Origin of the sequence: Streptomyces mutabilis, assembly GCF_046628145.1 — a bacterium.
GTDB lineage: Bacteria > Actinomycetota > Actinomycetes > Streptomycetales > Streptomycetaceae > Streptomyces > Streptomyces mutabilis.
The window spans coordinates 57,672-286,825 of record NZ_CP176874.1 but is presented as its reverse complement, the minus strand read 5'-3'; the positions used below and the strand labels follow the sequence as shown (position 1 = coordinate 286,825).

Annotated in this window: 195 protein-coding genes and 29 pseudogenes (2 of these 224 cut by a window edge); 116 read left to right on the top strand and 108 right to left on the bottom strand. The window is 70.1% G+C overall.

Annotation, left to right across the window (positions count from 1 at the left end; translation table 11 throughout):
- Positions 1-839, top strand: partial view of an SDR family NAD(P)-dependent oxidoreductase gene (locus ACLIN4_RS01310; protein ID WP_411575398.1) — the 3' end only. It extends 29,908 nt beyond the left edge of the window; only the last 839 of its 30,747 coding nucleotides appear in the window; the start codon falls outside the window, past its left edge; its stop codon occupies positions 837-839.
- Here the strand turns inward: ACLIN4_RS01310 and ACLIN4_RS01305 are convergent.
- The 9 genes and pseudogenes from ACLIN4_RS01305 to ACLIN4_RS01265 form a co-directional block, all read right to left on the bottom strand.
- A pseudogene (locus tag ACLIN4_RS01305) lies at positions 722-1,357 on the bottom strand (ABC transporter permease); the annotation flags it as partial. The gene ACLIN4_RS01310 and the pseudogene ACLIN4_RS01305 sit on opposite strands and share 118 nt — an antisense overlap.
- A 220-nt stretch (positions 1,358-1,577) precedes the next feature.
- The gene (locus ACLIN4_RS01300) at positions 1,578-2,582 is read right to left on the bottom strand and encodes an ATP-binding cassette domain-containing protein (protein ID WP_411575397.1); all 1,005 of its coding nucleotides are present in this window, start codon (positions 2,580-2,582) and stop codon (positions 1,578-1,580) included.
- A 313-nt stretch (positions 2,583-2,895) separates the two neighbouring features.
- The gene (locus ACLIN4_RS01295; RefSeq protein ID WP_411575396.1) at positions 2,896-8,253 is read right to left on the bottom strand and encodes a beta-ketoacyl synthase N-terminal-like domain-containing protein; all 5,358 of its coding nucleotides are present in this window, start codon (positions 8,251-8,253) and stop codon (positions 2,896-2,898) included.
- A gap of 148 nt (positions 8,254-8,401) precedes the next feature.
- A complete protein-coding gene (gene pabB / locus ACLIN4_RS01290) occupies positions 8,402-10,612 on the bottom strand; it encodes an aminodeoxychorismate synthase component I (RefSeq protein WP_411575395.1) in 2,211 nt (736 codons plus the stop codon).
- A gap of 204 nt (positions 10,613-10,816) precedes the next feature.
- Positions 10,817-11,587: a thioesterase II family protein gene (locus ACLIN4_RS01285; protein WP_289913694.1), complete on the bottom strand. Its 771-nt coding sequence runs from the start codon at positions 11,585-11,587 to the stop codon at positions 10,817-10,819.
- A gap of 62 nt (positions 11,588-11,649) precedes the next feature.
- A complete protein-coding gene (locus tag ACLIN4_RS01280) occupies positions 11,650-11,844 on the bottom strand; it encodes a ferredoxin (RefSeq protein WP_019328939.1) in 195 nt (64 codons plus the stop codon).
- A gap of 44 nt (positions 11,845-11,888) precedes the next feature.
- On the bottom strand, positions 11,889-13,070 hold the full coding sequence (locus tag ACLIN4_RS01275) for a cytochrome P450 (RefSeq protein WP_289913689.1): 1,182 nt from the start codon (positions 13,068-13,070) through the stop codon (positions 11,889-11,891).
- Between the two features lie 74 nt (positions 13,071-13,144).
- Positions 13,145-14,203 (bottom strand): DegT/DnrJ/EryC1/StrS family aminotransferase, encoded by a 1,059-nt coding sequence (locus tag ACLIN4_RS01270; RefSeq protein WP_382021912.1) that lies wholly within the window; start codon positions 14,201-14,203, stop codon positions 13,145-13,147.
- 62 nt (positions 14,204-14,265) lie between these two features.
- Positions 14,266-15,642 (bottom strand): glycosyltransferase, encoded by a 1,377-nt coding sequence (locus ACLIN4_RS01265; RefSeq protein WP_100047054.1) that lies wholly within the window; start codon positions 15,640-15,642, stop codon positions 14,266-14,268.
- 350 nt (positions 15,643-15,992) lie between these two features.
- Between ACLIN4_RS01265 and ACLIN4_RS01260 the strand changes: the two genes are divergently transcribed.
- The 5 genes from ACLIN4_RS01260 to ACLIN4_RS01240 all read left to right on the top strand — a co-directional run bounded on the left by ACLIN4_RS01260 (position 15,993) and on the right by ACLIN4_RS01240 (position 26,872).
- A complete protein-coding gene (locus tag ACLIN4_RS01260) occupies positions 15,993-18,878 on the top strand; it encodes an ATP-binding protein (protein ID WP_411575394.1) in 2,886 nt (961 codons plus the stop codon).
- 72 nt (positions 18,879-18,950) lie between these two features.
- Entirely contained in the window at positions 18,951-21,926 is a 2,976-nt protein-coding gene (locus ACLIN4_RS01255; RefSeq protein ID WP_289913680.1) for a helix-turn-helix transcriptional regulator, read from the top strand.
- Positions 21,927-21,930: 4 nt separating this feature from the next.
- A complete protein-coding gene (locus tag ACLIN4_RS01250; protein ID WP_107478741.1) occupies positions 21,931-24,759 on the top strand; it encodes an ATP-binding protein in 2,829 nt (942 codons plus the stop codon).
- A 522-nt stretch (positions 24,760-25,281) separates the two neighbouring features.
- Complete coding sequence (locus tag ACLIN4_RS01245; protein ID WP_257101716.1) at positions 25,282-25,950, top strand: PAS domain-containing protein; 669 nt, start codon at positions 25,282-25,284, stop codon at positions 25,948-25,950.
- Between the two features lie 148 nt (positions 25,951-26,098).
- Positions 26,099-26,872: an aminotransferase class IV gene (locus ACLIN4_RS01240; RefSeq protein ID WP_382053332.1), complete on the top strand. Its 774-nt coding sequence runs from the start codon at positions 26,099-26,101 to the stop codon at positions 26,870-26,872.
- 259 nt (positions 26,873-27,131) lie between these two features.
- Here the strand turns inward: ACLIN4_RS01240 and ACLIN4_RS01235 are convergent, their stop codons facing one another.
- Positions 27,132-28,103 (bottom strand): SDR family NAD(P)-dependent oxidoreductase, encoded by a 972-nt coding sequence (locus ACLIN4_RS01235; protein ID WP_411575393.1) that lies wholly within the window; start codon positions 28,101-28,103, stop codon positions 27,132-27,134.
- A 55-nt stretch (positions 28,104-28,158) separates the two neighbouring features.
- On the opposite strand from ACLIN4_RS01235, the gene ACLIN4_RS01230 reads away from it, so the two are divergent.
- Positions 28,159-28,581, top strand: a complete 423-nt coding sequence (locus ACLIN4_RS01230; RefSeq protein ID WP_107478738.1) for a MerR family transcriptional regulator — start codon at positions 28,159-28,161, stop codon at positions 28,579-28,581.
- A gap of 41 nt (positions 28,582-28,622) precedes the next feature.
- Here the strand turns inward: ACLIN4_RS01230 and ACLIN4_RS01225 are convergent, their stop codons facing one another.
- The 4 genes from ACLIN4_RS01225 to ACLIN4_RS01210 all read right to left on the bottom strand — a co-directional run bounded on the left by ACLIN4_RS01225 (position 28,623) and on the right by ACLIN4_RS01210 (position 35,821).
- Entirely contained in the window at positions 28,623-31,100 is a 2,478-nt protein-coding gene (locus ACLIN4_RS01225; RefSeq protein ID WP_382053330.1) for an SCO7613 C-terminal domain-containing membrane protein, read from the bottom strand.
- Positions 31,101-31,577: 477 nt separating this feature from the next.
- Positions 31,578-33,053 (bottom strand): oxygenase MpaB family protein, encoded by a 1,476-nt coding sequence (locus ACLIN4_RS01220; RefSeq protein ID WP_289909314.1) that lies wholly within the window; start codon positions 33,051-33,053, stop codon positions 31,578-31,580.
- On the bottom strand, positions 33,050-33,760 hold the full coding sequence (gene uppS, locus ACLIN4_RS01215; protein ID WP_411576719.1) for a polyprenyl diphosphate synthase: 711 nt from the start codon (positions 33,758-33,760) through the stop codon (positions 33,050-33,052). Before uppS ends, ACLIN4_RS01220 begins: the two co-directional genes overlap by 4 nt.
- 450 nt (positions 33,761-34,210) lie before the next feature.
- Positions 34,211-35,821, bottom strand: coding sequence for an SDR family oxidoreductase (locus tag ACLIN4_RS01210; RefSeq protein WP_289909313.1), 1,611 nt, complete (start codon positions 35,819-35,821; stop codon positions 34,211-34,213).
- Positions 35,822-36,236: 415 nt separating this feature from the next.
- Here ACLIN4_RS01210 and ACLIN4_RS01205 point away from each other — a divergent pair, with 415 nt between their 5' ends.
- The 3 genes from ACLIN4_RS01205 to ACLIN4_RS01195 all read left to right on the top strand — a co-directional run bounded on the left by ACLIN4_RS01205 (position 36,237) and on the right by ACLIN4_RS01195 (position 38,509).
- Positions 36,237-37,373, top strand: a complete 1,137-nt coding sequence (locus tag ACLIN4_RS01205) for a hypothetical protein (protein ID WP_411575392.1) — start codon at positions 36,237-36,239, stop codon at positions 37,371-37,373.
- 88 nt (positions 37,374-37,461) lie between these two features.
- Positions 37,462-37,866 carry a DUF6336 family protein gene (locus ACLIN4_RS01200; protein WP_307653402.1) on the top strand — a complete coding sequence of 135 codons (405 nt, stop codon included), beginning with the start codon at positions 37,462-37,464 and terminating at the stop codon, positions 37,864-37,866.
- Positions 37,867-38,119: 253 nt separating this feature from the next.
- Complete coding sequence (locus tag ACLIN4_RS01195) at positions 38,120-38,509, top strand: hypothetical protein (RefSeq protein WP_307653403.1); 390 nt, start codon at positions 38,120-38,122, stop codon at positions 38,507-38,509.
- Between the two features lie 113 nt (positions 38,510-38,622).
- On the opposite strand, the gene ACLIN4_RS01190 is transcribed toward ACLIN4_RS01195, so the two are convergent.
- Positions 38,623-39,321, bottom strand: coding sequence for a hypothetical protein (locus ACLIN4_RS01190; protein WP_411575391.1), 699 nt, complete (start codon positions 39,319-39,321; stop codon positions 38,623-38,625).
- Between the two features lie 311 nt (positions 39,322-39,632).
- On the opposite strand from ACLIN4_RS01190, the gene ACLIN4_RS01185 reads away from it, so the two are divergent.
- From ACLIN4_RS01185 to ACLIN4_RS01175, 3 genes are all read left to right on the top strand, one after another.
- A complete protein-coding gene (locus ACLIN4_RS01185) occupies positions 39,633-41,072 on the top strand; it encodes a cytochrome P450 (protein ID WP_307653405.1) in 1,440 nt (479 codons plus the stop codon).
- Positions 41,073-41,456: 384 nt separating this feature from the next.
- Positions 41,457-41,978, top strand: a complete 522-nt coding sequence (locus tag ACLIN4_RS01180; RefSeq protein ID WP_100047757.1) for a hypothetical protein — start codon at positions 41,457-41,459, stop codon at positions 41,976-41,978.
- A 133-nt stretch (positions 41,979-42,111) separates the two neighbouring features.
- Entirely contained in the window at positions 42,112-43,053 is a 942-nt protein-coding gene (locus tag ACLIN4_RS01175; protein ID WP_307653406.1) for an acyl-ACP desaturase, read from the top strand.
- A gap of 24 nt (positions 43,054-43,077) precedes the next feature.
- On the opposite strand, the gene ACLIN4_RS01170 is transcribed toward ACLIN4_RS01175, so the two are convergent.
- The 3 genes from ACLIN4_RS01170 to ACLIN4_RS01160 all read right to left on the bottom strand — a co-directional run bounded on the left by ACLIN4_RS01170 (position 43,078) and on the right by ACLIN4_RS01160 (position 52,713).
- Positions 43,078-43,860, bottom strand: a complete 783-nt coding sequence (locus tag ACLIN4_RS01170; protein WP_179342595.1) for a thioesterase II family protein — start codon at positions 43,858-43,860, stop codon at positions 43,078-43,080.
- A gap of 181 nt (positions 43,861-44,041) precedes the next feature.
- Positions 44,042-51,607, bottom strand: coding sequence for an SDR family NAD(P)-dependent oxidoreductase (locus ACLIN4_RS01165; RefSeq protein WP_411575390.1), 7,566 nt, complete (start codon positions 51,605-51,607; stop codon positions 44,042-44,044).
- Positions 51,608-51,669: 62 nt separating this feature from the next.
- Positions 51,670-52,713: an SDR family oxidoreductase gene (locus tag ACLIN4_RS01160; RefSeq protein WP_411575389.1), complete on the bottom strand. Its 1,044-nt coding sequence runs from the start codon at positions 52,711-52,713 to the stop codon at positions 51,670-51,672.
- Positions 52,714-53,192: 479 nt separating this feature from the next.
- Here ACLIN4_RS01160 and ACLIN4_RS01155 point away from each other — a divergent pair, with 479 nt between their 5' ends.
- Complete coding sequence (locus tag ACLIN4_RS01155; protein ID WP_107476467.1) at positions 53,193-55,346, top strand: MMPL family transporter; 2,154 nt, start codon at positions 53,193-53,195, stop codon at positions 55,344-55,346.
- Between the two features lie 152 nt (positions 55,347-55,498).
- Here ACLIN4_RS01155 and ACLIN4_RS01150 read toward each other — a convergent pair whose 3' ends face one another.
- Complete coding sequence (locus ACLIN4_RS01150) at positions 55,499-56,437, bottom strand: helix-turn-helix domain-containing protein (RefSeq protein WP_289909302.1); 939 nt, start codon at positions 56,435-56,437, stop codon at positions 55,499-55,501.
- 129 nt (positions 56,438-56,566) lie between these two features.
- Between ACLIN4_RS01150 and ACLIN4_RS01145 the strand changes: the two genes are divergently transcribed.
- On the top strand, positions 56,567-57,622 hold the full coding sequence (locus ACLIN4_RS01145) for a saccharopine dehydrogenase family protein (RefSeq protein WP_289909301.1): 1,056 nt from the start codon (positions 56,567-56,569) through the stop codon (positions 57,620-57,622).
- 447 nt (positions 57,623-58,069) lie between these two features.
- On the opposite strand, the gene ACLIN4_RS01140 is transcribed toward ACLIN4_RS01145, so the two are convergent.
- Both ACLIN4_RS01140 and ACLIN4_RS01135 read right to left on the bottom strand, forming a co-directional pair.
- The gene (locus ACLIN4_RS01140) at positions 58,070-58,513 is read right to left on the bottom strand and encodes a hypothetical protein (protein ID WP_257101439.1); all 444 of its coding nucleotides are present in this window, start codon (positions 58,511-58,513) and stop codon (positions 58,070-58,072) included.
- Positions 58,514-58,973: 460 nt separating this feature from the next.
- Complete coding sequence (locus ACLIN4_RS01135; RefSeq protein ID WP_289909300.1) at positions 58,974-59,405, bottom strand: hypothetical protein; 432 nt, start codon at positions 59,403-59,405, stop codon at positions 58,974-58,976.
- 309 nt (positions 59,406-59,714) lie between these two features.
- Here ACLIN4_RS01135 and ACLIN4_RS01130 point away from each other — a divergent pair, with 309 nt between their 5' ends.
- The 7 genes from ACLIN4_RS01130 (at position 59,715) to ACLIN4_RS01100 (ending at position 67,534) form a co-directional block, all read left to right on the top strand.
- Positions 59,715-61,220 (top strand): ABC1 kinase family protein, encoded by a 1,506-nt coding sequence (locus tag ACLIN4_RS01130; protein WP_257101440.1) that lies wholly within the window; start codon positions 59,715-59,717, stop codon positions 61,218-61,220.
- 52 nt (positions 61,221-61,272) lie between these two features.
- The gene (locus tag ACLIN4_RS01125) at positions 61,273-62,346 is read left to right on the top strand and encodes a polyprenyl synthetase family protein (RefSeq protein ID WP_411575388.1); all 1,074 of its coding nucleotides are present in this window, start codon (positions 61,273-61,275) and stop codon (positions 62,344-62,346) included.
- A 51-nt stretch (positions 62,347-62,397) separates the two neighbouring features.
- Positions 62,398-63,483: a terpene synthase family protein gene (locus ACLIN4_RS01120; RefSeq protein ID WP_107476470.1), complete on the top strand. Its 1,086-nt coding sequence runs from the start codon at positions 62,398-62,400 to the stop codon at positions 63,481-63,483.
- 789 nt (positions 63,484-64,272) lie between these two features.
- The gene (locus tag ACLIN4_RS01115) at positions 64,273-65,001 is read left to right on the top strand and encodes a nitroreductase family protein (RefSeq protein ID WP_381914275.1); all 729 of its coding nucleotides are present in this window, start codon (positions 64,273-64,275) and stop codon (positions 64,999-65,001) included.
- 68 nt (positions 65,002-65,069) lie between these two features.
- Positions 65,070-65,678: a 6-phospho-3-hexuloisomerase gene (gene hxlB / locus ACLIN4_RS01110; RefSeq protein WP_381914277.1), complete on the top strand. Its 609-nt coding sequence runs from the start codon at positions 65,070-65,072 to the stop codon at positions 65,676-65,678.
- Positions 65,679-65,742: 64 nt separating this feature from the next.
- Complete coding sequence (locus tag ACLIN4_RS01105) at positions 65,743-66,528, top strand: triose-phosphate isomerase (protein WP_388170778.1); 786 nt, start codon at positions 65,743-65,745, stop codon at positions 66,526-66,528.
- 176 nt (positions 66,529-66,704) lie between these two features.
- A protein-coding gene (locus ACLIN4_RS01100) for an IS5 family transposase (RefSeq protein ID WP_382087076.1) occupies positions 66,705-67,534 on the top strand; the annotation gives its coding sequence in 2 pieces (ribosomal slippage) (positions 66,705-67,044 and positions 67,044-67,534; 831 coding nt in all).
- 211 nt (positions 67,535-67,745) lie between these two features.
- On the opposite strand, the pseudogene ACLIN4_RS01095 reads toward ACLIN4_RS01100, so the two are convergent.
- A pseudogene (locus ACLIN4_RS01095) lies at positions 67,746-67,850 on the bottom strand (Tn3 family transposase); the annotation flags it as partial.
- Between the two features lie 34 nt (positions 67,851-67,884).
- Positions 67,885-69,195, bottom strand: a complete 1,311-nt coding sequence (locus ACLIN4_RS01090) for an MFS transporter (protein ID WP_411575387.1) — start codon at positions 69,193-69,195, stop codon at positions 67,885-67,887.
- 64 nt (positions 69,196-69,259) lie between these two features.
- On the opposite strand from ACLIN4_RS01090, the gene ACLIN4_RS01085 reads away from it, so the two are divergent.
- The gene (locus ACLIN4_RS01085) at positions 69,260-69,817 is read left to right on the top strand and encodes a TetR/AcrR family transcriptional regulator (protein ID WP_107476475.1); all 558 of its coding nucleotides are present in this window, start codon (positions 69,260-69,262) and stop codon (positions 69,815-69,817) included.
- A gap of 99 nt (positions 69,818-69,916) precedes the next feature.
- On the opposite strand, the gene ACLIN4_RS01080 is transcribed toward ACLIN4_RS01085, so the two are convergent.
- Entirely contained in the window at positions 69,917-70,813 is an 897-nt protein-coding gene (locus tag ACLIN4_RS01080) for a helix-turn-helix domain-containing protein (RefSeq protein ID WP_289909296.1), read from the bottom strand.
- Positions 70,814-70,910: 97 nt separating this feature from the next.
- Between ACLIN4_RS01080 and ACLIN4_RS01075 the strand changes: the two genes are divergently transcribed.
- From ACLIN4_RS01075 to ACLIN4_RS01060, 4 genes are all read left to right on the top strand, one after another.
- Positions 70,911-71,501 carry a non-oxidative hydroxyarylic acid decarboxylases subunit B gene (locus tag ACLIN4_RS01075; protein WP_289909295.1) on the top strand — a complete coding sequence of 197 codons (591 nt, stop codon included), beginning with the start codon at positions 70,911-70,913 and terminating at the stop codon, positions 71,499-71,501.
- Between the two features lie 70 nt (positions 71,502-71,571).
- Positions 71,572-73,002, top strand: a complete 1,431-nt coding sequence (locus tag ACLIN4_RS01070) for a non-oxidative hydroxyarylic acid decarboxylases subunit C (RefSeq protein WP_289909294.1) — start codon at positions 71,572-71,574, stop codon at positions 73,000-73,002.
- A gap of 56 nt (positions 73,003-73,058) precedes the next feature.
- On the top strand, positions 73,059-73,325 hold the full coding sequence (locus ACLIN4_RS01065; RefSeq protein ID WP_100046821.1) for a non-oxidative hydroxyarylic acid decarboxylases subunit D: 267 nt from the start codon (positions 73,059-73,061) through the stop codon (positions 73,323-73,325).
- Between the two features lie 137 nt (positions 73,326-73,462).
- Complete coding sequence (locus ACLIN4_RS01060; protein WP_257101444.1) at positions 73,463-73,684, top strand: hypothetical protein; 222 nt, start codon at positions 73,463-73,465, stop codon at positions 73,682-73,684.
- Between the two features lie 90 nt (positions 73,685-73,774).
- On the opposite strand, the gene ACLIN4_RS01055 is transcribed toward ACLIN4_RS01060, so the two are convergent.
- From ACLIN4_RS01055 to manD, 4 genes are all read right to left on the bottom strand, one after another.
- Positions 73,775-74,809, bottom strand: a complete 1,035-nt coding sequence (locus tag ACLIN4_RS01055) for an L-idonate 5-dehydrogenase (protein WP_289909293.1) — start codon at positions 74,807-74,809, stop codon at positions 73,775-73,777.
- Between the two features lie 47 nt (positions 74,810-74,856).
- Positions 74,857-76,257: an MFS transporter gene (locus ACLIN4_RS01050; RefSeq protein WP_411575386.1), complete on the bottom strand. Its 1,401-nt coding sequence runs from the start codon at positions 76,255-76,257 to the stop codon at positions 74,857-74,859.
- A gap of 78 nt (positions 76,258-76,335) precedes the next feature.
- Positions 76,336-77,787, bottom strand: a complete 1,452-nt coding sequence (locus ACLIN4_RS01045; RefSeq protein ID WP_289909292.1) for a mannitol dehydrogenase family protein — start codon at positions 77,785-77,787, stop codon at positions 76,336-76,338.
- Positions 77,784-78,992, bottom strand: coding sequence for a D-mannonate dehydratase ManD (gene manD / locus ACLIN4_RS01040; RefSeq protein WP_289909291.1), 1,209 nt, complete (start codon positions 78,990-78,992; stop codon positions 77,784-77,786). The genes ACLIN4_RS01045 and manD overlap by 4 nt, the downstream gene beginning before the upstream one ends.
- Before the next feature lie 90 nt (positions 78,993-79,082).
- On the opposite strand from manD, the gene ACLIN4_RS01035 reads away from it, so the two are divergent.
- From ACLIN4_RS01035 to ACLIN4_RS01025, 3 genes are all read left to right on the top strand, one after another.
- Positions 79,083-79,793, top strand: coding sequence for a GntR family transcriptional regulator (locus ACLIN4_RS01035; RefSeq protein ID WP_269955905.1), 711 nt, complete (start codon positions 79,083-79,085; stop codon positions 79,791-79,793).
- A complete protein-coding gene (locus ACLIN4_RS01030) occupies positions 79,790-79,990 on the top strand; it encodes a hypothetical protein (protein WP_411575385.1) in 201 nt (66 codons plus the stop codon). The genes ACLIN4_RS01035 and ACLIN4_RS01030 overlap by 4 nt, the downstream gene beginning before the upstream one ends.
- A gap of 289 nt (positions 79,991-80,279) precedes the next feature.
- Positions 80,280-80,768, top strand: coding sequence for a GNAT family N-acetyltransferase (locus tag ACLIN4_RS01025; RefSeq protein WP_107476504.1), 489 nt, complete (start codon positions 80,280-80,282; stop codon positions 80,766-80,768).
- A 161-nt stretch (positions 80,769-80,929) separates the two neighbouring features.
- Here ACLIN4_RS01025 and ACLIN4_RS01020 read toward each other — a convergent pair whose 3' ends face one another.
- Positions 80,930-81,946, bottom strand: coding sequence for an Lrp/AsnC family transcriptional regulator (locus tag ACLIN4_RS01020; RefSeq protein ID WP_411575384.1), 1,017 nt, complete (start codon positions 81,944-81,946; stop codon positions 80,930-80,932).
- Between the two features lie 109 nt (positions 81,947-82,055).
- On the opposite strand from ACLIN4_RS01020, the gene ACLIN4_RS01015 reads away from it, so the two are divergent.
- Both ACLIN4_RS01015 and ACLIN4_RS01010 read left to right on the top strand, forming a co-directional pair.
- On the top strand, positions 82,056-83,471 hold the full coding sequence (locus ACLIN4_RS01015) for an MFS transporter (RefSeq protein WP_411575383.1): 1,416 nt from the start codon (positions 82,056-82,058) through the stop codon (positions 83,469-83,471).
- Positions 83,468-84,682, top strand: coding sequence for an amidohydrolase (locus ACLIN4_RS01010; RefSeq protein WP_289909286.1), 1,215 nt, complete (start codon positions 83,468-83,470; stop codon positions 84,680-84,682). Before ACLIN4_RS01015 ends, ACLIN4_RS01010 begins: the two co-directional genes overlap by 4 nt.
- A 71-nt stretch (positions 84,683-84,753) precedes the next feature.
- Here ACLIN4_RS01010 and ACLIN4_RS01005 read toward each other — a convergent pair whose 3' ends face one another.
- Positions 84,754-86,241, bottom strand: coding sequence for a carboxylesterase/lipase family protein (locus ACLIN4_RS01005; protein ID WP_411575382.1), 1,488 nt, complete (start codon positions 86,239-86,241; stop codon positions 84,754-84,756).
- A gap of 194 nt (positions 86,242-86,435) precedes the next feature.
- Positions 86,436-87,383 (bottom strand): MBL fold metallo-hydrolase, encoded by a 948-nt coding sequence (locus ACLIN4_RS01000; protein ID WP_107476487.1) that lies wholly within the window; start codon positions 87,381-87,383, stop codon positions 86,436-86,438.
- Positions 87,384-87,655: 272 nt separating this feature from the next.
- Between ACLIN4_RS01000 and ACLIN4_RS00995 the strand changes: the two genes are divergently transcribed.
- Entirely contained in the window at positions 87,656-90,430 is a 2,775-nt protein-coding gene (locus ACLIN4_RS00995) for a helix-turn-helix transcriptional regulator (RefSeq protein ID WP_411575381.1), read from the top strand.
- Between the two features lie 295 nt (positions 90,431-90,725).
- Here the strand turns inward: ACLIN4_RS00995 and ACLIN4_RS00990 are convergent, their stop codons facing one another.
- The 10 genes from ACLIN4_RS00990 to ACLIN4_RS00945 all read right to left on the bottom strand — a co-directional run bounded on the left by ACLIN4_RS00990 (position 90,726) and on the right by ACLIN4_RS00945 (position 99,909).
- Positions 90,726-91,622, bottom strand: a complete 897-nt coding sequence (locus tag ACLIN4_RS00990; RefSeq protein ID WP_289909283.1) for an SDR family NAD(P)-dependent oxidoreductase — start codon at positions 91,620-91,622, stop codon at positions 90,726-90,728.
- Between the two features lie 151 nt (positions 91,623-91,773).
- Positions 91,774-92,346, bottom strand: coding sequence for a TetR/AcrR family transcriptional regulator (locus tag ACLIN4_RS00985; RefSeq protein WP_107476489.1), 573 nt, complete (start codon positions 92,344-92,346; stop codon positions 91,774-91,776).
- A gap of 564 nt (positions 92,347-92,910) precedes the next feature.
- Complete coding sequence (locus tag ACLIN4_RS00980) at positions 92,911-93,588, bottom strand: response regulator (protein ID WP_100046806.1); 678 nt, start codon at positions 93,586-93,588, stop codon at positions 92,911-92,913.
- Positions 93,585-94,781, bottom strand: coding sequence for a sensor histidine kinase (locus ACLIN4_RS00975; protein ID WP_411575380.1), 1,197 nt, complete (start codon positions 94,779-94,781; stop codon positions 93,585-93,587). Before ACLIN4_RS00975 ends, ACLIN4_RS00980 begins: the two co-directional genes overlap by 4 nt.
- A gap of 97 nt (positions 94,782-94,878) precedes the next feature.
- Positions 94,879-97,113, bottom strand: coding sequence for an MMPL family transporter (locus ACLIN4_RS00970; RefSeq protein WP_411575379.1), 2,235 nt, complete (start codon positions 97,111-97,113; stop codon positions 94,879-94,881).
- Between the two features lie 532 nt (positions 97,114-97,645).
- Complete coding sequence (locus tag ACLIN4_RS00965) at positions 97,646-98,086, bottom strand: DUF6010 family protein (protein WP_107476492.1); 441 nt, start codon at positions 98,084-98,086, stop codon at positions 97,646-97,648.
- Positions 98,083-98,385: a DUF3817 domain-containing protein gene (locus tag ACLIN4_RS00960; RefSeq protein WP_411575378.1), complete on the bottom strand. Its 303-nt coding sequence runs from the start codon at positions 98,383-98,385 to the stop codon at positions 98,083-98,085. Before ACLIN4_RS00960 ends, ACLIN4_RS00965 begins: the two co-directional genes overlap by 4 nt.
- Positions 98,382-98,855, bottom strand: a complete 474-nt coding sequence (locus ACLIN4_RS00955; protein ID WP_382053463.1) for a hypothetical protein — start codon at positions 98,853-98,855, stop codon at positions 98,382-98,384. Before ACLIN4_RS00955 ends, ACLIN4_RS00960 begins: the two co-directional genes overlap by 4 nt.
- Positions 98,852-99,169, bottom strand: coding sequence for a hypothetical protein (locus tag ACLIN4_RS00950; protein WP_107476495.1), 318 nt, complete (start codon positions 99,167-99,169; stop codon positions 98,852-98,854). Before ACLIN4_RS00950 ends, ACLIN4_RS00955 begins: the two co-directional genes overlap by 4 nt.
- Positions 99,170-99,219: 50 nt before the next feature.
- Positions 99,220-99,909, bottom strand: coding sequence for a DJ-1/PfpI family protein (locus ACLIN4_RS00945; protein ID WP_411575377.1), 690 nt, complete (start codon positions 99,907-99,909; stop codon positions 99,220-99,222).
- Positions 99,910-100,103: 194 nt separating this feature from the next.
- Between ACLIN4_RS00945 and ACLIN4_RS00940 the strand changes: the two genes are divergently transcribed.
- Positions 100,104-101,042 carry a GlxA family transcriptional regulator gene (locus ACLIN4_RS00940; protein ID WP_107476497.1) on the top strand — a complete coding sequence of 313 codons (939 nt, stop codon included), beginning with the start codon at positions 100,104-100,106 and terminating at the stop codon, positions 101,040-101,042.
- Positions 101,043-101,216: 174 nt separating this feature from the next.
- Here ACLIN4_RS00940 and ACLIN4_RS00935 read toward each other — a convergent pair whose 3' ends face one another.
- A complete protein-coding gene (locus tag ACLIN4_RS00935) occupies positions 101,217-101,618 on the bottom strand; it encodes a RidA family protein (RefSeq protein WP_100048868.1) in 402 nt (133 codons plus the stop codon).
- A gap of 100 nt (positions 101,619-101,718) precedes the next feature.
- On the opposite strand from ACLIN4_RS00935, the pseudogene ACLIN4_RS00930 reads away from it, so the two are divergent.
- Positions 101,719-101,805, top strand: a pseudogene (locus tag ACLIN4_RS00930) (transcriptional regulator); the annotation flags it as partial.
- 306 nt (positions 101,806-102,111) lie between these two features.
- Here ACLIN4_RS00930 and ACLIN4_RS00925 read toward each other — a convergent pair.
- Positions 102,112-102,822: an HAD family hydrolase gene (locus ACLIN4_RS00925; protein ID WP_289909278.1), complete on the bottom strand. Its 711-nt coding sequence runs from the start codon at positions 102,820-102,822 to the stop codon at positions 102,112-102,114.
- A gap of 407 nt (positions 102,823-103,229) precedes the next feature.
- Here ACLIN4_RS00925 and ACLIN4_RS00920 point away from each other — a divergent pair, with 407 nt between their 5' ends.
- Together ACLIN4_RS00920 and ACLIN4_RS00915 are read left to right on the top strand one after the other, a co-directional pair.
- Positions 103,230-103,841 (top strand): ScbR family autoregulator-binding transcription factor, encoded by a 612-nt coding sequence (locus ACLIN4_RS00920; RefSeq protein WP_411575376.1) that lies wholly within the window; start codon positions 103,230-103,232, stop codon positions 103,839-103,841.
- Positions 103,842-104,351: 510 nt separating this feature from the next.
- A complete protein-coding gene (locus ACLIN4_RS00915) occupies positions 104,352-104,525 on the top strand; it encodes a hypothetical protein (protein WP_179342278.1) in 174 nt (57 codons plus the stop codon).
- A 6-nt stretch (positions 104,526-104,531) separates the two neighbouring features.
- Here ACLIN4_RS00915 and ACLIN4_RS00910 read toward each other — a convergent pair.
- The 6 genes and pseudogenes from ACLIN4_RS00910 to ACLIN4_RS00885 all read right to left on the bottom strand — a co-directional run bounded on the left by ACLIN4_RS00910 (position 104,532) and on the right by ACLIN4_RS00885 (position 108,584).
- Positions 104,532-105,410, bottom strand: a pseudogene (locus tag ACLIN4_RS00910) (IS5 family transposase).
- Positions 105,411-105,449: 39 nt separating this feature from the next.
- Positions 105,450-105,555: pseudogene (locus tag ACLIN4_RS00905) on the bottom strand (IS5/IS1182 family transposase); the annotation flags it as partial.
- Between the two features lie 223 nt (positions 105,556-105,778).
- Positions 105,779-106,327, bottom strand: a complete 549-nt coding sequence (locus ACLIN4_RS00900) for a hypothetical protein (RefSeq protein WP_257101453.1) — start codon at positions 106,325-106,327, stop codon at positions 105,779-105,781.
- 118 nt (positions 106,328-106,445) lie between these two features.
- Positions 106,446-106,604, bottom strand: coding sequence for a hypothetical protein (locus tag ACLIN4_RS00895; RefSeq protein WP_179342279.1), 159 nt, complete (start codon positions 106,602-106,604; stop codon positions 106,446-106,448).
- Positions 106,605-107,169: 565 nt separating this feature from the next.
- On the bottom strand, positions 107,170-108,036 hold the full coding sequence (locus ACLIN4_RS00890) for a hypothetical protein (protein ID WP_107476507.1): 867 nt from the start codon (positions 108,034-108,036) through the stop codon (positions 107,170-107,172).
- 305 nt (positions 108,037-108,341) lie between these two features.
- Entirely contained in the window at positions 108,342-108,584 is a 243-nt protein-coding gene (locus tag ACLIN4_RS00885; protein ID WP_076976080.1) for a DUF6411 family protein, read from the bottom strand.
- Between the two features lie 305 nt (positions 108,585-108,889).
- On the opposite strand from ACLIN4_RS00885, the pseudogene ACLIN4_RS00880 reads away from it, so the two are divergent.
- The 8 genes and pseudogenes from ACLIN4_RS00880 (at position 108,890) to ACLIN4_RS00845 (ending at position 114,825) form a co-directional block, all read left to right on the top strand.
- Positions 108,890-109,706 (top strand): annotated as a pseudogene (locus ACLIN4_RS00880) (IS5 family transposase).
- A gap of 37 nt (positions 109,707-109,743) precedes the next feature.
- A pseudogene (locus tag ACLIN4_RS00875) lies at positions 109,744-110,596 on the top strand (IS5 family transposase).
- Between the two features lie 82 nt (positions 110,597-110,678).
- Positions 110,679-110,975, top strand: coding sequence for a hypothetical protein (locus ACLIN4_RS00870; RefSeq protein WP_411575375.1), 297 nt, complete (start codon positions 110,679-110,681; stop codon positions 110,973-110,975).
- A gap of 547 nt (positions 110,976-111,522) precedes the next feature.
- Entirely contained in the window at positions 111,523-112,170 is a 648-nt protein-coding gene (locus ACLIN4_RS00865) for a GOLPH3/VPS74 family protein (RefSeq protein WP_411575374.1), read from the top strand.
- Between the two features lie 122 nt (positions 112,171-112,292).
- Positions 112,293-112,544, top strand: coding sequence for a TrmB family transcriptional regulator (locus tag ACLIN4_RS00860; protein ID WP_143657496.1), 252 nt, complete (start codon positions 112,293-112,295; stop codon positions 112,542-112,544).
- A 16-nt stretch (positions 112,545-112,560) separates the two neighbouring features.
- Positions 112,561-113,412 (top strand): annotated as a pseudogene (locus ACLIN4_RS00855) (IS5 family transposase).
- Between the two features lie 129 nt (positions 113,413-113,541).
- On the top strand, positions 113,542-114,000 hold the full coding sequence (locus tag ACLIN4_RS00850; protein WP_107476508.1) for an SMI1/KNR4 family protein: 459 nt from the start codon (positions 113,542-113,544) through the stop codon (positions 113,998-114,000).
- Between the two features lie 99 nt (positions 114,001-114,099).
- Positions 114,100-114,825 (top strand): annotated as a pseudogene (locus ACLIN4_RS00845) (IS5 family transposase).
- Positions 114,826-114,843: 18 nt separating this feature from the next.
- On the opposite strand, the pseudogene ACLIN4_RS00840 reads toward ACLIN4_RS00845, so the two are convergent.
- The 8 genes and pseudogenes from ACLIN4_RS00840 to ACLIN4_RS00805 form a co-directional block, all read right to left on the bottom strand.
- Positions 114,844-115,660, bottom strand: a pseudogene (locus ACLIN4_RS00840) (IS5 family transposase).
- 47 nt (positions 115,661-115,707) lie between these two features.
- Positions 115,708-116,525 (bottom strand): IS5 family transposase gene (locus ACLIN4_RS00835; protein WP_411576718.1). Its coding sequence is split into 2 segments (ribosomal slippage): positions 115,708-116,193 and positions 116,196-116,525, totalling 816 coding nucleotides; the frame shifts between segments, so codons are not numbered across the junction.
- A gap of 493 nt (positions 116,526-117,018) precedes the next feature.
- The gene (locus tag ACLIN4_RS00830; RefSeq protein WP_107480206.1) at positions 117,019-117,606 is read right to left on the bottom strand and encodes a hypothetical protein; all 588 of its coding nucleotides are present in this window, start codon (positions 117,604-117,606) and stop codon (positions 117,019-117,021) included.
- A gap of 36 nt (positions 117,607-117,642) precedes the next feature.
- Positions 117,643-118,236 carry a hypothetical protein gene (locus ACLIN4_RS00825; protein WP_411575373.1) on the bottom strand — a complete coding sequence of 198 codons (594 nt, stop codon included), beginning with the start codon at positions 118,234-118,236 and terminating at the stop codon, positions 117,643-117,645.
- Positions 118,221-120,476, bottom strand: a complete 2,256-nt coding sequence (locus ACLIN4_RS00820; protein ID WP_411575372.1) for an ATP-binding protein — start codon at positions 120,474-120,476, stop codon at positions 118,221-118,223. Before ACLIN4_RS00820 ends, ACLIN4_RS00825 begins: the two co-directional genes overlap by 16 nt.
- A gap of 303 nt (positions 120,477-120,779) precedes the next feature.
- A complete protein-coding gene (locus ACLIN4_RS00815) occupies positions 120,780-121,187 on the bottom strand; it encodes a hypothetical protein (RefSeq protein ID WP_107480208.1) in 408 nt (135 codons plus the stop codon).
- Between the two features lie 483 nt (positions 121,188-121,670).
- Positions 121,671-121,820 (bottom strand): annotated as a pseudogene (locus tag ACLIN4_RS00810) (DUF6233 domain-containing protein); the annotation flags it as partial.
- 456 nt (positions 121,821-122,276) lie between these two features.
- Positions 122,277-122,882, bottom strand: coding sequence for a hypothetical protein (locus ACLIN4_RS00805; protein ID WP_107480207.1), 606 nt, complete (start codon positions 122,880-122,882; stop codon positions 122,277-122,279).
- Positions 122,883-123,444: 562 nt separating this feature from the next.
- Between ACLIN4_RS00805 and ACLIN4_RS00800 the strand changes: the two genes are divergently transcribed.
- The 5 genes and pseudogenes from ACLIN4_RS00800 to ACLIN4_RS00780 all read left to right on the top strand — a co-directional run.
- On the top strand, positions 123,445-123,912 hold the full coding sequence (locus ACLIN4_RS00800) for a hypothetical protein (RefSeq protein ID WP_107478082.1): 468 nt from the start codon (positions 123,445-123,447) through the stop codon (positions 123,910-123,912).
- A gap of 129 nt (positions 123,913-124,041) precedes the next feature.
- Positions 124,042-124,728 (top strand): IS5 family transposase, encoded by a 687-nt coding sequence (locus tag ACLIN4_RS00795; protein ID WP_257101633.1) that lies wholly within the window; start codon positions 124,042-124,044, stop codon positions 124,726-124,728.
- A 90-nt stretch (positions 124,729-124,818) separates the two neighbouring features.
- Positions 124,819-125,460, top strand: a complete 642-nt coding sequence (locus ACLIN4_RS00790; RefSeq protein ID WP_107478081.1) for a hypothetical protein — start codon at positions 124,819-124,821, stop codon at positions 125,458-125,460.
- A gap of 260 nt (positions 125,461-125,720) precedes the next feature.
- The gene (locus tag ACLIN4_RS00785; protein ID WP_107478080.1) at positions 125,721-126,446 is read left to right on the top strand and encodes an SDR family NAD(P)-dependent oxidoreductase; all 726 of its coding nucleotides are present in this window, start codon (positions 125,721-125,723) and stop codon (positions 126,444-126,446) included.
- Between the two features lie 80 nt (positions 126,447-126,526).
- Positions 126,527-127,084, top strand: a pseudogene (locus tag ACLIN4_RS00780) (transposase); the annotation flags it as partial.
- A 120-nt stretch (positions 127,085-127,204) separates the two neighbouring features.
- Here the strand turns inward: ACLIN4_RS00780 and ACLIN4_RS00775 are convergent.
- Positions 127,205-127,636, bottom strand: coding sequence for a hypothetical protein (locus ACLIN4_RS00775; RefSeq protein ID WP_411576815.1), 432 nt, complete (start codon positions 127,634-127,636; stop codon positions 127,205-127,207).
- 225 nt (positions 127,637-127,861) lie between these two features.
- Here ACLIN4_RS00775 and ACLIN4_RS00770 point away from each other — a divergent pair, with 225 nt between their 5' ends.
- On the top strand, positions 127,862-128,389 hold the full coding sequence (locus tag ACLIN4_RS00770) for a DUF6584 family protein (protein ID WP_107478079.1): 528 nt from the start codon (positions 127,862-127,864) through the stop codon (positions 128,387-128,389).
- A gap of 466 nt (positions 128,390-128,855) precedes the next feature.
- Here ACLIN4_RS00770 and ACLIN4_RS00765 read toward each other — a convergent pair whose 3' ends face one another.
- Positions 128,856-129,770: an NmrA/HSCARG family protein gene (locus ACLIN4_RS00765; protein ID WP_107478078.1), complete on the bottom strand. Its 915-nt coding sequence runs from the start codon at positions 129,768-129,770 to the stop codon at positions 128,856-128,858.
- Between the two features lie 100 nt (positions 129,771-129,870).
- Here ACLIN4_RS00765 and ACLIN4_RS00760 point away from each other — a divergent pair, with 100 nt between their 5' ends.
- Positions 129,871-130,512 (top strand): TetR/AcrR family transcriptional regulator, encoded by a 642-nt coding sequence (locus ACLIN4_RS00760; RefSeq protein ID WP_289909270.1) that lies wholly within the window; start codon positions 129,871-129,873, stop codon positions 130,510-130,512.
- Here ACLIN4_RS00760 and ACLIN4_RS00755 read toward each other — a convergent pair whose 3' ends face one another.
- The 3 genes and pseudogenes from ACLIN4_RS00755 to ACLIN4_RS00745 all read right to left on the bottom strand — a co-directional run bounded on the left by ACLIN4_RS00755 (position 130,513) and on the right by ACLIN4_RS00745 (position 131,883).
- Positions 130,513-130,944 carry a histidine phosphatase family protein gene (locus ACLIN4_RS00755; RefSeq protein WP_306416643.1) on the bottom strand — a complete coding sequence of 144 codons (432 nt, stop codon included), beginning with the start codon at positions 130,942-130,944 and terminating at the stop codon, positions 130,513-130,515.
- A 17-nt stretch (positions 130,945-130,961) separates the two neighbouring features.
- Positions 130,962-131,164: pseudogene (locus tag ACLIN4_RS00750) on the bottom strand (transcriptional regulator); the annotation flags it as partial.
- 29 nt (positions 131,165-131,193) lie between these two features.
- The gene (locus ACLIN4_RS00745; RefSeq protein WP_411575371.1) at positions 131,194-131,883 is read right to left on the bottom strand and encodes a cysteine hydrolase family protein; all 690 of its coding nucleotides are present in this window, start codon (positions 131,881-131,883) and stop codon (positions 131,194-131,196) included.
- Positions 131,884-131,938: 55 nt separating this feature from the next.
- On the opposite strand from ACLIN4_RS00745, the gene ACLIN4_RS00740 reads away from it, so the two are divergent.
- The 5 genes and pseudogenes from ACLIN4_RS00740 (at position 131,939) to ACLIN4_RS00720 (ending at position 134,298) form a co-directional block, all read left to right on the top strand.
- Positions 131,939-132,451, top strand: coding sequence for a PadR family transcriptional regulator (locus tag ACLIN4_RS00740; protein ID WP_107478076.1), 513 nt, complete (start codon positions 131,939-131,941; stop codon positions 132,449-132,451).
- A gap of 55 nt (positions 132,452-132,506) precedes the next feature.
- Positions 132,507-133,223: pseudogene (locus ACLIN4_RS00735) on the top strand (helix-turn-helix domain-containing protein); the annotation flags it as partial.
- 3 nt (positions 133,224-133,226) lie between these two features.
- A pseudogene (locus tag ACLIN4_RS00730) lies at positions 133,227-133,422 on the top strand (oxidoreductase); the annotation flags it as partial.
- 45 nt (positions 133,423-133,467) lie between these two features.
- Complete coding sequence (locus ACLIN4_RS00725; protein WP_107478074.1) at positions 133,468-134,043, top strand: hypothetical protein; 576 nt, start codon at positions 133,468-133,470, stop codon at positions 134,041-134,043.
- Positions 134,044-134,151: 108 nt separating this feature from the next.
- Positions 134,152-134,298 (top strand): DUF1737 domain-containing protein, encoded by a 147-nt coding sequence (locus ACLIN4_RS00720; protein WP_257101636.1) that lies wholly within the window; start codon positions 134,152-134,154, stop codon positions 134,296-134,298.
- Here ACLIN4_RS00720 and ACLIN4_RS00715 read toward each other — a convergent pair.
- Positions 134,258-134,557 carry a transposase gene (locus ACLIN4_RS00715; protein WP_354671090.1) on the bottom strand — a complete coding sequence of 100 codons (300 nt, stop codon included), beginning with the start codon at positions 134,555-134,557 and terminating at the stop codon, positions 134,258-134,260. The genes ACLIN4_RS00720 and ACLIN4_RS00715 overlap by 41 nt on opposite strands.
- Before the next feature lie 73 nt (positions 134,558-134,630).
- On the opposite strand from ACLIN4_RS00715, the gene ACLIN4_RS00710 reads away from it, so the two are divergent.
- Together ACLIN4_RS00710 and ACLIN4_RS00705 are read left to right on the top strand one after the other, a co-directional pair.
- Entirely contained in the window at positions 134,631-134,813 is a 183-nt protein-coding gene (locus ACLIN4_RS00710) for a hypothetical protein (protein WP_107478073.1), read from the top strand.
- A gap of 47 nt (positions 134,814-134,860) precedes the next feature.
- On the top strand, positions 134,861-135,718 hold the full coding sequence (locus tag ACLIN4_RS00705; protein ID WP_411575370.1) for a maleylpyruvate isomerase family mycothiol-dependent enzyme: 858 nt from the start codon (positions 134,861-134,863) through the stop codon (positions 135,716-135,718).
- Positions 135,719-135,826: 108 nt separating this feature from the next.
- Here the strand turns inward: ACLIN4_RS00705 and ACLIN4_RS00700 are convergent, their stop codons facing one another.
- On the bottom strand, positions 135,827-136,123 hold the full coding sequence (locus ACLIN4_RS00700; protein WP_411575369.1) for a TetR family transcriptional regulator C-terminal domain-containing protein: 297 nt from the start codon (positions 136,121-136,123) through the stop codon (positions 135,827-135,829).
- 7 nt (positions 136,124-136,130) lie between these two features.
- On the opposite strand from ACLIN4_RS00700, the gene ACLIN4_RS00695 reads away from it, so the two are divergent.
- Positions 136,131-136,307, top strand: a complete 177-nt coding sequence (locus ACLIN4_RS00695) for an SDR family oxidoreductase (protein WP_388170931.1) — start codon at positions 136,131-136,133, stop codon at positions 136,305-136,307.
- A 152-nt stretch (positions 136,308-136,459) separates the two neighbouring features.
- On the opposite strand, the gene ACLIN4_RS00690 is transcribed toward ACLIN4_RS00695, so the two are convergent.
- A complete protein-coding gene (locus ACLIN4_RS00690) occupies positions 136,460-137,104 on the bottom strand; it encodes a response regulator (protein ID WP_107480486.1) in 645 nt (214 codons plus the stop codon).
- Positions 137,105-137,115: 11 nt separating this feature from the next.
- Entirely contained in the window at positions 137,116-138,360 is a 1,245-nt protein-coding gene (locus ACLIN4_RS00685) for a sensor histidine kinase (RefSeq protein WP_257101956.1), read from the bottom strand.
- A 185-nt stretch (positions 138,361-138,545) separates the two neighbouring features.
- On the opposite strand from ACLIN4_RS00685, the gene ACLIN4_RS00680 reads away from it, so the two are divergent.
- The gene (locus tag ACLIN4_RS00680) at positions 138,546-139,430 is read left to right on the top strand and encodes an SDR family NAD(P)-dependent oxidoreductase (protein WP_107480484.1); all 885 of its coding nucleotides are present in this window, start codon (positions 138,546-138,548) and stop codon (positions 139,428-139,430) included.
- A 90-nt stretch (positions 139,431-139,520) separates the two neighbouring features.
- Here the strand turns inward: ACLIN4_RS00680 and ACLIN4_RS00675 are convergent, their stop codons facing one another.
- Both ACLIN4_RS00675 and ACLIN4_RS00670 read right to left on the bottom strand, forming a co-directional pair.
- A complete protein-coding gene (locus ACLIN4_RS00675) occupies positions 139,521-139,661 on the bottom strand; it encodes a hypothetical protein (protein WP_289909266.1) in 141 nt (46 codons plus the stop codon).
- 1,027 nt (positions 139,662-140,688) lie between these two features.
- The gene (locus ACLIN4_RS00670) at positions 140,689-141,336 is read right to left on the bottom strand and encodes a dihydrofolate reductase family protein (protein ID WP_107478130.1); all 648 of its coding nucleotides are present in this window, start codon (positions 141,334-141,336) and stop codon (positions 140,689-140,691) included.
- A gap of 384 nt (positions 141,337-141,720) precedes the next feature.
- Between ACLIN4_RS00670 and ACLIN4_RS00665 the strand changes: the two genes are divergently transcribed.
- The 3 genes from ACLIN4_RS00665 (at position 141,721) to ACLIN4_RS00655 (ending at position 143,456) form a co-directional block, all read left to right on the top strand.
- Entirely contained in the window at positions 141,721-142,578 is an 858-nt protein-coding gene (locus tag ACLIN4_RS00665; RefSeq protein ID WP_411575368.1) for a MerR family transcriptional regulator, read from the top strand.
- Between the two features lie 185 nt (positions 142,579-142,763).
- Positions 142,764-143,123 carry a hypothetical protein gene (locus ACLIN4_RS00660; RefSeq protein WP_289909264.1) on the top strand — a complete coding sequence of 120 codons (360 nt, stop codon included), beginning with the start codon at positions 142,764-142,766 and terminating at the stop codon, positions 143,121-143,123.
- 75 nt (positions 143,124-143,198) lie between these two features.
- Positions 143,199-143,456, top strand: coding sequence for an SMI1/KNR4 family protein (locus ACLIN4_RS00655; RefSeq protein ID WP_107478132.1), 258 nt, complete (start codon positions 143,199-143,201; stop codon positions 143,454-143,456).
- Here the strand turns inward: ACLIN4_RS00655 and ACLIN4_RS00650 are convergent.
- Entirely contained in the window at positions 143,451-143,639 is a 189-nt protein-coding gene (locus ACLIN4_RS00650) for a hypothetical protein (RefSeq protein ID WP_179342486.1), read from the bottom strand. The two genes, ACLIN4_RS00655 and ACLIN4_RS00650, sit on opposite strands and share 6 nt — an antisense overlap.
- Here ACLIN4_RS00650 and ACLIN4_RS00645 point away from each other — a divergent pair.
- The 9 genes and pseudogenes from ACLIN4_RS00645 (at position 143,548) to ACLIN4_RS00605 (ending at position 153,651) form a co-directional block, all read left to right on the top strand.
- A pseudogene (locus ACLIN4_RS00645) lies at positions 143,548-144,140 on the top strand (hypothetical protein). The gene ACLIN4_RS00650 and the pseudogene ACLIN4_RS00645 sit on opposite strands and share 92 nt — an antisense overlap.
- A gap of 17 nt (positions 144,141-144,157) precedes the next feature.
- Positions 144,158-145,135, top strand: a complete 978-nt coding sequence (locus tag ACLIN4_RS00640; protein WP_382087098.1) for an ABC transporter substrate-binding protein — start codon at positions 144,158-144,160, stop codon at positions 145,133-145,135.
- Between the two features lie 104 nt (positions 145,136-145,239).
- Positions 145,240-146,382, top strand: coding sequence for a FecCD family ABC transporter permease (locus ACLIN4_RS00635; RefSeq protein ID WP_411576717.1), 1,143 nt, complete (start codon positions 145,240-145,242; stop codon positions 146,380-146,382).
- Positions 146,383-146,435: 53 nt separating this feature from the next.
- On the top strand, positions 146,436-147,386 hold the full coding sequence (locus tag ACLIN4_RS00630; protein ID WP_411576716.1) for a FecCD family ABC transporter permease: 951 nt from the start codon (positions 146,436-146,438) through the stop codon (positions 147,384-147,386).
- Between the two features lie 20 nt (positions 147,387-147,406).
- Positions 147,407-148,228: an ABC transporter ATP-binding protein gene (locus tag ACLIN4_RS00625; RefSeq protein ID WP_411575367.1), complete on the top strand. Its 822-nt coding sequence runs from the start codon at positions 147,407-147,409 to the stop codon at positions 148,226-148,228.
- A 267-nt stretch (positions 148,229-148,495) separates the two neighbouring features.
- A complete protein-coding gene (locus tag ACLIN4_RS00620; protein WP_411575366.1) occupies positions 148,496-150,235 on the top strand; it encodes an ABC transporter ATP-binding protein/permease in 1,740 nt (579 codons plus the stop codon).
- On the top strand, positions 150,232-152,070 hold the full coding sequence (locus tag ACLIN4_RS00615; RefSeq protein WP_411575365.1) for an ABC transporter ATP-binding protein: 1,839 nt from the start codon (positions 150,232-150,234) through the stop codon (positions 152,068-152,070). Before ACLIN4_RS00620 ends, ACLIN4_RS00615 begins: the two co-directional genes overlap by 4 nt.
- A 304-nt stretch (positions 152,071-152,374) precedes the next feature.
- Complete coding sequence (locus ACLIN4_RS00610; RefSeq protein ID WP_179342488.1) at positions 152,375-152,542, top strand: hypothetical protein; 168 nt, start codon at positions 152,375-152,377, stop codon at positions 152,540-152,542.
- Between the two features lie 416 nt (positions 152,543-152,958).
- Entirely contained in the window at positions 152,959-153,651 is a 693-nt protein-coding gene (locus tag ACLIN4_RS00605; RefSeq protein WP_257101645.1) for a hypothetical protein, read from the top strand.
- A gap of 58 nt (positions 153,652-153,709) precedes the next feature.
- Here ACLIN4_RS00605 and ACLIN4_RS00600 read toward each other — a convergent pair whose 3' ends face one another.
- A complete protein-coding gene (locus tag ACLIN4_RS00600; protein ID WP_307653459.1) occupies positions 153,710-154,702 on the bottom strand; it encodes an AraC family transcriptional regulator in 993 nt (330 codons plus the stop codon).
- A gap of 361 nt (positions 154,703-155,063) precedes the next feature.
- On the opposite strand from ACLIN4_RS00600, the gene ACLIN4_RS00595 reads away from it, so the two are divergent.
- Positions 155,064-155,663: an NAD(P)H-dependent oxidoreductase gene (locus ACLIN4_RS00595; RefSeq protein WP_107478136.1), complete on the top strand. Its 600-nt coding sequence runs from the start codon at positions 155,064-155,066 to the stop codon at positions 155,661-155,663.
- A 25-nt stretch (positions 155,664-155,688) separates the two neighbouring features.
- Here ACLIN4_RS00595 and ACLIN4_RS00590 read toward each other — a convergent pair.
- Positions 155,689-156,094 (bottom strand): annotated as a pseudogene (locus ACLIN4_RS00590) (MFS transporter); the annotation flags it as partial.
- A gap of 284 nt (positions 156,095-156,378) precedes the next feature.
- Here ACLIN4_RS00590 and ACLIN4_RS00585 point away from each other — a divergent pair.
- Positions 156,379-156,915 carry a GNAT family N-acetyltransferase gene (locus ACLIN4_RS00585; RefSeq protein ID WP_289909255.1) on the top strand — a complete coding sequence of 179 codons (537 nt, stop codon included), beginning with the start codon at positions 156,379-156,381 and terminating at the stop codon, positions 156,913-156,915.
- On the opposite strand, the gene ACLIN4_RS00580 is transcribed toward ACLIN4_RS00585, so the two are convergent.
- Positions 156,887-157,246 (bottom strand): helix-turn-helix domain-containing protein, encoded by a 360-nt coding sequence (locus tag ACLIN4_RS00580; protein WP_257101647.1) that lies wholly within the window; start codon positions 157,244-157,246, stop codon positions 156,887-156,889. The genes ACLIN4_RS00585 and ACLIN4_RS00580 overlap by 29 nt on opposite strands.
- Positions 157,247-157,699: 453 nt before the next feature.
- Complete coding sequence (locus tag ACLIN4_RS00575; protein WP_107478138.1) at positions 157,700-158,629, bottom strand: LysR family transcriptional regulator; 930 nt, start codon at positions 158,627-158,629, stop codon at positions 157,700-157,702.
- Between the two features lie 113 nt (positions 158,630-158,742).
- Here ACLIN4_RS00575 and ACLIN4_RS00570 point away from each other — a divergent pair, with 113 nt between their 5' ends.
- The 3 genes and pseudogenes from ACLIN4_RS00570 (at position 158,743) to ACLIN4_RS00560 (ending at position 160,501) form a co-directional block, all read left to right on the top strand.
- Positions 158,743-159,270 carry a sugar O-acetyltransferase gene (locus ACLIN4_RS00570; RefSeq protein WP_107478150.1) on the top strand — a complete coding sequence of 176 codons (528 nt, stop codon included), beginning with the start codon at positions 158,743-158,745 and terminating at the stop codon, positions 159,268-159,270.
- Between the two features lie 141 nt (positions 159,271-159,411).
- Positions 159,412-159,789, top strand: coding sequence for a nuclear transport factor 2 family protein (locus tag ACLIN4_RS00565; protein ID WP_107478139.1), 378 nt, complete (start codon positions 159,412-159,414; stop codon positions 159,787-159,789).
- A gap of 9 nt (positions 159,790-159,798) precedes the next feature.
- Positions 159,799-160,501 (top strand): annotated as a pseudogene (locus tag ACLIN4_RS00560) (IS5 family transposase).
- Between the two features lie 194 nt (positions 160,502-160,695).
- On the opposite strand, the gene ACLIN4_RS00555 reads toward ACLIN4_RS00560, so the two are convergent.
- Positions 160,696-161,583 carry a septum formation family protein gene (locus tag ACLIN4_RS00555; protein WP_411575364.1) on the bottom strand — a complete coding sequence of 296 codons (888 nt, stop codon included), beginning with the start codon at positions 161,581-161,583 and terminating at the stop codon, positions 160,696-160,698.
- Positions 161,584-162,113: 530 nt separating this feature from the next.
- On the opposite strand from ACLIN4_RS00555, the gene ACLIN4_RS00550 reads away from it, so the two are divergent.
- Positions 162,114-162,407: a hypothetical protein gene (locus tag ACLIN4_RS00550; RefSeq protein ID WP_289909253.1), complete on the top strand. Its 294-nt coding sequence runs from the start codon at positions 162,114-162,116 to the stop codon at positions 162,405-162,407.
- A 118-nt stretch (positions 162,408-162,525) separates the two neighbouring features.
- On the opposite strand, the gene ACLIN4_RS00545 is transcribed toward ACLIN4_RS00550, so the two are convergent.
- The 3 genes from ACLIN4_RS00545 to ACLIN4_RS00535 form a co-directional block, all read right to left on the bottom strand.
- Positions 162,526-162,684, bottom strand: coding sequence for a hypothetical protein (locus ACLIN4_RS00545; protein WP_411575363.1), 159 nt, complete (start codon positions 162,682-162,684; stop codon positions 162,526-162,528).
- Positions 162,685-162,716: 32 nt separating this feature from the next.
- Positions 162,717-163,145, bottom strand: a complete 429-nt coding sequence (locus ACLIN4_RS00540; protein WP_411575362.1) for a hypothetical protein — start codon at positions 163,143-163,145, stop codon at positions 162,717-162,719.
- Between the two features lie 692 nt (positions 163,146-163,837).
- Positions 163,838-164,470, bottom strand: coding sequence for a TetR/AcrR family transcriptional regulator (locus ACLIN4_RS00535; RefSeq protein WP_411575361.1), 633 nt, complete (start codon positions 164,468-164,470; stop codon positions 163,838-163,840).
- Between the two features lie 62 nt (positions 164,471-164,532).
- On the opposite strand from ACLIN4_RS00535, the gene ACLIN4_RS00530 reads away from it, so the two are divergent.
- Complete coding sequence (locus ACLIN4_RS00530) at positions 164,533-165,723, top strand: serine hydrolase domain-containing protein (RefSeq protein ID WP_411575360.1); 1,191 nt, start codon at positions 164,533-164,535, stop codon at positions 165,721-165,723.
- A gap of 119 nt (positions 165,724-165,842) precedes the next feature.
- Here the strand turns inward: ACLIN4_RS00530 and ACLIN4_RS00525 are convergent.
- Positions 165,843-166,000, bottom strand: a pseudogene (locus tag ACLIN4_RS00525) (site-specific integrase); the annotation flags it as partial.
- Positions 166,001-166,085: 85 nt separating this feature from the next.
- A complete protein-coding gene (locus ACLIN4_RS00520; protein ID WP_411575359.1) occupies positions 166,086-167,204 on the bottom strand; it encodes an epoxide hydrolase family protein in 1,119 nt (372 codons plus the stop codon).
- A 97-nt stretch (positions 167,205-167,301) separates the two neighbouring features.
- On the opposite strand from ACLIN4_RS00520, the gene ACLIN4_RS00515 reads away from it, so the two are divergent.
- The 6 genes and pseudogenes from ACLIN4_RS00515 (at position 167,302) to ACLIN4_RS00490 (ending at position 172,344) form a co-directional block, all read left to right on the top strand.
- Positions 167,302-167,778: a MarR family winged helix-turn-helix transcriptional regulator gene (locus ACLIN4_RS00515; RefSeq protein WP_411575358.1), complete on the top strand. Its 477-nt coding sequence runs from the start codon at positions 167,302-167,304 to the stop codon at positions 167,776-167,778.
- A 586-nt stretch (positions 167,779-168,364) separates the two neighbouring features.
- Positions 168,365-168,931 carry an RICIN domain-containing protein gene (locus tag ACLIN4_RS00510; RefSeq protein WP_411575357.1) on the top strand — a complete coding sequence of 189 codons (567 nt, stop codon included), beginning with the start codon at positions 168,365-168,367 and terminating at the stop codon, positions 168,929-168,931.
- 311 nt (positions 168,932-169,242) lie between these two features.
- A complete protein-coding gene (locus ACLIN4_RS00505) occupies positions 169,243-169,788 on the top strand; it encodes a helix-turn-helix domain-containing protein (protein WP_411575356.1) in 546 nt (181 codons plus the stop codon).
- Positions 169,749-170,072: pseudogene (locus ACLIN4_RS00500) on the top strand (transposase); the annotation flags it as partial. The gene ACLIN4_RS00505 and the pseudogene ACLIN4_RS00500, both read left to right, overlap by 40 nt.
- 72 nt (positions 170,073-170,144) lie before the next feature.
- Positions 170,145-171,329 (top strand): IS701 family transposase, encoded by a 1,185-nt coding sequence (locus ACLIN4_RS00495; RefSeq protein ID WP_411575355.1) that lies wholly within the window; start codon positions 170,145-170,147, stop codon positions 171,327-171,329.
- A gap of 209 nt (positions 171,330-171,538) precedes the next feature.
- Positions 171,539-172,344 (top strand): annotated as a pseudogene (locus ACLIN4_RS00490) (IS5 family transposase).
- A gap of 9 nt (positions 172,345-172,353) precedes the next feature.
- On the opposite strand, the gene ACLIN4_RS00485 reads toward ACLIN4_RS00490, so the two are convergent.
- From ACLIN4_RS00485 to ACLIN4_RS00470, 4 genes and pseudogenes are all read right to left on the bottom strand, one after another.
- Positions 172,354-172,563: a hypothetical protein gene (locus ACLIN4_RS00485; RefSeq protein ID WP_411575354.1), complete on the bottom strand. Its 210-nt coding sequence runs from the start codon at positions 172,561-172,563 to the stop codon at positions 172,354-172,356.
- 488 nt (positions 172,564-173,051) lie between these two features.
- Positions 173,052-173,360: pseudogene (locus tag ACLIN4_RS00480) on the bottom strand (integrase core domain-containing protein); the annotation flags it as partial.
- 34 nt (positions 173,361-173,394) lie between these two features.
- Positions 173,395-173,772: pseudogene (locus ACLIN4_RS00475) on the bottom strand (DUF6328 family protein); the annotation flags it as partial.
- Positions 173,773-173,939: 167 nt separating this feature from the next.
- Positions 173,940-174,278, bottom strand: a complete 339-nt coding sequence (locus tag ACLIN4_RS00470) for a helix-turn-helix transcriptional regulator (RefSeq protein WP_411575353.1) — start codon at positions 174,276-174,278, stop codon at positions 173,940-173,942.
- Between the two features lie 69 nt (positions 174,279-174,347).
- Here ACLIN4_RS00470 and ACLIN4_RS00465 point away from each other — a divergent pair, with 69 nt between their 5' ends.
- The gene (locus ACLIN4_RS00465; RefSeq protein WP_411575352.1) at positions 174,348-174,770 is read left to right on the top strand and encodes an STAS domain-containing protein; all 423 of its coding nucleotides are present in this window, start codon (positions 174,348-174,350) and stop codon (positions 174,768-174,770) included.
- Positions 174,771-174,962: 192 nt separating this feature from the next.
- Positions 174,963-175,205 carry a DUF5133 domain-containing protein gene (locus tag ACLIN4_RS00460; protein WP_411575351.1) on the top strand — a complete coding sequence of 81 codons (243 nt, stop codon included), beginning with the start codon at positions 174,963-174,965 and terminating at the stop codon, positions 175,203-175,205.
- A gap of 377 nt (positions 175,206-175,582) precedes the next feature.
- Here the strand turns inward: ACLIN4_RS00460 and ACLIN4_RS00455 are convergent, their stop codons facing one another.
- Both ACLIN4_RS00455 and ACLIN4_RS00450 read right to left on the bottom strand, forming a co-directional pair.
- A complete protein-coding gene (locus tag ACLIN4_RS00455) occupies positions 175,583-175,879 on the bottom strand; it encodes an STAS domain-containing protein (RefSeq protein ID WP_411575350.1) in 297 nt (98 codons plus the stop codon).
- Positions 175,879-180,036, bottom strand: a complete 4,158-nt coding sequence (locus ACLIN4_RS00450) for a SpoIIE family protein phosphatase (RefSeq protein WP_411575349.1) — start codon at positions 180,034-180,036, stop codon at positions 175,879-175,881. Before ACLIN4_RS00450 ends, ACLIN4_RS00455 begins: the two co-directional genes overlap by 1 nt.
- Before the next feature lie 200 nt (positions 180,037-180,236).
- On the opposite strand from ACLIN4_RS00450, the gene ACLIN4_RS00445 reads away from it, so the two are divergent.
- Positions 180,237-181,553 (top strand): PP2C family protein-serine/threonine phosphatase, encoded by a 1,317-nt coding sequence (locus tag ACLIN4_RS00445; RefSeq protein ID WP_411575348.1) that lies wholly within the window; start codon positions 180,237-180,239, stop codon positions 181,551-181,553.
- Positions 181,550-181,909 (top strand): STAS domain-containing protein, encoded by a 360-nt coding sequence (locus ACLIN4_RS00440; protein WP_411575347.1) that lies wholly within the window; start codon positions 181,550-181,552, stop codon positions 181,907-181,909. The genes ACLIN4_RS00445 and ACLIN4_RS00440 overlap by 4 nt, the downstream gene beginning before the upstream one ends.
- Before the next feature lie 72 nt (positions 181,910-181,981).
- On the opposite strand, the gene ACLIN4_RS00435 is transcribed toward ACLIN4_RS00440, so the two are convergent.
- The 3 genes from ACLIN4_RS00435 to ACLIN4_RS00425 form a co-directional block, all read right to left on the bottom strand.
- A complete protein-coding gene (locus ACLIN4_RS00435; protein ID WP_411575346.1) occupies positions 181,982-182,431 on the bottom strand; it encodes an ATP-binding protein in 450 nt (149 codons plus the stop codon).
- 153 nt (positions 182,432-182,584) lie between these two features.
- A complete protein-coding gene (locus ACLIN4_RS00430; RefSeq protein WP_411575345.1) occupies positions 182,585-183,430 on the bottom strand; it encodes an RNA polymerase sigma factor SigF in 846 nt (281 codons plus the stop codon).
- 160 nt (positions 183,431-183,590) lie between these two features.
- Complete coding sequence (locus tag ACLIN4_RS00425) at positions 183,591-185,321, bottom strand: SpoIIE family protein phosphatase (protein WP_411575344.1); 1,731 nt, start codon at positions 185,319-185,321, stop codon at positions 183,591-183,593.
- A gap of 506 nt (positions 185,322-185,827) precedes the next feature.
- Here ACLIN4_RS00425 and ACLIN4_RS00420 point away from each other — a divergent pair.
- Positions 185,828-186,579 (top strand): annotated as a pseudogene (locus tag ACLIN4_RS00420) (IS5 family transposase).
- Positions 186,580-186,681: 102 nt separating this feature from the next.
- On the opposite strand, the gene ACLIN4_RS00415 reads toward ACLIN4_RS00420, so the two are convergent.
- Positions 186,682-186,804 (bottom strand): hypothetical protein, encoded by a 123-nt coding sequence (locus ACLIN4_RS00415; protein ID WP_411576814.1) that lies wholly within the window; start codon positions 186,802-186,804, stop codon positions 186,682-186,684.
- On the opposite strand from ACLIN4_RS00415, the gene ACLIN4_RS00410 reads away from it, so the two are divergent.
- The 5 genes and pseudogenes from ACLIN4_RS00410 to ACLIN4_RS00390 all read left to right on the top strand — a co-directional run.
- Positions 186,794-187,345 (top strand): FAD-binding protein, encoded by a 552-nt coding sequence (locus ACLIN4_RS00410; protein WP_411576715.1) that lies wholly within the window; start codon positions 186,794-186,796, stop codon positions 187,343-187,345. The two genes, ACLIN4_RS00415 and ACLIN4_RS00410, sit on opposite strands and share 11 nt — an antisense overlap.
- 2 nt (positions 187,346-187,347) lie before the next feature.
- Positions 187,348-187,575, top strand: a complete 228-nt coding sequence (locus tag ACLIN4_RS00405; RefSeq protein ID WP_411575343.1) for a hypothetical protein — start codon at positions 187,348-187,350, stop codon at positions 187,573-187,575.
- 24 nt (positions 187,576-187,599) lie between these two features.
- Complete coding sequence (locus ACLIN4_RS00400) at positions 187,600-187,944, top strand: BBE domain-containing protein (protein ID WP_411576714.1); 345 nt, start codon at positions 187,600-187,602, stop codon at positions 187,942-187,944.
- Between the two features lie 971 nt (positions 187,945-188,915).
- A complete protein-coding gene (locus ACLIN4_RS00395) occupies positions 188,916-189,617 on the top strand; it encodes a hypothetical protein (RefSeq protein ID WP_411575342.1) in 702 nt (233 codons plus the stop codon).
- A 214-nt stretch (positions 189,618-189,831) separates the two neighbouring features.
- Positions 189,832-189,930: pseudogene (locus ACLIN4_RS00390) on the top strand (AraC family transcriptional regulator); the annotation flags it as partial.
- A 7-nt stretch (positions 189,931-189,937) separates the two neighbouring features.
- Here the strand turns inward: ACLIN4_RS00390 and ACLIN4_RS00385 are convergent.
- The 6 genes and pseudogenes from ACLIN4_RS00385 to ACLIN4_RS00360 form a co-directional block, all read right to left on the bottom strand.
- On the bottom strand, positions 189,938-190,654 hold the full coding sequence (locus ACLIN4_RS00385; protein ID WP_411575341.1) for a hypothetical protein: 717 nt from the start codon (positions 190,652-190,654) through the stop codon (positions 189,938-189,940).
- Entirely contained in the window at positions 190,651-194,970 is a 4,320-nt protein-coding gene (locus tag ACLIN4_RS00380) for a protein kinase domain-containing protein (protein WP_411575340.1), read from the bottom strand. The genes ACLIN4_RS00385 and ACLIN4_RS00380 overlap by 4 nt, the downstream gene beginning before the upstream one ends.
- Before the next feature lie 5 nt (positions 194,971-194,975).
- Positions 194,976-195,638: a DUF7019 family protein gene (locus ACLIN4_RS00375; RefSeq protein WP_411575339.1), complete on the bottom strand. Its 663-nt coding sequence runs from the start codon at positions 195,636-195,638 to the stop codon at positions 194,976-194,978.
- A 536-nt stretch (positions 195,639-196,174) separates the two neighbouring features.
- Positions 196,175-196,447 carry a YybH family protein gene (locus tag ACLIN4_RS00370; RefSeq protein ID WP_289909241.1) on the bottom strand — a complete coding sequence of 91 codons (273 nt, stop codon included), beginning with the start codon at positions 196,445-196,447 and terminating at the stop codon, positions 196,175-196,177.
- Positions 196,448-196,666: 219 nt separating this feature from the next.
- Positions 196,667-197,253, bottom strand: a pseudogene (gene wrbA / locus ACLIN4_RS00365) (NAD(P)H:quinone oxidoreductase); the annotation flags it as partial.
- 132 nt (positions 197,254-197,385) lie between these two features.
- Positions 197,386-197,541 (bottom strand): DUF6131 family protein, encoded by a 156-nt coding sequence (locus ACLIN4_RS00360; RefSeq protein ID WP_078855194.1) that lies wholly within the window; start codon positions 197,539-197,541, stop codon positions 197,386-197,388.
- Between the two features lie 767 nt (positions 197,542-198,308).
- Between ACLIN4_RS00360 and ACLIN4_RS00355 the strand changes: the two genes are divergently transcribed.
- Entirely contained in the window at positions 198,309-199,994 is a 1,686-nt protein-coding gene (locus ACLIN4_RS00355) for a ribonuclease J (protein ID WP_411575338.1), read from the top strand.
- Between the two features lie 210 nt (positions 199,995-200,204).
- Here ACLIN4_RS00355 and ACLIN4_RS00350 read toward each other — a convergent pair whose 3' ends face one another.
- Entirely contained in the window at positions 200,205-201,323 is a 1,119-nt protein-coding gene (locus ACLIN4_RS00350; protein WP_289909240.1) for a fatty acid desaturase family protein, read from the bottom strand.
- Positions 201,324-201,330: 7 nt separating this feature from the next.
- Entirely contained in the window at positions 201,331-202,389 is a 1,059-nt protein-coding gene (locus ACLIN4_RS00345; RefSeq protein ID WP_411575337.1) for a ferredoxin reductase, read from the bottom strand.
- Between the two features lie 87 nt (positions 202,390-202,476).
- On the opposite strand from ACLIN4_RS00345, the gene ACLIN4_RS00340 reads away from it, so the two are divergent.
- A complete protein-coding gene (locus ACLIN4_RS00340) occupies positions 202,477-203,616 on the top strand; it encodes a PucR family transcriptional regulator (protein ID WP_411575336.1) in 1,140 nt (379 codons plus the stop codon).
- A 910-nt stretch (positions 203,617-204,526) separates the two neighbouring features.
- On the opposite strand, the gene ACLIN4_RS00335 is transcribed toward ACLIN4_RS00340, so the two are convergent.
- Positions 204,527-205,669, bottom strand: coding sequence for an FAD-dependent monooxygenase (locus tag ACLIN4_RS00335; RefSeq protein ID WP_100048429.1), 1,143 nt, complete (start codon positions 205,667-205,669; stop codon positions 204,527-204,529).
- Positions 205,670-205,841: 172 nt separating this feature from the next.
- On the opposite strand from ACLIN4_RS00335, the gene ACLIN4_RS00330 reads away from it, so the two are divergent.
- Positions 205,842-206,177 carry an ArsR/SmtB family transcription factor gene (locus ACLIN4_RS00330; protein WP_100048428.1) on the top strand — a complete coding sequence of 112 codons (336 nt, stop codon included), beginning with the start codon at positions 205,842-205,844 and terminating at the stop codon, positions 206,175-206,177.
- 623 nt (positions 206,178-206,800) lie between these two features.
- Here ACLIN4_RS00330 and ACLIN4_RS00325 read toward each other — a convergent pair.
- The 5 genes from ACLIN4_RS00325 to ACLIN4_RS00305 form a co-directional block, all read right to left on the bottom strand.
- On the bottom strand, positions 206,801-206,914 hold the full coding sequence (locus tag ACLIN4_RS00325; protein ID WP_411576713.1) for a hypothetical protein: 114 nt from the start codon (positions 206,912-206,914) through the stop codon (positions 206,801-206,803).
- A 110-nt stretch (positions 206,915-207,024) separates the two neighbouring features.
- On the bottom strand, positions 207,025-207,528 hold the full coding sequence (locus ACLIN4_RS00320) for a DoxX family protein (RefSeq protein ID WP_307653489.1): 504 nt from the start codon (positions 207,526-207,528) through the stop codon (positions 207,025-207,027).
- A 128-nt stretch (positions 207,529-207,656) separates the two neighbouring features.
- Positions 207,657-208,313 (bottom strand): lytic polysaccharide monooxygenase, encoded by a 657-nt coding sequence (locus ACLIN4_RS00315; protein ID WP_411575335.1) that lies wholly within the window; start codon positions 208,311-208,313, stop codon positions 207,657-207,659.
- 80 nt (positions 208,314-208,393) lie between these two features.
- Entirely contained in the window at positions 208,394-208,840 is a 447-nt protein-coding gene (locus ACLIN4_RS00310) for a DoxX family protein (protein WP_411575334.1), read from the bottom strand.
- 106 nt (positions 208,841-208,946) lie between these two features.
- Positions 208,947-211,283: a family 49 glycosyl hydrolase gene (locus ACLIN4_RS00305; protein WP_411575333.1), complete on the bottom strand. Its 2,337-nt coding sequence runs from the start codon at positions 211,281-211,283 to the stop codon at positions 208,947-208,949.
- Between the two features lie 858 nt (positions 211,284-212,141).
- Between ACLIN4_RS00305 and ACLIN4_RS00300 the strand changes: the two genes are divergently transcribed.
- The 6 genes from ACLIN4_RS00300 (at position 212,142) to ACLIN4_RS00275 (ending at position 219,020) form a co-directional block, all read left to right on the top strand.
- Positions 212,142-213,326, top strand: coding sequence for an ROK family transcriptional regulator (locus tag ACLIN4_RS00300; RefSeq protein WP_411575332.1), 1,185 nt, complete (start codon positions 212,142-212,144; stop codon positions 213,324-213,326).
- Positions 213,327-213,409: 83 nt separating this feature from the next.
- Complete coding sequence (locus ACLIN4_RS00295) at positions 213,410-215,149, top strand: alpha-glucosidase (protein WP_382053923.1); 1,740 nt, start codon at positions 213,410-213,412, stop codon at positions 215,147-215,149.
- 43 nt (positions 215,150-215,192) lie between these two features.
- Complete coding sequence (locus ACLIN4_RS00290; RefSeq protein ID WP_411575331.1) at positions 215,193-216,509, top strand: ABC transporter substrate-binding protein; 1,317 nt, start codon at positions 215,193-215,195, stop codon at positions 216,507-216,509.
- Between the two features lie 109 nt (positions 216,510-216,618).
- Positions 216,619-217,512, top strand: coding sequence for a carbohydrate ABC transporter permease (locus tag ACLIN4_RS00285; protein ID WP_309053431.1), 894 nt, complete (start codon positions 216,619-216,621; stop codon positions 217,510-217,512).
- A 2-nt stretch (positions 217,513-217,514) separates the two neighbouring features.
- Positions 217,515-218,438, top strand: a complete 924-nt coding sequence (locus ACLIN4_RS00280; RefSeq protein WP_411575330.1) for a carbohydrate ABC transporter permease — start codon at positions 217,515-217,517, stop codon at positions 218,436-218,438.
- Between the two features lie 306 nt (positions 218,439-218,744).
- Positions 218,745-219,020, top strand: a complete 276-nt coding sequence (locus tag ACLIN4_RS00275; RefSeq protein WP_381914376.1) for a hypothetical protein — start codon at positions 218,745-218,747, stop codon at positions 219,018-219,020.
- A gap of 86 nt (positions 219,021-219,106) precedes the next feature.
- Here the strand turns inward: ACLIN4_RS00275 and ACLIN4_RS00270 are convergent, their stop codons facing one another.
- Positions 219,107-219,553, bottom strand: coding sequence for a hypothetical protein (locus tag ACLIN4_RS00270; RefSeq protein ID WP_307653499.1), 447 nt, complete (start codon positions 219,551-219,553; stop codon positions 219,107-219,109).
- Positions 219,554-219,774: 221 nt separating this feature from the next.
- Here ACLIN4_RS00270 and tpg point away from each other — a divergent pair.
- The 3 genes and pseudogenes from tpg to ACLIN4_RS00255 all read left to right on the top strand — a co-directional run.
- Positions 219,775-220,130: pseudogene (gene tpg / locus ACLIN4_RS00265) on the top strand (telomere-protecting terminal protein Tpg); the annotation flags it as partial.
- 245 nt (positions 220,131-220,375) lie between these two features.
- Entirely contained in the window at positions 220,376-221,230 is an 855-nt protein-coding gene (locus ACLIN4_RS00260; RefSeq protein WP_381914377.1) for a metalloregulator ArsR/SmtB family transcription factor, read from the top strand.
- Positions 221,227-221,826: a dihydrofolate reductase family protein gene (locus ACLIN4_RS00255; RefSeq protein WP_307653501.1), complete on the top strand. Its 600-nt coding sequence runs from the start codon at positions 221,227-221,229 to the stop codon at positions 221,824-221,826. Before ACLIN4_RS00260 ends, ACLIN4_RS00255 begins: the two co-directional genes overlap by 4 nt.
- Positions 221,827-222,042: 216 nt before the next feature.
- Here ACLIN4_RS00255 and ACLIN4_RS00250 read toward each other — a convergent pair.
- A pseudogene (locus ACLIN4_RS00250) lies at positions 222,043-222,368 on the bottom strand (MFS transporter); the annotation flags it as partial.
- 189 nt (positions 222,369-222,557) lie between these two features.
- Here ACLIN4_RS00250 and ACLIN4_RS00245 point away from each other — a divergent pair.
- From ACLIN4_RS00245 to ACLIN4_RS00215, 7 genes are all read left to right on the top strand, one after another.
- Positions 222,558-223,151: a TetR/AcrR family transcriptional regulator gene (locus ACLIN4_RS00245; RefSeq protein ID WP_382053928.1), complete on the top strand. Its 594-nt coding sequence runs from the start codon at positions 222,558-222,560 to the stop codon at positions 223,149-223,151.
- Between the two features lie 105 nt (positions 223,152-223,256).
- Positions 223,257-223,994 (top strand): NADPH-dependent F420 reductase, encoded by a 738-nt coding sequence (locus ACLIN4_RS00240; RefSeq protein WP_411575329.1) that lies wholly within the window; start codon positions 223,257-223,259, stop codon positions 223,992-223,994.
- Positions 223,995-224,439: 445 nt separating this feature from the next.
- Complete coding sequence (locus tag ACLIN4_RS00235) at positions 224,440-224,946, top strand: hypothetical protein (RefSeq protein WP_307653504.1); 507 nt, start codon at positions 224,440-224,442, stop codon at positions 224,944-224,946.
- Positions 224,947-225,011: 65 nt separating this feature from the next.
- Positions 225,012-225,668 carry a Fic family protein gene (locus ACLIN4_RS00230; protein ID WP_411575328.1) on the top strand — a complete coding sequence of 219 codons (657 nt, stop codon included), beginning with the start codon at positions 225,012-225,014 and terminating at the stop codon, positions 225,666-225,668.
- Entirely contained in the window at positions 225,665-226,060 is a 396-nt protein-coding gene (locus ACLIN4_RS00225) for a DUF5958 family protein (protein ID WP_411575327.1), read from the top strand. Before ACLIN4_RS00230 ends, ACLIN4_RS00225 begins: the two co-directional genes overlap by 4 nt.
- 116 nt (positions 226,061-226,176) lie before the next feature.
- Entirely contained in the window at positions 226,177-226,674 is a 498-nt protein-coding gene (locus tag ACLIN4_RS00220) for a DUF4265 domain-containing protein (protein WP_355103740.1), read from the top strand.
- A 47-nt stretch (positions 226,675-226,721) separates the two neighbouring features.
- Entirely contained in the window at positions 226,722-227,099 is a 378-nt protein-coding gene (locus tag ACLIN4_RS00215; RefSeq protein WP_411575326.1) for a hypothetical protein, read from the top strand.
- Here the strand turns inward: ACLIN4_RS00215 and ACLIN4_RS00210 are convergent.
- Positions 227,096-227,458: a hypothetical protein gene (locus ACLIN4_RS00210; protein ID WP_411575325.1), complete on the bottom strand. Its 363-nt coding sequence runs from the start codon at positions 227,456-227,458 to the stop codon at positions 227,096-227,098. The two genes, ACLIN4_RS00215 and ACLIN4_RS00210, sit on opposite strands and share 4 nt — an antisense overlap.
- Between ACLIN4_RS00210 and ACLIN4_RS00205 the strand changes: the two are divergent.
- Positions 227,378-228,012, top strand: a pseudogene (locus ACLIN4_RS00205) (restriction endonuclease). The gene ACLIN4_RS00210 and the pseudogene ACLIN4_RS00205 sit on opposite strands and share 81 nt — an antisense overlap.
- A gap of 117 nt (positions 228,013-228,129) precedes the next feature.
- Here ACLIN4_RS00205 and ACLIN4_RS00200 read toward each other — a convergent pair.
- Both ACLIN4_RS00200 and ACLIN4_RS00195 read right to left on the bottom strand, forming a co-directional pair.
- Positions 228,130-228,657, bottom strand: a complete 528-nt coding sequence (locus ACLIN4_RS00200) for an SMI1/KNR4 family protein (RefSeq protein ID WP_411575324.1) — start codon at positions 228,655-228,657, stop codon at positions 228,130-228,132.
- Positions 228,658-228,670: 13 nt separating this feature from the next.
- Positions 228,671-229,154, bottom strand: the end of a protein-coding gene (locus ACLIN4_RS00195; RefSeq protein ID WP_411575323.1) for a LamG-like jellyroll fold domain-containing protein. 10,130 nt of this gene lie beyond the right edge of the window; the window shows 484 of its 10,614 coding nt (coding positions 10,131-10,614); the start codon falls outside the window, past its right edge; it ends in the stop codon at positions 228,671-228,673.

Sequence of the window (229,154 nt, the reverse complement as noted above, 5' to 3'; positions counted from 1 at the left end):
TCCAGGGCCTGCGGGCCGCCTGGAGCAGGGACGGCGAGGTCTTCGCCGAGGCAGCCCTGCCGGAGAGCGCCGACGGCGGTGCGTTCACCCTGCATCCGGCCCTGTTCGACGCCGGACTGCACGCCGGTGCCCTGACCGGCGCGGACGAGGACGGCACGACGACGGAGGGCACGGGCCCCGGCCGGGTCCCGTTCGCCTGGAACGGGGTGTCCGTGCACGCCGTGGGCGCCTCCGCCGTACGCCTGCGGCTGTCCCGCGCCGACGACGGCACCCTCGCGATCGCCGTCGCCGACACCACGGGCACTCCGGTGGCCACGGTCGCCTCCCTGGTGACCCGTCCGGTCGCCGCCGGACAGTTCGGCGGTACGGGCGGCGCGGGCCGCGACTCCCTGTTCGCCCTGGACTGGGTGGCCGTCGCGGACGCCGGTGACGCCGCCGCGCGCACCGACGCGATGTCCGGCCCCCTCACCGTGGTCGGCCCCGACGCGGCTCTGCTCGGGGCCGCCGACATGGAGGCGGTGTCCGGCCTCACCGACCTCGGTGACCGTGCCGGTGACACCACGGACGCCCCGGCCGGCGGTGTGCCGCCGGTGGTCTGCCTTCACCTCGCCCGCACTCCGGGGGGTTCGTGCGGGAGTCAGAGGGGCCGGCGGAAGCCGCGCAGGGCGGCGACCATGCCGACCACGGCGATCACCGCGCTGATCAGCACGGACGGGATCGCGTGGTCCAGGCCCGGCACGTCGAGCGCGAGCGCGCGGCTGGCGTCGATGGCGTACGTCAGCGGGTTGACCGAGGCAACCGCGGCCAGCCAGTCGGGCAGGTCGGCGACGGGGACGTAGGCACTGGAGGCGAACATCAGCGGGAAGATCACGATCAGGGCGAGGTTCTGGAGCGGCTCGGCCCGCCGCAGCCACGCACCCGCCGCGATGAACGCCCAGCCCAGCGAGAAGCTGATGAAGACCGTCAGGCCGGCGGAGAGCGCCAGTTCGGCCACGCCGCCGTTGGGGGAGTAGCCCAGTACGGTGATCGCCAGCACCATGATGATCAGCACCTGCACGGTGGCGCGCACCAGCCCGACCAGGCTGCGCGCGGCCGGCAGGGCGCCCGGATGGACAGGCAGCGACCGCAGTCGGGCGACCATGCCGTTCTTCTGGTCCTCGACGAGACCCACACCGGACTGCATCGCGGACTGGGCGGCGTTGTCCACGAGGATCGCCGGCAGCACGTAGTCGAGGTAGCTGACGCCCTCCGGGAAGTGCGGCGGCATGCCCATCTTGCTGAACACCTGGGTCAGGACGAACAGGATGACCACCGGTTGGATCAGGCCGAAGAGGACGATGCCGGGGTCGGTCACCATGGCCCGCAGCGACCGCCCGGTCAGGATCCGTATCTGGGCGGGGAGCGAGGTCCCCCCGAACACGGGCGCCGTGCCGGCCGCGGTCCGGGGCGCGGCCGGACGGGGGGCCGGGGGCAGCTGAGTGGTCACGGGGTCCTCCACAGGAGACGTCGGGCGGCGGTTCCGCCCGCCGGGTGTCGCGGTGTTTCGGTGAGGGTGTACGGCGCCGGGGGCCGGGGCCTTACGCAGGCGTGCGGGACGCGGACTGATCGGCGAGTGCCAGGTACACGTCGTCCAGGGTGGGCTCGCCGAAGGTCAGCTCGGTGGCCTCGACGCCCACCTGGTCCAGGGCCCGGACGACCTCGGCGATCTCCCGGGTGGCGTCGATCGGGACGACGACGGCGCGGGGGTCCTCCTCGCCGACCACCGGGGCGAACCCCGCGCCGCGCAGTGCCGCGCCCGCCGCGTTCCGGTCCTCGCCGGTCTCGAGGGCCAGGGTGACCGTGCGGCGGCCGACGGTCGCCTTCAGCTCCGCGGCGGTCCCGGCGGCGACGACCCGGCCGGCGGACAGCACCGCTATGGAGTCCGCCAGCCGGTCGGCCTCCTCCAGGTACTGCGTGGTCAGCAGCACCGTGGTGCCCTGCTCGACGAGGCCCTCGACGATCTCCCACAGGTTGAGCCGGCTGGACGGGTCCAGGCCGGTGGTCGGTTCGTCGAGGAAGAGCACCGCGGGCGCGCCGACCAGTGACACGGCCAGGTCGAGGCGGCGTCGCAGCCCGCCGGAGTAACCGCTCGCCCGCCGGTCGGCGACCTCGGTCAGCTGGAACAGCTCCAGGAGTTCGTCGGCGCGCGCCCGGGCCGCCCGCCGCCCTGCGCCCAGAAGCCGGGCGATCAGGACGAGGTTGTCGCGTCCGCCGAGTTGCCCGTCCACGGAGGCGAACTGCCCGGTGAGCCCGATCCGCCGACGGATCTCGACGGGCTCGCGGGCCACGTCGTAGCCGGCGACCGCGGCCCGCCCCGAGGTGAGCGGCAGCGCCGTCGTGAGGATGTTGACCAGGGTGGTCTTCCCGGCGCCGTTGTGGCCGAGCAGCCCCAGGACCGTGCCCCGGGGCGCGCTGACGCTCACCGAGTGCAGGGCTTGGACCGGGCCGAAGGACTTGCTGACGCCGTCGGCCTCGATCATCAGGTCACCGGGCCCACCGGCCGGTCCTGACGGGGCGGCGACGGGCGTGACGGTCCGGTTCATGAAAGGTGCTCCCGCTGGTGGGGCCGCGCCAGGTGAGGGGCGGCCGGTGGAAGGCGGAGGACGCTCCGCGCAGGTCGGCCGGTCGGCCGGTGGCCGGCCGGGCACGCGTCCGGTGCCCGCGCGGCGGACCGCACCGGACCGGGCCACGGGCACGGACGGTCCCCCGTCCGTGCGCCTGCGGTGGTGGACGGCCCGCGCGCCGTGCCCGAACGGGCACGCTCGCAACCGTTTCGGGCAGAGAGCGTGCCGGTGTGCGTGCGCGTGCGTGTGTCCGTACGTACGGCGGGCAGGGCGCGGGTCCGGGTGGAAGCGGTCACCGGGTCCCGCCGGCAGCGACGTCGGTCTGTCCGGTCGTGCCGTCCGCGGTGTCCTCGGGGAGGCCGGCGCCGTCCATGAGGCGGAACAGCTCCTCGTCGGACGCGGAGTCCAGGTCCAGCGGACCGGTGGCGCGGGCCGTCTTCCCGTTCCGGGCGGGGGCCCAGCGGCCGGCCAGGGCCCGCAGCCGGGCTCCCGTACCGGTGTCGAGGGCCGCGCCGGAGACGAGCAGTGCCTCCAGCTCGTCCACGAGGGAGGCCGCGTCCCGAGCGCGCCGAGGACCGGAGGGCCGGAGCCCGTCGCGCACGAGGCGGGCCACGGCGGCGGGGGAGGGGTGGTCGAAGACCAGGGTCGGAGGCAGCCGCACGCCGGTGGCGGCGGACAGGCGGTTGCGCAGTTCCACGGCGGTCACGGAGGTGACGCCGAGGTCGGTGAACACGGTGTCCGCCCCGGCGTCGGAGGGGAGTCCGCCGCCCACCACGGCCGCCAGCTCGTCCCGCACCAGCTCGATGACCAGGGCATCGGCCTCGTCCTCGGACAGGACGGCCAGCCGCTCCGCCAGCTCGGCCCGGGGATCGCCGGCCGTGACGGTCGCCGTCGGCGGCCCCACGGCGACCGCCGTGGAGGGCACCGAGGCCAACCAGTACGCCTCGTGCCGGAAGGCGTAGGTGGGCAGGTCCACCGCGCGCGCTCCCGGCAGGGCCGCCCGCCAGTCCACCGGGAGACCGGCCGCGTGCAGGCGTACGGCGGTAGTGAGAAGGGCACTCGCCTCCTCCTCGCCGTCCGTGCCGCGCAGCGCCGGCACCACCACGGGCGCGGCGGTCGCCTCCCCCTCGCCCAGGCACTCCTGGACCATCGGGGCGAGTGCCGCCTCCGGGCCCAACTCGACGTAGACGGTGGTGCGTTCCTCGGCCAGCCGGCCGACCGCGTCGGCGAACCGCACCGTGTCCCGGACGTGGCGTACCCAGTGCTCAGGGTCGCGGGCCTGCTGAGCGGTGAGCGGCCGGCCGGTGACACAGGAGACGAGGGGCACGGTGGGCGCGTGGAAGGACAGCCCGGCGACCGTCTCGCGGAAGGCGGCGAGCATCGGCTCCATCAGCGGTGAGTGGAAGGCGTGGCTGACCGCGAGGAGCCGCGTCCGGTGCCCGGCGGCGGACAGTTCGGCGGTCAGCTCCGACAGAGGCTCCCGCGCGCCGGACAGGACCACGGAGCGGGGCCCGTTGACTGCGGCGACGGCGACCTCGTGGGTACGGTCCGCGAGCAGGGGCAGGACCTCCGCCTCGGAGCAACCCACCGCGACCATGGTCCCGCCCGGCGGCAGCGCCCGCATCAGCCGGCCGCGCGCCGCCACCAGGACGCAGGCGTCCCGGAGCGAGAGCACGCCCGCCACGTGGGCCGCGGCGATCTCGCCCACCGAGTGCCCCACCAGCCGGTCCGGGACGGTCCCCCAGGACTCGAGGAGCCGGTACAGGGCCACCTCGAAGGCGAACAGCGCGGGCTGGGCGTAGCCGGTTCCGTCGAGCGCCGCCGCCACCCCGCTGCCCGGAGCGGACCACATGACCTCGGTCAACGGCCGTTCCAGCAGCGGATCGAGGAGGGCGCACACCTCGCGCAGGGACGCGTCGAAGACGGGGAAGGCGGCGGCGAGCCCGCGGCCCATTCCCGGGCGCTGGCTGCCCTGCCCGGTGAAGACGAACGCCGTCTCCGCCGTACCGCCCGCCAGGGTGCGGAGGGCACTCCCGGGGGCCTCCCCGCGGGCGAACGTCTCCGCGGCGGCCCGGAGTCCGTCCCGGTCGTCGCCGGTCAGCACGGCCGCGCGCGGGTGCAGCGTACGGGTGGTGAGCAGGGAGTAGGCGATGTCCCGGCCGGACACCTCGGGGTGCGCGGCGGCGTGGGCGGCCAGCCGCCGGGCCTGCCCGCGCAGCGCGTCGCCGTCCTTCGCCGACACCAGCCACGGCACGGCGGCGGCCGGGTGAGCGGAGTCCTCGGGGGACGTGCCGTCGCCAGGCTCCCGCGCGGGGTCAGGGTCCGGGACCGGATCCGGTGCCTCGGCCAGGATCAGGTGGGCGTTGGTCCCGCTGATGCCGAAGGAGGAGATCCCGGCGCGCCGCGGCCTGCCGTCCTCGCGGGGCCAGTCCCGGGCCTCGGACAGCAGGCGTACGGCGCCCCGTTCCCAGTCCACCCGCGTGGTCGGGGTGTCCGCGTGCAGGGTGCGCGGGAGCAGGCCGTGCCGCAGGGCCAGCACCATCTTGATCACGGCGGCGGCGCCCGCGGCGGCCTGGGTGTGCCCGAGGTTCGACTTGACGGAGCCCAGCCACAGCGGCCGTCCCGGCGGCCGGTCCTGCCCGTAGGTGTCCAGCAGGGCCTCCGCCTCGATGGGGTCGCCCAGGGCGGTGCCGGTGCCGTGCGCCTCGACGGCGTCCACCTCGTCGGCGCTCACCCCGGCGTCGGCCAGGGCCTGTCGGAGGACCTGGCGCTGGGCGGGGCCGTTGGGCGCGGTGAGACCGTTGCTCGCACCGTCCTGGTTGACGGCGGAACCCTGGATCACGGCGAGGACGGGGTGGCCGTTGCGGCGGGCGTCGGACAGCCGTTCCAGCAGCAGCAGGCCCGCGCCCTCGGACCAGGCGGCGCCGTCCGCGCCCTCACCGAAGGACTTGCAGCGGCCGTCCGGCGAGAGGCCCCGCAGCCGGGAGAATCCGGTGAAGGCGGCCGGGGTCGCCATCACGGCGACCCCGCCGGCCAGCGCCAGATCCGACTCCCCGGACCGCAGGGAACGGCACGCCAGGTGCAGGGCGACCAAGGAGGACGAGCAGGCCGTGTCCACGGTCAGCGCCGGGCCGTTCAGACCGAGGGCGTAGGCGATACGACCGGACAGCGCGCCGCCCGCGGTGCCCACCGGCAGCAGGCCCTCCAGATCCCCGGCCGTGTCGGCCGCGCCCGCGGCGTAGTCGTGGTACATCGCGCCGGTGAACACGCCGGTGCGGCTGCCGCGCAGCGTCACGGCGTCGATCCGGGCGCGCTCCACGGCCTCCCAGGCGGTCTCCAGCATCAGCCGCTGCTGCGGGTCGGTGGCGAGGGCCTCCCGCGCGGACATCTGGAAGAACCCGGCGTCGAAATGGGCCGCGTCGCGCAGGAAGCCGCCCTCGCGGGCCACGGAGGTACCGGGGGCGTCGGGATCGTCGCCGAAGAGAGTGTCCAGGTCCCAGCCCCGGTCCTCGGGGAAGGCGGACACGGCGTCGGTGCCCTCGCGCAGCAACTCCCACAGCGCCTCGGGGGAGTTCGCGCCGCCGGGCAGGCGGCAGGCCATGGAGACGATCGCGACCGGTTCGCCGTCACCGGCAGCCGTTCCGGTCGGCCCCGTCTCGTGGGCCACCTCGCCGGGCCGGTCCAGTCCGGCGAGTTCACGGGCCAGGGCGGCGGGGGTGGGGAAGTCGAAGGCGAGGCCCGCGGGCAGCGGCAGGCCGGTGGCCTCGGCCAGCACGTTGCGCAGCCGCACCGAGGCGACCGAGTCCAGCCCGTGGGCGCGGAACGTGGTGTCCGGACCGATGTGCGCCGACGTCGTGCCACCGTCCCCGCCCCCGCCGGACGCGGCGGTCACCTCGGCGACCGAGGCGATGACCAGGTCGAGCGCGGTGCGCAGGTCGGGGCGGACCACGTCGTCCGGGAGCGGCGCGGGACGCGCGGCGTCCTCGGCGAGGAGCCGTTCGAGCGCCAGCCGGTTGATCTTCCCGGCGGGAGTGCGGGGCAGTTCGGGCAGCACCACCAGCTCCAGCGGCATCTTGTACTCCGCGAGGCCCAGCCCGCGCAGGAACGCCGTGACCTCGTCCAGCCCGACGGTGCCGCGCGGACGGCCCGGCGCACCGCCCGAGGCACCGGCGGTGCCCGGGACCCCGTCCTCCGCCGGGCGCTCGGTGACCACGAGTACCGGGTACTCGCCCAGCCGCGGGTCCGGCTTGGCGACGACGGCGAGCGGGCCGATGCCGGGCAGGTCGGCGAGGAGCGCCTGGACCTCCACCGCGTTGAACTTCCGGCCGCCCACGTTGATCAGTTCGGCGGACCGGCCGTGGAAGACGACCAGCCCGTCCTCGCCGATCGAGGCCAGGTCGCCGGTGCGCAGCCAGCCGTCCCGCGACACCACCCGCCCGGTCAGCTCCGGCTCGCCGAGGTAGCCGCGGAACATGCTGGGACTGCGGTAGTGCAGTTCGCCGGGCTCACCTGGCGGGCACGGGCGGCCGTCCTCGTCCAGGACACGCATCTCGGCGTCCCGGGTGGGGCGGCCCACGCTGCGCGAGGCCACGTCCGGCGGGTCCCCGGCCAGGCTGCTGGTGCCGTTGCCGGCCTCCGACATGCCCCAGACCACCACCAGAGCCGTGTCCAGGGACTCACGCACCGAGCGCACCAGCGCCGGGGGCAGGGCGGCCCCCGCGGTGAGGACCCGGTCGGGACGGAAACCCGCGCCGTCGGCGGAGCCCTCCGCCCGGGAGACCATGTCGTGCAGTTGGGCGGGCACCGCGACCACCACGGTCGGCTGCTCCCGCCGGGCGAGCTCGAAGAACCGGTCGACGTCCCAGGTGCCGAGGAGCACCTGGCGGCCCGCGCGGAACAGCGCCGAGTACGCCGACTGCAGGCCGAAGCAGTGGGTCAGCGGGCACGCGGTCAGCACCGTACCGGCGTAGGCGTCGGCCGAGTCCTCGGTCGCCGCGCGGGAGTTGGTGAGCAGTCCGTCGTGGGAGTGCACACAGATCTTGGGCCGTGCGGAGGTGGTGCCGGAGGACGGCAGCAGCAGGAACGGTGACTCGGGACGCACCTCGACGGGGTGGGGCCGCTGTCCGGAGTACCGCTCCAGCAATCCGGTCACGGTCCGCGTGCCGGGGGTGGCCGTGTCCCCGGTGACCAGTACGGCGCGCAGTGCGGGCAGCGCCTCGCGCAGCGTCGCCGCCGCCAGCGGCCCGCCGTCCTCCTGTGTGCGCGGCGGCAGGACGAGGGCGGCCGGGCCGACGCGTTCCAGCAGGGCCCGTACGTCGGCGGCGGCGTTGCCCTGGTGCACGGGCATGGTGACGGCCCCGACCTCGGCGGCCGCCAGATGCAGCGTCAGGTACTCCCAGCTGTTGGGCAGGTGCAGGGCCACCACGTCACCGGGGGCGATCCCCGCCTCCTGAAGACCGCGCGCCAGCGCGTCCACCTCGGTCCGCCAGGCGTTCCAGGTCCGGGCGCGCTCGCCGTCGAGCAGGGCCGTCGCGTCGCCGCCGCGGCGCACCGCCGCGGCGAACACCTCCGGCAGGGTCAGCCCGTCCAGGGACCGGCCGGTGGCACCGGGTGGATCGGTCGCGTAGTCGTGTGCGTGGACGGGCACCATCACTCCCGGGATGTCGAGCGTCGCCGTCGTGCGGGGATCGGCTCAAGGCTCTTGCCGAGCGGTCCGGGTTTTCCCTAGAGATGCGGTCGGGCCACGAACGTGGCGGGGACGGGAGCCGGCCCGGCGCGGGGGACGGCTCCCGTCGCGGTCACCGGGTGGCGGCCGACTCCGCCCGCGCCACCCCTGGAGGCTCGGGTGCCTCTGCGGGGACGCCGGCGGTGGGCCGGAGGAGATCCCCACCGGATTCCTCACGGCCGGGGAAGCGCGCACCGAGCAGTCGCAGCATCGGGGTGGCCTTGACCGCCGTCTCCTCGAACTCGGCCGCCGGGTCGGACAGCGCGATGACGGCGCCGCCGACGCCGTAGCGCAGCCGGTTGCCGCTGAGCACCAGCGTGCGTATGACGATGGACAGGTCCACCGCGCCGGTCAGCGAGAAGTAGCCGATCGCACCCGAGTACACGCCGCGCGGTCCGCCCTCGAGACGGTCGATGACCTGCATGGTGCGGATCTTCGGGGCGCCGGTCATCGACCCGCCGGGGAAGGCGGCCCGCACCGCCGCCACCGGGCTGGTGTCCCGACGCAGCCGGGCCCGGACGGTACTGACCAGCTGGTGCACCGTCGCGTAGCTCTCCACCTGGAACACCGGGTCGGCGACGACCGAGCCGACCTCGGCGCACCGCCCCAGGTCGTGCCGGACCAGATCGACGATCATCAGGTTCTCGGCGCGGTCCTTCTCGGAGGCGGCCAGGTCCTCGACCAGCCGGGCGTCCTCCTCTGGGGTGGCGCCGCGCGGCCGTGTGCCCTTGATCGGCTTGGACTCCATGGTGCCGTGCCGGTCGATGCGCAGGAACCGCTCGGGCGAGCTGCTGAGCACCGCCAGCGGACCGAAGTGCAGGTACGCGGCGAAGGGCGCGGCGCTCAGCCGGCGCAGGGCCCGGTAGGCCTGCCAGGGATCGAGGTCGGTGTCGACCTCGGCCATGTTGGTCAGGCAGACCTCGTAGGTCTCGCCGGCGGCGATCTCCTGCTGGCAGACGTCGATCATCTTGAGGTAGGCGTCCCGGTCGTGCCGCAGCTCCACGGGGCCCGCGGCGCACTCGGGCACCGGGGGACACGGCGCCGGCGGCCGGCCCGCGACGCCGTGGAGGGAGGCTGCGGCATCGGCGAGCCAGGCACGGGCGGCGCCCTCGTCGCCGTCCTCGGCGAGCGCGAGCAGGTATCCGGTGTCGGTGCGGTGGTCGAGGACCAGGGCGCGGTCGGCGAAGACGAGGACGGCGTCGGGGTCGGGGGAGCGGTGGGCGGCGTCGCCGCCGCACTCGGCCTTGAGCTCGTAGCCCAGGCAGCCCACCCAGCCCAGGGCGAACTCGAAGGGCAGCTCGGGCACCTCGGTGCGCAGCCCTGCCAGGTCGTTCTCCAGCCAGGACAGGAAGGGCTCCGAGACGGTGTGGCTGGTGCCGTCGGCGGTGACGGTCACGGTGCCGGCCTGCACGTCGGCCCGGGCGATCCGGGCGAGGGGGCCCGAGGCGTCGCCCATCACCGACAACTGGCCCAGGCGACCGCCGGGGCGGCTGCTGTCCAGCCAGAAGGGGTGCTCACCGGTGCGGAACAACGTGTCGAAGGCGACCTCCGCGTCCCAGCGCGCCGGCAGCCGCTCGGCGAGCACCCGCAGCCGCCGGACGGGGCCGGGCGTGTCCGGTGCGGGCCGCGCGGCGTGAGCGGACGTGTCGCCGGTGGCGGGCGCGGGAGCGGTGCCCGCCGGGCCCGCACCGCCGCGCCGTGAGGAGCGGTACCGCTCGGTGAGCCGGCGGAAGTTGTCCAGGAGGCGGTGCCCCTCCTGGGTCCCGATCGACTCCGGGTGGAACTGCACGCCCCACAGCGGCAGCGTGCGGTGGCGCAGCGCCATCAGCACCCCGTCCGACGACCAGGCGGTGGCCTCGATCTCCGGCGGCAGGTCGGTCACCGCCAAGGAGTGGTAGCGCACGACCTCCAGCGGCTGGGGCAGCCCTTCGAAGAGGCCGGTTCCGTCGTGCCGTACGGCGGAGGTCCGGCCGTGGCGCGGCTCGGGCGCGCGGTCCACACGCGCGCCGTGGGCGAGCGCCACGCCCTGGTGGCCCAGGCAGACGCCGAGCACGGGCAGCCGGCCTTCCTCCGCGACCCGGGCGCACAGGCCGAAGTCGGCGGGCCGGTGCGGGGTGCCGGGACCGGGGGAGAGCACCACGTTGTCGAACGCGTCGAGCATCCCGGGCCGCCAGGCCGGATCGTCGTTGCGGATGACCTCCGGCTCCCGCCCGTTGACCCGGGACAGGTAGTGGAAGAGGTTGTAGGTGAAGGAGTCGTAGTTGTCGACGAGAAGTGTGCGCATGGTGTCCTTGTCCGGGGGCGCGGGAGCGGAAAGTGACGTGAAGGGCGACGGACGGGGTCGCCGTCCGGCCGTGTGCGGGCTCTCCGGTGATGCGTCGGCCACGGCTGCGGTGAGCGGACTCGGGCACGGCACCGACGGGCGTACGCCGGTCACGGCTCCAGCACCGGCCCGGGCGGCGGCCCATCCCTCGCCCGGGCGGGGCGCTCAGGAGGCGGTGGCGGGCGGGACCGGGTCGAGGGCGCGTCCGATCTCGGCCTGGACCGCCGCGAGGTGCTGGGTGAGGAAGAAGTGGCCGCCGTCGAACACCCGCAGCCGGAACGGCCCCGTGGTGTGCTCCTGCCAGCGCTCGGCCTCCGCGACCGTGGTCAGCGGGTCGTCCCGGCCGGTGAGGGCGGTCAGGGCGCAGCGCACCCGGCGGTCGGGCGGGCAGGAGTAGGTCTCGATGGCGCGGTAGTCGCCGCGCAGCGCGGGCAGCGCCATGCGCAGGATCTCCTCGTCGCCGAGGACACCGGCGGCGGTGCCGTTCAGCCGCTTCATCTCGGCGACGATCCCGTCGTCGTCGCGCAGGTGGACCTCCTCGGCGCGGGTGGTGGAGGGGGCCCGGCGGCCGGAGGCGAGGACGGTGTGCGGGCCGGCGTCCCGCTGCTCCAGGCGCCAGGCCGTCTCGAAGGCCAGGGCGGCGCCCATGCTGTGCCCGAAGAACACCGTCGGCCTCTCGTCCAGGGCGAGGAGCTGCTCGGTGATCAGGTCGGCGAGGGTGCCGAGATCCGTGACGCAGGGTTCCTTGCGCCGGTCCTGACGGCCGGGGTACTGCAACGAGATGACCTCGGCCTTCGGTGCGAAGCGCGCCGAGACCGGGTGGTAGAAGCTGGCGGAGCCGCCGGCGTGCGGGAAGCAGACCAGCCGGACGGCGTCGGTGCCGGCCGGGTGGTAGCGCCGCAGCCACAGGGCCCGGGTGTCCTCAGCGGTGGTCACGGTGTGTGTCCTTCCGGTTTCTTGCTCTGGTGGTACCGGCTCGGGGGTGCCGTCGGCCGGGTTCAGTCCTCGTGGACGGTGATCGAGCCCGACGGGCACAGGTCGCCCGCCTCGTGGACCGCGTCCGCGTCCTGGGCGGCGGGCTCCTCGTGCAGCAGGACCACGACGCCGTCGTCGTCCTGGTCGAAGACGGAGGGGGCGTTCAGCACGCACTGGCCGGCGCCGACGCACCGTTCGCTGTCGACGGTGACACGCATGATCGTCTGGCTCCTCGGTGGTAGGGCGGGGGTGGTACCGGCGGCTACCAGCGCACCGGCAGTTCGTGCAGTCCGAAGAGGATCCCGTCGTACTTGAAGGCCAGTTCCTCCAGCGGGACGGCCAGCTCCAGGGTGGGGATGCGCTCGAACAGCTTGCGGTAGGCGATGTCCATCTCGACCCGGACCAGGTTCTGGCCCAGGCACTGGTGGACGCCGTAGCCGAAGGCCACGTGCCGCCGCTCGGACCGCTCGGGATCGAAGGCGTGCGGACAGCCGAAGACCTCCGTGTCGTGGTTGGCGGCGGCCAGCAGCGGGACGATGCCCTCGCCCTTGCGGATCGTCTGGCCCGCGATCTCCACGTCGTCCACCGCGACGCGCAGCGCCACCATGTCGGCCACCGAGTGCAGCCGCAGCAGCTCCTCCACGGCCCGCTCGTCGCCGGCCCACTGCGGGTGGGAGAGCAGGGTGACCACACCGAGCCCGATGTTGTTGGCGGTGGTCTCGTGCCCGGCGATCAGCAGGAGCAGCAGGACGCCCGAGAGTTCCTCGTGGCTGAGCTGCCCCGTGGACAGCAGGCGGCTGATCAGGTCGTCGCCGCGCCACTTGTCCTTGATGGCGATCAACCGGTTGATGTAGCGCAGGAGTTGCCGGGTGGCCGTGGCGCGCTGCTCGTCGGTGGAGGAGCGGATGGCGACCAGGGTGCGGGTGCGGGACTCGAAGAAGTCCCGGTCGGCCGGGGGCACACCGAGGAGGGAGGAGATCACCAGGGACGGCACCGGCAGCGCGAAGTCGTTGACCAGGTCCGCGGTGTTGCCGCCGGCCAGCATCGCGTCGATGCGCTCGTCGACGATCCGCTCCACGGCGGGGCGCAGCTCGCGGACGCGGCGCACCGTGAACTCGGGGATGAGGACCTTGCGGAAGCGGTCGTGCTCGGGGGAGTCCAGTCCCACGAACCAGCCGGGGATCTGGTCCTGCTTGGGCACGCCCATCGTCTCGCCGACGTTGGGGAAGCCCTCGTTGTCGGGGTTGGCGCTGATCTTCGGGTGGGTGAGCACCGCGCGCACGTCCTCGTGCCGGGTGACCAACCAGATCGGTACGCCGTTGGGCAGGTGGGACTGCACCAGGCCGCTGTGCCGCCGGTGGCCGGCGTACTGGGACAGCGGCAGCGGCTCCTCGGGCGTGCGCAAGGGGAAGTCGACCACCGTGGGGCCGGTGCTGGTCGTCATGTCCGATCCTCGTCTCTCGTCGTGCGGTCGCGGTGCCGCGCCCGCGTCGGGCGGGCGGCGCGCGGGCCGGCCGGTCAGCCGGAGGTGTAGAACTCCCGGACCGCCCCGGTGATGTACTCCTGGTCGTCGGCGGTGAGCCCGGTGTGGGTGGGCAGGTACAGGCCGTCCTCGCTGAAGCGGTGGGCGTTCAGGGTCGGCCAGACCGGGTCCAGGTAGCCGGGCTGCCGGCTCATCGGCTTGAAGAACAGCCGGGTCTCCACGCCGCGTGCGTCGAGGTGGGCGCGCAGTTCCTCGCGGCGCTCGGCGCGCAGGTCGTACATCCACAGCACGTCGCGCGGCGGCATCAGCGTGATGCCGGGGACGTCCTTGAGGGCGGCGTCGTAGCGGGCCTCTATCTCCCGGCGCGCGGCCAGGATGTCGTCCAGGCGCTCGACCTGGGCCAGCGCCACGGCGCCCTGCATGGCGGTCATGCGGTGGTTGTAGGCCAGCTTCTTGTGCAGGAAGCTGTGGTCGCGGGTGAAGGCCATCGCCCGCAGGTGCGCGAGCTGCCGGGCGAGCCGGGGGTCGTCGGTGAGGCAGACACCGCCCTCGCCGGCCGTGATGATCTTGTTGGCGAAGAGCGAGAAACAGGCGATGTCCCCCACCGGGCGCACCCCGTGCGCCTCGGCGGAGTCCTCCACCACCCGCAGGTTGTACTGGTGGGCGATGTCCATGATCGCGTCCATGTCGCAGCGCCGCCCGTAGACGTGCACCGGCATGATCGCCCGCGTGCGCGGGGTGATCTTCTCCTCGACGCGGGTGACGTCGATGTTCAGGTCGTCCGCGCAGTCGACGAAGACGGGGGTGGCGCCGGTGTAGGTGACGGCCCACGCCGAGGCGATCATCGTGAACTCCGGCACGATCACCTCGTCGCCCGGGCCGATGCCCAGCGCCCGCAGCGCGAGGGTGAGTGCGGCGGTGCCGGAGGAACAGGCGACGCCGTGCGCCACACCGTTCCACGCCGCGAAGGCCTCCTCGAAGCGTCGCACGTACGGTCCTTGGGAGGAGATCCAGCCGCCTGACACGGCGTCGGTGACGTATTCCAGTTCCCGGCCGGTCAGGAAGGGCCGGGAGACGGGGTGGGTGAAGGCCATGGGGTCCTCGTTGCTGTCGCTGGGCTGGGGCTCGACGGGATGCGGCCGGTGCGCCGGGCGGCTCACGCCGCCGCGAGCAGGCCGAGCACGGTGTCCGCGGCGGCCCCGCGGCCGCCGGCCGCCTTCTGCAGCTCGCCCAGCCGCTCGGCCCGCTCGCGGAAGGACGGATCGGAAGTGACCCGGGTCAGCTTGTCCACCACGTCGTCCGGGTCGACGGTGTGCGGCCTGTCCAGGGTCAGACTGATGCCGAAGTCCTGGCCGCGGACCGCCTGGTCGAAGCAGTCCACCCACAGCGGCCGCACCACCTGCGGCTTCCCGAAGTAGACGCCCTCGTGGTAGGCGTTGCCGCCCCCGTGCGAGAAGAACACCGACACCTTCGGGTGGGCCAGCACGTCCAGTTGCGAGGGCACCCAGTTCTCCACCCGCAGGTTCGGCGGCAGGGACGCGGCCGGCGGCAGCAGGTGCTGCTGCTCCTCCGGCAGCTTCCACAGGAACTGGTGCGTGCCCGACATCCGCCGGGCCACCTCCACCAGCGCACCGACCTCCTCGCGGGTGAGACGGGTGATGGTGCCGAAGCCCATGTAGACGACCGAGGTCTGCTCGTCCAGCCACCCCGCCACCGCGCGGTCGTCCGGGGCCTCCGGCAGCGGGGGCAGCACGGCTCCCACCAGACGCACCTTCTCGGGGATGTCGAAGGGGTAGTCCAACTCGGCGATGGACGCGCACAGCACGGCTACGGCCTCGTCCACCCGCGTCATCGCGTTGGGCGGGGCGATGCCCAGCTCCTTGCGGATCGCCGCGTCCTCGCGCAGCACCCGGCCCATCTCCGGGTGCAGGAACATGCCCAGCGTGCGCCACTTGAACAGGGTGTTGGCCAGCTTCTGGCGGCCCGACATCGCCAGCGGCAGACCCGAGTTGGGCACGGGGAAGTTCTTCGGGGTGTACGAGGCGCCGAAGGGGTTGTGCGAGGTGAGCACGTTGCTGGCGACGAACGGCACGTTGAGCACGTACGGGATCCCCCGGGCCAGCGCGAGGTCGACCGCGAAGCCGGCCACGCAGTCCACGACCATGAGCGCCGGCCGCACCTCGTCCACGACGCGCTCCAGCTCGCGGTACTTGCGCGCCTGGAGCGCCGGCTTGTAGGACTGGCGCACCACCGCGCGGTGCGCCTTGAACCGCGAGGACTGCGTGACCTCGCGGTACACGGTGTCGTCCCAGGTCACCGCGGACAGTTCGGACACCGTCCCGCCCAGTGAGGCGAAGGACACCGGGGACGCGGCGGCGAGGGCCTCCACGTCCCCCCGCCGGTGCTCGTCGGTGGCGAACCACAGGCCGGGCACGCCGCGCCGGGCCAGCTCCCCGGCCAGCACCAGCAACGGGTTGAGCAGCCCGCTCTCGGGGAGGCTGACGAAGAGGATCGGCCGATCGGCGGAGTCCATGAGGGCCCTTTCACGAAGTGACTGCCGTGGTGCGCCGCGGCCCGCCGGTCAGGCGTGCGACGGGTACGGAGACGCGATGACGTGCGGCCTGCCGGCCGGGTCGGACACGGAGGATGCCGACCGCACCACCACTTGATCTCACGGCCACGACGGGGGATTTCCTTAGATTTCTCGCTCCAGGGGGCCGCGGAGCCTCTCCGGGGCGTAGATGTGACATATACGTAGGCATGGCGCGGGGGGAGCAGGGCAGTCGTCCGGTCACCGCCGACAGGCGGGGCCGCGGCGCCGTGCGGCGCCGCAGCACGTGGGCCGATCGCGCCATCCGCCTTGTACGACGCGAGGGAGAGCAAGTGACCGACCGGGCCGGCGTCGCACATCCCGTCCTGCCACTGGTCGGGCGGACCGAGCACCTCGAGGCCCTGGCCGGGCACGCCGCGGCCGCCCGGACCGGCCGACCCCGCCTGGTGCTCCTGGACGGTCCGGCAGGGGCCGGCAAGACCGCACTGCTGCGCGCCGCCCTGGCCGCCGACGGCCCCTTCGCGGACATGACCGTCCTATACGGCTCCTGCCGTGCCGTCGAGGCGGCCACCGGCTACAGCGGTGTGCGCGTCCTGTTCGGCCCGCTCGGCCTGGCCGGCCGAAGGGGCCGCACCTCCGCCCTCCTGGACGGCGGCGCCCGGCACGCCCTGCCCGCCCTCACCGCCGTACCCCAGGAAGGCGACGCCGTGCCCGGCGACGCCTTCTCGGTGCTGCAGGGCTTGTACTGGCTGACCGCCAACCTCATGGCCGACGGCCCGCTCGTCCTCGTCCTGGACGACGCCCACTGGTGCGACGAACGGTCCCTGCGCTGGCTGGACTTCCTGCTGCGCCGGGCCGACGGCCTGCCGCTGCTCGTGGTGGCCGCCCACCGCAGCGAGGCCGACCCCGCCGCCCCCGACGCGCTCGCCGACCTGGTCGCCCACCACCTGCCGGCTCAGCTGCGCCTCGGCCCGCTGGACACACCGCGGGTGGCCGAACTGGCCGGCCTGGTCTTCCCCGCCGTACAGCCCCGGCCGGCGTTCGTCGACCGTCTGGCGGCCGTGACCGGCGGCAACCCCCTGCAAGTCGTACGCCTGCTGAGCGATCTGCGTTCGGCCGGACTCGGCCCCGACGACGCGGGGGAGCGGAAGATCGCCGAGATCGGCGGGAGGGCCGTCACCGCCTCCGTGCACCGGGTGCTGGAGCACCGGCCGGACTGGGTGGGCCGGGCGGCCCGCGCCCTGGCCGTGCTCGGCGACGAGGACACTGCCTACCTCGCCGCCCTGGCCGGACTGTCGGTGCTGCACGTCGAGGAGGCGGTGGACATACTGCGGCACGCCGGCCTGGTCCGGGCCGAGAGCCGGGAATTCGTCCACGACCTGGTGGGCGCCGCGTTCCTCGACGCCCTGGGCAAGGCCGGGGCGGCCGAGCTGCGCCTGAGCGCCGCCCGGCTGCTCAGCGACATCGGACGCCCGCCCGAGGAGAGCGCCGCGCACCTGCTTCTGGTGCCAGGGGCCAAGGATCCCTGGGCCCTCGCCGTGCTGCGCGCCGCCGCCACCCAGGCTGAACACCGGGGCGCCCCCGAAGCGGCAGCCCGCTACCTGCAGCGTGTGCGCGAGGCCGAACCGGACGACCCCGCCCTGCTCGCCCGACTGGCCAAGGCGTTGGCGGAGAACGACCCGGAGCGCTCACTGAGCCTGCTGCACGAGGCGGACGCCCTGACCACCGACGCGCGCGCCCGCACCACCACGGCGATCCAGCTCGCCCTGACCTGCCTGAGCGTGCAGCGGTCCGCCCAGGGCGTCCAGATCCTCACCGATGCCCTGGACGCCCTCGACGCCGACCTGGGACCCGAACCGGACCCCGCCGAACGGGAACTGCGCACACTCGCGGAGTCGACCCTGCTCATCGTCGGCTCCGACGAGAAGTCCACCTTCCCCCAGGCCCTGCGGCGCGCCGCCCGGACCACCGAGCCGCCCGGCGACACTCCCGCCCAGCGCCAGCAGCTCGCCATGCTGAGCGTGCTCACCGCGGCGGACGGCGGCCCCGCCGCGGACACCGCGCGCCGGGCCCGCCGTGCGTTGCGCACACCGGATGCCCCGCTGGGAGCCTGGTCGCTGCTGCCCGCCTCGCTCGCCCTGTACCTGGCCGAGGAGGACCGGGCCGCCGACGAGGCGCTGGAGGCGGTGCTGCGGGACAGCCGGGAGAAGGCCGCGGTGTGGACGTACGCCCTGGCGCTCTCCACCCGGGCGCTGTTCCGTGTGGAGAACGGCGCACTCGCGGACGCCGCGGCGGACGCGCAGACGGCGCTGGAGATCCTCGGCCGCGAACGCTGGGGGGACACCGCCACCATGGCGCACGCCGCCCACGCGTCGACCCTCGTCGCACGGGGTGAGGTGGCCCGAGCGGAGGAGGCGCTCGCGGCGATCAAACGGCCGGGACTCGACCGTTTCGTGTGGGAGTACCACTGGTACCTCATGGCACGGGGCCGCCTCCGGCTGGCCCGCGGCGACCTGGACGGGGCGCTGGAGACGTTCTCGGCCTGCGGGGACTCGATGGAGGAGGCCGGACTCACCAACCCCGTGTTCGCCCCCTGGTGGCTGGAGGCCGCCTGCCTGCTGGGCGGACTCGGCCGCACCGGAGAAGCGCGGGAGTTCGCCGAGCGGGGTGCCGGGCGCAGCGAGCGATGGGGGACCCGTCGCGCCCTCGGGTACGCCGCCCTGGCCCGCGGCGCGAGCACGCCGGGTGCGGCCGCGGTGGAACCGCTGCGGGAGGCGGTGACCCTGCTGCGGTCCTCACCGGCCCGCGGTCACGAGGCCCGCGCCTCGCTGATGCTGGGGCGCGCGCTGGTGGAGGCGGGGCACGCCCGGGAGGCGCGGCAGCACCTGCGCGAGGCGGTCGCGGTGGCCAGGCGCTGCGGCTGCGTGGCCCTCGCCCGGCGGGCGCGGGAGGACCTGATGGTGGCCGGCGGGCGGATGCGGGAGATCACCTCGTCCGCGCTGGACATGCTGACGGGCACGGAGCGCACGGTGGCCGGTCTGGTCGCCGCGGGAGCCGGCAACAGGGAGGTCGCGCAGTCCCTCTTCGTCACCGTGCGCACCGTCGAACTCCACCTGACCAGCGTCTACCGCAAGCTGGGCGTGCGTCGGCGTGCCGACCTGCGCGCGGTCCTGCAAGCGGGCGGTGCCGCTTCCCGGTGGACCGGAGACAGCAGATGAACAGACGGGCAAGGGACGAACAATACGTTCGACGGGCGAACCACCGGCCCCACGAAAATATAAGATCACGACATGGCACCCCCTGACCTGCCACTGCTCGAACGTGACCGTGAGAAAGCGGTTCTCTCCGCCGTGATCGGTGAACTCCGCTCCGGCCGCCCCGCCTTGGTCACCGTGACGGGACAGCCCGGCCTGGGGCAGAGCGAGCTGCTGCGGTGGGCCGCCGGGCAGGCGAAGGACGGGGGAGTTCACGTACTCAGCGCCCGTGCCACCCCCGCCGAGCACGAACTGCGCTACGGGGTGGTCGCCCAACTCCTCACCCCCGAGGACCGCGACATGGCCTCCCGCCTCTTCGTGGCCCCGCAGCGCCCCGGAGGCCTCCCCGGTCTCAATCACCTGCTCACCGCCTGCCGCGACCGGCCCACCCTCCTCGTGGTGCATGACGTCCAGTGGCTCGACCCGGCGTCCCTGCGCTGGCTGGAGGCACTGGCCCGCCGCCTGCCCCGGGCTCCCGTCGCCCTGCTCACCAGCACCACCGGGACCGCCATCGACCGGCCCGAGTGGAGCGTGGGAACCCCGCTGACCGGTCTCGCCAGCACCATCGAACTCGCGCTGCCGCCCCTCACGGCGAGTGGCGTGGCCGCCGCCGTGCGCGCCGTCTGCGGCCCCGCCGACGCCGCCTTCACCGAGTCCCTCGCCGAGACCACCCGTGGTGTCCCGGCCGTCGTGCACGAGGTCCTCCACCGCTTCACCCGCGCCGGCCGCGCCCCCCGCGCCGAGCACGTCGAACACCTGCGTGCCCTGACCGCCGAAGTGGTCGGTGACCACGCCGCCCGTGCTCTGAGCGAACTGCGCGACCCGGTCGCCGTCGATGTCCTGCGTGCCCTCGCCGTCTGCGGAGACCTGCTCGACTTCCCGCTGGTCTGCACGCTCGTCGGCCCGCACCCCGTGCCCGAGGCCAGGCTGCGCGCCGCCCTCGGGGCCAGCGGTCTCCTCACCACCCGCGGCGGGTCGCCGTCCGGACACGACGCCGTGGTGCGGGCCCGGATCCTGGAGGAGATGCCCGCCGCTGACCGCGCCGATCTGTACGCGCGCGCCGCCCGGCTCGCCCAGCGGGTCGCCGTGGCCGACCAGGGCATCGCCGAACTGCTCCTGCGGGCCCGCCCCGTGGGAGCGCCCTGGGCGGTGGACACCCTGCGCCGCGGCTTCGCCGCCGCACTGCGCAGCGGCCGACGGGACCGGGCCACCGCCTACCTCACCAGGGCCCTGGACGAGCCGCTCCGGGCCGAGGAGAGAGGCCGCGTCGAACTCCAGCTGGCCTCGGTGCAGATGGTCACCGCCCCCGTGGCCGCGGAGCGTCGCCTGCACGGACTCATCCGCTCCGCCGACACCCGCGCCGGCCTGCGCTCCCAGGCCGTCGATCTGTGCATCCTCGGCGGCGACACCCGCGCCGCCCGCCTCGCCCAGCCCGCCGCTCCCGGCCGCCTCGGCACCGCCGCCGCAGCGCGCGCTCCCGACGACGCCGTGCCCCGGGCGGAGCGGGTGGGGGACGCGGTGAAGCCGTCCGCCTCCCGTGACGGGGCGGTGAGCGGCGCCGCGACCGCTTCCGGCGGAACCGCGCCGGACCCGGCGTCACGGAACGACTCCGGCCATCACCTCGAGAACACCGGCTCAGCCGACAACGATGCCATCGTCAGCGAGCGGCACGAGCTGATCGCCCTCCTGCGGGTCGCCCGGTTCCTGCGTCACGACGAGACCTGCCTGGACGTCCACCCCGCGCCCGCGCTGCCCGAGCACTCGCACAGCCCCGCCGTCGCCGGGGTGCGAGCCTGGGAGCACGCCGTCGCCGGCGTCCACCTCGAAACATCCCGCCGACTGGCCAGGGCGGCCTTCGCGCCCGACCCCGGCGGACGCCCCCCGCTCGTGACGCCCCGCCTGTTCGCGTGCCGCGCGCTCTTACTCACCGACGACGGCGACGAGGCCGAGGCCCACCTCGCCACTCTGCTCAACGAGGCACACCGGCAACGCGCCGCCATAGCCATCGCCCACGTCCTGGCCGTCCGAGCCGACCTGCACATCCGGCACGGCCGCCCCGACGCGGCCGCCCGCGACCTGGCCGCCGCCGAGGCGGAGCTGCCGCTGACCCGCCTCCACCCGCTGTTCGTCCCCTACTGGGCCTCGCTCAACCTGGTCGCGGACCTCCTGAACGGCCGCGCCGACCGGGCCCGCGAGGTCGCCTCCCGTCCTGTCCCGTCCCTCGCCGAGGAGTGCGCCACCACCGCCTACCTGCTCTTCGCCCGAGGCGTGCTGGCCCGTTCCGAAGACGATCCGCACCGGGCGCGCGCACACTTCCGCGCCTGCGGACGCTGGATGCTGCACTACGGCTGCGTCAACCCGGCGGTCCTGCCCTGGCGTTCCCTGGCAGCCGAGGCCGCCCACGCCCTCGGTGACGACGAGGAGGCCCTGCGCCTGGCCCGCGAGGAACTGCGGCTCGCCGCCCGCTGGGGCACCCGCAGTGCCCTCGGCCGCGCGGAACTCAGCCTGGCGGTGGTGTGCGGGGAGAACCGCGCCGAACACTTCCGCGCCGCCGTCGCCACCCTCAGCGAATCGCCCGCTCGCACCGCCTACACCCGCGCCGTGCTCGAACTGGCCTCCGCGGAGAGCGCGGAGGCCGGGCGCAGAACCGCCCTGACCCTCGCCTCCCGCAGGTCTCCCACGGCCGACGGCGCCGCTCCCGGCCCGCACGCCGGCTCCACCCAGGGGCCGCCCGCACCTGCCGGCCGACCACCCGGGTGGGAAGCGCCCGCCCCGCACGGCGCGGCACCGCACCTCCGGCAACGCCCACCGGCCGGCTGGCCCGCTCTGAGCCCCGCCGAACACGAGACCGCCCTCCTCGCCGCCCGCGGTCTGGGCAACCGGGAGATCGCCGCCACCTTGTCGGTGACCACCCGCGCGGTGGAACTGCGCCTCAGCGGCGTCTACCGCAAGCTCCGCATCCGCGGACGCGAGGAACTGCGCGCACTGAGCCACGGACCGGAGGGCGGCTGACCCCATGCTGCTGGAACGCAACACCGAGATCACCCTGGTCGACGCCGCACTGGGCGCCGCCGCCGAAGGACGGTCCTCCCTCGTCGTGGTCACCGGACCCCTCGGCATCGGACGCTCGGCGCTGCTGCAGCGGCTGTCCGCGGTCGGTGACGGGCACGAGGGCGTCCGGGTGCTGCGCGCCAACGCCGCGCCCATGGAACAGGACTTCGCCTTCGGCGTCGTACGGCAGCTCTTCGAGCCCCTGCTGAGCGACTCGCCCCAGGACGTCCGCGACCGCTGGATGGACGCCCACGCCTCCTTCGCCCGGCACGTCCTGGCCGACGACGCCGCTTCGCCCGGCGCCGACCAGGCGATCGCCGCCACCGAAGCCGTCCTGCACGGACTGTTCTCGCTGCTGGCCAACGTCAGCGTCGACAGCAGACTGCTGATCCTCGTCGACGACCTCCAGTGGTCCGACGTGCCCTCGCTGCGCTGGCTCACCTTCCTGGCCAAACGGCTGCACGGGGTGCGGGCCGTCGTGGTCTGCGCCCTGCGCGACGGTGATCCCCGCACCAACCACTCCTTGATCCGCGAGCTGAGGGAGGCCGCCACCCAGACCCTGCGGCCGGCCTCCCTCAGCCTGGAGGCCGCCCGTACGCTGGTCCGCGACCGCTTCGGCGAACCGGGCGACGAGGAGTTCGTCCGGGCCTGCCACGAGGCCTCGGCCGGAAACCCCTTGTTCCTGATGTCGACCCTGGTCGACACCGACCTCGTCGGCCGCCGCCCGCAGGCCGAACACGCCGATGTCACCCGGAGACTGAGCCCGTCCCAGCTGCGGGAACACATCGCCAGCAGCCTGCGCACCCAGCCCGCTCCGGTACGCGATCTCGCCGCCGCCATCGCCACCCTCGGCGAACAGGGCGACGTCGCCACCCTGACCCGCCTCGCCAAACTGGACAGCGCCGGCTACTCCGGAGCCCTGCGCGCCCTGGGCGCCCTGGGCATGCTCACCTCCGCAAACGAACCGCGCTTCACCCACCGCGCCGTCGGCGACGCCGTCGAGTCCACCCTCACCATGGACCAGCGCGAGCGGCTCCACGACGAGGCCGCCGCTCTCCTTTACGCCTCGGGCAGCCCCGCCGAGCAGGTAGCCGCCCAGCTCATGGCCGTCGTCACCCGGCACCAGCCCTGGGCCGTGGACGTCCTGAGCGCCGCCGCCGACACCGCCCTGCGCCGGGGCGCACCCGACACCGCCGCCCGCTATCTGCGGCGCGCCCTGCTGGACAGCCCCGCCGAAGGCATCACGCGCGCCCGCCTCCTGGTCGAACTCGGCACCGCGGAAAGAGACTTCGACCCCCCTGCCTGCGAGCGGCACATCGCCCAGGCCATGACCCTGTTCCCCGATCCGCGGGACCGGGCCGTGGCCGCGCTGCGCATCTCACCGACCCCGCTCGGCCCCACCCCGCTCACCGTCGTCGACCTGCTGCGCCAGGCAGCCGAGGGACTCGGTCCGGCCTCCCGGCTCGCCGGCCTCGACCGCGACCTGGCGTTGCGGCTGGAGGCCCGGCTGCGGCACTGCGGCCACGAGGACCCCTTCGAGCTGACCGCGGCCGCCGAGCGGCTGAGGGAACTCGGACCCGAACCACCCGTGGACAGCGGCGCGGAGCGCGAGTTGACGATCGCCCTGCTCGGCGCCGTCACCCTCGGCTGCCGACTGCCCGCCGCCGAGGTGGTGGGGCTGGCGAAACGCATCCTCGACCGTGAACCCGCCACCTCCGCCCGCGTCCACTCCACCCTCCCCTTGGTGATCATCACGATGATCGCCGCCGACTCGGTGGAGGCCGTCGACTCCTGGCTCGCCGTCGAGCACCGTGCCCACCAGGAGCGCACCACCCCCGCCGACGCGCTCGCCCACATCGAACAGGCCCTCGTTCACCTGGGCCGCGGCAGGCTGGCCCATGCCCGCGAATGGTCCGAGACGGCGCTGGACATGACCGAGGCCGACCACCACTACCTGGGCACGGTGGCGACCATGACCCACGCCATCGTCGCCCTGGAGTCCCGCGACCCGTCCCTCGCCGAGCGCGTGCTGCGCCGGGCCGACCGGACCCGGCTCCAGGGCCTGCCCCTCGCCGGCCTGCTCCGCCTGCTGGAGGCGACCGGAGAGATCGCGGCGGGCGATCTCGTCGGAGCCCTCGACTCACTGCAGTCCTGCGGCCGGCAGATGGAGGCAGCGGGCTGGCACAATCCCGTGCTCTTCCCCTGGCGTCCGTGGACCATCAGCGTTCACCGTCGCATGGGTGACACCCGCGCCGCCCGGGCCCTGGCCGAGGAGGAGTACGCCCGCGCCGAACAGTGGGGCGCGCCCGTCGGCGTCGGCCGGGCGCTACGGCTGCTCGGCCGGCTGGAGGAAGGCGGGCGGGGCACCGCTCGGCTGCGTGAGGCGGTCACGGTCCTGCGCGGCTCAGCCAACCAGTTGGAGCTGGCCCGAGCGCTGCTCTCGCTCGCCGAACGCCTGGGCGGCGGCCCGGAGCCGGAGGCGCTGGCCCGGGAGGCCGCCACCCTGGCGTCCGCCTGCGGCGTCCCCGCGCTGGCCGAGCGCGTCATCCGCGGCACCATGAGGACACCCCTGTACACGGTCTCGCCGGAGAGCGTCCTCACCCCGACCGAGCGCCGGGTGGCGGGGCTCGCGTGCCGCGGCCTGACCAACCAGGAGATCGCCGGCGAGCTGGGCGTCAGCTCCCGCGCCATCGAGAAGCACCTCACCCACGCATACCGGAAACTGGGTATTCCCGGACGCCGTGAACTCGTCGCTCTTGTTTCCCGTGCGGAAAACGCGAGTTTCCACAGGTGACTCGACGGTAAATTCCCCCGGACCCCGTCCCCGCATAGCGCGGGACGGGGTCCGGCCTTTTCCGTTTCCCCCCTCGGTCGAGTGGCAGTCCGACGGAAATCGCTTTCCACCATTCCCTTCTCCCGGGAGGAGGGCCGGTGTCGACGCGCATTCGGCGCGAGCCTGCCGTGACCTGGAGCACTGATGTCGGTTCGAGGTGCGGAGTCGCTGTCTCATTTGGCTTGATTCGGAAGGGTTCCACCGGCCGGGGCAACGGTGCCGTAAGGTTCGGCAGCCGACACCGAACCTTCCCGACCGAACCCCTTCGGTGCGGAACCGTACCCACCGAAGAAGTCACCGCAGTATTAGCAGGTCAGACCGGTCTCACGTTGACCCGTCATCGTCGACGTTCGTAATATCGCAACGTCTTCTTTTCTGTCGCCTCCTTTTTCGCAAGGCCAGGCGCTTACCTGGCCCTCCTCCTAAAGCACCGATAGAAGAAGGGTTTTGAGTTCCTTGGCGCCGACCCCCCACGCCACACTCATGGACCGCGCCCCCATGGTCGGTCCGGCCGGCACACCCGAGCCGGCAGACGTCCGCACCGACGGCTTCGACCGGGCTGACGCCTATATCGCCTGCCTGGATCCCGCGCTCACCATCCAGCAGGTCAACCAGGAGTTCGGCCGCCGCTTCGGCGGACCGACCTCCAGCCTCTGCGGCCGGCACTTCTGCGACCTGATCCATCCCAGCGTCCGGCCACCGCTCATGCAGCAGTTCTCCCGCATGCTGGAGGGCAAGCGGCAGCGCTTCCTCACCGAAGTCATCGCCGTCGACCAGCAGAGCACCGCCTCCGCGCTCCCGCTGCGCGCCATGGCCGTCCAAGGCGGCCACACCCCCGACGTCGCCGCGATCCTCGTGGTGCTGTCCGGCGCGGACGAACGGTCCGAGGGCGCCGAGGAGATGGCACCGCGCAAGAAGCTGCTCAGCGAGATAGACGCCCGCATCCTGGAGGGCATAGCCGCCGGAGTCTCCACCATCCCCCTCGCCTCCCGCCTCTTCCTCAGCCGCCAGGGCGTGGAGTACCACGTCACCGGACTGCTCAGGGCGCTCAAGGTCCCCAACCGGGCGGCCCTCGTCTCCCGCGCCTACTCCATGGGCGTTCTCAAGGTCGGGACCTGGCCGCCCAAGGTCGTCGAGGACTACATCAAGTGAGCCGGACACCACCTGCCGTGCGGGGCGGCGACACCGCCGCCCCGCACCCCGCCCGCTTCCGTCCGTCACCTGCTCACCGCCCCACGAGTCGCCGGCGGGAGAGCGCCGGCCACCCAGCCGGGCACGGCAGGCGTGACAGGGTGACGCCATGATCGAACTCGACGGCCGACCCGCCGGGGAAGACGCCCTGGCGGCCCTGGCCCTGACCAACTACGGCCACTTCACGACCCTGTTGGTGGAGGAGGGGCGAGTACGTGGCCTCGACCTCCACCTGCAGCGCCTGATCCGCGACTGCCGGCTCCTCTTCGACACCGCGCTCGACCCGGACCGCGTGCGCGACCTGGCCCGCCGGGCCGCACCGCGGAGCGGGCGCCGGATCATCCGCATCACCGTGTTCGACCCGGCACTGAACCTGGCCACCATCGACGCGGACGCCCGTCCGCGCATCCTGGTCACGGCACGGCCGGCTCCGGAGGCCGACCCGGGGCCCCTGCGGGTGCGGACCGCGGTCCACCGCCGTGACCTGCCCGAGGTGAAGTCGGTCGCTCTCGGGCCCGCTCTCCGGCTCCGCCGCCGCGCCCGGCGGGAGGGCTACGACGACGTGCTGTTCACGGGAGCCGACGGCGAAGTGCTGGAGGGCGGCACCTGGAACATCGGCCTGGTCCGCGAGGGCCGGGTCGTCTGGCCCGGGGGAGACGTACTCTCCGGCACGACCCGGCAACTCCTGCGTCGCGCCGGGGGAGACCCGACGGAGCTGATCGGCCTTTCCGACCTCGACGACTGCGAGGCGGTCTTCGCCACGAACGCGGCCACGGTCCTGCGTCCCCTCACCCGGATCGACCACAGGACCTACCCCGCTTCGCACCCCGTGATGGCCCGGCTCGCGGACACCTACCGGGCGCTGCCCGCTCAGAAGCTCTGATCGAACGGCGCGGACGCGTCTGCGACCGAGGTCCCCAGTTGCAGGAGGGCCGGACGTCGGTGACGCGTGCTGCGGGCGGCAGGCCGCCCGTTCCGCTGTGCGGGCGGTGGTGGTCGCAGCGGATGTTCCCGTTGCCGGCTCCGTACGGATCGAGGAACCGGCGGGCGTCCGAAGCCGGGTCGGATCGGGCGGGGGCGGCGGCGTTCGACGAGGCGACGTCGGCCTGCGATGGGCAGTGGTGCGTTGCGGTGCGGTGGCGTCATCGGGTGATCGGGGCGGTGCCGGTCGCGGCGATGGACAGGTCCCACAGCCGTGCGGCCGCATCGGGGTCGATGGCGTAGGCGCGGACGCCGCCGTCGTCCATGGAGGCTTCGGGGGCGGAGATGCCGGCGATGTCGCAGTCCTCCAGGTAGAGGCCGCCGCGGTCGGCGAGGAGAGGGGAGGTGGCGGCCCACAGGCCGGTGGCGGCGCCCTGGGAGGGGGTCCTGAAGTCGGTGGCGATCACGTTGCCGTGCTCGTCCACCCACCCGCGGTCGATCTGTTCTTGGAGTGTCATGTCCCGCTGCAGCCCGGTGATGATCTTGCCTGGATGAAGTGAGAAGGCCCGGACGCCGTCGCCGCGCCCGAGTGTGTCGAGGTGTACGGCGAAGAGGGCGTTGGCGGTCTTGGCCTGGCCGTAGGCCAGCCACTTGTCGTAGCCGGTGCGGAAGTGCGGGTCGTGCCAGCGGATGTCGGTCAGGGTGTGGCCGGCGGAGCTGTTGACCACGACCCGCGCGCCGTCGGCGGCGGCCAGGAGCGGGTAGAGCTCGCAGGCGAGGGCGAAGTGCCCGAAGTGGTTGGCGGCGAGCTGGCCCTCCCAGCCGGGTCCCACGCGCCGTTCGGGAGTGGCCATGACTCCGGCGACGGCCATGAGCAGGTCGAGCCTGGCCAGGGAGTCGCGGATATGTGCTGCGGCGGCCCGCACACTGGCGAGGGCGTTCAGGTCCATGGGGACGACCTCGCAGCCCTTCACATGCGCGAGTGCGGCCCGCGCGATATCAGGACGGCGCGCCGGAACGATGACGCGGGCTCCGGCGGCCGCGAGGGCGGAGGTGGTTTCCAGGCCGAGCCCGGAGTAGCCCCCGGTCACCACGGCGCTCGTGCCGGACAGGTCGAGGCCCGCGGTGACGTCCTGGGCAGTGCTGGCGGCGGAGAAGGGCGAGCCGAGCGGCTGCTGATCAATGCTGGTCATGCCATCGAAGCTACGATCTGGAGCGAGGTCTAGATCAAGTCCTAGACTGCGACGCATGGCAACCACCGAGACTCCTGCGACGCCACTGAGCATCGGCGACGTGGCCGAGCAGACCGGACTCAGCGTCCACGCGCTGCGCTTCTACGAGCGCGAGGGACTGCTCGTAGGACCGGTCCGGCGAACCTCCGGAGGCCGGCGACGGTACAGGGCGTTCGACGTCGACTGGCTGCTGATCTGCGTCAAGCTACGGGAATCCGGGATGCCGCTGGCCGACCTCAAGCAGTTCGCCGAGCTGGTGCGGCACGGTCCGGGAAACGAGGCGGAACGCCTGCGGCTTCTCGAAGCCCACCGGCGGCGCGTAGACGCACAGATCCAGGCACTTGAGGAGTGCCGGTCCGTCATCACCTGGAAGGTCGGCGTCTACGCCGACCACCTCGCCCGCGGCAAGGCCGAAGGACTCTGGGACCCCACGACCTGAAACCCCACCGGCAGCGTCGGCGACCTTCTGCCCCGCAACACCTAGTGGAACCGTGCGAACACCTCCCGCACCCGCCGTGCGTCGCGCAGGCGCTGCTCGTAGGTGGCGCCCATGGCCAGCAGCACCGCACCGGCCAGTGCGGGAGGCGCCCACCGGGGCAGCACGCCGACGACCTGGGCGACGTACGGGGCGAGTTCGTGCAGTGCGACCAGGGCGAGCACGGACCCACCGAGGACCAGCGGCGCCTGGAGCCGGCTCCGTGCGCCGACCAGGGTGACGGCCAGCGCGGCCGTACCGAGCAGCAACGGCCGGAACCAGTGCGGGTCCCCCCATGCCGCGAGCAGGCTCGGCACCAGCGCGAGGCCCAGGCCGGCACCGTACGCCGTCCAGGAGGACAGCGCGGGGTCGCGACGGCGGCTCAGGTGGCCGACGACCAGCGCGGGCACCGTCACCGGCAGGGCGTAGGCCTCCGGCGTGGTGACGTCCCAGGCCGCCAGTCGCACCCAAGCGGCGAGCACGAAGAGCACGACGGCCACGTGACCGGCTGCCCGTCGGTCCGGTCGTATCGCGGTCCCGGCCATGACCACCCCGCCCACCGAGAGCACCAGGGCGAGCATCGGCAGATCGGTCGCGGCGAGCGCGAGCGAGAGCAGTCCCGCCGCCGCGCCCGCTCCCTCGACGGGCACGGTGACGGGCGAGCCCGAGGAGCGCGCCGCCAGCAGCGCCGCGACCGCGGACACGACGACGACCAGCAGCGCGGTGTGGTGCGGCGGCCGGCCCGCGGACGCGCCGATCGCACAGGCGAGAGCGGCGGCGTGCACGAGGGAGGCGGGTGCCGCGAACGGGCCGGAGCCCGGACGCGTGCCCGCGCCGGCGAACAGGAGCGTCAGAGCAACGAGCACACCGATCGTCGCCGACTCGGACGCCAGCGAGACCAGAGCGAGATCGACGGAGGTGACGAGGGCGAGGACAACGGCCCCGACGGCCACGTGGGACGTCCCGGCCGCGGCGCGGCGGGCCCACTCCGCGCATCCCAGCGCGGCCACGACCACGCCGCCCTGTGCCACCAGGCCGGCGGTGTAGGGCAGCCCGAGTGCGGGAGGCAGTACGAGCAGTGCGGCCCAGCCCAGGACGAGCGCCCCGACCGCGCAGTGCGGCCGCCACTTCTCGCCGCGGCCGGAAGCCACCGCCAGCACGCCCGCGACGACGGCCAGCACGAGCGGCACGGTGCCGGCGTGCGCGGGCCACGGCACGTCCGTGAACACCGCGGCCCTGAAGCCCCTGGGGGCGCCGGACCAGGGCCGCTCCACCTGGAACACCGGGCCGAGGAGCGTACCGGCGACCAGCGGGACCGCCGACAGCACCACGAGTCCCTGGACCGCGAACGAGGCCCCGACCAGCCCCCGGCGTGACGTTTCCCCGAGCGGCGTCCGGACGACCGCCAGCAGGGCGACCCCGCAGGCCAGACACCCGGGGGCCGTCCACTCGCCGGGCAGCGAGGTCCGCAGTACCCCGCCCGCCCCGGCGACCAGGCACAGACCCGCCGTCAGCGCCGCGCCCACGGCGGCCTCCGGCTTCGGAACGGCCCGGGCCGCGGCCAGGGCGATCGCGGCCGCGAGGATCAGGAGCGCCGCCGCGCGTGCGGAGGCTCCCGGGCCGGACGCAGTCCAGCAGAGCCAGCCGGCCGACAGGACTCCGACCGCGCCCGTGCCGAGCGAGCCGACGGCCGCGACGATCCGTACCGGCGTGAGTGTCGTCCGCAGGGCGACGGCGGCCCCCGCCGCCGCGGTCACCAGGAGTACGGCCGTGAGGGCGTACGGACCCGCGCCGACGGCGAGCGCCCACAGGGGCAGGGGGAGATGGGCGGTCGCCACGGCCAGCGGGAGAGGGAGACGGAGCACGAGCCGCGTGCCCCTGCGGCCCGGTCCCTCGGACACCGGAGCATCCGCCGGCACCGTCGCGCCCACTCCCGCGCCGTACGCGGCCCACCCACCGGCCAGGACGGCCGACGCGGCGGCCGTGTAGGTGAGAGCACCCGTGCCGATGAACACCACCTCGTGCAGCGCGTAGGCGTCGAGGAGGGTCAGCGCGACCCCCAGAGCGGCAACCGCCTCGGCCGTCGAGGCCAGCCCACGGCGCAGCAGCGCCACCGGCGCGGTCAGCACCCCGACGGTCACCGCGCCGAGCACCAGCGACCGTCCGCCGATCCCCAGGTGCCCCCAACTGACCAGGTTGAACGCGACCGCGGCGACCGTCAGCAGGATCCCGCCGAGGACCAGCAGGACGTTCTGCACGCCGGGGGCGGTGGCGTCCGGCGGGGGAGTGCCGGCAGCCCCGCGGCTCGGCCACAACGGCGGTACGGATCCGTGACCCCGGCCGCCGTGCGGGCCGGTGGCCGCACGCAACGTGTGGATCAGCCAGGCGCGGCGTTGCAGCAGTACGGCCCGGCGGGCGTCGAGTTGCCACAACTCGGCGTCGAGGAGCCGCAGCTCCTCGGCCGGGGGCAGCGGGTTCGTCATGCCACGGAGTGTCGTCCCCCTCACCTCGCCGGGCATGAGCGCACGTACTCAGTTCCTACTCAGGTACCGTCCGCCGTCAGCCCGGTCCGGGCAGAGCCCGGCCGACGAGAATCTCCGCCGCCCAGGCGTGCCGGCCGCGGTCCGCTTCCGCGGCAGCCCGGCTCCGTCACCCCCGCGGCGACCGGCGGCGACAGGGGAGAGCGTGGACACGAGGAACTGATGACCCGGCCGTGCGTATGTTCGCCGGGTGGCGAACAGAGGCAGGCCGACGGGGTAGTTCATGGCCCAGCCGAGGACCCGGCCTGTACCAGGCCGGCGATCCGGACTGCCCGTGCAGGTGCCGGGGTGACGAGAACACCGGCGGGTACGAGCAGGGGCGGGATGGGACGGGTGTGCTCGACCACGGGCATCCGGAAGGCCTGCGAGCGTCGACGCCGCCCGGCGAGGTCGAGCGGCGCCCGCCTTCGCGGGTACGGCCTAGGCGTCCGTGAACAGGGGATCGTACGGAGTGCTCGTGCGGCGCGCCGACATGAAGGAGACGAAGTCGCCCACGAAGGCGCTCCGGCCGTAGGTCCCGTCGCCGGCGGCGAGGTCGCGGTGAAAAGCGGTACGGAAGAGCGCCCGGTACTCGTCCGCGTCGATGGTGCCGTTGCCGTCCGCGTCGGCCGCGTCGAAAAGCACCTCGGCGACGCGGATCAGCGCGGGCCCGGCGAGGGAGGGGACGGCGGCGGCGTACTCGTCGGCGCTGACCCGGCCGTCACCGTCCGTGTCGAGGGCTTCCTGCAGTTCGTGCCACCAGGAGGCGAAGGCGTCGTAGAGCCGCGTCTCCTCCGGTTCGTCCAGGTCCAGGCGCGTGGACAGTTCCCGGGCCATCGCCGCGAGGTCCGGCCAGTCGAGGTGGCCGTCGCCGGTCTGGTCCAGCACCTGGCGGAAGAACTCCTCCGCCGAGTGCCGGCCCTCGCCCGTGTGCGCGGACGCCCGGCCCGGATCGGTCACACCGCCCAGCGGGGTGATCAGGCGGAGCAGGGCCGACGCGCGTTTCATGCGACCGCGCAGGGCGGCGACGGTCCGGGCGCGAGGGTCGTCGCTACCGGTCGAGAGCGTCAGCAAGTCGATGATGTTCTCCGCGTTGAGCCAGCCCTCGGGCAGGAAGCGGGCCAGTCCGGCGGCGAGGTAGGCACCCCGCATGAGGGTGTCGGCGCCGGGCATCTCCGGCAGGCCGGCCCGGCGTCGGTACGCCTCGGGGAGCGAGGCCACGGTGATCGCGCCGAAGAGCGGTCCGGCGACGGCCCGGCCCGCCGCCCACACGGTCGGCGCTCCGTCGAGCAGTGCCGGGGCGGGCAGATGGTCGAAGAGCCGGTACAGGATGATGCGGGCCGCCTCGGTGTTCTCCAGCTCCTCCTCCACGACGCGGTCGAAGTAGGCCCAGAAGTCGTGGAGTTCCTCGGGGAGTTCCGTGGCGTCACCGTCGAGCGCGGCGAGGAACGCGCGGTACTCGGCGTACATCCGTTCCATCGTGCGCTGCTCGAGGGGCTGGCCGCTCAGCCGGCACATCGTCACGGCGCTCTCGAACAGGGTGGCGATCACCCAGGCGCGAGTGGCGCGGTCCATCGCGTCGTAGGCCCGGCCGCGGAGGTCCGTGCCGCTCATGCGCGCGTGCAGCCGGTTGAGCCGGGCGGCCTCCCGCTCACGTACCACGGGGTCGCCGCTGTACATGCGCCGCATGCTGAGGAAGGTGTTGCGGAGCCGGCGCCAGGGATGGGCCACGAAGGTGGAGTTGTCGAGGAGGGCCGCGCCGATCTGCGGGTGGGCCGCCTCCAGCACCGTCGCGCGGATCATGGCGAGTGCCCAGCGCGGGTCGTCGAAGAAGGCGTGGAACTGCGAACCGGAACCGAACAAGGGCGGTTCCTCGTCGGGGTGCGGAGCGTCGGCGGGGATCGTGTCCGTGGTCATCGTGGGTCTCCGTTCGTCTGGGGAGGCAGACTGCCGAAGCGGCGGTCGCGGCGCCGGTAGGTGTGCAGGCAGTGCAGGAAGTCGGGGGCCCGGAAGTCCGGCCAGAGCACCTCGGGGAAGGTCCACTCGGCGTAGGCGACCTTCCAGAGCATGAAGTTGGAGATGCGCTGCTCGCCTGACGTACGGATGACCAGGTCCACGTCCGGGGTGTCCGGGAACGGCAGATGCTGGGCGAAGAGGCCCTCGGTCACCTCGTCCGCGGGCGTCCCGTTCCGGATGAGCGACCGGGCGGCCTCGACGATGTCCCGGCGCCCGCCGTGGTCGAAGGCCACGGTCAGCGTCATGCCTCGGTTGCCGTCGGTCAATGCCGTCAGGTCCTCGAAGTCCTGCGCCAGTTCGCGGGGGATGCGCGGGTCGGTGACCCCCAGGAAGCGGCAGCGGACGCCGCGGGCGAGCAGGAAGGGCGCGTGCTTGCGCACTACCCGGCGGACCAGTCTCATCAGGTAGTCGACCTCCGCGCCGGGCCGGTTCCAGTTCTCGGTGGAGAAGGCGTACAGGGTGAGCCATTCGACGCCCGCGGACCTGGCCGCCTCGATGACCTCGATGACGGTGGCCTCGGCGGCCCGGTGACCGGCCGAGCGCGGCAGTGCGCGCCGCTGGGCCCACCGCCCGTTCCCGTCCATCACACATGCCACGTGCCGGGGCACCGTGCGCGCGGGGCCGCTGCCGCGTTCGCGCTCGGCCGGCCCGTCCCCCTGCCCTGCGCGGCTCCCCGGCGCGCGGCGTCCGCCGGGCAGACCGCTGCGGGCCACCGCGCCCGACGCCGCCACCACACCTGGAGCGGCATTTCCGGCCGCGCTGTGCTCGTTCACACCCACCCCGCCTCGCCCACGCCCCCAAGCGGCGTGTCCCCTGCCGGAAGTCTGGCAGCGGCAAAGACTCCGACAGGCCCGTACGGGCTGTTCATCACCCTTGGCGTGTATGTCCGAGACTCTCCGTCGGAGTCTCTCCGTCCGTGTCCTCCGGTGACGGCGACCGCCGAGGCATCCGCACCGCCTGGCCGCCACCACTCGCCGTCGGGCCCGTCGGTACCCCGGGGCGAGGAAGTGCGGACCGGGCTGGTCGCCGAAGAGCCAGTGCGCGACGGAGGTCTGTCTTCAGTCGCGGCCGCGGATCGGATCGGCGTCTGCCGGCCCGTCGGTGGATCTCGACCGGCTGCGTGGGCGTCGCGAGCGCGAGGGGCGGGACGTGTTCTTGCTTGCGTTCATGCCCCTGGCCGCTGCCTGGGTGATGTTGCGGGCCATGCCACCGAAGACGACGGCGTGAAACGGGGAGACGGACCACCAGTAGGCGTGACCCAGCAGCCCGCGAGGATGGAACAGGGCGCGCTGGCGGTAACGGGTGCGGCCCTCGGCGTCCGTTTCGACGTACATGTCCAGCCAGGCCAGGCCCGGCAGTCGCATCTCCGCCCGCAGGCGCAGCAGACGGCCCGGTTCGATTTCCTCGACCCGCCAGAAGTCCAACGAGTCACCGACCCGCAGGCGTTCGGCGTCGCGTCGTCCGCGGCGCAGGCCGACCCCTCCGACGAATCGGTCCAGCCAACCGCGCACCGCCCAGGCGAGCGGGAAGGAGTACCAGCCGTTGTCGCCGCCGATGCCCTCGACGACCTTCCACAGCGCCTGGGGTGAGGCGTCGACCGGCACCTGCCGCTCGTCACGGTAGAGGCTGCCACCGGCCCAGCCGGGGTCGGTGGGCAGGGGATCGCTGGGCGCTCCCGGGGCGGCCGCGGACGACCAGCGCGTGGCGACCTGCGCCTCCCGTACCCTGCGCAAGGCCAGGGCCAGGGCTTCCTCGAAGGGCAACGGCCCAGCAGGAGGATCAGGCACGTACCGAATGATGTCGTGCTCGCGACAGACGACCTCGTGACGCAGGGACTCGGTCAGGGGCTGGGCGAGGGAGGCGGGAACAGGGGTCACCAGGCCGACCCAGTGGCTGGACAGCCGCGGGGTCAGCACGGGCACGGGCACGATGAGCCGGTGCCGCAGCCCGGCCACGGTGGCGTAACGGCGCATCATCTCGCGGTACGTCAGGACGTCCGGTCCGCCGATGTCGAAGGCCCGGTCGACGCCGGCCGGCATGGTCGCCGAGCCGACCAGGTAGCGCAGCACGTCACGGACCGCGATGGGCTGCGTGCGGGTACGCACCCAACTGGGGGTGATCATGACCGGCAGCCGCTCCGTCAGATAGCGGAGCATCTCGAACGACGCGGACCCCGATCCGATGACCACCGCCGCTCGTAGCACGGTGGCGGGCACGGGGCACTCGAGGAAGATCCGTCCCACCTCGGCCCGGGAACGCAGATGCGGCGAGAGCGACTGCTCCGGTACTTGGTGAGGAGTGAGTCCGCCGAGGTAGACGATGCGCCGTACCCCGGCCGCGTGCGCCTGCAGGGCGAAGGTCCGGGCCGCTCGGCGGTCGGCGTCCTCGAAACCGGAACCGGCCCCGAGCGCGTGCACCAGGTAGTACGCCACATCGATGCCGCGCAGGGCGGCGGCGACCGACTCGGCGTCGGTGACATCCCCGCGCACCGTCTCGACATCCCCCGCCCAGGGGTGATCCCGCAGTTTCCCCGGGGAACGGGCCAGACAGCGCACACGGTGGCCGGCCTGGAGCAGTTCCGGCACCAGGCGCCCGCCGATGTAGCCGGTCGCCCCGGTGACGAGGCAGTGCAGTTGCTCGGCCTTCGGGAGTCCGTCGCTGCTCACCATGCTCCTTCCGAGTCACCGACGCGGCGGTCGGCCACGTCTCACGTCCGATCATGGCCGCCGGAGCAGCACGGCGCCCGTCGCGGCGATGCTTCCGGCTGCCTCGACGAGGAAATGGCGGCCACCGGGCTCCGCTGCCACGGCGAGCCGGGCCCCACCTGTCTGGCCTGAAGCGGCTGGACGAACCCCTCACTGTCGAGGACCTGACCCGCCGGACACGGACGAGAGCCACCTGGGCGGCCACGACAAGCAGGTGACCGGTACGACCCAGCGCTGCCCATCCGCCGCACAGTGGGCGTTCCACGGCCACCTGCCGGCGGACGTTCCGTCCCCGGAGCCGCCCCGGCGCGGAGCCCGTCCATCACTGATCCGCCTCGGCCGGGGCGGACAGGGCAACCATCGGGCGCCGTCAGAAGTCTTGCCGACGATCACACGTGATCGCACTGACGAGGAGACCATCATCACCGCCATACGCAAGACCCTGACCGCCACCGCAGTCGTCGGCGCCGTCCTCGCGGGTTCGGCCGCCTGCGGCACCGTCGAGCAGATCTCCGCGGGACAGAAACTCGACCAGGCGTTCGGCAAGCTCGGCAAGGAGAAGACGATCTCCTTCGAACTCGACCTCGACACCGACGCCCAGAGCCTGAAGGCCTTGGACGCCCTGTCGAACCCGGAGCCCGGCGAGGAGATCCCCGACGAGGTCGCCGACCTGCTCAGTGACGCGAAGATCAGTGTGACGGCGCAGTCGAAGAAGCCGATCGACGAGTCCGGTGAGAAGGACCTCGTCGGAATGGCCATGAAGGTCCGCGCCCACGGGGGCGACATCGTCGAGTACCGGGTCATCGGTGACTACACGTACATCCGTTCCGACGCGGAGCTCCTCGGCAAGGCCATGGGCGCCCCCGTACCGTCGGCGGAGGACCTGCCCCCGGAGGCGAGCGGACTCAAGAAGGCGCTCGACGGCGAGTGGGTGAAGATCAACACCAAGGAGATGGCGGAGACCACCGCCGAGCCCGGGACGGAGCCCGAGCCGGAGCCGACCCTCGACGCCAGGACACAGAAGCAACTGCTGGACGCGCTCCGCAAGACCGTCGCCCGAGAGGTCGACTTCGAGACCGCCGAGGGCGAGGACGGTGCCGAGCGCATCACCGCCACCGCTCCCTTCCGTACATTGATCGGGGAGCTCCTCGACGAGATGCGTCCGCTCGCGAAGAAGCTGCCGCCGGGCATGGAACTGCCCACGGACGGGGACCTCAAGGAGATCCCCGACGGCGAGGTCACGGCCGACTTCACGCTCAAGAACGGCGAGTTGAGCGAGGTGCACGTCGACCTCGCCGAGCTTGCCGAGAATGCCGAGGTGAAGAAGCTGGGCCTGGTGGTGCGGATGACCGAGGGCCAGACGCTCACGGCCCCGGCCGGCGCGACCGAGCTGGACATCGAGGAGATGCTGGGCGGGGTCGGCGCCGCGATGATGGGAGCGGAGGGCTTCAGCGAGGAGGACTTCGGAGAGGAAGTCGTCCTCCCGGAAGAGGACTTCCCCGCGGACGCCGCGTAGGCGCACGCAGGGACCCGGGGGCATGGTCAACCCCGCACGGCCGGAGGCGGTGCAATCCAGGCGGCGGGGGTGGGCTACGGTGCCGAGTATGCGCACCGAGGACGCGATCATCCAGCCCCTGCTCCGGATCCGGGACGTGGCGGCGCGCGGAGCCCTGTACGGGTTGGCCACGGTGCCCCTGCTCGGGGCGGCCTCCCTGTTCATCGGCGACCATCACGACCGGAGGACGTTCCTGGCCGTCGCCGGAGGGCTCGCCGCCGCTGTGGCCGTGGCCGGGATCCTCATCGGGCTCTTCTTCTGGTGGGCCTGCGGCGGAGACGTCCGACGCTGCCGGGACTGGCGCACCGTCAGCGGCCAGGCCGGGCCTGTGACCGTCGCGGCCCCAGTCCTGCTGCGGATCGGGGTGCTGGCCCTGGTGCTGTTCCCCGGCGCCTTCGGCCTCTATCACTTGGTGGACGGTGCCGGGTACGACAGTTGGTTGTACGGCGACTGAGCCAGCCGTAGCTCGACGACCCGTCCATCACGTCCGTGAAGGCCGAACGGAGCCGGGCCCGGGTGTCGGGCAAGCTCCACCGTCTCGTGCGGATCGAACTCGGCGCAGGCGGCAATCTCGCAAAGACCCCCGAGATGATGTGAGTTCGGCTCCGGACAGATCTGTGTCCACGTCGTTCGTCGAAACGCGGTCTTGGAAACCCTCGTACTCGTCTCCGCAGACACCCCTTGGACCACACCGCCAGGAGGAACCAGTGTCACGCCCGCGACTGCTCACCCCCGCGGAGAAGCTCGCCGACGCGAAGAAGCTGTTGAGCCTCCCCCGTATCGTCGTGATCTGCGGCTCCACCCGCTTCATGACCGAGATGAACGAGGCAGACCTGCGTGAGACCAAAGCGGGGAAGATCGTCGTCAAGCCGGGCTGGGACATGAAGTCGCCGCACGCACTTTGGTCCGATCCTGCCGAGGCCGAGGCGCTGAAGGTCCGACTCGGCGATCTGCACCGGGCGAAGATCCGGCTCGCTGATGAGGTGCTCGTAGTCGGCGACTACATCGGAGACAGCACCCGAGCCGAACTCGCCTACGCCCGGTCGCTGGACAAGCCCGTGCGGTTCACGCACCCCGAAGTCGACCCTGACGCCTGACCGCCCGCTGTCACCTCGGCAACCAGGGCCGGCAGCCGGCCGCCTGACCGTCTCCCGGTGACCTCGGCCAGCCGCCCTCCCCACGCCCTGGAGCATGCATGGGGATTGATCATCTAGTGCTGGGCCTGCTCGCTCTCGGCGATCTCGGTTGCCGTAGCCGTGGCCCGTCGGCCCGCCTGGACCTGCTGGAGTCGCTTGATCGTGGCAGCGAGCACGTCATGCGCGTCCGTAGGATCCGCTCCCGCGTCCTCCACGCTGACCCGGGCGATGACGGAGCCGGACCTGCTGTAGCCGTGGACCGTGCCACTCGATCCACTGTGGGCCAGGAACACTGACTCCTCTCCGACCCGGCCGGCCTCGACAGGCGCCGTTTCGTCCCCATCCGGCCACTGGTCGTACGCTGCCTTCGCGTGCGCCGCGTTGTCGAACTGGCAGACGTCCAGATCAATGCCCCGGGATTCGGTCGATCCCTGGTAGTCGTAGTCGCCACTTCCCGCCCGCTGCCAACCGGCCGGCGCGGGGGCGTCCAGCGGAGCACAGTCGTCGGGTTCGCCCGGCATGCGCTTGTGCAGACTGCCGGGGTAGTAGCCGGGGACGACGTCCTCAGCGTCGGGAATCGCCTGAGTGAGTTCCCCCCGGCTGAGCTGCCTGGCCAACGGCACGTCGGTGTCGTCCTTGAACGGCTGGACCTGGCCGGCTCCGCTCGCTGACGGTGCCCCGGCAGGGGCCGGCGGCTCCTTGTCCGTGGAGCAGGCGGGCAGCGTGAGGCAAGCCAGGAGGCTTACGGTGAGTAGGAGATGACGGCGTGTCATGTGATCAGCATAGTGACGCCAAGTCCTACGGGCCCCGACAGGATCGGAAGGGGACGTCCAGCTGGACGCGCGACACCAGCCGGCCGACAAGTCCTCCCGGCCAGACGTACCGTCACTCGGACTCCAGATCGGCCGGAGTCTGGCGTACGGGGCCGTACGCCAGGTCCTCCGGGACCCAGGCAGCCGACGGCCGACTTCCGGTCGACGGTCACCTCCGGCATGTGAAGATCACGTGTAGACAGCATCCATGGGATTGATCTTGGGCATGCATCGGCCGCACCTCAATGCCCCACCATGAGGAGAGCCGAGCAGTGAACACCCCACTCGCCACACCCACACCGACGGCGCCGGGCAGCCTTCCCCTGATCGGACACGCCCACCGCCTCGCTCGCACCCCCCTGCCCTTCATAGCCTCCCTGCGAGAGCACGGCAGCGTCGTCCGCATACGTATCGGCACCGCGCCCGCCTACGTGGTCACCGACCCCGCCCTCACGCGCAAGGTCCTGGTCACCGACGCCGCAGACTTCACCAAGGGCGGCAAGATCATCGACGCGCTCCGCGTGTTCTTCGGCGACGGGCTCGCCACCGTGGCTGACGGAGACGTCCACCTGCGCAACCGGCGCCTGATGCAGCCGATGTTCAACAAAGCGCACATCGCCACCCGCGGCGACGCCATGATCGACCAGGTTCGGTCCATGGTCGCCGCGTGGACGGACGGCGAACACCGTGACGTCTTCGCCGACATGAACAACCTGACGCTGGCAGCCTTCCTCGTCGCGCTGTTCGGCACAGACCTGCCGCCCCACCTGCAAGAAGAATTCACCGCCCTCATGCCGGCCATCATGAAGGGAACCATCCGCCAGACCATCCTGCCGCCCTGGGCCAACCGCCTGCCGCTGCCGGCGAACCGCGCCCACGCGGCCCGGGTCGCCCGCCTGCGCACCCTCATCGACCAGGCCATCGACCACCACACCAGCCAACTGCCCACCACAACGGCAACGACGACACAGACCGGATGCCCCCACGCCGACCGCCCCAGCGGGCTCTTCGAGACTCTCCTCACCGCACCGGAGCCCCTGAGCCGTCAGCAACTCCAGGACGAAGCCATCACCCTGCTCACCGGAGCCATCGAGACCACCGGTACCACCCTCGCCTGGGCCCTGTACGAGATCAGCCGGCACCCGCAGGTCGAACAACGCCTCCGCGCCGAACTCGCCTCTGTCTGCCAGGACCGGCCACTCCGCTACACCGACGTCGACCAGCTCTACTACGCCCGCAGAGTGCTGCAGGAAGCCGTGCGCAAGTACGGGCCGGCCTGGATGGTGACGCGAACCGCGACCCGGGACACCGAGCTGGGCGGACACTCCATTCCGGCAGGCGCCGACGTCGTATGGAGTCCGTACCTTCACCAGCACGACCCAGAGGTCTTTCCGGACCCAGACCGTTTCGACCCGGACCGCTGGACGCACGCAGACGCCACGGCCACCCGCGGATCCTTCCTCGCATTCGGTGACGGACGACGCAAATGCATCGGTGAGAACTTCGCCTGGGCAGAGCTGCAGATCATCCTGGCCACCATCCTCCAGAACTGCTCGCACCTTCAGCTGACGTCACGACCGCCGCGGCCGCAAGCTGTCGTCACCGTCAAACCCGACCGCCTGACCATGTCCTTCAACCGCCCCACCACGACCAGGCACCCGGTCGACGAGGACCAGGCCCACCGCCCGCCCGCCCGACCGAGCACCCCGTGATCCTTCAACCGTGAACGGATGAGCCGTACCCTCCGGCGTGCAGAAGCAGAGCGTCCGGAGGGGCACCCTGAGGACGAACAGGATCCGAGGGGGAGAGACGGGGTGTCGGCGCGACCGGGCGGGCCCGGCGAGGGACGGCCGGCGTGAACGTTGCCGGGCCACGGGCCGCGGATCGCAGGACCACAGGCGTGCGGAGTCGATCGGTTTCGAGGCGAGGCGTTCAGTGCGCATGGTGCTGAAGACTGCTCGGCCGAGATGTTCACGCCGCACACGCCGGTCCGTGTGACCCTCCGTGACCTGCGAGGGCATCGACCGTTTACCTGTGTGGGCTGCTGTCAGAGCCCGCGGTCCGAACACCCCCACTCGCAAGGAGCAGCTTCTGTCATGACCGTTCGTCGTGCATTCCGGCGCGCCGCCGTCGCCGCAACCCTGATCCCCGCCGCGCTGCTCGTCGGCCACACTCCCGCCCAGGCGGTGGAACTGCCTCCTGCGTGTCTCGCAGCCCTCTCGGAGGCCCAGGACAAGTTCCCCGTCCAGCAGTTCACCGTCCCCGACAAGGTGAAGACCGCCCTCTTCGACGAGCTGGCCGCGCTCGGCGAGACAGACCAGAAGGCGCTCACCGAGACCGCGTGCGCGGCGTGGAACGAGTGGGCCACCGCGAACGGGGCGACCGTGGCCCGGGACCTGGACACCCGCTACCAGAACACCGACGGCCTGGCGTGCACCAAGTTCACCACCGCGGCGATCGGAGCGTTCAAGAAGTACGCGCCGACCATCCCCGCGGAGACCCGCGGCCTGGAGACCGTGGCCAAGAAGGTCTGGGGCAACGCCATGCAGACCCTCTCCGTCGAGGCGACCAACGCCACCTGCCGGCAGTCGTACGGCAGCGTGAAGGCCGGCTGGTAGCACACCCTCCCCGGAGTGGCCTGCGTGCCGCTCCTCCGTCGCGCACCCGTGGCCGGGCCCGCTCAGGCACCCACCGCCTTCGCCGGTCCGGCTGCGGTCCTCCGCTCGGCGGAAACCGCACTGTGAGGTCCCTGTGTCTGACGATCACACTCCCGCGACGGTCGGCTTCCTCGTGGCCCTGGAACCGGTCGTGGCCCGCCTGCTCGACCGCCACCTCGCCGCCGCCAAACCCTGGTTCCCGCACGCCTACGTGCCGTGGAGCGAAGCCACCGACTACGACGGTCCCCTGGACGGCGAGCCGTGGCGGCCCGGCCAGTCCCTGATGTCGGACGCGGTCCAGGACTCCTTCACCGTCAGCCTGCTGACGGAGGACAACCTCCCCAGCTACCACCACGAGATCGCCACCGTCTTCGGCCGGGACGGCGCCTGGGGCACATGGGTACACCGGTGGACGGCGGAGGAGGACCGGCACGCCTACGCCCTGCGCAGCTACCTCCACGCCCGCCGCGCCCTCGACCCGGTCCGTCTGGAGGAGCAGCGCATGGCTCACCTCTCGCGCGGCTTCGAGAGCGGCCGTCCCGGCGTACTGCACAGCCTGGCCTACGTCACCGTGCAGGAGATGGCCACCCGTGAGGCGCACCGCAACACCGGCAAGGCCTGCGGAGACCCCCTCGGTGAGCAGCTGACCGCCCGGATCGCGGCCGACGAGAACCTCCACATGCTCTTCTACCGCGACCTGTACCGGGCGGCGATCGACCTCGACCCGGACGCCGCGCTCACCGCGCTGGCCGACATCATCTGCGAGTTCCGGATGCCGGGAGCCACCCTGCCGGGGTTCCGGGAACGGTCCCTGCGCATCGCGGCCGCCGGCATCTACAACCTCGACATCCACCGTGAGCACGTCCTGCTGCCCCTGCTGCGCACGCTCGGTGTATGGGGGCGCACCGACCTCACGGCCGTCGGTGACCAGGCGCGCGAACGCATCGGGCTGCACCTGGAGCAGGTGCAGCGCAACGCCGCCCGGTTCCGCTCGGTCTTCGCTCGGCTGGACCCGGACGGTGTCGTCGGCGCGTGAGCGCCGACCGCGCCAGGGGGCCGCTCAGGCGAGGCTGTCCGCCTCGAGCACACCCCGCAGATCCCTTGCGAGGCTCCACGCGACCTCCGGCCACCGGTCGTCGATGTAGAAGTGCCGCCCGGGGTAGACGCGGTGGCGGACGCGGCCCCGGCTCAGTTCGGACCACGTACGGGCGGCGTCCTGGGGGACGACGGAGTCGTCGCGTCCGCCGAACACGCTGATCGGGGCGTCCAGCGGGGCCTCCTCCCGGTACCGGTAGCGCAGGTAGACGCTCACCTCTCGCTTGAGGACCGCGTTCGCGCTGGAGGCGTGCAAGGCCTGCCGCGCGGCCAGTTCCCGGAACAAGGGCATCAGGCTGTGGAGCGGACGCGTCCTCAGTGCGGCGACCAGCGAGTGCCACCCGTGCGGTGGCGGGGTGGCGGAGACCCCGAGCAGTACCGGCTGGGCCAGGCCCCGGCGTCTGAGGTGACGGGTCGCCTCGAAGGCGAGCAGTCCTCCGCCGCAGTGGCCGAAGAAGGCGAAGGGGCGGCCGGCCGCCTCCCGGCCGACCTCGTCCGCCAGCCTGCCGGCCAGCTCCAACACGTCGCGCACCGCCGGTTCCCGCAGACGCCGTCCGTGACCGGGCAGCTCGACGGGGTACGGCTCCACCCAGTCGGGCAGCTCGGGCACCAGCGGAAGGAAGAAGGAGGCGGGCCCGCCGAGGAAGGGCAGGCAGTACAGGCGTACCTCGGCGTGCGGTCGGGGTACGGCAGCGGCGGTCCAGGCAGAGGGGGCAGTGGTGGGGCGGCTGCCGTCGTGTGCGCTCACCGGACAGTCCTCGAGTGCGGTGGGGTGGGACCGGCCCCCGGCACGAAGGCCGGTCCGCCGGATGAAGGCCTGCCGACGGTCGACGGTCGGCCTGCGGGGGCGCCCGTTGACGGACGTGGTCCGAAGGGCGACGGCCCGGTGCCCGCGGCCGTCGCCGTGACGGTGCGGGCACCGGGCCCGGTCACAGTCGTGCGGCCGGAGCGGCCGCCACCGGTCGGGGAGCGGTCTGCCCGGGACCCGTCTGCTGGGCCGGCAGTGCCCCGCCGCCGCTCCGCGCGGACTGCTGCCTGAGGACCAGGTCGGCCAGAGCCGTCAGGGTCGGATTGGCGATCGCCTCGATGGCAGGGATCTGGCAGTCGAAGTGGCGCTGCACCAGGACGGCGAGTTCGGCCGCCATCAGGGAGTCCAGCCCCAGGTCGCCCAGCGGCCGTTCCATCGGGACCCGTTCCGGAACCGTCTGAAGGACGGTGGCGGCCAGCTCGGCCAGTGCCCGCAAGGCCAGTTCGCGCGCCTCCCCTGGGGGCAGGGACGCCAACTGCTCGCGCAGGTCGCCGCCGCTGTGCCCGGCCACCTTCTGCGCCGGCGCCAGGACCGGACTCAGCCGCGGGGAGTCCGCGGCCGGGCAGAACGAGCGCAGCGCCTCCCACGTCATCCGGCCCACCGCGACGACCTCCGCCGGTTCCGTCAGGAGCCGGCCCAGACGCGAGTGCGCCTCACGCGGCGTCAGCAGGCCCATGCCCTTGCCTTCCAGCATCCTGGTCAGTTCCAGCCGGGCCACGTAACCGGCCTCGTCGATGCCGCCCCACTGCACGGCCAGCGCGGCCTCCCCGCGGCGGCGACGGGCCCGGGCGAGGGACTCCAAGGCGACGTTGGCACCGACGTAGGCGGCCTGGTGGGGATTGCCGATGAGCGCGGCGGCCGACGAGTACAGGACGAACAGGTCGAGCCGCCTGCCACGGGTCAGCTCGTCGAGGACCAGCGCCCCGCCGACCTTCGGGGCGAGCACCGCCGACAGGCGCGCGTCGTCCAGGTCGGTGAGCGGGGCGTCGTCCAGGTGCATCGCCGCGTGCACGACACCGCGCACCGGATGCCCGTCACGGTCGGCGCAGTCGAAGACGGCGCGCATCGCCTCGATGTCGGACGCGTCGGCGGCGTGCGCCGTGACCCGTACCCCCCGACCGCGCAGTTCCCTCAGCATCTCCGGGGCCCCGGGCGTCCGCTCGCCCCGGCGGCCGACCAGGGCGAGGTGGCGGGCGCCGCACTCGGCGAGCCAGCGCGCGGTGGCCGCGCCGAAGCCCCCGAGTCCGCCGGTCACCAGATAAGTGCCCTCCGGGTCGGGCGAGTGCCGCGCCGGGTAAGGGGCGAGGGGCGGGGTCTCGTCGAAGGCGATGACGAGCTTGCCGACGTGGTGCGAGTGCTGGAGCAGGCGGAAGGCATCCGCGGCCTCGGCGGCGGGCCGTACCCAGTGCGGCACCGGCTGGAACGTGCCGTCGGCGATGCCCTCGGCGAGCGGACCGACGTGCTGTCCCGCCCGGTCCGGGTCCTGCAGCACCATCTCGTTGAGATCGACGGCGCAGAAGGACAGGGCCCGCTGGAACGGGCCCAGCAGCAGGCGCTCGTTGGCGGCGAGGTCCCGCTTGCCGAGTTCCACGAAGTGGCCGCCGGACCTCAGCAGTTCCAGGCTGCGGGTGACGGCCTCCCCGCTGAGCGAGTTCAGGACCACGTCCACACCGCGCCCGCCGGTGGCCTCGAGGACCTGCTCGGCGAAGTCGAGGGTGCGCGAGTCGGCGACGAGGTCGACGCCCAGCAGGCGCAGCAGGTTCCTCTTGTGCTCCGTGCCCGCGGTGGCGAAGACCCGGGCGCCGACCCGCTGTGCGTACTGGACGGCGGCCAGGCCCACGCCACCGGCGGCCGCGTGCACGAGGACGGTCTGCCCCCTGCTCAGCCGGGCGACGTGCCCGAGGCCGTAGTGGGCGGTGAGGAAGGCCAGCGGGACCGTGGCCGCCGCGGTGAGGTCCATCCCGTCGGGGACCCGGAACACGGCTCGCGCGTCGACGGTCAGGTGCGAGCGCAGGGCGCCCCGGAACAGGGCGCAGACCCGGTCGCCGGGGGCGAACCCGGACACCTGGTCGCCGACGGCGGTGACGACCCCGGCGCACTCGTAGCCGACGGGGTGTTCATGGCCGCCGTCGGTTGCGGGCTGCGGCGGGAGCACGGCCTGCGCCTGGAGCACGTCGCGGTAGTTGAGACCGGCCGCGCGGACCTCGAGGGACACCTCGCCGGGGCCGGGCGGCGCGGGTGGCGAGGCCGGGCGCCACACCAGGTCGTACGCGGGGCCCGGCCGTCGCACGTGCAGGGCGTAGCCGCCGGGCTCCGGCGGGGCACACGGCGCGGGCCCGGCCGGGCGGTCGGTCACCCGCGTCACGAACCGGCCGTGCTCCGTGGTGACGATCTCGTCCTCGTCGCCCGGGTCCAGCAGTTCGGCCGCGATCCTCCGCACGGCCTCCGCGCCGCCGTCGTAGTCCGCCGCCAGCCGCCGTACGGCGATCCGGCCGTGCTCGTTGGCGAGGGAGCGCGCCGCGCCCCAGGCCGCGGCGGCGGGGACGGAGGCGGGCTCCGGCGCGGGCGTCGCCCCGGCCGTCGGCGCCACCAGCCACAGCGCGCGGGAGACGTCCGAGGGCAGGCGGGACAGCAGGGACGACGCGTTCCGCAGCGTCGCCGTGTACCGCACGCATCGGTCGGTGACCTGGCGCGCGGTGGGCGCCGCGGCACCCGGAGGCTGCGCGTCCGAGCCGGTGACCAGGACGACGGTGACGGCGGACATGTCGGGGTCGCCGCCGGCCGGCAGGCCCGCCCACTCTCCGGGGCCGGCGTCCGGCCCGGTCCGGAGCACCGTGCCGCCGACCGTCTCCAGGGACTCGGCCAGTCCGGCCGAGATGCCGCAGTCCGGCTCCCCGACGATGATCCAGGCCGACTTCTCACCCGCCCGGGGCAACGGCGGCCGGACCGCGACGGCGTGGGGACGGGGCGCGCGCCGCGCGCTGATGACGGAGGCGACCCGCTCCAGCCCGCCCCCCACGTCGGTGTGTGCGACATCTCCGAAGCCGGTCTGCTTGAGCAGCTCCCGCCAGCGCCCACGGGGCAGCAGCGGGGTGCGGGGGCGTTCAGTGAGGTCGGTGCGGTTCCAGAAACTCCTCAGGAGCCCGAAGACCAGAGCGCAGGCCGCCGTGTCGTGCATCTCCTGCAGCAGCAGGTGGCCGTCGTCCGCGAGAAGGAACGACAGCCTGCCCAGGGCGCCGCGCACGTCCTCCGTGGCGTGCAGGACGTTGGAGGCGATGACGACGTCGAAGGACCCCTCCGCGTAGCCCTGCTCCCGCGGGTCGCGGTTGAGGTCCAGGGTCCGGCACTCGATGAAGTCGTGGGCGGCGAGCCGTCCCCGCGCGCGGGGGAAGAAGGACTCGGAGACGTCCGTGAAGAGATACCGGGTGCGCTCGCGCGGCAGGTGGGGCGCCACCACCCGCGTGGTGGCGCCGGTGCCGGCACCCACCTCCAGCACACGCAGCGTGCGATGGGCGGGCCAGGTCCCGACCAGGGCGCGCACCGCCGACCGCAGGGCGCGGTGGGCGACCTCCGACTGGAGCGAGGAGGTGTACAGCTCCTCGGTCAGGTACCGGCCGGACTCGGAGAACAGCAGCTCCAGCGGGTCACAGCGCCCCGTCAGGACGTCCGGCAGCCGCCGACCGCACATGCCGTACGCGGTCAGCTCCGGGCCGCGCCCCAGCGGGCCCGCGGCCAGCGCGCGCACCGCCTCCTCGGGACGCCCGGGGGACAGGAGCCGGCAGGCGCCCCCGGAGCGGAAGGCGTCCGCGCCCGCCACCAGACCGTACTCCTCGGCCACCTCCAGCAGGACGCCGAGCAGGGGCTCGTACTCGGGCAGCACGCCCGCGCCGCTCAGCCCGGCCCAGCTGGGACACGCCTCGCCCGGCAGGATCTCCTCGACGGCGCAGACCGCGAAGTGCGCCGACACGCGCTTGAGCGCCGCCATGAGTTCCAGCGCCCGGCTGATCTCGGCCTCGGAAAGGGCCGCGTCGACCGGGGCGGCGGTCGTTCTCCCTCCGGCTCGTGGGCAGGGGAGCGGTGCGGAGGACGCGCCGTGCTCGGCACGCGGGGCGGCGCGCAGTTCGGTGACGCACTCGCTCACCGCGGGCCGGACCCCGGTGTCGAATCGGCGCAGCCGGCAGCCGAGGAGTTCCACGCAGACCGCGCCGTCCTCGTCGACGACGGTGACGTCCCAGACGGCCTCGGCAGCGGTGGCGGACCGGGCGCGCACCCGGACGTGCCCGGTGGCGGTCGGCGGACGCCAGAGGCGGACGGTGTCGACGGCCGCGGGCAGGAAGGCCGTCTCGTCGGCGTCGTCCAGCAGCACGGCGCCGGCCTGCAGTGCACCGTCGAGGATCGCCGGGTGCGCGAGATAGTCCGCGACGTCGAGGTGGTCGGCCCGGTAGCGGGCCTCCGACTCGCGGCCGTCGGTGCGGACGTACTCGAGGACGCGGAACGAGGGGCCGTAGTCCACTCCGCCGCGACGGGCCCGGTGGTACACCTCGTCCGCCGCGGCGCTCCGGGGCAGGTCGCCGTGCCGCCCACCGTCGAGACCCCCGGGGGCGCGGCCGAGCAGACGCCGTACCCGCCCGCGGGCGTGCGCCCGCCACGGCTGCCCGGTCCCACCGGCCCGGCTCGCCACGCGCACCACGCCGTCCTCGTCGGACAGGGAGGTGTGCAGCCAGACCTCCATGTCCGGGTCGTCCCAGGGCAGGGTGAGCGGCTGGAAGGTCAACGCCGTCACCTCCAGGGGCCCGTCGAGGACCCGGCTCCCGGCCGCCAGGACCGCCTCGACGTACCCGGCGGCCGGCATCAGCACCGCGCCGGACACCTTGTGGTCGGCGAGCCACGGTAGCCGGGCCGGGTCGAGACGCTGGTGCCAGCCCGGTTCCAGGGCCGCGGCCCGTTCGCCGAGCAGCGGGTGGTCCAGGGCGCCGCTCCCGCAGGTCCGGGTCCAGGACGTGGCCGGCGGCAGCGGGTACCTCTCACGTTGCCAGGCGTACGGCGGCAGATCGGCGACCCGTCCGGGCACGGGGAAGAACGCCGACCAGTCCCCGGCCCCCGCGGCCAGGACGCCCCCGACCGTCTCCTCCAGGGCGTCCGCGCCCGGCCCGTGGCGGCGCAGGGTGGGCAGGACCGCGGCCGGGACCCCTGCCGACTCGGCGGCCCGGCGCAGATAGGCGGTCAGCACCGGGTGCGGGCCGACTTCGACGAGCGCCCCGCAGCCTTCCTCCAGCACGGCGGCGAGCGCGTCGGCGAGCAGCACCGGCCGCCGCAGGTTGCGCCACCAGTACCCGGCGTCCAGACCGACTCCCTCCTCGGCGTGGCGGAGCCGGCCGGTGACGGTGGAGGCGAACGGCAGCCGCAGCGCCCCCGGGCGCAGATCGGCCAGTGCCGCCTTCATGGGCTGCGCGAGCGGGTCCATGTGCCGGCTGTGGAAGGCGTGGTCGAGGTCGAGCGGTCGGAAGAACACGTCCCGGTCCGCGAGGTGCTGTCCGAGCTCCTTCAGGGCCGTCTCGTCACCGCTGACGGTGACGTCACGGACACTGTTGACGGCGGCGATCTCCAGTTTCCCGCCGTACGGCAGGAGCAGCGCGCGGGTCTCCCGCTCGGGCAGCCCCACCGCCGCCATGCGGCCACTGCCGGCGGTGGTGGCCTGCAGCCGGCTGCGCTCGGCCACCACTCGCGCGGCGGCGGGCAGGTCCAGCGCCCCAGCGACACAGGCGGCGGCGATCTCGCCGACGCTGTGCCCGAGGACCACGTCGGGGTGCACCCCCTGTTCGGCCAGGGCGGCCACGAGCCCCCACTGCAGGGCGAACAGCGCGGGCTGGGCGACCTCCGTGCACGCCATGCGCGAGCTCCCGCCCGGCGCGGCCAGTTCCCCGGCCACCGACCAGCCGAGCAGCGGGGAGAGCACGGCGTCCGCTTCCGCCACGGCGGCGCGGAAGGCGGGCACCGTGGCCATCAGGTCGGCGCCCATCCCGTGCCATTGCGACCCGTTCCCGGAGAACGCGAACACCACCCTTCCGCTTCCGGGCTGCCCGGTGACGGGCGGCTGCGGTACGGCCGGGGAGGCGGCCCGGTCCCGCAGCCGGTCGGTGGCCTCTTCCGGGGTGCGGGCCAGTACCACCGCGCGGTGCGGGTGAGGGTGCCGTCGGCGGCAGGCGGTCCAGGCGGTGTCGTAGAACGAGTCGGGTCCGACGGTCTCCAGGTGGTCGGCCGTCCGGTGCAGGGCGGACGTCAGCGCGTCCTCGGTGCGGGCCGAGACCAGCACGGGCAGCGCACCGCCCTGCGGCCGGGCGGCCTCCGCCCGCGCGGGGGCGGGAGCGGGCGCCGCTTCGAGCAGGACGTGTGCGTTCGCGCCGCCGAACCCCGCGGAGCTGACCCCTACCGCACCGCGGCCCTCGCAGGCCGGTACCGGCCTCGCGGTCACGGCCGGCTCGAGCCCGAGCCCGGCGAAGTCGATGTCGGTGGCGAGCGGTTCGGCGTGCAGGCTCGCGGGGATGTGCCCGTGGCGCAGCACCAGGCACGCTTTGAGCAGCCCCGGCATGCCCGAAGCCGCCTCGAGGTGCCCCAGGTTGCTCTTGACCGTGCCGATGGGCAGCGGTCCCCTGGTACGGGCCGCGGCGAGGGCCCTGCCGACCGCCTGGCACTCGGCGCGGTCCCCGGCCCGCGTTCCGGTGCCGTGCGCCTCGAAGTACACCAGTGCGTCCGGGGACACCCCGGCGTCCCGGTAGAGCGTGCGCAGCAGCTCCTCCTGCGCCTCGCTGCTGGGCAGGGCCATCCCCTGGGTGCGCCCGTCGCTGTTGACGCCGGACGCCCGGATCACCGCGTGCACCCGGTCGCCGTCGGCGAGCGCGTCGGCGAGCGGCTTGAGGACGACCAGTGCCCCGCCCTCCGCCCGTACGAACCCGTCGGCGTCGGCGGAGAAGGCCCGGCACCGGCCGGTCGGGGACAGCATCGACGCCTTGGCGAACCCGACGTAGGGGTGGGGGTCGAGCAGCAGGCCGATGCCGGCCGCGAAGGCCGTGCGGCTGCGGCCGGTGCGCAGCGCCTCGCACGCCTGGTGCACCGCCGTCAGGGCCGACGAACAGGCGGTGTCGACGGTGATGCTCGGGCCCCGCAGGTCGAAGACGTGCGACAACCGGTTGGAGACGATGGAGTTGGCCCCGCCGGTCATGGTGTACGGCCCGGTCCTGTCCGGGACGGTGCCCATCAGGGCCAGCGCGGACGACCCGGCGCAGCCGACGAAGACGGCGGTGTCCGTCCCCGCGAGCCGGTCGGCGTCCAGCCCGGCGTCGTCCAGCGCCTCGACCGCCATCTCCAGCAGCAGCCGTTGCTGCGGGTCCATGTGGGCGGCCTCGCGCGGCGAGATGCCGAAGTAGGAGGCGTCGAATCGGTCGTGCTCCTGGAGGAACCCGCCCGCGACGGTGTACGTCCTGCCGGGGCGGCGGGGGTCCCGGTCGAGGAACCGGGAGGCGTCGAAGCGGTCCGCGGGGACCTCGGTGACCAGGTCCCGGCCCTCGCTCAGGGCCGTCCACAGGCCGCCCAGGGAGGTGATGCCCCCGGGAAGGCGGCAGGCGGCGCCGACGAGGGCGATCGGCGTGTCGGGCCCGGACGCGCGGACGGGGTCGGGGGGCGTGGGCAAAACGGTCTCCTTGAGGTCGTTGGGCAGGAGCGGGGGCCGGCCGTTCGCGGTCGCGGGCACGGTCAGCGCAGTGCCGCCGCGACGTAGTCCCGGTCGACGACGGGCCGGTCGGGCCAGGCGAGGCCGAGCCCGGCCAGAGCGCGGTCCTCGTAGGTGCGGGAGAACGACAGCCAGCACGCGTACGCGGGGAGCGCGAGCCGCACGTCGATCGAGCCCGGCGTGGAATGCCAGGTGGTGTCCACGGGGACGCCGAAGTGGTCACCGAGGGCCGCGATCACCTCGGTCACCGGCAGGTGGCGCGGGTTGACGACGTGGCAGACGCGCGGCAGGTCCCCGTACTGCCGTCCGGCGGCCTCCGTCATCGCGTACGCGGCGTGCTCGACCGGCAGGACGTTGGTCCTGGCGCCCTCGGGCACCGGCAGCGTCACCGGCCCGGGATGCCGGCGGAGCACGGTACCCACCCGCTCCGCCAGCACCTGAAGAGGATGGCTGGGACGGTCGGGGTGCGCGGGCCGTCGGGTGGCCAGGCAGCTCGGGCGGAAGACGACTGCCCGGCCACCGTGCTCGGACACCCAGCGGTGCACCAGTCCCTCGCCCTCGAACTTCGACTGCTCGTACGGGGTGTTGAAGCCGAAGGAAGCGTCCAGCTCCTTCTCCTCGACGACTCCGTCGGGCCGGGCCCCCGCCACGGCGACCGTGCTGATGTGGCACAGCAGGGGCGCCCGCTCGCCGGCCGTCACGAGGCGCAGTACGTGCCGTGTCCCGTCGACGTTTGTGCGCCGCGCCCGTGGCAGGTCCGCGGCGAAGGAGATGTCACCGGCGCAGTGCCACAGGACGTCGATCCGGTCCGCGAGCCGCAGGAAGCCCTCGCGCCCCAGCCCGAGAAAGCCGTCCTCCAGCACGATCTCCTGCGTCTCCACGCGCGTACGAGCCGTCCGCAGTTCTTCCGCGCCCGCGCCGCACGCCCGCAGGAACCGTTCCACGCGCACGGTGGCCGGCAGCGGATGCCGGCGCGCGAGCAGCAGCAGCCGCCTCCCACGCGCCAGCGCTTCACGCACCAGGTGCAGGCCCAGGAGGCCGGTGGCACCGGTGATGGCGGTCAGCACACACGCTCCCGCGTTCCGGTACCCGTCCGGCAGGGGACCCGGGCCGGGCGCGAACGGGGTGCCGCCAAGGGCATCGCACGAATCACGCGTCGGACAGTAGCCGAGCGGATGCTCACCGTGACTCCTGTCGCGGGTGTTCACCCTCCGGGGTGATCACTCGCCGCCGGTCCACCGGCTGCGCCCGCCGTCAACGGCACATCCCCGAGGAACCACCGGGCTGACCGGCTCCCGCAGGTACGCGCGGCTCGCCGCCCACGCCCCCGGACCAGCACCCGTGCGTCGGGCCCGACGTCAACGCGCGCGCTGCACCGCGTCACCCCTTCGAGTAGTCCCCGCGGAGCGCCCCGGCGGACCCACGGGCCTGTGCCACCCGGCCGTCCCTGCCGCTGCCGCCGGGCGAAGCGCCCCGGGCGCCCAGAACGTCCCGGTTCGCCTGTGGTAGCCAATGGCCCCCGACAGCGACGCGGAAGGAGGCGCGGGTGCGCCGAATCGGAGCCTTCGTGGTGCGGTACCGGTACGCCGTGATGACCGGGTGGCTGGTCCTGGTCGCCGCGAGTCTCGCCGTGCTCCCCTCCCTGCCCCGGATGCTGCAGCCACCGGACATCACGGTCGACCGTTCCGCCTCGGCCGCCGCGTCCGAACTGATCGCCGAGCGGTTCCCGGACATCGGCGGCCGGCAGGTGATGCTTGCCTTCACGTCCCGCACGCTGCCCGCCGACGACCCGGCGTACCGGCGCATCACCCGGGCCGTCACCGACGCGATGTCGGAACACGCGAGGGTGGGGGCCGCTCTGCCGGTTCCCCGCACCGAGGACCAGCACCCTCGCCACGCCTACGTGATGCTCGGCGTGACCGGTGCGACGGACACCGCCCGCCGTGTGCTGCCGGAACTGGACGCACGGGCCGAGGAGGTCGCCCGCGACCACTCGGACGGCGCGGTGTCCGTCGCGCTGGTCGGCCTGGACCCGGTCCTGTCCGAACTGGCCCGTGCCACCACCGAGGACCTGCGTTCCGCCGAGACGTACGCCGTGCCCGCGGCGGCCCTGCTGCTGGCGGTGGGACTCGGCTCCGTGGGGGCCGCCGCGCTGGTCCTGCTGCTCGCCGGCACCGCGATCGTGCTGAGCCTCGGCGTCCTGACGCTGACCGGGCTGTCCCACGGCGTGGACGCCACCGCGGTGACCGTGGTCGCCACCGTCGGCCTTGGCGTGGGCCTGGACTACGCCCTGCTGATGACGCTGCGTCACCGCCGACGCCGCGCCGCCGGCCTGCCCCCGGAACGGGCCGCCGAGCAGGCCACCGCCACGGCGGGAGCCACGGTCGTCCTGGCGGGCACGGCCGTCGTCACGACCGCCGTCGGCCTGCTCCTGACCGACATCGCCTACATGCGGACCCTGGCACTCGCCGCGGTGCTGGCCGCCTCGACCGCCACCCTCGCCTCGCTCACCCTGATGCCGGCGCTGCTCGCCTCCTGCGACCGGGTCCTGGCATGGGCCCCGATGCCCTGGGCACGGCCGGGACGGCGCCGTCCGAAGGCCGGTCCCACCGCTTGGGAACGCTGGACCGGCCACCTGCTGCGCCACCCGGGCCGCTACGCGACGGCCGCGGTGCTGCTCCTGCTGCTGGCCGCGGCCCCGGTGCTGGGGCTGCGCACGGCGCTGCACTTCGACCGGGCGGTCCTGTCGGACACCACGCTCGGCGCCGGGCTGGCCCGGATGGAGGACGACCGGATCGCGAGCCTGACGCTGGTCGCGCTGCCCCACCCGGAGGACGCCGGATCGGTCGAGACCCAGTCCCTGACCGCCGAACTGCGCAAGGATCCGCGGGTGTTCCTCACCACCGCGATCGACGACGGCCGCGAACTGACACTCGTGCTGATCGGCGAGCGGCAGGCCCCGGACACCGACGCCGCGGCGGCCTTGCAGCGACATCTGCGCGAGGACCTGGTGCCCCGCCTGCTGCCCGCCGGGCAGCCCGTGCTGATCGCGGGTCCGGCCGCGACCGTCCACGACCTGACGGCCGAGGTCGACGACCAGGTTGGGCTGGTGCTGGTGGTGATCTGCTGCGGCACTTTCGTGCTGACCTTCCTGGTCTTCCGCTCCGTCGTCGTGCCGCTCAAGGCGATCGCGATGAACCTGCTCTGCGTCGCCGCCGCCTTCGGCATGCTCGCCCTGGCCGCGCCCGTCCTCGGCCACCCCGCGGTCAACCCGCTGCTCCCGCTGATCACGCTCACCCTGGTGTTCGGTCTGTCCATGGACTACGAGGTCTTCCTCGTCCACCGCATCGCCGAGCACTACCGGGCCCACGGCGACAACGCCGCGGCCGTCCTGCACGGACTGCGCCGCACCGCGCTGCCCATCAGCCTGGCCGCGGGCGTGCTCGTGGTGAGCCTCACCGGCCTCCTCGGCACCCACCGCCAGGACCTGCGTCAGATCGGCTTCGTGGTGATGGTCGCCGTGGTGCTGGACGCCACCGTCGTCCGCATGGTGCTGGCGCCCGCCCTGATGCGTCTCATGGGACGCGCCAACTGGTGGCTGCCCGGCGGGCTCGGACGCGTGCTGTCCGCCCGCGACGCCGAGGCACGTGTTCCCGCACAGGCGAGTGTCGCCCCCACGGCCGACCGGCCCCGGGTGTGACCACCACGGCGTCGGACGCCCGCCCACCGGGCACCCGACACCCGCCGAACCGGGCGGTGACATGCAGTCACCGCACGCACTGACGACCGGGCGTGCCATCCCGTACGCCTGGGCCTGCGCAGTGAAGTGCGATCCCGCCCCAGGACTGTTCTTCAAGGGCGGAAGGTACGGCGGTAGGTGTCGGGCGGGACGCCGACGGTGCGATGGAAGTGGCGGCGCAGGGTGGTGGCGGTGCCCATCCCGGACGTCTCGGCGACGGTGTCGATGGTGTCGTCGGTGGTTTCCAGCAACTCCTGAGCCCGGCGAATGCGTTGGGCGTGGAGCCACTGCAGGGGCGTGGTGCCGGTGAGGTGCTTGAAGTGGCGGGCCAGGTGGCGTGAGCTCAGGCCGGCCCGACGGGCGAGGTCCTCGACGGTGAGGGGCTGGTCGAGGTGTTGCAGGGCCCACGGGAAGAGTTCGGCAAGGGGGTGATGGCGGCCCGGCTCGGGGACGGGGGTGGCGATGAACTGGGCCTGCCCGCCGTCGCGGTGAGGGGGAACGACCAGGCGGCGGGCGATCTTGTTGGCGTTGGCCGAGCCGTGGTCCAGGCGGACCAGGTGCAGGCACAGGTCCATGGCGGCGGCCTTTCCCGCCGAGGTGAGGACGTCGCCGTTGTCGACGTAGAGGACGTCCGGATCGATGGCCGCCGCCGGGTGCCGCCGGGCCAGCTCCCCGGTGTGGGCCCAGTGCGTGGTGGCGCGTCTCCCGTCGAGCAGGCCGGCGGCGCCCAGGACGAAGGCGCCGGTGCACAGCGAAGCCACCCGCGCGCCTGCCGCGTGGGCCGCGCGAACCGCGTCGACCAGTTCCGCCGGGGGATCGAGGTCGGTGTCGGCCCAGCCCGGCACGAGCACGGTGTCCGCCCGCGCGAGGTGGTCGAGTCCGTGGTCGGGCTCCAGACGGAAGTGGCCGACGCGCACCGGGCCGTGTCCGCAGAGCGCGAAGTCGTACCACGGGTCCACGAGATGAGTCAGGTCCGCTCCGAAGACCTCCAGAGCTATGGACAGTTCGTAGTGGAGCATGCCCTCGGTGACAGCCAGCGCGACGCGATGCATGTCCGAAAGTGTATGCGGCATGTCGTTTCCGACGATCACGTCTGGTCCCGTCGGAGGGACAGGATGTGGGTGTCAGACCGCACGCGGACCGACGCCGCAGCGGACAGTCGAGTACACGGGAGCAGTCTCATGACGTCAGACCGGCTGGTGACGGTGTTCGGCGCGTACGGTCACACCGGGCGGTTCGTGGTCGCGGAGCTTGCCGCACGCGGATTCGTTCCGGTTCTGTCCGGACGCAACGCCGAAGCGCTCGGCGAGCTGGCCGACGAGTGCGGGCTCCAGGCCCGGGTGGCGTCGGTCGACGACCCGGCCTCGCTGGATCGAGCACTGGGCAATGCGGTGGCGGTCATCAACTGTGCCGGCCCGTTCGCTTCGACGACCAGCCCGGTGATCGAAGCCGCGCTGCGGGCAGGCATCCCGTACCTGGACGTGGCCGCCGAGATCGAGGCCAACCTCGATACGTTCGCACACTTCCGCGAGCGGGCCCGGGGCGAAGGAGCGGTGGTCGTCCCGGCCATGGCCTTCTTCGGAGGTCTCGGCGACCTGCTGGTCACCGCGGCCATGGGTGACTGGGCCTCGGCCGACGAGGCCCACATCGCCTACGCGCTCAGCAACTGGCACCCCACCGCCGGAACCCGGCTGTCGGGCGCGGTCTCCCGCGAGCGACGCGGCGGCGTACGCCTGCGCTACCGCGGCGGACAGTGGGAGCGCCGCACCGATGCCGCGCCGCTCCTCCAGTGGACCTTCCCCGAACCCGTGGGACGCCGGTCCGTGGTCGCGGAGTTCACCATGGCGGACGTGGTGACCGTCCCGCAGCATCTGGCCATTCCCGACGTGACCACCTACATGGACGCCGAGGCGGCCCGCGACGTCGTCGCCCCTGACACACCTGCACCGACCGCCGCAGACGGAAGCGGACGCTCCGACCAGACCTTCCTCGTCGACGTCGCCGTCCGCTCAGGCGGCGCCGAACGCCGGGCCACAGCCGCCGGCCAGGACATCTACGCCATCACGGCGCCCCTCGTCGTCGAGGCCCTCGATCGCGTGCTCAGCGGGCGCGTCCGAGCCACGGGCGTCGCCTCCGCCGGCGAGATCTTCGACGCCCCTGACTTCCTGCGGGCACTCGCCCCCCGTATTGCCTTCGGCCTGCACGGCCACGAGCAAGGGCCGCCGCACAGGGCATGATGCCCCTCGTCCGTAACGAGCTGCCGCCACCGCTCGGCAGGCTGCCGCAGCGGCAGCCCGGCAGCCGACGGGACCGGACCAGCTCCACCCCCGGCCGACACACCTCAACCGGAGGATCCGGCACGGCCGCGCTGTTGTCGCCGCGGAAAACCTGACGCAGATCACCTCGACTCGCGGAGACGGCTATCTGGTTTCCGCCGATCCAGCGGGCTGGGTCGAGTGCTGAGCATGTCCGACCGGCTTTCCCGGCCGTCGCCGCTACCCGTTCGACACCTCCGTCGCCGCATGAGCCTCTCCCGAACCCCGTGTCGGGAGCTGGGCGCACGTGCGGGGGAGCGTGTTCGATGTTCCCGAGACGCGGCAGCACTCCGCCAGACCGTTCGGGCGAACCGGTGCGGACGGGCCGCCGCCTCCCGGGAAGCGGCGGCCGTGACGCGTCCGGTGCCGTCAGTCGTCATACCGCTTGAGGTAGAGCTGCTTGCCGTACTCCTGGCCCAGCCACAGGCGGCGGTCCTCCCCGAAGTCGGCGAGGTTGGGGTTGTCGAAGGTGTGCGGGTGGTCGGTGTCGCCGTTGACGTTGATGACGACGCGTTCCAGGCACCACGCGGGGTCGGGGCCCACGGGCTCGAACCTCACGTAGACGGGGTAGCGGTCGAGGTCGTCGGTGTCCAGCTGAGGCCTGCGCGGGTCGTTGTAGGCGGGGTTCTCGACGTTGGCGTCCTCACCGAGGACGAAGGTCCAGTTGTCACCGGTCCGGGTGCCGTTGGCGGTCCCGCCGGCGTCGAGCACGAACTCTCGGCCGGCGATGCCCAGGTAGACCCATCCTTGTGTTCCACCATGCGGCACGTCGGCGGTACGGACATGCGCCTCGATTCTTTTGATCCTCGCCACGGGATGCCCTCCTTTCTCTCGCCGGGTTTCCCCGACGAATGACATGCGGGACCTTTCTGGATTGGTTCCCTGATGTGTTGAGGCGAATCCATGCCGATCGCGATGACGCTTTTCCTTGCTGGGATGTCGGGATTTTATCCGTCGCCTCCGAGGCGTGACTGATTTTTTCTCGGTGTGCGTCATGCGTGGGTGGTGATATGTGTATCATCAGCAAATAGCGGGCCGTGATGTGGCTGCCTCGTGCGACTGCTGCCGCCCTGACATACCGTTGCGCCCCTAGTAAGCCGACGGCGTGCGACGGTGCACGAGCCTGCGGGAAATGCGCTTCGCTCGATTGAATGAAATGGGCATGGGTGGCGTTTTCGGTCGATCTCACGGGCCAGGATGAGAGTAGTCGGAAAACCGCCCCCGGCATTCCGAGCGGGCGGACATGAACGAGGGTCTGTGTATTTCTCGGGCCTCACGGATTTTCCTCGCCTCGTTTCCTGAAAGGGTGCACCGCATGTCCCGTCGCCGTTCCCGTACGTCGTTCAGTCACGCGTTGCGCGATATCGTGCGCGCCACGGAAGATCTCGTGGACGACGGACTGGACAGAGCAGGTGAATTCGAATGCGGCCTGCGGAGTTCGGTCAGTCGGGCGCTCGACGACGACCGTCACCGAGGCCGCCGCGACCACGACGACTGCCATGACGACTGCGACGACCACGACGACTGTGACGACCGCGGCGACTGCCATCACGACCGAGACGACCACGACGGCGACCGTGACGGGCGCCGTGGCCGTCGGCACCGGCGCGGTGACAGACCGCGGCGGCTCCGCCCGGACGAGGGGGAGCCCTACGCGTCCGGCCCCCGGCAGGGCCCACGTCGCCGATTGGACGACGATCACCACGACGAGGACCCGGACGAACTTACGGCACTGAAGGACCAACTGGAACTGCTCCGGGAGCGGATGGACCGGCGCTGGGGGGAAGGGGGAGGGGAAGGGGACGCCGCCGGGAGGAGCCGAGGCAGGGTGCCGCGGGCACGCGGGTCGGAGGACGCGGAAGCCTTGAGGGACGAGTTGGCGCGTCTGGCCGACCGTATCGACCGAATCCGCGATGCGCGCTGACGCCCCGCTTGCCCATTCGCGACGGCACGGGTCCGGCCGGGGTGCGGCCATGCCGCGGGACGCGGGCCACCGGGCGCAGGAGTACGGCAGGTGAGCGCAGGCCGGGGGCGAGTGCTGATGCGCGTGCTCGCCCACCTGATCCGGCAGGAAGCGACGCTCGCCACCACGCCCGCCGGCAGGGCGGACGAGGGGGCCGTACGCCGGGCACGCAACGTCCGCCGCGCTCTGGAGAGCCTCGGCCCCTTCTACGTGAAGGTCGGCCAGATGCTTGCCACCCGGCCCGACATCGTGACTCCGCAGATGATCGACGAGTTCGAGAAGCTGCAGGACGAGGCGTCCCCCGCCCCGTTCGGCGACTTCGAGCCGGTGCTCCGCCGGGAGCTGGGGCCGGGATGGGCCGGGCGGTTCAGCGATTTCGACACCGAGCACCCTCTGGGCACCGCGTCCCTGGCCCAGGTGTACCGGGCTGAACTGCCGAACGGGCGGCCGGTCGCGGTGAAGATCCAGCGCCCCGGTGTGCGTGAGACGGTCGAGGCGGACATGAAGCTCATGGGCACGCTGTCCCGCTTCGCCTCCCGGCGGACCTGGCGTTTCAACGAGGTCATCGACGTCGAGGCCATGCTGAAGGTGGTCTTCGACGCGATGCGGCCCGAGCTCGACTTCGTGATGGAAGCCCGGAACATGACCGAGGCGGCCAAAGCGGCGGAGGACTTCGACTACGTGGCGGTGCCCGAGGTGATCGAGGCCACGGGACGGGTTCTGGTTCAGGGCCTCGCCCCTGGGTCGCCGATCCGGGAGGCCGACAAGGACCGGTTCGGCGCCGAGGAGCGCAGGGCGATCGGGCAGGACCTGCTCGCCTTCATGTACCGGGGCTACTTCGTCGACCGCATCTTCCACGCGGATCCCCACCCGGGGAACATCTTCGTGGAACCCGGCCACCCGGCCACCGTGATCGACTGGGGCATGGTCGGACGCATCGACCGGCCCATGAGCACCAGCATCCTGCTGATGCTCCTCAACCTGGCGATGAACGACGGAGCCGGAACGGCCAGGGCCTGGGTCGACATGGGAAGCGCCACCTCGTGGGCGAACACGGCGGCGTTCGCCGGTGACATGGCGTCGCTGGTACCGCAGATCGCCACGGCCTCCCTGGAGGAGCTCAACTTCGGGGTGACCCTCACCGCCGTGTTGCAGCACTCCACCCGCCGCGGCATCCGCACCAGCCCCATGGTGTCCATCCTGGGAAAATCCTTCGCCAACATCGAGGGTTCCATCAGGCACCTGTGCCCGGAGCTCTCCCTCATCGATGTCTTCTCCGAAGAACTGGTCGGCATCGTCACAGACCTGGTCAAGGAATCGCTCTCCCCGCAGCAAGCGGTCCGCACGGCCCTGGAAGTGATCACGGCGGGCGCCGCTGCCCCTCAGCAGCTGAGGGGGATCACCAAGGACCTGTCCAACCGGGATCTGACCATGCGCATGAACCTCAATGGCCACCGCGCGGCCACCCGCTCCTCCGGCCTGCGTAAAGGCGCGGCGGAGGTGTCCCTCGCGCTCGCCACCACGATGCTCTGGAACCACTACGCCAAGGAGCGGTGACCAGCACGCCCCCGCCCCGCCTGCTGGCCGTCCGCAGGGAGGAAGTCCGCTCATGAGTACCGACCTCGCCCCCGCCCTCGACCTCGACGCCCTGCGCGACCGCGTCGACACCGTCCTGGCCGAGAGCCTGCGGCGTCCGCCTGCCTCAGTCCCTTCCGAGCGGGGCCGCGCCGGCGAACTGACCCAGGCCCTGACCGATTTCGTCCTGGCACCCGGCAAACGCATCCGGCCCCTGCTGTGCGTCCTCGGCTGGCACGCCGCCGGCGGTGACGACGGCGAGGAGACCCTGTGGCGCACGGCGGCGAGCCTGGAGGTCTTCCACGCCTTCGCCTTGATCCACGACGACATCATCGACGGCAGCCCCACCCGCCGGGGCCGCCCCAGCGCTCACCGGGCCTTCGCCGCCCGGCACCGGGCCAGGCCGGACGCCGACACCGTCGGCGTCCACGCCGCCATCCTCCTCGGCGACCTGGCTCTGATCTGCTCCAATGCCCTCGTCAACACGGCCGGTCTGAACAACCGGCAGCGCGACGCCGTACTGCCGCTGCTCGACGCGATGCGCGGCGAGGTACTGCTGGGCCAGCACATGGACCTCATGGCCACCGGGCGGCCCACCGACGACGTCGAGAAGACGATGACCATCGCCCGCCTGAAAACCGCCAAATACACCATCGAACGGCCTCTGCACCTGGGCGCCGCTCTCGCCGGCGCCGACCGGCGCCTGCTCTCCCTGTGCTCCGCCTACGCGCTTCCCCTCGGGGAGGCGTTCCAGATGAGGGACGACCTCCTCGGAGTCTTCGGCGACCCCGCCCTGACCGGCAAACCGGTCCTCGAAGACCTCCGCGCGGGCAAGGCCACCGTGCTCATGGCCCTCGCCACCCGCCACGCCACGTCCGAACAGCGCAGGACACTCGACGCACTGGTGGGCCGAGCGGATCTCAGCGAGGACGACGCCGCACGGATCAGGCACATCCTCCAGCACACTGGCGCCCGCGAAACCGTCGAACGCATGATCACCGAACGGTACGAACAGGCGCTGCGAGCCCTGGACGACGGCCCGCTCGCGCCCGAGATCGCCACCGCGCTACGGAAGATCGCGGCCCGCGCCGTCGTCCGGACCACCTGACCGCGTCCGCCGTACGGCACCGCGGTCGTCGACGCGGCGAAAGGAGAACCGGTGACCGATACCGTCGTTGACACCCCGCCCTTCTACTGTCCCATCGAATCCGCCGTCCACCCCGAAGCCGAGCAGGCCGAGCGGCGCGCCTTGGCCTGGTTCGCCGGGAGCGGCCTGTGCCGCGGTGATACCGACCTCGCCCGGTACGCCGGCAGCCGCAGCGCCGACTTCTACGCACGCTTCGCCCCGAACGCCGACCTGGACCGGCTGTGGCTCGCCGCGTTGTGGGTCTACTGGGGTTTCGCCTTCGACGACGCCCGCTGCGACGAAGGTACCTTCGCTGACGACCCCGCTGCCTTCGCCACCATGGCCTTCTCGGTGCAGCACGCCCTGGAAGTACCCGGCCCTCTTCACTGCGCCGACCTCTACACCGCCGCCTTGCACGAGATCGGGGAACTGTTTCGCGCGGCTGCCGGACCCGTCCAGAACCGCCGCTTCCAGCACGCCCACCGCGCCTGGCTCACCGGCGTTCAGTGGCAGATCGGCAACCGGGCCACCGGCCGCATGCCCGACCTCGACGAGTACCTCACCATGCGCCTGCACTCGGCCGGCGGCGAACCCACCTACGCGATGCTGGAGATCGCCAACGGCCTCGAAGTGTCCGACCGCGAGATGGACTCACCCGCGGTCCGCGCCCTGACCGAGATGGCCATCCTGGTCGCATCCCTCGACAACGACCACCACTCCCGCACCAGGGAGGCCACCCGCCACCAGACCGAACAGAACATCGTCAACGTCTTCAGGGTCCACCACCACTACTCGCCCCGCCAGGCCGTCGACGAGGCGATCGGCCTGCGCGATGCCGTGCTGGAACGGTTCCTAGCCTTGCGCGACCAGATCACCCCGCGCGCGAGCACACCCCTGCGTCACTACCTCACGGACCTCGGGCACGGCATCCGCGGCAACATCGAATGGGCACTGCGGGTGCCGCGCTACCTCACCCCGGACGGCATCGCCCCCGCCGCCCCGGCCCGCGTCCCGGCCCAGGCAGCCGTCGGCCACTGGATCGACGCTCCCCGCACCAGCCGCCAAGACCCCCGACGGCTTCCGTCCATCGCATGGTGGTGGAACGACCCGGTCTTCTGAGGCACTTGGAAACCCGGGCTTCCTGCACGACCTGATCGCCTCGAAAGGCGGACAGCTCACCCTTCGACCACCGGGCCAGGTGGTCGGGGACGCGTCGGTCTGTCGGGTCGGCTGGAGTCCGCCGGTGGTGGGGATGCAGGAGTGCGTTCGTTGGTGAGGCTGGCGGGGTAGGGGCCTCTCGGACTCGTGTGCCACTGACCGTGGGACGCCGGCGCGGCCAGGGCCTGGTCGGTCGGCTCTGTCAAGACGGTCTTGTCTTGTACGTGGTTTCGCCTGGGTCGGCGGAGATTGTCGCTGACGCTGCCGGCGCTGTGCGCCGAGCTGGCCGAGCCGCCTGCGGGTCACGGCCTGGTCGGCCGGGACGCAGCTCAGTCGCTCGCCGCCCGTGTTTCCGCCCTTTTCCGCTCGCGGTGTCGGCTGTCCACTCCGGGCGTGTTTCGACAGGCCGGGTATGCGCCCCCCCAGAGTGACTATGGACGGGTGCCTTCGGGCGTCGCAAAGTGTCATCGATGGTCGCCAGTCACCATGTCACCGGTTCACTCACGCACCACGCCCTGTTGAGCATGTGAAAGAAGTTGAGTACGCACTAGTCATGTCCGAAAAGGGCCGGGGGGAGTTTACGGGCTCGGCGAAGCGATCAGACATTTCCCGTGTTGATTTCTCCCCTTTTCCGTGCCGCCAGGAACGACTTGTCCGCAGGGTGAACCAATTCGCCGGTGGGTGAGGGCTGTTCATCCTGAGGCCTTCTCATGTCACTCGCATATCGATCAATGGACGGAGTATTTCCTCATGGGCGTTCGCACGTCGCCGGACTCGGGACGGCCCGAGGAGACCATGCCGTGCGTGCCGTCGGCCCACGACCGTGCCGCGGGCCTGCGGCTGCTCAGCACGACCCGGTCGGTACGCCGCCGGCTGGACACCACCCGGCCCGTCGACCTCGCCGCCGTGCGTACCGCGCTGGCGGTGGCGCTGCAGGCGCCCAACGGTTCGAACGACCAGCCGTGGCACTGGATCGTCATCACCGACCCGGACACCCGGCGCAGCCTCGCCGACGTGTACCTGGTCGCCTCACAGCCGTACCTGGCCTCGATGCGCCGGCGCGTGGAGCGCGGGGAGGTACCGGTCGGCGTGTACGAGGCCTCCACTCACCTGGTGAAGATCCTGCCGGATGTCCCGGTCCTCGTCGTGCCGTGCATGGCCGCCGGGCCGGAAGCCCACCGTGCCGTGTTCGAGGAGCTGGGCTATCCCCAGCCGGTCGATCACCCGGCTCACTCGGTGTACTACGGCTCCATCTGGCCGGCGATCTGGAGCACCCTTCTCGCGCTGCGTGCCCAGGGATTGGCGGGCGCGGTCACCGCCCTGCACCTCACACACGCCGAGGAGGCCGCCCGCATTCTGCGTTTGCCCGAAGGGGTGACTCAGGCCGCGCTGCTGGCGGTCGCACATCCCACCGGAGAAACGTTCCGGCCGGCTTCTCGGCACCCGCTCGACGAGGTGCTCCACCTCGACACCTGGTAGCTGGACGCCCCGATCACGAAGCGCCCGGCCCATCTCCTGCCGCACTGTGGAAAGGCCAACGACTGATCATGGTGGACCCGAACAACCCGCCCGCTGCGCCGGCTCCTCTGGCCGTGGGCGTCGACGGCCCCCTCGCCGCCGCCCGGCGCACCGTCGTGCGCGAGATAGACGCTCTGCTGACGCGGGTCGCCGAGGACCAGGCCGAAGCCCTCGTCCACGCCCTGTTCGACGCCCGGCGCATCGTCGTACTCGGGATGGGCCGCTCCAAACTCGCGGTGGACGCGTTCGCCATGCGCCTGATGCACCTGGGACTGCGCGTCCACGTGGCCACCGACGTCACGTGCCCCGCCGTGGGCTCGGGTGATCTGGTCGTCTCGTGCAGCGGCTCCGGACGCACACCGACCGTCGTCCAGCGGTCCACCGCCGCGAAGGAGGCGGGGGCGCGGGTGGCGGCCGTCGTCGCCGCCGCCGACTCCCCGCTGGCTGACCTCGCGGACCTGGTCGTCCATCTCGCCGAGTACAGCCAGGACCACGAACAGGACGCCTCGACCCAGTTCGTCGGAACCCTGTTCGAGCAGGGCGCACTGGTCTTCTTCGACTGCCTCGTCCTGGCCATCCAGCGCACCCGCGACATCGCTCCCGACGCGATGTTCGGACGCCACAACAACCTGGAATGACCCCTGCCGTCCGCCTCGGTGCTCATGCCGCCCCCCTGCTCAGCACGCCCAGAGGAGACCGCACGTGCCGGAGACCACGTCCTCGACCGTCATCAGCTGCACCAGCACCAAGATGAACCTCGGCCTGGCGGACACGCTCCGCTGGCTGGACACCGTGATCCTGCCGCTCGCCGACAAGCTCGCCGCTCTGTCCTTCTTCGCCTGCCTGCCCCACCCCCTGCTGATTCCGGCCCGCGACCGGATGGACGGCAGCGGTGTGACCGTGGGGGCACAGGACGTCTGGCCCAGGGGTGGCGCCGTGACGGGGGCCGTCAGCCCCGCCCTGCTGGCCGAGATCGGTTGCACCCACGTGATGGTCGGCCACGCCGAACGCCGCCGCGTGTTCCAGGAGGACGACGACCTCGTCGGGCGGAAGGCGAGCGCCACCGCTCAGGCCGGCATGACACCGCTGATCTGCGTCGGCGAGACGCATCCGCAGAGTCCGGTCACCGCCGCCGAGTACGTGGTGGCACAGGCCGATGCCGCCCTGAAGAGCGTCCGGGCCGACCAGCCCGCGCTCGTGCTGTACGAACCGGTCTGGGCCATCGGCGGTGACGAGGCGGCCGACCCCGACCATGCCGGCCACGTACTGCGCGCCCTGCGGGCCGCCACCGCTGACCAGGACGTGCGCTTCCTCTACGGCGGCGCGGTCACCCCCGGCACCTACACCCGGCTGCGTCAGACCGCCGACTGGGACGGCGTCGCCCTGGGCCGCGTCGCCCAGGACCCCGGCGTCCTCGCCGAGACGACCGCCGAACTGCTCGATGACGCCGAGACCCGAGCCCAGCACCGCAACCCCTGGCCCCACTGACTCGAGGTTGACCAGTCTTGCGCTACTGTGCGGCCGATTCGCCAGGTAGCAGGCGAGTGACGACCGGCATGCCTCGGCCCGGTTGCCGGCCTCCCAGCCGAACCTCTCAAGACTCAGCAGGCAGTGCCCTAGGCAGTGTCGTCAAATGATCACTGCTGGTGGATCATGGTGTCGTGATACGTCGTCATGAACTGTCCGATGCCGAGTGGGAGTTCGTCCGGCCGTTGTTGCCCGCGTCGTTGCGGGGACGGAAGCGGCTGGACGACCGCCGGGTCCTGAACGGGATCGTGTGGAAGTTCCGCACCGGCACGGCCTGGCGGGACGTGCCCGAGCGCTACGGGCCGTGGGCCACGCTGCATACGCGTTTCCGCAGGTGGGCGGCGGACGGGACGTTCGAGCGGATGCTGCGGGCCGCGCAGGCGAAGGCAGACGCGGCGGGTGACATCGAGTGGCTGGTCTCGGTCGACTCCACCATCGTCCGGGCCCACCAGCATGCGGCCGGGGCCCGAAAAGGGGGCTCCGCGACCCGGCCCTCGGCCGGTCCAGAGGCGGTCTGACCAGCAAGATTCATCTGGCCTGCGACGGCCGGGGTCGACCACTCGCCTTCGCCGTCACGGGCGGCAACGCCAACGACTGCACCCGGTTCACCACTGTGATGGAAGCGATCCGGGTGCCCCGTCTCGGCCCGGGACGACCCCGCACCCGGCCCGATCACGTCCTGGGCGACAAGGGCTACAGCTCGAAAGCGATCCGCGCTTGGCTCCGCCGCCGCGGCATCCCGCACACGATCCCCGAGCGCACCGACCAGGCACGCAACCGGGCCCGGCGAGGCAGCCGCGGCGGGCGCCCGCCGGCCTTCAACCGTGAGGTCTACAAACACCGCAACGTGGTGGAGCGGTGCTTCAACCGCCTGAAGCAGTGGCGCGGCATCGCCACCCGCTACGACAAGACCGCCCAGTCCTACGAGGCAGCCGTCACCCTCGCCTCACTCCTGATGTGGGCGTGACATTTGACGACAGAACCTAGGAGTCGCCGGCCCCAGTCCGGCCCCATCCGTGGGCCGAGCCGCGCCAGCAGGTCGTCGAACGAGGCGACGAACCCCGGCGGCCCGCACACTTGTTGTGCCACCTCGGCCGGGCGGGCCGGTCTGCTGTCTCGGCGCTCCCCTCGTCACGCCGGTCGAGGCTGTCCAGGGCGGCGGCATCGATCTGGAAACTCGTCTTCACGCCGGGCTTGGTCGCCCGCCACATCCGCTGGTCGTTCAGGTCACGGAAGCGGGGCTTGGCGTCGTAGCCGAGGATCTTGAACAGGCCGAACACCATGGGAGCCGTCGCCCGACGTGCGCCGGTCGCGCGGTCATCCCTCGGTGCGCTGTCCCGGCCGCTCCAGGGCGAGTTCGGTGGGGACGCCGGTATCGGCTTTGCGGCGGTGACGGGATGCGCGGGTACCGGCGGCAGGGGCCGCGAGGACGGCCGTGGCGACGAACGCCAGGACCACGACCATCGCCGGACGCAGCCCGTAGTGATCGCCCAGGAAGCCGAGCATGGGTGGCCCCACCAGGAACGCGATGTAGCCGATCGTGGCCACGAGGCTGACCCGGGCGGTCTCGTCGGGCCCCGAGTCGCCCGCCGCCGACAGGGCCACCGGAAAGCCGAGGGACGCGCCCAGCCCCCAGAACAGGACGGCGGCCGCGGCCACGACGGTGTTGTCGGAGAAGATGACCAGGGACAGGCCGATGGCCCCGGAGACCGCGCTGGCCCGCACGACGGTCGCCCGGCTGTAGCGGTTGAGGAAGAACGTTCCGCCGAAGCGTCCCAGGGTCATCGCGGCGGCGAATCCCACGAAGACGAGCGAGCCGGCGGCGGCGCCGAGACCGTGGCCGTCGACCATGAGCAGCGGCAGCCAGTCATTGGCGGCGCCCTCGGCGAGAGCCATGGCCAGGACGATGGCCCCGATCATCAGGAGCCGCCGGTCCTTCCACACCTGCGGGCCCGCGGGCCGCGTGGAGTCCGAAGCGGGCGCCGCGGCACGGACCCCGGTCCCGACGGGAACGGCACGGATGGCGTATCCGAAGATCGCCGCCGTCACCGCGGCCACCGCCAGGAGGTGCCAGTGGGCGGGGAACGCCGCAGCGGTGGCCGCCATGCCGGCCAGGCCGCCGATGACGGTGCCCAGGCTGAAGCACCCGTGCAGCGTGGGCAGGACCGCCCTGCCGGTGATCCGTTCCACGTCGGCACCGTCCACATTGATCGCCACCTCGCCCGCCCCGACCCCCAGGCCGAACACGCACAGGCCGGCGGTGACCAGCGGCGCGGAGCCGAGGGCGCTGCCCGCGCCCACGACGACCACGCTCGCGATGACGAGCAGTGTGGCGAGAGCCGTCACGGGTCTGGTCCCGAACCGCGACACGAAACGGCCGGAACACAGGATGCCGGCCATCGAGCCGACGGACAGACCGAACAGCACCAGCCCCATCTGCCCCGTGGACACGCCCAGACGGTCACGGACGTCCGGGGTGCGCGTGATCCATGAGGACATGGCGATGCCGTTGAGGAAGAAGAAGAGGTACAGCGCCCGGCGGCGTCGGCGTACGGCACGGTCTGTCAAGGAAGGGCTCCGCCGGTGTTGGAGACAATGAGGGACAGGCAGGCGACGATCCCGCGCCATCCGCCAAGTATGCACAAATGTACACACCGGGTCGGCGAACGAGAAGACAAGGCGGACAACGGCTATGACAGGCAGCACTCGTGGCCCCAATGACCCCCGGCGCCGCGAACGCATCCTCGACGCCGCGCTCGACGTCATCGCGGAGCACGGCGCCATCAAGGTGACCTTCCGCAAGATCGCGGAGGCGGCAGGCGTGCCGCTCGGGTCACTCACCTATTACTTCCACGACATGCAGCACCTGTTGACCGACGCTTTCACCCGGCTCGCGGAGACCGTCTCCACCCGCTACGGCGCCCTTCTGGAGGCCGCGCGGACCCGCCAGGAGGCCGAGGAGGCGGTCGTCGAGATCATCTGCGGCAAGGTCTGGGGGACCGACCGCAACCTCCTGCTCAGCTACGAGCTCTACGCCTTCGCCACCCGCAATCCCGAGGTGCGCGCCGTCATGCGCTCTTGGATGCAGGCCAGCCGGGATTCCCTGGCCAGGCACTTCGATCCGCTCACCGCACGGGCGCTGGACGCGCTGGTCGAGGGATTCTCCATCCACAACTCCTTCGACCTGCGGCCCACCGAGCGCGAGGAGGTCGCCGCCGTCGTCCGTGCCGTCGTCGACAGGCACCGCTGAACAGGATCGACCGGGCGCTGTCCGGCAACGGCGGCGGACACGTGCCGGGCCGACCCGGCCGACGACGTCCCCGGGCAGTCGGAGGAGGCCCTGCGTGGGTCAGGCGCCGCGGGCCGTCCTGCGGAAACCCGTCGGTGTCATGCCCGTCCGCTGCCGGAAGAACTTGGTGAAGTCGCTCGCGTCGGCGAACCCGAGTCGTGCGGCGACGGCGGCGACGGTCAACGGACCGTGAGCCAGCTCCCGTTTGGCCTCCAGCGCCACGCGTTCGTCGATGTAGCGCTTCGCCGACATGCCGGTCACGGCCTCCGTGGCCCGGGTGAGGGTGCGACGGTTGTAGCCCAGCGCTGCCGCGTAGTCCTCCACCCTTCGGGTCGCCGGGAAGTCGCGCTCCACCGCGGCGCGGAAACGGCGGAACGTCTCGTTGGTGGCCGGCCTTCCGTGCTCGGACCCGTACGCCCTGGCCAGACGCACCACCAGAACCGCCAGCAGATGCCGCAGGACCTGCACGTGGGACTCCAGGGGCAGCTCCGCCATGGCCTCGTACTCGTACCGCAAGTGCTCCAGTGCCCGGGACAGGCCCTCCGCGTGGGGGGCGCCGGGGGTGAGGGGTTGAAGCGAGGCCACGTCGGCGACCGAGGAGGCGGCGGTCTCCGTGTCGGGGAAACCGGCCGGGAACGCGACCAGAAGACCTCGGGCACCCGGCAAGTCCGTGCCCCAGCGCTGCACCTGTCCGGGGCGGATCCACAGCCAGGCACCGCCGGACAGGTCGTACCGGGTGAAGTCCACGGAGACGGTCGCACGGCTGCCCGGCCGCACGTGGACGAGTTGGTGGAACGCGGGGCGCAGCGAGGCGTACGGGTCATTGCCGTGCCGGCGGGCACGCTCGGCCAGTCCCGCGAGCTGCACGAGTTCCAGACCCGGCGGTGAACCGGCCGTACGCCGGAGGGTGAGGTCCCGGATGACCGACCGCTGCGCATCCTGTCCGTTTTTCCCCATGGTGAGTCCCAAGTGTACCGCTGTCGCCCTCGACCAGTCTTCTAGCGTGATGACGTCGGCGCAGCTCAGTGCCAGTGCATGAGGAAGGAAGATCCGGATGAGGCTGATCGTGGGCATGACCGGGGCCACCGGTGCCGTGTTCGGTGTCCGGTTCCTCCAGGTGACGGCCCAGTTGCAGGACGTCGAGACGCATCTGGTCCTGAGCCGGTGGGCGCGGACGACGATCGAGCTCGAAACAGGCATGACCGCGGATCAGGTCGGCGACCTGGCCGATGTCGTGCACCGTCCGGAGGACCAGGGCGCCACCATCTCCTCGGGGTCGTTCCGCACCGACGGCATGGTGATCGTGCCGTGCTCGATGAAGACCCTCGCGGGCATCCGCGCCGGATACGCCGACGGTCTGGTCGGGCGCGCCGCCGACGTGGTGGTCAAGGAGCGCCGCCGGCTCGTTCTCGTACCGCGCGAGACACCGCTGAGCGAGATCCATCTGGAGAACATGCTCGCGCTGTCCCGCATGGGCGTGCAGCTGGTGCCGCCCATGCCCGCCTTCTACAACCACCCACGGTCCGTGGACGACATCGTCGACCACGTCGTGGCCCGGCTCCTCGACCAGTTCGACCTGCCCGCGCCCGCCGCCAAGAGGTGGGAGGGCATGCGCGCCGCACGTCAGCCGCGCCCGGCTTCCTGACCCGCGTTCCGGGGACACCGGTGCGCCCCGACGCCCTTCCCCCCTTCCCTTCGGCTTCCACGGAGCACCCATGGCTTACGACGACCTGCGCGAATTCCTCAGCACGCTGGAGAAGGAGGGCCAGCTGCTGCGCATCACCGAACCGGTCCTCCCCGAACCCGACCTGGCCGCGGCTGCCAACGCCGCCGGGCGCATCGGCGACGGCGCCCCCGCCCTGTGGTTCGACGACGTCAAGGGCTTCACCGACGCCCGGGTCGCCCTCAACGTCCACGGCTCCTGGGCCAACCACGCCCTCGCCCTCGGCCTGCCCAAGCACACCCCGGTCAAGGAGCAGGTCGAGGAGTTCGCCCGTCGCTGGGACGCCTTCCCGGTCGCCCCGGAGCGACGTGAGGACGCGCCGTGGCGGGAGAACACGCAGGAAGGCGACGATGTCGACCTCTTCTCCGTGCTCCCCTTGTTCCGCCTCAACGACGGCGACGGCGGCTTCTACCTCGACAAGGCCGCCGTCGTCTCCCGCGACCCCGAGGCCCCCGGCCATTTCGGCAAGCAGAACGTCGGGACCTACCGCCTCCAGGTCATCGACAGGAACCGGCTGGCGATTCAGCCCGTCCCCGTGCACGACATCGCCCTCCACCTGCGCAAGGCCGAAGAGAAGGGCGAGGACCTCCCCGTCGCCATCACCCTCGGCAACGACCCCGTGATGGCCATCGTGGCCGGGATGCCCATGGGGTACGACCAGAGCGAGTACGAGATGGCCGGCGCCCTGCGAGGCGCCCCTGCACCGATCGCCACAGCACCCCTGACCGGTTTCGACGTGCCCTGGGGTTCCGAGGTCGTCATCGAGGGGGTCATCGAGAGCCGCAAGCGGCAGATCGAGGGGCCCTTCGGCGAGTTCACCGGGCACTACTCCGGTGGCCGCCGCATGCCCGTCATCCGCATCGACCGCGTCTCCCACCGCACGAACCCGGTCTTCGAATCGCTCTACCTGGGAATGCCCTGGACGGAGTGCGACTACCTCGTGGGCCCCAACACCTGTGTCCCGCTGCTGAAGCAGCTGCGCGCCGAATTCCCCGAGGTGCAGGCCGTCAACGCCATGTACACGCACGGACTGCTGGCCGTCATCTCCACCCGGAAGCGGTACGGCGGATTCGCCAAGGCCGTGGCCATGCGCGCCATGACCACCCCGCACGGACTCGGTTACGTCAGCACGGTCATCATGGTCGACGAGGACGTGGACCCGTTCGACCTGCCGCAGGTGATGTGGGCGATGTCGTCCAAGGTCAACGCGGCCGGTGACGTGATGATCCTGCCCAACCTGCCCGTGGTGGAACTGGCCCCAGCCGCCCAGCCGGCGGGCCTGACCAGCAAGATGATCATCGATGCCACCACACCCGTCCATCCCGACCAGCGCGGCAACTTCTCCACGCCCACCAAGGACCTGCCCGAGGCGAAGGACTGGGCGGCCAAGCTCCAGCGCCTGCTGTCCGAAACCCGCGGCTGACGCCCTCACACACCGGCCGACCGGCCGCCCACCCCGTTGCGAAGGAAGACACCCCGATGACCGACTGCTGCCCCCGCTGCGCCCACGAGAGCGTCAGGACCCTGCACTCCTCGCCCGTGCCCGGCGTCTGGGACGTCCTGCAGTGCGGACGCTGCCTCTACACCTGGCGAACCAGCGAGCCGGCCCGGCGTACGCGCCGCGACGCCTACCCGGAGGCGTTCCGGCTGAGCTCCGACGACATGGCGAACGCCGCAGAGGTGCCGACCGTCCCGCCCTTGCGCTCCGGCGGCCCCAGCCAGAAGACCGGCCTGACGGACGGCTGACGGCGTACCCGCGATTTCCGGCCTTCGTCGCGGAGGCGAGGAGACGGCGCCGGGGAACGGGAAGACGAAGAGTCATGAGGGACACAGAGCTTCGGTACGACGGACGCGACAGGCAGGAAGCCCGTGCCCGGGGAACCATGGCGATCTGGCGGTGGGCCAGGTGGGCGGCGCTCTTCCTCGCTGCCGGCTGGGCGCTGAACTCGGTCGTCGGGCTGGTGGAGGGCGCGCGGGCACAGGAGTTGTGGTGGCCTCTGCTCAGTACCGCCATCTGGGTGGGGGTGACCGTGAACGGCTTCGTGACCTACCGCCGGATCAGGACCACGACACTGCCGGCCATCACGGGACGGCCATCCACCTGACTGCTCCTCCCCGGCCACGAGGTTCATCCACACCGTACGAGGAACTTCACTCCTTCACGCGACAGGGCGCAGCCTCTTCACCGATCCGTGTCACGAATCGGTGGTGAGACGCAGCATGACCTTGCTGCTCCCGCTTTCCGGGTCGGCGGCGACGGCGAGTGCCTCCTCTGCTCGGTCCAGCGGGAAGCGATGGGTGATCAGGGGGGACACGTCCAGACCGTCCGCCAGTGCGCGCAGCGCGTCGTCGATCTCATCGACGAAACGGTACGAGCCGATCCAAGTGATCTCCCGGGTCACCAGGTCGCCGAGCGCGGCAGCCGCGGGGGTGCCGGGCAGATTGCCCACCTGGACGAGCGTGCCTCCTCGGGCGGTGGCGCGCAGCACCGGTCCGAGCGCGGCCGGGGCACCGGACGCCTCGAAGGCTACGTCCACGTCCTCGGGCAATCCGTCACCGACGGAGATGTCGCACGTTTCGTCGGCGCCCATGGCGCGGGCGACGGCGAGGGAGGACGAAGCCAGATCGGCGGCGACGACCCGGCCCGCCCCGCGGTACCGTGCGGCGGCGACCACCAGGGAGCCGATCGGGCCGCAGCCGTTGACCAGGACTGTACGGCCGCGCAGGTCGGGAACTCGGCCGACGGCGTGCAGCGCGACGGCCAACGGTTCGGCCAGAGCACCCTGTTCGGTGCTGACGCCGTCCGGCAGTGGACGGATCTGGGCCGCGGGGACCGCCCGGTACTCGCTGAACCCGCCGTCGGTGTGCGGGACGAAGGCCGCCGAGCCGAAGTAGCGGACGTGCGGGTAGAGGTTGGTGCGTCCGGCGATCCGTTCGGGAAGGACACCGTCGCCGACCAGCCGGGCCGGGTGCACGGTGACCGGTTGGCCTTCGCGGAGGCCGGTGACATCGCTGCCGAGCGCAGCGACCCGGCCCGCGAATTCGTGGCCGAGCACGAGAGGGTGTGTGAGCGAAGCCGTGCCGGACGCGCCCTTCTTCCAGTAGGAGATGTCGGAGCCGCAGATGCCGCCCCATTCCAGGGCCAGCAGTACCTCGCCCGCCTCCGGCACCGGCCGGGCACGTTCGTCGATGCGCACGTCGCCGGGGCCGTGTACCACGACTGCCTTCATCCGGTCCTCTCCGGCGGTTGAGGGTGAGGGGTTTTCGGTGGTCGTCCTCATACGGCGTCCTCCAGCCGGACAAGGTCGCGTCCGCGAGTCTCGGGTGCGAGGTACGCGCTGACGAAGGTGATGAGCGAGTAGACGATCAGCATCGCCGCGATGGGCCACCAACTGCCGGTGACAGCCGTAAGAGTGGCCGCGAGGACCGGGCCGATCGCGGTGGCGAGGATGCCGCCGAGTTCCTTGGCGAGCGCGAGCGCGAGCTGCGTGAAGCGGGTGCGGGAGCCGAAGAGTTCGGCCATCGTGACGCTTTCGAGTGAGAACAGGCCGAGGACGCCGACGTTGAGCCCGAGGGCCATACCGATCATCACGCCCGGGGTCGAGCCGGAGGTGATGAGGAGCATCACCGGAAAGGCGAGGACGGTGGTCAGGGACGAGAGGGTGAGGTAGACGGCTCGGCGTCCGAAGCGGTCGCCGAGCAGGCCGATCACCGGCACGGTGGCGAATCCCGCCAGCGAGCCGTACACGATCGCGTCCGTCGGGACCGACCGGCCGACCGCCAGGTTGGTGGCGATGTAGCCGACCAGGAACGTCTGGATCAGACCGGAGTTGCCCGCCTGGCCGAAGCGCAGCCCCAGTGCGAGGAAGAACGCCTTGCCCTTGCGCTGGCGGATGCCGGCTGCCAGGACACTGCCCTCGTGGCTGTCGGCCGTGGCGATCGCGGATTCGACCTCGTCGCGGGCAAGTGCCACGCCGTCTACGACGTCGGGGCGTTGCTCGAAGACCGGGCTTTCCTTGAGACTGCGGCGCAGCCACACGGCGAAGATCATCAACGCGAAGCTGAGCAGGAAGGGCAGTCGCCAGCCCCAGGAGAGCAGCTGGTCCTCGCTGAGCACGGCGAGCAGAACGGCCCACAGGGCGGAGGCGGCGAGTGTCCCGGAGTTCGTGCCGAGCGATACCAGCGAGGAGATGAGGCCGCGCCTCCGCACGGGCGCGTACTCGGTCAGCATCACGGTGGCCCCGGCGATCTCGGCTCCTGCGCCGAAGCCCTGCACCAGGCGCAGTACGACGAGAAGCACCGGTGCGAGGATGCCGATCGTGGCATAGGTGGGAAGGACCCCGATGAGGGTGGTGGATGCGCCCATCAGCAGGATCGTGAGGTAGAGGACCTTCTTGCGGCCGATCCGGTCGCCCATCCGCCCGAAGTAGACGGCGCCGGCGAGCCGGGCGACGTACCCGACCCCGTAGGTGGCCATCGCGGCGATCAGTCCGATGGCTGGGCTGACGTCCGGGAAGAAGATCTTGTTGAAGACGATCGCGGCAGCCAGCGAGTAGAGCTGGAAATCCATGAACTCCATGGCGGTGCCGAGCCAGCCCGAGACAGCGGCCCGGGTGAGATCGCGTGTGGTGCGCTGTGCGGATGGCGTCTGCTGAGCGGCTATGACGCTGTCCTTCATCGTGAACTCCGTTGTTCGGGGAATCGAAGTGAGGCTCAGACGCGGGGGACTGAGAGGAGGGCGGCGGTCACCGAGGGGTCAGAACTCGACGACTCCGGTACGCAGGGCGGGGAGCCGGTTCGCCACGGCGGCGGTGAGCCTGTCGTCGTCGGCCAGGTCCGCCGCGCCGAGCACGCGCAGCAGCGCGCGTACGGTGGTGGCGGGGCGGGTCGCGGGCCGCCAGCAGGCGGCGAGCGCCTCGGTGGCGGGATCAGCGGGTGCGTCGGCCGTGTTGGTGCTGTGCGCCCAGGCGGCGAGGGCCAGTTCGAGGACCGGGGTGCTCGTGCCGCGTGCCCGCAGTTCGCGCAGGGCGGGCAGCCAGCGTTCCGTGATCTTCAGCGATCCGTCGGAGGCGATCTGCCGCAGCCGGTGGTGCATGGACGGGTTGCGGAAGCGTACGACGAGGTCGTCGGCGTACGCGGCCGGATCGGGGCCGCCGGCCGGGAGGGTGGGGGCGATCTCCGCGCACAGCGCCCGTACGAGGCGCTCACCCCATCCGGTCGCCATGGTCTCGGCGATGGTGGTGAGTCCCGCGGCCGTACCGAGGTAGGCGAGCGCCGAGTGGGAGCCGTTGAGCAGCCGCAGCTTGGTGAGCTGGTAGGGCGTGACGTCCGGGACGAACAGGGCACCGTCCAGTTCCCAGCGTGGCCGGGGTGCGACGAAGGAGTCCTCCAGCACCCACTGCCGGTACGGCTCACCGGTCACGGGGAGGGCGTCGCGCACCCCGAGTGCGGCGTCGGCCGCCGCCCGCCCGGCCTCGCTCGTCGCGGGAACGATCCGGTCCACGACCGTCGCGGGGAAGGAGACGGACTCCGTCATCCGGTCCAGGATCCGCGCGCGGTCCGGCCAGGCCGAGGCACGGACGAAATCGTGGACCACACGGCCCAGCACCGCCCCGTTGTCCGCCATGTTGTCGCAGGACACGACGCTGACCGGGGGCGCGCCCGCGCGCATCCGCGCGGCCAACGCGGCGGCCAGTCGTCCGACCACCGTCGTGAGCTGTCCGTCGGAGGACGCGGCGAGGTCGGCGGCGACCGGCCCGGCCAGGGTGTCGAGCCCGCCCGTCGACGCGGAGCGGTGGTAGCCCTTCTCGGTGACCGTCAGGGTCACCACCGTCACCTCGGGGTCGGTGAGCAGAGCGTCGACGGCAGCGGCCTCGGGCCCCATGGCGAGTGCGCCGACGACGGCACCGACGACGCGCGTGCGGTGTCCGTCCGGGTGGTGTTCGGTGAGTGAGTACAGGCAGTCCTGGCTCCGCAGCTCGCGTACGGTTCCGGTCGACCGGGGGGCTACCGCGGTGATGCCCCAGGGCTCGCCGGAGCGGGCGGCAGCGTGCTCGGTGAACACGGCCTGGTGCGCCCGGTGGAAGGCGCCGAGACCGAAGTGAACGATGCGGGTGCGCAGTTCGGCGGGATCGACCACGGGTCGCAGCTCGGGTGCGAGCCGGGGGAGTACCGCGCGGTCCAGCCGGGGGAGGGCGTCGGTGCTCACCAGTCGTGCACCGACCCGTCGAGACGACGGGCCACCGGGAGGTAACGCCGTTGGTAGGGGAAGCGTTCCGCGGCCTTCTCGTCGTACTCGACGCCGAGGCCGGGTTCGTCGGAGGGGTGCAGCATGCCGTTGGCGAAGGTCACCCCCGTGCGGAACACCTCGGCGGTCTCGTCGGGGTGGCCCATGTATTCCTGGATGCCGAAGTTCGGCACGGCGATGTCGACGTGGACGGCGGCCGCCATGCTGACGGGGGAGAGGTCGGTCGCCCCGTGTGACCCGGTCCGCACCTGGTAGAGCGCGGCGAGGTCGAAGATCCGTCGCAGATGGGTGATGCCGCCCGCGTGGACGACGGTGGTGCGGACGTAGTCGATGAGCTGTTCCGTGATCAGGTGCTGGACGTCCCAGATCGAGTTCATCACCTCGCCGACCGCGACCGGTGTCGTGGTGTGCCGGCGGATGAGCCGGAACGACTCCTGGTTCTCGGCCGGGGTCGGGTCCTCCATCCAGAACAGCCGGCAGCCCTCGACGCTCTTCCCGAACCGGGCAGCCTCGATCGGGGTCAGCCGGTGGTGCACGTCGTGCAGGAGGTGGAAGCCGAAGCCGAAGCGTTCCCGCACTGCCTCCAGGTAGGTGGGCGCGAACCCCAGGTAGGCCTCGGTGTCCCAGGGCTGTTCGTCGGGCAGTTCGGTCGCGGCCGGCTCGTAGACCTTTCCCTTGCGCACCCCGTACGTGCCGCCGACATCGGGTACGGCGGCCTGGGCCCGTACAGCCTTGTAACCCAGCTCCAGACAGCGCTCGACGTCGTCCAGCAGACAGGGGATGTCGGTGCCGCTGGCGTGCGAATAGACCAGCACGCCGTCACGGGACCGGCCGCCGAGGAGCTGGTGGACGGGCATCCCCGCCGTCTTGCCCTTGATGTCCCACAACGCGGTGTCGACGGCGGCGATCGCGGTCATGGTGACCGGCCCGCGCCGCCAGTAGGCACCCTTGTAGAGGTACTGCCACATGTCCTCGATCCGGGCGGGGTCCCTGCCGATCAGCAGTGGTGCCACGTGGTCGCGCAGGTAGCTCGCGACCGCCAGCTCACGACCGTTGAGGGTGGCGTCACCGAGCCCCGTCACTCCGTCCGAGGTGGTGATACGCAGGGTGACGAAGGTACGGCCGGGCGAGGCCACGAACACTTCGACGCGTTCGATCTTGCTCACAGGTGCTCCTTGGTCGCGAAGTGCTTGTATACAAGCACCTGTCGTCGAGTGAGGCAATACTTGTGCCGTCGTCCTACGTACGATGTGCACATGCCTCAGAAGAACGGGCGGACGAGTCGGCGCGACATCTACCTGAAGTTGCGCCAGATGGTCCTGACCCTCGAACTCGCTCCGGGCGCGGCCCTCTCGGAGAACGAACTCGCCGCGTCACTGGGCGTCAGCCGCACGCCCGTGCGGGAGAGTCTGATCCTGCTGGCCCAGGAGGGCCTCGTACAGGTCTTCCCGAAGATCGGGTCGTTCGTGTCGCGGGTTGATCCGGCGCAGGTCGCCGACGCGCAGTTCCTCCGGGAGGCGGTGGAACTCGCCTCGCTCCACGCCCTTCCCGAACATCTCGACCCGGCGATCGTCGAGGACCTGCGAGTCAACCTGGACCGCCAGAAGCGCGCGGACCTCGGCCTCGAGGAGTTCTTCGAACTGGACGAGGCGTTCCACCAGAACCTGATGCGGCTGAGCGGACACGGCAACGTCTGGACCACCGTCGCCGCAGCCAAGGGCCACCTCGACCGAGCCCGGCGCCTCGGCCTGCACGAGAACGCGTCCCCGGCCGCGTTCGCCGCCCAGCACCACGAGATCTTCGAGGCGATCGTCGGCGGCGACGTCCCGCTCGCCCACACGGCCATGCGTACCCACCTGCGGGCCGTCTTCAGCGACATCGAACGCATCCGCGCACACTCGCCCGAACTCTTCGCCACCGACGCGTCGACGGTGCCCGTACGACGCAACGTCGTGGTGTGGGAGTGACCTCGCCGGCGGACGAGACATCGTCGGACGGTGGACTCGCACACGTTGCTGCCACCGGCCATGTCGGACAGGCGCTGTGCCCGTCGGCCGCCCGTGGCACCGTGGTCACGTTCGTGCTGCACCATTCCGGTGCCGCGTTCGTCGGGCTCGCCCCGGCCGATTCCAGTCAGCAGGTCGGTGGGGTGTCGCCGTTCTGATCGGCCGGGTGAAGCAGTCAGGTGTCCCGGACCATGCGACGGGGCCGTCACATCGCGCGTGACGTGGTTGAGCGGCGCCTCGCTCAGCGGGACGCGGGGGCGGGGCAGGAACCTCGCCGAGCAGCCGCCCGTCCGACGCATCGGCACGGGCGGAAGCGTGATGCGTCCTCCGGTAGTCGCGGAGACGTACGCGAGTGGGCCGGGGCCGTGGACTGCCGGGAGCACGGACGGAAAAGGCGTTGCATCCCCTGTGACGGGAATGGACGCTGGGTGGTCGGAGGCGGTGAGGATGACCAACGTCATGGTGAAGCTGGCAGTACGCGATTTCGTGCATGCGGACCTCGCGTCGTGCGGGTGGTCGGGCTCCGAACTCCACTTGGCCGACGTCGCGACACAGTTGGAACGTGGCCGGCTCGGCGAGGTCGACTATCTTGCGGTCTGCTCTGCAACGGACGTTCCCGTTGCGAAGGGTGGCGTCGACTACCGAGTCAAGGAGGGCGTTGGCACTCTGTGGCAGCTGGCTGTCCATCCGGCATTGCAGTCGTGCGGGATCGGCACCTTCCTCGTCGAGGCCGCAGAGCTTCGGATCAGGAACCGCGGTCTGCGGCACGCCGAACTCGGCGTGGAGGAGAGCAACCCCCGGGCGCGGGCGTTGTACGAACGACTGGGCTATGTCGCGTACGACCGTCAGCCTGACTCGTGGGACGAGCAAGCGCCGGACGGATCGCTGCGCCGCTACGAAACGATGTGCACGTTGATGCGTAAGGAACTCTCGTAGGTTCGGCCACGTTCAGGGGATCGGTTGAGGCACCTGAGGTTCTGCGTCGGCAGCAGCCGTAGGGCCATCACGGTGCCGCGGGCCCATCTTGTGCCGCGCGTCCCGGACGCTGGACGAACCGGCGAAGGCCGGCTGACCTGCGGCTCGCCGGCACGCCTGTGTCACCAGGGCCGGATCGGCCGGATGCCTGTGCGTCGCCCGGCACCGTCCAGCAGGTGTCCCATCCGTTTCACGGTGCGCGTGCCGAGGGCCCGCTCGGTGATGTGGAGGGCAGGCAGGTGGGCGCAGGCCGCCGTTTCGCGTTGCTGGACCGCGCCGATGTCGCGGAGCCAGTACGTGGCGAGCACGTTGGCGGCTCCGGTGACGGCTGCCAGCAGCCGGCACTCGGGGAGTGTCGCGAGTGTGCGGTGCAGGCGATTGACGTCGTTGGCCGGGGCGTGGCCGCGGAAGGTGACGGACACGGGCAGCCCTGAGACCGCCGGAGCCACGTCGCAGCGGAACGCCGTGACGCCGGCGGTGGTGAGGCGGTTCAGCCGTCTGCGCGCGGTGGCGGCGCTCGTCCCGGTGAGGTCGGCCAGTTCGGTGAGTCGCGTCCGCCCGTCCCGCACCAGCGCGTCGAGCAGGGCGCGGTCGAGTGCGCTCAGGTCGGTGAGGGGTGTCCCCGCCCCGTCGACGGTGCGCGGCCGGCCGAGCACGGAGAGCTGGGAGGCGTCGAGTGAGCCGAGACGCCAGCGCGAGCCCTCGGCGTACAGGGAGGTGGCGAACACGCACTCCATGTCGAGGACGTCGGGAAGAGCGGCCAGTTCCTCGTCCACGAAGCGGTGCATGGTCCCGAGGTCGGGTGCCAGCACGTCCAGCATGAGGTCGGCGCGTCCCGGGGCGAGCAGTTCGACCGTCACCGCCTCCGGCAGTTCCGCGACGTGCGCGGCCAGGCGCTCCCGGGCCGCCGGGGCGCAGCGAAGGAAGACGAAGGCGGTGCAGCCGCTGTGGGCGAACGCGGGCCCGGGGACCGCCGACACCCAGGCCAGTCCCTCCTCGGTGAGCCGCTCCCAGCGGCGGGCCAGGGTCACGGCGGTCGCGCCGAGCAGGGGAGCCAGGTCGGTCCAGGAGGCGCGGGGCCGGACCTGAAGGGCGTGCACGAGCGCGAGATCCAGCTCGCTCGCCGTGACCGGATCCAACACCGCACCCCCCGTCTCTGCCGATTCTCTTCGTTTTCCCACCCAGTCGGATCAGCGGTCGCACTCTAGCCACCAGCCGCATTCCAGCCAAGGGAAAGAGGGTGAGGCCATGACGAACGCCATCAGCCGGGGCCGGGGACTGATCGCGGTGATGATCCTGATCGTGGTCTGCAGTGGTGTCGTCCAGGGGTACCTCACACCGCTGCTGCCGGTCGTCGGCGCTCACGTCGGTATCGGCGGTGTGGGCCAGAACAATCTGTATCTGTTGTCGCAGATCGCCTTCACCGTGCTGACGCCGCTGCTGTCCCGCTGGGGCGACATGTGGGGGCACCGGCGGCTGCTGCTCGTCGCCGTGACGATGGTCGCCACCGGATCGCTGCTCATCGCCGCACGGCCCACCCCCGCCACGCTCGCGGTGGGCATGGTGCTGCAGAGTGCCGTGGTCGGCTTCTTCCCGCTGCTCGCCGGCATCCTTCGATCACGCTCCCCCGAACACGGCCGGATCGGCATGTCGGTGCTGGTCGGCGCGCTGCTCCTGTCCATCGGCGCCGGTGGCTTCGTGGCCGGCACGCTCAGCGACGAACACGCCCTCGCCGGGCTGTGGACCGCGGTCCCCTTCGCCGCCCTGGCGGTTGCCGCCGCGATCGCTCTGCCGACCAGTACGGCCCCGCGCGCGGGCCGCTTCAACCTGCCCGCCGCACTGCTGCTGACGTGCGGACTCGGCGTACTGATGTGGGGCCTGACCGAGGGCGGGTCTTGGGGCTGGACGTCCGCCTCGTCCCTGCTTACGGCCGTGGCGGCGGCGGTGCTGCTGACCGCCTGGGTACTGGTCGAACAGCGCTCGCCGCATCCGCTGGTCAACCTGAGGATGCTGCGCGACCCCCGGCTCGCGGCGGTCAGCGGGCACACCTTCTGCATCGCCTTCGGCGCGATCGGGTTCCTCGGAGCCAACGCGGTCTACCTCGGTACCGAGCCGGACGGCGACGGATTCGGGCTCGGCCTCGGCTCCCGAGCCATCTCCCTGATCTCTCTGGCCATGGTCGCCGTCGGCTTCCTCGGCTCCACGCTGACGCCCTGGCTGGCCCGGCTGATCGGTGACCGGGCCGTGCTCGCGGCTGGCGGGTGCGCGGGTGCGGCCGGCTTCCTGAGCCTGGTCCTCTTCCACTCGTCCGTGCCCCAGTACCTCGCGGGCGCCCTCATCGTCGGCCTGGCCACCGGGATGTTCGAAGCAGCCACCCGGACGCTGTCGGTCGAGGTGGTCGACGAGGCCGAGACCGCGTTGTCCGTCGGCGTCAACGAGATGGCGCTCTCCCTCGGCGCCGCGATCGGCGCTGCCGTGATCGGCGCCCTGTGGTCCTCCCACACCACCACCCAGGGAGCCGTCACCGGCACCGGCTACCGGTGGGCGTGGACCGCGTGCGCGGCGGCCGCGCTCGGCGGAGCCGCGGTCGCCCTCTTCTTCCGCTCGCCGTCCACCGCCCCCGGACCCGAAGCCGCCCCCACCCCTGCCGGGAGGACCGCATGACCAGCCCCGCCGCGACCACCAGGGAACGCGCCCGCACCGTCGCCACCGACGCCGTACGCGCCCACGCACGCGACCTCGTCGACCTGAGCCACAGCCTGCACGCCGAACCGGAGACGGCGATGCGCGAACACAAGTCGGCCGCCAAGATCGCCCTCCTCGCCGAGGACGCCGGCTTCGACGTCGCACGCGGGGTCGCCGGCCTGCCGACCGCCTTCGTCGCCACCCACGGCAGCGGGGAACTCGTGGTGGCCCTGTGCGCCGAGTACGACGCGCTGCCCGGCATCGGCCACGCCTGCGGGCACAACGTCAACGGCGCCGCCTCGGTCGGCGCCGCCCTCGGCCTTGCCGCCGTCGCCGAGCGACTCGGTATCACCGTCAAGCTCATCGGCACCCCCGCGGAGGAGGACATCGGCGGCAAGACGCTGCTGCTGGACGCAGGCGTCTTCGACGACGTGGCCGCCGCCTTCATGGTGCACGCCGCACCGGAGGACTCCGTCGGCGCGTCCTCCCTGGCCGTCGGAGCATGGGACGTCTCCTACACGGGCAAGTCGGCGCATGCCGCACTGGCGCCCTGGGAAGGCGTCAACGCCCTGGACGCGATCACTCTGGCCCACACCGCGGTCGGCCTGCTGCGCCAGCAACTGCCCCCGGGCACCCTGGTCCACGACGTCGTCTTCGAGGCCGGCCACGCGGTCAACGTCATCCCCGGGACCGCCCGAGCCCGCTACGAACTGCGCGCCCGCACCACGGAGGACCTGGCCCGCGCCCGCCACCGGGTCCGGGCATGCCTGGAGGCCGCGGCCCTGGCCACCGGCGCGGAGCTGGACCTCACCGAGCACGGTGCCGACTTCGCGGACCTGCGACAGGACGAATTCCTCACCGCCGCGTACACCCGCGCGGCGCGGTCCCTGGGCCGCGACCCCGTGGACCGCCGAGGCGAGGTCATGGCCTCCACCGACATGGGGAACGTCTCCCACGTCCTGCCCGCACTCCATCCCACCATCGGCTACGACACCGAGGGCGCCCGGCATCACACCGCACCCTTCGCCCGGTACGGGAACTCGCCGGGAGCCGATCGCGCCGTGCTCGACGGCGCGATCGCCCTTGCCCACGTCGGCGTCGAGCTTGCGACGGACACGGCACAGCGCAGACGCTGTCTGGACCTGCTCACCGCGCGCCGACCGGCGAGCGACGGCGCCTCCCGTGTGTGATCAGCCGCATCTACGGCGGTAACGTTCCGAAGAAGGAGCTGAGACGATCGGACCGAGTCCGGCCATGAGCGTCAGCCCGCGGACGGACCCGGTTCGGGTCGCTGCCCCTGGACGGTCTCCCACTCCTCTGCGATGCGCATGAGCGGCCCGTCCCCACGCTCGTACGCGGCCCAGCCCGGTTCTCCTGTCTTGGCGAAGGCGATCCATGCCGCGTGTGTACGGGCGGCGAGTCCGGCCGGCGGTGTCCCGATACCGAGCAGGGCATCGGCACCGAGCAGACCGGGCTGGTCGGTCACATCGAAGACGAAGGGCAGCTCTACGGTGTGCGCCGCACCCAGTTCACCGCCCAGAGCGGGAGAACGCCAGGCGAACTCGTAGCGGAAGGTGCGGGAGCCCGGGTGTGCGGCATGAGCGTCGGCGAGGTCGCGGCTGCCGGCGACGAACAGAGCCTCGGCGAGGAGGGCGGAGCGCAGTTCACCGGCCGTGGCTCCCGGACGGCTGCGGCACAAGGATGCGACATACCGTGCGGGGTCGGGGCGGAACAGGGCGGCGGCGGCCTCCACGTCGGCCGTCGTCGACGTGGAGAGCGTGCCGAACGGGGCCAGGTAGAGATTGCCCTCGTCGGCGTTCGTGCCGATCAGCAGGTCCACGTTCGCGCCCTGCCCGCCGGCGACGGCGTCGGCGGGCTGACGGTCGAGCACCACGCTGAACGGGCTGAGCCCCATGAGCGGATCTCCCGCGGTCGCCGTGCGCAAGTCGATCCCCGACAGGCCGGGCACGACCTCGACGAGCCGATCGTCGGTGATCCCCGCGAACGCCTCGGCGTGCGGTGCGACACCCAGCTTCACGGCCGCGCCGGCCGTCACCCGCGCCGCCTGCTCGGGGGTGAACGCCCCCCGTCCGTTGCCGCTCTGGACGACAGCGCGCCTGAGGAGTCCCTCGGACGCGGGATCGGCCAGGACGGCACCGGTGATGGTGGCACCGGCCGACTGCCCGAACAGCGTGACGTTCCCGGGATCCCCGCCGAAGGCGGCGATGTTCTCCCGCACCCAGCGCAAGGCTTGGAGAACGTCGAGCAGGCCCCGGTTGCGGGGAGCTCCGGGCAGGTCGAGAAACCCGGGGACACCGAGTCGGTAGTTCACGGTGACGAGCACGACGCCGTCACGGGCGAACCGGCTGCCGTCGTACAGTGACGACCGGTTGGAACCGGCGACGAAGCCGCCGCCGTGCACGAACACCATGACCGGCGCACCGGGCCGCGTGGTCCGGGGCGTCCAGACGTTGACGGTGAGGTAGTCCGGCCCTCGCACCCATCCGGACCCGAAGTAGGCCGTCATCTCCAGTGCGCCGAGGCGGCGTGGCGCCTGCGGCGCGGTCGGCCCCCATTCCGTGGCGTCCAGGACCCCCTCCCACGGATCGTGCGGTCGCGGGGCCGCGAAACGTGCCGCGCCGACGGGAGGCGCGGCGTAGGGAACACCGAGGAACACGCGGTGGTCCTCGCTCTGGCTGCCGCGGACCGCGCCCTGCGCGGTCCGGACGACGGGATTGCGGTCGGTCAACGGACTTTCCTTGTCGGCCGGGGAGCCGTGAGTCGTGAGTCGGTGAGACCAGTACGGCTGTCCGGGGAGGCTGCCGGGTGCGTTACGGTGCGGTTCCGTACCGCCGGGCTGTCGAAGCCGTCAGGCGTGAAGGGCCGATGCCGGCGGACGACGGGCCGGGATGCCGTACCGAGGGCGGGGTACTGACGGTCGGGTCACGTGGTGGAGAACGGCGCCCAGTTGGTCAGCTCGAAGCCGGAACCCCGGCGGCGCATTTCGAAGGCACCGTGCCCGGGCAGGTGCGCCGGGAGCACGAGGGCGTTGTTGTCCGCGGCGTGCGCGAACATGCGCGCACGGCTGGCACGAGCACCCTCCTCGTCCTCCTCGAAGCAGCTGTTGATGTGAGGCTCGTGCACCTGGATCGCGCCGTGCAGGAGGTCGCCGGCGAAGATCGCGCGGTCGCCCCCGGACTCCAGGTGGATGATCGAGGCGCCGGGGGTGTGGCCGGGTGCCAGTTCGAGGCGGAGGTGGGAGTCGATGCGGTACGACTCGTCCCAGGTCTCCACCAGACCGGCTTCGACGACCGGGTCGATACTGTCCTCGTAGACGTTCTGGTTGCCGCGCCCGAACACCGTGTTGTGGAGGTTCTCGGGCCTCCAGTACTCGAAGTCACGCCGCGGCATGAGATAGGTCGCGTTCGGGAACGTGGGGACCCAGTCGCGCCCTTCGAGCCGGGTGTTCCAGCCGACGTGGTCGTCGTGGAGGTGGGTGTTGACGACGATGTCGACGTCTTCGGGCCGCACGCCGACAGCGCCGAGATTCGCCAGGTAGTCGGTGTTCAGATAGGACCAGATCGGCTGCAGCGGGCGGTATTTGCCGTTACCCGCGCCGGTGTCGATCAGGATGATCCTGCCCTCGCTGCGCAGTACCCAGGTCTGGGTGGCGGCACGGGTGAGACCGGTGTCCGGCTCCCAGTGGTGGGGCGCCAGCAGTTCGGTGTGCCGTTGCCACTCCTCGGGCTTGCTGCCGGGGAAGAAGACATCCGTCGTCATCGGAGTGGTGTCGGAGTACTCCATGACTCGGTGGATCCGCACATCACCGAGCTCGATGGTGGACACGGTCGGCGTCTCGGTCCCGGAGGCCGGGGAGGCAAGGGGGGACATGGTTCTCCTTCGAAGGTTCGGACGTCGTCCAGCCTGCGAGCACGCGGTGCCTCGGGGGTATCGGACACATGACTGCACTTTCCGGGTGCGGTCGGTCATGTGACCGCACCCGGGATGTGCCGAGAACGCCCTGGTAGCGTCGAAGCGCGGAATGTGGTGATCGGAGGCGTTGAGGCCTGGAGGATCCCGACAGGTCTGGAGAACCGGTGGACGACTGCACGGCGACAACCGCCCGAGGCCGCAGCGGCACCGACTCGGTCAGGAGAGCCGAGTTGGACAGGCTGGTCGCAGCGGTGAGCGCGCCGCGTGAGGCGGAGGCCGTGACGGGGCGGGTGGACGCTCTGCTGACCGTGGTGGGAGGCTCCGGAACGGGCAAGACCACCCTGGTGGACGCGGTCGTGGCGCGTTTCGTCGCGGACGGCGGCCGGGTACTCAGGGCGGCCGGCAGCCAGTCCGAGACCCACCTGGCGTTCTCGGGGCTGCACCAGCTGCTGCGTCCGGTCCGCGGGCGGATCGAAGCCCTGCCCTCCAGGCAGCGCGAGGCGTTGCACGTCGCTTTCGGAGTGGCGGAGCGAAGCGAGGCGCCGGACCCGATGCTCATCGGGGCAGCGGTCCTCACCATGCTGTCGGACCTCGCCGCCGAGCGCCCGCTGCTGGTGGTCGTGGACGACGCCCAGTGGGCCGACCACGCCTCACTGGACGCTCTCTCCTTCGCCGCCCGACGTCTGGCCGACGAACCGGTGACGCTGCTGATCGCCACCGGGGACCCCGCGTTGCGCGCGCTCGCCGCCCGGGAACCGACCCTCACCCTGGAGCCCCTCGGCCGTGGCGCGGCTGAGCGGCTGCTGGACCTCCAACCACGAGTGCCCGCCGGACTCACCCGGGCCTCCATCCTCGACCAGGCCGAGGGCAACCCCCTCGCCCTGGTCGAACTGGCCCGGGCCGCCGGCGACCACGACAGCCCGTCCGGCACGGTCCACGGCCCGCTTCCGGTCACCGAACGGCTGGGGCGGGTCTACGCCGACCGCCTGGCGGCGCTGCCCGCCGAGACGCGCCGCGCGGTGGTGCGTCTGGCCACCGTCGACAACGAGGACCCGTCGCACACCGTGCTGTCCTGGCTTCCCGACATCGGTGATCCGGTGTGGGCGCCGGCCGAAGAGGCAGGACTCGTCCGGCGAAGCGGGGGACGACTGCGCTGCGACCACCCGCTCTGCCGCCTCGCGATCTACCACACGGCCCCCGCCGAGGAGCGGCGCGCGGCGCACCTGGAACTGGCCGAACTGTTCGGCGACCAGGATCCCGACCGGCGCGCCTGGCACCTCGCCGCCGCTGCCTCCGGGCTGAGCGCGGCGGTCTCGGCCCAACTCGAAGGCAGCGCGGACCGCGCACGTCACCGCAGCGGCTACGCGGCTGCCGCCCACATGCTGGAACGGGCCGCGGACCTGCACCCCGACCGGGGCGAGAGCACCCGACTGCTGGCCGCGGCGACCAGTGCGGCGGTCCTGACGGGCCGGCTCGACTCCGTCGAACGGCTGGCCGCCCGCACCCGCGCCGGCACCGACGACCCGACGGCCGCGGCCCTCGCCGCCCTCCAGGTCGGCCGGCTCATGACGCTGACCAGCCCGCACAGCGCCGCCTATGGGCAACTGACACGTACCGCCGCCGCCCTGACCGACACCGAACCAGCGGCGGCGTTGGAGGCCCTGGCCGCCGCCGCCGTGGTGCGCTTCTACTCCGGTGACGCGGCCCAGTCGCACGAGATCGAACGCCTGCTGCCCCTGGCCTCGGCGCCCGACGGCCACCGGCTCGGAGAGCGGGAGACACTAGTGGCGGACTGGGCCGGGGTCGTCGCGCGTCCGGACGCCGCCGACGCGCGCTTCGCCCTGCGGCTGCCCGCCCTGGCCGCGGACGCGCGAGAGGAACCGCGGACGCTGATCCTGCTCGCCACCGCTGCCTGGTTGCTGGACGAGACGGAACTGGCCGTGCGTACGTACGACGCGGCCTTCGCCTCGTGGACCTCGCAGGGGCCGTTGCCGGACGGCCTCGGCGGGGTAGCCGCCCTCGCCTATCTGGAACAGGGCCGGTGGGCCCGTGCCCAGACGGCCTGCGCCGAGCTCGCGGCCGTCGCGTCGTCGGCCGGCCTCGATCACGCCTCTGCCTGTGCCGCCGCGACGGAAGCGCTGCTGTGCGCGCTGCGCGGTGACGTGGCCGGGGCCCGCACCCGGGCGCGGTACGCCCTCTCGCTCGTCGACCCGCGGGAGAGCCGTTCCGTCCTCGTCCTCGCCCACCGCGCGCTCGGCACCGCCGCCACCGTGGAAGGCGACCACGAGGCCGCCCACCAGCACTACCGTGTGCTCTTCGACGGCCTCGGCAACCCCACGCACTACCACCTCTCCTACCCGGCGTTGCCCGAACTGGCGGCCGCTGCGGCCCGGGTCGGCCGTCGCGAGGAGGCCACCCGGATCCTGGACGGAGCCGAACGGTCCCTGGCGGACGCTGGCCCGCTTGCGCCACGCAGGGCCGCGCTGGTCCGTCTGAGCCGGGCGGCGCTCGCCCCCGCCGAGGAGGCCGAGCACCACTTCACGGCTGCTCTGGAGAATCCGGCGCTCGCCCGCCGGCCTTTCGAGCGTGCCCAGGCGCTGCTCGCGTACGGGGAGTGGCTGCGCCGCCGCCGCCGTATCTCTGATGCCCGTGCGCCACTGGCCGACGCCGAGGCCGTCTTCCGGCGGCTGGCCGCGCAGCCATGGGCGGCGCGGGCCCAGTCCGAACTCAGGGCTTCCGGTTCCCAGATCGGCACCACGGAACCGGACGCCTTCGCCGGCCTCACTCCGCAGCAGCAGCAGATCGTGCGGCTGGCGGCGCTCGGACTGACCAACCGTGAGGTGGCCGAGAAGCTGTATCTGTCCCCGCGTACCGTCAGCTCGCACCTCTACCGGGCGTTTCCCAAACTGGGGATCACGGCGCGTTCCCAACTGAGGCATGTGGTCGACGCCATGACCACTGACAGGGACGCGGGTCGAGACACCGACGCGGGGGTCCGGGCATGAGGGCCGAGCACCATGGCCGGCGTTCCGGCACGGATCCCGGGGACGCCCTGCCGGTTCCACGCCGTGAGCGGAGGACCGAGGCGCGGCGGGTATGACGCTTGTCTTACGCGCCGAGCCTCGAATCATGGGAAGTGAGGGTCGGGGATGGCTGGACCTGCGGTCTTCCCTGCATCGCACCTTGTGAAGCTGGTGGTGGACGGGTTCGCGCGGGTGAGCTCAACGATCATCTCGGTCTGCGACGATGGGCGGCAGCTCGGAGTCCTGGACGTCTTCCCGAGTGGGCCGCGGGCGGACGTCACTTGTGTTGCGCGCTGTGACCGTCGTCCAGGGGCGCCAGTCGTCGGCTGAGATCGAGGACCTTCTCGATGGTCCGGAGGTCGTCGGCGCCTCGGAAAACGGGGACCGGACGGGCCCCGGGGCCGATGAGCACGCCGGTCTGCCCCTCGATCGAAGCGTCAGTGGCGGCGAAGACGGACGGCGAGGCGGCCACCGACGCGGGGCCGGCGGTGGCGCGTGTGAAGGTTCGCCGCACCAGCGGCCACAGCACGCGCAGTGGCGGGGAGACGATCTTCGGTGAGGTCATGGTGCCGTCGGTCATGCTGGTGGCGGCGCCGCCGGGGTCGGCCGCGAAGACGGTGACACCGGTGCCGCGGAGACGCTCCGCCAGGTGAAGGGTGTAGGCGAGGTTGGCGAGCTTGGCCCGGCCGTACCAGTGGAAACCGTAGTAACCGCCCGGCGGTTCCGCGGCGTCGAAGGTGCGCCTGGCGGCCTTGACGGCGGCGGAGGTGACGTTGACGATCCGGCTCGGTGCGGCCGCCTGGAGCCGGTCGAGCAGCAACTCGGTCAGCAGATACGGCGAGAGATGGTTGACGGCGAAGGACGACTCGATGCCGTCGACGGTCTGCCGGCGTTGGGTGAACATCGCACCGACGTTGTTGACCAGTACCTTCAGCGGACCTTCGACGGCGAGGTGCGCGGCGAGCGCACGCACCTGGTCCAGCGACGCGAGGTCGGCGGCCAGGAATCGCGGTGCGGCTCCGGTCGCGACCGCCGAGATCTCCTCGACGGCGCTCGTGCCGCGATCGGCGTTGCGGCCGACCACCGTCACGGCGAACCCGTGCCGCGCGAGTCCCTTTGCGGTCTCCAGGCCGATGCCCCCGGTACCCGCCGTCACCACTGCCCGCTCGCTCAAGACCCCGCCCCCCACTGGCGCACCAACCGGATAGCTATCCGCTTCGACTGACGCACGCTAACACAATCGGATAGCTATCCGGTTGGCTCAGGGAAGGCGAACAGCCCGAGAAACCCCCATCGACAGGGGCAGGAGACGAGGTGTGCCGCCGTCAGCGCGGTGGGCGCAGGCCCTCCAGCAGAACGCCGAGATACAGGTCCCGGCGTGCGCCGCCCCCGGAGCGCACCGCGTGTTGCACACCGCACAGCAAGCGGCGTACATCCTCGGCATCGACGTCGTCCCTGATCGCGCCACTCCGACGGGCGCGATCCAACAGGCCGGTGACCGCCTGGTCGAGTTCGGCCCTCATCTCCGAGGTCTGCGACCCGGTGTCGCCCGCAGACTCCAGCACGGCCGCGAAGTCGGGGTCGTCGAGCATGCGGTCAAGCCCGAAGCGCAGCAGACGGTGCAGGCCCGCGAGTGGGTCCTCGGCGGCGACCGCCGCCTGTGCCTCCACGATCAGTTCACGGAAGCGTTCTGCCGAGAGCGCCTCAACCAGCGCGTGACGGTTGGGGAAGTGCCGGTAGACCGTCCCGACACCCACCCCGGCGAGCCGGGCGATGGCGTTCAGCTGCAGTGATGTGTCACCGGCTGCCAGTTGCCCGCGGGCGATCCGGAGGATCCGGGCGCGATTGCGCACCGCATCCGCCCGCAGCTCCGTCTCCTGCCCCGCCCTCGGTGTCACGATCCCAGCATAAGCAGCGTTCGGGCGGGGCCGTCCCGCTCCTCATCGTCGTCTCGCTGATGGCCTTCGGCCCGGCCCAGAACATTCCGAACGACCGCGACCGGCACCGTCCCGGCCGACGGGGGACCGCTGGGGGAGCGCCGAGGCATCTGGCGGGCGAGTGCGGACACATCAACTCCGCCGGCGGCCTGGGCGCGCGGCAACACGGCCGCGCACTCCTGGGCTCGCTGACCCCGCGGTGATCAACCACCGCACGGGGCGCACCGCCACCACTTACCGGTCACCAGGCCCCTGTGGGACCAGGGCGGACATGCTCAGTGCGCTTCGAGGGCGGTCTGCAGCGCGCCATCTGCAGGTGTTATGACGACTGCGTGTGCCTGAAGTTCCGCTGGAAGGTGACGGCGTTGGTTGTCGAGTCGACGGGACGTCGTGTGTCGTCATCGAGTCCGAGCCGTGCACTCCCTCGGAGGGACACACGTGACCCGGACCGGTCGCCTTGCCGGGCAGCGCTCGGTATCGACGTGACCGCGTCGCGGGCACGCTCACCGTGGCCCGGCCCCTGTGTCAACCCTCGAGGTTCGGGCGCACCAGGCCGCTCTGGTAGGCGATCATCACCAGTTGTGCCCGGTCGCGAGCGTTGAGCTTGGTCATCGTGCGGGACACGTGGCTGCGTACGGTCAGGGGACTGAGTACCAGCTGGTCGGCGATCTCGTGATTGGACTTGCCGAGGGCGGCCAGCGCCATGACCTCACGCTCGCGCTCGGTGAGCAGGGAGAGGCGCTCCGGTGCCACCGGTGGCTTGTCGTCGGCCGGCATGGCCAGGAAGCGGGTGATCAGCGCGCGGGTGGCCGAGGGGGACAGCAGGGAGTCACCGGCCGCCACGGTGTGGATGCCCGCCAGAAGGACATCCGGTCCGACGTCCTTTCCGAGGAAGCCGCTGGCTCCGGCTCGCAGGGCCTTGGCCACGTTCTCGTCGTCCTCGAAGGTGGTGAGGATCAGCACGCGGGTGTCCGACAGTTCCGGTCGGGCGCAGATGTCCGCGGTGGCGGCGAGCCCGTCGGTGCCCGGCATGCGGATGTCCATGAGGACGACGTCGGGCCGGTGCTCGAGGGCGAGGTCGACCGCCTCCTGTCCGTCGGCGGCCTCGGCCACGACGGACATGTCCGGGTCGGAGTCGATGAGGATGCGGAACGTGGCCCGGAGGAGGGCCTGGTCGTCGGCGAGCAGAACGCGGATGGTCATGTGGTGGTGCCTTCGGCGGAGCCGGGCAGGGGGAGCGCGCAAGAGACCTCGAAGCCGCCTTCCGTACGCGGGCCGGCGTGGAAGGTGCCGCCTGCCGACAACGCGCGTTCACGCATGCCGAGCAGCCCGAAGCCACCGCTGCGGCCGGAGCCGGGAGCGGCAGGTTTCCGATCGGTGGACTCGTTGGTGATGGTGAGTGTCAGGTAGTGGGCGGTATAGGTGAGCCGGAGGTGTGCGTTGCGGGTGGCAGCGTGCTTGGTGACGTTGGTGAGCGCCTCCTGGACGATCCGGTAGGCCGTGAGGTCCAGACCCGGGGGGAGTCGGCGAGGGCGTCCGTGCGTGGTGACGGTGACGTCCAGACCGGCTGCCGCGCAGGACTCCACGAGGTTCGGCAGCTCGTCCAGGCTCGGGGCCGGGGCCAGTTCGTCGGTGTCGGTGTCCTGACGCAGCAGGCCCACGGTGGCCTTGAGCTCGCGCAGGGCCGCCGCGGTCGTCTCCGGAAGCTTCTCGATGATGCCGACGGCCTGTTCGGGCCGCGTACGGGCCAGGTGGGCCGCGGTGCCGGCCTGGGCGTTGGCCAGAGCGAGGTGGTGGGCGACCACGTCGTGCAGTTCGCGTGCGATGCGCATGCGCTCCTGGATCACCCGGCGGCGTGCCTCTTCCTCCCGCTCCAGTACGACGTGCTCCGCGCGGGCGACGGCGTACTCGCGCCGCACCCGCACGTAGCTGCCGAAGGAGGCGGCCATCAGGACCCAGGCCGCTGGATTGACCAGGCCGAGGATCCATTCGTGCGGGGAGTCCGTCACGATGAATCCGGTGAGCGCGATGCCGGCGGCTGCGGCCAGGGCGCTGTACCAACTGGTCCTGCGGTCAGGGCGCAGACTCACGGTGTACTGCGCGACCAGCATGGGACCCATCAGCAGGGGCGTGAGGAGATAGCCCAGGAAGCCCTCGGCCATCGTGCACGCCGTGGTCACCGCCAGGACGAGGAGGGGACGGCTGCGGCGGCGCAGCAGAGTCGCGCAGGCGAGGACGGGCAGCGCGAGGCCGGACCACAGGGGGAGCGGTTCGTCCGCCATCACCGCGTAGGACAGGAATACGCCGCCCACAGTGAAAGCGAGCACCAAGCCCGTCGTCGCGGCCTCGACCGCGCCGGGGCGGCCGACGGGCCGGCTGGGCCAACGTGTACTCATCGTCATACTCCGAGGTGAGACCCGACTGATACAGGGTGACAGACGCGCCGCGGTGCCGCCGGACCGGCACCACGGCGCGTCTGCCCGCACGTCCTGCTCAGCTGCGGGCGCTTTCCTGCAACGGCGCCTCGGCGCTCACCGGCACGGACGGCGGTGTGTGTGAGGTGAGACCGGTGCCCTCGACGTCCACGGAGGGGAGCACCTTGTCGAGCCATCGAGGGAGCCACCAGGCCTTGTCCCCCAGCAGGGCGAGGACGGCGGGCACGATGGCCATGCGGACGACGAAGGCGTCGAAGAGCACGGCGACGGCAAGGCCGAAACCGATGGTCTTGATCATGGACTCGCCGGACCCGATGAAGCCGGAGAAGACCGCGATCATGATCACGGCGGCGGCGACGACGACCCGGGCGCTGTGCCGGAAACCTGTGACGACGGCCTGGCCGGGGCGCTCGCCGTGGACGTAGGCCTCGCGCATGCGGGCGACCAGGAAGACCTCGTAGTCCATGGCGAGACCGAACACGATGCCCACCAGGAAGATGGGCATGAGGCTCATGATCGGGCCGGTCTGCTCGACGCCCAGCAGTTCAGCCCCCCAGCCCCACTGGAACACCGCGACGACCGAGCCGAGCGAGGCGAGCACCGACAGCAGGAAGCCGAGAGCCGCCTTGATCGGCACGAGTACGGAGCGGAAGACCACCAGGAGCAGCAACAGGGACAGCAGCACGATGACGGCCAGGTAGGGGACCAGGGCGTCCTGCAGCGCCTGCGCCACGTCGATGTTCATCGCGGTGCTGCCGGTGACCTCGAAGGCCGCGCCGGTGTCCGCCTCCAGGGCGGGGCGCTCCGCGCGGATGGTCTGCACGATGTCCTTGGTGGCCTCGTCGTTCGGGCCGGTGGCCGGGACCGCCGAGAAGAGCGCGGCGTCGCCGGCCTCGTTGAACCGCGGGGGCGTGACGGACACGACGCCCTCGGTCTCCTTGATCTGCTCGGAGATCGTCTCCGCTGCGGCCTTCGGGTCCGCGGCGCTCTTGACGTCGGCGACGATGGTCAACGGGCCGTTGAAGCCCGCACCGAAGCCGTCGGCCAGCGCGTCGTAGGCGCGTCGCTCCGTCGTCGACGTCGGCTTGGCCTCGGCGCCCGGCATGCCCATCTCCAGTTGGGCGGCGGGCACGGCCAGCACTCCCAGACCGACGACGCCCAGGAGCAGGACGGCCGCGGGGCGGCGCATCACGAAGCGGGCCCACCGGGTGCCGCCGTTGTCCGCGGCTCCGGAGTGCGGCCCGGTGCCCGGGCCACGCTTGCCCGCCTTGCGTGCCTTGCGGGACAGGACGGCGTTCGGCCACATCCCGAGCAGGGCGGGCACCAGGGTCAGGGCGACCAGGACGCCGACGGCGACCGCTCCGGCGGCGCACAGACCCATCTTGGTCAGCATCGGCACACCGACCACGGACAGGCCGGCCAGCGCGATGATCACGGTCAGGCCGGCGAAGACCACGGCGGAACCGGCCGTGCCGACCGCGAGGCCCGCCGCATCCCGCGGGTCGCGGCCGTTCGCGCGCTCCTCGCGGTAACGGGAGACCACGAAGAGGGCGTAGTCGATGCCGACCGCGAGCCCGAGCATAGAGGCCAGCGTGCCCGTGGTCATGGACAGCCCGAGAGCGCTGCCGAGAGCCAGGATCGCGCACATGCTGACACCCACGCCGATGACGGCGGTGAGCAGCGGCAGCCCGGCCGCCGCGAGAGAGCCGAAGGTGATCAGCAGGACGATGGCGGCGAGAGCGATGCCGATGGCCTCGGCCGAACCACCGGCGGCCGGCTGCGAGGCGAGCGCGGTACCGCCCACCTCCACGGTCAGGCCCGAGGCGCGGGCCTCGTCGATGGCCTTCTCCAGGCGGTCCTTGCCTGCGTCGGTCAGGTCGTCGGCCTTGACCTTGTACGTCACCGTGGCGTACGCGGTGGAGGCGTCCTTGCTGACCGCGCCGGCCCGGAAGGGGCTGACGGCACTGTCCACCTGCGGGCCCTGGGCCGCTGTGGACACCAGCTCGTCGACGGCCGCGCGGTGGTCGGCGGCAGTCACCTTCTCCCCGTCGGGGGCGATGAACACGATGCGCGCGTCGGCGCCGTTGGCCTCCGATCCGGGGAACCGTTCTCCGATCAGGTCGAACGCCTTCTGCGCCTCGATGCCGGGCATGAAGGACGTGCCGTCGTCACCGGCGGCGGGTGCCTTGGCCGCGCCGAGGCCGACGCCGCCGAGGACCACCGCCCACAGCAAGGTCACGAGCCAGCGCCGCCGGAAAGCGGTACGGCCCAGTCGGTAGAGGAAGGTAGCCACGAGAAGGGTCTCTCCAAGGTCAGTTCTCAGGTAGGTGGCAAGACTGCCTTCCAGAGCCCGGTCGGGGCATCGTGCGAGTGCAGCTATTGATCCTTCGTGGTCGGGCATGAGACGGGGCTTTGTACTGGTGCGTGACGACGAGGGCGTTCTCCTACCTGAGGATGAGACCGGAGACGCGGCGGCCCCGATCACCGGGGTGCGACGTGGGCGCGTGGGCCGCCTCGGCCGCTCGTAACCGGGTACGGCACGCCCTTGCTCGGCTGCTCCCCGGTCGGGCAACTGAGCGAGTGACTGTGCTGTGAGCGTGCATGGTCTCCGAAACCGCAAGGGTGCCCTCGGGAGACGTCACCCTCACCGGCGACCTCGTGGTCCCCGCCGAGCCGCGGGGCACGGTCCTGTCCGCGCGGGGCAGCGGCATCTCGCGTGTCAGTCCGTGGCTTCGTTGTCAGCGCTGCCGCGCATGATCGGTGTGTCAGTTCTTCTCTTCCCGCTCCCCGTTCTGTCCGTCCGTCAGGTTGTGGGCAGGGCCTGCTCAGGAGGGAGCTGAGGCGTGATCGTGTGCGTGGTCTGCTGTCCGGCTGGGCCCGAACCTGCGGCGGACGGCCGTGATCAGGGACGGTCCTCCGCGCAAGCACCACAGCGCGATGACCGGATCGCAGATGGCGCATGCCAGGGACGAGTCGTGGTGGAACGGCAGGATCGGATTGCCCTTGAGGTGGTGGGCCATGTCCCATGCGGTATGGAGCAGCCAGCCGATGCCGATGAAGGTCCAGGACTCCAGGCCACGGTAGGCGATGTAGGCCACGAGCGCGACGAACGGGAGTTCCCACGGTCCGAATCCGCCCCCACTCAGATAGGCGGCGCCGGCTCCGCCCACCATGATCGCGTTGAATCGGCGTCGGTGCGGTTCTCTGATCAGGGACATCAGCAGGCAGTAGATGATGCCGACGACCACCGGTGACACAAGACTCATGAGGGGATGACTCCTTCCGCTTGGGCACGGGCCGCATCGCCGCGGTCGAGCTGTCGCAGCGCGAGCAGCCCGCCCGCACCCGGAACGAGGGCAAGGACCTTGACAGCGGCCGGGACCTCCTTGAGGCGGTATGCCGCGATCACGAACCACAGGTAGGCGCAGCCGTGAGTGGGGCCCATCAGGGACGAAATGGGTTTCAGGTGGACGGTGAACACGTTGGCCAGCATCACGATCAGGGAGATCAGCTCGGCGTGAGCCGCGATACGCAGATGGCCTGGAGACCGGTGGTGCACAGTCACACTCCCGTGGTGGAGCCGGGGCGGATGATCATCAGTACGGTGACGGTGGCCCACAGCAGGTTGAATACGCCGGTGAGGGCGGCCAGTCGGCCCGGTCGCAGAGGGGCCTGCGCGGATGGCGCGGGGGGACCCGCCGCCTCGGTCAGGGCACGGTCCTGGGCCGGCAGGATGAGCAGGGCCAGGACGCCGGCGGCGGCCGCGGTCAGCAGGATGGAGGTGATCAGCCAGGCGTCGCCGAGGACGCCGAGGCTGCTGGCCGTGGCCAAGCCGAAGAGGGGAACGGCGACGCCGATGCCGGAGTAGACCCGGCAGATGCGGTGCAGTGTCCGCAGGGTCGTCCGGGCGTCGCCGGGATCGGCCTCGCCGTGGACGCGGCGCAGCGTCGCGGGGAACATGCTCGCGGCGACGGTGACGGGGCCCACGGTGATGATGGCGGCCAGAACGTGCAGGGACAGGAGGATCTTGGTCATGCCTGGCGCTCCGGGGCGGTCCGGCGCTCGCCGGTGACCTTCGAGGCCGGAAGGCGGCCGGCCCTGGAGGTGCCTCGGAGGGTGTCGCCGTCGACTGTCACGTCGAAGGCCAGGTTCAGCCGCATGGGCTTGGTGATGGCCTGCTTCCAGGTGAGCCGGTCGCCGTCGAGGGCGATGTCGCCGAGCGGTACTTCCTCGCCGGCTCCTCGGGCGACGCCGGTCAGAACGGCGTCCTGCTCATGGAGTTCGACCACGGCCTTCATCTTGCCGATGGGGGTGGAGATGGACAGGTTCCAGATGCCTTCGACGGACATGCTGATGGTCTTCCTGACTGTGCCGTGCGGATTGCTGATGGGATCCGGGGTCAGAGAGCGGCGGGGGCCATGCCTTGGGCGCGCCAGACGGTGCCGCGCCGCTCGTGGGCGAACAGTTCCTCGACGGCGTGGGCGATGCGCGGGCCCAGTTCGCGCTCCAGCAGGTACAGGCCCAGATCCAGCCCGGAGGTGACACCGGCGCCGGTGATCAGGTCGCCGTCGTCGACGACACGGGCGCGGATCGCGTGGGCGCCGGTGGCGTCCAGCATGTCCAGGCCCAGGTGGTGGGTGGTGGCGTGGCGTCCCTCCAGCAGGCCCGCCATGGCCAGGACCAGCGAGCCGCCGCAGACCGTGGCGACCGTGATGTCCGGGTCGTCCATCGCCTGCTTGAGGAGCGCGGGGAGTTCGGTGGTCAGCGTGCGGCCCAGCAGCACCGGGATGAACTCGTCCTGCCTCCACTCACCGGTGCCCGGTTCTTCGTCCGGGACCTCGCCGGGTTCGCCCACGCGGCCCGAGGCGCCGGGAACCAGAAGCATGTCCGCGCGCTCCAGATCGAGGGCGCCGGCGGCGCGCAACGTCAGTCCTCCGGTGCCGCTGATCACCTCACGCGGGCCTTCCGCGGTGACCAGCTCGACGGTCACCGCGCCGTCCGACGCGGTGCCGCCGGCGTACAGCACCTCGTAAGGGGCGATGACGTCGAGCGGGTCGAAACCGTCGAACAGGACAACCTGGATGTGCATGGGACGTTCCTCCGGGATCGATCTCTGCTACGCACTGAAGTCAACCCGCTGCCGACCCCGCCACCCAGTGGCATCAGTGACAGTTTTCAACGGGAAATTGCCAGAAGCGTTCGAGGGCTTCAGAAGTGGGATGACATGCGGGTTCCCGGACATCCGTCCGGGCCCGACGTGCGATGAGGAGGTAGGTTCTGGCCATGCACACCGTCGCGGTTCTCGCGCTGGACCAGGTGATCCCGTTCGACCTGTCCACGCCGATCGAGGTCTTCTCGCGGACCCGCCTGCCCGACGGGCGGCCCGGCTATCAGGTCCGCGTGTGTGCCGAGCGCGACGAGGTCGACGCCGGAGCCTTCGCCGTGCGTGCCCCCTGGAACCTGGAGGGCCTTCAGGGGGCGGACACGATCATCGTGCCGGGCGTCACCGATCCCACGGCACCGCTCTCTCCCGCCGTACGTGACGCGCTGCGGTCGGCCGCCACCGACGGCACCCGGATCGCCTCCATCTGCACGGGTGCCTTCCCCCTGGCTGCCACTGGGCTCCTCGACGGGCTGCGCGCCACCACCCACTGGCGCGCGGCAGGGCTTCTGACCGCCCTCCATCCCGACGTCGACGTCGACCCGGACGTCCTCTACGTCGACAACGGCCAGTTCCTCACCTCGGCCGGCGCCGCCGCGGGCGTGGACCTGTGCCTGCACATGATCCGCCGGGACTACGGATCGGCGGTCGCCGCCGACGCCGCCCGCCTGTCGGTCATGCCGCTCGAACGCGAGGGCGGGCAGGCGCAGTTCATCGTCCACGACCACGTTCCCGCACCACAGGGCTCCGAACTGGAGCCGCTGCTCGCCTGGCTGCGGGAGAACCTGGCCCGAGACCTGACCCTGGCCGACATCGCCGCGCAGTCCGGGATCAGCACCCGGACCCTGATCCGGCGTTTCCGCGAACAGATGGGCACCACACCGCTCCAGTGGCTCCACCGGGCCCGCATCCGCCAGGCACAGCACCTGCTGGAAACCACTCGACACTCCGTGGAGCGCATCGGCGGTCAGGTCGGCTTCGGCTCGGCCACCACGTTCCGCGACCGCTTCAAACGCACCACCGGCGTCAGCCCGCAGACCTATCGACGTACCTTCAGCTGAACCACCGTTTCGGAACGAGGTTCACAGGGGGCGGCCCGACCGCGGGGTCCTGGCACAGGACACCCACGTCTGGACCGTCCGCCCCGCCCCTCCGCTGTCCGTCCGGTAGGGAAGCGGAGGCGACTTCGGTGACGTTGTCGTGCAGCCGGCGGGAGAGTGTGTGAAGTGGAGACCTCAAGCGGGCAGCTTCATGTCGATGACGAAGCTGATTTCGATGACCTGGCCGGGCAAGGTCAGTTCAGGGACACCCAGAACCGTGCTGGCCGGGCGGTGGTCGCCGAAGTACTCCAGGTTGCCCTCCGCCGTGGCTGCGGCGTTCTGCCGCAGGTTCACCACGTACAGAGTCTGCGAGACGACTTGGTTCCGAGTGGAGCCGTAGTGGTCCAGAACCTTGTCCATGTTGGCGTAGGTCTGCTTGAGCTGGGCGGCGAAGTCGCCCGCGTGGAGGAACTCGCCTGCCTCACCGAACGAGAGCTGTCCGGAGACGTGGATCAGCTCGCCGGACTTGATCGCCTGTGAGTAGCCGAAGTCGCTCTCGGCCGGCACGTTGTAGTTGAAGACGTCCATGGTGGCCACGGTGCGCGCCCTTCCGTTTTCTCTCCTGTAGTTACTCGGTAACGGTAAAAGAGTGAGGTCTGACCTGGAAGAACGCACTTTTCGGTGACTGAGGAACCCGATGGTGACCAAGCAACTGTTCAAGGGTCTGCCCGAGGACTCTGACCTGTGGCGTGCAGACTCCCTCGCACGGGAGATCTTCTCGGACGGGGGGAGAATCTCCTGATCGGAACGCTCGACCTGTGGCTGTGCGACGACGCCTACCGCCCGTACGTCTGGCTCGTGGTCACTGCCGGCTTGTGGACTGAGCCGCAGCTTCTCGACGAAGCCCGCTGCTCGTCTGGGCCACTTCGGCTTCACCACGCACCACCCCTGCTGTTCCTGCCCCGACCGCCCGGCCCGGTGGCCTCTACCACCCCCGACTCAACTCCGGTTCTCCCCGCCGCACCAGCGTGCCGCCGTCCGTGTCCCCGGGGAGTGCGAGCGCTCGGCGTTGCCGGACCTCGGCGGGCTGTCAAGGCCCTTGCGACCCATGCGGGCTGCCAAGCGAGTGGGCCCAGGCCAGCAGTTCGGGAGCGTCCAGCGCTGGTAACCACCTGTCGGCCCTGGTGGCGCCGTCGTCCTGCGGCCGGGGGCCGACGCCCAGTACTCGCAGACCGGCCCGGCGGGCCGCGTCCACACCGGTGAGGGAGTCCTCCACCGCCAGTGCCCGGTGCGGGGGAACGCCGCAGAGCCGAGCCGCCACGGCGTACACGTCGGGGTGCGGCTTGGGGCGCACGCGGTCCCCGGCGTCGGGGACGACGAGGTGCTGGAAGTGCGCGAGCAGCCCGGCCCGTTCCAGGCTGCCTTCGACCACGACCCTCGGACAGTTGCTGGCCACCGCCAGCGGTACCCGGTCGGAGAGCAGCCGTACGAGCCGGACCGCACCCGGCATCGTCACCGGTTCGTCGGTGACGAGTGCCAGGAAGTGGTCGAGAAGTGCGGCTGTCAGGTCCTCGGTCAGTTCGGGTTTGTGCACGGACTGCGCCATGAGCCGGCCGCAATCCTCGTAGTGCAGGCCAAGGGCCTGCTCCGCGAACCCGGGCGGTGGCTGGAGTCCGTGCTCCCGGAAAGCCCGGATGCGAGCCTCCTGCCAGTGGCGTTCGCTGTCCATCAGGGTGCCGTCGCAGTCGAAGATGACGGCTTCGGGCGACCAGTCGAGCTGATCATGATCCGAGGTGGTCACTGGAGCCTCCCATGCCTTCACGTGTACGCATGTGGTTTTTCCTTCCGTATCCACAGAAACGGAAAGATAGCCTCCGTTACGTTATTTCCGTCCAGGCAAATCGGGCAATAACCCTTTTCAGTGACTCGACGTAAGCCGGTAACGGGCGTATGGCCGGGCGGCAGCGACAACTGAGGCGCAGTCGCTGAAACCGACAACGGCGGCTATTCGCACGTCAGTTGCCGCGTCCGCTTGATCACGTGAGGCCGGAGCGCCTTGCGCCCGCTGTCCCTCGCATACCACACGTATGCGTTCGTATTCGAAAGAGCTGTGTATTACTGCCCGAAAGCGCCTGTTTGGGCTCCGGGCGTACGCTGGCGCACTAAATTCGTGGCCGACATGAGAACAGAGCGAGGGCGGACGGAACATTGCAGGAACGGGCGAAGGCAACCCGCAGATCACTGGTGGAAGCGGCTGCCCAACTGTTCGCTGAACAGGGATACGCGGCCACCAGCGTCAACGACATAGGCGCAAGGTCGGGCCGGACCAGCGGCGCGGTCTACTTCCACTACACAGGCAAGGAGGGCATCGCCGTCGCCGTCGTCGAGGACCGGTTCGCAACCTGGTCTCAGCTCGCTGCACGCTACGGAGACGAAACCGTCCCCCCGCTCGAACGGCTCGTCTCCCTCAGCTATGAAATCGCCCATGCCCTCGCCCGGGATCCCGTGACGCGCGCCGGTGCCCGCCTGTGGGCCGAGCGCACCATCATCAAGGCTCCCGTTCCCGACCCCTTCGCGCTGTGGACCGCTGCCGCCACGCGACTGCTCGCGCAGGCCCGGCTGGCAGGGCAAGTCAACGAGCGCGTCCGCCCCGCCCGCACGGCCCGGGCACTGGTGCGCGCGTTCTTCGGCCTGTGCACCCTCACCGATGCCCTTGAGGGTACGACCGTCCTCGACGACCGCCTGACCGACTGGTGGCACCTGACCTTGCCCGCCCTCCGGTCGCAACGGTCCCGAGGGAACGTCCCGGCGGTCCGGTGACGCACTCGACGGCTCCCTCCACCGACTCGCCACTGCCAGCCCATCCCCGCGCACCGGCCGCCCCGGTGCGTGCACCATCCACCGAGCGGATGCGTGGCGAAGACCTGGCTCACGCGAAGTGCGCGAACGTGCGGGCGATCCTCGGCGCGGCGGCTGCGGTGGCGTGGCGTGGCGCACTCGCGGATCGCCATGAGGTAGATGACGCCGCCGACCTCGTCCAGGACGAAGGAGTCGCGGCTGGGGCTGGATTCTGTCGGACAGCGCGGTCACGGGGGTGACGGTCAGCTCCGCGACGGTCGGCAGCAGTCCTGGCAGCTGCTCCACATGGGGCGGGAGTCGCGCTGCCGTGACGTCTCCACGGTTTCCGTCGGTCAGCGACACCGCGAGCGGGATACCCTGGCCGTCGACGGTTAGGCGCTGTCCGGCGGATCTTGGATGGTTGCTCCCTGCGGAGGCTAGGGTCTGACTATGGGATCAATGGGGGATAGTCCCCGGAGCCGTTGGGCGTTCGTGGGCAAAACGCTGGCCACGCGGCCATGGCTGATCGTGAGCTGGGTTCTGCTCGCAGGTGTGGCGGTTGCTGCCTGGAAGATCATGCCGCAACCGTGGAGCGCGGGCGTCTATCCCGTGGTCTTGTTTGTCGCACTGTTGCTGTTTTCCCGGGCGTCAACTCAGAAGGAGTGAGCCCGCTCAGGATCGGAGCCAGAGCCGGATCGCTGCGGCCGTGACTGTGCCGTGGAAGACGTAGGCCCTCTTGTCGTAACGGGTAGCGACCGCGCGGGAGTTCTTGAGCCGGTTGATGGTCCGCTCGACCTCGTTGCGTCGCCGATAGCGGTCGCGGTCGAAGCCGGCGGGCCTGCCCCCGTTGCTGCCCCTGCGGCGGCGGTTGGCCCGCTGGTCCTTCGGTTCCGGGATCGTGTGCCGGATGTCGCGTCTTCGCAGGTAGCGGCGGTTTTGGCGAGAGCTGTATGCCTTGTCGCCGCTGACGTGGTCCGGCCGGGTCCGGGGCCTTCCGCCCAGTGGCCGCGGAACTCGGATCCGGTCCAGGACCTCGATCATCTGCGGTGCGTCGCCCCATTGTCCCGGCGTGACCAGAAGGGACATGGGGCGGCAGCCGCCTTCGCCGGCGAGGTGGATCTTGCAGGTCAGGCCGCCCCGGGACCGTCCGAGTCCCTCGTCGGGGCGGTGGTGCCGGGGCGTCGTCCTTTTTCGGGACCCGCGGCTTGGCCTTGCGGGCGCCGGCCGCGTGCTGATGGGCCCGGCAGGACGTCGAATCGACCCCGACCATCGACCAGTCGACCCGCCCCTCCAGGTCGGCGTCGGCCTGGACCGAATGCAGGATCTGGTCCCAGGTGCCGTCCGCCGACCAGCGGCGATGCCGTTATAGATGGTCTTCCACGAGCCGTAGCGTTCCGGCAGATCACGCCACGGGACACCGGTTCGGACCCGGAACAGGATCCCGTTGACCACGGTGCGGTGATCGTTCCACCGGCCGCCCCGGCCACCCAGAGGTGGCAGATGCGGTTCCAGCAACGACCACTCGCGATTCGTCAGATCCCCCCGACCCATGACCGGACCAACGAGCGACCAGTCAGACGGTCACATGATCCGCCGGACAGAACCTAGGTGGTCCTTGCTGCCCGGCCGTGCGCGGTCGACCGGGCTGGGCCCGCTCTTGGGCCACCCCGCGGGCGGCCCGCACATGCGAGGAGTCGATCACCGCCCGCTCTGACTCCAGCTGGAGCAGGGGGGGCGCGGTACCGGCCCCGCCGCCGGCCACGCGGGCGGGGGGTACCAGGCGTCCGCTGCGCTTTCGCACTGCCGGCGATGGGCAGGGTGGTGCGGTCGCGGATTGTGTCGGGGCGGGCGAGCTGATGGAGGTGGGTGGGCGAGGTTGTTGTCGAAGGCTTCACCGATTCGTCTCGACGTCCCATCGCTCACTGCGTACGGGCTTGTTGGGAACGGTCGAGGGCGTGTTCCTTGAGGAAGGCGCCAGCGTGGGCCGCTGCTTCTTCCGCGGTCGCGTAACACGTCCCCTCGGTGGCCGCGGCGGACGCTCCATCAGCGCCCACGCCTGTCCAGCTCCAGCCACCGGACGGTGCCTGCAGCAGTTCGGCAGTCCCTCCGAAAAGCGCGAGCGTGCTCCTGCCCGCTGTTGCGGGAGCTGTGCGGCTGACGGCGTCGGGCCATTTCTTGCGGGCACCCTGCCGGGTGATGCCCCAGACAGCTCCCATCTGCTCGTAGCTGGCGCCGTAGGAGCCGGCGGTCGCTGCGGCGTGCGCGGTCAACCGCTTGACCTCGGCATCCAGCACCTTCCAGGCGGCCAGGACGGACAGGGTCACTTCGACGGGATCCGCTTCCCACATGCGGTCCGCGGGCAGCCCGCTCCGTCGGGAGCGGATCGCCGAGGCCAGCGGATGCAGCGCGTCGTACAGCGCCTTGCCGAGTTCGTTCTGCTCCTCAGGAGTGATCTCATAAACCGTCATGTGACAACTATAGTTTCCGGATCGACAGTATGAGAACCGAAGTTTACGTTGGTTTCGGCTCGTAGCTCGGCCGCATCGGCGAGAGACGCCCCTTCAGCGCTGAGTCATACGGTGTTGGTCACGAGCGCGGCTTGGTAGAGAGGTCACCGGCGGCGTGCTGGTACGGCCAGATGATGTAGCGGCGGACCGTGCTGCCCTGTTCCTGCTGCTGGGCGGGGTTGACAAGATCAAGGGCGGTGCTTGATTCGGCATCGGGAGGGACGGGATCGCTCCTCACACTCTGTGCTGTTGGAGTGTTTGGGGACGTGCATGGACCGTGCTCTTACGATCTGCGAGGGCTGCATCTACCAACGCCGGGGGCAAAGGTGGGGAAACTGGCCTGCGTCGCGCCAGAGGTCCGGGACCGGCTGGCCGTTCGGTTCGGATCTGAGGTGCTGGCCTGGTGTGACGAGGTGTCGGCTCTCGTCGATGAACTCGCTGCCCGCTGGGAACTGGCGCTTGTCGGGTCGGGCGGGGGAGGCACCTCACCTGCCACCGCTCCGAGTACGCCTGGGCGCGGCGCGCCGTCCTGCCGGGCGAACAGCTCTCGGTCGGGGAGCTGGCAGACGTTCGGAGTGCCAGGACGGACTTCCGGGCCTTGTGATGGCAGCGGTCCCTGAACTGCACCCCTGTAGGCCAGGGAACGCATCATGCATCGATGTTCAAGCCAATCGCATGCACTGCTGGGCTCGTGGTCGCGCTCTGGGCTGCTTGGGTCGGCACCGATCGCCCACGCGTTCAGAGCATCCCTCTCTGTCTGCCCTTCGACCACGAAAAGGCCCGGAGCCGACCGTCCCTGCGCTTCAGCCCTGCTGCTGGCTGCCCTGCAGCGCCTGACCGGTCATGTCGGCCACCTGCCCGGCCGGCGGGGCCTCGGCGTCGACCTCGGTGCCGAAGTCGGAGAACTGCATCACCGTGTTCATCTTGAGCTCCTCCGGGGACGCGCTGTCGTCCGGGTTCGCGGATGCGGGGGCCTTGACGGTCATGTCGATCTGCTGCTGCCGGATCCGGCCCTCGTCGTCGAGCCAGACCTGCATCGGCAGCGTTGGGCCGAGCTGCTTGCTCATGCGGTCGCCGCCGGGCAGTTTGGAGACGTCCACGGAGACCTTGTAGTGCGTGGTGTTGACTCCGTCGATCTTCTCGCTGCCGACGTTCTTGACGTCCTTGTCGGTGATCGCCTTGGCGTAGGCGGCGGTCTGCGCGGGGTCGCCGATCTGCTGGTTGCTCATCCCCTGCTGCGCGGCCACCTTCTTCAGGTCTATCTTGATCCAGGGCTTGCCGCCGGGGGTTTTCTGGCCGGGGGACTTCTGGTAGAGGACCTGGTCGATCCCCCGCTGCTCGATGGTCTTGCCCTGCGCGGTGATGGTCATGACGCTGTCGCCCTCGGCCAGGTCGACGACACCATGGCCGTCGGACGTGATCGTCTTACCCGCCGCTGAGAGCTTCATCTGGATCGTCATCCGTGCCGATTCGGCTTCGGCCGTCTTGTCGTAGGCCGCTCGCACTTCTGTCGTGCTCTGCTCGCGGGCGCCGTCGCTTCCGCTCGTACTCGGCGAGGCGTCGCCTCCCTTCGCCTCGGATTCGCCATCTCCACCGCATCCGGACAGGACGACGCTTCCCATGACCGCGGAAACCACGATCGCACCGGTCTTCGTCCCCTTGACGCGCATGGGCATCCCCATCTCCCCAATGCCTCCTCAATGAGCAACAGTCGGCGTCACATCACGCCTGCACGACGTACCGAATGCCCCGAACAATTCCCAACACACCCAAAAAGGTGCGACGTTGAGGCCAGGTGTCAGGTCTACAGGTGATTCTTCCTGCGTAAAGCGAGAACGATGACAATCACCACGACCGCGCCTATGGCGGCGAGTATGAGTGAAGTGGGCAGGAAGTCACCGCCTTTGTAAGCGGTTGGGCGCATGGCATCGGCCGAGTACATGCTCTCGGGGATCACGGCGGAGTACCGCGCCCGTCAGAACGGCATGTGACCACGGGCCCGCCGGCCGGCCGAACCGCTACGGCCAACAGCCTTGCTACTGCTCCGGAAGGGCTTGCTGAAGGCGCGACCGAGGATGCCAGGAGCCTTCCCTCCGGCTCGGGACCCGAGGCCGAGCGTTCGCTGGGTCCCGCGTTGCGGGTGGTGGGAGAGGCGCGGTACGAGGAACGCGAGAACGGCGAGAACAACGCACACGGCGACGATTCCTACGATCATCATGATGAGACTCCTTAAGCTTGAGACGTGTCTGTCGGTTGCCCTTCATACGGGCCGCCATGCGCCACTGGCTCGGCCTGTCAACACCCGGTACATCGATGCAGGGCGTGACTTCTGCTCGCATATCAGGCTGTCGGCCCCCATGACCCGTAGAACCGAGTTCCGAACCCGGCATCGTCTGCTTCGAGTTGCGGAGGAGACTTGTCGCCCGATGGTGACGCCAGACAGCGACCACCACATGAAGATCACGATCTACAGCTGGAGTATTAAGACCGTGTCCTACGTGGTGAGGCGTCGTTGGTCCGTTCATGGGGCGGGGTACGTGGAGTTGGATTGTTCCGGACGGGTTGTGGGAGATCGCGAAGCCGCTGATCCCGCCGTCGAAGGTGCGGCCGCAGGGCGGCGGGACGCAGGACACGCCTGATGAGACGCTGTTCGCCGCGATCATCTACGTCCTGGTGTCCGGCTGCGCCTGGCGTGCGTTGCCGCCGTGCTTCGGGATATCGAAGTCGACCGCCCATCGGCGGTTCCTCATCTGGTCGAGAGCCGGTGTCTGGGGGCGGCTGCACGAGGCTGTGTTGCACCGACTCGACGACGCCGGCCTCCTCGATGTCACCCGCATCGTCCTCCACACCGCCCACGTGAGGGCGAAAAAGGGGGCGAACACACAGGTCCGAGCCCCGTGGACCGGGGCAAGCCAGGTTCCAAGATGCACCTCCTGTCCGACGCGCACGGACTGCCCCTTCTCGTCGGCGTCTCGGCCGGCAACGCCCACGACAGCGAAGGGCTGAAGCCGATGGTGGAGGGTCACCAAACGAGACACACCCCCCACCGCGGCCGCTACTTCAAACCTCAGCGCCTGCACGCCGACAAAGCATACGACCGGGCTGACCTGCGTAGATGGCTGCGCGGGAAGCGGATCGGCATGCGCATCGCCCGCAAGGGAATCGAGTCCAGCGAGCGATTAGGGCGGCGCCGCTGGGTGATCGAGCACACCATGTCGTGGCTGTCCGGCTACCGCCGCTTGAGCCCTCGCTACGAACGCGATCCCCGAACTACCTGGCCTTTCTCGACCTCGCCGCCGCCCTGTGCTGCTACAAGCGACTCATCCGCCTCACCACGTAGGACACGGTCTAACTGGCTCTAACAAAAGCTGCTGATCATGAGACTGTCGGCCGCTCTGCTCGTATGTCTGGGCATGGGAAACCGTCAGTCGCGGCCGTGGATCGTGTCGGACGAACTGTGGGCGCTGGTCGAGCCGTTGCTGCCGAAGCCGGGTCCGAAGAAGGCCGAGGGCAGACCGCGGGTGCCGGACCGCCAGGCCCTGTGCGGGATCCTGTTCGTCCTGCACACCGGCATCCAGTGGGAGTACCTGCCCCAGGAACTCGGCTTCGGCTCGGGCATGACCTGCTGGCGGCGCCTGGCGGCCTGGAACGAGGCCGGCGTCTGGGACCAGCTCCACCAGCTCCTGCTGAACGAGTTGCGGTCGAAGAACCAGCTGGACTGGGAACGGGCGGTGATCGACTCCTCGCACGTGCGGGCCGCACGCAGGGGCCCAAAAGCGGCCCTGCCCGGTCGACCGCGCACGGCCGGGCAGCAAACACCACCTCATCGTCGACGGCCAGGGCATCCCGCTCGCGGTGTCGCTGACCGGCGGTAATCGCAACGACGTCACCCAACTCGAGCCGCTGCTCGACAAGATTCCCGCCGTCGCGGGCCAAGTCGGCAGACCCCGCCGACGCCCGGATGCACTGCTGGCCGACCGCGGTTACGACCACGACAAGTACCGTCGCCTGCTCTGGCAGCGAGGCGTCCGCCCCGTGATCGCGAAGAGAGGCGAGCCGCACGGCACCGGCCTGGGCATCTTCCGCTACGTCGTCGAGCGGACGATCGCCTGGCTCCACGGCTTCCGCCGCCTACGCATCCGCTGGGAACGACGCGACGACATCCACGAAGCCTTCCTCGGCCTCGCCACCTGCCTGATCACCCACCGCCACGTTCGACGCCTTTGTTAGGACCTCTAAAGAGCTGTCCCGCAAAGATCCGGCGGTGGTCCCAACTTCGATGGTCGCAGCGTCAGGCGGCACGATGACCTCCGTGACTAGCAGTGCGGAGATGCACCCTGACCGGATACCCGGCTACGACGGCGGCCCTTTCACTCACCGCCCCGAGCTCTTGGACGGAAGCCCGTTCTGGCCCGGCCACCTGCACAACTGCGCCCAGAGCGAGGACGCCGAGGAACTGCTTCTTGGCGCGGACGAGGAGGAGGCCGCGGACCTCCAGCGCCAGCTGCTGGAAGGGGACGACTGGCCCGTGTTCACTGTGTCGCTTCCTGGCTGCCACAGCCTGTACGTGGTGTACCGCGCCTTCGAGGAGGAAAGCCGTCTGCATTAGTCCCGGTACGTGCTGCCGTACGAGGAGGTCGTCAGCAGCCGGACCTGGCGATCCGGTCGAGGTCGACGGACCGCTCACCGGACAAGGTTCGCGCTGTCAGATGCGACGACGAGTGCCGGTACGGGGCACGTTCCTCGAACGGTGCTGGGAGGAGGATGAACTCGGCGATCACGGAGAGCAAGCCGACAGCTCTGGCCGGCGCTGTCGGAGCTTGGCGGACGGGAAGCACAGGGCGGACCGGACACGCCCGCGCCCCGACGCTCAGACACGCACACAACGCCTGTGGTGGAGACGGGTTTCTTGGGACCGAAACCCGTCCACCTGGAACTTGACCTGTCTGTTGTTTCACTACCCATCCACCCCGGCAGGCCAAAAAAGCTCACTGTCCGAAAAATACGCAACAAACACCAGCTTATCGGCGAATCCGGCAGGTGCTACTTTCCTCGCCTGATTACCCCGGACCTCGACCCAATCGCTCGAACTTTGCTGGCGCGTAACGGGAACCACAGGTCCCCCTGCACCGTTTCCCTCTTGAGAGGGGGATCCCATGACTGAGGATCTGACGATTGGTGAGCGGATCGTGCTGCTCGCGCTGGACGAAAAGGCCGGCACCCTGCGCGAAGCGCCCCTGCGGGTGTCGTTGGCGGTTTCGGCGGCCGCCCTGCTCGAGTTGAGTTCCTCCGGGGGCCTGACGGAGCGCGACGGCACGCTCGTCGTCACCGGAGCGTCGACATCGGCGGACCCGGCAGCCGCGGCCATGGCGGAGCATGTGCGGGGTCACCCCGAGGAGACTCCCCGGGAGTGGCTGCTGGCCGTACGCGAGCAGGCACTGGAGACGGCGTACCGGGGACTTTCGGAGAAGGGACTGGTGCGGGAACAGGGGCGACGGGTCCTCGGCGCCTTCGGATCGGTGAAGCATCCGGTCACAGGAGTGTCCGAACTCTCAGCGCTACGAGGGCGACTGGCAGCGGTTCTCGCCGAGGGTCAGGATCCCGACGAGCGCACGGCGGCACTGATCACCGTGCTGTATCACGCGGGCCTCCAGGCCGTCATGACCCAGGGCTCCGGCGATGGGGTACCCGAGAGCCGGCTGGCCGAGATCGCCGAGGGGCAGGGTTCGGCCGCGGCACTCGGAGACACGATCCGCACGACGGTCGCCGCCCTCACCGCGGTCATCGCCGCGTCCGCCCTGTAGACGGGCGTCACCCGAGTCGTGGGCGGACCCGTCGACCGAGTCCGCCCACCGACAGGGCTGAACCCGTTCGCTCCTTCGCTGCAGTAATTGACAGTTTCGTGCACTGGTGTTCGAATAGAGTCATGGGGGAAATGACCTTGACTGTATTAGGCATATCCAGTTTCGACGAATCTGTGCATACAGCACTTTTGCAGCGCACAGAATTGGGGGTATCCGGCCTGTGCGTGGTCCTGGACCGTGACGAAGAGGGCATCCGCGCCTCATTGCGAAGACTCGCGGACCAGCGCATGGTCCACCTGGACGAGCACGGGGAGCCGACCGCCTTCAATCCCGACGAGACCGCCGGGCGCCTCTTGCAACGGCTAACACAATGAAGTGGATCGCTCCTGGTTGCCGTGTCCGGGGCAGGAGTTGAGCGTTCAGTCCGGCGTGGGGACGTCGCCGTGGATCGTGTCGGATGAACTGTGGGACCGCCTGGAGCCGCTGCTGCCGCAGCGGGAGCGGCGCTTTCGCTATCCGGGCCGCAAGCCGTTGCCGGCCCGGGAGGTGCTGTGCGGGATCTTGTGCGTGCTGCACACCGGGAACCAGTGGGAGTACCTGCCGCAGGACCTCGGTTTCGGCTCGGGCATGACGTGTTGGCGTCGACTGCGGGACTGAAACGAGGCCGGTGTCTGGCAGCGGCTCCACGAGGTGCTGCTGGCAGAACTCAACGCGGCCTCACGCCTGGGCTGGTCCCGCTGTGTGGTCGACTCCTCCCACGTCAGGGCCCTAAAAGGGGGGCAGCGCACGGGCCCCTCGCCGGTCGACCGAGGCAGGGCCGGCTCGAAACACCATCTGATTACCGACGGGCACGGCACCCCGCTCGCAGTCCTGCTGACGGGCGGCAACCGCAACGACGTCACCCAGCTACTGCCGCTGCTCGACGCGATTCCGCCGGTCCGCGGTCGGGTCGGGCGTCCCCGCCGCAGGCCGGACTCCCACTTCGCCGACCGCGGCTACGACCATGGCGTCTACCGCGACAAGGTCCGCGCCCGCGGCATCGTGCCGGCCATCGCCCGCCGCGGCACCCTGCACGGCACCGGATTGGGCGCCTACCGCTGGGTCGTGGAGAGGAGCTTCGCGTGGCTGCACGGCTTCCGGCGTCTGCGCATCCGCTGGGAACGCAGGGCCGACATCCATGAAGCGTTCCTCAAACTCGCCTGCTGTCTCATCACACATCGACAACTCAGGGCATTGCGCTGATCCTGGGACCGCTGGTCACGCCGTGGATGTCCGTGGCTCATGCCATGATCCGGTTTCATGAGTGACCGATCGCTTTCGCCCGCCTGGCTGGCCTCGTGGACGGACAGAGTCTCGGGGACTCTCACGACCATGACAGGCGAGTTCGAGGATCAGCACGGCTTCCCCTCTGGGACCAACGAGGTCCGGCCGGCTGACGACGATGATCAAGTCGCGGCTCGCAGGCTTGCCCAAGTCGCCCCTGTACCGGCTGACCTGGTCACCTTCTACGACAGCATCGGCGATGTCACCTGGGCGGATGTCGGCAACGGCTATTTCCTTGAGCCAGCCAGTGTCGTCCTGCAACGGCTCCAGAACGACGGCCCCGTCGATGCTGGCACAGACCGAAAGGTCCATGGTCTGGTCATCGGCTCTAACGGCGGTGGCCTGGCCTACGTCGCGGGCCCCGATGGGGCGATCTACCGGACGCGGACCGCGTCGCTGGACGAACCGGAACTCGACAAGGCGGCCGACGACCTACGGCAGTTCCTTGAGCTGCTGGAGCACTCGCTGACACGCTTCATCGCCGACGGTGAAACGGGAACCCTGTAACCACACGCCCCAAGCGCCCATTCTGTTAGGCGCTATTAATGGCTCTAACAGAAGCTGCTGATCACTAGATTGTCGGCCGCTCCGCCCGTATAGCTGGGCATGGGAAACCGTCAGTCGCGGCCGTGGATCGTGTCGGATGAACTGTGGTCGCTTGTCGAGCCGTTGCTGCCGAAGCCGGGCCCGGAGAAGGCCGAGGGCTGGCCCCGAGTGCCGGGCCGGCAGGCCCTGTCCGGGATCCTGTTCGTCCTGCACACCGGCGTCCAGTGGGAGTACCTGCCCTGCTGGAGAAGCTGCGGTCGAAGGACCAGCTGGACTGGGAGCGGGCGGTGATCGACTCCTCGCACGTGCGGGCCGCCCGGCGGGGCCCAAAAGCGGGCCGAGCCCCGTCGACCGCGCACGGCCGGGCAGCAAGCACCACCTCATCGTCGACGGCCGCGGCATCCCGCTCGCGGTATCGCTGACCGGCGGCAACCGCAACGACGTCACCCAACTCGAGCCGCTGCTCGACAAGATCCCTGCCGTCGCCGGCCAGGTCGGCAGACCCCGTCGGCGCCCCGACGCGCTGCTGGCCGACCGCGGTTACGACCACGACAAGTATCGCCGCCTGCTTTGGCAGCGCGGGATCCGCCCCGTGACCGCGAGGCGGGGCGAGCCGCACGGCACCGGCCTGGGCATGTTCCGGTACGTCGTCGAACGAACGATCGCCTGGCTCTGCGGCTTCCGCCGCCTACGCATCCGCTGGGAGAGACGCGACGACACCACCATGCATTTTTCGGACTCGCCGTCTGCCTGATCACCCACTGCCACGTCCAACGCCTTTGTTAGGAACTCTTAGACCGTGTCCTACGTGGTGAGGCGGATGAGTCGCTTGTAGCAGCACAGGGCGGCGGCGAGGTCGAGAAAGGCCAGGTAGTTCGGGGATCGCGTTCGTAGCGAGGGCTCAAGCGGCGGTAGCCGGACAGCCACGACATGGTGTGCTCGATCACCCAGCGGCGCCGCCCTAATCGCTCGCTGGACTCGATTCCCTTGCGGGCGATGCGCATGCCGATCCGCTTCCCGCGCAGCCATCTACGCAGGTCAGCCCGGTCGTATGCTTTGTCGGCGTGCAGGCGCTGAGGTTTGAAGTAGCGGCCGCGGTGGGGGGTGTGTCTCGTTTGGTGACCCTCCACCATCGGCTTCAGCCCTTCGCTGTCGTGGGCGTTGCCGGCCGAGACGCCGACGAGAAGGGGCAGTCCGTGCGCGTCGGACAGGAGGTGCATCTTGGAACCTGGCTTGCCCCGGTCCACGGGGCTCGGACCTGTGTGTTCGCCCCCTTTTTCGCCCTCACGTGGGCGGTGTGGAGGACGATGCGGGTGACATCGAGGAGGCCGGCGTCGTCGAGTCGGTGCAACACAGCCTCGTGCAGCCGCCCCCAGACACCGGCTCTCGACCAGATGAGGAACCGCCGATGGGCGGTCGACTTCGATATCCCGAAGCACGGCGGCAACGCACGCCAGGCGCAGCCGGACACCAGGACGTAGATGATCGCGGCGAACAGCGTCTCATCAGGCGTGTCCTGCGTCCCGCCGCCCTGCGGCCGCACCTTCGACGGCGGGATCAGCGGCTTCGCGATCTCCCACAACCCGTCCGGAACAATCCAACTCCACGTACCCCGCCCCATGAACGGACCAACGACGCCTCACCACGTAGGACACGGTCTAAGAGGTCCTAACAAAGGCGTTGGACGTGGCGGTGGGTGATCAGGCAGGTGGCGAGGCCGAGGAAGGCTTCGTGGATGTCGTCGCGTCGTTCCCAGCGGATGCGCAGGCGGCGGAAGCCGTGGAGCCAGGCGATCGTGCGCTCGACGACGTAGCGGAAGGTGCCCAGGCCGGTGCCGTGCGGCTCGCCCCGTTTCGCGATCACGGGGCGGATGCCTCGCTGCCAGAGCAGGCGGCGGTACTTGTCGTGGTCGTAGCCGCGGTCGGCCAGCAGGGCATCCGGGCGCCGACGGGGTCTGCCGACTTGGCCCGCGACGGCGGGAATCTTGTCGAGCAGCGGCTCGAGTTGGGTGACGTCGTTGCGGTTGCCGCCGGTCAGCGATACCGCGAGCGGGATGCCCTGTCCGTCGACGATGAGGTGGTGTTCGCTGCCCGGCCGTGCGCGGTCGACCGGGCTGGGCCCGCTTTTGGGCCCCTGCGTGCGGCCCGCACGTGCGAGGAGTCGATCACCGCCCGTTCCCAGTCCAGCTGGTTCTTCGACCGCAACTCGTTCAGCAGCAGCTGGTGGAGCTGGTCCCAGACGCCGGCCTCGTTCCAGGCCGCCAGGCGCCGCCAGCAGGTCATGCCCGAGCCGAAGCCGAGTTCCTGGGGCAGGTACTCCCACTGGATGCCGGTGTGCAGGACGAACAGGATCCCGCACAGGGCCTGCCGGTCCGGCACCCGCGGTCTGCCCTCGGCCTTCTTCGGACCCGGCTTCGGCAGCAACGACTCGACAAGCGACCACAGTTCGTCCGACACGATCCACGGCCGCGACTGACGGTTTCCCATGCCCAGACATACGAGCAGAGCGGCCGACAGTCTCATGATCAGCAGCTTTTGTTAGAGCCAGTAAGCGGATACAGTCGCCGCACCGGCCGCTGTAACCCTCGCTGGCTGCTCCGCAGCGGGTGCAAGCACCGTCTCTTCTGAGCCATTTCGTTTGGATTACCGGGCGGACCAGAGGAAGATGCCCGCGATGTGGAGTCCGGCGGCTCGGGTGACATCGGGGTGGGGTGGCCGTAGAAGCAGTAGGCGAATGCCGCCACATCACGTTGTGCCCCGTTCGGGCTTCCGGTCAGGGCGCAGTCGTCAGCTCCGACGGCCCTCAAGGCGGGGCCCGAAGGGCGATTACGGGCCGTTGTGCTCTGGTTCAGCTTCGCCACCTCGGTCCATCCTTCGAACAGCGGCAAATCTGTCACGGTGGGATCAACCGCACTAGGTTGTCGGGAGGGACCAGGCATCGTCGCCCCGCAGCACCGTGAACGGCAGCGCGGTGCTGCCGTTACGCCTTGCCCCCGCCTTCCGACTTCTCGGTGTCCGGCGTCGCGCCGCCGCTGTCGCCGCCCCCTGCGTCCCGGATGCCGAAGTCGCCGGATCTGCCGGCGCCGCCTTCCGTGCCGGCCTCGGATGTGGCGGCGTCGTTCGAATCGTCGGAGCCGTCGTTCTGCGAGAAGTCGTCGTCCTCCCCGAATGTTCCTTCGCTCTTGATGTCCTCTGTCTTGTCGCTGCCGGGGACGGTGTCCCCATTTTGGTCGACAGTGGTGGTGTGTCTGGTCCCGTTTCCGTTCTCGTCGACGGTCGTCGTCGTCACGGTGGTTTCGCCCGTCTGGTAGTCCGTGTGGACCTCGGTCCTGCTGGAACCCCCACCCTGGTCCGAGCTGTTCTCATGGGAGGAACCACGTGACTCCGACACGTCCGCCCCACTGGCGTCGGTGGTCTTCTCCTCCCACGTCCTGTCTTCCGACCCGTCGGCGTGCTCGATCGTGGTCTCGGTTCTCTCCGTCGTGTGCCCCGTCTGCGTGTCGTACGTCGTCTCCGTGTGGCTGGTTGTCGTGTCCCCGCCGGGCTTGTCACCTTTCGATGAGCCCATGCCGCCTTCCTTCCGTGTCGAATTCCGTCGGGACTCCTACTGTTCTTCCTGGTCCTGCTGATCCCAGCCCGCGGCGCCGAAGAGCCGCTCCATAAGGCTGCGCTCGGTGGCGGGGTGCGCCCATTCCTCGGCCGCCAGCATGTGCTGGGCGAAGCAAAGCGCGGTGCGGCAGGCGACGTCTCTCACCCGGGCGGCCACGGCGGGGTCCTCCTGGCCGTCCGAGGGGAACTCGGTGAGCTGATAGGCGGCGTCCTGGCAGACCTCCCACACCGCGGGGCGGACGCCGCTGCCGCTGGCCCGGTCGGCGTCCCTGGCCTTGGCCCAGGCTTTGCCGAACCCGCCGGCTTCCACCAGCTCGGCGACGGGGCCGGCGCAGAGGCACGGCGCGGAACTGTCCCGCCAGATGCGGGCGCAACACAAGGAGGAGCCAGGAGTGCCGCCTTGCACTGCGACCAGCAATCGACGCAGTGACCTGACGTCGTCGGTCGCGTCGCGGCCGTCCGCATGACCCGTCAGTGCCGTGTCGATCGCGGCGGCGACGGCGTCGCTCTGTGCGTACGTCCAGCCCTCGCGGGCGCCGCGTGACTCGGCCAGCCGTCGGGCGCCGTGCCGGATCAGGCAGCCCACCACGGCTGGCCGTCCACCCAGGCCGGTCGTTTGCGTGCTGCCACGGCCAGCAGGTCCGGCCAGCACCGGTGCAGACCGCCAGGCGTCTGCACGGCCGAGAAGACGACCCGGGAGAACGTGCGCATGACCCCCGGATCCTGGACGAGGGAACGGGCCGCACCGGAAGCCGGGGGAGTGGCCAGACACCTGCGGTCGCAGTCCGCCGTCGGCAGTCCGTTGCCCGCAGCCGAGCCCCGGAGCGTCATGTGATCCCGGACGACGCCGTCCGCCGGCCAGGTGCCGGATCCGCCCTTCACCGGCGGCACCTGGAGAAGCAACGGCGCGTCCTCACCGTCCGTGAACACGGCCGCCCTGCCCACCGGCAGCGTGGCGAGGGCGGTTTCCTGTTCGGGCGTCATCGCCATGGTCGCGCCGAGGACTTCGCGGTCGTCGCCGGCGACGATTCTGTGGGCTACCTTGAGGTTGGTGTTCTTCAGAACGTCCGGCGAGATCTTGGTCGGTATCTGGTCGACGACCACGACGCCTTGGCCGTACGCCCGGATCTCGGACAGCAGGTTGGTGAAGGTCTCCACGGCCTTGCCGCGGACATCGGCCTCGCCCTCCTGACCGCGGCGCCCTGCCGTGTTGGCGAGCAGGCGATGGGCTTCCTCGATCACCAGCAGGTGGCGCAGTCCGTCGACATCGCCCTGGACACGACGGTGTTCGGCAAGCCGGATCATCAACAGGCCGATCATGAACGCCTTGTCGTCGTCATCCCCCATGCCTTCGAGCTCGAGCACAGTCGGGCGGTCCAGTATCTGCTCGATCGGCAGGGGCCGCCGGATGTCCAGCATCCGGCCCTTCCCGCCCGTGCGCAAACTGTTGACCCGTGTGCGCAGGGCCGCCCGGATGTTGCCGGTGACCTCGGCCTCGTAACCGAGTTGCGGGACCACTTCCTCGATCTTGTGCACGAGATCCGTGAGTGTCGGAAAGGCGGCCGAGCGGTCGGAGGCGTCGTCGAGGCGCCTGTTGCTGCCGTCGGTCACGTCCCAGCCACGGTCGGTGTAAACGTCGTGCAGACAGATCTCCAGCACCTGCGGCAGCGGCGTCCACATCCCGAAACTCGCGTGGAACACGGAACGCAGCAGATCGAGGTGGACACCGACCTCCGTACCCTCCGGGACCTCGAAGGGATTCATCCGGAAGGGGGCGACCTTCTCCCGCCCAAGGGTGAAGACCTGCAGCTTTCCGGCGAGTTCCTCGTGGTGCATGAGGACCCGGTACTCCGTCTTCGCCGGTTCGACGACCAGGAAAGGGACATCGACGCGGGTGAGCCGGCTCAGCAGCTCGAACACCGTGTTGGTCTTGCCCGAACCGGTGACGCCGGTGACGAACGCATGGCGCGTCAGCTTGTCGCGCGAGACGCCGTACGGCGCCGTCGTCACCCGCTGCCGTTCCACGACCGTGCCCAGGGCGAGCGTGCCGCTGCCCGCCGGTCGCGCCACCACATCGAACTCCGGCACCTGTGTGATGCAGAATCCGGCGGTCTCCGTGTTGGGCAGGTGTATGTACGTAGCCAGTTGGGACGAGGTCAGAAGGGTCTGGTGCTGGAACGGGTGCCGGTAGCGCCCGGGAGCGTGGTGCTCGTCCACCGGGTCGGGCATCGCCCAGGACGAGGCCAGCGCCGTTACGTCGTCCCGGTCCCAGACCTGGACCGGTTCGGGCAGGGAATCCCGGCCCGAGAAGACGCCGCGCCAGAGACTCGCCAACGGCCGATAGCTTCCGGCGTCGCCGAGAAGGTACACGGCGGTACGCCAGGCTCCGGTCGCCTGGCCCTCGGTGAGGGCATCGAGTTGGCGCTCGAGCAGACTGACGTAGGTGTCGGAGAGCGGGCTCGGACTGCCGTCGAGTTCGGTCAAGGTCTGCACGGAGCGCTGCTCGTTGATCAGCTGCAGGCGCAGATTCCGCACCAGCGACGCGCCGATCGGCTGGGCGAGAACGAGTACGGCCCAGTGCGAGCCCACGAACGACCGGATCACGCGGTCCAGCGGAAGAACACCGTCGAAGGCGTCGGGCGGTTTGAAGGTCGGCACGCCGACGGCCAGCCCGCCACGCTCCCACTGATGACCGGGCACCGCGGCCTCCGTGGTGACGTCGACCGTCGAGTACAGCGCCCTCAAGGCCACCTCGACCAACTGCCCGTTCTCCCTCACGGATGCCGGTGAACCGCCCGCGGGCAGCCAGGTGCCCAGATGGATTTCCACCCGCCCCGGGTCCCCGGTGACCAGGAATCCGACCGGCACTTTGTACTGATGGAGGCCGACAAGGAGATCCCGGGTCAGCGGGCCTTGGGTCTGAGACCAGTTGGCGCTCCGGGCACGCTCCAGATGCTCCGCCTTCTCGCCCCGCCGCCCGATTCCGTTCACTCTCAGAAGTGTGCGGAGGTCGCCCGGGGAACGGGTCAGGGGCGTCAGCGGGTCGGTGGGTGACGGCTGGAAACCCGTTCGCTGCAGGTAGTCGACGTCCTCGGGCGTTAGACGGTCGGTCGCCACGGCGTCTCACCCACCTCAGGGAGGCCAGTCGTCCGGCGGACCCGCGGGGCCCGAGGTGAACACACCCAGCCACCCCATGAGGACGACCGCCGCGACGACACAGATGAAGGCGACGACGAGGACGAGCAGCCACTTCGGCGTCCGGGCCACCCGGACGTCAGCCCCTGTCGTCACGTTGTGCAGGTGCTTCGCATGCAGTGTTCCGGCGCGCATACGGCCGTTCACGCGTACCCAGTCACCGTCGTGGATCGACCCCTCGAAGCCGATGCCCCGCATCTCGACCGGTACGAGCATCACACGCTTCCCGGAATCGTCGTAGCGCTCCAGCCGGAACGTCCACACGGACGGGGCCATCTCGTTGCGCTGCTCGATCCTCATCTGTACGCCCCGCACCATGCCCTCGACGGCCTGGCCGTGTCCCATCGCGGGGACCGGGCCGGGGGCGTCAGGACTGGCCGCCTGCCGCGGTGCCCGGGGCGGCTCACGTTGCGGTGGCCCGGCAGGCGGCCGAGGCTTCGGGGCCCACTCGCCTCCGAGGGCGTCGCCGTCCGGCGGTGTCGGCGGCGGGGCGGCAGCAGACCCACGGGCCTCAGGGCCGCTTTCCGGTCCCAACCCCCGCATCGTGTGACCGCACTGGGTGCACACACGGGTACCGACGGCGACCTGGCCTCCGCAGTTCTCACACATCCATGTACTGCTCATACGGACCTCTCGCAGTGTCCGAGCCGCCCATCCGCCCCTTCCAGCACACACCCACCACGCCTGTCCGGCAAACGGACGCACAGCACGGGGCGCGGCGAGCACGACCTCCTGTAGCACCCCGAGCACGGGGACGTTCGACTGGTTGCACGTGCGCCGCCCACCCGCCCTCGAGGACCTCATCGCCGCGCACGACATCGGCCCCCGCTAGTCGAGCACGAGCAGCGCGCTGTCCGGCCGGCAGCCCGGGTACGCCTTCACGCCGCCCGCGAGGGCACGGCGTGCCTGCTCCTGATCGATGCTCTCGCTGCGCTTGCCCGCGTTCCAGCAGTCCCCGGCGTTGACGTAGACGGGCGGCCTGCCCTGCGTTGAGGCCCTGTTTCAGGAGCCGGTCGGGCGGGGCGGGCCTCTCCACGATGCCGCGTCGGTGTTCGGCCTCGCGCTGTTCTTCCTCGGTGATCCACCAGCGGGTGCGTTCCAGGTCGCGCAGCCGTGCCCGCTCCAGGAAGCGGAGCAGCGTGAGCCGCGTAGGACCTGAATCGTTCACGCTGCTGCTCACGCAGCAATCCTGGGGTGGGTGCAAGGAGAGACGTCATGGAGCCCGCCGACCTGCTCGGCCGCTACCACGCCGCGGGCCGCTTGCGCTACACCGGCCGCACCGCGACGACCGCACTCGCGGACGCAGTGACACCGGCAGGCGCGAGCACCGTGGACGGGGCGTACGTTCACCGCCGGGTGCGGCAACCGCGATGTCCTGGACGTCACGCTCGCCCACCCGCAGCTGGTGGCTGAACAGCCCGATGTCCGGGCCGGTCAGTCCCGGCTGGAGAGAGCAGTACGAAGTTCCACCCGGAGCCGGATCGACGTGTCGATGGGCAGGCCCGTGCTGGAGTAGCGGAGGTCCTTCGAGTAGTTCGCGATGAGGTCGAGATCCCGCAATTGGCGCTGAAGCTCAGCCAGAAGTGCCTCATCGGGTTCGGGCAGGTCCTCGTCCTGCTCGGCGAGATTCTCCAGGTGCTGGTCGATCGCGTCCACAGCCCGTTGGCTGGCCCAGACCGCAAAGTCGTTACAACCGAACAGATATGCATGCGCGGCATACAGCGTTGCCGCCGCGGCATGCTCGTCCGCATCATCGGGGCCGTCTTGGCCGTCGTTGTGGCAGTAGTCGCTGAGCATGTATTCGGCGACACCACGTTTCACCGCCGTGAAGGCCGTGGTGTCTCCGAGTACGCCTTCCCACAGGGAGTTCAGCAGGGGCCGCAGGCCCATCGTGAACGGCGCCTGTTCCTCTGCGGGCAGAGCTTCGTGCCAGCTCATGAGCCGTTCTGCGATGCCGACAGCGAACACCTTGCGTTCACCGGGTGACGCGGCTGTCAGGCGCTTCTCCACCGACGCCGAGACTTCCTGCCACGTGTCCACCCGAGCCGCCCCTGGGTTACGAGACCGGCGTCCTCACACCGGTGACGCGATCATCGCACCCACCAGTGACAAGACTAAGGGCCGGTCGGGCCCACGGGCAGGACTGGGCCCTTCCACCGGCCTGGCCTGCGACGGCGGGGATCTTGTCCCGGATCGCCTTCCGGCCGCGGCACCGTCGTGTCGAGCCGGCGGGCGCAGCCGCGCACCGTCTCGTCCTTCTCCCCGGTGTGGTAGTGCCGGGTTTCGTCCCAACTGCCCAACAACGACAGCCAGTTGTCGGGCGCAGGAATGACCGTCGACACGCCTTCGTGCTCCCTTCGCGAGGTCCCGGCTCCGCGGCCCTTGGACCACACGGGCGTGCGTCGCCCCCAAGGACTGCCGCCACACCCGGCCCGCAGAACCACGTGGTCGCCCAGGCGCACCGGACGGGCTGGCGCTTCCCCGGCGGACTCACCGCCGACGGGCCCGTATCCGGGGCTGCCGCCTAAGACGTCATCTCATTTGGTGAGTCTGTGCGATGGTTTATCGGCCAACAGGAAGCCTGGAGCGGGGGCTCAGACCGATGGAGTACGTCAAACTCGATGCGCAGGTCGGCGAGTTGTCAGGGGTCTTGGACCCGTCTCGCTACCTGGAGCGTCTGTCTTCAATCTCGGGTGACCTGCCGTCTGGTGCGCGGTCCTTCGCCACGCACACGGGGCACTACGACTTCCACAGCAGGCGATGTGTGAAGGATCTGACGCTTCGCGGTGTGCGTGGTCTCGGCGGTAAGGAGATAGAGGTCGATTTCCAGCACAACTGCTGGAAGCATGACCGCGACCTGGCCATCCGCTATGTCGGCGTGTCCAGCTTCGTCATCGATCCCGCTGGCGAGGACCGAGGGACCGATCTTGGGGCTGTGGTGCTCGATGAGATCCTGCCGCACCCAGACGGCTGCAGCCACGAAATCGCCTTCCGGGACGGCACCCTCACCGTTGTCAGCCGTGACCTCCAGGCGGCCTGGACTGAGGCCGACTGCTCAAGCGAGTCATAGGCGGACAGAGCGTGGGGATTGTGGAGCGGCTGGTGCCGGATGAGTTGTGGGAACTGTTCCAGCGAGTGGTCCCTGAAGCTCCGTCGCGGGCCTCAAGGTGGCGGCCGGCGGCGGCACGGTGATCGGGAGGTGCTGGCGGCGATCGTGTTCGTGGCCACGTCGGGTTGCACGTGGCAGCAGTTGCCGTCCGCGTCCTTCGGCCCGTCAGGAGGGACCGCTCACCGGCGCTTTGCCGAGTGGACGAAGGCCAGGGTGTGGGCCAAGCTTCATCGCCTGGTCCTCGACGAGCTCGGCGCCCGCGGCGAGCTCGACTGGTCCCGCTGCGCGATCGACTCGGTGAACATGCGGGCCCTGAAAATGGGGTGCCTGACTGGTCCGAATTCTGTAGACCGGGGCAAGTACGGCTCGAAGGTCCACTTGATTACGGAGCGGACTGGTCTGCCCCTGTCTGCCGGAATTTCGGGAGCGAACCTGCACGACAGCCAGGCGCTAACCCCGCTGGAAGGGCATACCACCGATCCGCTCTCGGCGCGGACGCCGTCGGCGCAGACCGGGAAAGCTCCACGCCGACAAGGGGTACGACTACGACCACCTGCCGCATTGGTTACGCGGCCGCGGCATCAGGCACCGCATCGCCCGCAAGGGCATCGAGTCTCGACCCGTCTGGGCCGCCACCGCTGGACCATAGAGCGCACGATGGCCTGGCTCGCCGGATGCCGTCGCCTGCACCGCCGCTACGAGCGCAAAGCCGAGAACTTCCTGGCCTTCACCAGCATCGCCTGCACCCTCATCTGCTACCGCAGACTCACCAAATGAGATGACGTCTAAGGGTGTGCCGTAACTGGACGGCGCCCCATTGCCGATCCCGGATCGGGTCGTGTCAGTGGCAGGTGACAAGATCGAGGGGTGCTGATCAAGGGATACGATGTCGGCCCGTTGGTGCCGGGTGAGTCGCTGCTGGACCGCCCGGGCTTCTGGTCGAACTACCTTCTGGCGATGTGCAGCGGCGGGGGATGCGCCGAGCGCGCGGTTCCGGAGTGGTTCGGTGAGGACGGCGCCGATGTCGATTCCCTGTCCGAGGTCCTCTTCGATCCTGAGCACTGGCCGGTATTCAGGGTGCCGACAGATGACGGCCCTGGAGCGGTGGTGATTTACCGCAATCTGGATGACGACTACGGCACTGACTACCTCATCACCCCTCCAGGCGGAGGTCACGCCGAGCAAATCGCCAGCTGGGACGGAGACTTCTCGGGCGCTGGGCTCACTTGGCCCGAAGTGACCCGGATCGCTGACAATCCGTCGCTCGCGAACGAAGGCGTCCAGGACACAGCCACCCGACTCCTGCTGTTGCTGCCCCTCCTCACCGACCCGGATGTGCAGGAAACAGCATCAGCAAGGCTTATCGCCGCCCTGACCGCAACTGGCACACCGCAAGACACCGCCGCCATCGCCACGGAACACCTCCTGGCCCACCTCGCGAGGAGATCCCACCACGACCCCTCGTGGACGTCTCCGCTGAGCGGCAGGGGCCCCGGTGCCGGGCGTTAGCAAGCCAGGGCGCGGCCAGGGCGGGGGACGGTGCCGACAGGGCCGGTGTCAGGGATGGCTACGGCCTGAGCGTGGAGTGCGTCGCATGCAACACGAGCCGGTAGTGACTGGCTTCTTGGGAATGAAGAGCGCCGTGGCACGGTTGATCAGCAGTAGCTCGATCATGAGGTCGAGTATCGGCTGGTCAGTGAGACGGGCCCGGGTCCGCCACGGCGTTAGTCGGCACCAGGACATGCAGATCTGCTGTTGGAGGACGAGCTGTGTCAACCATTGCGATCGTGGGAGCGGGGCCGCAACTCGGGTTTGCCATCGGTGCGAAGTTCGCCGAGAAGGGTGGTTTCAACGTCGCGCTCGTGGCACGACGTGAAGCGCAACTCGAGGCCATGGCCGACAGGTTGCGAAGCGCAGGCGTGTCGGCTGCAGCCTTCGCGGCCGATGTCACCGACCGCCCGAGCCTTGAGAAGGCGCTGGCGGGCGCAGAGGAGTACTTCGGATCCGTTGACGTCCTGGAGTACTCACCTGCTCCTACGCTCTCGGACCTGGCGGACCGTCCGCTGGTCTCCGCGGCTGACCTCACGGTCGATGCGGTTCTGCCCGCGCTCGAGACCAACTTCTTCGGCGCGATCACCGCTGTTCGCCAGGTACTGCCCGGCATGATCGGCCGCGGCGCAGGCACCATCATCGGCACGAGCGGTGCCGGATCGGGCCCCATGGTCGTCCCGCAGGTGGCCAACGCGAACGCCGCGAACGCCGCCATGCGCAACTGGCTCCTCGCGCTGAACGAGTCACTCACCGACCGAGGAGTGCACGTTGCGCACGTCGCCCTGGGCGCGCAGATCGGGAGTGGCCGGCCGAACTCGGAGCCGGACGTGATCGCCGACCTCTACTGGAAGGCACACGTGGAGCGCGACGTCCCCGAGATCTTCCACTACGACCTGCCCGAAGAGTTCGAGTTCCAGCTCGCCGACAAGTTCAGGTCCGACTGAGAAGCCATCTCATTTGGCGGGTTCGGTACTCTGCGGTTGTGGGGAGTGCGGAGCGCCTTGTGCCGGACGAGTCGTGGTAGTTGTTCCGACGTGTGGTGCCCGTGGCGCCGACGCGACCACAAGGTGGTGGCCAGGATCGGCATGGCGATCGTGAGGCACTGACGGCGATCGTGTTTGTCGCGACGTCGGGCTGTACGTGGCGTCAGCTACCGGCCGCGTCGTTCGGCCCGTCCGGCGCGACGGCCCACCGCCGATTCTCCGAGTGGTCCAAGGCCCGGGTGTGGGCCAAGCTGCGCCGCCTGGTCCTCGATTAGCTCGGCTCCGGTGGTGAGCTGGACTGGTCGCGGTGCGCGATCGACTCAGTGAACATGCGGGCTCTGAAAAGGGGGAGTTGACGGGTCCGAATCCGGTGGACCGGGGCAAGTTCGGATCGAAGGTCCACTTGCTCACTGAACGGACCGGTCTGCCCCTGGCCATCGGTACTTCCGGGCCAACCGGTACGTCGAACGCAGCATGTCCTGGCTGGCCGGCTGCCGACGGCAACACCGCCGCTATGAACGCAAGGCCGAGCACTTTCTTTTTTTCTTGCCTTCACAAGCATCGCCTGCACCCTGATGAGTTATAGAGACTCACCACATGAGGCGGAGCATCGGTTTCAGAGCCGGTGCAAGCCCGCACCCTACAGCGCAGAATCCTTCATGGCCTCGGCCCGACCGTCGGCGCTGAACACCCTGCGCAGGAACTCCGTCATGCCGCAGTCAAAACGCGTCCAGGTGTCGTCGCCGTGGCTGAACACTACTGCCGGGCCAGTCCTCGGGTTCGCCGTGGGTAAGCCAGCAGTACAAATCAGCACTGCTACTTGCTCCCCAGGTCACCAGCTCCTCGGCTGCTGCATCGATGTCGGTGGGTTCGGTGTCCGTCCAGGTAGCTCGGGCGTCCGTCGTGAACCCCATGCCGCCTAGCGGGGCACCCGGTTCGTCACAGGTCTCAGCATTCACAGTCGAAGGAACCAGCACGCTGAGATCCAGATCCGACAGGCCATCACCATAGAGGTCAAGGAACCCCTTGAAGTCCGAAGGGGACACCAACTCCCAGGACTCCTGCACGGCCTCCCAGCCGACCGTCATCCCCGCTCCGGCCGATGGCGGCAATAGGCCGACCAGAGCAGGGAGGCCACCTTGGGCAGTCATGCCCGCGCTCCATCACTCTCGTCTATCGCGCTGACCTGCGCTGACACCCGGTGCGTCAACCGCGAGCGACACCTTATCCCTGCCAAATGAGACGACTTCTAAGGGCTGTCCCGCAACTGGCGATATCCGTCTCAGTGAGGTTCAGCCGATGCCGTCAACAGCGAGCGAGTGCTGAGCGGCGAAACCAGGTCGACGTAGGTCAGTGCGGTGCCCGATCATGCGTCCATGCCCCTGAGAGAGACCCTTGCCCGAGTCGATGCAGACCTGGCCGCCGGCCGGGTTCCCGTCGCGCGTCAGCGCCTGCGCGGTCTCATCTCGTCCTTCCCGCACAACCTGACACTCCGCCGTCGTCTGGCCGAGGTGTACCGGCTCTACGGCGACGCCGCCGAGGCTGGGCGCTGGATGTACCTCGAAGAGGACCGGGACGCCGACGAGACCGCTGCCTTCGAGGCGCGGTACGGGTCTCCCGGGTGGCGGATGAAGGCTCTCGCATGGCCGGGCCCCGAGGCGAAGGCCGCCACCGCTTTCGCGGAGAGGCGGCTGCTCGCGGTGCGGACCGCCTGCGCCGAGGAGTTGGGACACCCCGTCGACTGGGACAATCCCGCCTCCTACCTGGACGACCTGGAAGGGGAGTACGAGGTGCCCTCCGGGCCGTGGACGGTCGGCGGTGTGCTGGCGGGCGCCGGCTGCATGGTGACGACCCTTGCGTTCCTCGCGATCTGGGTAAATGGACTCGTTGCCCTCTTCGACTGACTCAGGTCACCGGGTTTGTGAGGAGCGCTGCTCAAGGTTCGGGGAGACCGTCCAGACTGCCGTGAACGGGACGGTGACGGGTTATGGCCTTTCAACGAGTGCGTGTACTACTCCCAGTGGCTGGAGTAGTACAACTACGCCCATGACAGACAGCCGGTGGACCACCGGGTCATTGGCCTGGTTATGAGTCGGGGGATCTGACGAAATCGTGGGTGATCGCTTCTGGAGCCGCATCTGCCGCCGCAGGGTGTCCGGGGAGGACGTTGGTGTGATCACCGCGTGGTGTTGAACGGGTCGGTGGTCGGTCGTCACCGTTGCCGGAGTGAAGAACGGCAGGCCGGTCAACGGGTGCCCGGCGAATTCGGCAACCCCCGCGGCGGGGATGCGCCGGGGCAGGGCACTCCGATTTCTCGCCCCCAGTCCCGCCCCGACGGGCGCTGCCGAGCGTCACAGCGCCGGATACGCCCTAGCCGGACACGGGTGTCAGCTGTTCATCCGCCCACTCGGCGAAGCTGGTGACCGGGATGCCCAGCTCCCGGGCAAACTCGGGCCGGGCGGGCTGGAGCACCGCGTTGTTCCACTCGTGTCCGGCTCCCCACGTCGGCATGCCCGCGTGGAGGGCCTCTTCCAGGCTCATGGAGGGCGCGGTCACGGGCACGCCCCAGGCGGCGGACAAGGTCTGCGCGATCTGCTCCATCGTGCGGAGGTCACCGGCCAGCTCCAGTTCCACCTGGTGGAACCGGTCAGGGTCTCGAAGGGCGTGCGCCGCAGCCGTACCGATGTCCCGCACGGCCACCAGGGCGAGTTCGGTCTCCGGCTTCAGTACCGTCAGCAGTCCGCCGCGCGGCCCCTTGGGTGCCAGCAGGGGAAGGTTCTCCATGAAGAATGCGGGCTTGATCACCGTCCAGCGGGCAAAGCCCGCACCTCGCACCGCCTCAATGATTGCCTGCTTGGTGTGGAAGTAGTCCGCCATCGCCGCCCAGCGGCCCTCGGCCCAGCCGTCGACCCGGGTGTGCTCACCGACTCCGCTGGTCGAGGACTGCACGAACTGCCGTACTCCCGCGGTCTTCGCCGCGTCCACCAGGTTGGTGGCTTGGGCGAGCTCGCCGGAGAAGTCCACGCTGGTCTCGGTCATGGGCGGCCTCTGCACGGAGAACACCGCGCGGACTCCTTCGACCGCTGGGCCGAGGGAGTCCAGGTCGGAGAGATCCGCCTGCACCAGCTCGGCGCCCAGCGCCTCGATCGCTTGGGCGGACTTCGACCGCGGATCGCGTACGAGTGCACGTACGGGCACCTCGGCGGCCAGGAGAGCGCGGGCCGTGGCGCCGCCTTGCTGGCCGGTGGCTCCGGTGACCAGGACGGTACCGCTGTTGATGGACATGGTGCTGCTCCTCACGGACTGGAGAACGAAAACGGCGGGGCCCGCCGTTTATCCTGCCGCTAAGATATGGCGGGGCCCGCCGTTTAGCAATGAGGAGATCATGACCGGTCAGCGCTCGGACGCCCGACGCAACTACCAGCGCATCCTCGCCGTCGCCGAAGCCGAGGTCGCCGTGCATGGCGCAGAGGCATCCCTAGAGCAGATCGCCCGCACCGCAGGCGTCGGTTCGGCGACCGTGCGCCGTCACTTTCCCACCCGCCGTGCCCTGCTCGAAGCTGTCTTTCAGGAGCGCATCGAGGGCCTGTGCGAGCGCGCCCACCGGCTGAGTACGTCCGAGGACGGCCGCACTGCCCTCTTGGAGTGGCTCCGCGCCCTCGTTCTCTACGCCGTCTCAGCCCGCGGATTCGCCAACACCCTCAGCTACGAGCCCCCCGCCGAACAACCCTCCCCGCACTCCTGCGGCGACAGAATCGCAGCGGCAGGAACTCCCCTGCTCCAGCAGGCCATTCGCGACAAGGCGGTCGCGCCGCACGTCACCTTTCACGACCTGCTGACCCTCGCCGTCGGCATTGCCCTGGCCACCGAGCACCACAAGGACCCCGAGACCCAGGCTGACCGCCTGTTCCGCCTCGCTGTGGAAGGACTCAGCCCCGAGCACGGCATCGCTGCGGTGGTGACAGAAGATCTGCCGAACAGGCGGTGTGACAATCCTCTGAGTCTCTCGGAGACTTTCAACGGGTGATCAACGACCGGTCGGTGAGGGCCGCCTCGTAGACCTGGTGTGCGTGCGGGCCGTCGGGTACCGGTCCCACGCGGGCGAGGATCGAGTCGGCGGGGAGTGGTCGTTCATGTGTGCCTCCTTCCATCCGCGTCGTCCAGCGAGGTCAGGTGGGCGGTGTCGCCCCAGACGGCCAGACGGCCTAGACGCAGCCGGTCGCCGTCGCCGTTCCAGCGCGACACCGAGGCGGTACGGGACCGGTGGCAGTTCCTCGGGCGCGGCGGCGCCGATTCCGGCGAGGACGTGGCGCAGGGCGATGATCACCCCGTCGTGCGCGACGACCAGGACCCGCCGCCCGGGCCCGGCCCGCCCGAGGTCGTGGATGAACTGGCCGACGCGTACGACGACGTCGGTGAAGGCCTCCCCGCCCGGCGGCCGGTAGCACCACTCGCCGATCAGCTCCCTGCGGCCTGCCTCCTGCGGCGCCGTGCCCTGGGGCGCGCTGCAGCCAGTCCGAGCAGATACGTCTGCCGACGTGGTCGAGTTGCAGAACGCGCGCGAGTGACGTGAGGACCTGGGGGATTCTTGTCGCGGCCACGGGCGACTTCCTCACGGTGCAGACGGGGCACCCGCCGGTTACCCCGGGCGGGAGCCCCGCCCGCTGCGGGGTGACCAGCGTACGCCGGGCCCGAAGTCAGTGCCGCATCAGGCAACGTTCGCCCTGTCCCCGTCCTCCGGTGCTGGGGTGGTTGCGATCAGTCGGTTCGTGATCTCCTCGGCGGTCAGCACCAGTGCGAAGCCTTTGCGCAGGACGGCGAGTTCTGGTTCCTGGCGGGACTCGTCGTCGGTGGCCGTGGTGTCGGATCCGAAGACGACCTTGTAGCCGCGTTCGTATGCCTGCCGGGCCGTGGTGCCGCAGCAGTAGTTGGTGAGGATGCCTGTGACGATGACCGTGTCGCGGCCGAGGTTGCGCAGCATTGTGTCGAGCGGTGTGTCGTAGAACGCGCCGTAGGAGGGCTTGCGGATCAGGGCCTCGTCGGGGCGGCGGCCCATCGGGGCCCATACCTCGGCGGGGCCTGGGCGGCGCCAGTCGGTGTCGGCATGCGGGAGGAAGGGCAGGGCGCGCGGCCGGTCCAGTCCGAGATGGGTGTCGTCGAAGATGGTCCAGATCACCGGGATCGAGGCGGCTCGGCAGTCCTCGACCAGTTGCCGCAGCCGGGGAGCCATCCGGGTGGCCGCGGGCACCCAGTAGGGGCTCCACCCGGGTCGGGCGAATTCGTCCTGCATGTCGATGACCAGCAGCGCCGTGCGCTCGGGCCGTACGTCGAACGATGCCCGGCCGTGCTCGTAGGCGTCCCGCGCTCGCGCGGTCACCCATTCCTCGGTATACGCCACCCCTACCTCCTATGTCGATTCGAGGTACCTCGTTTCGACGTGCGAGAGTAGCAGCATGCTGGAACTCGCGATCCTGGGATTCCTGGCCGAGGGGCCACTGCACGGCTATCAACTACGGCGCCGGATAGCGCAGTTGTCCGGCCATGCCCGTCCGGTCAGCGACGGCAGCCTCTATCCGGCGATCAACCGCCTGGTCAAGGCCGGGCTGCTCGACCGCAGAGCCGAGCCAGGCGCCTCGGCCGTCCAGCGACACACCCTGAGCCTGACCTCCGCCGGCCGCGCCGAGCTGCTGCGTCGGCTGCGGGACGCCGACGGCCTGGACATCAGCGACAGCACCCGGTACTTCACGGTCCTGGCCTTTCTCTCCCAGCTTCCCGAACTCGCCGACCAGCACGCGGTACTTCGCCGGCGACTGGATTTCCTGGAACAGCCCGCAAGCTTCTTCCGCGATGGCGACCGTCTCCTGGGCGCCGAGGACACCGACGACCCCTACCGCCGCGGCATGCTCACCATCGCCCGCGCCACCAGCCGCGCGGAACGGTCGTGGCTACGGGAACTGCTGGCCTGACGCCGGCACGGCGGGCCCTCACCCAGATGCTCCCTCTGCCCGCGAGACTGTGCGGGTGGCAGAACCATTACGCGTCCGAGAGATCGATGACCATGAGGGGCGGCGCCTGCTGCGAATCATCCGCAGGGGCACCCGATCGGTGGTGACCTGGCGGCGGGCCCAGATGGTCCTGCTCTCAGCTCAGGGCGTGCTCGCGACGTGGCGCCGAGGTGACGTTCACCAGCGACGACCGGGTGCGGGATGTGATCCATAACTTCAACGCCGAAGGCTTCGACTTTCTTTACCCGAAGTACAAGGGCGGCCGACCGAAGACCTTCACACTGCCCGAACGCCGTGAAATCAAGAAGATCGCGAAATCCAGGCCGACCGAGCACGACCTGCCGTTTTCGACCTGGAGCTTGAGCAAGCTGGCCGACTTCCTGGTCGCCGAGGGGGTGGTCGACGACATCAGCCACGAGGGCCTGCGCATCATGCTCCGCGAGGAGGGCGTCTCCCTTCAACGCCGGAAGACCTGGAAGACCTCCCGAGACCCGACTACGCGGCCGAGAAGGCCCGCGTTGAGCATCTCTACGCGATCGCGGACGGCGAGGTCATACCCGAGGACGGCGAACCCGAAGCCGTCCTCTGCATGGACGAGTCCGGCCCGCTCAACCTTATGCCCCATACGGGTCGGCAGTGGGGCGAACGCGGCGGCAAGCACAAGGATCCCGGTCGTGAACCGCGCCGCAGGCGACGGGTCACCTACAACCGTTACGGCGCGGTCCGACACCTGTTGGTGAATCCGCGCGCGCTGCCGCTCGACGCTTTCGCCACCGAGGTCATGGACCTGCTCGCACAGGAGCCCACCCCTCGGGAAGTCCCGGTGAAGGGGGGGCCTCATGCACCGCTGGGCCGAGCGTGACGGCACCTACGACGACCTTGTCGCCCAGCGCTCCCGGGCTCTGGCCATACTTCCGGGCCGCGACGGATGAGCTCGTGTGCGAGGCGCTGTCGGTGGGTGACTCTACTGTTGCCTCATGGGGAACTATTTCCAGACCGTCGTCGACCTGGACGCCACACATGCGGACGCCCGCACCCTTGCAGACAGCGGACTCGACTGGCTGGTCGGGGAGGGGATAGTCCGGGCCGAGCTCACCGACTGTGTTCTCGGGGCTCCGTCGGGGCATCCGCCCGGTCCCTCCTGGGCCAAGGCGGTCGGACAGGAGGACTGGGAGCCCAGCGACGGACTCAGGATCGAGACCAACCGCACCGTGTTCAACTGCGGTCAGGGCGAACCCCGGTTCGCGGTGTGCCCCCATTGCGCCGGGCGGGCGGACTTCTTCACCGACCGGCTGGAGGAGATCGAAGGTGCGTGGGAACCCTTCGGTGAGGCCATCAACGCCTGGAGCGACACGGGCAGCGCGGCAGTCACCTGCCCGCATTGTCGGTGCACTGGTGACCTGACCGCGTGGACCTGGTCGGATGACTACTTCGCCTTCGGGTATGTCGGTTTCGAGTTCTGGGACTGGCCCGACTTCAGCCCCGGGTTCCTCGAAGGTCTCTCCCGCGCGCTCGGGGGGCATCGCACGGTTCTCATGGCAGGCAAACTCTGAGGGAATCGGAGTTCGTACCTCCCCTCCCCACGTAGTTTTGAGCGGCGGCCGTGCCTGCGATCCTTGATCATGAGCACACCACCAGACGGCTTGCCCGTCTACTGAGTCCTGACCGGTCCGGACGACGTCACGTTCTGCCGGCGAGTGAGCGAGATCTTGAATCTTGGCTACGAACTGCACGGAGGTCCCGCCGTCACCTTCAACGGTGAGAGCGTCATAGTCGCCCAGGCGCTTGTCTGGTCGTCGCGACCGTAGGCCGCTCACCTGGGCGGAGACGGACGGCGGCACAGGCGGTCGTTGTCGCAGCTCTCGTCGGACGGCAGAGCCCGGCCCAAACCCGATCCTCGTCCCGCCGGGTGAGCCGGCGGCAGGCGGTGGGCGACGCCGGGCCGGACACCGGCGGCAGTCGCCGCCAGGTGCAGCCCGAAGCCACCACGTGGATGATCGCGTCCAAGGCTTCGCGGTCACCCGCATGGCGTCGGCCACCGTCCTGTGGACGTGTCACCTGGGGCATGGGGCCTACGCGCTCTCCGTACACGCCGGCCCCGACGCTGCGCCCGGCATGGCGTCGGGGGAAGGGGGACTCGATGAGGACCCTGTCCGCGATCACTCACATCATTGCGTTCGTCTGCGTCTTCTTCGGGGCGATGCCCCTGCTGACCGCGCTCGCCCAGTTCCTTCTCGTCGGCTTCCAGCGATGCCGCGGCTTCTGTCGTCGTTCCGCCCTGGGGCAGCGCCACCGCGGGATCGCGGTCACCGAGCCGCGGTAGCGGGATATTCGCTGGCGAAACGGCCGTCCGGTTGGCAGGCTCGAGCCATGAACGCCCAGCTCGCAGAGGTGCCGGGCCATTCCTGGCTCGGCGCTCCGATCGACGCCCGCTCTCTGTTCGCCCCGGAGCAGGACGCGCTGATGGCAACGCTGCGCCGCCTGGCGCCGGCCGACTGGGACAAGGAGGCGGTCCCGGGATGGACGGTCCGGGATCTTGCCGCGCACCTTCTGGGCGACTTCTATGGGCGTCTCGCTCGGGATAGCGACGGCTACCAGGGAGGCCCTGGTTTCGCGCGGGGCGAGAGGCTGGAGACGTTCATCCACCGCATCAACCAGGAATGGGTCGACGCCTGCCGCCGGGTGAGCGTGACGGCGCTCATCGACACCCTGGACCTGATCGGCGGGCAGGTGGCCTCGTTCTTCGAAGCCGCTGACCTCGACTCGCCGTCGCTGGGGGTGTCCTGGGCCGGGATCGATCCGGCGCCGATGTGGCTGGACAGCGCCCGCGACTTCACCGAGTTCTGGACCCACCGCCAGCAGATCCGCCATGCCGTCGGCCAGGGTACCGATCACGATCCGCGATACCTGTCCGTCGTCCTGGACACCTTCATGCGGGCCCTGCCCCACACGCTGCGCGAGGTGACGGCGTCGGTCGGTGCGCGGGTCCAGGTGCGGGTCGACGGACCGGCCGGCGGCACCTGGACGGTGACGGCCACCGAGGACCGCTGGTCGCTCGACGAGCCGGACGCCGATGGCCCTGCCGCGCGCGTCCGCCTGGACGCGGAAACAGCCTGGCGCCTGTGCACCCGCGGCATCCAGCCGGACGCCGCCGTGGCTCGCGCCCGTATCGACGGAGACCGTGAACTGGCCGAGGCAGCCTGCCAGGTCGTGTCCATCGTCTACTGACGCCGACCGGTTCGCGGCGGTCAGCGGAAACACGGCCGGGGGCCACCCGCGCGTCGCCCGCGCCATCGGCGTGCGGACAGGGCCGGTCCGCGTTGCGGCGAGCTTCGGTCAGGCCCGCAACCCGTCCACCGCGGTGTCGATCGCCGACAGGGCCGCGGTCCGGTCGAGCCCCGCCCTCGAGACGAGCGAGAGACCCTGGACCAGATAGAGGAGCATGTGCGCCTGGGCCTCGGGCGGGGCCTTGTCCGTGACCTCTCCGGTGGCCTGAGCGCGCTCCAGTGCGGCGGTGACGACGATGTCGGTGAACCGGGAGTACGAGCGGGCGACGATCTCCGTGGCTTCGGTGTCCTGGGGGACCAGTTCGACGGTCGTGTTGCCGACCAGGCAGCCCTGCGGCACACCCACGTCGGAGATGAATTCGTCCAGCCGCGCGGGATGCGTCAGGATCTCGCGCAGCGCGGACAGGAGCGGGCTGGTGTCGAGCGTGGAGTTGGCGAAGGCGGCGGTCTATCTCGCCTCGGACGAATCCGCCTACACCGCGGGAACCGTGCTACGCGTCGACGGGGGCATCGGGCAACTCGCCTACTAGGGGCCCCTCTTCCCGTGTAGCTCGCGCCGAGCGGGAACGCTTGACCGGCCACCCTCATTGCCGCGATGCAGATGCGCAGATCGATCCGCCTCCAGCGTGAGAACCGCGCGAGCCTGGAAGGAGGGAGCCCCGGGTCCGTCACGGGCGACGGGCTACTCGCGCAGGTCTCGGGCGATCATGGCCGCTTGGACGCGGTTGGTGACGTTCAACTCGGTGAAGATGCGGCTGACGTACGCCTTCACGGTGGACTCGCGCAGGCCGAGCAGGGCGGCGATGTCGGCGTTGGTCAGCCCTTCGGCGAGTGCGTCGAGAACTTGGCGGTCGCGTGGGGTGAGGTGGGCGGCGGCAGTGCGGGCGGCGCGCGTGCGGGAGGCCTCCGCGCGGTGGAAGCGGCTGATGACGGTGCGGGTGGCGGAGGGGGAGAGCATGCCGCCGCCGTCGGCGACGACACGTACCGCGCGCAGGATGTCGTCCGGAGGCGTGTCCTTGAGCAGGAAGCCCGCGGCTCCCGCTTCGAGTGCTCCGTATACGTACTCGTCCAGGTCGAAGGTGGTCAGTACGGCTACCGACGGCGGGTGCGGCAGGGCACGCAGCGCACTCGTCGCGGCTATGCCGTCCATGACGGGCATCCGGATGTCGACCAGCGCGACGTCCGTACGGCGATGCCGCGCGAGTTCCACGGCCTCGCGCCCGTGTGCGGCCTGGCCGACCAGTTCCAGGCCGTCGTCGGTTGCCACGAGGTCGGCGAGCCCCGATCGTACGAACGGGTCGTCGTCGACGATCAGGACCCGGATCATGTCCACCGCGTTCACCGTGCCGCCGCTCCCGCCGTGGTCTCGTCGGCCGGCTTCTCGGGTGTGCGCAGGCTGAGGGGAAGCACGGCGTGCAGGAGAAAGCGGTCCGTCCCGGCCCGGCATGCCGTGAACGCGCCGTTCAGGGCGGCCACCCGCTCGGCGACGCCCACCAGCCCGTAGCCGCTGCCGGCCGTCCTTCGCGCCCCGGGCCCTGCCGGGGCCGTAGGACAGGTGTTCTCGGCCCGGACCTCCACTTGGGAGCGTTCGACAGCGACCGAGAGGTCCACCGGTTGGCCCGGGGCGTGTTTACGGGCGTTGGTGAGGGCTTCCTGGACGATCCGGTGCATCGCGAACCGTATCGCTGCCGGAAGCGCGGCCAGGTCCTCGGGGCCGGGGAGGTCGCCGCGGACCCGGGTGCCGGCTCTCCGGGCCTGCGCGATCAGTGCGGAGAGATCGTCAGCCGCAGCGGGGGTCAGCGGCGCCGGCCCCTCCTGGTCGCGCAGGGCACCCAGCACCGACCGCAGGTCGTCCAGTGCTTGCGCGCTGGTGTCGCGGAGCAGACGGAGTCGCTCCTGCACAGGCTCGGGCACCTCTGCTGCGCGCCGCTGGAGCACCCCGGAGTGCAGGACGATCAGGCTGAGGCGGTGGGCGAGCACATCGTGCATCTCCCGTGCGATATGGGAGCGTTCGGCCAGCCGTACCCGGTCATCGCGCAGCTGGTTCGCGGCTGCCAGGTCGTCGAGGCGGCGGGCGAGAAGCCGGTTGACGTCTTGTTGGCTGCGGAAGGCCAGGCCGAACGCGAGCGGAACGAGTACGGACGAGCACGGCATGAAGGTGAGCAACGGCATGTTCAGTAACTCCCGCACCGGCGTGAAGAGCAAGGGCACAACTGCCGCACCCGTCAGGGCCAGCGCGAGCGGGGCCGGACGCCGCACCGTCAGGTTGTAGAGGGCGACCAGGGCCGGCCACATCTGGCTCTCCAGCAGGAACCCGGCCGTGGCGACGACCGCGACCGCCACCGGCATCCTGCGGCACAGCAGCAGGGAGGCACACAGCAGGGCCGCCACGACCACGTCGGCTCCCCGGCCCGTGACGATCCCGGCATCCAGGGTCAGTGCGTCGCGTAGCGACAGGTACGCCACGGACGCGAAGCCGGCCGCCAGCAGCAGCCGCATCTGACCGCGGCGCAGCTCCCGGCCGTTCCATCGCCAACCGTTCACGCGCCGCTGCGCGGGCGCGCTCATCACCGTGGTCGCCATGGGCACATCGTAGGCACCTGGGCTCGTGCGCACAGTCGACGAAAGTCGGTCCATCCGAGCCGCACCACGGCCGTTCGTCGGTCCCGACCGACCGACCTTCCCCAGGTGTGCGAGGACCCCGGACGCCGCAGAGTGCAGTCAGCAGTCAGCAGTCGGCATCACAGTCAAGCCCTGGGAGGGCAATCATGAAGCGCAGAACCGTCTTGGGCAGCACGGCCGCAGCGATGACGGGGATCGCGTTCGGTACCGGCGAGGTCAAGTCCGCTCCGAACCGCTCGGGCAGGCCCGGCGCGTACGCGGACAAGACGGTCCTGATCACGGGCGCCACCTCGGGCATCGGCCGGGCCGCGGCCGTCGCCTTCGCCGGGCAAGGCGCGAAGGTCGGCTTCTGCGGACGCCGGGAGCGACTGGGCATGCAGACGGAACGGGAGATCCGCCGGGCAGGCGGAGAAGCGACGTACATCAGAGCCGATGTGCGCCGCCCGGATCAGGTGCGGTCCTTCGTGGACCGGGTGGTCGAGACGTACGGAGGGCTGGACGTCGCCCTCAACAACGCCGGAATCCAAAAGCCCTTCACTGACCTGCACGAGGTAACGGTCGAGGAATGGGACGACGTCGTCAGCACCAACACGCGTGGGGTCTTCCTGGCCCTGAAGTACGAGATCCCCCACATGCGCAGGCTCGGCGGCGGCGTCATCCTGGTGACCGGCTCCACCAACCAGTGGGCCACGCGCACCGGCCTGGGCTCCTACACGGCGTCCAAGAACGGCCTGACGGGACTGGTCCAGGCCGCTGCACTGGAGAACGCCGGACACGGCATCCGTGTAGTCGCCCTGTCACCCGGGATGACCGACACCCCGATGCTCGACGTGCACCGGCCGGCCGGGCTCTCCGACGCGCAGTGGGACCAGATGAAGGCCCAGTTCGCACAGGAGGGGGTCCCCGCGTTCCGTCGGATGGCCGGACCCGAGGAAATGGCGGCGGCAGCGCTCGCCCTCGCTTCGTCCAGCTTCAGCTTCCAGACGGGTTCCTGCGTCCCGGTGGACGGCGGTCAACTCGCCGCACTGTGACACGAGCGCTCGGCCGACGCGGCATGAGGTAATCGGCCGGCTCCGCCCGGCGCCAGCGCACACGGGGCACCGGGCGGAGCACCCGACCCTCTACGCGCGCGCCACGCGCACCTCGACAGCGGTGCGGGTGCCCCAGTCGCCGATCCGCCGGCAGGTCGCCATGGCGTACAGGTACAGGGGGCGAAGCACGATCAGCCGCCACAGTCCGGCAGCGGGGGAGAGGACGAACATGAGGACTTGATGAGTCCGTCCTGTTCTCGGGGAGTGATCTCATGATCCGTCATGCGGCGACCAAAGTCTCCCAATCGGCAGACGGTAACCAAGGTTTATGTTGATCCGGCTCGTAGGGCGATCGCACCGACGAGTGGGCCCTACCGCGCCCAGTCATGCGTCGTTGGTCACGGGGCCACAGGGGCGGCTTGGTGGAGGGGATAGCACACCGGCCGCTCCGCCACTCCACCGTCTGCTTCTGCCGGCACGCCGTTTGGGGACGCGCACGGACCGTGCTCCTACGACGCGCGAAGACCGCATCCACCAACGTCGGGGGCAAGGTCGCGGAACGTGTCCTGCGTCGTGCCAGAGGTCCGGGACGGGCTGGTCGTTCGGTTCGCGACCGTGGGACCGTAGGCTGCTCCGGTCCGGCGAGCCGCCCGCTGAAAGGAAACCGTTCTACCGTGTTCCAGGAGACCCCCGTCTACGACCGCCTCGTCGCCGAACGCGGCGATGTCCCCGTCCAGGTCCGCGGCGAAGCCGACCGCATACATCGAGAACTCGCACACGCCCTGCACCGGACAGCCGTCAACCCTCCGAGTGCACCGAGGAGCGCGTTCGAACCGAGGACGCCGCCACGCGCCCTGTAGATCTGCCGCTGTGCCTGTCACTGCTTTTGCCGAGGGGCAGGTAGGCGCCTGCCTGCCCTGTCCTCCGGACGAGGTCACAGCCGGCCCGACCCCTTTGGTTCGGCGGTGCCTCCGGTGTCGCAGGGATGGGGGAGTGGGAGCCCGTCCGGGCTGAGGCGGCGGGGCGCAGGGAGAGTGCGTCAAGAAGGGCTGGATGGACTCAGCAGGAAGCCAATGGGCTGGGTACCGACGACTCGGTTCCGCCGGGTCCATCCCCACGAGCGGGCAGCCCGCCTGAGCGGCGCGCCGGTCTCCCTCGGCCTCCGCACGCCGAGTCGCTCATCGACCGGAGCATGCGGTTGCCCGGCTGCTGGAGACCGGAGCCCGTGTTCGTCGGTGCCTGGACAGTTCTCAGTGCGTCACTTCCGCCAGAAGAGGTGGTGGACGACCCCGCTGGGGCTGGGCACCACGTCGAGGTGGAAGCGGTCGGTCAGCTCGTCCGGGGACTCCCACAGGCGGGCACCGGTGCCGAGCGTGATCGATGGGTTCACCACCACGTGCAGGGTGTCCACCAGGTCTGCCTCCAGGAAGGTGCGGATGGTCGTGGCGCCGCCGCCGACGCGGACGTCCTTGCCCTGGGCCGCTTCCTTCGCCCGCTCCATGACCTTGGCGGGGTCGTCGTCGGTGAAGTGGAAGGTCGTGTCCGACAAGGTGAAGGACGGGCGGGTGTGGTGGGTCATGACGAAGACCGGGGTGTGGAAGGGAGGCTCGTCGCCCCACCAGCCCTGCCACTCCTCGTTCTCCCAGGGGCCGCGCTGCGGGCCGAACTTGTTGCGGCCCATGATCTCGGCGCCGATGTTGTGGTCGTAGTCGCGGATGAAGTAGTCGTCCAATCCGCGGTTGCCGCCCGGCTCCGTCCGCATGTTCCAGCTGGCCGTGGTGCCGGCCCAGCTCATCAAGCTCATCGGATCGGCGTGGCCGAAGGGGCGCTCCAGACTCTGTCCCTCGCCCGCGCCGAATCCATCGCTCGAGACGGTGAAGTTCTGGACCCGCAGCAACTGCGTCATGGTGCTACCTGCTCCCGTTCGGTGATCTCTGATCATCGCTGTCGGAAGGGTAGACCCCGGGGGCCGGGAAAAGTCATCGCAGCCGTGCTCGCAGCCACTTCAGTGACCTTGTCCATCCGCTCCGGGCTGGGATCCCAAAGCAGCCAGTCAGCCTCCGCCGACTTGAGCATCGCTGCTCCGCAGGGCTGGTGTGACTGTGTTCCGGGGTGCTCGTGCTGGTCGGGCTGGCCGAGCGCGGCTGGCTTCGGGGACTGCCCGACGGCCGGTGCACGCCCCTTGTCGGTGCGGGGAGCGCGGGGCGCGCCTACGGGCGCGGGGTTTGCATGTGCCGTAGCGGCATGTGGTCCAGTAGGCGGCGAGCACGACGTTGAGAGGTTCCCACGCATGCCCCTTCCTTCGATTCCACGCCGGGTCAAGATCGGCGATGCCGCCGCGTTCGCCGGGACCACACCCCGCGCGATCCGCCACTACCACGCCATCGGGCTCCTCCCCGAGCCCGAACGCGGCAGCGACGACCGCCGTCGCTACGGATACGACGACATGATCCGCCTGCTGTGGATCCGCAGGATGGCTGATGCGGGTGTCTCCCTGGACGACATCCGGGCCGGCTTCGAAGGCGGCACCGGCATCGAGCAGTCCCTGGCTCGGCTGGAGGAGTCCCTCGCCTCCAAGGCGGCCGCCATCGAAGCCCAGCGGGTCGCCGTGCACCGTCTCCGCGAGGTGGGCAGCCCCCTGGGCCTGCTCTCACCGCTGGTCAGCGGCCGCCTGCGTGCTCTGCCGCCCGGGTTCCTGCGCCCGGCCGATCTCGACACCCTTCTGGTCACGGAGCGTGTCTTCGGCTCCCTGGGCGCGGCCGTCCAGGCCAACCGGTTCATCGTCCTGGCCACCCACCCCGAGCTGCGGGCCGAGGAAGAACGCCTGGCCGAGGCCGAGGCGGCCCTGGACGACACCATGTCCCCCGACGACCCCCGCATCGAAAACCTGGCCGCCCGGCGGTGTGCCCATGAGACGGCCCTGGGCGCCACCATCGACAGGTCCGGTCTGGACGAGGCCCTCGACGTCCTCCTGGACCAGGAGGACGAGCACGCCGACGCGGAGGAGGGCGAGGCGAGGATGAGCCCGATGGAGGCCATCGGGAAGATGCCGTACGACTTCTCCCCGGCCCGCGTCCGGTACGAGGAACGTGTCGTCGAACTGCTTCACTCAGCCGGCCAGGACGGCGACACCCCCCGGACCCGCTGACTGGAACGGGCACTCGGGGCGAGCCCGGCAAGAGCAACCCGGAATGAGTGCGGCACGACGGCAACCACGGTCCTGGCCGCCCGCTCGTCTACCAGTCCCGTCTGTCACTCCCCACGCGCGCCCTCGACGAGGGTGCCGCCGACGCGGGCATGACGATCACCACGCGAGTGGTGAACACTGGATAGATGCGACCTCACGCCCCCGGCGGACTCCTGTTCGTAGCGCTCGGTCTCATCCTCGTCGCCGCCGGCTACGTCTGGAGGGGGCGTGTCCTGCGTCCCCTCTCGGTGAAACGGGCCCAGGCAGCCGTCGTCCGGGACCGTTCCAGAAACCTGCTGCGTTCTGCGGACATGGCAATCGCCGAAGCGCGCCGCCGGGCCGCACATGACGAACCGGCCATCGTCACGGTCGGAGACGTGACCAGGGTGGCGCGCCAGCACTACGGGTACCTCGTCGTGGAGCGCGAAGAAGCAGCTGCCGCCCTCCGCCGTCGCTACGAGGCCTCCGACTGCTGGGTGGACTGCGTGACCGACGCCTTCAACTGACTGCCGCAATACGGCAGCCCTGTCCGGCCGGCCACGAGTCGCGCTCACATCGGCCGTCGCGACAGCCAGTCGTCCTTGCTGGACACGGCCTATCTGGTCGAGGAGTGGGGTCTTCCGTCACCTCTGGTTCTGCTCTCCGGTGATGGCCACTGCTGGATCGCTCTCGACTATCGGGTGTGCGGGAAGGGCGGGGAGCCGTCCGTGACGTGGTTCGACGTGGACGGCAACACGGAGCTCCCGCTGGCCGCGGACTTCCAGACGTTCATCGAGCGGCTGACTGCGGCCACCTCGCTCGACCTCGATGACTCGGACGGTAACCGGTCGGCGTCATGATCTGGCTCTGGTCGAGCCCGTCGTGTTCGGGGTGTTGGTGCTCATGAGGTGCCTGTAGATCTCGCGGGCGACGAACCTCCTGAGACGCCGCATGGCCGCCGCGTCCGTGACGCGGACCGTGCTGACGGAGACCATCGACGCCGCGAGAAGCGCAGCTGCCGAGGAGGCCAGGAAGAGACTCATGCCCAAGGCCTGTTCCCGGCGATCAACCCATAACGTCGAGGTGGAGTTGGGATCGGCCTGGTACCTGCGCAGTCCGACCTTCCACGGCCTGCTGGGCGAGGTACGCAACGCCGACGGTGCGCTCGTGTCTCCTCGTGAGCGCGGCGGGGCGCGCGCACCGAGTGGTGTGGCCGGCGCCCACCGCTTCGAGGCCGGTGTGAGAAGGCTGCTGAGGGGCCGGGGGGCGCGGGCGGTCCCGGCGATGGTCCGCGACCTGGACGGAATCGCGAGCGTGTTTCTGACCGCTCTGGCCCGGGACCGGCGGACTTCGCCAGGGGTGCGGTCATGGTCGTCCCGAGGGCGGGGGTCGAACGTTCCGGTTCCGTCACCTCGGTGACGTCGGGTGAGGGGAAATCCCCGCCGTGGGGGAGTGGAGAGAGCCGCTGGCAGCGGACCTCGGCCCCCAGGAAGCAATGGGTGAAAACGATTATCATGTATGTTCTACGCGTTCCCGGTACTTGAGAGAAGCGAGGGCATCGATGCTGCGCTCACGGTCGAGATTCGTCCGCAGTTGGATCACCGCAGCGGTGGTGGGTTCCGTCCTGGTCGGCTGCGGCTCGTCCTCCGAAGAACCCGCGAGTGACAAGGCCAAGCCCGCGGCGAAGACCGAGGTCACCGTCGAACCCATCAAGGCGGCGACGGAGTTGACCGACACGAACGGCACCAAGATCTCGCTGAAGAAGGAACCCGAGCGCATCGTCTGCCTGTTCGGACTCTGTGACGACATCCTGACCGAACTCGGCATCGTCCCCACGGCCACCAACAACGCGCTGCTGGCGCACCCGGACTTCCTGGGGGAGGAGAAGGCCAAGGAAGTCGACGTCATCCCCGGCGGCTTCATCGCCCCGGAGGTGGAAGCGATCCTCTCCCACAAGCCCGATCTCGTGATCGGACTGGGCGACACTCACGGCAAGCTCGCCCCGGCGCTCAAGGGCGCGACCACGTTCTGGGCCATGCAGCCCGAGACGTGGGAAGACAGCGTGGGGTATCTGCGCAACGTCGCCGCGCTCACCGGCCGGACCGCCGAGGGGGAGAAGGCCGAGAAGACCTTCCGGACCAAGCTCGCCGCGGCCGAGAAGACCCCGAGCGAGAAGACCGCTCTCGTCATCTACGGCAGTGACGAGAACTTCGGCGTCGCCACCTCGGAGGGCGACGTGGCCGCCAGCCTCTTCCCCAAGATCGCGGACTATCCGTGGAAGTCGCGCGGCGTGGAGGGCAGTTACAGCCTCGAGGAGATCCTCGCCCAGGGTGTCGACGTGCTGTTCGTCGAGACGATGAGCTTCGGCGAGGCGGACGGCAAGCTGTCGGAGAAGCTGGCCGAGAACCCCCTCTGGGGCAAGATCCCGGCAGTGAAGAACGGCGATGTCCACGAGGTGAACTCAGAGGTGTGGGCGAAGGGGCGCGGCACCCGCTCGCTGGGCATCGTCCTCGACGAGGCCACGGCCGCGCTGCGGTGAGGACGTCCCTCTCGGCGCCCGCCGCGGCGGAACCCGTCGCGGCGGGCGGACAACGGCCCTCGGGCGGCGCACGCAGGTGGCAACCGCTCCTGGTCGTCGTACTCCTGGCTTCCTGCTCGGTGTGCGCGCTCAGCCTCGGCACCCCCTACGTCCCCCCGCACCGGCTGCTCGCCTCCGCGCTGGACGGGGACACCACCCTCGCCGGAATCGTCGTCACCGAACTCCGCGTGCCCCGCTTGGTGCTGGCGCTGATCGCCGGGGCCTGTCTGGGCGCGGCCGGCCTGGTGCTCCAGGAGGCCCTGCGCAATCCCCTGGCGGTGCCGGAGATGCTGGGCGTGTCGTCCGGGGCCGCGCTGGGAGTGGCCGCGCCGCTGGTGCTGACCCTGTCGCTGCCCGCCGCCGTTCAGCCCCTGCTGGCCATCGGCGGGGCCGCGCTCGGCGGCGGGCTCACGCTGCTCGCCGCCGGACTGGGTCGCAGTCCGTCCGCCGTGCTGCTGACCGGTGCCGCGGTGGCCGCCGCGTTGCAGGCCGCGCTGCTCGTCCTGATGGTCATGGCCGATCAGCTGGATCTCCAGCTGATCTACCGCTACCTGCTCGGCTCGCTCTCCGCCCGGACCTGGGACGACGTTACGGGCCTGTGGCCGTGGCTGCTCGTCGCCGTGCCCGCCCTGGTGCTCTGCGCCCCGGTACTGTCGGTGATGCGGCTGGGCGACGAGGACGCCGAGGCGTTGGGCGTGCGCGCCCAACGGGCACGGCTGGCCGCGCTGGCCATCGCCGTATTCCTGATCGCCCCGGTGACGGCCGTGTGCGGGCCCGTCGCATGGGTGGGGTTCCTCGCGCCGCACCTGGCCCGGTGGTTCCAGCCTGCCGCGGGAGCCGTGCGTTGGCTTCCCTGGTCCGCCGCTTGGGGTGCCGTCGTCGTGGTGGTCGCCGATGTCCCGGCCAGGCTGGCGCTGGCGCCCGTGGAGACGCCGGCCGGTGCCTGGACGGCCCTGCTGGGTGTGCCGGCCGGCGTCGCGCTGATGCGGTCGGGAGGCCGCGGCCGGAGGGCCCGGCGCCGACCGGCCGCGTCGGCCGGCGCGCGCGAGCCGCTGTACGGATCGAAGAGGACGGCCTCAGGCGCGGCGGACGAAGTCCCCCGCGCCGGGGCATGGCCCGAGGCGCGCGGAGGCGAACCCGGGCGCGGCGGTCCCGGCGGTGCCGTCCCGCCCGTTTCCGGGGCCGCCGGAACGGAGGACACACGGTGACCCGGCGATTCACGGCGCTCGCGGCACTGGCCGTGGTATGCGCCGCTGTGGAAATGGTGGCCGGGCGCGGCATGTCCCCGGGCGTCGCGTGGGACGTGCTGAACGGGGGTGGGGACGCGACGGAACGCCACATCCTCTTCCACTTGCGCCTGCCCAGAATGCTGGTGTCCCTCGGTGCGGGGGCGTGCCTGGCCGTGGCCGGGCTGGTCCTGCAGTCCGCGCTGCGTAATCCCCTCGCCGGCCCCGAGGTGACGGGCGTGACGCCGGGGGCCGTGCTCGGCGCCGTCGCCGCGACGGCCCTGGGACTCGCCGGGTGGGACTCGCCCCTGGCCGTGGTCCTCGCCGCGTGCGCGGGAGGGTGCGGTGGAGCGGCGCTGCTGTGGCTGCTCGCCGGCCGCGGCCGCGGTGACCCCGCGCAGACCGCCGTCCACGGCGTACTCGTGTCGGCGGTGCTGGGCGGGCTCACCGCCATGGTGCTCCTCGTGGAGCCCGGCGGACTCGGCAGCGTCGTCCAGTGGCTGGTGGGCACCACGGAGGGCCGGGTGTGGCAGCACTGGCACCTGCTGTGGCCGTGGGCACTGGCCTGGGGAGCCGTGGCCTGGCTGCTGGCCGGCCCGCTGACCCTGCTGCGCTGCGGGGACGACATCGCCCTCTCCGCCGGCCTCGCCGCCCGGCGGGCCCGGACCCTCGCCCTGCTGTGCGCGGTGGCGTTGACGGCGGGCGCGGTGGCCGCCGTCGGGGCGCTGGGCTTCGTGGGGCTGCTCGTCCCGCACCTGGCCGTGGCCGTCTTCGGCGCGGACCTGCGGGTGAGTCTTCCGGGCGCCGCCCTGCTGGGTGCGGTCGTGGTGTGCGGGGCGGACGCGGTCGCGCAGGTGTCCTCACGGCTGCTGGCGGCGACGTTGGACGCCGGGCGCCTCACTCTGCCGGTCGGGGCGCTCACCGCTTGCCTCGGTGCGGCGCTGCTGCTCGTCGTCGTGCGCCGCACGCCGAGCCGTACCTTCTGAAGTCGAATCGAGGACAGAGCATGACCGAGTCCGTGGGGATCCACGTCGAGGGGGTCCACTTCGGCTACCCCGCACGTCCCGTGCTGCGAGGCGTCGACATGACGGTCCGGCCGGGCGAACTGACCGCTCTCATCGGCCTGAACGGCTGCGGGAAATCGACTCTGCTGCGGCTGGCGGCCGGGCTGCTCATCCCCGACAAGGGGCGCGTGCTGCTCGGTGGGGACGACGTCACCCGGCTCTCGCGGCGGGACACGGCCCGGCGAGTGGCGCTGCTGCACCAGGCCGCACCTGCCGTACCGGGCATGACGGTGCGTCACCTCGTCCGCCAGGGGCGGTACGCCGCACGCGGCCCCCTTGGCATGCTGCGCGACGCCGACGATCCGGTCGTGCGCCGGGCGTTGCGGGACGTCGGCGTGGAACAGTGGGCCGACCGCGACGTCGACGCGCTGTCGGGCGGGGAGCGGCAGCGGGTACGGCTGGCGATGGCCCTCGCCCAGGACACCCGCGTCCTGCTGCTCGACGAGCCGACCACCTATCTGGACCTGCACCACCAGCTCGGCGTGCTGCAGACGGTGGTCCGCCTGCGCGAGGAGCGAGGTCTGACCGTGGTGATGGTGCTGCACGACCTGGCCCACGCCGCCCGGTTCGCGGAACGCATCGTCGCCCTGCGCGACGGCCGCGTGCTCGCCGACGGGCCGCCGAAGGAGGTGGTCACGCCGGGGTTGCTGGCGGACGTGCTGAGGGTGTCCGGCCGGGTCGGCAGGGATCCGGAGGGGGGCTGGCCGGTGTGTTACCCGGATCACCCTCTCCCCGTTCTGGAATATGAAAATCACGTTCGTTAGTGTGTGGCGCGGCGCGCAAGCGAGGTCCCGGCTCCCACGACCGTGGGCCCGCCATAGTTTTCCGGGCGGGCCCACTCCCGTCGTCAGAGAATCGCCGCCGTGTCCCGCACCACCCCCTGAGGACGAGAACGGATCACCGGTGGGCGCGGCGGGCCTGCCCGACGTGCCCTGCGCGGACATGAGCACCTGGACGGACCGGTGCCGGACTGAGGCATGCACGAACAGGCCCTCGGTATCCGCCCGTCGCGCCGACGAGGAGAACCCCACATGATCGTCCACCCCGAGCTGCGCCGCGCGGCCCGTCGGGCACGCCGCCCCCTGCTCACGGCCACCTTGCTGCAGGGCGCCGTCACCCTCACCCACTTGGCACAGGCCGTACTCCTGGCCCTCGCACTCGCCCGCCTGGCCCGCGGCGACACCGGCGGGCTTCCGTGGCTGCTGGGCACGGTGCTCGCCGTCGTCGCCGCCCGCGCCGGACTCGGCATCTGGCAGCGGCGCACCGCCACCCGCGCCGGGGCCGAGGTGAGAGTGGCACTGCGGGACGAACTCCTCACCCAGCTCGGACGGCTGGGACCCGCACACCTGACCACCGCGCGCGCCGGCGCCGTCCGCACCACCCTCGTCGAGGGCGTCGAGGGCGTCGACGCGTACGTCTCCCGCTACCTGCCCCAACTGCTGATCACCCTCACGGTGCCTCCCCTGGTACTCGCCGGCCTGCTAGCGGTGGAACCGGTGGCCCTCCTCGCTCTCGCCCCCGCCCTGCTGCTCGCCCTGTTCGGCCCGCGCGCCTGGGACCGGCTCCTCGCCCACCGCGGAAAGGAACACTGGGACACGTACGAAGCACTGGGCGCCGACTACCTGGAGGCACTGCAGGGCATGCCCGCCCTGCGCGCCGCCGGCGCGGTCGGCCGTACCCGCGCACGCCTGGAGAAGCGCTCGGCGGCGCTGCACCGGGCGACCGTCGCCAAACTGCGCGTGTCCCTGGTCGACACCGGCATCACGGACCTCGCCATCCAGGGCGGCACCGCCGCCGCCGCGCTCCTCGTCTGCTGGTCGGCCGTCACCGGCTCCACCACGGCCACCGGCACCTATCTGGTGCTGCTGCTGGCCTCCGAATGCTTCCGGCCGGTGCGTGACCTGGCCCGCGAGTGGCACGCCGGATACCTGGGAGCGTCGGCCGCCGACGGACTCGCGGCCCTGCGCACCGCCGAGCCGACCGTCCCCGACACCGGCACGGACGCGGCGAGTTGGCAGGCGCCACCCGAACTGAGCTTCCACAACGTCCACTTCACCTACGACGGCGCGCCGGCACCCGCCCTGGACGGCGTCACCTTCACCGCGCAGGCGGGCCGGACTACCGCGATCGTCGGCCCGTCCGGCGCGGGCAAATCCACGCTGCTGGCCCTGCTTCTGCGCCACAATGACCCGCAAGAGGGCCGGATCACCCTCGACGGGCGTCCCACGACCCACTTCGCGCTCGACGCGCTGCGCCGGGGCATCGCCGTCGTCTCGCAGGAGACGTACCTCTTCCACGTCACCATCGCCGACAACCTGCGTCTGGCCCGGCCGGACGCCACCGACGACGACCTGATCCGGGCGGCGCGGGTCGCCGGGATCCACGACGAGATCACCGCTCTCCCGGACGGTTACGCCACCGTCCTCGGCGAACGCGGCGCCACCCTCTCCGGCGGACAGCGCCAGCGTCTCGCCCTCGCCCGCGCCCTGCTCGCCGACGCCCCGGTCCTCGTCCTCGACGAGGCCACCAGCTCGGTCGACGAACGCCGAGAGGCGGACATCGTCCGGGACCTCCTGAACGCCGTGACGGGCCGCACCGTCCTGGTGGTCGCCCACCGGCTCGCGGCCGTCCGGCACGCCGACCGCATCGTCGTCCTCGACGCGGGGCGGGTGGACGCCGTCGGCGAGCACGCCGACCTGATCGGGGCCGGGGGCGTCTACACACGGCTCGTCGAGGCGGGCCACGCCCACCGAGGAGAACACGCCGCATGAGCACCGCAACCCCCACTGACACCGCCGCGACCGACACCGCCGCGACCGACACCGCCGCGACCGACACCGCCCCGACCGACACCGCCCCGACCGACGCCGCCACGACTGACACGGACGTGCCCGCGCGGGGCTCACTGCGCGCCCTGCTCCCGGCCCTCGCCGGCCACCGCGCCATGGCGGTCCGCACCTGCGCCGCCGCCCTCCTCGAACAGGGCTCCCTCGTCGCACTGCTGACCCTGGCCGCGCACACCGTGGGAACGGCCGTCATCGAAGGCCACACTCCCTCCTTTGCCACCACCACCGCGCTCGTCACCCTGGTCGTCGTACGCGTCCTGATGACCTGGCGCGAGATGGACCTCTCCCACGACCTCGCCTACCGAGTACTGGCCGCCCTGCGCGTCCGCGTCTTCGACGGCCTCGCCCGCAGCGCGCCGGCCCGCGTCGCGGGCCGGCGCAGCGGAGACCTCGCCGCCACGGCCATGGCCGACGTGGAGGCCCTGGAGTTCTTCTACGCCCACACCATCGCCCAACTGCTGGCGACGAGCACGGTCTTCACGGGCGGTTCCGTGGTCCTCGCCCGCGTGGAGCCGTGGCTGCTGGCAGCCGTGCTGCCGGTCGCGGCTCTGCTCGCCGCCGCGCCCTTCGCCGACGCACGCGGACGCGCGGTGCGCGGCAGCCGCACCCGGAGCGCGATCGCGGGGCTGTCGGCCGACACGGTGGAGACCGTCGACGGACTGCGCGAGCTGATCGCCTTCGGTGCTCTGACGGAACGCCGCCGCCGGCTCGCCGAACGGGGGCGACAGGTGGGGGAGGCCCAGCGGGCCGAGGCCACCCGGGAGGCCGTCGCCGGCGCGGTCCGGGACCTCCTCATCGTGGCCGCGGTCCTCGGCGTGGTCACCGCGGCCGCGCACTCCGTGACCTCGGGACGCCTGGACGGCGCATGGGCTCCGACGGCGATGGCCCTGGCCCTGTCCGTCCTCGGTCCGGTCGCGGAGTCGGCCCGGTCCCTGAGCCAGGCCGTGGCCCTGCGCGCCGCCGCCGCCCGCGTCCACGCGGCCGTCCAGGCTCCCGCTCTCGCCCCGCCACCCACTGCGCCCCGCGCCCTGCCGCCCGGCCCGCTGGGTGTCCGGCTGCACCGGGTGAGGTTCGACTACGGCGGCGGGCCCGTCCTGGACGGCGTCGAGCTGACCGTCCCCCCGGGGCAGACGCTCGCGCTCGTGGGCACCTCGGGCGCCGGCAAGTCGACGTGCGCCCACCTGCTGGCCAGGTTCTGGGACCCGTCCGAGGGAGCGGTCCAACTGGTGTCCGCCGACGCCGACCCCGTGGACGTGCGGGACGTGAGCGACGTGGAACTGCGGTGCGCGGTCGTACTCGTGGGACAGGAGACACCCCTCTTCCACGGCACGCTCGCCGAGAACCTGCGGCTCGCCGCGCCCGAGGCGGACGACGACCTGCTCGCCGATACTGCCCGCCTGTGCGGCATCGACCGGATCGCCCCGATGGACACCCTCGTCGGCGAGCGCGGTACGACGCTCTCGGGAGGCCAACGAGCCCGCGTCGCCCTCGCCCGAGCACTGCTGGTCCGCCCGAGAGTCCTCATCCTCGACGAGTCCACCGCCCACCTCGACAACACCGGCGACGCCCAACTCGCCGCCGCACTGCGCGAGGAGGGCCGTACCACGCTCGTCATCGCACACCGGCCGGCCACCATCCGCCGGGCCGACCGCATCGCCGTACTCGAGAAGGGCCGTATCACGGAACAGGGAACCTGGGAGGAACTCACGAACCGCCCCGACAGCGCCCTGAACCACATCCTCGCCATCACTCGGTCCTGAGGACGCCGGAAGGCGACCCGACCCTCGACGACGGGACCAGGACACGAACGACAGCGGGCTCCCGTGGGCGAGCATCGCGAGGAACCGGCGCACCGCGCCCGCACCGGAATCACGAGGCCGATCGCTCACCACACGCATGGGCCAGCGCAGTCTTCACAGCGTCGCCGGTTGGGCAGAGGCTGGCCGCAGGCGGCGCAGATGCTGGTCCAGTATCGCCGCCCACCGCACCAACTCGGCCTCCGGTGCGGTGGCATGCAGGTTCGACGCCCAGTGGCCCGTCGGAGCTGTCTGGACGCCCGGCCACGTGTCTCTCGATCTGGGCACGGATGATCAGGTCGTCACCGAAGAGGCGCGCGGCCGGTCCGAGCGGTTCACCGTCGCGTCGGGAGAGGAGATCGCCGCGGCCGCACCGGGAATTCACTATCGGCCCGCCCGGACGGGTCGCATGACATCCGCGCCGTGGGGTGTGTGAGGAACGTCTGACACCAACAAGGGCTGTTGATCGTCTACATCAGTGCCACGTCGTTGAGGCCGGGTGCGCCGCGTGGTGCACCCCGGCCCCGTCCCTGTTGTGAGAACTGTGTCCTCTGCTGAACCTTCCGACTCGCCCGCGCACCGGCCCGATGGGGTGGACTGCGCCCGACTGGGGCGGGCTCGTCATCTTCTGCTGCTTTCAGGCGCTCCACCTGGAAGACCCGTACGAGGGCCGGCGCCGGGACGGCCCGATGAGTGCAGGCCACGCTCCCAGCGGGTGCGCTGGTGCCCTGCCCCGCGTGCACAACGTCACGGAGGCCGCCCAGGCCCCCGTGACACCCCCGCACATTGCCGCGTCGGAGCCGCCTACACCGCAGTCTCCGCATTCGTCCCCGCCCAGGAGCCCTGATCCACGTGCGAACAACGCTTACTGACCGCCTGACGAGTGGCCCTGTCGCCGCGTTCCTCGCCCTGGCAGGAGTCGCCGCAGGCGTCCTGGTCGGCCACGGCGGCCTCGACACGGTGGTCGGCTGCGGAATCCCCAGCGATAGTCATCCCTCCCGGACAGCGGAGGACTGGATCACCAACGCCGATCACGTCGTCGTGGCCACACCCACGGCCGAACAGGACACCAATCGGCGCGACTTCACCGAGGGCCCCGTTCAGTACCGGACCGACCGAGCGGTGACGTTCCGCACGGACAAGATCCTCTGGTCTTCCGCACGTCCCCGGCAGCAGATCGGGCAGGACTTCGGCATGGTGAGCGCCGGCTGGAACGTCTACCGCGACAGCGGCGAGCGCACCAAGCGAACGACCGCTGCGGCTCCTCGTCTTGAACCCGGCCACACCTACCTCCTCGCGCTGCGCTGGGTCGCCGGTCAGTGGACAGCGCTCGGAGAAGGTGCCGCCGTCCCCTTCGACCATCAGACCGTCGGAGAAGGGGAATGGTGCGGACGCACCCTCAGCAAGGAAGACGTCGCTCGCGGCGAACGCTTCTCCCGCAAAGACGACCACAGCCTCGAGAAGGCGGTACACGGCCAGGGCGAACAGGCCGTCACCCGAGAGCTCGAACGGGCCAAGACCGAAGCGCAGGCACGACGGCGCTGATACACGGGGACGACGTTCCCATTGCTGCTGACTTCCTGCCGGTCGAAGCGCCTGCAGTTCATCTGGTCGGGACAGATGCCCGGGTACTTGTCATGGGGGTGCCGGCCGGATGCGGGGATGGGATCGTCGCAGCGCGCCGATACGCGCTGGGGCTGATGCCACGGGTTCGTTTGAACGCCGCGCTGAACGCGAACGCGTCGGAGTAGCCCACGGCACGGGCGATCTGCGCGACAGTCTCCGTCTCGCGCTCGGTCAGCAGGTCCGCCGCGAGCGTCATGCGCCAGTGGGTGAGGTAGGTCAGCGGCGGTTCGCCGACCAATTCGGTGAACCGCTTCGCCAGCGTGGCCCGCGACACCCCGGTCCGACTGGCCAGGGAGGCAACCGTCCACGGTGCTGCCGGGTCCTCGTGCAGCAGGCGCAGCGCGCCACCCACCACCGGGTCACGTCCGGCGGAGTACCAGCCCGGCGGAGTACCGCCGGGCCGGTCGAAATACTCACGCAGCGTGCACACCAGCATCCAGTCCAGCAGCCGGTCGAGGACGACTTGCTGGCCCGGCGTGTCGGCGGCGACCTCGGCGGCGAGATGGTCCCACACGGAGCCGGGCCCGCCGCCGGACTCCACGCGCAGTACGACGGGCAGCGCGTCCAGCAGCCTGCGACTGATCTCGCCGCGCACCGGATAGGCACCGACGACCAGGGTCGTCGTGTCCTCACCGCCGCTGCCGGCGTCGTGCCAGCCGAGCCGGTACCGGGTCCCGCCCTGCTCGGGCGTCGAGCAGAACGCGCCACACTCGACGGGTTCGGCCCGAGTGCCCACCTCGTCGACGAAGAGGAACGGGGCGGGGCCCCGCACGATCACCGTGTCGCCGACGCCCAGACGCTCGGGAGGGCGGCGCTCAGGCACGATCCAGCCGCCTCCGCGGAGGACGGTGCACAAGGTCAGCGGCGCGCCGTCCACGAAGTGCAGTGACCAGGGCGGGGTCAGGGTCGAACTGCCGAACAACGAGCCCTGGGCCCGCACTCCGCGCAGCAGGTCGCCGAAAGCATCCACCCGCAAAGAGTAGACGACTCAGACGATCACCCAGGTGATCTGGCTCATCACCTATGGAACCGTCCGGGATGCGCAGCGTTAACTCGCTGTCGTGAGCAACGACATCACCCTCGTCCTCGGCACGACGCGCAACACCGGACGAAGGGTGGCCGCCCGGATACGACTGCGCGACACGCCCGTACGCACCGCTCCTTGTTCGGTCTGGACATGCACTCGGCCGAGGACGCTGTACGCCGCTCGACGTCGAGTCCCGCGGGCCCAGTCGTGGCGCACTGGGCTCCGGGAGGCATAGCGCCGCACACCGTCCTGCACATCCCACCCACTTGTTCGACGTCCGTTCTTCACGTCACTGGAGCCATCAATGCATGCCTTGCTGGTCACCGCCAACCCCGACTGCCGGTCACTGACGCATCACGTGCTGGGAAGACTGGAGGCAGCGCTGCAGCCCGTTTCGGTCGAGATTGCCGACCTCGCCCAGGAGCGTTTCGACCCCCGGTTCACTCCGGCGGATCGTCGGGCGTATCACGACGGCGGCAACTACCCCGCTGACGTCATGGCTGAGCACCGTCGTCTCGAGCGCGCCACCGATCTCGTGTTGGTCTTCCCCGTCTACTGGTGGTCGATGCCTGCACTGTTGAAGGGGTGGATCGACCGTGTCTTCGTCAACGGCTGGGCCTTCGAACACTCTCCCGCTTCGGGCCTGCGGCCGAAACTGCAGAACCTCACCACACATCTCCTCCCCATCGCCGGTGCCGACTCCGGTGCGTACGAGCGCCACGGATACGAGAGCGCACTGCGCACGCAGATCGAGCACGGCATCATCGACTACTGCGGCAGCCGGCGCGGCCCCACAGCGTTCATCTACGAATCCGACCAGCTCACCGCCGAGACCACGGCGCGACATGTTGACCGTGCGGTGCGGACCATCAGCGAAGCCATCCATGCCCGCCTGACGGAATGAGACACCCCTTGCTGCTCCAGGAGTGCGACACGGTCGTCGCATGTCCGGTCGCCACGGTGACGGCCCGCACACCCTGTGCGCCAACTGCCAGCAGGTTTCCCATGAAGAGGAGCCGGCTGCGGGACAAGCGGTCAGCGAACAGGCCGCCTGCGAGCAGGAACACGATCGTAGGGACGGTGTTCGTGGCAAGCACCACACCCGAGAGACCCTGCTCCACCGCCCTGCTCAATGACCGCGTAGGCCAGGGCAAGAGGGGCCATCGCGGATCCCGTGGCCGAGATGAGGTCGGCAGCCACGAACCGCCGGAAAGCCGCGATCCTCAACAGCGCACGGATCAGCTTCGGTGACTCGTCGGCGATCTGCATGATCCTCTCAGGGCTCGTCGCAGCGAGCACCCTAGTGCCACTTCTGGCTCCCCGCCTCAGCCGCATGTGAGGAAGGGGGCTGGACCTTCCGTCCCTGTCGTCGCTGTGCGGGCGCTGCGGGCACGGCACGGCCGCCATCCTGCACCTTGTAGGCCCAGCCCCAGCCCAGCCCCCGTCCAAGTTCCAGCCGTGCCCCTGAGCACCAGGCCCGGAGACACGGCTACGGAACTTGATCGGGTGATGTCGGGTCGGTTCCTCGGAAGGTGATCGGTTGCTTCCAGCAGCCCTGCGGCGTGAGATATGCGCAGGGCGACGGACTGACCGGCCCAGCCACCGTAGGGTTGGTCGGCATGGCCGGCAGGCATCACGAAAAGCGGGTCCTCCCCGAGCTCACGACCGACGTCGCCGGATTGACGTTGCGGGTGCTCGCTGCTGAGCAAGCCGATGAGTACTACGCGCTCATCGACCGCAATCGGGAACATCTCACCCAGCACGGCGACTACCAGACGCTGGCCGCATCAAACTACGAAACGGCACGTGCCGAGCTGCTCAACGATCCCCAGCCGTCCCTCCGCTGCGGCATCGTCCTCCATGGCGCCCTCGTCGGCCGTGTTGACCTTGTGGCCGTCAATCCGCCCAAGTACGGCCTCGGATACTGGCTCGACCACGACGCCACGGGACATGGGTACGCCACGGCGGCCTGCCGTGTGCTGATCGAGTACGGAGCCACTGAACTGGGCGCCACCGACGTATTCGCGGGCGTCACCCACGGAAACGGCAAGAGCGGCGCCGTGCTGACCCGGCTCGGCTTCGAAGTCGCCGAGGTCTTCGAGACCTACACCCGATACCACCGGGCCCTCATCGCCCCGCCCAGTCAACTTCAGTAGCCTCAGTGGCGCGCAGCTGGTACATGATCTGAGCGACGAAACGTTCGGCGACGCCTCGCGGACCGACCGCTCCGCCCCGATCGAGATTCCCCGACCGAAGAACGCCACCGTCCTGGCCACAGGCGCTCGCCACGGCATGGAGGGTGGGCCGCGCCGTCACCCGGCCGGAGTGGGCGGACGTACGTCTCCGACGCGCCGTAGCGCGAACTGTGCTGAGCTTGGTCAGCTGCCGGTGCTCGGCTTTCCGGTATTCGCTGGGGGAGACGCCGTAGGCGCTCCGGAAGGCCCGGGTGAAGTGGGCTGGGGCCGTGAAACCGCAACGGGCCCCGATCGCCTGGCGCTACGCCGGGCGAACTGACGGTGAGCGCCGCATAGTTGACGCTCCGTGCCAAACAATGGGCTGCACCGGCGACAGCACACACCTGCCCGTCTTGGCACTCCGCAGTGAGCGGAGCAGGCGCCGTGACACGGTTCTGCCGACCCGTCTGCAACGCCGTGAGGAGTGCGGCGCAGGTCGCCTGGGAGGCGAAGGCGGCCGGCAGGCCGGCCCGGGCACAGCCGTAGCTGGCCGGCGCCGGCGATGCCGCTGCCACGCTCAGGGGCGGCGGAGAACAGGCGACGCTTCCCACCGGGAATCCGTCCTTGCTCGGCGGCCCCCGCCTTCAGTCTTTCGACGAACAGCGACGGCCGACTGCGGGCTGAGTGCGACTGCTCAGTTGCCACGAGCGCTTTTTCCTTGCGACGCGTGTCCTCCTGGGCCGTGTCTGTTCTTGCGGTTGTCTGGTCAGCGGTCGACCCAGTCCGGTGCCCACACCTTGTCGGGGGTTCGTGGGCCTGTGGTGCGCAGATACTCGCGTAGTGCGGTCAGCACGGGGTGCTGGTCTTCGTTGCGGAACAGCAGTACGTGAGGGTAGACCGGAGTCGGGTCGTGCAACGGGATGCGCCGCAGGTCGTGGGCCTGGGGCCACAGGTATCGGTCTCCGCTGCCGACGAGGGTGGCCAGAGCGGCCGAGTCGGCCAGCGCGTCCATCAGGGCCTCATCTCCGAAGTTGGGGCCGAGCGCGTCGATGCTCAGGCCGAATGCCTCGGACAGCGCCTGGTAGAACGCCGCCCACTCCGTGCCCGGCGTGATGCCGGGGATCCAGATGCGGTGGCCTGCCAGGTCCGTGGGCCTGACCCAGGGGGCGCCGGCCAGCGGGTGGCCGGGACCGACCAGGAGTTCCAGGGATGAGTCCAGGAGTCGTTCGGCGCTGATACCGGCCGGGACCTGATGGGCCGGCAAGGCACGGAAGGACGCGTCGATGGTCCCTTCGAGCACTGCTTGGGCGGCCTGGTCGGCGTTCTCCGTGCTCAGCGTGACCGCGTCGAGGTCCACCGCGGGGTGGGAGCGGTAGAACCGGTATACGGCCTGAGCAGGAGCGATGCGCCGATTGAGGACATCGACGCGCAAGGGACGGCTTCCGGGGCGCACAGCCTGCTCGGCCTGCGCCATGGCTGCCAGGACCTTCTTGGCGTGGGGCAGGAAGACCTGCCCGTCCAGGCTCAGCCGAGAGCCCCGGGGAGTGCGCACCAGCAGCGTGGCCTCAATGTGCCGCTCCAGAGCCGCGATCCGCTTGGAGACCGCCTGCTGGCTGACCCCCAACTCGTCGGCCGCAGCCTGAAACTGGCCGGCCTCGGCGACGGTCACGAACGTCCGCAGCGCCTCGACATCCACGAGCTCACCCTAGCTCCACAACCTCTGGTTGTGTCCGGTCGGGTCAGGGTTGTTTGATCACCTGTTCTGCGCGGTGGTGTGATCAGCGCATGTCCACCCGCACAGAGCAGGTCATGCATGTCCATACACCGGAGTTCACCCGTCACGCGGAGCGGATCGTGGAGGTGACCGATGCGACGTCTCGACTGAACGTGCTTCCGTTCAGCGACAGCGGAGGCCGGAAGGAACTCCTTTCCGTTGTCTTCGGTGGCCCGCTGCCGGAATCGGTGACGATCTACCCGCCGTTCTTCACCGAGTACGGGCTGAACACAACGTTCGGGGAGAACGTCTTCGTCAACCAGAACTGCACGTTCATGGACAAGGGAGGCATCCGTATCGGGAACGGGGTCATGATCGCCCCGAAGGTCAGCCTCATCACCGGAGGTCATCCACTGCCCCTGGCCGAACGCCGCGAGTACCTTTCCTTCGCCCCGATCGTCATCGAGGACGACGTCTGGATCGGGACAGCTGCCGTGATCACGCAGGGGGTGACCATCGGTGCCGGCGCGGTGGTTGCTGCCGGGGCAGTGGTCACCCGCGACGTCCCCGCCGGCGCCGTCGTCGCGGGAGTGCCTGCCCGGGTGATCAAGAAGACCGACTGAGACCGGCCGGGCTGCCGGCCCCGTTACGCACCGCCTCGACGGGCGGAACCCGATGCATGGTGCTGTGACCGGGATGATTCGCCGTGACCGGAAGGCGGCTCGCGGGACGAGCGCACGCGCAACGGCTGGTATTACTGGGGCATGCAGGAAGAGACGGCACGCTCCGCGATCGACACGTTCATCTCCGCGTTCAACGCCTCGGACGACAGTTATGTGACTGCCCTGCTCGCGCAGGCTCTGACCTCGGATGTGGTCTTCTGGGGGCCGTTGGGCCGCAGCGAAGGAATCGCGGCGGTCGAGCGGTTCGTGCTGGACATCCGGCGCCACCCAGCGGGAACCGGCACGATGGTGCGCTGCTCAGCGGTGGACATGCCTGACGAGTGGGCCCGGTACCAGTGGGTCTTCACCACGCCGGATGGAGGTCCCCGCCTGGCGGGAACGGACGTCGTCCATCTGCGGCGGAGCCTCATCGACCAGGTCATCGTCTTTGCGGGGGAGATCGAACCGTCAGCCTCCTGAGTCGTCCTTCTGTACGTCAACCGCACCGGCATCCCGTGGGAGTACCTGCCGCACGACTTCCCGCCGTACAAGACCGTCTACGACTACTACGCGAAGTGGGAATCCGACGGCACCACCCGGCAGGTCCACGACCTGTTACGCGACAAGACCCGACGGGCTCACGGCCGCAGTGCGGAGCCCACCGCGACCGCAGTGGACGCGCAGAGCGTGAAGACCTCGGCGAACGTCGCCGAGACCAGCCAGGGCATCGACGCCGGCAAGAAGATCAAAGGACGCAAGCGGCACGTGATCACGGACCCGCTCGGTCTGGTGCTGGCTGTCCTGGTCTGCCGCGAATGTGCACGACACCACCGGAGGCAAACGGCTGCTCGACGAGCTGGCTGCGGCACATCCCGGTGTCACCAAGGTCTGGGCCGACGGCGGGTACCAGAACAGCATCTTCAACCACGGTGCCCGGCTGGGCATCGATGTCGAGGTGGTACAGCGGCCACGGGCGAAGGGGTTCGAGCCGCTACCGAAGCGGTGGGTGATCGAGCGGACCTTCGGCTGGCTGATGCAGCACCGCCGTCTGGCGCGGGACTACGAAGCCCTGCCGCAGCGATCTCAGACAATGATCCACTGGGTGATGGCTAACAAAATGTCCCGCGAACTGACCGGAGAATCCGCACCAACGTGGCGAATTGAAACGGACATCCCACCCATATCAAAGTGAACATCGATCAGATGCTCTCTAAGCGCCGGGTGAGGCGGGTGAGAGTGACCCCGTGGGGGAAGGCGGTGCGCTCGGCGACGTCGAAGACTGCGGGGTCGAAGGCACCGTCGACCAGCGGGACCCCGGCCCCCGGCTCCGTCCCGTCGCGGTCAGGCGGGGCGGGCACCAGCTGACCGGTGCCCGCCCCTAAGGAGTCAGCTCGCCCAGACCTCGGCCTCGTCGGCCGGGACGGTGGTGGCCAGGCCCAGCTCCTTGCGGGCAGCCACCGACTTGTTCGGGTCGATGCCGGTGAACGCCGAGTCGTAGGCGACGTAGAACGAGTCGGCGTCGGAGGCGTTCGCGGCCTTCTCCCAGTCGCCGGCCGCCTTCGCCAGCGTCGAACGGAGCTTGCCGACCTCGACACCCTCGATGTCGTTGAGGCCCTCGACGTGGGCCTGGAGAGCGGCCGTGACGGCCTTCGCCTGCGCCTTGTAAGCGGGCAGGTCGGCCTCGACGGTGTCCTTCTCGGACTGGTTCTCCCACAGGGCCTCGTAGACCGCGTTCGACCCCTTGAGGTAAGTGAGCTGTTCGGGCTTGAGGGACTTCGCGGTGTCCAGGGTGCCGCTCAGCGTGCCCTTCTCGGCGGTGTAGGTGCAGCTCACCGAGCGGTCGCCCGTTGCCCAGCTCTCCGCGGTCGGGGTGTAGTAGAAGAGCTCGGCGCCCTTGGGGAGCGCCCAGGTGTCCGGGGCGTACTTCTGCGCCTCGACCAGACAGCGGGTGTCCGCGATCGCGGAGACCCCGTCGTCGCCAGGGTATTGCTTGCCCTCGTCGATCGAGAACTCGCCGACGACCTGGCCTGCGTGCGCCTCGTCGCAGGGCACGATCTCGACGGTGTACGCCGTTCCCTCGGCCTTGCCGGACGGGTTGTAGCAGTCACCGGTGTTCAGCGAGAACACCGAGCGCTGGCGGGCCACCTTCTTCGCGCCGTCCTTGGCGCTGTCGACGGCGTCGGTGACGTCCGAGCACCCCACCGCGCCGATCGCGAGCAGGGCGACAACGGCAGATATGCCGCTAAGGGAACGATAAGGGGCACGGGTGGTCATGACGTGTACATCCTCTTACTGGGTTTTTATGAGGGGTATGCGGATCGTATGCCATCTCTGTGTCCGGTCGTGGCCCGGTGGCTGGCGGTCAGGTCCTCACCTCATCGCGGCCTTTCAGACTCGGGACGGGCCGCGAGGGTTGTACCGGCACGGAGTCGGCGGCGACCCGTTGCGCCGGCCGGGCACCGGTGGGCGAGCCGTACGTCCGCCTGCACCCTCGTGCCGAGCGCGCATCCGGTAGGCGGGATGCAGCAGGGGGCGGTCATGATGTACGCGTGGAACGGTGGGGAGCGTCCGGGTCGGCGTGGTCCGGAGTTCAGGCGCCGTCCGGGCGAGGGGGACGTGGGGCGCGGTCTGCGGACGGCGGCGGTGCCCCGCGTGTCGGACGACGCGGAGGAGAGCAGGGGTCAGGCGAGTCAGTGGGGGGAGCGCTTCGCCGCCCTCCACCGTGACGAGGACGACCGGGTCCGGCAAGCGGCCGAGGCGGAGCTGATGCGGCTGGTCTCCCTGGTTCCCGGGGGAGCGGACCCGTGCCCGCCGTGGAAGTCCACGGCAACACCTACAACAAGTCCCCACGCAGCACGGGAATCATCGACATCGGCCTGCGGATCGACCGGGAGAGCGAGGCCCGGCAGGTGCTCGCCCGGTTGGATCCTTCCCGCTGCGCTGAGGGCCCGCTGGTCGTTCGCGGCGCGGCTGGTGTGGGCAAGTCCCTCCTGGCCCGGGCAGCGGCGCAGGGTGCGGGAGACGCCGAGGCCGCTGGTTCGACGGTGGGCTGCACATCGAGCGAACGACCTGGCGGACGAGGGGGCGTCAGCCTGTGAACCACGGTGACGCCCCCGACGATACCCAGGACCACGCGCACCGCTGGAAGGGCTCCACCATCACCAGACTCTCGCAGGCCGCCGTACCTACCGCACGGCGGGTAAAAGGGCCACTCAGCTACTGCGCGACGACCTCGAGCACCCAGTAGGTCTCAGCCTCCCTGGTCGCCGTGTTGTGGATCGGCTTCGGAAGCAGCGACTTGTCTTCGATCGCAGGACGGCCGATGACGTCCCCCTTCAGCTTGATCTGGAAGCGGCCGGTCTTCACCTGGTCCACGGAGGTGAGTGTCTTGCCGGAGTCGAGATGGATCAGTTCGAACCTCGGTACCGAGGCGACACGTCGTTCAGGACTACGGTCGTGGCGGGCTCGTGGCCCTGCTGGGCGAGGAACGGCACGAACACCTGCCAGTCGCCGAATTCCGGTGCGGGACAGAGGAAACTTTCGACGGGCGCCGCGAACCGCCGCACGGGGGTGCTCGACGGGCCGGATGTTCGAGTGTGCAGTGGCTCCGTCGATGCTCCCCTCGGCCCGGCGAACACGGACTTCACCTCGACCTGCCCGTCGGCCGAGACGGTCGTGGTCTCCTGGGCATCCCACTTGTCGGACGAGTACTCCTGCTCGTTGGAAAACTCCCATCGGGTGTTCCAGCGAGCCAACAGCATGCCCGTACCGTGCGGCTTGAGGTCGATCATCTGCGTGCGCCATGATCTGTCGTCGAACAGGTACACACGCCACATGCCGCGCGGCCATCTTTCGACCAGCGCCAGCGGTTGGTCCCGCGCAGACAACAGAACCGCGTGATCCTCCCGGCAGCATGCTTGCGTGCGGCGAGGGCTCGCGACATCGGGTTCGGATGGGTCATTCCCCGATAGGAACCCCACTTCTCGCCGTACGACACATCAAGACTGTCGAAGATCACAGCCGCACATCCCCCTGTGGCACCAGCCACCCTGAGCAGTGGCACTCGGCGGGTGACCCCCGCCGCAACGCCCGGCCCTTCCCAAGCCTCGTCGTGCCGTCAGTCTGCCACTGGGGTGTGACACAGAGGATCGTGGGCGCCCGCAACCCGGGGGACACCGACGAAATGGGCGCCCCAGGTGACGAAACACGTCGGTTCGACGCGATGAAATCCTGAACGCCCATGACCTACCGCAGCCGCCACCGACTGTCGGCAACGAACGAATGGCGACAGGTGCGGCGGGAATCCAATGAACCCCGGCAGCCCTCTTGAGTCGTCGGTAGCAGATGAGGCTGCAGGCGAGGGGGACGAAGGCATCGTGGAGTTCGGTGCGGCGTAGCCATCGGGCGGCGAGTCGTTCGAAGTGGTGGAGCAGGGCGCAGGTCTGCTCGACGGCATGACGGAGCTTGCCCAGGCCCTCGATGTTGGGGGCACCTCTGCGAGAGGCCGCCACCCGGTGGCTGCTGATCATCAACCGAGCTGGGCGCGTCGGCAGGTTCCTGTGAACACGCGGCCGATTTGGTCGTTCAACGCGGCGAAGATCGCCGGTTTCGGTGTGCCATCGGGGTCGATATGCGTGTGCAGGGCGAGCCCTTCGGCGAACGCGACGATATGCAGGGCCTGGCCAGCCGCGTCGATCCCGTGACCGACCTCGCCGCATACCGTCCCATTTCTGATGGCTTGGGTCACGCGTGAGCGGATACCCATGAGGGTCGCTGTCTGGACGTTGGCAAGGCGGGCGTTGTGCGCGGCCTGGTCGGCGAAGGCGAGACGGACCAGGAACTCGGCGCGGCGGGCGTCGTCCAGCGGCATGAGCTCGGTCAGCGCCTGCCGCAGCATGTCAGCGATGGTGCGGCCCTCGGCCTCGCCCCGGTTCACCAGGCCGTCCACTCGTGCGGTGAAACGCTCGCTGACGCGGGTGAACGTGGCCAGCAGCATCTCCTCCTTCGTCGTGAAGTAGTGCTGCACCAGGCCGACGGACACGCCCGCTTCCGCGGCGGTCCGCGCGACGGTCACGGAGGTGAGACCGTGTCGCGCGATCAGGCGTTGGACGGCGTCGGTGATCTGCCCGTGGCGGGCGTCGTGGTCGGCAACTCTCGGCACGTGAGGACGGTATCGCGTGTTATAACCGTACGTCTATATTGCTAACGGAGGAGAACCCCGCGATGATCCGACGACGCTTAACCCGCTTGTCAGGTCTGGGACTTGCTCTTGCTCTCCTGCTGCCACCCGGTATGGCCACCGCGGGCCAGGTCAGTGACGGACAGACGGCCGACGGCCGCCGTGACCCGGCCCTCCAGGCCCTGGTCGATCAGGTGGTGGCTCACCCCAACCCCAACCCAGGCGCTTTCCTGCTCGCCCGACGCGGCTCGGACTACCGCTTCGGCGCGGCCGGCGTCGCCGACCGTTCCGCCGGCACACCGATGGCACCGGACCTGAAGTTCCGCACCGGGAGCGTCACAAAAACCTTCACCGCAACGGTCGTCCTGCAACTCGTCGCCGAGCGCCGGTTGCGACTCGACGACACCGTGCAGAGCCTGCTGCCCGACCAGGTCCGCACCGGCAACGCGCTGGCCGGTGCGCCCATCACTGTCCGCCAACTGCTCAACCACACGAGCGGGCTGTACGACTACATCGATGGGCTGCTTCCCCACTTCCGCAGCCTCGACCAGTACTGGCCCCGCGACCAACTGATCAGCATCGGTCTGGCCCAGCCCCGGTACTTCCCAGTTCCCGGCACCCGGTTCCGGTACTCCAACACGAACTACCTGCTGCTCGACCTGATCGTCGAGCGGATCACCGACCGCGACCTGCGCACCAACCTCGAACGCCGCATCTTCGCCCCCCTCGGGCTGCGCGACACTTCGTACCCGCTGGCACGGAACGCCATCGACGGAGCCCATGCGCACGGCTACGCAGATATCTCGCTCCTGTTGCCGAACGCGCCGGATGCCACCCGGTTCGACGTCACCGCGTCCAGCCCGTCCGAGGCCGGCGCATCGGGCGCCCTGGTCTCGACCGCGGCTGACATCGCACGCTTCTACCGGGCCCTGCTGCAAGGACGTCTCCTGCCCCCAAACCTGCTTCGCCGGATGCTCACCGACACGGTTCCCGTAACCGGCAGCGCCCCGCCCGCTGTCGCCTACGGCCTGGGCGTCTACGTCTACGCCACCAGATGCGGCCGTGCGTACGGCCACGGCGGCAGCGCACCCGGCTACCTGACCTATGCCCTCAACAGCCGCGACGGGCGCGACCAACTCGTCGCCCACACCAACTGGAACTCCTTTACCGATACCGGGATCGACGAGGTCTTCTGGACAGCCTTCCAGCAGGGTTACTGCGAGAGGCCTGGGTAGATCCCATCGGCGCCAGGTAGTAAGGAGACCGAAGGTTGAGGGGCTGTTGGCCAAGTCGACGAGCTTTCCGGCGTAGGCCGGTCAGTGACGTACTGACCCGCATCATCGTCCGCGGCCTACGCCAGCGGCCGGGCCTCACCGAGCCGTTCGGCGGTCTTGCCCACCCGATCCCGTAGTTCTGAACTGTGTTCGGATTGCCGAGCGAGTCGAGGAACACGTCCGCCACCACACGGACGGTCAACGGCTTCCCAGCCGATGGCTGTACGACTGTGGCCATCACTTCCCCCTTGCCGTAGACAACAGGGTTGCCTCACGCAGAGGCCGCGGAACGGCACTGGGTCACCGCAGTTGAACACTGGTCGCTAGTCGTGCTTGACGTGGGTGAGGAAGAAGTCCCGGACGTCCTGTGCGAGCAGCTCCGGCACTTCCATCGCAGCGAAGTGGCCGCCGTGCTCGAACTCCGACCAATGCCTGATGTCGTACAGCCGCTCGGCCAGTGGTCGCACCGACTGTGTGATGTCGTGCGCGAACACCGCGACGCCGAGCGGCACCGGGCACGGCTGTTGGACGCCCCGCGGGGCATCGTGGTGGAGCCGCGCTGAGGAGGCCGCCGTGCCGGTCAGCCAGTACAGCGAGATATCGGTGAGCATCCGCTCGTCGCTGACCGGTGTCTCGGGGTCGGTCCACTGGGCGAAGCGCTCGGCGATCCAGACCAGCTGGCCGACCGGTGAGTCGGTCAGCGCGTAGCCGATGGTCTGCGGGGTGAGGGCCTGCAGAGCCTGGTACGGCGGACGGTTCGCCATCAGCTGCCGGATCTTGTCCAGCCGGGCTTCATCCATTTCGGACAGTTCGATGTCGGCATCCGGGACCGGCCGGGTCGGCAGGTAGTTGACGTGCACCCCGACGACGTGCTCGGGTGCCACCGCGCCGAGCGCCGTCGAGATGCCCGCGCCGAAGTCGCCGCCCTGCGCGCCGTAGCGCTCGTACCCGAGACGGTGCATCAGCTCGGCCCAGGCCCGCGCGACCCGGGTAGCGTCCCAGCCGCGCTCGTGGGTCGGCCCGGAGAAGCCGTAACCCGGGATGGACGGCATCACCAGGTGGAAGTCGCGCGACAGCGGCTCGATCACGTCGAGGAACTCCAGGAACGAACCGGGCCAGCCGTGGGTGAGGATCAGCGCGAGCGCGTCCGGGTTCGCAGACCGGAGGTGGACGAAGTGGATGTTCTGGCCTTCGATCTCGGTGGTGAAGTGCGGCAGCTCGTTCTCGGTGGTGAAGTGCGGCAGCTCGTTGAGCTTGGCCTCATGCGCACGCCAGTCGTAGCCGGTGCGCCAGTACTCGGCAAGCTCCTTGAGCCGCGCCAGCGGGAAGCCGTAGTCCCACCCGGCGTCGGCGACCTCATTGGGCCAACGGGTGCGGGAGAGGCGGTCGGTCAGGTCGTCGAGGTCGGCCTGGGGAACGTCGATGCGGAACGGCTTGATCATGGTCTCACTCCAGGAAGATGCAGTCGAAGCCTAAACGTTAGTGCCACTAACGAAGCTAGACTGTTAGTGGCACTAACGCAAGAGGTGGAGGATCCCGATGAGCCCGACCCCCGAACCAACCCCGGCCCGGCTGCGCGCCATCCCCAGCCGCCTGCTCACCGGGGCCGCGGTCGTCGCCGACCGGCTCGTCAGCGAGCGCCTGACCGCGGAAGGTGCTCGCAAGTGGCACTTCGCCGTGCTGGTCACGCTGGCCGAAGCCGGCGCCGCCAGCCAGGCCGAACTCAGCCGCCGCACCGGCATCTACCGCAGCGACATGGTCGCCGTCCTCAATGAGCTGGCCGACGCCGAATACATCCGCCGCGAGCCCGACCCCGCCGACCGCCGCCGCAACGTCATCACCCTTACCCCCGCCGGCCGCCGCCGCCTGGAACACCTCGATACGCTTGTCGCCGACGCCCAGCGCGAACTCCTCGCCCCCCTCACTCCCGGCCAGCAGGACGAACTCACCCGCCTGCTCACCGTCCTCACCGAGTACCACCACCCCCCGCACCCCCGCCCGGACGCCGCGCAATAGCCCGTCCCCGCGCGCCCCGAGCCTCACCCCCCACCTCCGAGGGCTCTGCGAGCAGCAGCGTGTGCAGAGGTGAGAGCTGCGCGACCGCGCGGACAAGGGCGCGTTGTCGGACGTTGTGCTTCTCTGCCACCAAACCTGGGATAGAGCGACGACGAACAACGGGATGACGCCGCCGACGGCGAGCACCCGCGGTCATCCTGGCGGTGTGGCCCTTACCGCAGGCCAGCCAGAGGGCGGGCGCCGCGGCGCGGACAAGGCGCCCGGCCCGCCTGCTGTGCGCTCTGCTGCTGGCCGCCGCCGGCTAGATGCGATCCGGGCGATCACGCATGGGTGGGCATCGTCCGCCGCGTGAGCCCATGTAGCGGTGGGCGAGGGCATGATCGGATTCGCCTGCCTGCACAATCTGGCCCACCGGAAACTCACACCCCGCGTGAGACACCTTTAGATAATTTCTCAATACGACTATTGTCCCTTATTTCGGTTAATGGGTGTTGCTGCTCTCGGTGAGGGGATGCCAGAAATGCGCGACAGACGGATACCGGTACTCCACGTTGCGGAAACCGCCACAGCAAAAGGGAGAGTTTCCATGACCGAAGTTGACGCCGCCGAAGAAGAGCCGACAACGACCGCCAGCGAGAACCCGGCGCCGCCCGTTCTCCAGGCGCCGCAGGCATCGTCCGTCAACATCCCCACGGACCGTGACGTGTGGAACGACCACATGGTCACCTCACTGCACCTCAACAGCGCGGGCTTCCACGGTGCGCCGAACGGCCACGCGCTCCTGTTCCACGACCGCAACAACATCGACAACCTCGGTGAGAAGTGGCGGTTCACGCAGCACTGGGACGACGGCACCTACACCATCGCCAACGCCGAGTCCGGCCACGAGTTGGCCGTCGCCTCCTCCGGCCTGCACTACAAGAAGGTCGTCCTCTCCGGGCGGCTCTACCCCACCGGCCGGAGGTGGCGCCTGCGCCCGTCAGGGCTGTTCGGCAGCTTCAGCATTCACCCGGTCGACGATCCCACCCTGGCCATCGCGCCCCTCACCGACTCGAACCGGTACCTGTACCTGCTCCCGTACCAGCCGTACCTGACGCACTTCTTCAGGGGGCGGAGCGGGACTTCTGACCGGGCAGGCCGTCCGCTGAGCTGAGAGGCGCGGCCCGTGCGTGAGGCGCCGCTGGTCCGACGTGGCCAGCGGCGCCTTCGCGTTTCCGCTGTGACACGTTCTGACCACGGCCATCTCGCTGAGCGCCCGATCTCACCTGCGCAGCCACTGAGCCGTAACCACGGATCCTGTCCCATCAGCGCAAGGGCTACCCGGGCATCGGACTGCACACCGACGAGAAGGGGGACGCTGGCACATGAACCCCCTGACAGGGCGAGTCCGGCGGTGACGGCGTCGAGGTCCTGGCGGAGGAAGCCGGTGAAGAGCCCAAGAGGACCACAGGAGCGGCCGGAGCGATGGGAACCACCGCCACCGTGTCCGAGCACGGGCGCGATCGGGTACGGCTGGAGACGTTCACCGGGTTGCGGGGCGACCAGTTCGGCCGGTTACTGAACGCGGCCCGGAAACGTGGTGACGAGGGGCGCGACTGGGGGCATCCGCGGCAGCTGCCGCTGGCCGAGTGGGTGCGGCTGGTGACCGTGTACTACCGAACGAACCTCACTGTGCGGCAACTCGCTCCGCTGTTCGGCGCCTCGCCGGCGACCGTGTGCCGGGTGGTCCAAGGGCTCGGTCCGCTGCTCGCGGTCGAGCTGGCCCGCGGCCCCCAGGGCGCAGTCGAGCGGCTGTGGATCGTGGACGGCACCCGTCGAACACCTACCGCAACGGCAGCCTCGCCATCGGTATCGCGCGTCAGTGGGCGGTGCATTCCCGGTCTCCGGCTGCCCGTTCGGGCACGTCGGGTCGTCAGTGCCTCACGAAGCCCGCACGGCGCGCACAAGCAGATGGACGTGGGGCGAATCCCCTTTCGGACAAGGCGTATTCGTCACGGGCGATCCGCCTGATGCTGCGGCGGCGGGGCATCCGGGCGGTGATCCCTGAACGGGCCGACCAGAAGGCCAACCGCGTGCGGCGCGGACAGGGCGGCGGCAGGCCACCGGCCTTCGACCGTGACCTCTACAAAGCGCGCAACGTCGTCGAACGCTGCTTCAACCGGCTCAAGCAGTTCCGCGTCATCGCCACCCGCTTCGACAAGCTCGCCGCCCGCTACCGGGCAGGACTCCACCTCGCGGCACTCATTCTCTGGCTCCGCGAGCCCCGACAAGATCACTTGTCAGACACGGCCTAGGAAGATTGTCGGCCCTTAGTACTGCAACGGTGCTTGCCGTGACTGGTGGCCAGGTTGGTCGTTGGTGTGGTTATGGGTGGGGCCCTTTCTGATGTCAGGTTGTGGGCGGGTGAACTGGAATCTGTGCATGGGCAGTTCGTGCACCGTTTCAGCAGATCGGAGTCCCGGGAGTCGGCACTGGCTTATATGCGGGGCCTGATCGCTCCGCTGCAGCGGAAGAACGGCTGGACGCTGGCGGAGGAAGCCGGTCACGCTGGCCCGGACCGCATCCACCGGATGCTGAACCGGATCGAGTGGGACGCCGACGAGGTGCTCGACGACGTGCGCCGGTACGTGGTCGACAACCTCGGCGACCCGGACGCTGTCCTCGTCGTGGACGACACGGGCTTCCTGAAGAAAGGGACGCGGTCGGCAGGAGTGCAGCGGCAGTACTCCGGCACCGCGGGGCGGACGGAGAACTGCCAGGTCGGCGTCTTCCTCGCCTATGCCACCGACCGTGGGCGGACGCTGATCGACCGGCGTCTGTATCTGCCCACCTCATGGACCGACGACCGGGAAAGATGCCGCCGGGTCGGCATCGGCGACGAGGTCGCCTTCGAGACCAAGGTGGCCATGGCCAAGGCGATGGTCCGCCGCGCGATCGCAGACAAGATCCCGTTCCGGTGGGTGACCGCGGACGCCGCCTACGGCTTTTCCAAGGGCTGGCGGTCCGAGCTGGAACGGGCGGACGTCTTCCACGTCATGGCCACCACCCGGCACGACACCGTGGTCACCCGCTGGGCGATCGACCATCCCGTCCACGACCTGTTCAACGGCCTCGCCCGGCAGAAATGGAAACGTCGTTCCTGTGGCACCGGAGCTCACGGCCAGCGGATCTACGACTGGGCACGCGTCGAGGTGCGGCCCTGGCACCGGCCCGACCGCCGCCACTGGGTGATCGCCCGCCGCAGCGTTGCCCGCCCGCAGGAGATCTCCTACTACATCGCCTACTGCCCCGCCGGAACCACACTGGATGACCTGATCCGCATCGCGGGCAGCCGGTGGGCCATCGAGGAGTGCTTCCAGAGCGCCAAGCAGGAATGCGGCCTGGACGACTACCAGGTCCGCCGCTATCCCGGATGGCACCGCCACATGACCCTCGCCATGGCCGCCCACGCCTGCCTGACCGTCCTGCGAGCCCGAGAGCTGGATGCCGGGAAAGCAGAAACGGATCCTCCCAGCTCATCCACCTCAGCCTCGCCGAGATACGACGGCTGATCGCCCGCCTCACCAACCGCCGGCCCACACCCATCGAGCACATCCTGCACTGGTCGACCTGGCGCCGCCGACGACAACACCAAGCCCGCACCAGCCACTACAAACGACGCGGACACATCCCCTGACCTGGCCACCAGTCACGGCAAGCACCGTTGCAGTACTAGGCCGTGTATCGAAAGTGGATCTTGAGCTGTGAATGATCACGGTTCATGGGTCGGGGAGATCTCACGGACGAGCAGTGGGCGGTGCTGAAATCGCTGTTGCCGAAGGGCGCCAGGTCGGGTCGGCCACCCGTCTGGCCTCGGCGGCAACTGATCGACGGCAACGGTTCCGGGCCCGGACCGAAGTTCCGTGGCGGGTCATCCCCGACGAATACGGACCATGGAACCGGATGTACGACCTGTTACGCCGATGGCAACGGAACGGTACCTGGCACCGGATCCTCACCCGGCTCCAGCCCCTGGCCGGTGTGAAAGGTGCGATCGTCTTGAACCTGAGCGTCGACTCCTCGGTCTGCCGCGCCCATCAACACGCGGCCGGGACCCGCAAGCAGGGTGAACTGCAGAAAGAACCACCGGGCGGCGTCTTCACCGAGCTCCGTGATCATGGGCTGGGGCGGTCGCGCGGCGGGTGGGCAACGCGGGGACTCACCGCAGTTCGAACCCGTGCTGGAGAAGATCCGCGTGCCCCGCATCGGTCCAGGCAGGCCCCGCGTCCGACCAAATCGAGTCCGCGCCGACAAGGCGTACGCCTCCCGCAGAAACCGCGCCTGCCTGCGCCGCCGCGGGATCCGCTGCACCATCCCGGAAAAGTCTGACCAGGCGCGCAACCGCCAGAAGCTCGGCTCCCGCGGTGGTCGGCCGTACTCCGCCCCGGCCGACTACCGCGAGCGCCACGCGGTCGAGTGCGGGATCAACCGCCTCGAGAGACACCGGCGGTCGCCACGCGATATGACAAGCTCGCGGTCCGCTACGAGGCGCCCGTCCTGATCGCAGCCATCAACGAACGGCTGTGACCAGGGCCTTCAAGACTCATAAGGGCCGCCCCGGAAGTACATACTCCTGTGCGCTTGGGGACGGTCACCGCGCCGGTGCGCGGCATCGGAGCGGTCGGCAGGTGCCATCCGTTCGGTCAGCGCCCGCAGCGTCTCCAGGTCGGCCAGCACCTCCGCGCGATTGTCCGACACCTTCATCCACGCCGGCAGCCGAGCGAACATCGACATCATCGACTGCACGCCGCCACGCTCTCGCAATCGCGCCCCGACGTAGGCGGACAGCTCCTCGACGTGCTCCTCGTTATAGGCCCACAAGATGTGACCGGCGCAACGGGTCTGCAGTCACAGAGGCCGCTGGAAAAGCGGATCCTCACTACCGCCCAGCACCGCGCCGACCAGACCAGCCCCCTGCACCTCAGGTTTCCAGTCGGCGACGGCACCGCACCCTCCACAAGCCAGACGACGCGGCTGGAACAGGAGCTCGCTGACGTATCTGGGACCAGAAAGGCCAGGCCGGGGGATCACGAGAGCACGGCCCTCGCATCGCGGACAGACCACAAGTCCGACCCGCGAACCGAGCCAGCCAGCTCCCTGAGTCATAGTGACGAGCGAGACCAGTGCGCGGCTCGGAATCCATGACGGACACCATCGCAGGTCCGCGATACGAGCAGCTACAGAATTCTCCAACCTGCCCCACAGGTCGCTACCAGCCACTTCCGATACACGGCCTAGTTGTATTGACCTGAAGCGTTGTTCACGCGGCTGATGGGTGGGTGGCCGCCGAGTGCGGTGTGGCAACGGTGGTGGTTGTAGGTGTGCAGGAAGTCTGCCAGGGCGGCAGTGCGTTCGGCGTTGCTGGTGTAGGGCCGTAGGTAGGCCCATTCGTCGAGCAGCGTGCGGTTGAAGCGTTCGACCTTGCCGTTGGTCTGCGGCCGGTAGATGCGCGTGGGCTTGCCGGACGCGCCGAGGTCGGCAAGCGCCTGCCGCCAGGCGAAGCTCTTGCGGTAGGGCCAGGCATTGTCTGTCAGGACGCGTCGCGTTCGATGCGGAGGATGCCACAGGCGGCGAAGGCAGGAGCGTGCACCCGATGGTCACGGCCATCAGGAGCATGCCGCACATCATCAGGCGATGCGCCACCTCCACCATCTCGTCCTTCATCCGCTGCCCCGACAGGGAGCGGTGGATGGAGACCGGGGCGATCAGGCAGGCGGTGGCCGTGGCACCCGAGACCACGGTGAGGACGTAGGCGGCGTGCTCGAACGTTCCCAGGTCGTGGAAGAGAGGTGTGAAGGCGACGCTGAGCAGGAAGCCGAAAAGGATCTGGACGCCCGTCTGAGCGACGCGCGTCTCCTGCATGATCTCGTTCCACCGCCGGTTGACGCGCTCGCGCGGCGTCTCCGGCGCCTCGTCCAGGGCCTCGGGGCAATGTCCTCCGCGCCCTCCCCGCAGCCGCTGGGATTCGCCTCCGACCACGTGATCGGCTCAGTCGTCACGCGCGTCGTTCCCCTCCCGTCATGGAACGTGCATGTGCCCGTTGAAGCCGTGCACATGCAGAAGGCACCTGACCTTCTGGGGGTTCGGAGTAGCTCCCTGCGACTCGGCGACCTGGATCGCCGTCAGCGGGCGGCGCTGGACTCGGCCGGCCGCCCGTGGTCGGTCTCGTCCCGAACGAGCAGGGACAGCAGAGCGGCCACGGTCAGTCCTGCTTCCGCGGGGTGGCGCAGAACTTTGTCCGGCTCGATACGGTAGATGTTGCTGCGCCCGTCGCGGGTGTGGGAGAGGTAGCCGCCCTGTTCCAGGTCCGCGATGATCCGCTGGACAGCGCGCTCGGTGAGTCTGCAGTGGGCGGCGATATCGCGGATCCGTACGTTCGGCTTGTCGGCGATGGCCGCCAGCACACGCGCGTGGTTGGTGACGAACGTCCATCCGGAGTGAGATTCAGGGACTTCAACCATGTACAGCATTCTAGGGACTGTCTTTGCGTGACAGCTAATACATGACATTATTTTCGTGCTAAGGGTGACGTGTTCTGTCCCCGTGGGAGACATAGGAGGGGCCCGAGGGTGTCTTTGGAAGAAGCGGTCGCAGGGTGCTCGCGCCACACCGACCAGAGTCGGCTCCCGGCCCTGGACCGACCCACGCAAGCGCAGTACGAGACGCACGGCGCCTGGGTCGTCAGCGCACGAGGCGCGTACGACATGAACTCGGTCGAGGCGTTGGCCGACGCTCTGAGAGCCGCGGCAGGGAAGAGTCCGAAGCTGGTTCTGGACGCGTCCGGCATCACCTTCGCCGACTCCACCCTGCTGAGTCTGCTGATTCTCACCCACCAGGCAACCGACTTCCGGGTGGCCGCGCCGACGCGGCAAGTGCTGCGGCTCTTGCGACTGACGGGCGTCGATGCCCTCTTGAAGGTACGGGCGACGGTGGAAGAGGCCGCTGCCGACTAGGGGGCATGGCGTGCCGGGCTCCGGTTGAAACGTGAGCCGTGTGGCTTGGAGCTGAGGATTGCGGGCATTCGACGTTCTGCCTGACCCCCGCTGTGGACGGTGGCTGTCAGGCGTGATGGAGACAGTCCCTCCCTCGTGACGTGGACAGCCGCGTCGAGAGGAGGGAGGGGTGACGGGAGAGGGAAGGTGTCCATGATTCTGCCGACGGAGAAGGAACTGCGGGCCGTACTGGCTCGGTTCGCTCAGGCGCGCATCGACCACGACGTGCGTCCCAGCGGACACACGAGCAGGACCCTCGAAGACGCCACGTACACGCTGTGCGTGATGACGGGAGCCCGTACCGCCGAGCAGGCCCTGCGCACGGCGGACAGGCTTCTCGAACAGTTCGCCGAGCGCACCGCCGCCCCCGTGGAAGACGAGGCCCTGGCCGCATGAACCCGCCACACGGCTGGTGACGGGCACCCAGCCACCCGTAGAGGACAGTGAGTCCGCCGACCGTGCCGGAGCGGCGGCGGACTCGAGCACGTGAGGAAGTGAAAGACAGTCATGAGCGATACCTGGCTTCGGCAGCGCGACGAGACGATGAGCGGGCCGGCCGCCGACGTTCCGGCGCCACAGTGGCGGAACCTCTTCCTTGCCCCCGACTGGGGTCCTGATGATCAGGTCGTCACTGAAGAGGCGCGCGGTCGGTCCGGACACTCCATCGGAGTGCGGCGCCCGGGCAGTGGTCGCCGATCGGGCCGACGGACCGCGTGAGCGCCCACCCCGTCACCCGGTGGTGGACCGGAGCCGCCGGGGACCGAAACGTGCGGTCAGGCACCATCCGAACCATGGACGGTGGTGAGGTCGGCCAGGCCCGAGACTTCCAGCACGGGCGCCAGGAGCGGGGTGGCGATGAGCTGGATCCGATCGATGTGTCGGAAGAGGACGCTCAGGCCGGCGCTGTCGAGGTACTCGACCTCGGTCAGGTCGATGACGAGCGGACCGTCCGTTGTCTCGATCGCCCTGGCGAGGGCGTCCGTGTTGCTCATGTCGATCTCGCCGACGGCTGTCAGCTGAGTGACACCATCGGGCCGTCGACTGGGCGTCAGGGTCAGAAGCGTGGTCATCAGGCAATCCTCGTGTGCATGTCGACGGTGGTGCCGGCGGCGCCGGAGGTGATGGTGACCTGGTGCATCAGCGCCCGCATCAGCGCGACGCCTCGGCCACGGTGGCTGTTCTCCCCGGGCTGAGGCGTCCTCCAGCGGCCGGAGTCGGCGACCGTCAGGTGCAGGTCGTCCACCAGGGCCTCGGCACGGAGCCGGACCGTGTCACCAGGAGCGTCCCGGTGACCGTGCTCAATGGCGTTCGCACAGGCCTCTCCGGCCGCGACCAGTACGTTCTGCACCGTGTGCGGGGGGAGTTCGCACTGGGTGAGCCAACTGCGCAACGCTTTGCGCACCGGGGCCAGTTGCGACGATTCCGCTGGGAAGGCCACCTCCAGGGGCGCTGGGTGGCGGTACAGGAGGAGAGCCACGTCGTCGTCGAAGCCGCCGGATGGCGCAAGCTGGGACATGACGTGCGTGGCGAGGTCGTCTACGGCCACGTCGCGCCCTGCCTGGACGGCTTCACCGGCCTGGTCTATGCCCGCCGTCAGCGGACGGCGCCGGCGTTCCACGAGACCGTCGGTGTAGAGCAGGAGCGTGGCACGGGAGGGAACGGTGCACGTGCCCTCCGGCCGCTCCCTCCCAGGGCGCACGGCCAACGGCACGGAACGCCCCTCGTCGAGCAGGACGGTGGTGCCGTCGGGAAGGGTGAGGATGCCCGGCGGGTGCCCCGCGCTGGAATAGGTGAGCTCGCCGGTGTCCGGATCGAGGACGCCGCAGAACACGGTGGTGCACATGGCGCCGGTGATGCCCGCAGCGAAGTGGTCCAGTGCCATCAGGGTCTGGGCGGGGCCGGAGTCCTGCAGCAGCAGTGCCCGGCACGCGCTGCGCAACTGACCCATGACGGTGGCCGCTTCGAGGCCGCGGCCTACACAGTCGCCGACGACGATGCCGATGCGGCCGTCCGGGAGTCGGACGGTGTCGTACCAGTCCCCGCCGACCTCCAAGGGAGGTGTGGCGGGCTCGTAGCGGACGGCGAAGCCGTCGGGGAGGTTTGCCGGACCGAGGATGGAGCGCTGCAGGGCGATCGCCGTCTCGCGCTGCTGGTCGATCTGGTGGGCGCGCGCCAGGCCCTGCGCGAGTTGACCGGCGAGGAGGGAGAGCAGGAGCTGGTCCTCGCCGGTGAAGGGCCGGTGGCCACCGAGATCGATCCACAGCACCATCGTCCCTTCCGGGTGGCTGACGGTGATGCCCGCGCCGGAGGGGTCTTCGGCGGGGGTCAGCAGAGGACCGTCGAGCCAGGCCGACAGCCGCTCCCGGCGCTCGGAGGGCAGGTCCTGCCAATGCAGACCGGCATCGGTCGCCGTGACCGAGACGTCCTGCCCGGCGGTCGCTACGGCGGCCAGCACACACTCGGCGCGCCACAGTTCCTTGAGGACCGTCAGTGAGCCCGCGAGGGCCTCGGGAGAACTGGTCGCCTCAGTGAGCCGCATGCTCAGGGCGGCCTGGGCGCTCTCGCGCTGCACGGCGTAGTGCTCGGCGGTGACGTCGCGGAAGGTGCCGACGGTGACCTTGCGCCCCGTGTCCGGGTCCTGCGCCTGGTTGAAGGTGGCCGTCACCCACAGGCGGTGCCCGTCGCGGTGGGTGACGGGGATGGTGTAGGAGCCCTTGGGATCGTTGAGCAGTTGGGCGAATGCCTCGTCCACCTCGCGATGTGCCTCGGGATCGGTGTCGGCGTCCGGCCACCAGGGATGGACCGGCTGGTAGGGGAGGCCGTCGGGGGTGTAACCGAGGATGTCGGTGAACGCCGCGTTGATCTCGATGACGGCGCCCTCCTCGTCGCAGACGAAGAACGCCTCCTGCAAGGAGTCCACCAGCGCCTTGCGCCAGCGAGCCTGATGGTTGCGCAGCCGTGCCAGCTCGACGTTGGCCCGTACGCGGGCGAGGAGCTCGGCTGCGGCGAACGGCTTGACGAGGTAGTCGTCGGCGCCGGCCTGCAAGCCCTCGATGGACGCCTCCTGCCCGGCCCGGGCCGAGAGCAGTACCACGGGCAGCGAAGCGGTTCGCGGGTCGGTGCGCAGCGCGGCCACGAGGCCGAGGCCGTCCAGGCCGGGCATCATGACGTCACTGATGACCAGGTCGGGGGCGTCGGCGCGGACCGCCCGCAGGGCCGACAGGCCGTCGTCGGCGGTGCGCACCTGATACCCGGCCCCCTTGAGCAGCCTCGTCAGGTACTCACGCATGTCGGCGTTGTCGTCGGCGACCAGGATCTGTGCCGGGACGGAGGGGGCCGCGGCGTAGCCCGACGCGTCGGTGGCGGTCACCGCCGTTCGCGCGTCCGATGCGTCCTCGTCCGGAAGCCAGCGCAGCGCCTCCTGCAGATAGGGGCCGGCGGTCGACGCGCCCCGGCCGCTCCCGGCAGGGGCGAGGGCTTCGGGTGGCAGGTGAGCGGAGCCGAACGGCAGGCTGATGGTGAAACAGGTGCCCTCGCCCTCGGTACTGTCGGCGGTGATGGTTCCACCGTGCAGCTCCACCAGCTCCTTCACCAGGGCCAGACCGATGCCGCTGCCCTCGTTGGAACGGGAGCGGGCGTTCTCGATCCGGTGGAACCGTTCGAACAGCCGGGGCATCTCCGCGGCGGGCACGCCGATGCCGGTGTCGGCGACGGTCACGACGGCGTGCGTCCCCGCGGCGCGTACGGACACGCGGATCGAGCCGTCGAAGGTGAACTTCAACGCGTTGCTCAGCAGGTTGAGGATCACCTTCTCCCACATGCCGCGGTCGATGTGGACCGGCTCGGGAAGCTCGGCGCAGTCGATGCGGAAGTTCAGGCCGGCCTTGTCGATGGCGGAGCGGAACACGCTGGCCAGGTCGGCGGTGAGCAGGGACAGGTCGGCGGGTTCGTAGCGGGCCTGCATACGGCCGGCCTCGATGCGGGAGAAGTCCAGCAAGGAGTTGACCAGTTTGCCCAGGCGCAGGCCGTTGCGGTGGATGACCTCCAGCTCCTCCCGCACGTGGGCGTCTGCCCCGGACAGTCGGGAGCGCAACTCGTCCACCGGTCCCATGATCAGCGTCAGAGGGGTGCGGAACTCGTGGCTGATGTTGGAGAAGAAGGCCGTTTTGGCCCGGTCCAGCTCCGCCAGTTCCTGGGCCCGCCGCTGCTGGGCCTCGTAACTGCGGGCGCTCGCGATACCCGCCGCCAGGTGCCCCGCGACAAGCTCGACGAACCCCCGGTAGCCGTCGTCCAGGGCACGGTAGCGGTTGAGCCCGGCCACCAGGAACCCGTAGGGCGAGCCACCCTGCTGGAGGAGCGGCAGTACCAACGCGTGCGCGGGCGGCCGGGGCCAGTCGCCGGCCGGCAATCCTGCGAAGGGAGCGTCGTCGAGCGGAACCAGCACTGACTCACCGTGCCTCAGGGCCGTCACGGGCCACACGCTGGAGGCGCTGCCCGGGAGGGTCCCGGGAGCGGCAGGGTGCCCCTCGCGGAGCCCCGTCGAGTCCGCGAGGCGCGCGGAGCCGTCGTCCGTCAGGAGGTACGTCAGCGTGAACGGCAGGTCGCGCCTGTTGGCGTTCAACTGCTGGTTGGCGAAAGCGAGCCACTCCTCTTCGGTCCGTACCACACTCGGGTCGGAGCCGAGATCGCGCAGTGTCGCCATGCGGCGCTCGCCAATGACTCGCTGGGTGTCCTCGCTGACGACGCAGAGCATGCCGACCACGGTGCCCCGGTCGTCACGCAGGGGACTGTACGAGAAGGTGTGGTAGCTCTCCTCCGTGTAGCCGGACCGCTCCAGGAAGAGCAACAGGCCCTCGTCCCAGGTCGCCTCTCCCGTACTCATGACGGTGTCGATGCGCGGGCCGATGTCGTCCCAGATCTCCGCCCACACCTCGCGCGCCGGCCGGCCCAGGGCCCACGGATACTTGGCGCCCAGCGTGTCGCGCCGGTATGCGGCGTTGCAGAAGAACGTCAGGTCGGGGCCCCACGCCATCCACATGGAGAACCGGGAGGACAGCAGGATGCTGACCGCAGTCCGCAGGCTCTGCGGCCACTGCTCCGGCGGACCGAGCGGAGTCGCCGACCAGTCCACCCCGGCGAGATCCGAGCCGATCTCCTCATCGGCAGTGAAAACGCTTGCCCCACTCGCAGCCGCGACCTCGCAGCCGGCGTCTTGCGCACGTTCCACCGCACTCCCTTTCGCCACACCGCCGGACGGTCGCGTCGGCGGGCAACTGCGCCGTCACTTCACCGCCATTGCCGCGGACCAGCGGAAAAGCCAGGGGGCATGCCCACAAGTCGCGACGGCTTCGTAGGATAGGCCAGCCGAGGGGGTACATGCTGCCCGGACTGTCCTGACCAGGCCGGGTACGACGCGCAGGGGAGACGATGACGGCGAGCTCCGTGCAGACCGGGCCGACAGCACCGGTCGCCGAGGAGGCGCGGCTGGCCGCCGTCCGCCGCTACCAAGTACTGGACACACCGCCTGACGGCGCCTTCGACCGGATCGCGTCGCTGGCTGCCCGCCTGTTCGACGCGCCCATGGCCACAGTGGCGATTGTCGACACCGACCGGGTCTGGTTCAAAGCCGCCCACGGCCTCGACGGGATGACCGAGACCGACCGGGAGCCAGGGCTGTGCGCCTCCGCCATCCTGCACGGCGAGCCCTACGTGGTGACCGACGCCGACTCGGATGCCCGCGCGTTCGCGAACCCGCTCGTGCGCAGCGACCTCGGCGTCCGCTTCTACGCCGCCGTACCCATCACCACGGCCGACGGTCAGCGCCTGGGCACGGTGGACGTCATGGACACCCGGCCCCGCCGGCCCACCGACGATCAGCTCGAGGCCCTGAAGGACCTGGCCGCGCTGGTCATGGACGAACTCGAACTGCGGCTGTCGGCCATCCGCACGGTCGCGGCCGAGCGTGAACGGCGCGCCGAGGCAGAGCGTCTCGCACGTGCCCTGCAGCGGACGCTCCTGCCGCCCGCCCTGCCCGACGTCCCCGGACTGCAGGTGGCGGCCGCCTATCACACGGCCTCCGCCGACGAGGTGGGCGGGGACTTCTATGACCTCTTCCCCCTGGACGACGGCCGGTGGGCGTTCTTCCTGGGCGACGTGTGCGGCAAGGGCGCCGACGCTGCCGCGCTCACCTCCTTGACGCGTTACACCTTGCGGGCCGCCGCCATCTACGACCCGGATCCCTGCGCGGCGCTGGCCAACCTGGACGCCGTGCTCAAGGGGGAGTACCAGGGCAGTGACCCCCGCTACTGCACCGCGGTGTTCGGCGTCCTGCAGCCCGTGCCCGACGGCTCCTACTCCGTCACGCTGGCCGGCGGCGGGCATCCGTCCGCCCTCGCAGTGCGCGTGGACGGGACCGTGCAGGCGATCTCCACGGCGGGTGGCCAGCTCATCGGCATGCTGCCCAGCCCGCAGTTCGTCCAGACCACCGCACGGCTCTTCCCGGGTGAATGCCTCCTGCTGTACACGGACGGTCTGACCGAAGCACGCACGTCCGACGGCAGAATGCTCGACGAGGACGGCCTGACCCGGCATCTGGCCGCAACGGCCCCACGCACGGCGGACCAGCTGCTGCAGTCGGTCGAGACACTGTTGACGTTTTTGGGCGAGGGCGTCACCGACGACACCGCTCTCCTCGCGCTGTCCGTACCCGCACCCTTCGCACCCCGTATTAAGGAGAACCGGTGAACGACCCAGAGCACCTGCTGACCGTCACACCGCACGCGGCCCCGTCGGGTCCCTTCGTCCTGGAGGTGTCGGGTGAGATGGATCATCACACCTCCCAGTTGCTGAGCGAAGCGGTCAAGGGCGCCCCCTTCGGCGACGAGGGGGTGGTTATCGACCTCTCCGGCCTGACCTACTGCGACTCGACGGGAATCACCGTGCTCATCGGCGCCTACCAGAGGGCGCAGGCGACCGGTTCACCGCTCAGTCTGGCCGGTGTCCGCCCGGACCAGATGCGTGTCTTCTCCGTCGTGGGCCTCGACCAGGTCTTCACGTTCCACCCCGACACCGAGGCGGCCATCGCATCCTTGGGACAGTGACCGCGGGACGCACTTGGCACCGGCTTGTGGCGTGAGTTTCGTGTGCGGGGCCTTACAACAGCGGTCGCAGGATCAGCCGAGGGCGATCCGCGCGGTGATGCGCTTGCCGGACGGCTCGCGCCGTACGTCGACGGCCTGGCTCAACGCCGCCACGATCTTCAGACCGTGCTGGCCGACGCGAGCGGGGTCAGTGGACCTGGGAGCCGGCAGCATGGTGTCACCGTCCCGTACGGTGACGGTCACCGAGTCGTCCGTAAGGCTCAGGGTGAGTTCGATGGGATCGGCCCCGTACTTGACCGCGTTCGTGATCAGCTCGCTCACCACCAGGTGCACGGCCTCCGACACGTTCTCCGGCAGCGGCGACCGCCGCCCCCGCTGTGAGCGGGTGAGGTATTCGGCCGCGAAGAGACGGGCGTCGGCGATGCGCAGCGCCTCCCGCCGGTACCGCACCGAAGCCGTCCGCGGATCCGCACCGTCCGGTGCCCGCCGCATCGACGAACCGTCCAATCCGGTCTCACCCATACCAACCGCCACGTTTACCCCCGAGCCACGCGCGCTCCGACGCCTCCTCGCGCGATGAGAGCATCTTCTGTGTTCCAACGATAGTTTCGCTTCCGCCGGTCACCGTACTCGTCGGCCGGTAAGGAAGCGACGGCCGAGGTTCCGGCCCGGGCCTCAGGCGGTGGTGAGCATGCCCTCGCGCAGGCGGGCCAGCAGGCGGGAGATCAGCCGGGACACGTGCATCTGCGAGACGCCGAGGCGTTCGCCGATGTCCTTCTGGGTCAGCTCCTCGACGAACCGCCAGTGGATGATCTGCCGGTCGCGCTCGTCCAGCTCGGCGATCATCGGCGCGAGCGAATGGAAGTCGTCCACGAGCGCGAGCGTGGCGTCGTCGGCGCCGATGAAGTCCGCCAGGGCCGACTCCCCGTCCTCGCTGCCGCCGATGGCCGCGTCCAGCGAGGCGGAGTTGTAGCCGTTGGCCGCGAGGCGGGCCTCGACGACCTCGTCCTCCGGCAGGCTCATCAGCTCGGACAGTTCCTTCGTGGTGGGGTTGCGGCCGAGCCGGCTGCGCAGCTCCTCGGTGGCGCGGGCCAGCTGGACCCGGGCCTCCTGGAGCCGCCGGGGCACGTGCACCGCCCACGAGGTGTCCCGGAAGAAGCGCTTGATCTCGCCGACGATGTACGGCACGGCGAACGAGGTGAACTCGACCTCGCGGGTCAGCTCGAACCGGTCGATGGCCTTGATCAGACCGATCATGCCGACCTGGACGATGTCCTCCATCTCCTCCGGGCCGCGGCTGCGGAAGCGGCCGGCCGCGAAGCGGACCAGGGACATGTTCATCTCGATCAGCGTGTTGCGCGCGTACTGGTACTCGGGCGTGCCCTCCTCCAGCACCGTCAGTTGCTCGAAGAACAGCTTCGACAACTCCCGCGCGTCCTTGGGCGCCACCTTGGACGGGTCCGCGACCTCCGGCATGCCCGTGGTGGTGTGCGCGATGGTCTGTGCGGTCGTCGTCGCCATGATGTGCCCTCCCTGTTCCGATTGCCCGCTCGCAGTCGGGCGTCTCGGCGAATACCCCCTGCAGGAGAACATATGCACGGAGGCGGGGATTTTTTTGTGAGCCAGGGTCCACCACGATCCCGGCGGACGGTTCCATGGTCGGGACGGAGATCGCCCGTGCTCACTGTGAGCGGTCGGGTGTTCGCAGCGCGAGCATCGCGACATCGTCGTCGTTGTCCTCGGGACGCACCTGCTCGAGCAGCGCGTCGCAGAACGCACCCAGGGGACGGTGGGCCAGAGACGCCGCGTGCCGGCGCAACCGTTCCAGCCCGCGGTCGATGGAGCGGCGCGGGGACTCGACCAGGCCGTCGGTGTAGAGAAGGAGCGTGGTGCGGGGCGGCAGCACGGTGACCGAGTTGGGCCGGGGTCTTCTGACTCCCGTCCCCAGGAGGATGCCGTGGGCGTCTTCGAGGTACTTGGCCTGGCCGTCGTGGCTGACAAGCAGCGGCGGAGGGTGCCCCGCATTGGTCCAGTGCAGTCGCCTCAGCCCGTCGTCCCCGAGGGCGAGCGTGGCGAGGATGATGGTTGCCGTCGGCACTTCGGCGATGTGTTTCACGGCTTCGTCCAGTTGGGTGACGACGACGCCGGGCGCGGCCCGGGGCTGGGACCAGGCGAAGGCACGGAGCATGTTGCGGACCTGGGCCATACCCGCCGCGGCGTCCAGGTCGTGCCCGACGACGTCGCCGATGACCAGGGCGTGCGAGCTGTCGGTCAGAGCGAAGGCGTCGTACCAGTCACCGCCGACGGACGAGGCGTGTGGAGCCGGCACATACCGCACGGCCATGTCGACGCCGGAAACGGCGGGGAGCTGGGGCAACAGGTGCCGTTGCATGGTCTCGGCGACCTTGCGCTGGCGCTGGTACAGGCGCGCGTTGTCGAGCGCCAGGCCCGCACGCCGGGTGATGTCCTCCAGCAGCGGGAGGTCGGCGGCGGTGAAGGCCGCGGGCCGCTGGGAGCGGCCCAGGGTCAGCGCCCCGAGGGTGTCGCGCAGCCCCCGGATGGGCGCGATGACTGCGGAGTGTATGCCTGTCTCGGCGAACAGACGCCGCTGTTCCACAGCGATGCCCGAATCGGGAGGGCCCTGGTAGATGGCGGGGCCGGCGAGAGAGGACGCGGCACCGCGCAGCGCCCGCGACAAGGGCATGGGCGACTCCTCGGGAACGGGCGGCATGGGCCCCTCCAGGTCCTCGTGTCCGATCAGGGTGCCGTCCTTGTACTCCACCACCAGGGCACGCCGCACCTCGTCCCGCTCGGCGATCAGATCGATCACCGCCCAGTCCGCGAGTCGGGGCACCGTCAGGACCGCCAGCCGGTGCAGGGCCTCGTCCGTGTCCAGGGTGGACGTCAGCTGCGTCGTCGTCTCGGCCAGCAGGGTCAGGCGGTCCAGCTCCGTCATGCCCTCCGGGGCCCCGACGGAGTCTTCCTCGGGTGCGCTCAGTTCCCGCCCGTACAGCAGGACCAGAGCGCCCGTGTTCCGGTGTCCGGACGAGTACGGTGCGACGCACCAGGCAAGCCGGACGAGTACGCCGTCCCCGCGGGCGAACCAGTCCGGGTCACCGTGCTCGGTTCGCCGGTCGCGCAGTGCCTTGCCGGACCGGCAGTGCGTACGGGGTGGGACGGCCCCGTAGCTGTCCCGGTGCAGCAGGTCATGGACGTCTTGCCCGACGAAGTCCTCACGGTCGCGGCGCAGCAGGCTCTCGGCCGCTCCGTTGACGGAGACAATGACGCCGTCGACATCGACGGTGAGGGCAGCCGCCTGCACGTCCTCCAGGGATGGGGCGGGCACGAGGTCGGGCCACGCCTGGTGACCGGACGTGGACGCATCCCCGGGACCAGTACTGGTGACGTCCATGGCCCTCCTCGTCGGGTCAGATGCGTTCGACCTCCCGAGAAGGTACCTGATGTGCCGGTCCGGTACAGCGATGACGATCTGCTGCTCGAGGGCTGATGTCTGTGCCCCGCCGCAATCCGGAATGAGATCTCCAGGCAAGCCGATGCAAGATACTGAGGCGGCGCGAGAAGACGGATCCCCTTCTACGACGGACGCGCTGTTCCTCAGAAGTCGGATTCCTTGTCGAGGCCGGGCTCCTCGCTCAGGGACTGAGCTTTCATACCAGCCAGTTTCAGGCGAGGGCCGTGGAGGCGTCGTCCTCGGCGCCCTGGTCATGATCCTCAGGGTGTTCCTCCCAGCGAAGGCAGGCAGGGGCGGCAGCGACGTCATCCTTTGGCACCGGCCATGCCACGGATGACGACGATCGTGGCCACCTCGCCAGCCTTGGTGCGGCCCAGACGATGCCACCCGATTCGGCCCCGAACGTGACCAGATCGGCTTGGGTGACTTGTCGCGTACCCGCTCGCATCCGTCTTGGCCGTCAAGGTGCCAGGGCGCGTGCTGATCTTGCTCCTGACGACTTGTGGGAGCGGGTGGCACCGCTGCTGCCGCCCGCTCCCGAACGGCGCCGCCGCTGTCCCGGCGGGTTGCGCGTTCCGGGGTCACGGCCTGGCGCCGGCTGCGGGACTGGACCGAGGCTGGTGTCTGGCCCCGCCTGCACGCCACCCCCTCCTGAGCGAACTGCGCCATGCCTACCTCTTGGACCTGGACGACTGCGCCGTGGACGGCTCGCACATCCGGGCCCTCGAAGGGGGGACCATGTCGGCCCCTCACCGGTCGACCGCCCCCGCCCCGGCTCCAAGCATCACCTGATCGTCGACCGCAACGGCATTCCGCTCGCAGTCACACTCACCGGCGGTAACCGGCACGACGTCACCCAACTCCTGCCGCTGTTGGATGCGGTTCCGCCGATACGGGGCGTGCGGGGGCGCCCCCGCCGCAGACCCCGGAGGCTGTCTGCCGACCGCGGTTACGACTTCGACGAGTACCGTCGTCTGCTGGTGGAAGCGAGGCGCCGAACCCATGATTGCCCGTCGCGGCACTGACCACGGCTCCGGACTGGGCAAAGTGCGCTGGGTGGTCGAACGGGCCTTCGCCTGGCTGTACCAGTTCAAACGACGCCGCACCCGCTACGAACGACGCGGCGATCTCACCAAGCCTGCTTGAACTGGCCTGCGGCGTCGTCTGTCTGCGACGACTTACGTCCCCATCGACCTGATCCACGGACGGCACGACCTCCAGGTGCGGCTGGGGGCCCCGGAGGCGGCGAGCGCCCGGTACGGCTGGCCTCTGCCGAGATCGAGCAAGTCGGCGATCGGCTTCACGGGCCGCTGCTGACGGCGGACGAGACCGTCCGGATCTGGAACGCCATGGCCGCGGTGAAGCCGTCGCTGGCCGTCCAGCCGACCTCGGCCCGGGATGCGGCGACGGTCGTGCGGTTCACCGCGGACCACGGCCTGCTGCTGAGTATCAAGGGCGGGGACCACAACTTCGCCGGAACGATACTCGCCGACGGCGGGCTGACGCTCGACATGTCGCGCACGCGCGGGGTCACCGTGGACCCGGCCGCCCGTCTCGCGCACGCCGGTCCGGGAGCCTGCTGCGGGACGTCGACGGCCGACCCAGCAGTACGGCCTCGCGACGATGCTCGGGTTCGTGGTGGAGACGAGGGTGGTCGGCCTGACCCTCGGCGGTGGATTCGGTCACCTGACGCGCCGGTTCGGCTGGGCGGCCGACAACCTGGAGGCGGCCGAGATCGTCACGGCGGACGGAAGGGTACGAACCGCGGACCGGGAGAAGAACCCGGACCTGTTCTGGGCGATCCGGGGCGGTGGGCGCAACTTCGGCGTCGTCGCCCGCTTCACATTCCGGCCGCACAGGGTCGGCCCCGCCATCACCGGAGACCTGGCCGCATGGAGCCGGCCAGGCGGACCAGGTCCTTGCGTCCTACCGGGAACTCACCGCGGCCGCTCCTCGGGAGTTGACGGTGGCGGCGGTGGTCCGGCTGACGTCGCCGGCGCCGTTCGTCCCGGACGAGCGGCACCTCCAGCCGGTCGCCGCGCTGCGCGTGTGCCACAGTGGCGCGAACGTCGAGGCCGACCCCGCCCCGCTGCATGCCCTTGGAACGCCGGCCTTCAACCTGATCGGCCCGAAGCCGTACGTGGCTCAGCAGTCGATGATCGACTCGATGGATTCCAAAGGTCTGAACCAGTAGTGGAAGGACGAGGTCCTCCCCGGACTGCCCGGCGGGTACCGCCCGGTTTTCCGCGAGGCCGCGCTGGAAGTCGCCTCACCCCTGAGACGGGCTCGTGGCTGCCGTCAACAAAGGCTGGGAGAGCATCCCTCCGTTCACGACGGGCGGGAACTACGTCATTGTCCAGTTGCCGAGTACGACGCCACCGGGACCGCCGATGCGTATCGGGGCAATTGCGAACGCCTCCGGAAGATCAAGACGCAGTACGACCGGGGACAGTCTCTTCCGCGTCAACCGCAACATCCCACCCGGCGGATACCTGGTCGGCGGAGTGAAACGGGCGCAGGATGGAAGGGGGGCGGCGGAAGAGAGAGGAGTGGTCGTCGATGACTGCAACGACACGCGGTGAGACACCGGTCGGGATCGAAGGCGGTGGTGTTGAGCTGCGCATGAGGGATGTTGGCGGAAACATGACCGCAGCCTTCGCCCACTTCCCCAAGGGCGCCGACATGAGGCCAGTCTGCAAAGGGCTGCCTGACGACCTGTGCCAGTGCCCGCATTGGGGATATCTGCTCAAGGGCAGCCTGATGATGCGGACGCGGCACGGAGATGAGACATACCACGAGGCAGGCCTTCTACTGGCCCCCCGGCCACACACCTGATGCGCTGGAGGACTGCGAGTACGTGGATCTCTCGCCGAACAAAGGAGTTCCACCACGTCGTCGAGCACATCAAGGTCCGGATGAGCTGAACTCGGCCAGTTGCGTCGCGATATGCCGCTGGGGGACGAGCGGTAAGGGTGTGTGTCGGCGTACGGCCGGTGGACGGCGGGTAGGTCACCGTGGGAAGGTGGTCGATCGGGCCGTCCCCATTGCATCGGTGACTGTTCGCGTCCGGGACAGCGGGGCGGTTGTGGCCATGTGCGAATTCCGCGAAGCAGCCGACGGCAGGAACTGCAGCAAAAAGACTTCGACCTCGCCTTTGGCTGGTTTGACCTGTTCACCCGCATCGGCCACTCAGGTACGTCGTCCTTGCACAGCGGACCGGAATGCCTCTGGCACGCGCGTACAACGAAGCGTCCAACGAGGAGGATCACCATGTCCTGGATCACCAGCGGCCTTCGGGCGCTCAGCGGTGAGATGCGTGCACGTTTGCACGGGTACTTCGTCGAGTACGGGCAGCGCGACTGACACTGTGGCTGTGGTGCGGGACGCGCAGCGGGAATGCCGAACCGCGCCATCGTCATCCGGCAATGACACCTTGAGGTCCTCAACCGCTCGGGCGGGCCTCGATCGGATCACCGCCTCCCAACCCCTTGCCAGACGGGCATAACACCTCGTGTTCCTGAATAGACGTGGTCTGTGGCTCACCTGCGGCGGTGGGAGCAGTTGGCGGCGGACACTGACGGGCCGTTCAGGCTGCGCTTCGGGACCCTCTTCATCGCCGACGCCGATGCGGCCAGGGAGGTTTTGGTCGCCTCGGCTGAGAACTACCTGTCGCAGTCCGGGTTCTTCCGGCTCGGGCCGACGCCCGCTTCCCACGTGATTCGGACCGAGGCGTCACGCGAGCTGATCAAAGTCCTGGCCCGACACGATCTCGATTCGGCCTTCGACGTTGACGACGCCATCCATGAGCTGAGTGACAACCGTAGCCGTCTGCGGCATCAGCGGTGGGGAGTCGGACTGAACCGGCGGTACTTCGCTCCCGCCATAGCGGATCAGCGCCATACCGAGATCAATGCGCTTGTCGATGACTACGTGACATCGAGCGTCGTCGCGGACGACGTTGTCGGCCGCATGGTGCGAAGACCCCACCGTTCGGTACCCCTCATCCGGGCGGGACTCGCGGGGCAGTTGAGACGACTGCCGGTGCGCTCGGCGGACGCGGAGGACCTGGTCGATGTGGTTCTGGGTCTGCCTGGGGAACTGTCTCCGGCGGATCGCGCGCAGTTGCTGCAGCGGCTCGTCCTTTCCACGGTCGGCTTCACCGGCGTAGCTCTTGAATGGGTAGTGCTTCTCGGCATTCAGTACGGCTACAACCGGCCAACAGTACGGCCCGAGTAGCGGCAGCCGGACGTCCGCGCTGGGGATACGGCCCTGGGCGTGCAGCACCCCTTTGAGTACGATCGGGCTGGGCGAAGAGCGCGGCGGACAGCCGGGCCAGTTCGGCTCCCAGTTCGCGAGCCGGTCCGGTGGCGTCGCGCTGCCACTGCGAGATGAGCTCGGTGTAGTCGGTGGTGCGGACATTGGCCGACGCGAGGATGCCCCCGTGGGTGACCGCCTCGACCACTGCTCGGCCAACGCCAACAAGATCGCCCGCCGCCTGGTCATCCCTCCGCACCTCGACGGTGGCCAGGCACAGTTCATCGCTACCCCCCGCCGTGTCAGCGCGGCACTTCCACCTCAGTGCCGCCGAGACGGTAGTTCCAGCGCCGGTCGGACCGGCAGCCGCTCTTCCGGGCGCCCTTCAGGTTCTTCACGAAGGCCCTGCGCTGGGCCGGGGTCGCCGAGCGCCAACGCATTTCGAGGACCGGGCGCACCGGAGGGATGAGTTCGCGCATCCGCTGGTCGACTCTGGCGAGACTCGCCTCGTAGTCGTACGGCCGGTAGACCAGGTCGAGGTCGATCGACGGTGCCGTGCCGCCCGCCTCGTGGTGACAGGAGCCCAGCCAGTCGGCGAGGTAGTCCAGTCCGAGCCGCACGTCGGAGGAGCTCTGGTCCTGCCACGCGCCGAGGTAGGGCGCGTTCACCGCCTCCGCCGTCACCTCTTCCGGCATCACGATCAGACCGCGGACGGAGGTGCCCGGCAGGGTGACGGGGATACGCGGCCAGATTCCGCCGGCCTCGATCCGGAAGGAGGGGAAGTAGCCCGCCATGGCCGTCCCCGTCCGCAGTTGGGCCCAGCCCAGCGCGTCGGACGGGGGCCGTTCCGGTGAGTAGGGCCCGCTGGTGCGATGCCCGAGGTCGCCCTCCCGCATCATGAACACGGCCTCGAACACATCACCGCGCAAGGCCATGCTCACCGGGAAGTACGCCCCGACCTGCAACATGAACGCCTTGCCGGTGATCAGGGCGTCGATGCTGGACCGGTCCGCGATCATCGTCGTCTCCTCCATCCCCTCCGTCTCGGCCTGGGCGGTACCGGCCCGGGCAGACGGTCCAGTTCGGCCTGGACGGCGAGGGTGTCCGCGTGGTGCTCGCCCAGACGCAGCCGCCGTTTCGCCAGCACTTCGCGCAGGGCCTGCGCCGCGTCACCGTGCCGTCCGAGTCGAAGATGCACACGGGCCAGCCCCACCCGGGCCTCCAGGGTCTGCAGGTCGTCGGGGCCGCGGCGCCTCACGAGCTGGGGCACCAGCACGGCGTACAGCCGCTCGGCCTCGTCCAGTTCGCCCTTGTCGGTGAGCAGGGAGGCAAGTGCCGTGATCGCCTCCAGGGTGGCCGGGTGGTCCGGTCCCAGGACCTGTTCGCGTTCCGCGGTCACCGCCCGGATCAGGGCCAGGGCTTCCGTCTGCCGGCGCAGATCGATCAGTACCGCGGCCCAGCCGAGCATCGCGCGCTGCGTCTCGACGTGCCCGGCGTCCCACAGGTGGGAGCGCACATCGACCACGAGCTGCCAGGTCCGCTCGGCCGCGACCGGATCGCCCTCGCTGTGCAGGACGGGGGCGGCCTCGGCGAGCGTGACGAGGTCGTCCTGGAGCACGGCGGCGAAGTGGCCGGCCCAGAACGTTTCGGACCGGTTGAGTTCCGCCTCCGGTCTCAGCAGCAGCGTGAGCGCCTCAGCCGTGCCCGGCGTCGTGTCGGGCTCCCGCCTCGCCAGGTCCTCGGCCACGGAGTGCATGTAGAGGCGGTAGCCCGTGTCGTCGCGCGAGGGGACCTTGTCGAGTTCGGCGGCGAGTTCCAGGGTGCGGATGACAGCGTGCCGCTGCCGCTCGCCGATGCGGGCCATCGCCTCGATGAGCGCCGGGCGGCTGTCGTCGCGGGACGGCAGTTCGACGGCGACCTCGGCCCGCAGTTCCTCGATCACGGGCTCGGACTCCGCCCGCAGCATCCCGGTCGCCGCGCCGAAGTCGTACTCCCAGTCCAGAGCCCAGGTCAGCAGGCGGCCGCGTTCGTCGCCGGCCAGGAGCAGGGCGCCGTCGGGGGCCAGCTCGACGTCGGTGACCGCGGTCGAGAAGCCGGTGAAGGCCCGCAGTTCGCGGCCGGTCGTCAGGTCCCACAGGCGTGCCTGGCGGTCCTCGCCACCGGACGCCGCGAGGAGGAAGTCCGGTGTGACGGCGAGGCTGTGCACCGCGGCGGTGTGCCCGGTGAGCACATGGACGCAGCGGGCGGCGGCCACGTCCCACAGCCGCACGGTGCCGTCGGCGGAGCAGGACAGCAGGTGCCGGCCGTCTGCGTCGGGCAGGACGTCGACCACGGCGTCGGTGTGTCCGGTGAGCACCGCCTCGCACTGTCCGTCGGCGGTCCGCCAGACGCGTACGGTCGCGTCGGCGCCGCCGGTGACGACGTAGCGGCCGTCCTCGCTCAGCCGCGCGGCACCGACCCACGCCGTGTGCCCGCCCAGCACCCACCGCAGTTCGCCTGTGCGCAGGTCCCAGATCTTCACGGTGACGTCCTGGCCACGGGAGAGTCCGTACCGGTGGTCGGCGCTGACGGCCACGTCGAGCACGGCTCCGGAGTGGGCCTCCCAGCGTCCGAGGGACCGGCCGCTGGGGATGTCCCAGGCGGAGACGACGCCGTCGGCGGTCCCGGAGAGGGCCACGTGGCCGTCCTCGCTGACCGCGACGTAGTACACGTGGTCGCGGGGGTTGGTGAAGAGCTGGACGATGCGCCGCTCGCGGGGCTGCCAGGCGACGACCCGGCCGTCCTCGCCCCCGGACACCGCGAGCCGGCCGTCGGCGGTCATCGCCAGGGCACTGAGGTGGCCGGTGTGCAGGCTGAGCGTGTGCAGCAGCTGCCCGGTCTCCACGTCGAAGACCCAGGCTTCGGAGTTTCCCGACCGGGCGAGGGCGGTGGGGCTGCGCCCGCTGAGTTCCAGGGCCCAGGACCGGTCGTCCTCGGGGGTGATGCGGCCTGCGGACCAGGCGTCGACGAGTGTGCTGCGGCGGCCGAGGGCACCGAGTCGGCGCCACATGCGTACCGGCTCGGTGTGGCGCCGGTGACCGGGCAGTGCCCGGGCGGCGCGAATCAGTTGGGCAGCCTCCTCCAGGCGTCCCGCTGCGCCGTGCGTGACCGCCTGGTCCAGCAGTTCGGCCGCTCGGGCGGCAGCGGCGCTGACCTCCCCGGCCTGGTGCGGGCGGACGTAGCTCCAGGGGGCCGGTGGTCCGGCAGGCGGCAGATGCCATACCCGCACGGTCTTGCCCTCGGCGGTGAGCGCGAGGCGGCCGGTCGCGCTCAGCGCGACCTTCTTGGCGTCGGGTGTCGCGTCCAGGGAGAGGCGGCAGCGGCCCGTCGTGAGGTCCCACACCCGTGACGGCTCGGCGCGTCCGCCGCTGGTGAAGCCGACCGTGCCGTCCGAGTTGAGGGCTGTACGGCCGTACTCGGTCTTCAGTACCCGTGAGGCGTCACCGGACCGGAGGTCGGCCAGTCGGACGTGGGCGTTCCCGCCGGTGACCGCGACGAGACGGCCGTCGTCGGTGAAGCGCACGCTCAGACAGGTGTGGTCGAACCGGTGGACCAGTGCGCCCGTGCGGACGTCGTACACCGAGCTGGTCGGGCGTGTGTGGTCGACGACGCAGCACAGGGTGCCCCGGGCGCCCAGGTGGTCGGCCTTGCTCTCGAACTGCCGGACCTCCACCGGTTCGCCGGTCTCCAGGTCCCAGGTGACGATCTCTCCGTCGTACCCGCTGGTGACCGCGTGCCGCTGGCCCTCTGTCAGCGCGACCGCGAGTACCCAGCTGGGGTGGCCGGGGAGTTCGAACCCGGTGGCGGCCTCGAGGTCGAGCACCAGTGCGCGCCGGGTGCCCCCGCCGACGACCAGGAGGCGTCCGTCGTCGCGGACCGCGAGTGCCGAGGCACTGTAGTTCTCCAAGTGCAGTTCCTGGCGGCACTCGCCCGTGGCCAGGTCCCAGATCCGCAGCCCGCCGGAACCGTCCGCCGAGACGCCGGTCGTGCCGTCCGGCGTCAGGGCGAGGGCACTGATCCAGTCGTCGTGTTCCCCGGGCAGCTCGGACTGGGCCGGGGCGGGCGCGTCCCGCACCGAGGCGAGGGCGGCGGTGATCTGCGGGTCGTCGGGCATCCGTGCGGACGCGTCCCGCAGCAGTTCGGCCGCGGCAGGCGCGTCGCCCCGCTCGCGGTGCACCAGCGCGAGCAGGTACGTGCCGATCTCGGGGTCGCCGAACCGCACGGATTCCAGCTCGTCCACCAGTTCGGCGTCGGTGATCACACCCGTTCGCCAGCGATGCAGTCCGCGGTTGTAGCGGGTGTGCGGGTGGTGGGGATCCGCCCGCAGGGCGCGGGTCCACAGTTCCTCGGCGCTGTCGTGGCGGCCGAGGTCCAGCATCGACAGCGCGTGGTTGGACAGGCTGTCGGCGAGCAGGGTGGCCGCGGAGGGGGCCCGGCGGGGATAGGGGCCGACCTCGCGCCGGTGCACCGCGACCAGACGCTCGGCGAGCGGGCCGAGCCGGGAAGGGCGTGCGGCGGGATCCTCCGCGAAGCACTCGCGCAGTACGTCCAGCACCTCGTCCGGCACCCGCTGGATCGCGCCCGGCGTCCGGGACCGGGCGTATGCCTCGAAAGCGGCACCTGCGGTGGTCCCGTCCCGCACCGGCGGCCTGCCCAGGAGCATCTCGAACACGGTGACCGCCCACGACCACACGTCCGTGGCCGAGGTGAGTCCGGACGGCGACCGTGCCTGCTCGGGCGAGCAGTAGGCGGGGTCCAGACCGCCCCGGCTGACGAACGGCTCCGCGTCCCCGGCCGCGCGGGCCCGCGCCAGACCGAAGTCGGTGACCTTGACCGTGCCGTCCCGGGTCAGCATCACGTTGGCGGGCTTGACGTCCTGGTGCACGACGTCGTTCTCGTGCGCGTGGTCCAGGCCCCAGGCGGACTGGATCGCGACGTCCAGCAGCGTCGCGAGGGGATCATCGCCGTACAGGGTCCGGTTGCGGACGCCTTCCGCGAGGCTGCCGCCGTCGGCCCACTCGGCGAACACCCTCGGCACGTCCTCCAGGGTGCGCACGTAGACGCAGTTGGCGATGTGCGGATGCAGGCCCAGGCCCGCCCACACCTCCGCCTCACGCTCGAAGTCCCCGATCCCGTCCGGCGAGCGGACGACGGCCGGGCGCGGGGTCTTCACGGCCAGATCGATGTCCCAGCCACGGTGGTGGACCCGGTGCACCAGTCCGAGGCCGCCGGAGCGCACCACATCCAGGACCTCGTACAGATCCAGGATGACGTCACCGCGGCGCCAGGTGGCCACGCGGGTCAGTCCACCACGGCGGCGTACAGAGGTGTTCCGAGCAGCACCGACGTGCCGGTACCGTCCGGGCTTTCGCCGTGCAGCAGCCGCTTCGCCACGAACTCGACGTTCTGCGCCGGCCAGCGCAATCGCGCGACGGCCCGCTCAACACGGCCCAGCGCCGCGCGATCGACGCGGTCGAGGTCGCCGTCCACCGCGTCGGCGACGTACTCGTCCTCCAGATCGGAGGTGATCCCGAGGCCGTCGAGCATGGAGGACATCATCGACCGCCCCACGCCGTGGGCCTCTGCATCCGGTACGTAGTCGAACACGTGCCGGTTCGAGCCGCCCAGGGCGACGACGGTGTCCTCGGTGCGCCCGCCGAAGAACACCAGGGAGGACGCGGGGTCGTCGCGGAACGAGCCCCAGCGCATCCGCAGCGAACCCCAGAAGTACTGGCCCGGTGCGTCCACCGTGCCGAGGTCACCGTGGTCGCGGAGGTACCGGACGACTGCCTCGAGACGCGTGATCCGGTCGTTCGGCGGGCCGTCGGTGGTGCGCTTCGCCGACAGCACGGAGAGGTTCACGCCTATCTCCGTCTGTCGCTTGGCCCCGAACCCGGGGTCGATCTGCGGCAACAGCATGTCGACCTTGCTGTCGGAGATGTACACGTAGTAGCTCAACGACACTGCCGGATCCTCCCGAGCCTCGACCCTCCCAGCCTATCGATCACGGCCGTCGTGAGCCATGGAATGCGCGGTCGAAGGGAGTCGAGCGAAGCGTCGACGGCGCTCCACATCACCCGGGCGGTTGCGGCGCGGCGGGGTCCGGATTCAAGACCGCAACCGCGTCGAGCGCGGCTCGCGTGGCGGTGGGCCACCGAAGTTCGACCAGACCGATCACAAGCAGCGGCACGTGGTCGAGTGCGGGATCAACCGGCTCAAGCACTACCGGGCCGTGGCCACCCGGTACGTCGAACTCGCCGTCCGCTACGGAGCGACGGTGCTGGTCGCAGCCATCGACGCATGGTCGTGAAGGGACCACACCCTCGGTTCACCTCGACACGCTGACCGTCGCCTGGTGGACGACTGGCTCCACGAGCGGCAGCAGAAGTGGCCGGCCTCGCGCTGCCCCGGCTCTGCTGAGCCGCGCTGCGCTGCCCAGCCGTCACCAGACCACGTCCTAACCGGCTTCGCCTGGCCGGGTGCGCGAAGACCGAACGGGGTCAGGCGAGCTGGTCCTTGTCGGCCGGGAGCCAGACCGTCATGGTCGCCGGGTCGATGGGGATCGAGACATGCTCGTGCGTGATCGACCACGCTCCGTACGTCCGCCGGAGGCAGACGCTCTCCCGTACCCATACCGAGGCCTGGAGGCCGCCCTTCCGCTCTCCCGAGTCACGGTGGAGCATGTGCGCGAAGGCGGTGTCCCCGCTGGCCACGAGGGTGAGGTCGTGCGTCTCCAGACTGATGGGGCCGACGTATCCGTCGAACCACCGCACGAAGTTGCGGCGGATCTCGTCGGTGCCGGTGAACCTCAGCGGGGGGCGACGTCGTAGTAGACGGCGTCGGCGGCGTAGAAGGACATGGGTCGGTCGATGTCCTTGGTCTGCTGAGCGTCGGCGCGGCTCGCGAAGAGGGCCCGGAGCTCCGACTCGTGGGTGGTGGTCATCGAGTACTCCTTCGGTGGTGTCGTGCTGGAGGGGAGGAGGGAGGGCGGACTCAGACGGCGCTCCGGCCTTGAGCGCGGCGTGGCCTCGACCACCCGGCGAGCCTGGTGGCGAGCGGCCGCCAGGCTCACCTCGCCGGGCTCCGCGTCGCCGACCACCGCCGAGGTGCCGTAGGGATTGCCCGACGTGAGCTGGACCGGGTCGGTGTAACCGGGCGGCACGATGACGCCGTCCCAGTGGTAGAAGGTGTTGCCGAGCGCCAGAAGGGTCGGTTCCTGCCCTCCGTGGGCGCTGTTGGAAGCAGTGAAGGACGAGTACACCTTGTCCGTGAGCTTGCCCGCGAACCACAGGGGCCCGGTCGTGTCGATGAACTGCCTCAACTGGGCCGCGGGGTTGCCGAATCGGGTCGGGGTACCGAAGAGCACCGCGTCGGCCCACTCCAAATCGCCGTGTCCTGCCTCGGTGACCTCGGCGGTGTCCCGGTGATGCCGGGCCCAGGCCGGATGGGCGTCGATCACCTCGGCCGGGGCGGTCTCGGCCACCTTGCGGAGCCGGACGTGCGCCCCGGCCTTCCGCGCGCCCTCGACGACGGCTCGCGCCAGGGCGTGCACCTCTTGACGAGAAGCGAAGGTCCACAGGGAACGGGACGCAGCCGTGCCGGCGCAGGTAACCGCAGCGTGGATGATCTTCGGGGCAACGCTCACGCAGGGCCCATCGCGACGGGTTGCGCGATGGGCCCCACGTCCATGTGCAGGTATGGAGTCAGCAGGTCAGAAGTAGTGCTTTCGTCCGCCGACGGCTCGACCAGTGGCGCCGAGGAGCCACAGGACGGCGCCGACGACGAGGAGGATGCCGCCGATGGTGGTCAGGATCGGAATGCCGACCAGTATGCCGATGAGAAGCAGAATGACGCCGAGTATGAGCATGTCGGTTGCCACCTTCGTTTTCTTCTTCGGCCGGTCTCTCCGCTCGCCACTGCGAAGGCGCACGGGGGCGTCCAGGAGAGGCGTCCGAGGACCGGCTTGCCCTGATGGGCGTCTACCTGTCGCGGTCACTGTGCGACGACGTCCTCGTGCCCGGCTCTGCGACGTCTATGCAGTCGGAGACCTCTCGGGCGCCGGCAGCGCACGATTCTCGTCCTGGGCGAAGTCGGTCACCAGCCCTTCATCCGCACAGAGGCCGACCTGGGCGGTGTCGCTGTCGGCCGGTACCGTGCGATGCAGGATGGGGGAGGGGTGGGCTGGTGCGTCCAGTGCTGTCGCTGGATGAGGAGGGGCCGGTGCATCCTGCCGCGAAGCCACATCGACGGCCGGAGGGTTATCAGGCGCACCGGCTCGTGACGCCTCGCTCGGAGGCTGCCGAACGGCGTCGGCTGGCTGAATAGGGGTTGCCGAGCGAGCCTGACTTGGGGTCCTCTCTGTCCAAGACGGATTCCACCAGGCCCGGGCCGGAGCCCGCCGGCGCCCCGGGTTACGCATCGGCGGCCTGCCGGGCCCAGTGAGGCACATGCTTGCCGTGTCGAAGTCTGTACCGTTCCGCGCGGCTTGCGCTCACCTTGGCTGGACCCGCCTTCACCCCTCCCTGTCCGGCCGTCGGCGTCATCGGATCGTCCCGGACACCCATTGTGGTGCCCCGACCCTGTCGGGAGGAGTTAATGGATCATCCTGTCCCGCTCTCCGGGTACCGTCAGGGTATGAGTCATCCACACCCCGAACTGAAAGCCGCCCCTCCCCTTCCCGAAGGAGGGCTGCGGGTCATCGCCCTGGGCGGCCTGGGTGAGATCGGCCGCAACATGACCGTCTTCGAGCACGCGGGCAAGCTGCTCGTCGTCGACTGCGGGGTGCTGTTCCCCGAGGAGACCCAACCCGGCGTGGACGTGATCCTGCCGGACTTCACCTCGATCCGGGACCGGCTGGACGACATCGTGGCGGTGGTCCTCACCCACGGTCATGAGGACCACATCGGCGGCGTGCCGTACCTGCTGCGCGAGCGGAGGGACATCCCGGTCGTCGGCTCCAAGCTGACGCTGGCGTTCCTGGAGGCCAAGCTCAAGGAGCATGGCATCCGGCCGCGCTCGGTGCGGGTGCGGGAGGGTGACCGGCGGGGCTTCGGGCCTTTCGACTGCGAGTTCGTGGCGGTCAACCACTCCATCCCGGACAGCCTCGCGGTCGCGATCCGCACCCGGGCCGGGATGGTGCTGCACACCGGCGATTTCAAGATGGACCAGTTCCCTCTCGACGACCGCATCACCGATCTACGTGCCTTCGCCCGCCTCGGCGAGGAGGGCGTGGACCTGTTCCTCACCGACTCCACCAACGCCGAAGTACCCGGCTTCACCACCTCCGAGCGGGAGTTGAACCCGGCGATCGAGCAGGTGATGCGCACCGCGCCGCGCCGGGTCATCGTCTCCAGTTTCGCCAGCCATGTGCACCGGATCCAGCAGGTCTTGGACGCCGCCCACCAGCACGGCCGCAAGGTCGCCTTCGTCGGCCGGTCGATGGTCCGCAACATGGGCATCGCCCGGGACCTGGGCTATCTGAAGGTCCCCTCCGGTCTGGTCGTGAGCACGAAGGAGCTGGAGAAGCTCCCGGATCACAAGATCGCTCTGGTGTGCACCGGCTCCCAGGGCGAACCGATGGCCGCGCTGTCACGGATGGCCAACCGGGACCACATGATCCGCATCGGCAAGGACGACACCGTCCTGCTCGCCAGCTCCCTCATCCCCGGCAACGAGAACGCCATCTACCGGGTGATCAACGGACTCACCCGGTGGGGTGCCCACGTGGTCCACAAGGGCAACGCCAAGGTGCACGTCTCCGGGCACGCCAGCGCCGGCGAACTCGTCTACTGCTACAATATCGTCAAGCCCCGCAATGTCATGCCCGTGCACGGTGAATGGCGCCACCTGCGGGCCAACGGCGACCTCGCCATCCGCACCGGTGTGGATCCCGACCGGGTGGTCATCGCCGAGGACGGCGTCGTCGTCGACCTGGTCGACGGGCGGGCGTCCGTCACCGGCAAGGTTCCCGCAGGCAACGTCTACGTGGACGGCATGGAGGTCGGCGGTGCCACCGAGGCGTCCCTCAAGGACCGTCTCACCCTCGCCGCCGAAGGCGTGGTCACGGTGGTGGCGATCGTCGACGCGGACACCGGCGCCCTCGCCGAGGCCCCCGACTTCCTGGCCCGGGGCTTCGTCCACGACGACGCCACCTTCGAGCCGGTCATCCCCGTCATCGAGAAGACGCTGGCCACCGCTGCCGAGGAAGGCGTCGGGGACGCGGGCCAGCTCGAACAGCTCGTGGCCCGCGCCGTGGCGAACTGGGCGTTCCGCACCCATCGCCGCAAGCCCCTCATCATCCCCGTCATCATCGACGCCTGAGCAACATCCGGGCAGGCGTCCGGGGGCGGACGCCTAGGTGCACGCGGTGAGACCCGGCGACGAGTCGGTCCGGATGTCCAGCCTCATCACCGGCCCACCGGGTCGGCCCGGGCGGCCCGGTGACGATCGCTGCGCCGGGCACCCCGCAGCACCTCCAGCAGATGACCTGCCGCCCGAGCGGCAGCATGACGGCCCCAGGCATCAGAACGATCAGGCGGCGACGAGCACCTGCTCGCGGTCCGGCGTTCCGGCCTCGGGCTTCTTGTTCGGCAGCGAGAGCCGGAAGACCTTGCGCCACGCGGAGAACACCTGCTTGGGCAGTGGCCCTGTGACGTACTCCAGCTCGTACTTCTCGAACAGGGCGCGCACCTTCACCGCGACCTCGGCGTACCGGTTGCTCGGCAGGTCGGGGAACAGGTGGTGCTCGATCTGGTGCGACAGGTTGCCGGTCATGAAGTGCATGGCCCTGCTGCCGCTGATGTTCGCCGAGCCCATCATCTGGCGCAGGTACCACTGGCCGCGCGTCTCGTCCTTGATCGACCGGCGCTCGAAGACCTGTACGCCCTCCGGGAAGTGTCCGCACATGATCACCGAGTGGGACCAGATGTTGCGGACCAGGTTCGCGGTGAACGTGGCGGCGAGCGTGGGGAGGAACGACGGGCCCGACAGCAGCGGGTGGATCACGTAGTCCTTGAGTACCTGCTTGCGGATCTTGCGGCCCACGGCTTTGGCCCGCGCGCGGAACTCCGGGTCCTTGCGGCGGCGCTTGCTCAGGTTCTTGCCGAGCTCCAGGTCGTACGCTGCGATGCCGTACTCGAAGAAGCAGGCGTTGATGAAGTTCCACAGCGGCTGGCCCAGGTGGAACGGGTGCCACTTCTGGTCCTCGTCGACGCGCATGATGCCGTAGCCGAGGTCGTTGTCCTTGCCGATCACGTTGGTGTACGTGTGGTGCAGCTCGTTGTGCGAGTGCTTCCACTGGTCGGCCGGCGAGACGTGGTCCCACTCCCAGGTGGTGGAGTGGATCTTCGGGTCCCGCATCCAGTCCCACTGGCCGTGCAGGATGTTGTGGCCGATCTCCATGTTGTCCATGATCTTCGCCACGGACAGACCGGCGGTGCCGACCAGCCACGCGGGCGGGAACATCGAGAACAGCAGCACGCCCCTGCTGACCAGCTCCAGCTTGCGCTGGGCGGCGATGACCTTACGGATGTAGGCGGCGTCCTTCTCGCCTCGGCCGGCAATCACCTCGTCGCGGATCGCGTCCAGCTCGCGGCCGAGGTCCTCGATCTGCTCCGCAGTGAGGTGGGCGGTGGGGTCGATAGCGGTCAAGATGCTCCTACCGTTCGATGTCGCAGGGGCCCGCGGCGGCGGACACACAGGTCTGGATGAGGACGCCCGGCTCGGCCTCGGTGATCTCGCCGGTGCGTAGGTCGCGGACAGCGCCCGCCTTGAGCGGCGTGACGCAGCCGAAGCAGATGCCCATGCGGCACCCGGAGGGCATGAGCACGCCCGCCTCTTCGCCGACGTCCAGCAACGGCGTGGCGCCGTCCGCGTCGACGGTCTTGCCGGTGGCGCTGAACGTGACCTCGCCGCCGCCATCACCGGCGACGACGATGCTGGGGCGGAACCGCTCGGTGTGCAGACGGTCCTGGAGTCCGTGTGTGCTCCAGTGCTCTTCGGCGGCGTCGAGCAGGCCCGCGGGCCCGCAGGCCCAGGTCTCGCGCTCGGCCCAGTCGGGCACGAGTTCGTCGAGACGGGTGATGTCGAGCATGCCGTGCCTGGCGGTGTGCACCTCGGTGAGCCGCAGCTTCTCGTCCGCGACCAGGTCGTGCAGTTCGTTGCGGAAGATCACGTCTTGTGGCTGTGGCGCGCAGTGGACCATGACGACGTCGTCGAACTCGGTGTCGCGCAGCATGCCCATCACGGGTGTGATGCCGCTGCCGGCCGTCAGGTAGAGCACCTTGGTGGGCTTGGCCTGCGGCAGCACGAAGTCACCGGTCGCCTGGTCGAGCTCGATCAGCGTGCCCGGTTTCGCCCTGCGGACCAGGTGGTTGCTGACCTTGCCGTCCGGGACAGCCTTCACGGTGATCGTGACGCGGCCGTCCTGGCGGTTCGTCGGCGAGGTGATGGAGTAGGCACGCCACAGACGCACCCCGTCGACATCGACACCGATCCGCACGTACTGACCGGCTGTATGGCCGCGCCAGCCCCGCCCCGGCCTGATCACGACGGTCGCGGCGTCACCCGTCTCGGGGTGCACGGCCTCGATGCGCCCACGCAGGTCTGCGCCCGCACGCAGTGGGCTGACCAGGTCGAGGTAGTCCGACGGCAGCAGCGGCGTTGTGACCATCTCCAGCAATTTCCACGCCCTGCTGCGGAGGGCTGCACTCGTCATGGCTCCAGCTTGCTGCGCCTCAGGGTGTAAAGTCCTGACCGCAGGACGTGAATCTGGTGGGTGGAATTGTTCGCAGGGAACAAAGACGTGAGCCATGCAATCCGGAGGGCCAGCGAATTGGCCTTGGATGAGACGACGGTCACCGCACTGAGGGCCGCGCTGAAGACCACAGCCGACGAGGTCGTCCAGGCGATCATCGACGAGGTCCCCTCCTACGCCAACGCCCTGTCGGGCCATATGGGCGCCACCATCCGCCGGGCCGTCCGCACCGCCCTGGGGCACTACCTGGACCTCGCGAGCGGGAATGTCACAGGCGGGGACGCCGGCGATGCAGCCTACGAGCTGGGCCGCGGCGAGGTGCGCGACGGCCGTTCGATGGACGCCCTGCTCAGCGCCTACCGCGTCGGCGCCCGCGTGGCCTGGCGATGCCTGGCCGCGGGCGCCGTGTCCGCAGGTCTGCCCGCCGCCGAGGTGGCCAAGTTCGCCGAGCTGACCTTCGCCTACATCGACGAGCTCTCCGCCGCGAGCGCTGCGGGCCACGCCGACGAACTGGCCGCCCGGGGCAGGGCCCACGAGCGCCACCTGGAACACCTGGCCCGCGATCTCCTCGCCGGCGCGAGCCCGGACGTGCTGCTGGCCTCTGCTCAACGGGCCGGATGGCAGCCTCCGGATTCGCTGACGGCGGTCCTGCTGCCCGCCGCCCAGGCCCGGCCTGCCTACCGCGCGCTCGACCCGAGCACCCTCGTCCTCGACGATCTGCCGGACGCCACCGGTGTGCTGCTCGTCCCCGATGCCGACCGACCACATCTCTTGCGGCAGCTGGCCGGCCACACGGCCGTGGTCGGCCCGACCCGGCCATGGACCCGCGCGTCCGCTTCGTACGGACGAGCCGTACGCGCCCGCTCCCTCTCCTCTGATATCCGCGATACCGAGGACCACCTGCCCGAGCTGGTGCTGACCGCCGATGTGGACGCGTTCGCAGACCTGCGTGCCCGAGCCCTCGCACCGCTCAGGACCTTGCCTGTCACGACCGCACGGCGGCTGGAGGAGACGTTGCGGGCGTGGCTGCTGCACCAGGGCAGGCGGGACGAGGTGGCGGCAGCGTTGTTCGTCCATCCCCAGACCGTCCGGTACCGGATGTCGCAGCTGCGGGAGCTGTTTCCGGATCTCGCATCGCCACAACGGGTCCTTGAACTGACGCTGGCGGTCGGTCTTCGGGCCAGTTGACGCGTACTTCGACCGTCCACGAACTCCTGACGGGTCCCGGCATCGTGCTCGGTGTCTACCTGGACGTCCTACATCGAACTGGCCAGCGCCTCGGCGCGTGGAACCGGTACACGCGGGCCATGGAACGAGACGCCGGTGCCGGTGACGCCGACCGAGTTGCTCGGGCAGGGCGGCGTCACCGTTCACGCCGTGCAGGCCAACGGCCTTCTTACGGCGTGCGATGAGGACGAGCTGGCCCTGCTGTATGTCTCGGGGCACGGCGCACGCTCCGTTGCCGTCCGCCTCCCTGTCGCAGATGCTGACGTAGCCGCTGGTGGTGGCCGTGTCGACGTCATCGCCCTGCCAGAGCGTCTGCGAGGCGGCGTAGGCCGACATGGTGGAGGGTACGGCAAGCGTGACGGCTGCTGCGGTCACACCCGAAGAACTCAGCAGGATGCGGCGCTTCTCCGGGTTCCGGTCGTGCTGTATGTGCTCACAGATTGTCCGGTGCGGGAAAATGGGCAGGGAATCGTCAGGGAGACTCGAAGTCCTTGGGCTTCCACATATTTCCCCTCAGGGTTCGCACCACATCGTGTCGGCGGTCCTGGGCACCGGGCACCTGCAACCTTCCAGTGCCTGCCTCAGGTCTTGCCCGAAGGGTGCCGCAGTGGTCGGTGACGTGGCCAGGTTGGCCATGGCTCCGCCAATGATCCGCCGGACAGTGAGCCTTCTCCAGCCTCAGGTTGAGGCGTGACGAAGGGCGGGGATGGTCTCCACGATGGAGGCGACTCGGTTGGTGCTACAGCGGAGTTTCCACGCGATGCGCCAGCCCTTCAGGGCGGCCATGGCTTGCTCGCATGGCGGCGCCGACCCGGTTGGGGGCTGCAGGGGAGCTGCGCACCGGCCGGTGAGCGGTCGGTGCGGGCTCGGTCTACCGGTTCGCGGCTTCGCGAGAGGCGGTCCGGTTCGTGCGACGGACCGCGCGGCCCACCGCGTTGCGCACCGCGAGGCCCGGCCCGGTGCGGGGCACCATGAGCCTGGAGAGCAGACCGACGCGTCGCTGCCGCGGGCCTACCTCGCGGCGGAGCCGCGACTCGTAGGTGGCGAAGGCGCGGGCGTGGTCACCGGGATGGGCGGCGAGCTCTTCTGCGAGGGCGTACGCGCCCGTCATCGCCATGCTGGAGCCGTCACCCAGCAGGGCTGTCGCCGCCGCCGCGTCCCCGAGCAGTACGACCCGTCCGCGTGACCACGAGGGCACCCGGACGGTGGTCAGGGGGTCGAAGAACGGAGCCGGGTGGTCGAGGAAGGCTGCCACGAGTTCCGGTGCCCGCCACCGCACATCGGCGTAGGCGTCGGCCACGGTCTGCTTGTGAAGGGCGATGTTCTTGCGGTCGTGGGGCGCCGGCTGTGCGGCCCGGAAGGTGAAGATCGCGAGCGGGGTGGTCCGCGAGGGGTGGAGGACCAGCATCCGGTTCGGCACGGTCAGCATCATCATTTCGGTCGGGTCCTCGATGGCCTCGGGTTCCAGCGGGACGGTCGCGCCGTACAGGCCCATGTCGCTCGCGAACTGCCGCTCGGGGCCGAATACCAGGCGCCTTACGGCGGAGTGCACCCCGTCGGCACCGACTACCAAATCGAAGCGCCGTGGCGCGGACCGCCGGAAGGTGACGTCCACCCCGCCTTCATCCTGGTCGAGAGCGGTGACCGTGTCGTCGAACACGAACTCGGTCTCGGTCTGCGCCGACCGGTGGAGCACCTCGGACAGGTCGGCTCGGGTCACTTCGACCGTCGGCGCCTTGTCCGAGGTGAGCGGGAGTTGCAGGATTCGCCTGCCGCTGGGGTCGAGCAGGGTCAGCGACCGATTGCGGGTGGCGAGCTCGCGGAGCTGCGGGAGGATGCCCATACGCTCGGCGACCGGGATCGCGGGCCCCTTCACGACGATCGCGCTACCACCGGAACGCAGCTGCCGGGCGTGTTCGACGACTGTCGGCCGGTATCCGTTCCGGGAGAGCCAGTACGCGAGTGCGGGCCCTGCGATTCCGGCACCGACTATCAGCACCTCGGGCTTCTTCATGACGATGACCTCTCGGAGTGTCGATGACCAGGTCCCCGGCGAGTGCCGGGGAGGGTCTGAGGGAACGGCGGCACGGGGCGGTGCAGCCGACCAAGGTACGATCAATTTCGTACCTAATCAGAGAAGCATGCCCTTCAGGTACGATGCAAGTCATACCTGAAGGAGGTGCGGCGTGGCCGGAAGGAACCTGGTTGGCCCGGAGGCCGATGCGCTCGACCTGGGTGCGGTGTTTCGCGCCCTCGCCGACGAGCACCGTCGTTCGGTGATGACGGAGTTGGCTGCAGACCGTAACGACAGCGAGCGGGGCTGCAACTCGTTCAATCTTCCGATCTCGAAGCAGACCCAGACCCACCACTTCCGAGTCCTGCGCGAGGCAGGTCTCATTGACGAGATCGACTACGGCAACCGCAAGGGCATCCGACTGCGACGCGCGGACATCGACAAGAGATTCCCCGGGCTGCTCACGCTGCTTGGCTCAGAGTCCCCGGGCGGTACTGCTCCTCGCTGAGCACACCGGAGGGAGTCCGAGTCGGCCCTGAGTCGCGGGCTCGACCGGATCCAGCTCGCCGCCGGATTGTCGGGAAGCCGCCCACAGCCCGCCCCGGCGGCGGTCCCGCCGCAGCACACCCAGCAGGACCCTCGACGGCAGATGGGGAGCTTCACGGGAGGAGCTCAGTTTGGGCTGCAGACGATGTTCACGGGATGCGGAACTTGAGTGGGCTCCACCGAGTGGATTCCACTCCGGCGCGGTGGTCGCCACCGTGGTGCGCTCCGCGATGGTGCGCCACCGCGCCCGGTGCGCCGGCCGCAGGCGATCCCTTGTCCGGGTCTGCTGCCGCGATGCTTCCCCCTTGTCAACGCCGGTTTCGGCTCGCGGTCAGGCTGCGGTCAAGGAGGTGTGTGACAGAGGAGCCCGTCCGGCCGTGGTGCGCTCCGACACGGTGCGGTGATACCGGGGGATCGCACCGCGGGCGCCCGGTGGTGTGACTGCGCACATGCACAGCAAGCTGCCCCAGAGCTCCAGATGAAGCCCCTTCGTGAGTCAGCATGGTGCGGTGCCTGTTCATCTTGGTTGTCGGTCGGCAATGAGCTGAGGGCTTCTTGGCCAGGCGAAAGGCGATGGACCCCGGCTTACGTGATAGCCGGGACGAGGGTGCGGTGGAATTCTCGCAGCGTCGCCACGCCGTCGCGGACATAGTGAATGACCAGCGTGGCGAGCACGATCTTGAAAGCGGTATCAGCCAGTCGAGGCGGTCGTCGAGATCAAGAGTGCTTCCTACGGGTGGATCCTGGAGGGTGGTGCGGACCCGCAGGATCGGGCGGGTTGTCCAGCGGCTGGGTAGGGGGCGTGAGCGTCAGCCAGAGAGCTCGTCAGCTGCGACGGCCAGGCAGGCGGCTATCAGAACCAGATTCTTCAGAACGTACTGGCCCTCGAGGGTGGGCACCCCGTGGTGCCACATCTGGCCGGGCAGCAGCGCGAGGGTGACGAAGACACCGGTCATGTGCCCGAAGAACAGCATCAAGGCGGGCCGGACCAGCAGGCCGGTGACCAGAGCGAGTCCGATCAAGGTTTCCGCGGCGCCCAGCAGCGGCATGGACACGGTCGTGGGCAGCTGGCCGCCGGTGAGCTTCGTCATGGCGGCGGCCGCGATCTCCTCGGCCGGGCTTCCGGCAGGGAAGAGCTTGAGCACACCGAACCAGCAGTAGAGGACACCGACGCTGATGCGCAGAACCGCGGTGCTGCGCGCCCGGTAGTACTCGGCCGCGCGCTGTGTGGCTGTCCTTCGGGCCGATGGGGTGCGCACGGCGGGAAGGAGCCGGTCGCGCAGCAGGCGGCGAGGGTGGCTGGTCTGGAGCATGGGTCCTCCGTGAGGCGACCGGTCCGGCCTCGGCAACCGACCGGTGAGAGGGAGGGGGGAGGCCCCGCGAGGTGTGCGCCTCGCGGGGCCGGTATGCCGTGGTGTGGTTCAGCTGTGTCCCGCTGGTGTCACTTGAAGTTGACGTCGCTGCACAGGAAGTACTTCTGGTCCATGTGGGACGCCTTCCAGACGGTCACCACGACGTGCCGTCCGCTGTAGCCGGAGGTGCTGACGTCGGTGACGTAGTGCGCCTGGTAGGGGTAGCGGCCGGTCTTTTTCACCAGTTCGAGGTCGTCCCACCCGATGAGCTCGTACTCGGGGTTGAAGCCCTGCTTGGTGACGTAGACCTCGAGCCAGTCGGCGCCGTGCCGGGCCTCGTCGTAGAGGTCGACCGTGAAGTTGGAGCCGATGTCGGTCATCTTCCACGGGCCGGGGCGGTCGAGCGGCCGGTAGTTCGTCTCGCCCTGGCCGCCGGCGCTGCAGATCTGGCCGTCGGGGATGACCTGCTTGTAGTTGTCGCCGGTGTTGTTGGCGTAGACGGCCTTCCACGCGCCGATGGCGTTGGCGTTCTCGTGGTAGGTGCGGTAGCACATGGGGTCCTGGGCCTCGTTGGGCTCGGTGTAGCCCCAGCGCTGCAGGCAGCCGTAGTTGCGGGTCTCGGGGGTGATGACCGTGCCGTGTGCTGCGGCGGTCTGCGCTTGGGCGAGCATGCTGAGCAGGCTGGTGGCCAGGACGGCGGCGCCCAGTGCGGTGCGGCCGGCCGCGGTTGCGGGTACGCGGTTCATGGTGCTCTTCCTCCGTGTCCTTCGGGAATCACAGGCCGGACCCGTGATTTACGTGCTCATGACAGGCTGTTGTGTGGGGGTCAGATGCTGTGCGTGTTGCTTATCTCCCCTCGCGGGTGCTGCTTGCGGTGGGTGGAGTGGGTGAGCAGCCCGGTCGCGGACCATCGGCCGGGGCCGAGGACGGCGATGAGCAGGAAGGCCCAGCAGAACAGGGCTGCCTGCTCGCCGCCGTTCTCCAGCGGGAACAGTCCGTCGCTCTGGTGGTGGACGAAGTATGCGTAGGCCATGGAGCCGGAGCACACGGTGGCGGCGGCCCGGGTGCCCAGGCCGAGCAGGACGAGGGCGCCGCCGACCAGCTGGATCACCGCCGCCCACCATCCGGGCCACTGGCCGGTGCTGGGGGGCTGCCCGTGCGGTCCGCCGAGTACGTCGAAGAGCGTTGCTGCCCCGTGGCAGGCGAACAGCAGTCCGAGCACGATCCGGAACAGGCCGAGCACCGGTCCCTGGTACCTGGTGGGTGTCTCCACGGTGATGCCCTTTCTGATCGGCGAGCGCTCTTTAGAGAGGAGCGGGGTGCGGGGGGCGGGTGGCCGCCGGCAGCGATGGGTCGCAGGCGGCGGCCACCGGGGTGGGTCAGGAGGTGAGGGTCCACTTCTGGCTGGCCCAGGTGCCGCAGTCCCACAGGTGCAGGCGGGCGCCGTCGGCGGTGCTCTGGCCTTCGATGTCGAGGCAGCGTCCGGACTTGACGTTCTTCAGGGTGCCGTTGGACTGGAAGGCCCACTTCTGGCTGTCCCAGCTGCCGCAGTCCCACAGGTGCGCCTTGGTGCCGTTGGCGGTGGCGCCGCCTTCGACGTCCAGGCACTTGCCGCCGGACTTCAGCTGCTGGCCGTCGAGCGCCCAGCTCATCGAGGGCACGTTGACGCAGGCCCACTGCTGGACGGTGGTGCCGTTGGCGGTGGATCCGCCGGCGCGGTCGATGCACTTGTTCGTCGCACCGTTGACGATCTTGCCGCCGGTGACCGGGTCGGGGTCGGGGTTGTTGCCGCCGGGGCCCCAGGCGTTCCAGTTGTCCCAGGTCTCGGCGTCGAAGCCGATCCGGCCGAGCTGGTCGGCTGCCCAGTTGGTGCCGGACTTCTGGATGACGGTGCCGCCGACGGTGTAGTTCTCCAGCTTCAGGCCGCGGCTGTCGCGCGTTTCGTTGCCGAGGGTCACCTTCTGCCCGGCGCTGTTGGAGTACCGCTTGAGGAGGCTGACCTGGGATGAGGGGTCGAGCTGGTTCCACGCGCCGATCTTGAGGTTCTTGACGTGGATGTTCTCGGTGCTGGACAGGGCGAAGACGCGGATGGCGCAGTTGGTCATGCCTTCGACGGTGATGTTCTCGAAGGTCATGTTCTTCACCCATGCGCCCGGGTCGGCCGTGGTGGTCGAGCCGGTGTTCTCCCAGTGGGAGGAGGAGTTGAGGATGCAGGTGTTGTACTTGACGTCTTTCCAGTACATCCGGTTGTGGATGACGTGGGTGTTGTTCACCCGGACGTTGTCGATGTTGCGGGGGGTCCAGCCCCACTGGATGACGGGGCCGTTCTCGTTCTTCCAGATGACGGTGTTATCGATGCTGACGTCGCTGTGGTACATCTTCAGCACGTCGTCGTTGGCGTTGAAGAACGTGTTCTTCATGGTGCTGCCGCGATAGAGCTCGATGCCGTCGGTCTGCCAGTACCAGGACCCGACCTGCTTGTAGTTGTCGACCCGCATGCTGAAGGTCTGCTCGTCGCCGTAGACGACGAAGGAGTGGTAGGGCGGCTCGTTGATGGTCACGCCCTGCAGGTCCAGGTGCTGCTGGCGGCCCTGCGCCGACTCGAACTGAAGCATCTTCACGCAGCTGGAGTGGCAGTTGGACGCGCCGGAGAGGTGGTCGTAGTTGTTGTTGGTGTCCGCCTCGTAGACGTACTGCTCACCGGAGAGGACGCCCTGGCCGGTCACCTTGTACAGGCCCTGGCTGTCGTCGGGGAACCGGATGGCGCCCTTCACGTACGCGCCGGGGGCCAGGTAGACCCACTTGACCTGCTTGGGCAGCAGCGCGTGGTACTTGGAGGTCATGTAGTAGGTGCCGGGCCGGAAGTACACGATCTCCTCGCTGATCGTGTTGAGGTCGGTGACCTGCCCCTGCTGCGGGTAGTGGATGCTGCCGGAGGCCACAGTGGGAACCAGCCGGTCCTTCTCCGCGCCGGCCGGGGCCGGTTCGGCGAAGATCATCATGGAGTTGCGGGGCTCGGTGTGGATGGCCCGGTTGCCGCCGCCGCCCTGGGTGGTCAGCTTGCCGGCGTCGGTCGCGGGGCCGGACATGTCGTTGTAAGCCGTGTACAGCTGCGGGTCGAACTCGACGGAGAACCGGTAGCCGGCCGAGCTGTAGGGGACCTTGACGCGCACTGTCTTGCTGTCGACCAGCTCCTTGGCGAAGTTCAGACTGCTCGGCTTGATCTTGACCTGGTCGGCGGAGGAGATCGTCTGACCGGTGCGCAGGGACACGTCGACCCACACGTCGGTCGTGTACTGGAAGGACGACCAGCTCATGGTGAGGTTCGCGGACGAGGAGAACTCGGCCCCGTCCTCCTTGGTGTAGCCGATCTTGCCCTTGCCGCTGCGCGGGATGCTCATGTACGCGAACGAGTCGTACTTGGCCGTCGGGGCCGCCGCGGTGGCGACCTTCACGTCGTAGAACGACGACCTGCGGACCTTGTCGTTGGCCACCGGGCTGGTGGTGTTGAACTCGTAGTTGTCGTGCCACCAGGTCTTCAGGGCGGTGCTGTCCGCGGGTGTCGGCTCTGCAGCCGATGCGGCCCTGGCGTCAGGGGCGGACCGGCTCGGGGGTGCTCCGGCCACGGCCGTGCTGACGGGCACGATGACCGAGGCCAGTGCCAGCGCCAGACCGACGGCGATCGCCGCCAGTCGTCTCAGTGCTGCTGCGGGCATGCTGATTGTCCTTCTCCTTGGCATGAGGGGGACCACCGACGGCTGTGCACCGCGGCCTGTTCGGGCGGCTCGGCCAGCGCGCAGGCCGGCGAGACCGCACGCATCAGGGGGGAAGCGCGGCCGAGGCGGCCACCGGCGGGTTCCTACAGGTGTGCTTGGGGGCGGGAAACTGGGTGTCCCCGGCCGGGTCGGGGCTACGTACACATGGCTGGCCGGATGCCCGACGGATTGGCCGGCCACGGCCGCGTCGCGGACCGGTGACCGGACCAGTGCAGGAGTCCTCCCTTCGGCAGGCAAGTTCGGGGTGGCGCGTACGTCCGGGTTCATCCGAGGGGGCCAAGACACTCCGGTTCTCCGCCCTGCCCGGGCCGGTGGACGCAGCACACACTCCGCTGAGCGCGCCAACGGCGCAGACAACGGACCCCTGGGGTGCCGCCCAGGAGCCGGCTCTCGAGCCAGCGCCGTGCGGTCGCCAGATAACGTCCCGTCATTTCTTCCCCGTGTCAACGAAATGAACAAGATTCGCAGCCGCTCACCCCTCCCCGTGGCCGAACCGAGGCCCCAGACCGGGACTTCTTGCACAGGAAGCAGGCACCCGAGGCGCGATCACGGTTACGTAACACGCTGTTTTCTTTCTTGACGCACGAAAACTGGGGGGACAGACTCCCGTCATGTCCAGCCGGCCCGGGCACCGGGCCGACGCCCGGAGCAAGGCGGGAGGGGAACACGATGATCTTCCTGACTCTGGTTGTGCCACGGTTTCGGCGTCATGGACGACGGCACGCACCGCATCGGGTTCGATGGAGGCCGACCGGACAGACCAGCCCTTGACCGACTACACCTTTGGAGGCGCGCGTGATGAGCCCGTCCAAGATCCGCTTTTCGGAGCTTGTCGGTGAGCAGACCCGGGCGGAGATCTTCGCGACCGTCCTCACCTCGGGCCCCATCTCGCGCACCCAGCTCGCCCAGCGCCTCGGTCTCGTCCCCTCGAGCGTGACCCGGATGCTTCCCCCGCTCCTGGAGCACGACTACCTGCGCGAATCGGACGCCGCTCCCCAAGGACGGGGCCGGCCGCAGAAGATGCTCCACGTCAATCCGGACAAGCACATCGTCGTCGGCACGAAGATCGGTCCCGCGCAGGTCTCCGGAGTGGTCACCGACATGGCGGCCAACGTCCTGGCCCGCGCCGAGCAACCGATCGCCGACTGCACACCCGAGACCGCCCTGTCCGCCGCTGCAGCCCTGACCAGCAGGCTCCTCTCCGAGGCGCCCGAAGCGGCGGACAGGGTACTGGGGCTGGGCGTCGGGGTCAGCGGACACGTCGATTCCGACTCCGGCATCTGCCGCTACTCGGCCCTGCTCGACTGGAACAAGGTCGACGTGGCCGGCCCGCTGCGCGAGGCGACCGGTCTCCCGGTCGTCGTGAACAACGACGTCAACACCCTCGTGGTCGCCGAACGCTGGTTCGGGCAGGGCCGTGATGTCGACTCCTTCGCCGTCGTCACCGTCGGCCCCGGCATCGGCTGCGGCCTGCTGCTCGACGGAGCCCTCTTCTCCGGCGCCACCGGCCTGGCCGGAGAACTCGGGCATCTGCCGCTCGACCCCGCGGGCCCGATGTGCAGCTGCGGCCGCCGCGGCTGCCTGGAAGCTCTCGCCGGGGACCGGGCGGTCCTGCGCCACCTGCAGGACGCCGGTATCCCCTGCACCAAGATCTCCGAAGCCATTGACCTCGCCCGATCGCCCGCAGGCGGGTCCGCCCAAGCGGTCGCCCGCTCCGCGTTCGCCGAAGCAGGAGCCGCCCTGGGACGAGGACTGGCCGGCATGTGCAACCTGCTGAACCTGCAAAAGATCATCATCGCCGGAGAAGGAGCGGTCGCCTACGACCTCTTCGGCCCGGCAGCGTCCCAGGCGCTGGAGACGCACGCGTTCTCCACGGCTGCCCGCGACTGCGACATCCACGTCGACCCTGTCCGCCACGACCTGTGGGCCCGAGGCGCCGCCTGCCTCGTCATCCGTGACGCGGTGGGCGCGGCCATCTCCTGACCCACACCGCCGGCCACCACCACGGCCTGCCCAGCCCCTCACTCTTCACTTTAAGTAACCGATCACACACGATGAGGTTTGACGTGCCGGAAAACGTAGTCAGCCCTGCCGACTCCTGGTGGAGCAACGCGGTGGTCTACCAGATCTATCCGCGCTCCTTCGCCGACTCCAACGCGGACGGCATAGGCGACCTGCAGGGCATCATCGAGCGCCTGGACTACCTGTCCGAGCTCGGCGTGGACGTGCTGTGGCTCTCCCCGGTCTACCCCTCGCCGCACGACGACAACGGCTACGACATCAGCGACTACCAGGGCATCGACCCGCTCTTCGGCACGCTCGCCGACTTCGACCGGCTGCTGGCCTCGGTGCACGAGCGCGGCATGAAACTGGTGATGGACCTGGTCGTCAACCACACCAGCGACGAGCACGCCTGGTTCACCGCCTCCCGCGACGGCGGACCAGGCGGAGCGCGGCGCGACTGGTACATCTGGCGCCCGCCGCGTGAGGGCATGGAGCCCGGAACGCCGGGAGCGGAACCGAACAACTGGGAGTCGTGGTTCTCCGGTCCCGCATGGACGTACGACATCGCCAGCGGCGAGTACTACCTGCACACCTTCTCCCGCAAGCAGCCCGACCTGAACTGGGACAACCCCGAAGTCCGCCAGGCCGTGTACGCGATGATGCGCTGGTGGCTGGAGCGCGGGGTCGACGGCTTCCGCATGGACGTCATCAACCTGATCTCCAAGGACCCGGCCCTGCCCGACGGAATCGTCCCCGAAGGCGCCCGCTACGGTCTCGGCCACCCCTACTACGTGTGCGGCCCCCGCATCCACGACTACATCGCCGAGATGCACCGCGAGGTCTTCGACCGCCACCCCCGCCGGCTGCTCACCGTCGGCGAGATGCCCGGCGTCACGGTGGAGGAGGCCAAGCTCTTCACCGACCCCGCCCGCCGCGAACTCGACATGGTCTTCCAGTTCGAGCACGTCGGGCTCGACCAGGGACCCGGCGGCAAGTTCGACGTCCGGCCCCTGAAACTGACCGACCTCAAGGCCAGCCTCGGCCGCTGGCAGACCGGCCTGGGCGACACCGGCTGGAACAGCCTGTACTGGAACAACCACGACCAGCCCCGGGTGGTCTCCCGCTTCGGCGACGACACCCCCGCCTACCGGGACCGCTCCGCCAAGCTGCTGGCCACCGTCCTGCACCTGCACCGAGGCACACCCTTCGTCTACCAGGGCGAGGAACTGGGCATGGCCAACGCCCCGTTCACCTCCATCGACGACCTGCGGGACATCGAGTCCCTCAACCACTACCGCGAGCAGACCGCGCACGGAACCGATTCCGACGCCGTCATGCAGGGGCTGCGGCACCGCAGCCGGGACAACGCCCGCACCCCCATGCAGTGGGACGCCACCGAACACGCCGGCTTCACCGCCGGCACGCCGTGGATCGCCGTCAATCCCGATCACACGGACGTCAACGCCAAGGCCCAGCTCGCCGACCCGCAATCGGTCTTCCACTACTACCGGCGCCTGATCGGCCTACGGCACACCGAGCCCGCCCTCACCCACGGCGACTTCCACATGCTCCACCCCGACCACGAACAGCTCTACGCCTTCACCCGCCACGACGCGGACCGGGGCACCGAACTGCTCGTCCTGGCCAACTTCAGCGGCACCGACCTCACCGTCGACCTGCCCGACGGCTGGGAGCACAGCGAAACCCTCATCGCCAACGTTCCCGCCACCAACCCGCTCACGCAGCCGCACACTCTGCAGCCGTGGGAAGCACGCGTCCACCGCCGCCGCACCACCAGCTGACACCACCCGCCCTTGCCGCAACGACGCACACCAAGGAACAGCCATGAACATCCCACGCACCCGCTCCACCCTTCGCAGAAAGCCGCTCCTCCTCGCGGTCACCGCCCTGGCCCTGCTGGCCCCGCTGACCGCCTGCGGCGGCTCCGACGCCGCCGAGGCCGACGGCAAGACCCTTCGCCTGTGGCACTACGAGCAGGAGGACGGAGCCCTGAGCAAGGCATGGGACGCGGCCATCGCCGAATTCAAGAAGACCCACCCTGACGTCAAGGTCGTCTTCGAGCGCAAGACGTTCGAGCAGATCCAGCAGAACGCCGGCATGATCCTCAACTCCGACAAGGCGCCCGACGTCATGGAGTACAACAAGGGCAACGCCACCACCGGACAGCTCGCCAAGCAGGGCCTGCTCACCGACCTCACCCCTCTCGTGAAGGAACACGGCTGGGACAGGAAGATCAGCGAAAGCGCCTCCGTCACCGCCCGCTACAACGACAAGGGCGAGATGGGTGGCGAGAAGTGGTACGGCATACCCAACTACGGTGAGTTCGTCCTCACTTATTACAACGACGACCTGTTCAAGAAGCACGGTGTCGACAAGCCCACCGACTTCGCGAGCTTCGAGGCCGCGCTGGCGAAGTTCAAGGCCGCGGGCGTCACCCCGCTCGCCAACGCCGGCAACGACCACCCCGCCAGCCACTGGCTCTACCTGCTCGCCCTGTCCAAGGCGAACAACACCTGGGTCGACAACTACCAGCGCTACCTGGGCAAGGTCGACTTCCACGGCCCTGAGATGGCCTACGCCGTGGACAAGTACCAGGAGTGGCTCGACAAGGGCTACTTCGACAAGAAGGACGTCGGTCTCAAGGGCAGCGACATGGTGGAGCAGTTCGTCTCGCAGAAGCGGCCCATCATGGTCGGCGGCAACTGGTGGTTCGGCAGCCTGACCACCGACATCAAGAACTTCCAGTGGTCCACCGCCGCCTACCCGGGCAGCGGGAGGACCCTCGGGTCCGGCGGCAACAACTGGGTCATCCCCACCAAGGCCAAGAACAAGAAGCTCGCCGAGGACTTCATCGCCATCACGATGTCCGACAAGATCCAGAAGCTGATCGGTGAGGAAGGCAACGTCCCGCTCGCCGCCAAGCCGGCCGACATCACCAACCCCAAGTCCCGCCAGCTGACCGAAGCCTTCGCGCAGACCCAGGAGAACGACGGCCTGGCCTTCTACCCCGACTGGCCCGTCGCCGGCTACTACGACACCTGGGTCGCCGCCACGCAGAACCTCATGAACGGCGGCAAGGCCGACTCCGTCCTCGACGAGCTCGCGGCCCCCTACGACAAGTACGTCGCGACCAGGCCCTGACGTTCCCGCCCCGGCCGGCACCTCGTCGCGCCGCCGGCCGGTAACCACGCGTTCCGGGGACGGCTGCCGGGCCCGCCGCCGCAGCCGTCCCGCCCAACCAGGAGCAACAGTGAAAACCAAACGTCACCCGCGGTCCACGGGCTATGCCGTCTTCCTCGCGCCGGGCCTGCTGCTGAGTCTGCTCTTCCTCGTCGTCCCGCTGGTGATGACCTTCTACTACAGCCTGACGGCGTGGCAGGGCATCGGCGACCCCACCTTCACCGGCCTGGACAACTACACACGCCTCTTCCAGGACGCCGACTTCTGGGCCTCCTTCCGCAACATCGCCTTCGTCATCATCGGCATCGCCGTCGTCCCCACCCTGCTCGGCCTGTTCCTGGCCGCGCTGCTGTTCGACTACATCGGCAAGAAGCACGGCGACGGCATCGTCGGCATCTTCCGCTCCGGCCTCTACCTGCCCCAGGTCATCCCCGTCGCCGTCACCGGCCTGATGTGGGGATGGATCCTCGCCCCCGAAGGCGCCGTCAACAGCGTCCTGGACACCGTCGGCCTCGGCTCCCTCGCCGAGAACTGGCTAGGAGACCCCGACCTCGCCCTCTGGGTCGTTCTCGGCGTCCTCGTGTGGATGCAGCTCGGCTACCCGCTCGTCCTGTTCATGTCCGGCCTGCAGCGCATCGACCCTGAACTCTACGAGGCCGCCTCGCTCGACGGCGCCTCCTGGTGGCAGCGCTTCACCCGCATCACCGTGCCCATCCTGAGGCCCGAGGTGTACGTCGTCCTGGTCACCACCACCATCGCCGGCCTGAAGGTCTTCGCCCAGATCTTCGTCCTCACCGGCGGCGGCCCCGGCAACTCCACCCTCGTCCCCGCCTACTTCGCCTACCAGAACTTCTTCGAACGCGCCGACGTCGGCTACGGCTCCGCGATCTCCAGCACGATCACCCTGCTCGTGCTGATCATCGCCGGAACAATGCTCACCCGCCAGGCTCGCGAGGACGGATGACCATGACCACCGACACCACAGCCCCCGTCACGTCCCGGCCCAAGAAGACAGACATCCCCGGCCCTGCCGCCCCCACGGGTTGGCGCAGGAACAACGCACCCCGCAAGCGCAGTGCGGGCTCCTACGCTGTCCTTGCCGCGGTCACCGTCTTCGTCCTGGCCTTCCTCGCCCCGTTCGCGATCATCCTGCTCAACTCCTTCAAGACCAGCGCCGACTACCGGACCAACGGGTCACTGTCCTGGCCCGAGCACTGGAACTGGGACATCATCGGCGACGTCTGGGAACGCGTCGACTTCACCCAGAAGCTCGTCAATAGCATCCAGATCAGCCTCGGCGTCGTCCTCATCGCCGTCGTCCTCGCCCTCTTCAACGCCTACGCCATCGGCATCGGCCGCGTCCGCTGGCGCACCGCCTTCCTCGTCTTCTTCCTCGGCGTCAACGTCCTGCCACAGGAAGGTCTGGTCTACCCCATCTACTACCTGTTCAAGGAGATGGGCCTGTACGACGGAAAGCTCGGCTACACCATCCTCGTCGGCATCACCTACAGCGCCTTCGGCACCTACCTGCTCTCCTCCGTCTTCAGCAGCTTCCCCCGAGAGCTCATCGAGGCCGCCTCACTCGACGGCGCCGGCCGCTGGACCATCCTGTGGCGCATCATCCTGCCCATGAGCTGGCCGACCCTGTCGGTGATGTGCGTGTTCTTCTTCGTCTGGAGCTGGAACGAGTTCCTCTACCCTCTCGTCCTGCTGATCTCCAACGACAACCAGACCGTCCCCCTCGGCCTGTCCGTCATGCAGGGCCAGTACACCAGTGACCCCACCGCCATGAGCGCCGCCGCTCTCCTCGGCGTCATCCCCATGGTCGTCTTCTTCCTCATCTTCCAGCGCTCCCTCACCCGCGGCGTCACCGCCGGCGCTGTCAAATAGGCCCTTCGGGCCCCCACACCACCCCGGATCCGGCTCGCACCTGCCCCGCTGCCGGATCCGGGGTTCATCTGTGCCACTTCGTTCGGGTGCGCCGGGGGATCGGGGCGGGGCTTGCCTGTTGCGCGTCGGCCGGGGCCTCCGCGCTTCAGCCGACGCAGGAGCTGGTTGTCGAGGGCGTCCTGAAGATGGTGGGCCCGTGCTTGGGGCCAGGGCGCCGGTAAGTGGCGGATGGCTTACCAGCTTGTTCATTGAGCGGCCTAAAAGTATGCGGCAAGGCCAGCCCGGCCCCTGAGTAGGGTTGTGGCCATGGCCAAGGGGATGGGGCGGCGGCCCGGGGTGGATCTGGACAGCGGCGTCGAGGACGCGACGGTACTCATCCTGGAATGGCTCGGTGAGCAGGGTGTGGGTGCCATGATCCGGGTGGATGCGGAGCGCTTGCGTGATGGCCGGCCGGCGTGGACGTTCGCAGCCTCTGGTGGGGCCTTGGAGAGTGGGATGAGGGCTGATGGGGCCTCGGCCGCCGAGTGCATGAGCAGGGCATTGCTTGGACTGCGAGAAGCTGGGCTGGTCGTCCCCTTCTGACGTCGCGCTCAGCGTCTGAGCAGGCCGCGTCCAGTGAGGCTCGTGAGGCGTGCGGTAATCCCTGCCGAGCGCAGCGATGCGGAAAGTCAAAGCCCGGGCTGCGGAGCGGGCCCCGCGCCGTCCTGGTCCTGGCCGTGCTCGTAGCGGGTGGGGGCTTCGGCCATCGCGCGTTGCCAGCTGCGTTCGCTGCCGCCGTGTTCGCGTGCCAGCCGTACGGCGATGACGCGCTGGTAGCCGCCGGCCTGCCGGAGTTCGGCCAGGACGATGGCGACGGCCCGGTCGCGCTGGGCGCGGCTGTGCCCGCCTCCGTGGTTGCCCCGCCCGTCTCCTCGAGGGCGTCCGGCGGCCTGGAGACGGCCGGTGCCGACGTCCTCCCGCCACGCGGCCCAGAACGCTTCCACGGCCTCCTGGTCGTAGTAGTGGATGCGATCCAGCGTGCACACCACCTCCGGGAACCGCCGCTCGGCGGGGTAGTGCTCACGCTGGGCGTACCAGCGGGCCAAGGTCGCCGCCGACGCACCGGTGTGCTCCATGACCCAGGCCCGACTCACCACCCACCGACGGCGATGTGCCGGGTTCGTGTCAGTGGAGTGATAGGCAGTGACCGGTGGCTGCTTACCGACGTCTGTTTCACTGGTCACGGTAGGGGCGGGTGACGGACTAGCTGCTGACATGAGGGTGACGGGGCAGCGAGGCTCGTGGTCGTGATGCGGTATATCCCATGGTTGTAGCTGACCGAGGCTGAGATATCGCACTTGCGCAGCGCCTGGAGGACGCGGTGCGCCAGCGCTGGCAGCCTCGCGTCCGCGAGCGGGCCCGCAAGCAGGCAGCGGCCAGCACCGGTCTGGTCATCCGCACCCGGGCCCGTTTCGGCTTCACCGCCGCTCCCGGCACCACCGACGACGCCCGTATCCGCGACCTCAGCCTCGCGCTCCGCCCCACCACGCAGCCCGGCTCCTCGATGCGCAGGACGCCGGCGCGGACGAGCGGCAGCTGCGCGCCCTGGCGGCCGAAGCGCTCGGCGAGATGTACTTCCGCGACGGCGGCCGCCGTGCCGCGGGCCTGCACGTCGAGTTCACGGACGTCGAGCAAGCGGAGTTCGACCTGTAGCGGTGCACGTAGCAAAAGCGCTTGTGACTGAGTACTTCAGTTGGCGAGTGAGCGCGCGAGTTGGCGACTGGCTGGAGCGGGCTTCGTCGACGGCTCGTGCGAGCTGGGTGGCTTCAGGCGTCGAGCAGCGGCTTCACCTGCTGGTAGAAGCGCGGCTTGTCCGGCAGCACGAGGTCTGTCCTGTCCTCGGATCCATCATTCATATTCCTTGACACGAATATTCGTGTTGGTGAATAGTCGTGCTCATGGATGCACTCCTCGCTGCACTGGCCGACCCGGTCCGCTGGCGGCTCGTGAGCCTGCTCGCCGAGCGGCCCCGTCCGGTCGGTGTCCTCGCCGAGCTCGCCGAGGCGCGTCAGCCGCAGACGACCAAGCACCTGCAGACCCTTGAGCGCGCCGGCGTCGTCACCTCCCAGCGCACCGGCCAGCGCCGCATCTACGCGCTCCGGCCCGGTCCCCTGCGGGAGCTGGCGGCTGCGCTCGGCCGGCTCGCCGGCACCGCGGAGCAGGCAGGGGGTCCGCACGAGACCTACGACCGTTACGGGGCCAGCCTCCGCGCGGAGCGGCTCGCCGCGGAGGAGCCGGGGTGGGCCGACGGACGTTCGTTCGGCTTCCGCCGATCGCTGACGGGGCTCCCCGAGCTGGTGTGGCGCCACTTGACCGAGCCTTCCCTGCTCGCCCGATGGTGGACGCCGCACGACCTCCGCGTATCTGAGCTCGTCTTCGAGGCGCGAGAAGGCGGTCGGATCGTCCAGGAGTACCGCGATGTCGAGGACGCCGACGGCTCCGACCTGGTCGCCGGGCGCGCGGAGGGATTCGTCGATGACGTCCGCCCTGGTGAGCGCCTCGCCTACCGGCTCTCCCCGCAGCTTCCCGACGGCGGCCTTGCCTTCACCGCCCACGTCACCCTCGACCTGCGGCCCACCGGGACCGGCACGGACCTCGACGTCCACTGGCGGATCACCGACAGCACCATCGACTCCGCCGACTTCATCGCAGGCATCGAGATCGGCTTCGGCCAGAGCCTCGACAAGCTCGCAGCGATCCTCGCCGCAGACTCGCACGACACCGACAGCACCGACATGAGGGGCACGAAATGACTGACTCGACCGGACGCAGGGTATCCGCGAACCTGAGCCTCTCCCTCGACGGGCGTTACCACGGTCCTGGCGGGCCCAGCGACTTCAGCATGTTCGCGCCGTATGTGACCTCCGAGGTCGCGCGGGGCCAACTCACCCGCATCTGGGAGGGCGCGACGACGGCGCTGCTCGGCCGGATCAACGCCGAGGGATTCCTGGGCTACTGGCCGACGGTCGCCGAGGACGAGAACGCCGATCCGCGCGACCGCGGATACGCAAAATGGCTGGTGGACACGGAAAAGGTGGTCTTCTCAACCACACTGACGGAAGCGCCGTGGGGACGCACCCGCGTGGTGAACGCACCAGCCGCTGACGTCGTTGCCGAACTTAAGGCCACCGGTGAGGGCGACATCCTCGTCAACAGCTGCCCGAGTGTCATCAAGCCGCTCCTTGCGGCAGATCTGCTCGACCGGCTGTACCTCATGGTCTTCCCCGAGATCGCCGGAGACGGGCAGCGACTGTTCGACGACGGCCTGCCGGCTTCGAAGTGGAAGCTCACCCACCAGGAGACCGGCGAACTGGGCGAGATCGCCATGGTCTACGACCGAGTCCGCTGAGCCGGCCGATCAGCGTACTCAACCGACGAGGCGGCCCCGCCTGCACCACGGACTGAGCGCTTCAGTGGCGAAACTCGCCACCTGAAGCGCTCAGGGTGCGCTTTGTGGCTGGAGGCCTGCGGGCAGGGTTTGGCGGTGGGCTCGGTGCGGGGATCCGCCGGGGTGTGATGGCGGGTGATCAGTTCACGCACATCGCGAACGGCCTGTTCCGTGACCGAAGACGGTGGAGGCGAGTCCGCTGGCGAGGGTGACGACGGTGAGTGCGCGGACGTGGCCGGGCCCACCAGCGGGTGAGGCGGCGAATGCAGCCTGGTAGAAGGTGGTCGCCATCGCAAGTCCTGCGAGGGTCCAACCGGCGCCGAAGATAGGCAGGTTCGGGGCGAAGGCCACGCAGGTGGTCATGGCGGTGCGCGGGCCGCGCACCGGTCCAGGATGCGCCCGACGCGGATTCCGGCGAGGGCGGAGACGATGAGGGCGAGCGAGAAGGCCGCGGTGGTCTGGCCGGCTGCCCAGCCGAAGCTGTGTCCTATCCCTTGATTCATGACCCTCTGGTGACGTTCTCACGCAAGATTCGCTCATTGAGGCAGCCGTGGCACTCGAACCCCACCGACTGTCCGGTCACTGTCGGGGCATCCGTTTGACCGGAGGCATCCTCCGTTTTACTCTCGGAGGTATACGGAGGCAGCATCCGTTTTGATGCGGTCGCAGGATGGGAGCAGGAGGGAGCGTGTATGAGCGCCGGTGAGCAACGGGAACGCAAGCCCCGCGCGGACGTCCAGCGTAACCGCGCGACCCTTTTGGAGACCGCGCAGCGCCACTTTCTGCGGCATGGGGTCGGCACCTCCCTGGAGGCGGTGGCCAAGGAGGCCGGCGTGGGGCCCGGCACCCTGTACCGGCACTTCCCCACCCGGGAAGCGCTGCTGGCGGCCGTGCTGCAGACGCGCTCCAAGGAGTTCGCAGTCCGCCAGGTGGCCGTTGAGCAACTCGGCGACCCCGCTGAGGCGTTGGAGCAGTGGCTGCGAGCGATGGAGGAGTACCTGAGTGCCTTCAGCGGGCTGCCGGAACCGCTCATGGCCGCGGCCCGGGCCCAGGAGCCGGATAACCCGCTCACGATTCCCTGCGACACCCTCATCACCGCTACCGATCAGTACGTACGCGCCGCGCAGCTCGCGGGGCACGTCCGCGCCTCGGTGCAGGGGTACGACCTCTTTCTCGCGGCCTGTTCCGTTGCCTGGATCAAGGGCACCGGCGCCGAGGGGGAGGCACTCGACCGGCTCCGCATGCTGATCGCGAGCGGCTACCGCCAGCAGGACACCCCGGCGTAGCACGCCGGCCATCCCGCCCCGACCCCGCAACACCAGGTGGCACCGCCACCCGGCCATCACCTTGCGCTGCCCTCAGGGGCGGCACAACCCCCGCAGGAACAAATTATGAAAATCACTGTCATAGGCGCTGGCGTCATCGGCGGGAATCTCGCCGCCAAGCTCAGTGCGGCGGGTCACGATGTCCAGGTGGCTGACGCCCGCGGCCCCGAGGCCGTCCGGGCGGAGGTGCTGGAGTCCGGGGCCCGCGCAGCGGACCTCGCCGACGCCGTCCAGGGCCGGGACGTCGTCATCCTGTCGATCCCGTTCGGGGTGGCGGGCCAGCTGGCGGACCTGTTTGCGTCGGTGCCCGACGAGACGGTGGTCATCGACACCTCGAACTACTACCCCGGCATGCTCAGCGAGCCGATCGAGGCGGTGGACAACGGCCAGGTGGAGAGTGTGTACACCGCCGAGCTGCTCGGTCGCCCCGTGGTCAAGGCGTGGAATGCCGCGCTGGCCGAAACCCAGCGGACCAAGGGCGTCCCGGCCGGAACGCCAGGCCGCCTCGCTATTCCCGTCGCCGGCGACTGCGAGGAGTGGCGGAAGGTGGCCATGAGCCTGGTGGACGACACCGGCTTCGACCCCTACGACGCCGGCACACTGGCTGACTCCTGGCGCCAGCAGCCGAACAGCCCCGCCTACTGCACCGAACTGACCCTCGACGAGCTGCCAGCGGCCCTGGCCGCGGCCGACCGCGTCAAGGACGCGGCCGTCCGCGACAGCCTCCCGGAGCGCTTCGCGGCCCTCGGTGTCAATCCCACCGTCGACGACATCGTCGAGATGAACCGCGCCGCCCACCGCTGAGGCACCCGACACGGATGGGCCTGGTGGTGCGGCAGCGGCGTTCGGCTATGGCGTCACCGTGACGGAATCCTGCGACGCCTTTTCCCGCCAGGCACGGGTGCGGCACCGCTAAGAACAGAACACCGCCGAGCGCCGATGTTCACCCCCACCGTCCATCCACGGCCGCAGACCGGACACGTCACCTCGTCCCCACGCTGCTTCGCCGCCACCCGCCGGCGAGCCTGTTCGAGGGCTCGCCACACCTACCCGAACAGAACACTGCTGCCGCCGACGAAGTCGGCGGCAGCAGTGTTCTGTTCGGGTCAATACCTTCGAACCACCCCACCAGACGCCATAACCCCCAGGATCCAGATCCCCGGACCACCCGACCAGAGATCTCAAACAGACACTGACCTTGAGATTTAACCCGTGGGAGCCTTGGGCACGTGGCTCGCATACTGCTCGAATGAGTTCGATCTCCACGCACCACCGGTTCCGGGATCCCCGGAGTACGAAGTACGACTTCCTCACGTCGGTTCTCGTGCGCTGTCCCGGCTGCGGAAAGGTCGCGCACATCGGTACGACACCAGACGCGTCGGGGGTTCGCGACCAGAGCCTCTTCGCGCCAAGGCGTCTCGTTTGTCGGAGCTGTGGGATGGCGAAGGACTGGAGCCGTGGCGGTGTGGCCCTGCGCCGGGACCGGAACGCGCCAGCTACAGACCCGTACTTCGATGTCCGTCTTTGGCTGCAGACCGAGACCCGGCATGGGTGGGTATGGGCCTACAACCTGGAACACCTGGACCTGATCAGACGATTCGTACAGGCATCGCTGCGTGAGGGGATTCCCTGGAACGATCACGGCCGAAGGATGACCGTGGTGGCGCGCCTGCCTGCATGGATGCAGCAGGCCAAGAACCGTGAGGAGGTGCTGCGGGCCATCGCCCGCATCCACGCCTCACTGCTGCGCTCCTAAACGTTGCCTTTAGCCGGTTCGGCCGCGGTCAGTTCGCGGTTCGCCAGAGGCGTGGGCGGAATCAGATGACCTCCGGGTCCGGCCAACTGAAGGACAGCCTCGCCGACTGGCTGCTCATCCGGCCGGAGATCTCCTGGCCGTCCTGGCGCGGCGCGTCCCCTGTCTCTGGAGCACCGGCCCGCGACGGCTTCCGGAGTTTCTTCATGGCAACGCGAGGTGGACGTGACAGCGGTGGGACCGCGCGGGTCCTGAACGCCCTCGACGTGGCCTTTGCCGACGCGGAGCAGGGCAGGCCTCTGGCTTTCACCCTGATGGCGAAGTGGCAGCGGACCGTGTTGGGCCACGACCTCGTCGGTTTCCGCACGATGCCGGCCTTCGCGAAGGGCGGACGGGAGCGCTACGGTCTTGCACCCGATACGCAGGCGCTGTTCGAGCACTGTCTGTCCGAGAGCGTTCAACCGAATCTGCCCCTCCCCTCACGTGCTGCCCGGGCATACCTCGACATCCTCTTCTTCCATCCGTTCGAGGACGGCAATGCCCGCGCGGCAATGCTGGCGTTGGCCTTCGTCCTTGCACGCGAAGGCGTCCTCCTCGACCAGGTTCACCCGCTGCAGACCACCCGCTGGGCCGACGACGCCGAAGGCGCGGCCGATCTGGCAAGGCTGCTCGGAGTCCTGATCACCGCTGCGGAGCGGCGTCCGTCCCACGGGAGGCAATCATGAATGAACGCGGCGTCCTGCTCAACGAGCTCGCACAGGGGCTGCGCCCGATATCAGAGGGCATCGAATGGTTCGACAGCCTCGGCCAGAAAGAGCAGTCCGAGGCGCTGCTGTTCCTGCGCCATCACTGCGTCCAGGCGCGCGCTGCGGCCGAGGACGCGCAGGAGGCCATCCGCCGTGCCGGGCTGCGCCTGACCCATACGCCCGCAGTGCTGATCTCGCCAGGCCGGACCGACGAGCAGCTGGGGAAGATTGCCGGTCTCACACCCCTCGACGAACGCCGTAAGGCTTTCAGGCTGCTGATCGCGGTGCTCACGATTGCCGATGCGCGACGCCGTGAGCGCTTCTGCTCCGACGGCTGCAGTCACTGGTGGCACAGATTGTCTGTCGCCTGAAACCGAGCACCGCGGCTCTGAAGGCACTTCACGCCTGAGCGTTCCTGAGGAATGGATCAGTCCTATCAGGATTGCCATCGTTTCCCACGACGACGGTGGCTGTGGATGATGGTGCGGTGACAAGCATCAGGGACGACCACGTGAAGGTCCACTTCCGCCTGGAGGTAGACGAGGACGGCTGGCCGCCGGCGAGCGTGGAGAGTTTGTGGGCGGTGGACCTCGGCGACGGAACCGTTCGGTTGGACAACACTCCCTGGTTCGTACGCGGAGTCGCCAGCGACGACATCATCCGGGTGGAGCTCGATGATGAAGGCGTCCGCTGGGCTGGCGAGACGGTGCAGGCTTCAGAGAACTGCACCATCCGGTTGATCGTCATGAAGGACGGCGGCTCAGCTGCCGCTCGGCAGACCGTGTTGGAGACCTTTCACCGGCTCGGCACGACCGGCGAGGGTATCGAGCAGTTCCGGATGGTGGCGCTCGACGTGCCATCGGATGCGGACCTGCCTCGGATTCGGAAGCTCTTGGAACATGGAGAGGCCAAGGGGTGGTGGCACTGGGAGGAAGGGCGTGTCACCGCCGTGTGGCAGGCCACGGCAGCTGCGGGACTGCCATAGAGGCTCGCTCACGCCTCTCCTCGTGCGGAGGCAAGGAGGAAGACGCTATGACCACCTTTCACTGCGTCAGCTGTCAGCAGCTCCTGCCAAGGGAGGTGGCTCAGGGGGAACCGCTGAGGGGGCCGGAGCGGCCGGTGGGCCATGAGGTCGTCTCGCCCCGGATGGCCCCGGGGACCTTCAAGGTCAATTTCGACGCCAGTCTGCTGATCTTTCACCCGGATGACGTACCGAAGACTGCGCTGCACCCCGATTCTCGGCGTCTCGTTGGCTGCTGCGGACTCGCCGGCCAGGACGGCCCCAACCTTGTGTGCAGCGGCTGCGGTACCGAGGTCGCGACCAAGGAGTCTGACTGCTGGACCGACAATCTCGTGATGTTGATCGCCTCCGCCGTCACGGAGAGTGTGTCCTCGCGCCTCAGCCTTTAGCGATGGGAGCGGAGCATGCGGTCGCGGTACTGCTGGAAGCGGTGCCATCCGGAGGTTTCTAGTGGAGTGATCAGGTCTCCTTCGGCGCAGTCCAGAACCTTGCAGCGTAGGGCTCCTGCGAGGCGAAAGACAGGGGAGAGGACGTCGTCGCCGCCTCCGCGGACGTGGAGCATGATCGAGTCGACCGGGTCTTCTGTGCCGATGTTGAGCTCCATGGACCAGGTGGGGCCGAGGAGTTCGCCCCAGGTGCGGTCGGAAAGGTCGGTGTCGGGGATGGCCTGGGTGATGGCTGCGAGGACGTCGTGCTGGCTGCCGAGCGGGGCGGGGGCGTAGTCGTCGGACAGTGGGTGTGGGCGCACGGGTGGGTGCTGGTTGTGCTCGGCCTACTGGCGCTTCTCGCCCTCGCGGGCTGGGCCTACCGGCAGGTTGACCCGATTCGGTCCGCTCAGCTGGGGGTGAGGGGGCCTGACCTACTCGCTCGGTCAGCTGGACGCTATGCACCACAGCGCCTTCGAGGATGCCGTACGTGACCTGCTGGCCCGGGACGGTTCCCTCGATGCGCTGCGCTGCGGCGGCCGGGGCGACCTCGGCGCCGACGTGAAGGGGCATGATCCGCTCGGTCGACTGTGGGTGATCCAGTGCAAGCACCGCAGGAAGGGGGCTGGACGGAGCGGCTGTCGGGACGCCGGAGCTGCAGACGCTCAACGGCACTGGCCGGCCGGTACACGGCGGCGACATCGTCGTGATGGTGACCAACGGAAGGATCTGGGGGCCTGCCCACGCCTTCGCCCGGCAGCAGCGCCTGCACGTGGTCAACCGGCGGGTGCTGGAGCAGTGAGCCCGGGGCGGGCGACCACCATGGGAGAACCTTCCGGCTGTTCCTCCGCCCCGGACGCCTCCACAGCTTCGCTGAGCTTCATCGCACTGGTGGGCGGGACCGGTTGGACCCGCCCACCCGTCATGTCGTGTTCAGGTGTCGGGGTGTCCGGGTCGAGCGCTTCGGAGTGTTCCTTTGGGCCGACGAACGGGATCAGTCCACGTACTCGCGAGGCGCTGAGGACAGAGGGTCGATTGCGTACCCCAGTAGATCGACGAAGGTCGGGAAGAAGAAGCTGCTGCCCTCACCGATCCACCACCACCGCTCCGGAAGGACATCCGGCCGGTGCAGCATGAACACTCCTACTGACACGTCTTTGTTCACCGACACCGGGAAGAGTGCCACGTCCTCGGGAAGGCCCACGTCCACCGGAGTGTCGGCTTCCCAGAGACCGTCCAGGAAATGCAGTGCGGTCGCGCCCGGGCCGTCCTCCTCCACCCAGTCCTTACAGCCGAAGAGGGGCATGGTGAGGTCAAAGCCGTCCAAGCCATCAGTGAGGGAGAGGAACTCACGGTACCCGGCTTCCAGTGGTTGCCGCGCCCTCTCCCCCAGTGCACGCACGGCGTCCGTGCCCGCTGGCGGATACAGGCGGGGAATCGGGAAAAGTCCGACGGGGTCCTCAGCCAGGTATTGGGCGATGCGCACACTCATCAGCTCGCCGGTCAACTGACGCATGTCCAAGATGTACTACCTCCTATGGACGGCTGATTCGGCAGATGTTGTGTGGCCCCTTCGCGACCTTGCCGGTCACGTACTGCGTAGTGTAGGTGCTGGGGTCCTTGCTCACGCCTGCGTAGTAAAAGCCCGTCGGACGATACCCCACAGCGTATTTCTGTGCGTACGAGCCGACGCGGGAATTCACATCACCGTCCTGCTGGTGCCAGCAGTAGGGGGTCGTTTTGCCGGACCAAGTGGTGTCGGGCAGGTGGCCCGCGACATTCCCATTGTACTCGTACGGGGTTCCCTCGACCTCGCGTATGTGCTTGGCCTTGATTTGCTCAGCCACCTTCTCCAGCTTCGATGGCTTGCCGTCCGTGCCGATGACATCCGTGCCACCCGGCGAGACTCGGCCGGACGGGGACCAGTAGCCGGGAATGGCGTTGAGGGCCGCGATGTGGTCTTTGAGTTCGTCGATCTGATCCTGAGTGGCGTTCTTCGGGGCCCGGAAACAGACGATG

Coding starts and splice junctions, on each gene's coding strand:
- ACLIN4_RS01300 (WP_411575397.1), bottom strand. CDS start 2,582: ATGAACCGGACCGTCACGCCCGTCGCCGCCCCGTCAGGACCGGCCGGT.
- ACLIN4_RS01295 (WP_411575396.1), bottom strand. CDS start 8,253: ATGGTGCCCGTCCACGCACACGACTACGCGACCGATCCACCCGGTGCC.
- pabB (WP_411575395.1), bottom strand. CDS start 10,612: ATGCGCACACTTCTCGTCGACAACTACGACTCCTTCACCTACAACCTC.
- ACLIN4_RS01280 (WP_019328939.1), bottom strand. CDS start 11,844: ATGCGTGTCACCGTCGACAGCGAACGGTGCGTCGGCGCCGGCCAGTGC.
- ACLIN4_RS01275 (WP_289913689.1), bottom strand. CDS start 13,070: ATGACGACCAGCACCGGCCCCACGGTGGTCGACTTCCCCTTGCGCACG.
- ACLIN4_RS01270 (WP_382021912.1), bottom strand. CDS start 14,203: ATGGCCTTCACCCACCCCGTCTCCCGGCCCTTCCTGACCGGCCGGGAA.
- ACLIN4_RS01265 (WP_100047054.1), bottom strand. CDS start 15,642: ATGGACTCCGCCGATCGGCCGATCCTCTTCGTCAGCCTCCCCGAGAGC.
- ACLIN4_RS01255 (WP_289913680.1), top strand. CDS start 18,951: ATGGCACCCCCTGACCTGCCACTGCTCGAACGTGACCGTGAGAAAGCG.
- ACLIN4_RS01250 (WP_107478741.1), top strand. CDS start 21,931: ATGCTGCTGGAACGCAACACCGAGATCACCCTGGTCGACGCCGCACTG.
- ACLIN4_RS01245 (WP_257101716.1), top strand. CDS start 25,282: ATGGACCGCGCCCCCATGGTCGGTCCGGCCGGCACACCCGAGCCGGCA.
- ACLIN4_RS01240 (WP_382053332.1), top strand. CDS start 26,099: ATGATCGAACTCGACGGCCGACCCGCCGGGGAAGACGCCCTGGCGGCC.
- ACLIN4_RS01235 (WP_411575393.1), bottom strand. CDS start 28,103: ATGACCAGCATTGATCAGCAGCCGCTCGGCTCGCCCTTCTCCGCCGCC.
- ACLIN4_RS01230 (WP_107478738.1), top strand. CDS start 28,159: ATGGCAACCACCGAGACTCCTGCGACGCCACTGAGCATCGGCGACGTG.
- ACLIN4_RS01225 (WP_382053330.1), bottom strand. CDS start 31,100: ATGACGAACCCGCTGCCCCCGGCCGAGGAGCTGCGGCTCCTCGACGCC.
- ACLIN4_RS01220 (WP_289909314.1), bottom strand. CDS start 33,053: ATGACCACGGACACGATCCCCGCCGACGCTCCGCACCCCGACGAGGAA.
- ACLIN4_RS01210 (WP_289909313.1), bottom strand. CDS start 35,821: ATGGTGAGCAGCGACGGACTCCCGAAGGCCGAGCAACTGCACTGCCTC.
- ACLIN4_RS01200 (WP_307653402.1), top strand. CDS start 37,462: ATGCGCACCGAGGACGCGATCATCCAGCCCCTGCTCCGGATCCGGGAC.
- ACLIN4_RS01190 (WP_411575391.1), bottom strand. CDS start 39,321: ATGACACGCCGTCATCTCCTACTCACCGTAAGCCTCCTGGCTTGCCTC.
- ACLIN4_RS01180 (WP_100047757.1), top strand. CDS start 41,457: ATGACCGTTCGTCGTGCATTCCGGCGCGCCGCCGTCGCCGCAACCCTG.
- ACLIN4_RS01150 (WP_289909302.1), bottom strand. CDS start 56,437: ATGCATCGCGTCGCGCTGGCTGTCACCGAGGGCATGCTCCACTACGAA.
- ACLIN4_RS01145 (WP_289909301.1), top strand. CDS start 56,567: ATGACGTCAGACCGGCTGGTGACGGTGTTCGGCGCGTACGGTCACACC.
- ACLIN4_RS01125 (WP_411575388.1), top strand. CDS start 61,273: ATGAGTACCGACCTCGCCCCCGCCCTCGACCTCGACGCCCTGCGCGAC.
- ACLIN4_RS01115 (WP_381914275.1), top strand. CDS start 64,273: ATGGGCGTTCGCACGTCGCCGGACTCGGGACGGCCCGAGGAGACCATG.
- hxlB (WP_381914277.1), top strand. CDS start 65,070: ATGGTGGACCCGAACAACCCGCCCGCTGCGCCGGCTCCTCTGGCCGTG.
- ACLIN4_RS01090 (WP_411575387.1), bottom strand. CDS start 69,195: ATGGCGCGGGATCGTCGCCTGCCTGTCCCTCATTGTCTCCAACACCGG.
- ACLIN4_RS01085 (WP_107476475.1), top strand. CDS start 69,260: ATGACAGGCAGCACTCGTGGCCCCAATGACCCCCGGCGCCGCGAACGC.
- ACLIN4_RS01080 (WP_289909296.1), bottom strand. CDS start 70,813: ATGGGGAAAAACGGACAGGATGCGCAGCGGTCGGTCATCCGGGACCTC.
- ACLIN4_RS01075 (WP_289909295.1), top strand. CDS start 70,911: ATGAGGCTGATCGTGGGCATGACCGGGGCCACCGGTGCCGTGTTCGGT.
- ACLIN4_RS01070 (WP_289909294.1), top strand. CDS start 71,572: ATGGCTTACGACGACCTGCGCGAATTCCTCAGCACGCTGGAGAAGGAG.
- ACLIN4_RS01065 (WP_100046821.1), top strand. CDS start 73,059: ATGACCGACTGCTGCCCCCGCTGCGCCCACGAGAGCGTCAGGACCCTG.
- ACLIN4_RS01060 (WP_257101444.1), top strand. CDS start 73,463: ATGGCGATCTGGCGGTGGGCCAGGTGGGCGGCGCTCTTCCTCGCTGCC.
- ACLIN4_RS01055 (WP_289909293.1), bottom strand. CDS start 74,809: ATGAAGGCAGTCGTGGTACACGGCCCCGGCGACGTGCGCATCGACGAA.
- ACLIN4_RS01050 (WP_411575386.1), bottom strand. CDS start 76,257: ATGAAGGACAGCGTCATAGCCGCTCAGCAGACGCCATCCGCACAGCGC.
- ACLIN4_RS01035 (WP_269955905.1), top strand. CDS start 79,083: ATGCCTCAGAAGAACGGGCGGACGAGTCGGCGCGACATCTACCTGAAG.
- ACLIN4_RS01025 (WP_107476504.1), top strand. CDS start 80,280: ATGACCAACGTCATGGTGAAGCTGGCAGTACGCGATTTCGTGCATGCG.
- ACLIN4_RS01015 (WP_411575383.1), top strand. CDS start 82,056: ATGACGAACGCCATCAGCCGGGGCCGGGGACTGATCGCGGTGATGATC.
- ACLIN4_RS01010 (WP_289909286.1), top strand. CDS start 83,468: ATGACCAGCCCCGCCGCGACCACCAGGGAACGCGCCCGCACCGTCGCC.
- ACLIN4_RS01000 (WP_107476487.1), bottom strand. CDS start 87,383: ATGTCCCCCCTTGCCTCCCCGGCCTCCGGGACCGAGACGCCGACCGTG.
- ACLIN4_RS00980 (WP_100046806.1), bottom strand. CDS start 93,588: ATGACCATCCGCGTTCTGCTCGCCGACGACCAGGCCCTCCTCCGGGCC.
- ACLIN4_RS00975 (WP_411575380.1), bottom strand. CDS start 94,781: ATGAGTACACGTTGGCCCAGCCGGCCCGTCGGCCGCCCCGGCGCGGTC.
- ACLIN4_RS00965 (WP_107476492.1), bottom strand. CDS start 98,086: ATGAGTCTTGTGTCACCGGTGGTCGTCGGCATCATCTACTGCCTGCTG.
- ACLIN4_RS00955 (WP_382053463.1), bottom strand. CDS start 98,855: ATGACCAAGATCCTCCTGTCCCTGCACGTTCTGGCCGCCATCATCACC.
- ACLIN4_RS00950 (WP_107476495.1), bottom strand. CDS start 99,169: ATGTCCGTCGAAGGCATCTGGAACCTGTCCATCTCCACCCCCATCGGC.
- ACLIN4_RS00945 (WP_411575377.1), bottom strand. CDS start 99,909: ATGCACATCCAGGTTGTCCTGTTCGACGGTTTCGACCCGCTCGACGTC.
- ACLIN4_RS00940 (WP_107476497.1), top strand. CDS start 100,104: ATGCACACCGTCGCGGTTCTCGCGCTGGACCAGGTGATCCCGTTCGAC.
- ACLIN4_RS00900 (WP_257101453.1), bottom strand. CDS start 106,327: ATGACGGTTTATGAGATCACTCCTGAGGAGCAGAACGAACTCGGCAAG.
- ACLIN4_RS00890 (WP_107476507.1), bottom strand. CDS start 108,036: ATGCGCGTCAAGGGGACGAAGACCGGTGCGATCGTGGTTTCCGCGGTC.
- ACLIN4_RS00885 (WP_076976080.1), bottom strand. CDS start 108,584: ATGATGATCGTAGGAATCGTCGCCGTGTGCGTTGTTCTCGCCGTTCTC.
- ACLIN4_RS00865 (WP_411575374.1), top strand. CDS start 111,523: ATGACTGAGGATCTGACGATTGGTGAGCGGATCGTGCTGCTCGCGCTG.
- ACLIN4_RS00860 (WP_143657496.1), top strand. CDS start 112,293: ATGGGGGAAATGACCTTGACTGTATTAGGCATATCCAGTTTCGACGAA.
- ACLIN4_RS00850 (WP_107476508.1), top strand. CDS start 113,542: ATGACAGGCGAGTTCGAGGATCAGCACGGCTTCCCCTCTGGGACCAAC.
- ACLIN4_RS00830 (WP_107480206.1), bottom strand. CDS start 117,606: ATGGGCTCATCGAAAGGTGACAAGCCCGGCGGGGACACGACAACCAGC.
- ACLIN4_RS00815 (WP_107480208.1), bottom strand. CDS start 121,187: ATGGGACACGGCCAGGCCGTCGAGGGCATGGTGCGGGGCGTACAGATG.
- ACLIN4_RS00800 (WP_107478082.1), top strand. CDS start 123,445: ATGGAGTACGTCAAACTCGATGCGCAGGTCGGCGAGTTGTCAGGGGTC.
- ACLIN4_RS00775 (WP_411576815.1), bottom strand. CDS start 127,636: ATGACTGCCCAAGGTGGCCTCCCTGCTCTGGTCGGCCTATTGCCGCCA.
- ACLIN4_RS00770 (WP_107478079.1), top strand. CDS start 127,862: ATGCCCCTGAGAGAGACCCTTGCCCGAGTCGATGCAGACCTGGCCGCC.
- ACLIN4_RS00765 (WP_107478078.1), bottom strand. CDS start 129,770: ATGTCCATCAACAGCGGTACCGTCCTGGTCACCGGAGCCACCGGCCAG.
- ACLIN4_RS00760 (WP_289909270.1), top strand. CDS start 129,871: ATGACCGGTCAGCGCTCGGACGCCCGACGCAACTACCAGCGCATCCTC.
- ACLIN4_RS00740 (WP_107478076.1), top strand. CDS start 131,939: ATGCTGGAACTCGCGATCCTGGGATTCCTGGCCGAGGGGCCACTGCAC.
- ACLIN4_RS00725 (WP_107478074.1), top strand. CDS start 133,468: ATGGGGAACTATTTCCAGACCGTCGTCGACCTGGACGCCACACATGCG.
- ACLIN4_RS00715 (WP_354671090.1), bottom strand. CDS start 134,557: ATGCCCCAGGTGACACGTCCACAGGACGGTGGCCGACGCCATGCGGGT.
- ACLIN4_RS00710 (WP_107478073.1), top strand. CDS start 134,631: ATGAGGACCCTGTCCGCGATCACTCACATCATTGCGTTCGTCTGCGTC.
- ACLIN4_RS00705 (WP_411575370.1), top strand. CDS start 134,861: ATGAACGCCCAGCTCGCAGAGGTGCCGGGCCATTCCTGGCTCGGCGCT.
- ACLIN4_RS00695 (WP_388170931.1), top strand. CDS start 136,131: ATGAATTCGTCCAGCCGCGCGGGATGCGTCAGGATCTCGCGCAGCGCG.
- ACLIN4_RS00690 (WP_107480486.1), bottom strand. CDS start 137,104: ATGATCCGGGTCCTGATCGTCGACGACGACCCGTTCGTACGATCGGGG.
- ACLIN4_RS00685 (WP_257101956.1), bottom strand. CDS start 138,360: ATGGCGACCACGGTGATGAGCGCGCCCGCGCAGCGGCGCGTGAACGGT.
- ACLIN4_RS00680 (WP_107480484.1), top strand. CDS start 138,546: ATGAAGCGCAGAACCGTCTTGGGCAGCACGGCCGCAGCGATGACGGGG.
- ACLIN4_RS00675 (WP_289909266.1), bottom strand. CDS start 139,661: ATGTTCGTCCTCTCCCCCGCTGCCGGACTGTGGCGGCTGATCGTGCTT.
- ACLIN4_RS00670 (WP_107478130.1), bottom strand. CDS start 141,336: ATGACGCAGTTGCTGCGGGTCCAGAACTTCACCGTCTCGAGCGATGGA.
- ACLIN4_RS00665 (WP_411575368.1), top strand. CDS start 141,721: ATGCCCCTTCCTTCGATTCCACGCCGGGTCAAGATCGGCGATGCCGCC.
- ACLIN4_RS00660 (WP_289909264.1), top strand. CDS start 142,764: ATGCGACCTCACGCCCCCGGCGGACTCCTGTTCGTAGCGCTCGGTCTC.
- ACLIN4_RS00650 (WP_179342486.1), bottom strand. CDS start 143,639: ATGAGTCTCTTCCTGGCCTCCTCGGCAGCTGCGCTTCTCGCGGCGTCG.
- ACLIN4_RS00640 (WP_382087098.1), top strand. CDS start 144,158: ATGCTGCGCTCACGGTCGAGATTCGTCCGCAGTTGGATCACCGCAGCG.
- ACLIN4_RS00630 (WP_411576716.1), top strand. CDS start 146,436: ATGGTGGCCGGGCGCGGCATGTCCCCGGGCGTCGCGTGGGACGTGCTG.
- ACLIN4_RS00625 (WP_411575367.1), top strand. CDS start 147,407: ATGACCGAGTCCGTGGGGATCCACGTCGAGGGGGTCCACTTCGGCTAC.
- ACLIN4_RS00620 (WP_411575366.1), top strand. CDS start 148,496: ATGATCGTCCACCCCGAGCTGCGCCGCGCGGCCCGTCGGGCACGCCGC.
- ACLIN4_RS00615 (WP_411575365.1), top strand. CDS start 150,232: ATGAGCACCGCAACCCCCACTGACACCGCCGCGACCGACACCGCCGCG.
- ACLIN4_RS00595 (WP_107478136.1), top strand. CDS start 155,064: ATGCATGCCTTGCTGGTCACCGCCAACCCCGACTGCCGGTCACTGACG.
- ACLIN4_RS00585 (WP_289909255.1), top strand. CDS start 156,379: ATGGCCGGCAGGCATCACGAAAAGCGGGTCCTCCCCGAGCTCACGACC.
- ACLIN4_RS00570 (WP_107478150.1), top strand. CDS start 158,743: ATGCATGTCCATACACCGGAGTTCACCCGTCACGCGGAGCGGATCGTG.
- ACLIN4_RS00565 (WP_107478139.1), top strand. CDS start 159,412: ATGCAGGAAGAGACGGCACGCTCCGCGATCGACACGTTCATCTCCGCG.
- ACLIN4_RS00555 (WP_411575364.1), bottom strand. CDS start 161,583: ATGACCACCCGTGCCCCTTATCGTTCCCTTAGCGGCATATCTGCCGTT.
- ACLIN4_RS00540 (WP_411575362.1), bottom strand. CDS start 163,145: ATGTGGCGTGTGTACCTGTTCGACGACAGATCATGGCGCACGCAGATG.
- ACLIN4_RS00530 (WP_411575360.1), top strand. CDS start 164,533: ATGATCCGACGACGCTTAACCCGCTTGTCAGGTCTGGGACTTGCTCTT.
- ACLIN4_RS00520 (WP_411575359.1), bottom strand. CDS start 167,204: ATGATCAAGCCGTTCCGCATCGACGTTCCCCAGGCCGACCTCGACGAC.
- ACLIN4_RS00515 (WP_411575358.1), top strand. CDS start 167,302: ATGAGCCCGACCCCCGAACCAACCCCGGCCCGGCTGCGCGCCATCCCC.
- ACLIN4_RS00510 (WP_411575357.1), top strand. CDS start 168,365: ATGACCGAAGTTGACGCCGCCGAAGAAGAGCCGACAACGACCGCCAGC.
- ACLIN4_RS00505 (WP_411575356.1), top strand. CDS start 169,243: ATGGGAACCACCGCCACCGTGTCCGAGCACGGGCGCGATCGGGTACGG.
- ACLIN4_RS00495 (WP_411575355.1), top strand. CDS start 170,145: ATGGGTGGGGCCCTTTCTGATGTCAGGTTGTGGGCGGGTGAACTGGAA.
- ACLIN4_RS00470 (WP_411575353.1), bottom strand. CDS start 174,278: ATGGTTGAAGTCCCTGAATCTCACTCCGGATGGACGTTCGTCACCAAC.
- ACLIN4_RS00460 (WP_411575351.1), top strand. CDS start 174,963: ATGATTCTGCCGACGGAGAAGGAACTGCGGGCCGTACTGGCTCGGTTC.
- ACLIN4_RS00455 (WP_411575350.1), bottom strand. CDS start 175,879: ATGACCACGCTTCTGACCCTGACGCCCAGTCGACGGCCCGATGGTGTC.
- ACLIN4_RS00445 (WP_411575348.1), top strand. CDS start 180,237: ATGACGGCGAGCTCCGTGCAGACCGGGCCGACAGCACCGGTCGCCGAG.
- ACLIN4_RS00435 (WP_411575346.1), bottom strand. CDS start 182,431: ATGGGTGAGACCGGATTGGACGGTTCGTCGATGCGGCGGGCACCGGAC.
- ACLIN4_RS00430 (WP_411575345.1), bottom strand. CDS start 183,430: ATGGCGACGACGACCGCACAGACCATCGCGCACACCACCACGGGCATG.
- ACLIN4_RS00425 (WP_411575344.1), bottom strand. CDS start 185,321: ATGGACGTCACCAGTACTGGTCCCGGGGATGCGTCCACGTCCGGTCAC.
- ACLIN4_RS00385 (WP_411575341.1), bottom strand. CDS start 190,654: ATGATCGCGGACCGGTCCAGCATCGACGCCCTGATCACCGGCAAGGCG.
- ACLIN4_RS00360 (WP_078855194.1), bottom strand. CDS start 197,541: ATGCTCATACTCGGCGTCATTCTGCTTCTCATCGGCATACTGGTCGGC.
- ACLIN4_RS00355 (WP_411575338.1), top strand. CDS start 198,309: ATGAGTCATCCACACCCCGAACTGAAAGCCGCCCCTCCCCTTCCCGAA.
- ACLIN4_RS00345 (WP_411575337.1), bottom strand. CDS start 202,389: ATGACGAGTGCAGCCCTCCGCAGCAGGGCGTGGAAATTGCTGGAGATG.
- ACLIN4_RS00335 (WP_100048429.1), bottom strand. CDS start 205,669: ATGAAGAAGCCCGAGGTGCTGATAGTCGGTGCCGGAATCGCAGGGCCC.
- ACLIN4_RS00320 (WP_307653489.1), bottom strand. CDS start 207,528: ATGCTCCAGACCAGCCACCCTCGCCGCCTGCTGCGCGACCGGCTCCTT.
- ACLIN4_RS00315 (WP_411575335.1), bottom strand. CDS start 208,313: ATGAACCGCGTACCCGCAACCGCGGCCGGCCGCACCGCACTGGGCGCC.
- ACLIN4_RS00305 (WP_411575333.1), bottom strand. CDS start 211,283: ATGCCCGCAGCAGCACTGAGACGACTGGCGGCGATCGCCGTCGGTCTG.
- ACLIN4_RS00300 (WP_411575332.1), top strand. CDS start 212,142: ATGAGCCCGTCCAAGATCCGCTTTTCGGAGCTTGTCGGTGAGCAGACC.
- ACLIN4_RS00290 (WP_411575331.1), top strand. CDS start 215,193: ATGAACATCCCACGCACCCGCTCCACCCTTCGCAGAAAGCCGCTCCTC.
- ACLIN4_RS00280 (WP_411575330.1), top strand. CDS start 217,515: ATGACCACCGACACCACAGCCCCCGTCACGTCCCGGCCCAAGAAGACA.
- ACLIN4_RS00275 (WP_381914376.1), top strand. CDS start 218,745: ATGGCCAAGGGGATGGGGCGGCGGCCCGGGGTGGATCTGGACAGCGGC.
- ACLIN4_RS00270 (WP_307653499.1), bottom strand. CDS start 219,553: ATGGAGCACACCGGTGCGTCGGCGGCGACCTTGGCCCGCTGGTACGCC.
- ACLIN4_RS00260 (WP_381914377.1), top strand. CDS start 220,376: ATGGATGCACTCCTCGCTGCACTGGCCGACCCGGTCCGCTGGCGGCTC.
- ACLIN4_RS00255 (WP_307653501.1), top strand. CDS start 221,227: ATGACTGACTCGACCGGACGCAGGGTATCCGCGAACCTGAGCCTCTCC.
- ACLIN4_RS00245 (WP_382053928.1), top strand. CDS start 222,558: ATGAGCGCCGGTGAGCAACGGGAACGCAAGCCCCGCGCGGACGTCCAG.
- ACLIN4_RS00240 (WP_411575329.1), top strand. CDS start 223,257: ATGAAAATCACTGTCATAGGCGCTGGCGTCATCGGCGGGAATCTCGCC.
- ACLIN4_RS00235 (WP_307653504.1), top strand. CDS start 224,440: ATGAGTTCGATCTCCACGCACCACCGGTTCCGGGATCCCCGGAGTACG.
- ACLIN4_RS00230 (WP_411575328.1), top strand. CDS start 225,012: ATGACCTCCGGGTCCGGCCAACTGAAGGACAGCCTCGCCGACTGGCTG.
- ACLIN4_RS00225 (WP_411575327.1), top strand. CDS start 225,665: ATGAATGAACGCGGCGTCCTGCTCAACGAGCTCGCACAGGGGCTGCGC.
- ACLIN4_RS00215 (WP_411575326.1), top strand. CDS start 226,722: ATGACCACCTTTCACTGCGTCAGCTGTCAGCAGCTCCTGCCAAGGGAG.